Origin of the sequence: Microbacterium radiodurans, from assembly GCF_008710705.1 — a bacterium.
Taxonomy (GTDB): Bacteria; Actinomycetota; Actinomycetes; order Actinomycetales; family Microbacteriaceae; genus Microbacterium; species Microbacterium radiodurans.
On sequence record NZ_VYRZ01000001.1, the window covers coordinates 223,187 to 449,451 of the forward strand.

The 226,265-nt window shown below is 70.4% G+C and carries 225 protein-coding genes, 3 tRNA genes and 1 pseudogene (2 of these 229 running past the window's edge); 101 read left to right on the forward strand and 128 right to left on the reverse strand.

What is annotated here, in order from left to right:
• Positions 1-194, reverse strand: partial view of a transporter substrate-binding domain-containing protein gene (locus F6B42_RS01075; RefSeq protein ID WP_150417745.1) — the beginning only. It extends 688 nt beyond the left edge of the window; 194 of the gene's 882 nt are visible here — the first part of the coding sequence; it begins with the start codon at positions 192-194; the stop codon falls past the left edge of the window.
• 185 nt (positions 195-379) lie between these two features.
• Here F6B42_RS01075 and F6B42_RS01080 point away from each other — a divergent pair, with 185 nt between their 5' ends.
• Positions 380-1,072, forward strand: coding sequence for a FadR/GntR family transcriptional regulator (locus tag F6B42_RS01080; RefSeq protein ID WP_150417746.1), 693 nt, complete (start codon positions 380-382; stop codon positions 1,070-1,072).
• Position 1,073: 1 nt separating this feature from the next.
• Here the strand turns inward: F6B42_RS01080 and F6B42_RS01085 are convergent, their stop codons facing one another.
• Complete coding sequence (locus F6B42_RS01085; protein ID WP_150417747.1) at positions 1,074-1,676, reverse strand: hypothetical protein; 603 nt, start codon at positions 1,674-1,676, stop codon at positions 1,074-1,076.
• A 231-nt stretch (positions 1,677-1,907) separates the two neighbouring features.
• Between F6B42_RS01085 and F6B42_RS01090 the strand changes: the two genes are divergently transcribed.
• The 6 genes from F6B42_RS01090 to F6B42_RS01115 all read left to right on the forward strand — a co-directional run bounded on the left by F6B42_RS01090 (position 1,908) and on the right by F6B42_RS01115 (position 8,969).
• A complete protein-coding gene (locus F6B42_RS01090; RefSeq protein WP_150417748.1) occupies positions 1,908-2,792 on the forward strand; it encodes a formate/nitrite transporter family protein in 885 nt (294 codons plus the stop codon).
• Positions 2,793-2,865: 73 nt separating this feature from the next.
• A complete protein-coding gene (nirB, locus tag F6B42_RS01095) occupies positions 2,866-5,442 on the forward strand; it encodes a nitrite reductase large subunit NirB (RefSeq protein WP_223878275.1) in 2,577 nt (858 codons plus the stop codon).
• Positions 5,439-5,834 carry a nitrite reductase small subunit NirD gene (nirD, locus tag F6B42_RS01100; RefSeq protein WP_150417749.1) on the forward strand — a complete coding sequence of 132 codons (396 nt, stop codon included), beginning with the start codon at positions 5,439-5,441 and terminating at the stop codon, positions 5,832-5,834. Before nirB ends, nirD begins: the two co-directional genes overlap by 4 nt.
• Entirely contained in the window at positions 5,831-7,060 is a 1,230-nt protein-coding gene (gene cobA, locus F6B42_RS01105; protein ID WP_150417750.1) for a uroporphyrinogen-III C-methyltransferase, read from the forward strand. Before nirD ends, cobA begins: the two co-directional genes overlap by 4 nt.
• Positions 7,057-8,253, forward strand: coding sequence for a uroporphyrinogen-III synthase (locus tag F6B42_RS01110; RefSeq protein ID WP_150417751.1), 1,197 nt, complete (start codon positions 7,057-7,059; stop codon positions 8,251-8,253). The genes cobA and F6B42_RS01110 overlap by 4 nt, the downstream gene beginning before the upstream one ends.
• Positions 8,250-8,969: a sirohydrochlorin chelatase gene (locus tag F6B42_RS01115; protein ID WP_150417752.1), complete on the forward strand. Its 720-nt coding sequence runs from the start codon at positions 8,250-8,252 to the stop codon at positions 8,967-8,969. Before F6B42_RS01110 ends, F6B42_RS01115 begins: the two co-directional genes overlap by 4 nt.
• Here the strand turns inward: F6B42_RS01115 and F6B42_RS01120 are convergent.
• The gene (locus F6B42_RS01120) at positions 8,928-9,473 is read right to left on the reverse strand and encodes a CGNR zinc finger domain-containing protein (protein WP_150417753.1); all 546 of its coding nucleotides are present in this window, start codon (positions 9,471-9,473) and stop codon (positions 8,928-8,930) included. The genes F6B42_RS01115 and F6B42_RS01120 overlap by 42 nt on opposite strands.
• An 85-nt stretch (positions 9,474-9,558) precedes the next feature.
• On the opposite strand from F6B42_RS01120, the gene F6B42_RS01125 reads away from it, so the two are divergent.
• Positions 9,559-10,419, forward strand: coding sequence for an alpha/beta fold hydrolase (locus tag F6B42_RS01125; RefSeq protein WP_150417754.1), 861 nt, complete (start codon positions 9,559-9,561; stop codon positions 10,417-10,419).
• 46 nt (positions 10,420-10,465) lie between these two features.
• Here the strand turns inward: F6B42_RS01125 and F6B42_RS01130 are convergent, their stop codons facing one another.
• Together F6B42_RS01130 and F6B42_RS01135 are read right to left on the reverse strand one after the other, a co-directional pair.
• Entirely contained in the window at positions 10,466-11,125 is a 660-nt protein-coding gene (locus F6B42_RS01130) for a ThuA domain-containing protein (protein WP_150417755.1), read from the reverse strand.
• Positions 11,126-11,165: 40 nt separating this feature from the next.
• Positions 11,166-11,813, reverse strand: coding sequence for a TetR/AcrR family transcriptional regulator (locus F6B42_RS01135; protein ID WP_150417756.1), 648 nt, complete (start codon positions 11,811-11,813; stop codon positions 11,166-11,168).
• A gap of 83 nt (positions 11,814-11,896) precedes the next feature.
• Between F6B42_RS01135 and F6B42_RS01140 the strand changes: the two genes are divergently transcribed.
• From F6B42_RS01140 to F6B42_RS01150, 3 genes are read left to right on the forward strand one after another with little or no spacing between them, the layout of a single operon-like run.
• Positions 11,897-13,084, forward strand: coding sequence for an agmatine deiminase family protein (locus tag F6B42_RS01140; protein ID WP_150417757.1), 1,188 nt, complete (start codon positions 11,897-11,899; stop codon positions 13,082-13,084).
• Positions 13,081-14,814, forward strand: coding sequence for an amidase (locus F6B42_RS01145; protein WP_150417758.1), 1,734 nt, complete (start codon positions 13,081-13,083; stop codon positions 14,812-14,814). The genes F6B42_RS01140 and F6B42_RS01145 overlap by 4 nt, the downstream gene beginning before the upstream one ends.
• Entirely contained in the window at positions 14,811-16,193 is a 1,383-nt protein-coding gene (locus F6B42_RS01150) for a pyridoxal phosphate-dependent decarboxylase family protein (protein WP_150417759.1), read from the forward strand. Before F6B42_RS01145 ends, F6B42_RS01150 begins: the two co-directional genes overlap by 4 nt.
• A gap of 100 nt (positions 16,194-16,293) precedes the next feature.
• On the opposite strand, the gene F6B42_RS01155 is transcribed toward F6B42_RS01150, so the two are convergent.
• The 3 genes from F6B42_RS01155 to murQ form a co-directional block, all read right to left on the reverse strand.
• The gene (locus tag F6B42_RS01155) at positions 16,294-17,358 is read right to left on the reverse strand and encodes a MupG family TIM beta-alpha barrel fold protein (RefSeq protein WP_150417760.1); all 1,065 of its coding nucleotides are present in this window, start codon (positions 17,356-17,358) and stop codon (positions 16,294-16,296) included.
• A 16-nt stretch (positions 17,359-17,374) separates the two neighbouring features.
• Positions 17,375-18,910, reverse strand: coding sequence for a PTS transporter subunit EIIC (locus F6B42_RS01160; protein WP_150417761.1), 1,536 nt, complete (start codon positions 18,908-18,910; stop codon positions 17,375-17,377).
• An 89-nt stretch (positions 18,911-18,999) separates the two neighbouring features.
• Positions 19,000-19,905 (reverse strand): N-acetylmuramic acid 6-phosphate etherase, encoded by a 906-nt coding sequence (murQ, locus tag F6B42_RS01165; protein WP_223878276.1) that lies wholly within the window; start codon positions 19,903-19,905, stop codon positions 19,000-19,002.
• A gap of 103 nt (positions 19,906-20,008) precedes the next feature.
• Between murQ and F6B42_RS01170 the strand changes: the two genes are divergently transcribed.
• On the forward strand, positions 20,009-20,878 hold the full coding sequence (locus F6B42_RS01170; RefSeq protein WP_150417762.1) for a MurR/RpiR family transcriptional regulator: 870 nt from the start codon (positions 20,009-20,011) through the stop codon (positions 20,876-20,878).
• A 110-nt stretch (positions 20,879-20,988) separates the two neighbouring features.
• On the opposite strand, the gene F6B42_RS01175 is transcribed toward F6B42_RS01170, so the two are convergent.
• The 5 genes from F6B42_RS01175 to F6B42_RS01195 form a co-directional block, all read right to left on the reverse strand.
• Complete coding sequence (locus F6B42_RS01175) at positions 20,989-21,441, reverse strand: fibronectin type III domain-containing protein (protein ID WP_150417763.1); 453 nt, start codon at positions 21,439-21,441, stop codon at positions 20,989-20,991.
• Positions 21,442-21,452: 11 nt separating this feature from the next.
• Entirely contained in the window at positions 21,453-22,007 is a 555-nt protein-coding gene (locus tag F6B42_RS01180; protein ID WP_150417764.1) for a S24/S26 family peptidase, read from the reverse strand.
• 32 nt (positions 22,008-22,039) lie between these two features.
• A complete protein-coding gene (locus F6B42_RS01185) occupies positions 22,040-22,684 on the reverse strand; it encodes a SipW-dependent-type signal peptide-containing protein (RefSeq protein WP_191089231.1) in 645 nt (214 codons plus the stop codon).
• 62 nt (positions 22,685-22,746) lie between these two features.
• Positions 22,747-23,388, reverse strand: a complete 642-nt coding sequence (locus F6B42_RS01190; protein WP_223878277.1) for a SipW-dependent-type signal peptide-containing protein — start codon at positions 23,386-23,388, stop codon at positions 22,747-22,749.
• A gap of 134 nt (positions 23,389-23,522) precedes the next feature.
• Positions 23,523-24,773, reverse strand: a complete 1,251-nt coding sequence (locus F6B42_RS01195; RefSeq protein WP_150417766.1) for a serine hydrolase domain-containing protein — start codon at positions 24,771-24,773, stop codon at positions 23,523-23,525.
• 71 nt (positions 24,774-24,844) lie between these two features.
• Here F6B42_RS01195 and F6B42_RS01200 point away from each other — a divergent pair, with 71 nt between their 5' ends.
• Positions 24,845-25,153 carry a DUF2470 domain-containing protein gene (locus F6B42_RS01200; RefSeq protein WP_150417767.1) on the forward strand — a complete coding sequence of 103 codons (309 nt, stop codon included), beginning with the start codon at positions 24,845-24,847 and terminating at the stop codon, positions 25,151-25,153.
• Between the two features lie 46 nt (positions 25,154-25,199).
• Positions 25,200-25,865 (forward strand): biliverdin-producing heme oxygenase, encoded by a 666-nt coding sequence (locus F6B42_RS01205; RefSeq protein ID WP_150417768.1) that lies wholly within the window; start codon positions 25,200-25,202, stop codon positions 25,863-25,865.
• Between the two features lie 154 nt (positions 25,866-26,019).
• Here the strand turns inward: F6B42_RS01205 and F6B42_RS01210 are convergent, their stop codons facing one another.
• Positions 26,020-27,402, reverse strand: coding sequence for an ATP-dependent DNA helicase (locus F6B42_RS01210; protein ID WP_150417769.1), 1,383 nt, complete (start codon positions 27,400-27,402; stop codon positions 26,020-26,022).
• Between the two features lie 42 nt (positions 27,403-27,444).
• Between F6B42_RS01210 and F6B42_RS01215 the strand changes: the two genes are divergently transcribed.
• Together F6B42_RS01215 and F6B42_RS01220 are read left to right on the forward strand one after the other, a co-directional pair.
• Positions 27,445-28,530 carry a hypothetical protein gene (locus tag F6B42_RS01215; protein ID WP_150417770.1) on the forward strand — a complete coding sequence of 362 codons (1,086 nt, stop codon included), beginning with the start codon at positions 27,445-27,447 and terminating at the stop codon, positions 28,528-28,530.
• Positions 28,531-28,625: 95 nt separating this feature from the next.
• Positions 28,626-29,603, forward strand: coding sequence for a dioxygenase family protein (locus F6B42_RS01220; protein WP_150417771.1), 978 nt, complete (start codon positions 28,626-28,628; stop codon positions 29,601-29,603).
• Between the two features lie 35 nt (positions 29,604-29,638).
• On the opposite strand, the gene F6B42_RS01225 is transcribed toward F6B42_RS01220, so the two are convergent.
• The 14 genes from F6B42_RS01225 to F6B42_RS01290 form a co-directional block, all read right to left on the reverse strand.
• The gene (locus tag F6B42_RS01225; protein ID WP_150417772.1) at positions 29,639-31,612 is read right to left on the reverse strand and encodes a cytochrome c oxidase assembly protein; all 1,974 of its coding nucleotides are present in this window, start codon (positions 31,610-31,612) and stop codon (positions 29,639-29,641) included.
• A 72-nt stretch (positions 31,613-31,684) separates the two neighbouring features.
• On the reverse strand, positions 31,685-31,972 hold the full coding sequence (locus F6B42_RS01230; protein ID WP_036304753.1) for an HU family DNA-binding protein: 288 nt from the start codon (positions 31,970-31,972) through the stop codon (positions 31,685-31,687).
• 247 nt (positions 31,973-32,219) lie between these two features.
• Positions 32,220-33,329 (reverse strand): alpha/beta hydrolase, encoded by a 1,110-nt coding sequence (locus F6B42_RS01235; protein WP_150417773.1) that lies wholly within the window; start codon positions 33,327-33,329, stop codon positions 32,220-32,222.
• A gap of 437 nt (positions 33,330-33,766) precedes the next feature.
• Complete coding sequence (gene rpsN / locus F6B42_RS01240; protein WP_023953697.1) at positions 33,767-34,072, reverse strand: 30S ribosomal protein S14; 306 nt, start codon at positions 34,070-34,072, stop codon at positions 33,767-33,769.
• Between the two features lie 4 nt (positions 34,073-34,076).
• Positions 34,077-34,247 (reverse strand): 50S ribosomal protein L33, encoded by a 171-nt coding sequence (gene rpmG / locus F6B42_RS01245; protein ID WP_029145259.1) that lies wholly within the window; start codon positions 34,245-34,247, stop codon positions 34,077-34,079.
• On the reverse strand, positions 34,247-34,483 hold the full coding sequence (gene rpmB / locus F6B42_RS01250) for a 50S ribosomal protein L28 (RefSeq protein WP_005051771.1): 237 nt from the start codon (positions 34,481-34,483) through the stop codon (positions 34,247-34,249). The genes rpmG and rpmB overlap by 1 nt, the downstream gene beginning before the upstream one ends.
• A 139-nt stretch (positions 34,484-34,622) precedes the next feature.
• A complete protein-coding gene (locus F6B42_RS01255; RefSeq protein ID WP_150418609.1) occupies positions 34,623-35,336 on the reverse strand; it encodes a DNA-3-methyladenine glycosylase in 714 nt (237 codons plus the stop codon).
• Positions 35,333-36,748, reverse strand: a complete 1,416-nt coding sequence (locus F6B42_RS01260) for a hypothetical protein (RefSeq protein ID WP_150417774.1) — start codon at positions 36,746-36,748, stop codon at positions 35,333-35,335. The genes F6B42_RS01255 and F6B42_RS01260 overlap by 4 nt, the downstream gene beginning before the upstream one ends.
• Positions 36,738-37,601 (reverse strand): TIGR03943 family putative permease subunit, encoded by an 864-nt coding sequence (locus F6B42_RS01265; protein WP_150417775.1) that lies wholly within the window; start codon positions 37,599-37,601, stop codon positions 36,738-36,740. Before F6B42_RS01265 ends, F6B42_RS01260 begins: the two co-directional genes overlap by 11 nt.
• Positions 37,594-38,604: a permease gene (locus tag F6B42_RS01270; protein WP_150417776.1), complete on the reverse strand. Its 1,011-nt coding sequence runs from the start codon at positions 38,602-38,604 to the stop codon at positions 37,594-37,596. Before F6B42_RS01270 ends, F6B42_RS01265 begins: the two co-directional genes overlap by 8 nt.
• Positions 38,591-39,007, reverse strand: a complete 417-nt coding sequence (locus F6B42_RS01275; RefSeq protein WP_150417777.1) for a Fur family transcriptional regulator — start codon at positions 39,005-39,007, stop codon at positions 38,591-38,593. Before F6B42_RS01275 ends, F6B42_RS01270 begins: the two co-directional genes overlap by 14 nt.
• A gap of 46 nt (positions 39,008-39,053) precedes the next feature.
• Positions 39,054-39,929 (reverse strand): metal ABC transporter permease, encoded by an 876-nt coding sequence (locus F6B42_RS01280; RefSeq protein WP_150417778.1) that lies wholly within the window; start codon positions 39,927-39,929, stop codon positions 39,054-39,056.
• Complete coding sequence (locus tag F6B42_RS01285) at positions 39,926-40,774, reverse strand: metal ABC transporter ATP-binding protein (protein ID WP_150417779.1); 849 nt, start codon at positions 40,772-40,774, stop codon at positions 39,926-39,928. Before F6B42_RS01285 ends, F6B42_RS01280 begins: the two co-directional genes overlap by 4 nt.
• On the reverse strand, positions 40,726-41,742 hold the full coding sequence (locus F6B42_RS01290) for a metal ABC transporter solute-binding protein, Zn/Mn family (RefSeq protein ID WP_191089232.1): 1,017 nt from the start codon (positions 41,740-41,742) through the stop codon (positions 40,726-40,728). The genes F6B42_RS01285 and F6B42_RS01290 overlap by 49 nt, the downstream gene beginning before the upstream one ends.
• Positions 41,743-41,958: 216 nt before the next feature.
• On the opposite strand from F6B42_RS01290, the gene F6B42_RS01295 reads away from it, so the two are divergent.
• Positions 41,959-42,522, forward strand: a complete 564-nt coding sequence (locus tag F6B42_RS01295; RefSeq protein WP_223878278.1) for a manganese efflux pump MntP — start codon at positions 41,959-41,961, stop codon at positions 42,520-42,522.
• A gap of 112 nt (positions 42,523-42,634) precedes the next feature.
• On the opposite strand, the gene F6B42_RS01300 is transcribed toward F6B42_RS01295, so the two are convergent.
• On the reverse strand, positions 42,635-42,886 hold the full coding sequence (locus tag F6B42_RS01300; protein ID WP_150417780.1) for a DUF4287 domain-containing protein: 252 nt from the start codon (positions 42,884-42,886) through the stop codon (positions 42,635-42,637).
• Positions 42,887-42,945: 59 nt separating this feature from the next.
• Positions 42,946-43,410, reverse strand: a complete 465-nt coding sequence (locus F6B42_RS01305; protein ID WP_150417781.1) for an Lrp/AsnC family transcriptional regulator — start codon at positions 43,408-43,410, stop codon at positions 42,946-42,948.
• Between the two features lie 87 nt (positions 43,411-43,497).
• On the opposite strand from F6B42_RS01305, the gene F6B42_RS01310 reads away from it, so the two are divergent.
• Together F6B42_RS01310 and F6B42_RS01315 are read left to right on the forward strand one after the other, a co-directional pair.
• Positions 43,498-45,195 carry an alpha-keto acid decarboxylase family protein gene (locus F6B42_RS01310; RefSeq protein WP_150417782.1) on the forward strand — a complete coding sequence of 566 codons (1,698 nt, stop codon included), beginning with the start codon at positions 43,498-43,500 and terminating at the stop codon, positions 45,193-45,195.
• Positions 45,192-46,463, forward strand: a complete 1,272-nt coding sequence (locus F6B42_RS01315; RefSeq protein WP_150417783.1) for a Glu/Leu/Phe/Val family dehydrogenase — start codon at positions 45,192-45,194, stop codon at positions 46,461-46,463. The genes F6B42_RS01310 and F6B42_RS01315 overlap by 4 nt, the downstream gene beginning before the upstream one ends.
• Here F6B42_RS01315 and F6B42_RS01320 read toward each other — a convergent pair.
• The 9 genes and pseudogenes from F6B42_RS01320 to F6B42_RS01360 form a co-directional block, all read right to left on the reverse strand.
• A complete protein-coding gene (locus F6B42_RS01320) occupies positions 46,454-47,047 on the reverse strand; it encodes a TetR family transcriptional regulator (protein WP_150417784.1) in 594 nt (197 codons plus the stop codon). The two genes, F6B42_RS01315 and F6B42_RS01320, sit on opposite strands and share 10 nt — an antisense overlap.
• Positions 47,048-47,499: 452 nt before the next feature.
• A complete protein-coding gene (locus F6B42_RS14905) occupies positions 47,500-47,988 on the reverse strand; it encodes a Gfo/Idh/MocA family protein (RefSeq protein ID WP_223878383.1) in 489 nt (162 codons plus the stop codon).
• A gap of 50 nt (positions 47,989-48,038) precedes the next feature.
• Positions 48,039-48,152: pseudogene (locus tag F6B42_RS15130) on the reverse strand (Gfo/Idh/MocA family oxidoreductase); the annotation flags it as partial.
• Entirely contained in the window at positions 48,125-48,370 is a 246-nt protein-coding gene (locus F6B42_RS15135) for a Gfo/Idh/MocA family oxidoreductase (RefSeq protein WP_150417787.1), read from the reverse strand. The pseudogene F6B42_RS15130 and the gene F6B42_RS15135, both read right to left, overlap by 28 nt.
• A gap of 45 nt (positions 48,371-48,415) precedes the next feature.
• The gene (locus F6B42_RS01340) at positions 48,416-50,866 is read right to left on the reverse strand and encodes a glycoside hydrolase family 2 TIM barrel-domain containing protein (RefSeq protein WP_150417788.1); all 2,451 of its coding nucleotides are present in this window, start codon (positions 50,864-50,866) and stop codon (positions 48,416-48,418) included.
• 29 nt (positions 50,867-50,895) lie between these two features.
• Positions 50,896-51,810, reverse strand: coding sequence for a carbohydrate ABC transporter permease (locus tag F6B42_RS01345; RefSeq protein ID WP_150417789.1), 915 nt, complete (start codon positions 51,808-51,810; stop codon positions 50,896-50,898).
• Positions 51,807-52,757, reverse strand: a complete 951-nt coding sequence (locus F6B42_RS01350; protein WP_150417790.1) for a carbohydrate ABC transporter permease — start codon at positions 52,755-52,757, stop codon at positions 51,807-51,809. Before F6B42_RS01350 ends, F6B42_RS01345 begins: the two co-directional genes overlap by 4 nt.
• A gap of 68 nt (positions 52,758-52,825) precedes the next feature.
• Positions 52,826-54,139, reverse strand: coding sequence for an ABC transporter substrate-binding protein (locus tag F6B42_RS01355; protein WP_191089234.1), 1,314 nt, complete (start codon positions 54,137-54,139; stop codon positions 52,826-52,828).
• 258 nt (positions 54,140-54,397) lie between these two features.
• Entirely contained in the window at positions 54,398-55,045 is a 648-nt protein-coding gene (locus F6B42_RS01360; protein WP_150417792.1) for an RraA family protein, read from the reverse strand.
• A gap of 100 nt (positions 55,046-55,145) precedes the next feature.
• Here F6B42_RS01360 and F6B42_RS01365 point away from each other — a divergent pair, with 100 nt between their 5' ends.
• Positions 55,146-56,315, forward strand: coding sequence for a pyridoxal phosphate-dependent aminotransferase (locus F6B42_RS01365; RefSeq protein WP_191089235.1), 1,170 nt, complete (start codon positions 55,146-55,148; stop codon positions 56,313-56,315).
• Between the two features lie 75 nt (positions 56,316-56,390).
• Entirely contained in the window at positions 56,391-56,999 is a 609-nt protein-coding gene (locus F6B42_RS01370) for a TetR/AcrR family transcriptional regulator (RefSeq protein WP_223878279.1), read from the forward strand.
• 177 nt (positions 57,000-57,176) lie between these two features.
• On the opposite strand, the gene F6B42_RS01375 is transcribed toward F6B42_RS01370, so the two are convergent.
• The 6 genes from F6B42_RS01375 to F6B42_RS01400 all read right to left on the reverse strand — a co-directional run bounded on the left by F6B42_RS01375 (position 57,177) and on the right by F6B42_RS01400 (position 63,952).
• On the reverse strand, positions 57,177-58,523 hold the full coding sequence (locus F6B42_RS01375; protein WP_150417795.1) for a dihydrolipoamide acetyltransferase family protein: 1,347 nt from the start codon (positions 58,521-58,523) through the stop codon (positions 57,177-57,179).
• Between the two features lie 31 nt (positions 58,524-58,554).
• A complete protein-coding gene (locus tag F6B42_RS01380) occupies positions 58,555-59,562 on the reverse strand; it encodes an alpha-ketoacid dehydrogenase subunit beta (RefSeq protein WP_150417796.1) in 1,008 nt (335 codons plus the stop codon).
• The gene (locus F6B42_RS01385) at positions 59,559-60,704 is read right to left on the reverse strand and encodes a thiamine pyrophosphate-dependent dehydrogenase E1 component subunit alpha (RefSeq protein WP_150418612.1); all 1,146 of its coding nucleotides are present in this window, start codon (positions 60,702-60,704) and stop codon (positions 59,559-59,561) included. Before F6B42_RS01385 ends, F6B42_RS01380 begins: the two co-directional genes overlap by 4 nt.
• Positions 60,705-61,161: 457 nt before the next feature.
• Entirely contained in the window at positions 61,162-61,899 is a 738-nt protein-coding gene (locus tag F6B42_RS01390; RefSeq protein WP_223878280.1) for a cupin domain-containing protein, read from the reverse strand.
• Positions 61,896-62,846 carry a DUF6807 domain-containing protein gene (locus F6B42_RS01395; RefSeq protein ID WP_150417797.1) on the reverse strand — a complete coding sequence of 317 codons (951 nt, stop codon included), beginning with the start codon at positions 62,844-62,846 and terminating at the stop codon, positions 61,896-61,898. The genes F6B42_RS01390 and F6B42_RS01395 overlap by 4 nt, the downstream gene beginning before the upstream one ends.
• Entirely contained in the window at positions 62,843-63,952 is a 1,110-nt protein-coding gene (locus tag F6B42_RS01400; protein WP_150417798.1) for a Gfo/Idh/MocA family protein, read from the reverse strand. The genes F6B42_RS01395 and F6B42_RS01400 overlap by 4 nt, the downstream gene beginning before the upstream one ends.
• A gap of 76 nt (positions 63,953-64,028) precedes the next feature.
• Between F6B42_RS01400 and F6B42_RS01405 the strand changes: the two genes are divergently transcribed.
• The 5 genes from F6B42_RS01405 (at position 64,029) to F6B42_RS01425 (ending at position 68,557) form a co-directional block, all read left to right on the forward strand.
• Entirely contained in the window at positions 64,029-65,054 is a 1,026-nt protein-coding gene (locus tag F6B42_RS01405; RefSeq protein ID WP_150417799.1) for a LacI family DNA-binding transcriptional regulator, read from the forward strand.
• 172 nt (positions 65,055-65,226) lie between these two features.
• A complete protein-coding gene (locus tag F6B42_RS01410) occupies positions 65,227-65,904 on the forward strand; it encodes a response regulator transcription factor (protein WP_150417800.1) in 678 nt (225 codons plus the stop codon).
• Positions 65,897-67,267 (forward strand): sensor histidine kinase, encoded by a 1,371-nt coding sequence (locus F6B42_RS01415; protein WP_223878281.1) that lies wholly within the window; start codon positions 65,897-65,899, stop codon positions 67,265-67,267. Before F6B42_RS01410 ends, F6B42_RS01415 begins: the two co-directional genes overlap by 8 nt.
• 56 nt (positions 67,268-67,323) lie before the next feature.
• Positions 67,324-68,067, forward strand: a complete 744-nt coding sequence (locus tag F6B42_RS01420; protein WP_150417801.1) for a hypothetical protein — start codon at positions 67,324-67,326, stop codon at positions 68,065-68,067.
• A 40-nt stretch (positions 68,068-68,107) separates the two neighbouring features.
• Complete coding sequence (locus F6B42_RS01425) at positions 68,108-68,557, forward strand: SRPBCC family protein (protein WP_150417802.1); 450 nt, start codon at positions 68,108-68,110, stop codon at positions 68,555-68,557.
• Between the two features lie 108 nt (positions 68,558-68,665).
• Here the strand turns inward: F6B42_RS01425 and F6B42_RS01430 are convergent, their stop codons facing one another.
• The 3 genes from F6B42_RS01430 to F6B42_RS01440 form a co-directional block, all read right to left on the reverse strand.
• The gene (locus F6B42_RS01430) at positions 68,666-69,853 is read right to left on the reverse strand and encodes a glycoside hydrolase family 1 protein (protein WP_150417804.1); all 1,188 of its coding nucleotides are present in this window, start codon (positions 69,851-69,853) and stop codon (positions 68,666-68,668) included.
• A complete protein-coding gene (locus F6B42_RS01435; RefSeq protein WP_223878282.1) occupies positions 69,850-71,484 on the reverse strand; it encodes an alpha-amylase family glycosyl hydrolase in 1,635 nt (544 codons plus the stop codon). Before F6B42_RS01435 ends, F6B42_RS01430 begins: the two co-directional genes overlap by 4 nt.
• A 90-nt stretch (positions 71,485-71,574) precedes the next feature.
• Positions 71,575-72,159, reverse strand: coding sequence for an NAD(P)H-dependent oxidoreductase (locus F6B42_RS01440; RefSeq protein WP_150417805.1), 585 nt, complete (start codon positions 72,157-72,159; stop codon positions 71,575-71,577).
• Positions 72,160-72,286: 127 nt separating this feature from the next.
• Here F6B42_RS01440 and F6B42_RS01445 point away from each other — a divergent pair, with 127 nt between their 5' ends.
• The 7 genes from F6B42_RS01445 (at position 72,287) to F6B42_RS01475 (ending at position 80,764) form a co-directional block, all read left to right on the forward strand.
• Positions 72,287-73,327: a LacI family DNA-binding transcriptional regulator gene (locus F6B42_RS01445; RefSeq protein WP_191089236.1), complete on the forward strand. Its 1,041-nt coding sequence runs from the start codon at positions 72,287-72,289 to the stop codon at positions 73,325-73,327.
• A gap of 60 nt (positions 73,328-73,387) precedes the next feature.
• Positions 73,388-75,091 carry an ABC transporter substrate-binding protein gene (locus F6B42_RS01450; RefSeq protein ID WP_150417808.1) on the forward strand — a complete coding sequence of 568 codons (1,704 nt, stop codon included), beginning with the start codon at positions 73,388-73,390 and terminating at the stop codon, positions 75,089-75,091.
• Between the two features lie 3 nt (positions 75,092-75,094).
• Complete coding sequence (locus tag F6B42_RS01455; RefSeq protein ID WP_150417810.1) at positions 75,095-76,081, forward strand: ABC transporter permease; 987 nt, start codon at positions 75,095-75,097, stop codon at positions 76,079-76,081.
• A 67-nt stretch (positions 76,082-76,148) separates the two neighbouring features.
• Positions 76,149-77,111, forward strand: coding sequence for an ABC transporter permease (locus F6B42_RS01460; protein WP_150417812.1), 963 nt, complete (start codon positions 76,149-76,151; stop codon positions 77,109-77,111).
• The gene (locus tag F6B42_RS01465) at positions 77,108-78,814 is read left to right on the forward strand and encodes an ABC transporter ATP-binding protein (RefSeq protein WP_150417814.1); all 1,707 of its coding nucleotides are present in this window, start codon (positions 77,108-77,110) and stop codon (positions 78,812-78,814) included. Before F6B42_RS01460 ends, F6B42_RS01465 begins: the two co-directional genes overlap by 4 nt.
• Positions 78,811-80,121 carry a glucoamylase family protein gene (locus F6B42_RS01470; protein WP_150417815.1) on the forward strand — a complete coding sequence of 437 codons (1,311 nt, stop codon included), beginning with the start codon at positions 78,811-78,813 and terminating at the stop codon, positions 80,119-80,121. The genes F6B42_RS01465 and F6B42_RS01470 overlap by 4 nt, the downstream gene beginning before the upstream one ends.
• 145 nt (positions 80,122-80,266) lie before the next feature.
• Positions 80,267-80,764 carry a DUF1990 family protein gene (locus F6B42_RS01475; protein WP_150417816.1) on the forward strand — a complete coding sequence of 166 codons (498 nt, stop codon included), beginning with the start codon at positions 80,267-80,269 and terminating at the stop codon, positions 80,762-80,764.
• A gap of 173 nt (positions 80,765-80,937) precedes the next feature.
• On the opposite strand, the gene F6B42_RS01480 is transcribed toward F6B42_RS01475, so the two are convergent.
• On the reverse strand, positions 80,938-82,002 hold the full coding sequence (locus F6B42_RS01480; protein WP_150417818.1) for a histidinol-phosphate transaminase: 1,065 nt from the start codon (positions 82,000-82,002) through the stop codon (positions 80,938-80,940).
• A 71-nt stretch (positions 82,003-82,073) separates the two neighbouring features.
• On the opposite strand from F6B42_RS01480, the gene F6B42_RS01485 reads away from it, so the two are divergent.
• On the forward strand, positions 82,074-82,496 hold the full coding sequence (locus F6B42_RS01485) for a phage holin family protein (protein WP_150417820.1): 423 nt from the start codon (positions 82,074-82,076) through the stop codon (positions 82,494-82,496).
• Between the two features lie 40 nt (positions 82,497-82,536).
• Here F6B42_RS01485 and F6B42_RS01490 read toward each other — a convergent pair whose 3' ends face one another.
• Complete coding sequence (locus tag F6B42_RS01490) at positions 82,537-83,847, reverse strand: alpha/beta fold hydrolase (protein ID WP_150417822.1); 1,311 nt, start codon at positions 83,845-83,847, stop codon at positions 82,537-82,539.
• A complete protein-coding gene (locus F6B42_RS01495) occupies positions 83,844-84,149 on the reverse strand; it encodes a hypothetical protein (RefSeq protein WP_150417824.1) in 306 nt (101 codons plus the stop codon). The genes F6B42_RS01490 and F6B42_RS01495 overlap by 4 nt, the downstream gene beginning before the upstream one ends.
• A gap of 144 nt (positions 84,150-84,293) precedes the next feature.
• On the opposite strand from F6B42_RS01495, the gene F6B42_RS01500 reads away from it, so the two are divergent.
• Both F6B42_RS01500 and purB read left to right on the forward strand, forming a co-directional pair.
• Positions 84,294-84,770 carry a low molecular weight protein-tyrosine-phosphatase gene (locus F6B42_RS01500; RefSeq protein WP_150418616.1) on the forward strand — a complete coding sequence of 159 codons (477 nt, stop codon included), beginning with the start codon at positions 84,294-84,296 and terminating at the stop codon, positions 84,768-84,770.
• A 24-nt stretch (positions 84,771-84,794) separates the two neighbouring features.
• A complete protein-coding gene (gene purB / locus F6B42_RS01505; protein ID WP_150417826.1) occupies positions 84,795-86,177 on the forward strand; it encodes an adenylosuccinate lyase in 1,383 nt (460 codons plus the stop codon).
• A gap of 29 nt (positions 86,178-86,206) precedes the next feature.
• On the opposite strand, the gene F6B42_RS01510 is transcribed toward purB, so the two are convergent.
• Complete coding sequence (locus tag F6B42_RS01510; protein ID WP_150417827.1) at positions 86,207-86,542, reverse strand: amino acid transporter; 336 nt, start codon at positions 86,540-86,542, stop codon at positions 86,207-86,209.
• Complete coding sequence (locus F6B42_RS01515) at positions 86,539-87,198, reverse strand: acyl-CoA synthetase (protein ID WP_223878283.1); 660 nt, start codon at positions 87,196-87,198, stop codon at positions 86,539-86,541. The genes F6B42_RS01510 and F6B42_RS01515 overlap by 4 nt, the downstream gene beginning before the upstream one ends.
• A gap of 119 nt (positions 87,199-87,317) precedes the next feature.
• Here F6B42_RS01515 and F6B42_RS01520 point away from each other — a divergent pair, with 119 nt between their 5' ends.
• The 4 genes from F6B42_RS01520 (at position 87,318) to F6B42_RS01535 (ending at position 92,423) form a co-directional block, all read left to right on the forward strand.
• Positions 87,318-88,241: an NADP-dependent oxidoreductase gene (locus tag F6B42_RS01520; protein ID WP_150417831.1), complete on the forward strand. Its 924-nt coding sequence runs from the start codon at positions 87,318-87,320 to the stop codon at positions 88,239-88,241.
• Positions 88,242-88,346: 105 nt separating this feature from the next.
• The gene (locus F6B42_RS01525; protein WP_223878284.1) at positions 88,347-89,687 is read left to right on the forward strand and encodes an HNH endonuclease; all 1,341 of its coding nucleotides are present in this window, start codon (positions 88,347-88,349) and stop codon (positions 89,685-89,687) included.
• 71 nt (positions 89,688-89,758) lie between these two features.
• The gene (locus F6B42_RS01530) at positions 89,759-91,741 is read left to right on the forward strand and encodes an ABC1 kinase family protein (RefSeq protein WP_150417833.1); all 1,983 of its coding nucleotides are present in this window, start codon (positions 89,759-89,761) and stop codon (positions 91,739-91,741) included.
• A 238-nt stretch (positions 91,742-91,979) separates the two neighbouring features.
• Positions 91,980-92,423, forward strand: coding sequence for a GIY-YIG nuclease family protein (locus tag F6B42_RS01535; protein ID WP_223878285.1), 444 nt, complete (start codon positions 91,980-91,982; stop codon positions 92,421-92,423).
• Here F6B42_RS01535 and F6B42_RS01540 read toward each other — a convergent pair.
• From F6B42_RS01540 to F6B42_RS01555, 4 genes are read right to left on the reverse strand one after another with little or no spacing between them, the layout of a single operon-like run.
• Positions 92,411-93,190 (reverse strand): alpha/beta fold hydrolase, encoded by a 780-nt coding sequence (locus F6B42_RS01540; RefSeq protein WP_150418618.1) that lies wholly within the window; start codon positions 93,188-93,190, stop codon positions 92,411-92,413. The genes F6B42_RS01535 and F6B42_RS01540 overlap by 13 nt on opposite strands.
• 53 nt (positions 93,191-93,243) lie before the next feature.
• Positions 93,244-93,576, reverse strand: coding sequence for a DUF3140 domain-containing protein (locus F6B42_RS01545; RefSeq protein ID WP_150417835.1), 333 nt, complete (start codon positions 93,574-93,576; stop codon positions 93,244-93,246).
• Between the two features lie 47 nt (positions 93,577-93,623).
• Complete coding sequence (locus tag F6B42_RS01550; RefSeq protein ID WP_150417837.1) at positions 93,624-94,616, reverse strand: arsenic resistance protein; 993 nt, start codon at positions 94,614-94,616, stop codon at positions 93,624-93,626.
• A 39-nt stretch (positions 94,617-94,655) separates the two neighbouring features.
• Positions 94,656-96,014 carry an APC family permease gene (locus F6B42_RS01555; protein ID WP_150417838.1) on the reverse strand — a complete coding sequence of 453 codons (1,359 nt, stop codon included), beginning with the start codon at positions 96,012-96,014 and terminating at the stop codon, positions 94,656-94,658.
• 96 nt (positions 96,015-96,110) lie between these two features.
• Between F6B42_RS01555 and F6B42_RS01560 the strand changes: the two genes are divergently transcribed.
• From F6B42_RS01560 to F6B42_RS01585, 6 genes are all read left to right on the forward strand, one after another.
• A complete protein-coding gene (locus F6B42_RS01560; protein WP_150417839.1) occupies positions 96,111-96,896 on the forward strand; it encodes an EI24 domain-containing protein in 786 nt (261 codons plus the stop codon).
• Between the two features lie 44 nt (positions 96,897-96,940).
• A complete protein-coding gene (locus tag F6B42_RS01565; RefSeq protein WP_150417841.1) occupies positions 96,941-97,174 on the forward strand; it encodes a type II toxin-antitoxin system ParD family antitoxin in 234 nt (77 codons plus the stop codon).
• A complete protein-coding gene (locus F6B42_RS01570; RefSeq protein WP_150417843.1) occupies positions 97,171-97,461 on the forward strand; it encodes a type II toxin-antitoxin system RelE/ParE family toxin in 291 nt (96 codons plus the stop codon). The genes F6B42_RS01565 and F6B42_RS01570 overlap by 4 nt, the downstream gene beginning before the upstream one ends.
• A 68-nt stretch (positions 97,462-97,529) precedes the next feature.
• On the forward strand, positions 97,530-98,465 hold the full coding sequence (locus F6B42_RS01575; protein WP_150417844.1) for an aldo/keto reductase: 936 nt from the start codon (positions 97,530-97,532) through the stop codon (positions 98,463-98,465).
• A gap of 11 nt (positions 98,466-98,476) precedes the next feature.
• The gene (locus tag F6B42_RS01580; protein ID WP_150417846.1) at positions 98,477-98,866 is read left to right on the forward strand and encodes a ribonuclease inhibitor; all 390 of its coding nucleotides are present in this window, start codon (positions 98,477-98,479) and stop codon (positions 98,864-98,866) included.
• A gap of 82 nt (positions 98,867-98,948) precedes the next feature.
• Positions 98,949-99,992: an adenosine deaminase gene (locus F6B42_RS01585; RefSeq protein WP_150417847.1), complete on the forward strand. Its 1,044-nt coding sequence runs from the start codon at positions 98,949-98,951 to the stop codon at positions 99,990-99,992.
• A 42-nt stretch (positions 99,993-100,034) separates the two neighbouring features.
• On the opposite strand, the gene F6B42_RS01590 is transcribed toward F6B42_RS01585, so the two are convergent.
• The 4 genes from F6B42_RS01590 to F6B42_RS01605 all read right to left on the reverse strand — a co-directional run bounded on the left by F6B42_RS01590 (position 100,035) and on the right by F6B42_RS01605 (position 104,947).
• Entirely contained in the window at positions 100,035-101,744 is a 1,710-nt protein-coding gene (locus tag F6B42_RS01590) for a glycoside hydrolase family 13 protein (protein ID WP_150417848.1), read from the reverse strand.
• A gap of 61 nt (positions 101,745-101,805) precedes the next feature.
• Entirely contained in the window at positions 101,806-102,723 is a 918-nt protein-coding gene (locus F6B42_RS01595) for a carbohydrate ABC transporter permease (protein ID WP_223878286.1), read from the reverse strand.
• The gene (locus tag F6B42_RS01600) at positions 102,723-103,646 is read right to left on the reverse strand and encodes a carbohydrate ABC transporter permease (protein WP_150417849.1); all 924 of its coding nucleotides are present in this window, start codon (positions 103,644-103,646) and stop codon (positions 102,723-102,725) included. The genes F6B42_RS01595 and F6B42_RS01600 overlap by 1 nt, the downstream gene beginning before the upstream one ends.
• Entirely contained in the window at positions 103,643-104,947 is a 1,305-nt protein-coding gene (locus F6B42_RS01605) for an ABC transporter substrate-binding protein (RefSeq protein ID WP_150417850.1), read from the reverse strand. Before F6B42_RS01605 ends, F6B42_RS01600 begins: the two co-directional genes overlap by 4 nt.
• 124 nt (positions 104,948-105,071) lie before the next feature.
• Here F6B42_RS01605 and F6B42_RS01610 point away from each other — a divergent pair, with 124 nt between their 5' ends.
• Positions 105,072-106,280: an ROK family protein gene (locus tag F6B42_RS01610; RefSeq protein ID WP_150417851.1), complete on the forward strand. Its 1,209-nt coding sequence runs from the start codon at positions 105,072-105,074 to the stop codon at positions 106,278-106,280.
• 6 nt (positions 106,281-106,286) lie between these two features.
• Here the strand turns inward: F6B42_RS01610 and F6B42_RS01615 are convergent, their stop codons facing one another.
• Complete coding sequence (locus F6B42_RS01615; RefSeq protein ID WP_150417852.1) at positions 106,287-106,673, reverse strand: DUF2256 and DUF3253 domain-containing protein; 387 nt, start codon at positions 106,671-106,673, stop codon at positions 106,287-106,289.
• An 88-nt stretch (positions 106,674-106,761) separates the two neighbouring features.
• Positions 106,762-107,784, reverse strand: a complete 1,023-nt coding sequence (locus F6B42_RS01620) for an LLM class flavin-dependent oxidoreductase (protein WP_150417853.1) — start codon at positions 107,782-107,784, stop codon at positions 106,762-106,764.
• 133 nt (positions 107,785-107,917) lie between these two features.
• Between F6B42_RS01620 and F6B42_RS01625 the strand changes: the two genes are divergently transcribed.
• From F6B42_RS01625 to F6B42_RS01650, 6 genes are all read left to right on the forward strand, one after another.
• On the forward strand, positions 107,918-108,871 hold the full coding sequence (locus F6B42_RS01625; RefSeq protein WP_150417854.1) for an ATP-grasp domain-containing protein: 954 nt from the start codon (positions 107,918-107,920) through the stop codon (positions 108,869-108,871).
• A gap of 206 nt (positions 108,872-109,077) precedes the next feature.
• Positions 109,078-110,631: a cryptochrome/photolyase family protein gene (locus F6B42_RS01630; RefSeq protein ID WP_150417855.1), complete on the forward strand. Its 1,554-nt coding sequence runs from the start codon at positions 109,078-109,080 to the stop codon at positions 110,629-110,631.
• Between the two features lie 43 nt (positions 110,632-110,674).
• The gene (locus tag F6B42_RS01635; protein WP_150417856.1) at positions 110,675-111,118 is read left to right on the forward strand and encodes a helix-turn-helix domain-containing protein; all 444 of its coding nucleotides are present in this window, start codon (positions 110,675-110,677) and stop codon (positions 111,116-111,118) included.
• 8 nt (positions 111,119-111,126) lie between these two features.
• Positions 111,127-111,465 carry a HepT-like ribonuclease domain-containing protein gene (locus F6B42_RS01640; RefSeq protein ID WP_191089237.1) on the forward strand — a complete coding sequence of 113 codons (339 nt, stop codon included), beginning with the start codon at positions 111,127-111,129 and terminating at the stop codon, positions 111,463-111,465.
• Positions 111,462-112,352, forward strand: coding sequence for a UbiA family prenyltransferase (locus tag F6B42_RS01645; RefSeq protein ID WP_150417858.1), 891 nt, complete (start codon positions 111,462-111,464; stop codon positions 112,350-112,352). Before F6B42_RS01640 ends, F6B42_RS01645 begins: the two co-directional genes overlap by 4 nt.
• Positions 112,349-113,749, forward strand: coding sequence for a phytoene desaturase family protein (locus tag F6B42_RS01650; protein ID WP_150417859.1), 1,401 nt, complete (start codon positions 112,349-112,351; stop codon positions 113,747-113,749). Before F6B42_RS01645 ends, F6B42_RS01650 begins: the two co-directional genes overlap by 4 nt.
• A 118-nt stretch (positions 113,750-113,867) precedes the next feature.
• Here F6B42_RS01650 and F6B42_RS01655 read toward each other — a convergent pair whose 3' ends face one another.
• From F6B42_RS01655 to dnaB, 3 genes are all read right to left on the reverse strand, one after another.
• On the reverse strand, positions 113,868-115,202 hold the full coding sequence (locus F6B42_RS01655; protein WP_150417860.1) for an APC family permease: 1,335 nt from the start codon (positions 115,200-115,202) through the stop codon (positions 113,868-113,870).
• A gap of 70 nt (positions 115,203-115,272) precedes the next feature.
• A complete protein-coding gene (locus F6B42_RS01660) occupies positions 115,273-116,175 on the reverse strand; it encodes an ATP-grasp fold amidoligase family protein (RefSeq protein ID WP_223878287.1) in 903 nt (300 codons plus the stop codon).
• 34 nt (positions 116,176-116,209) lie between these two features.
• Positions 116,210-117,580: a replicative DNA helicase gene (gene dnaB, locus F6B42_RS01665; protein ID WP_150418622.1), complete on the reverse strand. Its 1,371-nt coding sequence runs from the start codon at positions 117,578-117,580 to the stop codon at positions 116,210-116,212.
• Between the two features lie 457 nt (positions 117,581-118,037).
• Here dnaB and F6B42_RS01670 point away from each other — a divergent pair, with 457 nt between their 5' ends.
• Both F6B42_RS01670 and F6B42_RS01675 read left to right on the forward strand, forming a co-directional pair.
• A complete protein-coding gene (locus tag F6B42_RS01670) occupies positions 118,038-119,117 on the forward strand; it encodes a hypothetical protein (RefSeq protein ID WP_150417861.1) in 1,080 nt (359 codons plus the stop codon).
• 84 nt (positions 119,118-119,201) lie between these two features.
• Positions 119,202-120,773, forward strand: a complete 1,572-nt coding sequence (locus F6B42_RS01675; RefSeq protein ID WP_150417862.1) for a chaplin family protein — start codon at positions 119,202-119,204, stop codon at positions 120,771-120,773.
• A 315-nt stretch (positions 120,774-121,088) separates the two neighbouring features.
• Here the strand turns inward: F6B42_RS01675 and rplI are convergent, their stop codons facing one another.
• The 4 genes from rplI to rpsF are packed head-to-tail and all read right to left on the reverse strand — an operon-like array spanning position 121,089 to position 122,759.
• A complete protein-coding gene (rplI, locus tag F6B42_RS01680) occupies positions 121,089-121,541 on the reverse strand; it encodes a 50S ribosomal protein L9 (protein ID WP_150417863.1) in 453 nt (150 codons plus the stop codon).
• Positions 121,542-121,552: 11 nt separating this feature from the next.
• A complete protein-coding gene (rpsR, locus tag F6B42_RS01685; protein ID WP_023953545.1) occupies positions 121,553-121,807 on the reverse strand; it encodes a 30S ribosomal protein S18 in 255 nt (84 codons plus the stop codon).
• Positions 121,808-121,866: 59 nt separating this feature from the next.
• Positions 121,867-122,397: a single-stranded DNA-binding protein gene (locus tag F6B42_RS01690; protein ID WP_150417864.1), complete on the reverse strand. Its 531-nt coding sequence runs from the start codon at positions 122,395-122,397 to the stop codon at positions 121,867-121,869.
• 5 nt (positions 122,398-122,402) lie between these two features.
• Positions 122,403-122,759, reverse strand: a complete 357-nt coding sequence (gene rpsF, locus F6B42_RS01695; RefSeq protein ID WP_150418623.1) for a 30S ribosomal protein S6 — start codon at positions 122,757-122,759, stop codon at positions 122,403-122,405.
• Positions 122,760-122,934: 175 nt separating this feature from the next.
• Between rpsF and F6B42_RS01700 the strand changes: the two genes are divergently transcribed.
• On the forward strand, positions 122,935-124,119 hold the full coding sequence (locus F6B42_RS01700; RefSeq protein WP_150417865.1) for a hypothetical protein: 1,185 nt from the start codon (positions 122,935-122,937) through the stop codon (positions 124,117-124,119).
• A gap of 13 nt (positions 124,120-124,132) precedes the next feature.
• Here the strand turns inward: F6B42_RS01700 and F6B42_RS01705 are convergent, their stop codons facing one another.
• The 10 genes from F6B42_RS01705 to F6B42_RS01750 all read right to left on the reverse strand — a co-directional run bounded on the left by F6B42_RS01705 (position 124,133) and on the right by F6B42_RS01750 (position 135,276).
• Positions 124,133-124,765 carry a TMEM175 family protein gene (locus F6B42_RS01705; RefSeq protein WP_150417866.1) on the reverse strand — a complete coding sequence of 211 codons (633 nt, stop codon included), beginning with the start codon at positions 124,763-124,765 and terminating at the stop codon, positions 124,133-124,135.
• Positions 124,766-124,792: 27 nt separating this feature from the next.
• Positions 124,793-125,188, reverse strand: coding sequence for a DUF779 domain-containing protein (locus F6B42_RS01710; RefSeq protein ID WP_150417867.1), 396 nt, complete (start codon positions 125,186-125,188; stop codon positions 124,793-124,795).
• A complete protein-coding gene (gene exaC / locus F6B42_RS01715) occupies positions 125,188-126,735 on the reverse strand; it encodes an acetaldehyde dehydrogenase ExaC (RefSeq protein WP_150417868.1) in 1,548 nt (515 codons plus the stop codon). Before exaC ends, F6B42_RS01710 begins: the two co-directional genes overlap by 1 nt.
• Positions 126,736-126,835: 100 nt before the next feature.
• Positions 126,836-127,366, reverse strand: coding sequence for a DUF2231 domain-containing protein (locus F6B42_RS01720; RefSeq protein WP_150417869.1), 531 nt, complete (start codon positions 127,364-127,366; stop codon positions 126,836-126,838).
• Between the two features lie 52 nt (positions 127,367-127,418).
• The gene (locus tag F6B42_RS01725) at positions 127,419-127,925 is read right to left on the reverse strand and encodes a DUF2231 domain-containing protein (RefSeq protein ID WP_150417870.1); all 507 of its coding nucleotides are present in this window, start codon (positions 127,923-127,925) and stop codon (positions 127,419-127,421) included.
• A gap of 55 nt (positions 127,926-127,980) precedes the next feature.
• On the reverse strand, positions 127,981-130,212 hold the full coding sequence (gene malQ / locus F6B42_RS01730) for a 4-alpha-glucanotransferase (RefSeq protein ID WP_150417871.1): 2,232 nt from the start codon (positions 130,210-130,212) through the stop codon (positions 127,981-127,983).
• A 23-nt stretch (positions 130,213-130,235) separates the two neighbouring features.
• Positions 130,236-130,754, reverse strand: coding sequence for a putative glycolipid-binding domain-containing protein (locus F6B42_RS01735; RefSeq protein WP_150417872.1), 519 nt, complete (start codon positions 130,752-130,754; stop codon positions 130,236-130,238).
• A gap of 76 nt (positions 130,755-130,830) precedes the next feature.
• Entirely contained in the window at positions 130,831-132,156 is a 1,326-nt protein-coding gene (locus tag F6B42_RS01740) for a GAF domain-containing protein (RefSeq protein WP_150417873.1), read from the reverse strand.
• Between the two features lie 117 nt (positions 132,157-132,273).
• On the reverse strand, positions 132,274-133,701 hold the full coding sequence (locus tag F6B42_RS01745; RefSeq protein ID WP_150417874.1) for a CCA tRNA nucleotidyltransferase: 1,428 nt from the start codon (positions 133,699-133,701) through the stop codon (positions 132,274-132,276).
• Between the two features lie 60 nt (positions 133,702-133,761).
• Positions 133,762-135,276 carry a DUF7059 domain-containing protein gene (locus tag F6B42_RS01750; protein ID WP_150417875.1) on the reverse strand — a complete coding sequence of 505 codons (1,515 nt, stop codon included), beginning with the start codon at positions 135,274-135,276 and terminating at the stop codon, positions 133,762-133,764.
• A 107-nt stretch (positions 135,277-135,383) separates the two neighbouring features.
• On the opposite strand from F6B42_RS01750, the gene F6B42_RS01755 reads away from it, so the two are divergent.
• The 4 genes from F6B42_RS01755 to trxA all read left to right on the forward strand — a co-directional run bounded on the left by F6B42_RS01755 (position 135,384) and on the right by trxA (position 140,620).
• Positions 135,384-137,510 carry a DUF6049 family protein gene (locus F6B42_RS01755; protein ID WP_150417876.1) on the forward strand — a complete coding sequence of 709 codons (2,127 nt, stop codon included), beginning with the start codon at positions 135,384-135,386 and terminating at the stop codon, positions 137,508-137,510.
• Complete coding sequence (murJ, locus tag F6B42_RS01760; protein ID WP_150417877.1) at positions 137,507-139,114, forward strand: murein biosynthesis integral membrane protein MurJ; 1,608 nt, start codon at positions 137,507-137,509, stop codon at positions 139,112-139,114. The genes F6B42_RS01755 and murJ overlap by 4 nt, the downstream gene beginning before the upstream one ends.
• 106 nt (positions 139,115-139,220) lie before the next feature.
• Positions 139,221-140,234, forward strand: coding sequence for a thioredoxin-disulfide reductase (gene trxB / locus F6B42_RS01765; protein ID WP_223878288.1), 1,014 nt, complete (start codon positions 139,221-139,223; stop codon positions 140,232-140,234).
• 62 nt (positions 140,235-140,296) lie between these two features.
• The gene (trxA, locus tag F6B42_RS01770) at positions 140,297-140,620 is read left to right on the forward strand and encodes a thioredoxin (protein WP_150417878.1); all 324 of its coding nucleotides are present in this window, start codon (positions 140,297-140,299) and stop codon (positions 140,618-140,620) included.
• A 91-nt stretch (positions 140,621-140,711) separates the two neighbouring features.
• On the opposite strand, the gene F6B42_RS01775 is transcribed toward trxA, so the two are convergent.
• From F6B42_RS01775 to rpmH, 9 genes are all read right to left on the reverse strand, one after another.
• Positions 140,712-141,050, reverse strand: a complete 339-nt coding sequence (locus F6B42_RS01775) for a tryptophan synthase subunit alpha (protein ID WP_396652434.1) — start codon at positions 141,048-141,050, stop codon at positions 140,712-140,714.
• A gap of 52 nt (positions 141,051-141,102) precedes the next feature.
• Positions 141,103-142,077, reverse strand: a complete 975-nt coding sequence (locus F6B42_RS01780; RefSeq protein ID WP_150417880.1) for a ParB/RepB/Spo0J family partition protein — start codon at positions 142,075-142,077, stop codon at positions 141,103-141,105.
• Positions 142,077-143,012, reverse strand: coding sequence for a ParA family protein (locus tag F6B42_RS01785; protein WP_317983588.1), 936 nt, complete (start codon positions 143,010-143,012; stop codon positions 142,077-142,079). The genes F6B42_RS01780 and F6B42_RS01785 overlap by 1 nt, the downstream gene beginning before the upstream one ends.
• Positions 143,013-143,167: 155 nt before the next feature.
• Positions 143,168-143,809 carry a 16S rRNA (guanine(527)-N(7))-methyltransferase RsmG gene (gene rsmG, locus F6B42_RS01790; RefSeq protein ID WP_150418624.1) on the reverse strand — a complete coding sequence of 214 codons (642 nt, stop codon included), beginning with the start codon at positions 143,807-143,809 and terminating at the stop codon, positions 143,168-143,170.
• Positions 143,802-144,308: a Jag family protein gene (locus F6B42_RS01795; protein WP_150417882.1), complete on the reverse strand. Its 507-nt coding sequence runs from the start codon at positions 144,306-144,308 to the stop codon at positions 143,802-143,804. Before F6B42_RS01795 ends, rsmG begins: the two co-directional genes overlap by 8 nt.
• A gap of 34 nt (positions 144,309-144,342) precedes the next feature.
• Positions 144,343-145,446, reverse strand: a complete 1,104-nt coding sequence (gene yidC, locus F6B42_RS01800; protein ID WP_150418625.1) for a membrane protein insertase YidC — start codon at positions 145,444-145,446, stop codon at positions 144,343-144,345.
• Positions 145,447-145,452: 6 nt separating this feature from the next.
• On the reverse strand, positions 145,453-145,809 hold the full coding sequence (gene yidD, locus F6B42_RS01805; RefSeq protein WP_223878289.1) for a membrane protein insertion efficiency factor YidD: 357 nt from the start codon (positions 145,807-145,809) through the stop codon (positions 145,453-145,455).
• Entirely contained in the window at positions 145,806-146,144 is a 339-nt protein-coding gene (gene rnpA, locus F6B42_RS01810; protein WP_150417883.1) for a ribonuclease P protein component, read from the reverse strand. Before rnpA ends, yidD begins: the two co-directional genes overlap by 4 nt.
• An 11-nt stretch (positions 146,145-146,155) precedes the next feature.
• Positions 146,156-146,293: a 50S ribosomal protein L34 gene (gene rpmH, locus F6B42_RS01815; protein ID WP_064002918.1), complete on the reverse strand. Its 138-nt coding sequence runs from the start codon at positions 146,291-146,293 to the stop codon at positions 146,156-146,158.
• A 311-nt stretch (positions 146,294-146,604) separates the two neighbouring features.
• Between rpmH and dnaA the strand changes: the two genes are divergently transcribed.
• The 10 genes from dnaA to F6B42_RS01865 all read left to right on the forward strand — a co-directional run bounded on the left by dnaA (position 146,605) and on the right by F6B42_RS01865 (position 157,689).
• A complete protein-coding gene (gene dnaA / locus F6B42_RS01820) occupies positions 146,605-148,014 on the forward strand; it encodes a chromosomal replication initiator protein DnaA (protein WP_150417884.1) in 1,410 nt (469 codons plus the stop codon).
• A 432-nt stretch (positions 148,015-148,446) separates the two neighbouring features.
• Entirely contained in the window at positions 148,447-149,589 is a 1,143-nt protein-coding gene (gene dnaN / locus F6B42_RS01825; RefSeq protein ID WP_150417885.1) for a DNA polymerase III subunit beta, read from the forward strand.
• Positions 149,590-149,635: 46 nt separating this feature from the next.
• Entirely contained in the window at positions 149,636-150,796 is a 1,161-nt protein-coding gene (recF, locus tag F6B42_RS01830) for a DNA replication/repair protein RecF (protein WP_150417886.1), read from the forward strand.
• Positions 150,789-151,277: a DUF721 domain-containing protein gene (locus F6B42_RS01835; protein ID WP_150417887.1), complete on the forward strand. Its 489-nt coding sequence runs from the start codon at positions 150,789-150,791 to the stop codon at positions 151,275-151,277. The genes recF and F6B42_RS01835 overlap by 8 nt, the downstream gene beginning before the upstream one ends.
• A 124-nt stretch (positions 151,278-151,401) precedes the next feature.
• Positions 151,402-153,474: a DNA topoisomerase (ATP-hydrolyzing) subunit B gene (gene gyrB / locus F6B42_RS01840; protein WP_150417888.1), complete on the forward strand. Its 2,073-nt coding sequence runs from the start codon at positions 151,402-151,404 to the stop codon at positions 153,472-153,474.
• Between the two features lie 36 nt (positions 153,475-153,510).
• Positions 153,511-156,090 carry a DNA gyrase subunit A gene (gene gyrA / locus F6B42_RS01845; protein ID WP_150417889.1) on the forward strand — a complete coding sequence of 860 codons (2,580 nt, stop codon included), beginning with the start codon at positions 153,511-153,513 and terminating at the stop codon, positions 156,088-156,090.
• A complete protein-coding gene (locus tag F6B42_RS01850) occupies positions 156,087-156,491 on the forward strand; it encodes a DUF3566 domain-containing protein (RefSeq protein ID WP_150417890.1) in 405 nt (134 codons plus the stop codon). The genes gyrA and F6B42_RS01850 overlap by 4 nt, the downstream gene beginning before the upstream one ends.
• 61 nt (positions 156,492-156,552) lie before the next feature.
• Positions 156,553-156,626: transfer RNA gene (locus tag F6B42_RS01855), tRNA-Ile, on the forward strand.
• A gap of 13 nt (positions 156,627-156,639) precedes the next feature.
• A tRNA-Ala gene (locus F6B42_RS01860) sits at positions 156,640-156,712 on the forward strand.
• A 329-nt stretch (positions 156,713-157,041) separates the two neighbouring features.
• Complete coding sequence (locus F6B42_RS01865) at positions 157,042-157,689, forward strand: hypothetical protein (RefSeq protein ID WP_150417891.1); 648 nt, start codon at positions 157,042-157,044, stop codon at positions 157,687-157,689.
• A 68-nt stretch (positions 157,690-157,757) separates the two neighbouring features.
• Here the strand turns inward: F6B42_RS01865 and F6B42_RS01870 are convergent, their stop codons facing one another.
• The gene (locus F6B42_RS01870) at positions 157,758-158,243 is read right to left on the reverse strand and encodes an aminoacyl-tRNA deacylase (RefSeq protein WP_150417892.1); all 486 of its coding nucleotides are present in this window, start codon (positions 158,241-158,243) and stop codon (positions 157,758-157,760) included.
• A gap of 5 nt (positions 158,244-158,248) precedes the next feature.
• Positions 158,249-158,830 carry a DNA helicase gene (locus F6B42_RS01875; protein WP_150417893.1) on the reverse strand — a complete coding sequence of 194 codons (582 nt, stop codon included), beginning with the start codon at positions 158,828-158,830 and terminating at the stop codon, positions 158,249-158,251.
• Between the two features lie 92 nt (positions 158,831-158,922).
• Here F6B42_RS01875 and F6B42_RS01880 point away from each other — a divergent pair, with 92 nt between their 5' ends.
• Both F6B42_RS01880 and F6B42_RS01885 read left to right on the forward strand, forming a co-directional pair.
• The gene (locus F6B42_RS01880) at positions 158,923-159,480 is read left to right on the forward strand and encodes a peptidylprolyl isomerase (protein ID WP_150417894.1); all 558 of its coding nucleotides are present in this window, start codon (positions 158,923-158,925) and stop codon (positions 159,478-159,480) included.
• 7 nt (positions 159,481-159,487) lie between these two features.
• Positions 159,488-160,378 (forward strand): rhomboid family intramembrane serine protease, encoded by an 891-nt coding sequence (locus tag F6B42_RS01885; RefSeq protein ID WP_150417895.1) that lies wholly within the window; start codon positions 159,488-159,490, stop codon positions 160,376-160,378.
• A 66-nt stretch (positions 160,379-160,444) separates the two neighbouring features.
• Here the strand turns inward: F6B42_RS01885 and F6B42_RS01890 are convergent, their stop codons facing one another.
• A complete protein-coding gene (locus F6B42_RS01890; protein WP_150417896.1) occupies positions 160,445-160,684 on the reverse strand; it encodes a cell division protein CrgA in 240 nt (79 codons plus the stop codon).
• A gap of 55 nt (positions 160,685-160,739) precedes the next feature.
• Here F6B42_RS01890 and F6B42_RS01895 point away from each other — a divergent pair, with 55 nt between their 5' ends.
• From F6B42_RS01895 to F6B42_RS01900, 3 genes are read left to right on the forward strand one after another with little or no spacing between them, the layout of a single operon-like run.
• Entirely contained in the window at positions 160,740-161,549 is an 810-nt protein-coding gene (locus F6B42_RS01895; RefSeq protein ID WP_150417897.1) for a class E sortase, read from the forward strand.
• Complete coding sequence (locus tag F6B42_RS14770; protein WP_191089239.1) at positions 161,549-161,707, forward strand: hypothetical protein; 159 nt, start codon at positions 161,549-161,551, stop codon at positions 161,705-161,707. Before F6B42_RS01895 ends, F6B42_RS14770 begins: the two co-directional genes overlap by 1 nt.
• Positions 161,704-162,333: an anthranilate synthase component II gene (locus F6B42_RS01900; RefSeq protein ID WP_150417898.1), complete on the forward strand. Its 630-nt coding sequence runs from the start codon at positions 161,704-161,706 to the stop codon at positions 162,331-162,333. The genes F6B42_RS14770 and F6B42_RS01900 overlap by 4 nt, the downstream gene beginning before the upstream one ends.
• Positions 162,334-162,369: 36 nt before the next feature.
• Here the strand turns inward: F6B42_RS01900 and pknB are convergent, their stop codons facing one another.
• From pknB to F6B42_RS01935, 7 genes are read right to left on the reverse strand one after another with little or no spacing between them, the layout of a single operon-like run.
• On the reverse strand, positions 162,370-164,076 hold the full coding sequence (pknB, locus tag F6B42_RS01905) for a Stk1 family PASTA domain-containing Ser/Thr kinase (RefSeq protein ID WP_150417899.1): 1,707 nt from the start codon (positions 164,074-164,076) through the stop codon (positions 162,370-162,372).
• A 52-nt stretch (positions 164,077-164,128) separates the two neighbouring features.
• Positions 164,129-165,982, reverse strand: coding sequence for a serine/threonine-protein kinase (locus F6B42_RS01910; RefSeq protein ID WP_150417900.1), 1,854 nt, complete (start codon positions 165,980-165,982; stop codon positions 164,129-164,131).
• On the reverse strand, positions 165,979-167,436 hold the full coding sequence (locus F6B42_RS01915) for a peptidoglycan D,D-transpeptidase FtsI family protein (protein ID WP_150417901.1): 1,458 nt from the start codon (positions 167,434-167,436) through the stop codon (positions 165,979-165,981). The genes F6B42_RS01910 and F6B42_RS01915 overlap by 4 nt, the downstream gene beginning before the upstream one ends.
• A complete protein-coding gene (locus tag F6B42_RS01920) occupies positions 167,433-168,782 on the reverse strand; it encodes an FtsW/RodA/SpoVE family cell cycle protein (protein ID WP_150418627.1) in 1,350 nt (449 codons plus the stop codon). Before F6B42_RS01920 ends, F6B42_RS01915 begins: the two co-directional genes overlap by 4 nt.
• 32 nt (positions 168,783-168,814) lie before the next feature.
• A complete protein-coding gene (locus tag F6B42_RS01925; RefSeq protein ID WP_150417902.1) occupies positions 168,815-170,050 on the reverse strand; it encodes a PP2C family protein-serine/threonine phosphatase in 1,236 nt (411 codons plus the stop codon).
• A 10-nt stretch (positions 170,051-170,060) separates the two neighbouring features.
• A complete protein-coding gene (locus F6B42_RS01930; protein WP_150417903.1) occupies positions 170,061-170,615 on the reverse strand; it encodes an FHA domain-containing protein FhaB/FipA in 555 nt (184 codons plus the stop codon).
• Entirely contained in the window at positions 170,612-171,352 is a 741-nt protein-coding gene (locus tag F6B42_RS01935) for an FhaA domain-containing protein (protein WP_150417904.1), read from the reverse strand. Before F6B42_RS01935 ends, F6B42_RS01930 begins: the two co-directional genes overlap by 4 nt.
• 141 nt (positions 171,353-171,493) lie before the next feature.
• Here F6B42_RS01935 and F6B42_RS01940 point away from each other — a divergent pair.
• Positions 171,494-171,577 (forward strand) — tRNA-Leu (locus tag F6B42_RS01940).
• Between the two features lie 113 nt (positions 171,578-171,690).
• Here the strand turns inward: F6B42_RS01940 and F6B42_RS01945 are convergent.
• The 6 genes from F6B42_RS01945 to hxlB all read right to left on the reverse strand — a co-directional run bounded on the left by F6B42_RS01945 (position 171,691) and on the right by hxlB (position 175,439).
• Positions 171,691-171,951, reverse strand: a complete 261-nt coding sequence (locus F6B42_RS01945) for a hypothetical protein (RefSeq protein ID WP_150417905.1) — start codon at positions 171,949-171,951, stop codon at positions 171,691-171,693.
• An 85-nt stretch (positions 171,952-172,036) separates the two neighbouring features.
• Positions 172,037-172,603, reverse strand: a complete 567-nt coding sequence (locus tag F6B42_RS01950; RefSeq protein WP_150417906.1) for a TetR/AcrR family transcriptional regulator — start codon at positions 172,601-172,603, stop codon at positions 172,037-172,039.
• On the reverse strand, positions 172,603-173,070 hold the full coding sequence (locus F6B42_RS01955; RefSeq protein WP_150417907.1) for a nuclear transport factor 2 family protein: 468 nt from the start codon (positions 173,068-173,070) through the stop codon (positions 172,603-172,605). The genes F6B42_RS01950 and F6B42_RS01955 overlap by 1 nt, the downstream gene beginning before the upstream one ends.
• Before the next feature lie 74 nt (positions 173,071-173,144).
• The gene (locus tag F6B42_RS01960) at positions 173,145-173,972 is read right to left on the reverse strand and encodes an AbiTii domain-containing protein (RefSeq protein WP_150417908.1); all 828 of its coding nucleotides are present in this window, start codon (positions 173,970-173,972) and stop codon (positions 173,145-173,147) included.
• 158 nt (positions 173,973-174,130) lie between these two features.
• Entirely contained in the window at positions 174,131-174,754 is a 624-nt protein-coding gene (gene hxlA, locus F6B42_RS01965; protein WP_150417909.1) for a 3-hexulose-6-phosphate synthase, read from the reverse strand.
• A gap of 40 nt (positions 174,755-174,794) precedes the next feature.
• Positions 174,795-175,439, reverse strand: a complete 645-nt coding sequence (hxlB, locus tag F6B42_RS01970; RefSeq protein WP_150417910.1) for a 6-phospho-3-hexuloisomerase — start codon at positions 175,437-175,439, stop codon at positions 174,795-174,797.
• Positions 175,440-175,533: 94 nt separating this feature from the next.
• Between hxlB and F6B42_RS01975 the strand changes: the two genes are divergently transcribed.
• Entirely contained in the window at positions 175,534-176,358 is an 825-nt protein-coding gene (locus F6B42_RS01975) for a helix-turn-helix transcriptional regulator (protein ID WP_150417911.1), read from the forward strand.
• Positions 176,359-176,460: 102 nt separating this feature from the next.
• On the opposite strand, the gene F6B42_RS01980 is transcribed toward F6B42_RS01975, so the two are convergent.
• Both F6B42_RS01980 and F6B42_RS01985 read right to left on the reverse strand, forming a co-directional pair.
• Positions 176,461-176,952 carry a GNAT family N-acetyltransferase gene (locus tag F6B42_RS01980; protein WP_150417912.1) on the reverse strand — a complete coding sequence of 164 codons (492 nt, stop codon included), beginning with the start codon at positions 176,950-176,952 and terminating at the stop codon, positions 176,461-176,463.
• A gap of 172 nt (positions 176,953-177,124) precedes the next feature.
• Positions 177,125-177,796 carry an HAD hydrolase-like protein gene (locus F6B42_RS01985; protein ID WP_150417913.1) on the reverse strand — a complete coding sequence of 224 codons (672 nt, stop codon included), beginning with the start codon at positions 177,794-177,796 and terminating at the stop codon, positions 177,125-177,127.
• A 104-nt stretch (positions 177,797-177,900) separates the two neighbouring features.
• Here F6B42_RS01985 and F6B42_RS01990 point away from each other — a divergent pair, with 104 nt between their 5' ends.
• Positions 177,901-178,770: an aldo/keto reductase gene (locus F6B42_RS01990; protein ID WP_150417914.1), complete on the forward strand. Its 870-nt coding sequence runs from the start codon at positions 177,901-177,903 to the stop codon at positions 178,768-178,770.
• Between the two features lie 18 nt (positions 178,771-178,788).
• Here the strand turns inward: F6B42_RS01990 and nucS are convergent, their stop codons facing one another.
• A complete protein-coding gene (nucS, locus tag F6B42_RS01995; protein ID WP_150417915.1) occupies positions 178,789-179,487 on the reverse strand; it encodes an endonuclease NucS in 699 nt (232 codons plus the stop codon).
• Between the two features lie 93 nt (positions 179,488-179,580).
• A complete protein-coding gene (locus tag F6B42_RS02000; RefSeq protein ID WP_150417916.1) occupies positions 179,581-180,852 on the reverse strand; it encodes an MFS transporter in 1,272 nt (423 codons plus the stop codon).
• 70 nt (positions 180,853-180,922) lie between these two features.
• On the opposite strand from F6B42_RS02000, the gene F6B42_RS02005 reads away from it, so the two are divergent.
• The 7 genes from F6B42_RS02005 to mnhG all read left to right on the forward strand — a co-directional run bounded on the left by F6B42_RS02005 (position 180,923) and on the right by mnhG (position 188,243).
• Positions 180,923-181,981, forward strand: coding sequence for a LacI family DNA-binding transcriptional regulator (locus F6B42_RS02005; RefSeq protein WP_150417917.1), 1,059 nt, complete (start codon positions 180,923-180,925; stop codon positions 181,979-181,981).
• Positions 181,982-182,053: 72 nt separating this feature from the next.
• Positions 182,054-184,969: a Na+/H+ antiporter subunit A gene (locus F6B42_RS02010; RefSeq protein ID WP_150417918.1), complete on the forward strand. Its 2,916-nt coding sequence runs from the start codon at positions 182,054-182,056 to the stop codon at positions 184,967-184,969.
• Complete coding sequence (locus tag F6B42_RS02015; RefSeq protein WP_150417919.1) at positions 184,966-185,487, forward strand: Na(+)/H(+) antiporter subunit C; 522 nt, start codon at positions 184,966-184,968, stop codon at positions 185,485-185,487. The genes F6B42_RS02010 and F6B42_RS02015 overlap by 4 nt, the downstream gene beginning before the upstream one ends.
• Positions 185,484-187,052, forward strand: a complete 1,569-nt coding sequence (locus tag F6B42_RS02020; protein WP_150417920.1) for a Na+/H+ antiporter subunit D — start codon at positions 185,484-185,486, stop codon at positions 187,050-187,052. The genes F6B42_RS02015 and F6B42_RS02020 overlap by 4 nt, the downstream gene beginning before the upstream one ends.
• The gene (locus F6B42_RS02025) at positions 187,052-187,618 is read left to right on the forward strand and encodes a Na+/H+ antiporter subunit E (RefSeq protein ID WP_150418628.1); all 567 of its coding nucleotides are present in this window, start codon (positions 187,052-187,054) and stop codon (positions 187,616-187,618) included. Before F6B42_RS02020 ends, F6B42_RS02025 begins: the two co-directional genes overlap by 1 nt.
• Positions 187,615-187,896 (forward strand): monovalent cation/H+ antiporter complex subunit F, encoded by a 282-nt coding sequence (locus F6B42_RS02030; RefSeq protein WP_150417921.1) that lies wholly within the window; start codon positions 187,615-187,617, stop codon positions 187,894-187,896. Before F6B42_RS02025 ends, F6B42_RS02030 begins: the two co-directional genes overlap by 4 nt.
• On the forward strand, positions 187,893-188,243 hold the full coding sequence (gene mnhG, locus F6B42_RS02035) for a monovalent cation/H(+) antiporter subunit G (protein ID WP_150417922.1): 351 nt from the start codon (positions 187,893-187,895) through the stop codon (positions 188,241-188,243). Before F6B42_RS02030 ends, mnhG begins: the two co-directional genes overlap by 4 nt.
• A 19-nt stretch (positions 188,244-188,262) precedes the next feature.
• Here the strand turns inward: mnhG and F6B42_RS02040 are convergent, their stop codons facing one another.
• The 5 genes from F6B42_RS02040 to F6B42_RS02060 all read right to left on the reverse strand — a co-directional run bounded on the left by F6B42_RS02040 (position 188,263) and on the right by F6B42_RS02060 (position 193,977).
• Complete coding sequence (locus tag F6B42_RS02040) at positions 188,263-190,206, reverse strand: YhgE/Pip domain-containing protein (protein ID WP_150417923.1); 1,944 nt, start codon at positions 190,204-190,206, stop codon at positions 188,263-188,265.
• A complete protein-coding gene (locus F6B42_RS02045; RefSeq protein WP_191089240.1) occupies positions 190,203-190,859 on the reverse strand; it encodes a hypothetical protein in 657 nt (218 codons plus the stop codon). Before F6B42_RS02045 ends, F6B42_RS02040 begins: the two co-directional genes overlap by 4 nt.
• Complete coding sequence (locus tag F6B42_RS02050; protein ID WP_150417924.1) at positions 190,859-191,491, reverse strand: TetR/AcrR family transcriptional regulator; 633 nt, start codon at positions 191,489-191,491, stop codon at positions 190,859-190,861. Before F6B42_RS02050 ends, F6B42_RS02045 begins: the two co-directional genes overlap by 1 nt.
• Positions 191,492-191,664: 173 nt before the next feature.
• Complete coding sequence (gene argG, locus F6B42_RS02055; protein WP_150417925.1) at positions 191,665-193,098, reverse strand: argininosuccinate synthase; 1,434 nt, start codon at positions 193,096-193,098, stop codon at positions 191,665-191,667.
• Between the two features lie 210 nt (positions 193,099-193,308).
• Positions 193,309-193,977, reverse strand: a complete 669-nt coding sequence (locus F6B42_RS02060) for a peptidylprolyl isomerase (protein WP_150417926.1) — start codon at positions 193,975-193,977, stop codon at positions 193,309-193,311.
• Positions 193,978-194,073: 96 nt separating this feature from the next.
• Between F6B42_RS02060 and F6B42_RS02065 the strand changes: the two genes are divergently transcribed.
• Complete coding sequence (locus F6B42_RS02065) at positions 194,074-194,520, forward strand: hypothetical protein (RefSeq protein ID WP_150417927.1); 447 nt, start codon at positions 194,074-194,076, stop codon at positions 194,518-194,520.
• Between the two features lie 18 nt (positions 194,521-194,538).
• Here the strand turns inward: F6B42_RS02065 and F6B42_RS02070 are convergent, their stop codons facing one another.
• Entirely contained in the window at positions 194,539-195,219 is a 681-nt protein-coding gene (locus F6B42_RS02070; RefSeq protein ID WP_150417928.1) for a hypothetical protein, read from the reverse strand.
• A gap of 11 nt (positions 195,220-195,230) precedes the next feature.
• A complete protein-coding gene (locus F6B42_RS02075; RefSeq protein WP_223878291.1) occupies positions 195,231-195,947 on the reverse strand; it encodes a Pr6Pr family membrane protein in 717 nt (238 codons plus the stop codon).
• 88 nt (positions 195,948-196,035) lie between these two features.
• On the opposite strand from F6B42_RS02075, the gene F6B42_RS02080 reads away from it, so the two are divergent.
• The 7 genes from F6B42_RS02080 to F6B42_RS02115 all read left to right on the forward strand — a co-directional run bounded on the left by F6B42_RS02080 (position 196,036) and on the right by F6B42_RS02115 (position 204,310).
• On the forward strand, positions 196,036-197,388 hold the full coding sequence (locus F6B42_RS02080; protein ID WP_150417929.1) for a M20/M25/M40 family metallo-hydrolase: 1,353 nt from the start codon (positions 196,036-196,038) through the stop codon (positions 197,386-197,388).
• Between the two features lie 12 nt (positions 197,389-197,400).
• Positions 197,401-198,117, forward strand: a complete 717-nt coding sequence (locus F6B42_RS02085) for a GNAT family N-acetyltransferase (RefSeq protein WP_150417930.1) — start codon at positions 197,401-197,403, stop codon at positions 198,115-198,117.
• A gap of 247 nt (positions 198,118-198,364) precedes the next feature.
• Positions 198,365-199,465, forward strand: coding sequence for an amino acid ABC transporter permease (locus F6B42_RS02090; protein ID WP_150417931.1), 1,101 nt, complete (start codon positions 198,365-198,367; stop codon positions 199,463-199,465).
• Positions 199,462-200,250: an amino acid ABC transporter ATP-binding protein gene (locus F6B42_RS02095; RefSeq protein ID WP_150417932.1), complete on the forward strand. Its 789-nt coding sequence runs from the start codon at positions 199,462-199,464 to the stop codon at positions 200,248-200,250. Before F6B42_RS02090 ends, F6B42_RS02095 begins: the two co-directional genes overlap by 4 nt.
• 60 nt (positions 200,251-200,310) lie before the next feature.
• Positions 200,311-201,306 carry an ABC transporter substrate-binding protein gene (locus tag F6B42_RS02100; protein WP_150417933.1) on the forward strand — a complete coding sequence of 332 codons (996 nt, stop codon included), beginning with the start codon at positions 200,311-200,313 and terminating at the stop codon, positions 201,304-201,306.
• Between the two features lie 78 nt (positions 201,307-201,384).
• A complete protein-coding gene (locus tag F6B42_RS14910; protein ID WP_223878292.1) occupies positions 201,385-202,482 on the forward strand; it encodes a GNAT family N-acetyltransferase in 1,098 nt (365 codons plus the stop codon).
• A gap of 163 nt (positions 202,483-202,645) precedes the next feature.
• On the forward strand, positions 202,646-204,310 hold the full coding sequence (locus tag F6B42_RS02115; protein ID WP_150417934.1) for a molybdopterin-dependent oxidoreductase: 1,665 nt from the start codon (positions 202,646-202,648) through the stop codon (positions 204,308-204,310).
• Between the two features lie 97 nt (positions 204,311-204,407).
• Here the strand turns inward: F6B42_RS02115 and F6B42_RS02120 are convergent, their stop codons facing one another.
• From F6B42_RS02120 to F6B42_RS02160, 9 genes are all read right to left on the reverse strand, one after another.
• A complete protein-coding gene (locus tag F6B42_RS02120) occupies positions 204,408-206,066 on the reverse strand; it encodes a dipeptide ABC transporter ATP-binding protein (RefSeq protein WP_150417935.1) in 1,659 nt (552 codons plus the stop codon).
• A complete protein-coding gene (locus F6B42_RS02125) occupies positions 206,063-206,995 on the reverse strand; it encodes an ABC transporter permease (RefSeq protein ID WP_150417936.1) in 933 nt (310 codons plus the stop codon). Before F6B42_RS02125 ends, F6B42_RS02120 begins: the two co-directional genes overlap by 4 nt.
• A 13-nt stretch (positions 206,996-207,008) precedes the next feature.
• Complete coding sequence (locus tag F6B42_RS02130) at positions 207,009-207,965, reverse strand: ABC transporter permease (protein ID WP_150417937.1); 957 nt, start codon at positions 207,963-207,965, stop codon at positions 207,009-207,011.
• A 38-nt stretch (positions 207,966-208,003) separates the two neighbouring features.
• Positions 208,004-209,629, reverse strand: a complete 1,626-nt coding sequence (locus tag F6B42_RS02135; RefSeq protein ID WP_150417938.1) for an ABC transporter substrate-binding protein — start codon at positions 209,627-209,629, stop codon at positions 208,004-208,006.
• 173 nt (positions 209,630-209,802) lie between these two features.
• Positions 209,803-211,752 carry an FAD/NAD(P)-binding protein gene (locus F6B42_RS02140; protein ID WP_223878293.1) on the reverse strand — a complete coding sequence of 650 codons (1,950 nt, stop codon included), beginning with the start codon at positions 211,750-211,752 and terminating at the stop codon, positions 209,803-209,805.
• 10 nt (positions 211,753-211,762) lie between these two features.
• A complete protein-coding gene (locus F6B42_RS02145; RefSeq protein WP_150417939.1) occupies positions 211,763-213,088 on the reverse strand; it encodes an NtaA/DmoA family FMN-dependent monooxygenase in 1,326 nt (441 codons plus the stop codon).
• Positions 213,085-214,266, reverse strand: coding sequence for an LLM class flavin-dependent oxidoreductase (locus F6B42_RS02150; RefSeq protein WP_150417940.1), 1,182 nt, complete (start codon positions 214,264-214,266; stop codon positions 213,085-213,087). The genes F6B42_RS02145 and F6B42_RS02150 overlap by 4 nt, the downstream gene beginning before the upstream one ends.
• 193 nt (positions 214,267-214,459) lie before the next feature.
• Entirely contained in the window at positions 214,460-215,443 is a 984-nt protein-coding gene (locus tag F6B42_RS02155; protein ID WP_150417941.1) for a cation transporter, read from the reverse strand.
• The gene (locus F6B42_RS02160) at positions 215,440-215,937 is read right to left on the reverse strand and encodes a transporter substrate-binding domain-containing protein (protein WP_150417942.1); all 498 of its coding nucleotides are present in this window, start codon (positions 215,935-215,937) and stop codon (positions 215,440-215,442) included. Before F6B42_RS02160 ends, F6B42_RS02155 begins: the two co-directional genes overlap by 4 nt.
• Before the next feature lie 136 nt (positions 215,938-216,073).
• Here F6B42_RS02160 and F6B42_RS02165 point away from each other — a divergent pair, with 136 nt between their 5' ends.
• The 3 genes from F6B42_RS02165 (at position 216,074) to F6B42_RS02175 (ending at position 220,047) form a co-directional block, all read left to right on the forward strand.
• On the forward strand, positions 216,074-217,360 hold the full coding sequence (locus F6B42_RS02165) for an adenylosuccinate synthase (protein ID WP_150417943.1): 1,287 nt from the start codon (positions 216,074-216,076) through the stop codon (positions 217,358-217,360).
• Positions 217,361-217,363: 3 nt separating this feature from the next.
• Positions 217,364-218,578: a lactonase family protein gene (locus F6B42_RS02170; protein WP_150417944.1), complete on the forward strand. Its 1,215-nt coding sequence runs from the start codon at positions 217,364-217,366 to the stop codon at positions 218,576-218,578.
• Between the two features lie 128 nt (positions 218,579-218,706).
• Positions 218,707-220,047: an HNH endonuclease gene (locus tag F6B42_RS02175; protein ID WP_150417945.1), complete on the forward strand. Its 1,341-nt coding sequence runs from the start codon at positions 218,707-218,709 to the stop codon at positions 220,045-220,047.
• Positions 220,048-220,116: 69 nt separating this feature from the next.
• Here F6B42_RS02175 and F6B42_RS02180 read toward each other — a convergent pair whose 3' ends face one another.
• The 3 genes from F6B42_RS02180 to F6B42_RS15100 are packed head-to-tail and all read right to left on the reverse strand — an operon-like array spanning position 220,117 to position 222,501.
• Positions 220,117-221,262, reverse strand: a complete 1,146-nt coding sequence (locus tag F6B42_RS02180; protein ID WP_150417946.1) for an AI-2E family transporter — start codon at positions 221,260-221,262, stop codon at positions 220,117-220,119.
• Between the two features lie 9 nt (positions 221,263-221,271).
• Positions 221,272-222,051: an MFS transporter gene (locus F6B42_RS15095; RefSeq protein WP_317983589.1), complete on the reverse strand. Its 780-nt coding sequence runs from the start codon at positions 222,049-222,051 to the stop codon at positions 221,272-221,274.
• 57 nt (positions 222,052-222,108) lie between these two features.
• Entirely contained in the window at positions 222,109-222,501 is a 393-nt protein-coding gene (locus tag F6B42_RS15100) for an MFS transporter (RefSeq protein ID WP_317983590.1), read from the reverse strand.
• A gap of 36 nt (positions 222,502-222,537) precedes the next feature.
• Between F6B42_RS15100 and F6B42_RS02190 the strand changes: the two genes are divergently transcribed.
• The 5 genes from F6B42_RS02190 to F6B42_RS02210 all read left to right on the forward strand — a co-directional run.
• On the forward strand, positions 222,538-223,119 hold the full coding sequence (locus tag F6B42_RS02190) for a sugar O-acetyltransferase (RefSeq protein ID WP_150417947.1): 582 nt from the start codon (positions 222,538-222,540) through the stop codon (positions 223,117-223,119).
• Positions 223,120-223,126: 7 nt separating this feature from the next.
• The gene (locus tag F6B42_RS02195) at positions 223,127-223,699 is read left to right on the forward strand and encodes a TetR/AcrR family transcriptional regulator (protein WP_150417948.1); all 573 of its coding nucleotides are present in this window, start codon (positions 223,127-223,129) and stop codon (positions 223,697-223,699) included.
• Positions 223,700-223,721: 22 nt separating this feature from the next.
• Positions 223,722-224,018, forward strand: coding sequence for a chorismate mutase (locus tag F6B42_RS02200; RefSeq protein WP_150417949.1), 297 nt, complete (start codon positions 223,722-223,724; stop codon positions 224,016-224,018).
• Positions 224,019-224,355: 337 nt separating this feature from the next.
• Complete coding sequence (locus tag F6B42_RS02205) at positions 224,356-225,459, forward strand: ABC transporter substrate-binding protein (RefSeq protein WP_396652450.1); 1,104 nt, start codon at positions 224,356-224,358, stop codon at positions 225,457-225,459.
• A gap of 86 nt (positions 225,460-225,545) precedes the next feature.
• Positions 225,546-226,265 carry the 5' portion of a carbohydrate ABC transporter permease gene (locus F6B42_RS02210; protein ID WP_150417951.1) on the forward strand. 153 nt of this gene lie beyond the right edge of the window, so the window shows 720 of its 873 coding nt (coding positions 1-720); its start codon is at positions 225,546-225,548; its stop codon lies beyond the right edge, outside the window.

A 226,265-nucleotide genomic window follows, 5' to 3' on the forward strand; every position in this document is an offset into this window, starting at 1 on the left:
GCGCTGCAGACCGACAGCACTCCCTCCTCGTTGACGGCCGGAGGCGCGATGGCGGCGACGACGTCGGGCGTCGACGCCGCCTCCTCGGCGACCGGAGAGCACGCGGTGAGGGCCGTGCTGACGATGGCCCCGGCGCCGAGCGCGAGAACAGACAGGCGGAGGGCGGCGGGACGGCGGGTACGTGTGGTGCGCATGAGAACTCCTTTGTACATTGGTCTGACCAATGACCGATTCTTCGGGCAGTTGCGTAGCTCGGTTCCAGGATGAGGCGCCCGGGGACAAGTGGCGTTACGTCGTTGTTTCGCCTGGGTTAAAGCTGGTTCGAGACGATAGCGCACTATAGAGTCGTTCACAATTGGTCCGACAAATAGAGGCTCAGATGAACAAGACGATCGACTGGGGCGCGGTGCACGAGCAGTCACCCTCGCTCGCGGACTCGCTGTCGATGTCGCTCGAGCGACTCGTGCTCGAAGGCGGCCTCCGCGACGGGGATCGACTGCCGCCCGAACGCGACCTGGCGGTACAGCTCGGCGTCTCGCGCGGGTCGTTGCGCGAGGCGCTCCGGGCGCTCGAGCTCCGCGGCCTGCTCGAGCGGACGCCCGGGCGCGGAACGATCGTTCGCGATGCGACGCGCTCGGCGCACGCCGATGTGCTCGTGTCGGGCCTGGCCCTCCATACCGACGACTTCATGCAGGCGCTCGAGGTGCGCGCGTGCATCGAGCCGCCGATGGCCGCCCGCGCCGCGCAGCGGGCGACCGACCTCGACATCGCGCAGCTCCGCCGCATCCTCGACGACATGGCCCGCGACATCGACGCCGCGGAGTTCTCGCGCCTCGACCGGCTCTTCCACCGCGCGATCGCGCAGTACACCTACAACCCGCTCCTCGTGCGGCTGCTCGACCGGGTGTCGGAGATCCTCGACGTCACCCGGTCGCAGCTGCCGATAAACCGTGCGACGCGGCGGCGGGCCCTGGCGGACCATCGCGCCATCCTGGACGCCGTCGCGAGCCACGACCCCGACGCCGCGAGCGCCGCCGCCGCCGCGCACATCGCGGGGATGCACGAGAGCTGAGCTACCCCACAGCCATCCCCGTCGCCGCGGCGGCGAACATCACCGCCATCCCGACGCGTTCGACGGCGAGCGCGCACCGGGCAGCGCGAGGAGCGGGCGCCGTGGCGCCGCTCGCCGTCGACCGACCGACCACGTGCGCCGGGCGCGCGAGGGCGGCCAGCGACCAGGCGAGGTACAGCCCCACCGCGGCCGCGAGCATCAGGTGCGGCGAGAGCACGCCCGTGTGGTGAGCGCCGGCTGGGAGCATCCCGATCTCGCTCGCCGCGCTCGCCCCGTGCCCGCCGGCTGGGAGCATCCCGATCTCGCTCGCCGCGCTCGCCCCGTGCCCGCCGGCCAGCAGCATCCCGCCCATCAGCACACCGCCGAGCGCCCGGTGCAGGTCCGCGAGACGATCGCTGCCCGTCCGGCGCCGAAGACCCGCAGCCAGAACGACGGCCGCGCCCACGAGTACCAGCGCCACGACCAGCCGCACGGCCGCGGGAAGCCACGGCACGCAGCCGAGAGCCATCACGACCGCGACCACCCGCGCCCGCCACCGGCTCGGCGCGACGCAGCACGCGCCGGCCGACACCGCGCCCGCGACGGCGACGATCCCGTCCATCATCCGCCCAGCGTGCGACATCCAGCACGACCGCGCTTGACCGCCGGCGCGGCCACCGTGTCGGCGGACGCAGACCTCCCCGCGCACCGGGCGATCCCACCGCGCGATCTCACAACGACGCCGCGGGCGAAGTGAGCAAGAGGTAACAGAGGCGACGAACGCCGTGCCGTCCGGGGAAACACCGCCGCCCTAGCGTCGAGCACCATACCCACCCCGGTCCCGAAGGAGGACGCGATGTCCTACGTCAAGCCCACCGACCTCGTGCAGAGCGTCATCGATGCCGGCGCCTCGAAGGTCATGCTGTCGACGCGCGACACCCTCATCCGTTCGATCATGGGCGGCGCGATGCTCACCATCGCCGCCGCCTTCGCCGTCACGGTCAGCGTCACCACCGGCGTTCCGCTCTTGGGCGCCCTGCTCTTCCCGGTCGGCTTCATCATGCTGTACCTACTCGGCTACGACCTGCTCACCGGTGTGTTCGTGCTCGCTCCCCTCGCCTGGCTCGACCGGCGCCCGGGCGTCACCCTCGGCGGCATCCTGCGCAACTGGGGACTCGTGTTCCTCGGCAACTTCATCGGCGCCTTCGCGATCGCCGTCCTCATGGCCATCGTCGTGACCAACGGCTTCGCGACCGCGCCGAACGCGGTCGGCGAGGCGATCGGCCACATCGGGGAGGGACGGACGGTCGGCTACGCCGAGCACGGCGCCGCCGGGATGCTGACCCTCTTCGTGCGGGCGGTGCTCTGCAACGCGATGGTCGCCACCGGGGTCGTCCTGGCGATGGTGTCGAAGGACGTCATCGGCAAGATCGTCGCGATGTGGATGCCGATCATGCTCTTCTTCTTCATGGGCTTCGAGCACTCGATCGTGAACATGTTCCTGTTCCCCTCGGGACTGCTCCTCGGCGGCGACTTCACGATCATGGACTACCTGATCTGGAACGAGATCCCCACGGTGCTCGGCAACCTCGTCGGCGGTCTGCTGTTCGTCGGACTCCCGCTGTATCTCACGTACGGCCGCCCGGCAGCGCCCCGTCGAGTGCGCGCCTCGAAGCGGGAGCGGAACGCAGCGGTCGCCGTCGCCACGTCCGACCGCGAGCCCGCGACGACGGGGGTGTGAGATGAGCCGCGCCGTAAACAGCACGAAACACTCCGCTGACGCCGGCGCAACCTCGCCCGCGTACCGTGCCGACATGAGCTCCACCGGCCCCACCCCGCGCATCGTCGTGGTGGGCGCCGGGATGGTCGCCCACCGATTCGTCGAAAGCCTCCTCAGCCGCACCGACGCCCCGTGGCACGTCACCGTGATCGGCGACGAGCGGCGCCGCCCCTACGACCGGGTCGCGCTGACCTCGTTCTTCGCGGGGGCGTCGGCCGACGACCTCGACCTCGACCCCGCGCCCTTCGACGACGCGCGTGTCGACTTCCGGCAGGGAACGATCGTCGCACGCATCGACCGCGACGCGGCCGCGGTCGTCACGGGCGACGGCGAGCGCATCGGCTACGACCGTCTCGTCCTGGCGACCGGCTCGTATGCGGCGCGCCTCGCCGTCGACGGCTACGACCACGAGGGCTGCTTCGTCTACCGCACGCTCGACGACGTCGCAGCCCTCGAGCAGTTCGTCGAGCGCCGTACCGCCGAGCTCGGCCGCCCGCTCACCGGAACCGTGATCGGCGGCGGCCTGCTCGGGCTCGAAGCCGCCGGCGCGCTGCAGGGGCTGAACGTCGAGAGCACCGTCGTCCAATCCTCCGACCGGCTCATGTCGGCGCAGCTCGACCTCCCCGCCGGCGACGCCCTCCGCCGCCTGATCGAGGCACGCGGCATCGGCGTCCGCACCTCGACGCTCACCACCCGACTCGACGCCGATCGCAGCGGCCAGGTCGTGGGGCTCGAGTTCCGCGACGGATCGTGGGAGCGGACCGACGTCGTCGTGTTCACCGTCGGCGTCCGTCCCCGCGACGAGCTCGCGCGCGAGGCCGGACTCACGGTCGACCCCCGTGGCGGCGTCGTGATCGACGACCGGTGCGACACCTCGGACCCGCGGATCCTCGCGATCGGCGAGGTCGCGAGCTTCGCGGGCCAGTGCGTGGGTCTCGTCGCGCCCGGCTACGCGATGGCCGAGGTCGCCGCGACCCGGCTGCTCGGCCTCGAGGCGACCTTCGGCGGCTTCGACCTGTCGACCAAGCTCAAGCTCTCCGGAGTGGACGTCGCGAGCTTCGGCGACGCCTTCGCCGAGACCCCCGGCGCCCTCGACGTCGTGTACGCCGACCCGGTGGCGGGCGTCTACAAGAAACTCGTGCTCTCGGACGACGCGAAGACCCTGCTCGGCGGCATCCTCGTCGGCGACGCCTCGGCCTACGGATCGCTCCGTCCGCTCGTCGGCGGCGCGCTCGGCGGCGATCCGGTCGCATACCTCATGCCCGAGAGCGGCGTCGCCGCCCCGACCGGCGAGCTGCCCGACGCGGCGCTCGTGTGCTCGTGCAACAGCGTCACCGCCGGCACGATCCGCTCGGCCGTCCACGACGAGGGCTGCACCGACGTCGCCGGTGTGAAGGCGTGCACGAAGGCCGGAGCCGCGTGCGGCTCGTGCGTGATGATGGTGAAGAAGATCGTCGGCGCCGAGCTCGCCAAGACCGGCGCCGCCCTCAGCACCGCTCTCTGCGAGCATTTCGAGATGTCGCGGCGCCAGCTCTTCGACGCCGTCCGCGTGTCGGGCGTGACCACCTTCAGCGCCGTGATCGAACGCTTCGGCACCGGCCGCGGCTGCGACATCTGCAAGCCGGCGCTCGCCAGCATCCTGTCGACCCTGACCGGACGACACGTGCTCGACGGCGAGAACGCCGCACTGCAGGACACGAACGACCACGTCATGGCGAACATGCAGAAGGACGGCAGCTACTCGGTCGTCCCGCGCATCCCGGGCGGCGAGATCACGCCCGAGGGACTCGTCGTCATCGGCCAGGTCGCGCAGGACTACAACCTCTACACCAAGATCACCGGCGGTCAGCGGATCGACCTGTTCGGCGCCCGCCTCGAGCAGCTTCCGGAGATCTGGCAGCGCCTCGTGGATGCCGGCTTCGAATCGGGCCACGCCTACGGAAAATCACTGCGCACGGTGAAGTCCTGCGTCGGGTCGACGTGGTGCCGGTACGGCGTGCAGGACTCCGTCGGCATGGCCGTGCGGCTCGAACTGCGCTACCGCGGCCTCCGCTCACCCCACAAGTTCAAGCTCGGAGTGTCGGGCTGCGCCCGTGAATGCGCCGAGGCCCGCGGCAAGGACGTGGGGGTCATCGCGACCGAGTCGGGCTGGAACGTCTACGTCGGTGGCAACGGCGGGTTCACCCCGCGCCACGCGGTGCTGCTGGCCGAGAACCTCGACGACGATCAGCTGCTCACCGCGATCGACCGGTTCCTGATGTACTACATCTTCACGGCCGACCGGCTGCAGCGTACCGCCCCCTGGTTCGAAGACCTCGAGGGCGGAATCGAGGGCTTGCGCGAGGTCATCTTCGACGACGCGCTCGGCATCTGCGCCGACCTCGACGCGGCCATGGCCCGACATCTCGACAACTACGAGGACGAGTGGGCCGCGACCCTCGCCGACCCCGAGAAGCTCCGCCGGTTCGCGTCGTTCGTCAACGCGCCGACCACTCCCGACCCGTCGCTCGCCTACACGGTCGAGCGCGGTCAGCCCCGCCCCGCGACCGACGACGAGCGCCGCGACGACCGCGTCCTCATCGCGGGCACGACCCTGGAGGTGCGTCGATGACCCTCGCGACGGATGCCGCGACCGCGGCGCCGATCAACACGGCGCCGATCACCACCTGGATCCCCGTGTGCCGGCTCGACGACCTCGAGATCGAACGCGGTCGCGCAGCTCTCGTCGGCGATGACCAGATCGCCCTGTTCCTCACGCACGAGGGACGCGTGCACGCCGTCTCGAACGTCGACCCCTACAGCGGCGCGGCGGTCATCTCGCGCGGGATCGTCGGCACGCGCGCCGGCGCCCCGACGGTCGCATCGCCGATGTACAAGCAGGTCTTCGACCTGCGCACCGGCGCCTGCCTCGACGCGCAGGGCTCGCACGCTCGGTCGCTGCGCGTGTGGCCCGCCGCCGTCGACGGCGGGACCGTGCTCCTGCGCTGCGAGGTGACCGCATGACCACCATGCTCGGGCTCTCGCTCACCGGGCGTCGCGTCGTGTTCGTCGGCGGCGGCGCCGTCGCGGCCCGTCGCATCGGGCGTTTCGTCGAGGAGGGGGCCGACATCGTCGTCATCGCGCCCGCGCTCGGCGACGAGATGCACCGCGCCGTCCGGGCGGCCGGCCTCACCTGGATCGCCCGCAAGGCGCGGGAGGCCGACGTCGCCGACGCCTGGCTCGTGCACAGCGCCACCGGCATCCGCCCGGTCGACGACACCGTCGCCGGCTGGTGCGAATTGGCGCGCGTGTTCTGCGTCAACACCTCGACCGGCTCGCACGGCTCGGCCCGCCTAACGGCCGAGACGCGAGCGGGCGACGTCGTCGTCGGCGTCGCCTCGGATGCCGGCATCGATCCGCGCCGAGCGGTGCGACTGCGCGACGCCATCGGAGCCGCCCTCCGCGCCGGGAGCCTGCCGCTGCGGCGCCGTCGCCGCGCGGGCGGCCGTGTCGACCTCGTCGGCGGCGGTCCCGGACCCGCCGACCTCATGACCGTCCGCGGCCGGCGCCTGCTCGCCGAGGCCGACGTCGTCGTGGCCGACCGCCTCGGGCCCACCGATGTGCTGGGCGAGCTCGACCCCGACGTCGAGGTGATCGACGTCGGCAAGCGCCCGGGCCACCACCCCGTCCCGCAGGAAGAGATCAACGCCCTGCTGGTCGCGCACGCCCGCGCCGGCAGGCGCGTCGTCCGGCTCAAGGGCGGCGACCCGTTCGTCTACGGACGCGGCGGCGAGGAGGTCGCGGCGTGCCTGGCCGCCGGCGTCGCCGTCGAGGTCGTGCCGGGACTCACGAGCGTCGTCTCGGTGCCGCAGGCCGCCGGCATCCCGGTCACCCACCGCGGTGTCGCCGCGGGGCTGCACGTCGCGATCGGGCAGGGTCCCGTGACGGATGCGACGCGCGCCGCCCTCGCCGATGACGCGACGACCACGGTGGTGCTCATGGGCGTCGCCGCCCTCGGACGCATCGTCGCCGCCGCGCGCGAAGCCGGCGCCCCGGCCGATCGCCCCGTCGCGATCGTCGAGCGGGGCCACACCCCGCAGCAGCGGACGACCCGGACGACGCTGGAACGGGCGGTCGCCGACGCGGCGACCGCGGGCGTCAGCAATCCCGCGGTCATCGTGATCGGCGACGTCGCCCGCGCCGGCCTCCTGCTGCCGGAGCACCGGCCGACGGAGGCGGCCCTGCAGTGACCTCTCCCGCTCCCGCCCGTCCCGCCCTGTCGGCCGCCCTCGGCGCCTGCACGATCGTCATCGCCGTCGACCGGCGATCGACCGAGCTCGCGACCGCGCTCGAGAGGCACGGGGCGACGGTGCGGCACGCGCCGGCGCTGAGCATCATGCCCCACATCGACGACGAGGCGCTGATCTCGGCCACGAGGCAGCTCATCGACGCGCCGCCCGACGTCGTCGTCGTGACGACCGGCGTCGGGTTCCGCGGCTGGATGGAGGCTGCCGACGAGGCCGGCCTCGCCGACGACCTGCAGCGCGCGCTCACCGGTGCCCAGATCGTCGCGCGCGGGCCCAAAGCGCGCGGCGCGATCCAGCAGGCGGGACTCACCGCCGACTGGGTCGCGGAGTCCGAGACGTCGTCCGAGCTGGGCGAGTTCCTCCTCGCCGAGGGGGTGGGCGGCCGCCGGGTGGCGGTGCAGCACCACGGCTCGGGCGCCGACGGCCTCGACGCGCTGTTCGCGCGGGCCGGTGCGGAGGTCGTGAGCCTCACGGTCTACCGGTGGGGCCCGCCACCGGATCCGGCCGCGGTGAGCAGATCCGTGCTGGCCACCGCCCAGGGCGACGTCGACGCCGTGCTCTTCACCTCGGCACCCGGCGCCGCCGAGTGGCTCGCGACCGCGCGGCGCGAATCGGCCCTCGAGGCGATCGCGGCGCGGGCGGATGCCGGTCGGCTGCTGGTCGCCGCCGTGGGGCCCGTCACGGCGGGGCCGCTGCGCGACGCCGGCATCCCGCCGCTCGTGGCCGAACGCGGCCGACTGGGCTCCCTCGTCCGCGCCGTCGTCACGCACTTCGGCGGCGGCCACGCGCCGGGGGTCGCGACCGCGGCGGGCCGGCTCGAGCTGCGCAGCGGCGGCGCGGTGCTCGACGGACGCGTCATCGCGCTCTCGCGCACGTCGCTGCTGCTCCTCGGCGTGCTGTCCGACGCCGCCGGCGGCGTCGTCTCGCGTCACGACCTGCAGGCGGCGCTCCCCCGCTCGGGCGACAGCGCCCACGCCGTCGACGTCGCGATCGGCCGGACCCGCGAAGCCCTCGGGGTGCCGACCCTCATCCGCACGGTGGTCAAACGCGGCTACCGCCTCGACGTCGCCGACGACATCGCCGACCACACCGCCGCAGGCGACGCGGCGAACCGACCCCGGGAGGACGCGTCATGACCCCGGCCCTCATCGCCTGCTCGCACGGCACGAGCTCGCCCGCCGGGCGCGCCGCGATCTCGGCCGTCGTCGACCGGGTGCGCGAGATGCTTCCCGCGATCGACGTCGCCGAGGCGTTCGTCGACGTGCAGCAGCCCGAGATCGACACCGTCGTGCAGCGGATGCCGGTGGGTGCCCCCGCGATCGTCGTGCCGCTGCTGCTGTCGACGGGTTTCCACACGCGCGTCGACATCGCGCGGGCCGTCGCCGCCGCGCGGGGGCCCGCCCTCGCCGCGCCCGCGCTCGGCCCGCATCCGCTGCTCGCCGAGCTGCTCGTGAAGCGGCTGACGGAGGCGGGGCTCGGGGAGGGTGACGCCGTCGTGCTCGCGGCCGCCGGCTCGAGCGACCCCGCGGCATCCGTCGACGTGACCGCGATGGCGCAGCTGCTCGCCGCGCGCCTTCGACGCCCCGTCGCCGTCGGCTTCGCGGCGGGCGCCGGCGTACGGATCGCGGACGCGGTGTCCGCGGTCCGCGCAGCCGGAGCACCGCGCGTCGTGACCGCGAGCTACGTGCTGGCGCCCGGCTTCTTCGCGGACCTCATCGCCCGTGCGGGGGCCGAGCTGCACACCGAGCCCCTCGCGCCCCACGACACCGTCGCGGAGATCGTCGTGGAACGGTTCCGCGCCGCGCTTCGGTCACTGAGCACGCCCGTCGCCGGCGTCGTCCGCGGAAGATAGCCGCCCCCGGCCTCGCGCCCGCTCCGCGTGGGCGCGCGCTTTCATCCGGTTGCCGCACGCCGCCATCGAGCACCACTTCGCGGTGCCCGGCCGGCTGTGGTCGACGAGGAACAGGTTGCACTGACCGTTCGCGCACGCCCGAACCCGCCCGGGGAACCGGGCGACGACGCTCGACCACGCGGCGACCGCCTGCACCGCGAGCAGTCGGTCGGCCGGCGCCGTCAGCCGCCAGGAGAGCCCGTCGGACGTCACGTGCGGCACCTGAACCGCGGGTGAGACGACCTCCGCCAGAACCGTGAGAGCCTCGGCATCCGAACTGCGGATCGCGGCATGGAGCGCGCTCCGCACGCGACGCAGCTCATCCCGCTCACCCGCGGATCCGGTGCCGCCCCAACTGCGCACCAACCGATCGCCGGGCTCACCGTCGAGGTGATCCGAACGGCGTCCGTCGATCACCGGCTCGCTGTTGAGCACCGCCAGGAGAAGCTCTTCGTCCTGCTCCACCGCCCACCTCCTCCGCCGTGACGCTTCGGCCATTGTGCATGCTATGGTCGCCCTAACCAGTATAACTGATTGAAAGGGTTAGCTCATGGTCGTCACCCACCACCGCACGGTCACCGTCGACGGACTCGATGTCTTCTACCGGGAGGCCGGTCCCGCTGACGCCCCGGTTCTTCTCCTCCTGCACGGGTATCCGTCCAGCTCTCACATGTTCCGGCACCTCATCCCGAGCCTGGCCGACCGATTCCGTGTCGTCGCCCCGGACCACATCGGCTTCGGGCGCTCCTCCGCTCCGACCGCCGACGAGTTCACCTACACCTTCGACGCGCTCGCGCAGACGACCCGCCGCTTCCTCGAGCTGATCGGCGTCCACCGCTACACGATGTACGTGCACGACTACGGCGCGCCGATCGGGTGGCGTCTCGCGCTGGCGGACCCGCACGCGGTCGTCGGAGTCATCTCGCAGAACGGCAACGCGTACGAGGACGGCTTCGTGCCCGAATTCTGGGCACCGTCATGGGCCGACGGCCTCGAACGCTCCCCCGTGACGCGCGACGCCCTGCGCCCCGCGCTCTCCCGAGCCGTCGTCGAATGGCAGTACACCCATGGCGTCCCCGACCCCTCGACGATCGACCCGGACGCCTGGGAGCACGACATCGCTCTCCTCAGCCGACCGGGACAGGATGACATCCAACTCGACCTGTTCCGCGACTACATCACCAATCGCGCGCTCTATCCGGCTGTCCACGAATGGCTGCGCTCCTCCGGAGTGCCCGTCCTGGCCATCTGGGGGCGCAACGACGAGATCTTCGACGCGGCCGGCGCCGTGGCTTTCGCCAAGGATGCCGGGGACGTGCGCGTGGAACTCGTCGACGGAAGCCACTTCCTCCTCGAGTCGCATCTCGACCGCGTGGTGTCATCCGTCCGGAACTGGCTCGGCGCGGCGTGAGCCCGATTCCCGCCGCCCGGCGTCGCGGCGGCGGGCGCGGGACGGATCAGCGCCCGTCGACCGTCCATGCCGCGAGCGCCGCGACGAGCGTGCGGTGCCCCGACGCGTCGAACGAACGCGAGTCGTGGCCGAGGACATCGACAGCGATCCGCGCGGCGCCGTGCTCGCGCACCCACGCGGCCGGTTCCTTCGCGCCGTCGCCCTCGTGCCAGGCGACGACCGTGCGGCGGCCCAGGCGCTGGAGCGCGCAATAGCGCTCGTCGTGCACATGGAAGGTCGTCGGCACCTCGGCCGGCACGGTGTCGGGTTCGACCTGAACGGTCATCTCGCCGGCATCCGGATGGAATGACAGTCCCGGGACCCACATGGCGCCGATCGCCGGTGCCCACTCGGGGTAGTCGCGCAGCGACGAGACGGCCGCGTGGACGGCGAGCACGCCGATCCCGCGTTCCAGGGCCGCGGCGAAGCCCTCGACCGCGGCCGGCGGAGCGCCGCGCTCGCCGCCGCGCCAGGGGTCGCCCGCGCTGACGGCGACGAGGTCGTACCCGTCGAGGCCCGCCATGCCGCCGTCGACGTCGTCGGACACGTCGACGTCCCACTCCCGTCGGATGAGGATGTCGGCGACCCGGCTACCCGTCTCGGCGAAGGGATGCCAGGGGTCGGCGTACCGACCCGAACCGGTCAGGACGAGTGCTCGATGCGCCACGGCGCTCCCATCATTCGATCGTGCGTGCGTGAGCCTCAGGCTATCCGGAGGGGGCGACGGGGGCGAGGCCCAGCATGGCCTCGAGGGACAGGGTGGTGAGGCGCACGCGCTCGGCGCCGTCGCGCCATGAGACGAGGGCGTGGGCGTTGAGTCCGTCGATCATCCCCAGCAGCTGCGTCGCGACCGCGCCGGGATCATCGGCGCGGAAGCGGCCGGCGGTGGCCCCGTCGCGGATGATGCGCTCGAGGAACGCCGTCCACGCATCCATCTGCGCCCGCACGCGCTCGGCGAGCGCCGCGTTGCGCCGACCGAGCGCCCACGCCTGCACCCAGATGAGGGTGACGTCCGACCGGCCGCCGTCCAGGAGCGTCGCGACGAGAGCGCGCAGGGCGGCCTCGGCATCGGGCTCGTCGGCGCGCAGCGCTTCCAGATCGGCCAGCTCGGCTCCGACGATCGCATCGAATGCGCCCGCGACGACGTCGTCCATGCTGGGGGCGTGGTGGGCGACGAGCGCCGAACCCACCCCGACTTCCGCCGCCACGGCCCGCAGCGTCACGGCGTCGAGGCCGCGCTCGCGTGCGACCCGTTCGGCGGCGGAGGCGATCTGCTCCCGTCGCTCCGCTCCGCTCCGCCGGGCACGCGAGGGCTCGGGAACGGGCTCCGCGAGCGCGGAATCCTTTGACGGCATGCCCGCCATTCTGTACGCTTCCGAGAAATTGATCAACCGATCAACTCGCAACGACCGATCACCTCGCGACGAGAGGACCCGTCATGGTCTGGCGGATGCCGGCGGAGACCGCTCCGCACGAGCGCACCTGGATGGCGTTCCCCCGTGCGGGCGTGACGCTCGGGGCGACCGACGCCGAGCGCGCGGAGGGCTACTCCGCGTGGACGGCCGTCGCGCACGCCGTCGCCGACTTCGAGCCGGTGTCGATGCTCGTCGACCCCTCCGAGACCGTCCGCGCGCGGGCCGCGCTCGGCTCGGCGATCGAGATCCTCGACACGCCCGTCGACGAGTTCTGGATGCGCGACCACGGCCCGACCTTCGTCGTCGACGACGAGCGACCGGGCGTCCTGGGCGCCGTCGATTGGATCTTCAACGGCTGGGGCGCGCCCGATTGGGCCGAGTGGCGGCTCTCGGCCGAGCACGCCCGCACCGTCGCCGCGCACGTCGGCGCCGAGCGGGTCACCTCGCTGCTCGTGAACGAGGGCGGCGGCATCCACGTCGACGGAGCCGGCACCGTGCTCCTCACCGACACCGTCCAGCTCGACCCGCGCCGCAATCCCCTGGCCGACCGCGCCCGCGTCGAGGCCGAGATGCTCCGCACACTCGGCGCGACGACCGCCATCTGGCTGCCCCGCGGCCTCACCCGCGATTACGACGAGTTCGGCACGAACGGCCACGTCGACATCGTCGCGACCATGCCGGCGCCCGGCCGCGTGCTGCTGCACGCGCAGCCCGACGCGGCGCATCCCGACCACGCCGTCATGCCCGCCATCCGCGCGGCGATCGAGGCGTTGACGGATGCCGCGGGCCGCCGCCTCGAGATCATCGATCTCCCCGCGCCGCCGCAGCTGCGCGACGCCGACGGCTTCGTCGACTTCAGCTACGTCAACCACCTCGTCGTGAACGGCGGCGTGATCGCCTGCGGGTTCGGCGACGCCCGCGCCGACGACCGCGCCCGCGGCATCCTCGCCGACGCCTACCCCGGACGCCGCGTCGTCACCGTCGACGCCCGACCGCTGTTCGCCCGCGGCGGCGGCATCCACTGCATCACCCAGCAGCAGCCCGCCGTCCCCCCGGTCGACTCGCCACGTTCTGCTGATGCCGCACCCGCCGCACCCTCGTTTTCTGGCGAGTCGACGGGGTCGGGGACGGGGACGGGGTCGGGGTCGGGGTCGGGGACGGGGACGGGGACGGGGTCGGGGCACGACCCGGGGCAGGGGCGACCCGCGTGATCGAGGTCGTGGAGGCGGGCATCGCGGAGCTCGGGGCGGCGCTCGAGAGCGGCGAGGCGACGGCCGTCGATCTCGTGCGCGCCTACCTCGCCCGCATCGATGCCTACGACGGTCCGGGCACCGCCACGGCGCTGAACGCCGTCGTCGTCCGCAACCCCGACGCCCTCACCGAAGCGGAGGCCTCGGACGACCGCCGCGCACGGGGCGCGGCACGCGGGCCGCTCGACGGCATCCCCTACACCGCGAAGGACAGCTACCTCGTCCGCGGGCTCACCGCCGCCGCCGGGAGCCCCGCGTTCGCCGACCTCGTCGCCCAGCGCGACGCCTTCACCATCGAGCGGCTGCGGAATGCCGGGGCGATCTGCCTCGGCCTCACCAACATGCCGCCGATGGCCAACGGGGGGATGCAGCGGGGTCTGTACGGCCGGGCCGAGAGCCCGTACAACGCCGACTTCCTCACCGCCCCCTTCGCGTCGGGCTCGTCGAACGGGTCGGGCACGGCCACGGCGGCCAGCTTCGCCGCCTTCGGCCTGGGCGAGGAGACGTGGTCGAGCGGGCGGGGCCCGGCATCCCACAACGCCCTCTGCGCCTACACGCCGAGCCGCGGGGTCATCTCGGTGCGCGGCAACTGGCCGCTCGTGCCCACGATGGACGTCGTCGTGCCGCACACGCGCACGATGGCCGACCTGCTCGCCGTGCTCGACGTGGTCGTCGCCGACGACGCCGAGACGCGCGGCGACTTCTGGCGGGCGCAGCCCTGGCTGACGCTTCCCGCGGCATCGGCCGTGCGGCCGCCGAGCTACGCCGGCCTCGCCGTCCGCACCGCCGACGAGGCGCGCGGCGCCCTCGCGGGCCGCGTCATCGGCGTTCCGCGCATGTACATCGGCGCCGATCCGGAGGCCGGCACGTTCGACGCCCGCGCGAGCCGACCCGGCATCGGAGGCCCGACCGGCACCCGCATCGAGCCCCGCCCGAGCGTGCTCGCCCTGTGGGCCGCGGCGCGCGCCGACCTCGAGGCCGCGGGGGCGACGGTCGTCGAGGTCGACTTCCCCGCCGTCTCGCGCTACGAGAACGACCGGCCCGGTGCCGGGTCGATCGCGACGAACGGCCGCGTGAGCCCGGAGTTCCTCCGACGCGAAATCCTCGATCTGTCGGCCTGGGCCTGGGAGGACTTCCTCCGCGCCAACGGCGATCCGGCGCAGAGCACCCTCACGGGGGTCGACGGGTCGCGCATCTTCCCCGCCCCGCCCGGCGCTCTCCCCGACCGCTACACCGGCTTCGACGACGACATCGCCGCGTATCCGGCGTGGGTCGCCGCCCACCCCGATGCGACGCTCGCCGGCATCCCCGATCTGGCCGACGGCCTCCGCGGTCTCGAGGAGACCCGGCGCATCGACTTCGAGGAGTGGATGGATGCCGCGGGCCTCGACGCCGTCGTCTTCCCCGCCGTCGCCGACGTCGCCCCGGCCGACATGGACGTGAACCCCGCGTCGGCCGATCTCGGGTGGCGGAACGGCGTGTGGATCGCCAACGGCAACCTCGCGATCCGCCACCTCGGCATCCCGACCGTCACCGTGCCGATGGGCGCCCTCGACGACATCGGGATGCCGGTCGGCCTCACCCTCGCCGGACGCGCGTACGACGACAGCGCCCTGCTGCGTCTCGCCGCCGCCTTCGAAGCGCTGCGTCCGCGGCGCGTCGCGCCCCCTCGAACCCCGGAGATCCGATGACCGAGCGCTTCCCCGCACGCATGCACGACGTCACCGACGAGACGCGCGCGATCGTCGACCTCGTGCTGGAGTACTCGCGGCAGCGCCTCCTCGCCGTCGACACTCCGCTCGACAAGCCGCTGCCGCCCGCCGAGCTGCGCCGGCTGACCGGACGCACGATCACCGACGACGGCATCGGTGCGCGGAAGGCGGTCGGGGTGTTCGAGCACATCCTGGCGCCCTCGTGCATCTCGACCGACGACCCGCGGTACCTGTCGTTCATCCCGAGCGCGCCGTCGAAGGCCGCGGCGGCGTTCGACGTCGTGGTCTCGGCGAGCGCCCTGTACGGCGGGTCGTGGCTCGAGGGCGCCGGTGCCGTCCACGCCGAGAACGAGGTGCTCCGGTGGCTCTCGGACGAGTTCGGCCTCCCCGCTTCGGCGGGCGGCGCGTTCGTGCAGGGCGGCACGCTCGGCAACCTCTCGGCCCTCGTCGCCGCCCGTGAGACGGCCCGCGAGGTCGCGCGGGAGCGCGGCGACGCGCAGCCGGACCGCTGGCGCGTCGTGTGCAGCGTCGAGGCGCACTCCTCGATCGCCTCGGCGGCCCGCGTCATGGACGTCGAGGTCGTCGCCGTGCCGGTCGGCGACGACGGGGTGCTGCGCGGCGACGCCGTCCGCGCCGCCCTCGACGAGCACGGCCGCAGCGTCTTCGCCGTCGTGGCCACGGCGGGGTCGACGAACTTCGGCATCGTCGACGACCTCGCCTCGGTCGCGGCCGTGACGCAGGAGGCCGGCGTCTGGCTGCACGTCGACGGCGCGTACGGGCTCGCCGCCGTGCTCTCGCCCCGGTCGCGCCACCGGTTCGCGGGCGTCGAGCACGCCGACTCGGTCATCGTCGACCCGCACAAGTGGCTGTTCGCCCCGTTCGACGCGTGTGCGCTCATCTACCGCGAGCCCCGGCTGGGACGCCAGGCCCACACGCAGCACGCCGAGTACCTCGATCACCTCACCGAGACCGAGGACTGGAGCCCCTCCGACTACGCCGTCCACCTCACACGACGCCCGCGCGGGCTGCCGCTGTGGTTCTCGCTGGCCACATACGGCACCGACGTCTACCGCGACGCGATCACCCGGTCGATCGAGCTCGCCGAGCGCATCGCCGACGAGATCGATCGCCGTCCGGGGTTCGCTCTCGTGCGACGCCCGCAGCTCGGCGTCGTCGTGTTCGAGCGCGAGGGGTGGGAGCGCGCGGACTACGGCCGCTGGTCGTCGGACCTGCTCGAGCGCCAACACGCCTTCGTCACCCCGAGCAGCCACGCCGGCCGAACGAACGCGCGCTTCGCGATCCTGAACCCCCGGACGACGTTCGAAGACCTCACCGGCATCCTCGACACGATGTCCTGACCCCCTCACCCCCTCACCCCCTCATCCCCTGTCGAGTCGCCACGAAACGCGGATCCGAGTGCCCCGGCATCGGCACTTCTTGGCGAGTCGACAGCGGCGGTCAGGTGGCGGGGACGAAGCGGACCGTCTGACCGGGGCGCAGGTCGTCGACGACGCCGCGGTAGGGCGCGGCGATCTCGCCGACGCGCGCCTGCCCGGCGTCGAGCGGCCGATCCGCGCGCATGAGATGCACCTCGCCGCGGTACCGCCCGTACGCCTCGAGGTCGACCTGGAGACTGCCGCGCTCCCGCGTGTCCGCGTTGCGGAGGCGTTCGGGCCGGATGCCGCCGCGCGACCCGTCGAGTCGGAACGACGCGGCCGCATCCTCCACCCGCAGCCGCCACGGGTGCTCGAGCAGGACGGATGCCGCGGCATCCAGCCCCGTGACGGGGAGGGTGACGACGCCGGTGGCCTCGACCTCGGCGATCCACGCCGCGTGATCATCGGCCACCGCGCCCTCCGCGCAGACCACGACGGCGTCGGGCACGAGCCGGCGCAGCTGCAGGAAGGTGCGCCACGCGTTGCGGTGACGCTGGTCCTCCAGAGTCGGCAGGCCGAGGTGCAGGGGCGCACGGAAGTCGCGCTCGCCCGGGATGAAGGCGAAGACGGGGAGTCCCCGAGCGGAGAACAGCTGCGACTGCGCGACGAGGAACGCCTCCGTCAGGCCGGTCTCGGGGCGCGGGTAGTAGTTGTGCCAGCCGGCGACCGGCAGATCGCCCAGCTCGTCGACGAAATGGCCGTCGACGGTGCTCGCGTTGACGGCGATGCGGCATCCCGACACCGAGGCGACCCGCCGGATCTCGTCGGCGTCGAAGCCGTAATCGAGCCGCAGCATCGTGATCCCGCGTCGAGCGAGCCAGCCCCACCCCTCGTCGCCCGAGACGACGTGCCCCAGCGCCGCGGGCGACACGTCGGCGCAGAATGTCGCGCCGCGCTCGGTGTGCGCCTCGCGCAGCAAGTCGCCGAACGCGGCGAGCTCCGCGGTCTCGACCGTGTGCAGCGAGGTGAACAGCATCCGCTCGGCAGCGGCAGCGGCAGCGGCAGCGGCAGCGGCCGAGCCGGCCGCCTGCTCCAGGACGGCTCGCCGCGTCTCGGGGGCATCGGTGGGGTAGATCGAGAACAGCATCCGTGACCTCCCCGCCTCAGCCGAGGCGCTCCACCATGTGCTCCTTGAACCCGAAGAACCAGGTGAGCACGAACCCCATGATGTACGAGATGACGAGGCCGCCGACGTACCAGAGCCACGCGCCGTTCGTGATGACCGCGGTCATGAGCACACCCGAGAGCCCCAGCGCCCCGGCCCCGAATCCGCCCGTGGCCTGGATTCCGAAGGCCACGAACGCACCGCCGAAGCCGCCGCCGAGGCACGCCGTGATGAGCGGGTAGAACAAGGGCAGCGAGACGCCGTAGATGAGGGGCTCCCCCACGCCGAGCACACCGATCGGCAGGGCCGCGCGGATGATGTTCTTCAGGCGCGTGCTCTTGGTCTTGAGGAAGATCGCGATCGCCATGCCGACCTCGCCGGCCCCGGCCATCGCGAGGACGGGCAGCAGCTCGGTGAAGCCGTGGTCGGTGATCAGCTGAGCGTGGATCGGCGTCAGCCCCTGATGGATGCCGAGCATCACGAGCGGCAGGAACAGCGACGACAGCAGATAACCGCCGACCACGCCGCCCCGCTCGAGGGCGAAGTCGATGAGCAGCCAGTTGATGCCCTGCATGAGCAGTCCCGAGATCGGCATGATCACGAAGATGCAGATGACGGCGCCGAGCAGGAGCGTCACGACCGGGACGACGAACAGGTCGGCCCACGCGGGCACGCGCTTGCGGATCCACTTCTCGATGACGGTGAACAGCCACGCCGTCACCATCACGCCGATGATTCCGCCGAGGGCGGGCCGGAGCTCGCCGAACAGCGGCAGCACGAGCGGCTGCGCGGGCGTCACGGTGCCGTCTGCGGCCGTCGTCGCGGCGATGCCGGCGAGCGCCGGCAGGTACGAGATGGCGCCCGCGATGAGGCCGAGCACGGGCGTGCCGCCGAACTCCTTCGCGGTGTTCAGACCCACGATGAGGTTGAGCGAGGCGACGACGATCGAGCCGAGTGCGGCGAAGACGAGGAACCACGCGTTGGTCGCGACGCCCGGATCGATGAGCTTCCAGATGTTGCCGATCGCCACGACGAGTCCGCACGCGATGAAGCCGGGGATGATCGGCACGAAGATGTTCGCGATGTGGCGGAAGAGGCCGTGGACGCGCGAGGTGTGACGCGACTTCACCTTCTGGGTGTTCTTCTGCTGCAGCGTGCGCAGATCGGCCGCGGCGTCGACGGCCTCGCCGCCGCCGGCTGCTCGCGCGCCCGCGGCCCGGTTCCCCGCCGCGGCCTCGGCGATGTCGGCGACCTCGTCCTCGGGATCGTCGACGGGCGCCTCGGCGGGGGCGTCGACGACCTCGGCGAAAGCCTCGCGCAGGCGCTGAGCGTGACCGGGACCGACGACGACCTGCAGCTGCGGGCCGTCGACCACGCCCATCACGCCGGTCAGGCGCCGGAGCGCCGCGACATCCGCCTTCGACGGGTCATGCAGATTGAGCCGCAGCCGGGTCATGCAGTTCGTGTACGAGGCGACGTTCTGCGATCCGCCGACGAGCGGCAGGATCTCCTCGCTGAGTTCGGGGTAATCCACGGTGATTCCTTCCGGCGGACGTGTTCGGGTGTCGGGATACGGCGGCGGATGCGGGGGTCGGGTGGGCGGTGCTCGGGTCCGGTGCTCGGTCAGCTGCGCGGACGCACGGCATCGCGGACGAAACCGGCCCCCGCGCTGAGGCGCTCGCGGGCGGTCTGGGCGTCGATGTCGCAGAGGACCGCGACGATCGCGGTCTTCGCGTGGCCGTCCGCCGCGGCCAGGGCGCGCCGCGCCGTCTCGAGGTCGCAGTCGGTCGCGGCCCGCACGATGCGCTCGGCGCGCGCGACGAGCTTCTCGTTGCTCGGCCGCACGTCGACCATGAGGTTGCCGTAGACCTTGCCGAGGCGCACCATCGTGGCGGTCGAGATCATGTTGAGCACGAGCTTCTGGCTCGTTCCGGCCTTGAGCCGCGTCGAGCCGGTGAGCACCTCGGGGCCGTTGTCGATCTCGATCGCGACATCGGCGTGAGCGCTGATTTCGGCGTTCGGGCTGCACGAGAGCGCCACGGTGGCCGCGCCGATCTCGCGGGCCCGGTCCAGCCCCCCGATGACGTACGGCGTGCGTCCGGATGCCGCGATGCCGACCACGAGGTCGCGGCTCGTCAGCCCGATGCCGTGCACGTCCCCGGCGCCCAGCTCGCGCGAGTCCTCGGCGCCCTCCACCGCGCGGAACATCGCATCCGGGCCACCGGCGAGCAGCCCGACGACCTGCGCCGGATCCGTGCCGAAGGTCGGCGGGCACTCGGCGGCGTCGAGCACGCCCAGCCGGCCGCTGGTCCCGGCGCCCTGGTAGACGAGACGGCCACCGGACGACAGGGCTGCGACGGCCAGGTCGACGGCGCGGGTGATGTCCGGGATGGCGACCGACACCGCGGCTGCGACACCGGCATCCTCGTCGTTCATGACGCGGAGGATCTCGGGGACGGACATGGCGTCGAGCGCGACGGTGAGGGGATTCGCCGTCTCGGTCGCGGGTGTGGGATGCGCGGTGGTCACCAGGCTCCTCAGGGCTCGTGGCACGTTGTTTCAGACAGAGTGCTCTTCGCGGCATACTTTGTCAAGATCTGTGGAACACTGAAGCGACATCCCGAGGAGGCACATGAAGGGCGACGTGCTCGAGGCGATCCGCGCGATCGTCCCCCGCCTGCGACCGGCCGAGGTGCAGGTCGCGCAGGCCGTGCTCGCCGATCCCCCGTTCGCGGTGACGGCGACGGTCTCGACGCTCGCCGAGCGCGCCTCGGTGTCGCAGGCCTCGGTCGTGCGCTTCGCCAAGAGCCTCGGCTTCGCGGGCTACCCGTCGTTCCGCGTCGAGTTGGCGCAGGAGGTGTCGCGTCGCGCGCTCGAGCTCGAGCGCTCGAACATCGCCGAGGGCGAGCTGAACCCATCGGACTCACCGGCCGAGATGGTCGCGAAGGTGGCCTTCCACGAAGCGCGCACGATCGAGCAGACGGGACGCATGCTCGACCTCGACGCGCTCGAGCGCATCGCCCACGCCATCGCCGCGGGCGACCGCGTCGTCACGTTCGGCGTCGGCGCGTCGGGCCTGGCCGCGGCCGACCTCGCGCAGAAGCTGCAGCGCATCGGCATCATGTGCCTGAGCTCGCACGACACGCACGTCCAGCTCGTCCACGCAGCCCTCGCCGACGAGCGCACGACGGCGATCGCATTCTCGTTCAGCGGCGGCACGATCGACGTGCTGCGAGCACTCGAGATCGCAGGCGGCGCCGGAGCCTTCACCGTCGCGATCACGAACGACACCGACTCCCCGTTGGCTGCCGCGGCATCCGCGACCCTCCGGACGCCCGCCCGCGAGGCGACCCTCCGCGCCGCGGCGCTCGCGAGCCGCATGGCGCAGCTGGCCGTGGCCGACTTCGTCTTCATCCGGGTCGCACAGCTGCGCTACCCCGACCTCGACGCCGCGCTCAGCGCCACCCGCGCCGCCGTCACCCCCCAGCACCTCGCCCCCTGACTCCCCCTCCCCCTCCCTCCTCCCCCGGTCGAGTCGCCACAAAGCGCGCATCCGGGCGCCCCCGCATCCGCATTATCTGGCGACTCGACCTCCGGGGGGGGGGGGGATGGTCAGGCGCACGATGCGAGGACACCGAGTCCGGCGAGCGAGACGATGGAGACCCGGGGGCGGTTCGTCGCCTCGGCCTCCCAGCCGCCGGGACCGATCGCGTAGAGCCGGAACTCGAATGTACCGAGCTGCAGGAGCCCGCCGCTGACCGTGACGGAGCGCGTCGACGAGGGGAGGGTGGGCGACCGCGCACCACCGTCAAGAGACCACTGATATCCGAGGATGGTCGCGTCGTCGGGAGGCGGGCTCCACGTGACGACCGCCTGCTGCAGCAGACCCTGGTTCGCGCACCGAACGGCGCCGGGCGAGGCCACGCGGAGCGTCGAGACCGAGCCGCTCGCCTGCTCGGCATCTGACCAGGCGGCGTCGCTCTCGACGGGCGGCGCGCCGGTCGCAACGCCGGCGCAGAGGAGCACCGCGACACCGACCGCGCCGAGGCGGTGACGCCGCGTCATCCGGGATGCCCTCATCCGGCGCCCTCCGCGGCCGCCGTTCGGCGCCGCCGGCGGCGCGGCCAGAACATCGCCACGACGAGCGCCGTCGCTGCGATCGTGACCGCGGCCATGACGGGCGGCGCCCCCGCCGCGGCAAACAGCGGCGCGACGCCGGGCACCGCGAAGAGCACGAGCCGCACGCGCTCGACGTCGTACGGGAACGGGTCGGGCACGGCGTTCGCGTCGCCCCGCATCGTGATCAGCCGCGCCTCGGCGGATCCGCCGGGGCTGGGGCCGACGCTCGTCACCCGATGCGTGATAGGCAGCTGCCCCGGTCGCTCGACGGTCACGACGTCGCCCACCTCGATCTCGTCCGCCGGGATGCCACGCGCCACCGCCGCGGCGCCCGCGGGGATCGTCGGAGACATCGACCCGGTGCTGAAGAGGGTCACGCGCACGTCGAAGGCGACCGTCGCGATCGCCAGCACGATGCAGACCGCCCCCGCGACCGCCGCCAGGGTGAGCAGGACGTCGCCGGCTCGCGCGAGGCCGCGCGCCCGCGTCCGCGCCCGCGTCTCGGAACGCATCGCCGCGCGTATCCCCGCCCGCGTCTCGACGCTCATCCGGAGGATGTCCCCGTGAAGGTCCACGTGACCGTGGCAGAACGCCCCTGGAGGGAGTTCGCCGCCTCCGGCGACATGCGCACCTCGACGCAGAAGCCGATGCCGGCGCCGGCGGGTCCGAGCGGGGTCGGCGTGACACCGCTCGGCGGCGTCTGCAGAACGGGAAGATATCCGGCGCCCGAGCCCGCGACGAACGGGTTCGCGCCGCCGAACGCGGCGGCACCGCACGCGCTCCCCGGCGCGAGGCCGGGCAGGCGCACGATGCGGTACTCCAGGGCCGAAGCGACGAGCGGCGTGGCCGGAGTCGTGATGGGCGGCGGCGGCTCCGACGACGAGACGCCGCTCAGCACGACGGTTCCGCCGACGGTCGACGCCGGCGAGGTGCGGACGTTGATCCAGGCGTGAGCCACGGCTCCCGGGTGCAGCGCGCCGCCGGTGAAGACGAGAGACGCCGCGCTGCCGGCCGGGTGGCTGGTGAACTCCGGCGTGCCCGCGGTCTGCGACTGCGTGTCGAAGACGCTCGCGGCGAAACTGCTCGAGGCGGCCTCGGTGTCGGTCCACGCCGCCACGGTCGACACCGTGCCCACCCCGAACACGACGCCGACCGCGAGCAGCGCCTGGATGCGGCGGCGCCTCAGCACGCGGCGCCGCCTCGACGCCCGGTGCTGCCGCCGCATCCCTCGCCGCGTCGACATCGCCCGCCTTACGGGAGCGGGTCGCCCGACGTGCCGGCGAACTCCCAGGTGATGGTGCCGTCTTCGCCCTGGGCGATGTCGCCGGCCGTCACGACGAAGCAGAGATTGACCGGATCCGCCGCCGCGTCGAGCTCGAACGCGTCGACGACCCCGGTCGCTCCGGCGGCGCGATCGACGAAGACGGCCGTCCCGCTCGGCGGCGTTGCGGCGCTGCACGTCGCGCCGAAGGCGTCCTCGACCCACAGCGAATAAGTGAGATCGTCGCCGATCGGGCCGCCGATCGCGTTCTCGACGGTCACGGCCGCTTCGTTCGTGGATGCCGCCGACAGCTGCACGGCGAAGGGCGCGTACACGACGTCGTCGGGCGCGAGGGTGTCAGCGTCGAGCTCGAACGTGAGCGTCTTGCCGGGAGCGACCGGCGAGCTGCTGAACGCGACGCCGTCGGTGCTCCCCTCGAGGTCGAACGAACCGGCGCCGAAGGCGCCTGTGACGAATTCGGAGTCGTTCCACACGGCGAGGGTCACGGCGGTGCCGACGCCCAGCACGAGGCCGCCCGCGACGAGGGCGAGGGCCATGCGGCGCCGGCGCGGGGAGCGATCGTCGTTCTCGAGGTCGGCCACGGGAGCAGCGGAGGCGTTCGGGGAGGTCATGTCTCGGACTGTAATTCCGCCGCGCGCTCGCGCGCGGGCGCCGGACGCGATCCCGGTAGGAACTCGGGGCGAACCCGGTACTACGCAGGCACGACTACCGAGGGGGGACTACTGAGAGGGCGGGCCGGTGCACGTCAGGGCAGCGGGCAGATCGCCACGGACGCGAGGTCGCCGTCCATCTGCTCGGGCGTCCACGGCAGGCCGGCCGGCGGCGCGGTCTCGCCGGCGGTCGCGGGGGCCTTCGACGCGATCGCCGCAAGCTGCCATCCGAGCACCCGCACCGCCTCGGCCGATGCGCGCGAGTTGTTCAGCACGGCGACGACGGTGAGGCCCGAGTCGCGGTCGGCGAAGGCGACCGTCTGATACCCCGGCACCGAACCGTACTGCCCGACGAGCGTGCCGGCCTGGTAGGTGCCGCCGCGGACCGTGTACCAGTTCGGCACACCCTCGGCGACCGGAAGCGGCGAGGCGAAGCGCGACTCGTCGTCGTACGGACGCAGGCCCGTCGCGAGCGCACGGGCGTAGCGGCCGAGGTCCGCGGCATCCGTCACGACACCCGACGAGGTGAAGCCGGCCGAGGTCGACAGCGCGGTGAGGTCCGTCGCGGTGGCGCAGTCGACCGCGCCCTCGGCGGTCAGCACCGACTGCGTTCCATGCAGACCGAGGTCGACCGAGCGCCCCGGAAGCGAGGACGCCGTCATCTCGAGCGGTGAGAAGACGTAGGTGTCGAACAGGTCGGCGGCCGTCCGGCCGGACGCCCGCTCGAGAGCGAGTCCGAGCAGGACGTAACCCGTGTCGGATTCGCCGTACACGCGGTCTGCGCTCGGAGCGCCCGCGGCCAGCCCGTAGGCGACGAGCTCGTGCGGGGTCCAGGGACGCGTCGGGTTGGTCTCCCATCGCGCCTGGAGCGGCGGCTGGTAACGGCCGACGCCCGACGTTCCGTCGCACAGGTCGCCGAGGGTCACGACGGGGGCGTCCGGGAAGCCGTTGACCCAGTCGGTGACGGGATCGTCGACCTCGACCACGCCGTCGGCAGCGAGGCCGAACAGCACGTCGCAGGTCATCGCGCGGGTGACGGGGCCCGCCTTGAACGTGTCGTCCGCGGACACGGCGGTGCCGTCGGGGTTCGACCCGAAAGCCTGCACCCACTCGCCCGCCCAGGGAACCCAGACGCCGACGATGGCCCCACCCGATCCGGTGCTCGCCATCGCCCGCTCGACCGCCGCGGTCAGCTGCGCCTGCGTGTCGTCGCCGAGCGCGGCATCCGCCTGCGGGGGCGCTTCGACGTCGCCGATGCCCGCCGGAGCGCACGCCGTCACCGTCAGCGCCAGGGCGACGGCCCCGACGATCCCCAGCCCGCGCCGCACGAAGCCCGCACGCGACATCGGCCACCCCCTCGCTCGATCCCTCAAGTGAATCACACCGACGTCGTCCCGCCCGTCTCTAGGGTGTGAGCATGACGCACAGCTTCGACGAGGCCGCCGTTTCCGGCGTGCTCGGCCACATGAACGACGACCACCGCGACGACAACCTCCTCATCGCCCGCGCCTTCGGGCAGCCCGACGCGACGACCGCGACGATGACCGGATTCGACGGCGACGGCGGCGTGTGGGATGCCGCGCTGCCGGGCGGCTCGGTCAGCTCCGTGCGCGTCCCCTGGCCCGGCGGCCCGATCACCGAGCGGCGCGAGGTGAGGCGCGAGATCGTCGCCCTCTACGACGCCGCGTGCGAGCGCCTCGGCATCGAGCCGCGTCCGCACGACTGAGGATTCGACCTTCAGGTTAGCTGTACCTAACTGCTACGCTCGCCGCATGCCCGAACTCCTCCCGTTCTCCACGGCTCTCCGCGAGCGCTCGAGCGCCGCCCATTCCGGCAGCGAGCACGCCGGCTTCATGGCCGACCTGATGCGCGGCGAGGGGACCCGTGAGGACTACGTCGCGCTGGTCGCGCAGCACTGGTTCATCTACGAGGCACTCGAGTCGGCGGCATCCCGCATGGCCGCCGACCCGGTCGCCGCGACCTTCATCAGCGACAAGCTGACGCGGCTGCCGGCCCTCGAGGCCGACCTCGAGTTCCTCATCGGCGCCGACTGGCGCGAGCAGATCACGCCGCTGCCGACGACCGAGCGGTACGTGACTCGCATCCGCGAGGTCGGGGCCACCTGGGCGGGTGGCTTCGTCGCGCACCACTACACCCGCTACCTGGGCGACCTCTCGGGCGGCCTGTTCATCGGCAAGCTCATGGCGCGCCGGTTCGGCTTCGAGACGAACGGCATCGGGTTCTACATCTTCGGCGACATCGCCGATCCCGGCGAGTTCAAGGAGCGCTACCGCGCCCAGCTCGACGCCGCTCCGTGGGACGAGGCCGAGCAGCAGCGGGTGATCGACGAGGTACTCGTCGCCTACCGGTTCAACACCGACCTGTTCACCGACCTCGCGGCCGCCAAGGCCGCCGCAAACGCCTCGGTCGTCGCCTGACCGCTCGCCCCGGGGCGGGCCGGGACGGGCTGGGTGAGCCGGCGCGAGCCCACCCGTTCCCACCGAGCCCACCCGTCGTCAGGCGCGAACAAGGCGTGGGCTCGATGCTCACGGGTGGGGTCAGCGCGAGCGGGGAGGTCGGCGGGCCGGACCGTCACATCCCGGCCGCGCGGACGGCGGCCATGAAGCGACGGACGTCGTGGTCGACGAGGATGTCGCTCGGCCGCAGCGGCCGCGACAGGTAGAGCCCGTCGAGCGAGGTCAGGCGCGAGAGCGCCACGTAGGTCTGCCCCGGCGCGAATGCGCCCGACCCGAGGTCGACGATCGCCCGGTCGTACGTCTTGCCCTGCGACTTGTGGATCGTCACGGCCCACGCCAGCCGGAGCGGGAACTGCGTGAACTCCGCCACGACCTCGCGGGTGAGCTTGCGCGAGCCCGGGTCGTAGGCGTAGCGGAACCTCTCCCAGACGGTCGGCTCGACGTCGTGCTCCTCGCCGTCGAGCTCGACGCGCACCGACGAGCCCGCGATGCGGGTGACGGTGCCGATCGAGCCGTTGACCCACCGAGGGCCGTCGCCCCCGAACCCGCCGCCGACGTCGTTGCGCAGGAACATCACCTGCGCCCCGACCTTCAGCTGCAGCTCGGGATCGGCCGGGTACCCCGTCTCGCCGCGCCCGAAGTCTCCGCTGACGTCGGCCTTCGCCGTCTGCACCGGCCCGGAGAGCGCATCGAGGTGGCGCTGATTGATGCGCGAGACGGCGTCGTTGCGGGTCGCGAGGGTGATGATCGGCGGCTCGTCGCCCGTCGGGGCGGGGGGCTTGCGCGCCCCCGCGGCGTTCAGGGCCGCGGCGATGTCCGCCGTCACGACGCCGTAGCGCACGGCGTTGAGCATGTCCTTGAACCCGCTGTCGGCCTGGCGGTGGATCTCGCCGAGCTCGGCGATGTGCAGGGGCGCGCCGACCCGGCCGAGATCGAGCAGTCCGTCGGAGCGGATCGCCCCGGCATCCGCCTTCGGCCCCGCCCACACCTGGGCGTCGAAGAACCAGAACGAGCGGTAGTGGTCCTGGATGTAGCGCAGCTCGTCGCCGCGCGGCGGCACGGGCGACAGCTGGTAGGGATCCCCGAACATCACGACCTGCACCCCGCCGAACGCCTCCGACCGGCGACGGCGGGCCTGCCGGAGCGAGCGGTCGATCGCATCCATGACGTCGGCGTTGACCATCGAGATCTCGTCGATGACGAGCGTGTCGATCGCGTTGAGGATGCGGCGGGTCTGCTCGGACTGGTCGAGCTCGCTGTCGGCGACGAGACCGATCGGCAGCCGGAACAGCGAATGGATCGTCTGCCCCTCGACGTTGAGCGCCGCGACCCCCGTCGGCGCGCAGATCGCGATCTGCTTGTCGGTGTTCCAGGCGAGGTGCTGGAGCAGCGTCGACTTGCCGGTTCCGGCACGTCCGGTGACGAAGACATGGTCGCGGGTGTCTTCGATCCGACGGAAAAGGGCTTCCTGCTCGGCGGAAAGCGGCGGCAGGGTCACCGATTCATGGTAGCCACAGGCGACGCTTCCTAGACTTGTGCTGTGGACCTTGCCGAGACGACGGATGCCGCGGACGCGCGCGCTCCGCGCCGACGCCGTCGCAGCCTCGCGTTCGACCTGACCGCGCTCGGCGTCGCCGGCGTCCTCGTCCTCGGCGCTCTCGGATTCGGAGCCGTGACGGTCTACACCCAGCTCTACAGCGCCTCGGCCTTCGTCGAGCGCTACCTCTCGCTCCTCGGATCCGGCAGCGCCGCCGACGCTCTCGCCGTGCCCGGGGTCGCGATGGACGACGGCGAACTCACGGCGGCCGGCCTGCCGAACACCGCCTCCGAGGTGCTGCTCCGCCGCGCCGCGCTGACGGCGCTGTCGGACGTGAGGGTCGTCGACGAGGAACCGCACGACGGCGTGACCGAGGTCACGGTTGCGTACTCGGCCGGCGGACATCGCGGGCGCACGTCGTTCCACGTGGAGCGGGACGGCTGGATCGGCGTCGCGCCGGCCTGGCGGTTCGCCGAGAGCCCGCTCGCGGCGGTGGATCTCACGGTGCGCGGCGCGACCCGCTTCAGCGTCAACGGCTTCGAGATCGACACGCGGCAGGTCGCGCCCGAGGGCGTGGACGCCGATCCGCTGACCCCCGTATCGATGCTCGTCTTCTCGCCCGGCGCGTACTCCATCGCGGTGGACACCGCGACCTCGACCTCGCCGGGTGTGGCCGTGCTCTCCGACATGCCGGGCAAGACCATCCCCGTCGATCTGCAGACCCAGCCGACGGACGAGTTCGTGAATGTCGTGCAGGACCGCGTCGACGAGTTCCTCGCCTCGTGCGCGACGCAGCAGGTGCTCCAGCCGACCGGATGCCCCTTCGGCTACTTCGTGCGCAACCGCGTCGAGGGTGCGCCGACCTGGTCGATGACCGAGAACCCCGAGGTCACCGTCGTGCCCGACGGCGCGCAGTGGGCCATTCCGACGACACGCGCCGTCGCCCATATCGATGTCGACGTGCGCTCGCTCTTCGACGGTCGCGTCAACGAGGTGTCGGAGGACGTGGAGTTCTTCCTCGGCGGGACGATCACGATCCTGCCCGACGGCACGGCGTCGATCCAGGTCTCCGCGGCGCAGGAGCCATAGCCCGCGCATAGGGAGCGTGAGGGACCGTCCAACCGGACGACCCCACTCTGGACTCAGCCCGGACGGACCGGGCACCGAGACCCGAGGAGGCCCTGATGGCCCGCGTTCCCGAGCCCGAGCAGACACCGGACGGCCCGTCCTACGAGGGCCGCCTCCTCGATCGCCCCGACGATGAGATCGTCGACCAGGGCGTCGGCTTCGACCTCGGCACCCTCGTGAGCCGGCGGAGCGTGCTCGGACTCGTCGGCCTCGGGGCGGGGGCGGTCCTGCTCGCGGCGTGCGCGCCCGCGGCATCGACCGCTTCGCCGACGGCCGCATCCAGCTCGTCGCCGACCCCCACCGCCGCGACGACGCCGACCGCGAGCGCGTCGGCGAGCGCAGCCGCGGGGTATGCGACCTCCGAGATCCCCGACGAGACGAACGGCCCCTACCCCGCCGACGGCACCAACGGGCTCAATGTCCTCGAGCAGTCCGGGATCGTGCGCAGCGACATCACCGCGAGCCTCGACGGCGGCACCGTCGTCGCAGGCGTCCCGCTCACCCTCACGCTCACACTCAGCGATCTGGCCAGGGGGAACGTCCCGTTCGCGGGCGTCGCCGTCTACGCCTGGCAGTGCGACGCGCAGGGCCTGTACTCGATGTACTCCGCGGGAGTCGAAGACGAGACGTACCTGCGGGGCGTGCAGGTGGCGGATGCCGCGGGTCAGGTGACGTTCCGGACGATCGTCCCCGGGTGCTACGCGGGCCGATGGACGCACATCCACTTCGAGGTCTACCCCGACGCCGGCTCGGCCACGGCCGGATCCAACGCGATCGCCATCTCGCAGGTAGCCTTTCCGGCGGACATGCTCACGCCGGTCTACGAGCTCGCTGCCTACTCGGGCTCTGCCCGGAATCTCGCCCAGGTCGGCTCGCTCGAGAACGACAACGTGTTCGGCGACGGCTCCGGCCTCCAGATGGGCACCTTCACCGGCGACACCACCGCCGGCTACGTCGGCACCCTCGCGGTCGCGGTCGACACCCGGACCGCCATGACCCTGTCGCAGGCACCCGCCGGCGGCGGACGCCCCTGATCCCTCGACTTCCGTCCGCGACCGGCTGCGCCGGATCAGCTGCGCGCGGCGTCGCGACGCGCGAGGTCGGCGAGCCGTTCGTTGTAGGCATCGAGCTCGAGGTCTCCGGCGCGGTCGACCTGGCGGTCGCGGCGCCGCTGCATCCGATCGTCCGACCGGCTCCACTGGATCGCGACGGTGATCGCGAGGATGAGCGTCGGGATCTCGCCTACCGACCACGCGACGCCGCCGCCGATGTACTGGTCTTCGAGGGGCGTCGGTCCCCACGTGCGGCCCATCGCACCGAACCACTCCGGAACGAACAGACCCGCCGACATCATGATCGCGATGCCGAAGAAGGCGTGCATCGCCATGATCGCGATCAGGGTGAGCAGGCGGAACGGATACGGCAGGCGATAGGGCACCGGGTCGATGCCGATGAGCGACAGCACGAAGAGGTACCCCGAGATGAGGAAGTGGGCGACCATCCACTCGTGGCCGATGTGGTCGAAGAGCGACCAGCGGAACAGATCGGTGTAGTAGAAGACCCACAGCGACCCGATGAACATCGCCGACGCGAACGCGGGGTGCGTGACGACGCGGGAGAACGGGGTGTGCACGGCCCAGAGGATCCACTCGCGGCCGCCGCGCGTGCCGTCGTCGCGCTTGCGGACGGCGCGGGCCGCGAGGGTGACCGGGGCTCCGGCGACCAGGCACACGGGGATCGCCATCGACAGCAGCATGTGGCCGACCATGTGCATGCTGAAGAGGTAGTCCTGGTAGGCGTTGATCGGGCCGCAGGTGACCCAGAACAGCAGCAGCATCCCGAACACCCACAGCACGGTGCGGTACACCGGCCAGGCGTCGCCGCGGCGGCGCAGCCGCCACGCTCCCGCGAGGTAGAAGAAGATGCCGAAGGCCGCGACGAACAGCCACAGGAGGTCGATGTCCCACCGCACGAACCACTCGTTCATCGTCAGCTCGGGGGGAAGCGTCGCCCCGGTGAGGATCTGCGCCGGGGTCTGATCCTCGGGCAGCGCGGTGTCGACCGGCGGCGGTGTGCGGGCGAGGGCCGCGGCGGCGCCGCTGGCAATGCCCATGAATGCGAGCTCGAGCGTGATCAGCAGCCAGAAGACGCCCGCGGCGCCGGCCGCGCCGAGCTTCGCGATCAGTCCGCGCCGGTACCAGGCGCCGAGCGCGCCGATGACGAGCAGCGCCACGACCTTCACGGCCAGCAGCGCACCGTACGCCGAGAAGAGGTTCTCGGGTGAGACGACGCCGACGGCGGCGCGGACGGTGCCCGAGACGGCGACGACCACGAACGCGACGAGCGCGATGCTCGAATAACGCGAGACGAGCGAGGCCATGGCCGCGCGGTCGAGGAGCGGCCGCACGATCACGAGCAGCACGAGTCCGCCGAGCCACACGGCGGCCGCGATGATGTGCAGCGCGAGAGCGACGACGGCGGTGTTGTGGTTCGCCTCTTCGCCGGAGTGGCCCTGCGTCGCCATCGGGATGAGGGATGCCGCGGCCAGCACGCCGACGAGCAGCGTCGCCGTCCAGCCGCGCACCGCGAAGGTGAGCACCGTCAGCAGGGCGCCCGCGATCGTCGTCAGCGACCAGGCGCGTCCGGCCTCGGTCTCGACGAGGAACCGGCCGAGCTGCTGGCCGAATTCGGCGCCGGCGCTCGGCGCTGCGCCGAAGAAATTGAGGAACGTGAAGAACGCGGTGATCGCGCTCGTGACGGTGAAGACGGCCGCCGAGACGGATGCCGTGTCGAGGGCGACGTCGAAGGGGCGCTCACCCGCGCGGAGGCCGAACAGCGCGACGACGAGCGAGCCGACCATCCCCGCCGCCGAGAGGTTGACGAGGAGCTTGACCACGGGAAGGCCCCAGCGCACGACCGGGCCCGGGTCGAGCAGCTGCAGCGGTTGCGCGCCACCCCCGACCGCGAGGCCGATGAGGACGGCGACGAAGGCCGCCGCGGCGAGGATCGCCGGACCGGCGACGCGCAGCGCTCGTGAGTCCACCCGACAAGCCTACGGCGCGCACGACGAAGGGGGATGCCGAGCGGCATCCCCCTTCGTCGACGTCAGCGTCGATTACTTGACGGCTGCCTTCAGCTTCGAGCCGGCGGTCACCTTGACGCGCTTGCCCGCGGCGATCTTGATCTCTTCGCCGGTCTGGGGGTTGCGGCCGGTGCGAGCGGCGGTGTCGACCTGCTCGAAGGCGATCCAGCCCGGGATCGAGACCTTGCTGCCCTTGGCGACAGCCTCGGAGACGGTGGTGAAGAGCGAGTCGAGCACGCCCGAGACGGCAGCCTGGCTCTGGCCGGTGGCGCTGGCGATGCTCGCGACGAGCTCGGTCTTGGTGATGGACTTGTCAGCCATAGGTTGTCCTCCAGACGGCGGACGACGGACGCGCCGCCGACAGCGTGGGTGGTTCCCGGGGAACTCGCGTTCCGCCGGTTGGTCGTTCGACCGGTCCCGAATATACGCGGATTCCGCGGAATTTCGCGGATTTGGGCGTCTCGGAGGCCTCATTCCTCCGGCGTGTCGTCCCTTTCGGGGGCCCGTGGGGCGGATGTGACGACCGCGGCGGTCCGCAGGGCGCTCAGCAGGGCGACCGTCGCCCCGGTCAGATCCGCCGCATCGCGGCGACGACCTCGGCCTCCCAGCGACGGGCCGCGGGGAGCGCGCCGACGTAGAGCGGGGTGTCGTGCGTGACGCCCAGGTAGCGCGTCGCACTGGCCTCGACGCCCGCGCGCCGCAGCTTCGCCGCGTACGCGGCGCCGTCTGCGCGGAGCGGATCGTACTCGGCGGTGAGGATGACGGCCGGCGGCAGATCCCGGTGGGATGCCGCCCGCATCGGCGACGCGTACGACTCCCGCGCGCGGGAGCGGTCGCCGAGATAGGTGCGGGCGACGGAGACGAGCTCGCGGACCGCGATGAACGCCGGGATGCCGAGGGCGTAGGTCGCGCGCAGGTCGATGTGCCGGCCGGTCAGATCGGTGACCGGCACCTCGAGGATCTGCAGCGCGATCGGATGCCGCGACCGGTCGCGGTTCAGCAGGGTCAGGGCGGCGGCGATGCAGCCGCCCGCCGACGATCCCGAGATGCCGAGGCGCTGCGGGTCGATGCCCAGCGCGTCGGCCTCGGCGTGCACCCACTCCCACACGGCGTGCGCCTGCTCGATCTGCGTGGGATAGCGGTGCTCGGGGGCGAGGGCGTAGTCGATGGCGATGAGGACGGCTCCGGAGGCCTCGGCGCGGCGGCGGCAGGCGGCATCCGCGGTGGGATAGTCGATGCCGCCGATGCGGAACGCCCCGCCGGCGAAGACGAGGAACGCGGGCGCCGGATCCGCGGCCGGCGCGGTGGTCGGGCGGTACACGCGCACCCGGACCGTCGGGTGCCCCGGCACCGGCACGCGGTGCTCGACGGTGTCGATCGGCGGACCGGCGAGCCCGGCGGTGCGGAGCTCCTGCCGATCCCACCGCAGCGCGGCGCGGCGATGCCGCTCGCGCGGCGTCAGGGCGCGCGCGGGCTGCTTCTCCGCCGGTCCCGGCGCGGGCTCCGTCGACCCGGCGGGCGCTGTGCCGGGGACGCCGTCCGCGGCGGGCGGCCGTGGCACGCCCCGCCACCCGGACGCGACACCCGCGACCTTTCCGGTCAGCGACGTCCAGGCCTGACGGAGCAAATAGCGGCGGTGCGTGCGCAGGCGCTCGGCGAAGAAGGGATCCAGCGGCATGCATCGACGCTACGCGGCATCCCGCCTGCGGCGCACCCCGTTGCGGCCTGCCGCCGCGGACCGAGCCCGTTCTCAGGAGAAACCGGCCCAGCCCGACTCGGGAGCAGCCGCGCACCCGATCGATCCTGACTCCGTGCACGCCGACGAGCCACCGCGCCCGAGCACCCGGGCGCGCTCCGACACCCGGACGCGCTCCGAGCACACACCGGGCACGGCACATGTGACGGCGACACCGTTCTCAGGAGAAACCGGCCCAGCCCGACTCGGGAGCAGCCGCGCACCCGATCGATCCTGATTCCGTGCACCGCGGGGGCGGCCACCGGACTCGGTCGTTCCCGGGGTACGACGAAGCCCCCGTCCCGAGAGATCGGAACGGGGGCTTCGAGATGCTCGACGCGGGCTGGCTTACCAGCTCGAGATGCTCGACGCGGGCTGGCTTACCAGCTCGACTTGGTCACACCGGGCAGCTCGCCCTTGTGCGCCATGTCGCGGAAGCGGACACGTGAGATGCCGAACTTCGAGAGGTGGCCACGGGGGCGACCGTCGATGGCGTCGCGCTTGCGCACGCGCACCGGCGACGCGTTGCGCGGCAGCTTCTGCAGACCGACGCGCGCGGCCTCGCGGGCCTCGTCGGTCGCGTTCGGGTCGACGAGGGTCTTCTTCAGCTCGGCACGCTTCTCGGCGTAGCGGGCGACGACCTCTTCGCGCTGGTTGTTGCGCGCGATCTTGCTCTTCTTAGCCATGAGATCAGCGCTCCTCTCGGAATTCGACGTGCTTGCGGACCACCGGGTCGTACTTCTTCAGCACGATGCGGTCGGGGTTGTTGCGACGGTTCTTGCGCGTCACGTAGGTGTACCCCGTGCCTGCGGTCGAACGCAGCTTGATGATCGGACGGACGTCCTGAGCCTTCTTCGCCATTAGAGCTTCACACCCTTCGCGATGAGGTCCTTCACGACCGACTCGATGCCGCGGGCGTCGATGACCTTGATGCCCTTAGCCGAGACGTTCAGCGTGATCTTGCGACCAAGCGAAGGAACGTAGTAGGTCTTCTTCTGCACGTTCGGGTCGAAGCGGCGCTTCGTCCGGCGGTGCGAGTGCGAGATGTTGTGACCGAAGCCGGGAACTGCTCCGGTCACCTGGCACACTGCTGCCATAGTGATTCTCCTTAGTACCGTGACACCGGACGGTGCCACCCAAGATCCCTTGTCTGCACCCGCGCTCCATCGGGCCGTTTCCGGCCGGAAGATGAAGAGTGGGTACGTACTGCGTGCTGGAGTGCGCGCAGACAAACACTCACTCTAGCACGGCGGCACCGCGCCCCCAGCGGAACGCCGACACCGTCGGGTCGCCCGGCACCCAGAAGCGCCACGGGAACGCCGCCGTCCCCGCGACCCCGGCGACACCCACGCGCGGGCCGGTCGCGACGTCCGCGAGGGGCTCGTCGCGCAGCAGCAGCCGCGCGCGTACGCCGGCCCGCTCCGAACCCGACACCGCGTCGATGCCGTCGTGCACCGGATGCCGCAGCCCCACCGCCTCGCCGAGCCTGCCCGGTCCCCGCGCGAGGTCGCGGTCCACCCGGGCGGCCGGGCGGCGGAGCCGCGCGGCATCCACGCCCTCGACGATCTCGGCCGCGCGCAGCAGCACACCGCCCGCGACGCCGGCCGGGCCGCAGACGACATTCACGCACGAGTGGATGCCGTGACTCAGGTACACGTAGAGGTGACCCGGCTCGCCCCACATCGTCGCGTTGCGCGCCGTCGGCCCCATCCGCGCGTGCGAGCCGGGATCGGGGCGGTCGCCTGTGTCGCGTCCGTGGTAGGCCTCGACCTCGGTCAGCCGCGCCACGACCACCTCCGACCCGACCGACTCCGACCCGACCACCGCGTCGACCTCGACCACGAGCAGCCCGCCGAGCAGGCGCGGCGCCACCTCCACCGGCAGCGCCGCCAGCTCGGCGCGCTGCGCGTGGTGGAAGCCGGCCGGGGCGGCGGCGGATGCCCCGCTCACGGCCGGGGTGCGCTCTGACACCACGAGATGTCGAAGCCGCCGAGCGCCGAGACCTCCTCGCCGGTGCCGAGGTCGACGATGTGCGTCTGCAGCCGCTGCGGCAGGGGCAGGAGGTACGCGTCGTACGGGTTCGAGACGGCATCGGGTGCGATGAGGAACGCGGCGTATCGGCTGCTCGGCGACACGCACGCGTGCTGCAGCAGTGCGCCGTCCGGCACGTCGAAAACGGTCCGGACGGCGCCGGACTCGTCGACCGCCGCGACGGAGGTCGACAGCACCGTGAATCCGTCGACCTGCGACAGCACGCGGAGTGTCTCGTCGGCGTTCCCCGGCAGCGCGACGATCGACTGCGTCTCGCCCGCCGCGGGGTCGGTGACCGGCAGCGACCGCTCCTCGGCCGTCGCGAGGTCGATCGCGACGAGACCGTCGGCGCGCTGCACGATCGCCTCGGTCGACCCGCGCGCGATCCCGTCGATCGTGATCGCGTTGCCGAGCGCGACCGGTGCGCCGCCGCCGGTCGACACCAGGGTCAGCGCTCCGTCGAAGGTGAGCAGCAGCACCGCGTCGCTGCCGGGGACGAACCGCCAGTCGTCGACCCGGGAATCGCCGCCGGCGATCTGCAGCTGGTCGGGCTCGTCGGCGGCGCGCGCCTCGGCGAGGGATGCCGTGTACAGCTCGCTCTCGCGGGTCCCGCCGCTGCCGATGTCGGCATCGGTGAAGGTGTAGCCGATGAGGTCGCCGCGGTCCGCGGACTGCAGATTCGTCACCGTCCCCGGTCCGGGCAGCGGGAGCTCCCGCGCGTTCTGCCCGTCACGATCGGTGACGGTGAGCGTCGACTCGCCCGCGTCGTCGGAGGTCACGATCGCGAGGTGGGTCGCGGTGGCGCGGAAGTCCTCGATCCGAGCGCGGGCGAACACGGGCTCCGCGTTCTCGCCGTCGAGGGTCGTGCGGAAGATCGTGTCCTCGTCGCCGCCGCGCTGCAGCAGGAACGTCTCGAGTGCGGGCGTCGTGAACCGCTCCTCGACCTCGCCGGTCGGCCCGCCGCCGAGCCCGCGCAGGCCGGAGATTCGCACCGTGTAGTCGGTGGCGTCGCGCAGCGGCAGGGCGAAGCGGATGCCGATCTGCCGCCCGGACGTGTCGACGGTGAAGTCGGCTGCGGGCTCGACCTCCACCTGGGCGGGATCGACCTCCTCGAGCGACTGCGTCGTCGTGACGATCAGGCGCGACCCCGCCGACTCGACGGCCGCCTGGGGATCGACGGTGACGTCCGTCGCCCGGGGTCCCTGCACGGTCGTGACGACCGCGCTCCCCGCTCCGACGAGGACGAGCACGCCGACGACGGCCGTCATGGCGACGACGAATCCCCGCGAGCGACGGCGCCGCGCGCGCGTGCGGCGGCCGTCAGTACTCATAGGGGTCCTCGGGCTCGTCGATCGTCTGCACACCGGTCGCCTCGACGACCAGGCGACCGTCGCGGTCGCGGATGACACCGGTGACCGTCACCCAGTCGCCCGTCTGCGGCGATGCCTGCGTCGCTCCGCCGATCGGGATGCTCGCCGGCTGCGCGTCGATCACACAGTGAGTGATGATGAGGCGGGTCAGGCCGAAGCCGCCGTCGGCTCCGGGCGTGACGAAGCCGGTGAGGCTGATCTCGTCGCCCTCGAACGCCTCGGGGTTCGTGGCCGTGGCGAAGACGCTCGCCCATTCGCCGACGCCGAACGCGGCCGTGTCGCCCGTCGTGGCCAGCGCGATCGAGTCGGCCCCCTGGAACAGCGGCGGCGCACCGGTGTCGCGCGACATCGCGAGCTCGGCCGAGAGCGTTGCGGGCGGGGTGACGAGCACGACGGCGACGAGACCCGTCGCGATGACACCGCCGGTGCCGGCCGCCGCCGCGCCGAGCACGAGCCGCAGGCGGTCGGGGGCGGGCCGCCGCAGTGGCGACACCGGCGCGGCGCGGCGGGCGCGCCGCATCCCGCCGTCGACGTGACCGTGCGCGACGCCGTGGTCGTGCGCGTCGCCGAGATCGTGGTCGTGGGCGTCGCCGTGGTCGTGGGCGTGGTCGGCCTCCGCGCCGAGGGGGAGCGCGAAGCTCACCACGGCGCCGATCAGCGCGAGCACCGCCATCCCGATCGCGAACCACGCGGATTCGGGGTTGATGTAGAGCCCGATGCGGCCGGTCGCGGCGAGCACGACGGTCACGGCCGCGAGGGCTGCGGCCAGACCCACTCCGAAGAGCCGGGTGAGGAGCGCGGACGACCTAGACAAGGAGGTTCACCACCCCTCCGACGGCGATCGCGAACAGGACGACGATCACGACGAGCGCGACGAGCACGCGGGTGCGGAAGGTCGTGCGCATGAGCGCGAGCATCTTGACGTCCACGAGCGGCCCCACCAGCAGGAATGCGACGAGCGAACCGGGCGTGAAGGTCGAGGCGAACGACAGGGCGAAGAACGCGTCGACGTTCGAGCAGATCGCGACGATCATCGCGAGGGCGATCATCGCAAGGATCGACAGGGCGGGGTTCGAGCCGATCGCCAGGAGGGCGTCGCGCGGGACGATCACCTGCACCGCGCCCGCGATGGCCGACCCGATCACGAGCGCCGGCATGACCGCCCGCAGCTCCACGACGTACTGCACGAGGCTCCGGCGTCCCTTTCCGCCCGGATCCTCGGCGGCGATCTCGCACGCCGCGAGGAAGCGCTCGGTGAGCAGTCCGTCGGGGTCGGGATGCCGCGAGTACAGCCAGCCGATCAGGTTCGCCACGACGTAGCCGCCGACCAGGCGGGCGATGAGGATGCCGTCGTCGAACCCGAACGCCTGGTGCGTCGTGATGATGACGATGGGGTTCACGATGGGCGCGGCGATGAGGAAGGTCATCGTCTCGGGCACCGAGAAGCCGCGGATCATGAGGCCCCGGGCGAACGGCAGGTTGCCGCACTCGCAGACCGGCACGAGCATGCCGAGCAGCGACAGCACCGCACGGCGGGCCCAGGCTCGGCGCGGCATCCACCGCTCGATCGCACCCGGCGGGACCCACACCTGCACGATGATCGACAGCAGCACGCCCAGCATGACGAAGGGCAGCGACTCGATGAGGACGCTCAGCCCGAGGGTCAGGCCGTCCTGCGCGCGCGTCGAGAGCGCGGCACCGGGCGTGAGGAAGGCGACGACGACGAGGATCACGACCGCGGCCGCGCCGATGCCGAGCGCAGCCGTCGTGCGCGTGGCGGGCGTGGGCGCGAGCCGTGCGGTCTTAGGCGCCGTCACGCTCGACCGAGGGTCGCGCGGCCGAGCAGGCGGCGCAGAGCCCGAAGATGTCGACGACGTGCTCGGCGGCGGTGAACCCGTTGGCCGCGGCGGTGCGGCGGGCCCATTCCTCGACGTCGGTCGCCTGGATCTCGACGGTCAGCCCGCACGAGCGGCAGATGAGGTGGTGGTGGTGTCCGTCGCTCGAGCAGGCCCGGTAGATGGCCTCGCCCTCGGGACTCTGCAGCTGGTCGGCTTCGCCGGCAGCGGCCAGGGTCGCGAGCGCGCGGTAGACGGTCGCCAGACCGATGCCGGTGTTGTCGTCGCGGAGGGCGGCATGCAGGTCCTGAGCCGACACGAAACCGCGGGCATCCGACAATGCCGTCCGCACGCGCTCGCGCTGCCAGGTGTTCCGCTGGGCCATGGCGGGGAGTCTACTCGGCGCTGCTCTGCGGCGGCTGGGTGCCCGGCTACGCGCCCGGCAGCGGCTGGGTGCGCTGGACGCGGCCGCGGCGCCCGCCGACGATGCGGCAGACCAGGTAGATGCCGAACGAGATCGTCGTGATGTACGGGCTCACCGGAAGCGTCCCCGCGACGGCGAGCAGGATGCCGCCCACCGCCGACACGACGCCGAAGACCGCCGCCAGCACGGGCACCGTCACCGGCCCGGTGGCGACCCGCATGGCAGCCGCGGCCGGGGTGACCAGCAGCGCCATCACGAGCAGCGCGCCGATGATGTGCACCGCCACGGCGACGATGAGCCCGAGCAGCAGCATGAAGCCGAGCGAGACGCCGACCGTGGGCACGCCCCGGGCGGCCGCCGACTGCGGGTCGAGGGAATCGAAGCGGAGCGGGCGCCAGATGAGCAGCAGGGCGAGGAGCACGAAGGCCGCGATGCCGATGAGCCAGCCGAGCTGCCCCGACTGCACCGAGACGATCTGACCGGTCAGCAGGCTGAACCGGTTGGCGCTGCGTCCGTCGTAGAGCGAGAGGAACAGGATGCCGAGACCGAGGCCGAACGGCATGAGCACGCCGATGATCGAGTTGCGGTCGCGCGCGCGGGAGCCGAGCCAGCCGATGAGGGCGGCGGCGACGAGCGAGCCCACGATCGACCCCGACACGACGTCGGCCCCGATGAGGAGGGCTGCGGCGGCCCCGGCGAACGAGAGTTCGCTGATGCCGTGGACGGCGAAGGCCATGTCGCGCTGCAGGACGAAGACGCCGATGAGGCCGCCGACGAGGCCCAGGACGGCTCCGGCCCACACGGAGTTCTGCACGAGCGCGAGGATGTCGCCGTACACCGGGAGACCGCCGAACATGGCGTCCCAGACGTCGGCCCAGGTCATAGGTGGTCTCCGTGGTCGTGGTGGTGGTGCGAGGCGTCGGCGTCGGGGGCGCCGACGACGACGAGGCGGTCGCCGGCGCGCAGCACAAAGACCGGCGCCCCGTAGAGGTCGGTGAGCACCGGCGAGGTGAGCACGTCCTTCGGGGTGCCGAGGGTGAACCGGCCGTTCGCGATGTAGAGGATGCGGTCGACCTTGCCGAGGACGGGATTGATGTCGTGGGTGACGAGGAGCACACCCGCGCCGGTGCGCCGGTGCTCGTCGATCAGCCGCACGACCGCCTGCTGGTTCGCCAGGTCGAGACTCGTGAGCGGCTCGTCGCACAGCAGGAGGCGCGGGTCGTCGGCGAGCGCCTGACCCACCCGCAGGCGCTGCTGCTCGCCGCCGGAGAGAACCCCGACCGGTCGATCGGCGAAGGCGCTCGCGCCGGCGGCCGCAAGCAGCCGGTCGACGCGGTCGCGGTCGCGGCGGCGGGGCAGCGGGATGCCGAAACGGTGCCCGTCCACACCGAGCGAGACGAGGTCGCGGCCGCGCAGCGCCGTGTCGGGCGGGAGCGGGCGGGCCTGCGGCAGATACCCGATCGCGCGATTGCCGCGGCGCCGCACCGGCTGGCCGAGGGCGGTGATGGACCCCTCGCTCAGCGGCTCGAGGCCGAGGATCGCGCGCAGCAGCGTGGTCTTGCCCGAACCGCTCGGGCCGAGGACGGCGATGAGCTCGCCCGGCTCGACGCTGAGGTCCAGTCCGCTCCACAGTTCGCGGCCGGATCGCCGCAGGGCGGCGCCGCGGATCTCGAGCAGACTCACCGGGTCAGCGTACCGGCCAGCTCGTCGACGTTCTGCTGCATCCATTCGACGTAGTCGACGCCGTCGGGCATGAGCTCGGTGAACTCGAGGACCGGGATCTGCAGCGAGTCGGCGAGGTTCACGACCTCGGTCGTCTCCGCTCCGCCGGTCTGCGCATTGACGATGACGGCGCGGACGTCGCCGGCGCGGAGGATCTGCTGCGCCTCGAGCAGGGTCGCCGGGGGCACGTCCTGACCCTCCTCGACGGCTTCGCTGAAGGCGTCGGGCGTCGCGTTCTCGAGACCGGCCGCGGCGGTGAGGTACAGCGGCACGGGCTCGGTCACGAAGATGCCGTCGCCGGCGTGGTCCTGGGCGATGCCCTCCAGCGAGGTCTCGAGCCCGTCGATCCGCTCGATCAGCGCGGCGGCGTTCGTCTCGAAGGTCTCGGCGTTCGCGGGGTCGATCTCGCCGAGCTGATGCGCGATGTCCTCGACCAGGTGCGCGACCGTGTGCGGGTCGTACCAGACGTGCTCGTTGAAGCCCTCGATGTGGTCGTGCCCGGCGTGGTCGTGGTCGTCGCCCTCGGCGTGGTCGTCGCCCTCGGCGTGATCCTCATCGCCGTGGTCATCGCCGTGGTCGTCGTGGCCCTCGGCGCCGGGGAAGTCGTGGGAGAACTCGACCGCGGTGAGAACCGGGGCCTCGCTGCCGCTGGAGTCGACGAGTCCGTCGAGGAACGAGTCGTAGCCGCCGCCGTTCTCGATGATGAGGTCGGCCTGCGACACCGTGAGCTGGTCGCGCGCGGAGGCCTCGTACGAGTGGGGGTCCTGCGAGAGCGACGTGATGATCGAGGTGACCTCGACGGCGTCCCCGCCCACCTCCGCGGCGAGCGAGCCGTAGACGTTGGTCGAGGCGACGACCTGGACGGCACCGCCGCCGTCCTGTCCGTCGCCGGGTGCCGTCGTGCCGGCGCAGCCGGCGAGAGCGAGGGATGCGGTGGCCACGAGGGCGGCGGCGGGCAGGAGACGTCGGGTCATGGCATCGACTATAGCGGCTACTGATAATCGTTCTCGCCATCGCGGTTTCGGCCGCCCGAAGGATTCGCTCGCCCGAAATGATGATAATCAGGCCTTTTGGTCCGGATCGCGGGTGCCGTGATGGCAAGCTCGACATCGGCTGAGAGTCGTCGAGGTGGCAGCCGCCGCATCCGATCTCCGCTCGATCCCGCTTTCCCGTCGATCCGAGGAGGACCCGTGTCGCCCTGGGCGCTGTTCGTCCTCGCCGTCGGCGTCTCCGCCGACGCGTTCGCCGTCGCGCTCGGAAAAGGGCTGCAGCTTCGTCGTCACGTCGTGCGCGGAGCGTTGCTCATCGCCGGCGCCTTCGGCGTCGCCCAGGCGGTGATGCCGCTCATCGGCTGGCTGCTCGGCAGCACGTTCGCCGCGGCCATCGCGCCGTTCGATCACTGGATCGCCTTCGCGCTCCTCGCCGCGATCGGCGGCAAGATGCTGTGGGAGGCGTTCCGTCCGGGCGACGACGAGGATCCGGCATCCGGCATCTCAGCGCGGGAGATCACGCTCCTCGCCCTCGCGACGAGCATCGACGCCCTCGCGGTCGGCCTGTCGTTCGCGTTCCTCGACGTGCCGCTGTGGGTCGCCGTCGTCTCGATCGGCCTCGTCACCTTCGTGCTGTCGTTCGTCGCGGTGCTCATCGGCCACCGGGTCGGCACGCGCTGGCGCAAGCCCGCCGAGATCATCGGCGGCATCGTGCTCATCGGGATCGGCGCTCAGATCCTCGTCGAGCACCTGCTGGCCGGCTGACCCCCCCCTCACGGTTCACCCCTATCGCGAAACATCACTCTCGCGCCGAGACAGTGGGTGTCACCCACGCCCTCGGCGTGAAACTGCTGTCTCGGGGGGGGGAGAGCCGGGATCAGGCGGCGAGCTCGGCCTTCACGTAGGCGACGACGGCGTTCGCGTGGCCGTGGCCGAGGCCGTGCTCGGTCTTGAGCGAGTCCACCACCGCCATGTGCGAGGCACCGGCCGAGAGCTGGTCGGCGGCGATGTCGAGCCAGTGCTGCATCGGCAGGCCGTACGTCTTCTCGATGCTCGGGAAGTACGACGCCGGGCCCTTCGGCTTGTACGCGGGGTCGATCTCGGGAGCGGGGACGCGCGGCGTGCTCATGCGCACAGGGTAGTGCGCGCATGCGCCTGGCGGACGCCGAGAACTCCGGAACGGAGGGCTCAGAGCAGCTGCCGCACCCGCTGACTGATGTGTTCTCTCAACACGATGGATGTGACGGTGCGTTGAACGCCTGCCTCGGCGAGGATCCGCTGTCCAATCTCGTACAAGTGATCGTTGTCACGAGCCAGCACCTCACACATGAGATCTTCTCGTCCGGATATGGCCACGGTCTCCACGACCTCGGGGATGCTCCGGAGGTGGTCGACGACCCTATCCAGCGCTCCTTGAGATAGTTCGAGTGATACGTAGGCGCGGGTAAAGTATCCGAGCATCTCGGGCGCGATCCGGACACTGTTCGCCCGAAGCGCCATCGCCTTCAACCGTTCGAGCCGGGTGTGCACGGTACCGCGGGCCAGTCCGAGCATGTCCGCCAGATTCGCAGTTGAACGGCGCGGGTCGATGTCCAGGGCCGCGAGAAGCCGGCGGTCGGTCGAATCGAGACCACGCAGATCGTCTGGTTGCATGGGAGCACACTACGACCAGATTGAACGATCTGTTCAACGCGAGGCGACGCCTTTGCCTTTATCCCGTCGAAGGATCATCCTTCGTGTGTGAATGAGGACTTGAAGGCGGTTACTGTCGGACGCTACCTCGCGCTGCGACTGCGCGAGCTGGGTGTAGAGCACCTGTTCGGGCTTCCGGGCGACTTCAATCTCTCCCTGCTCGATGAGATGCTCATGCACACCGGACTGGAGTGGGTCGGCTCCACCAACGAGTTGAACGCTGCGTACACCGCCGACGCTTACGCGAGAGTTCGACGAAGTGTCGGAGCGTTGGTCACCACCTACGGCGTGGGCGAGCTTTCCGCGATCAACGGAGTCGCCGGCGCGTACGCTGAGGACGTGCCGGTGGTTCAGATCACGGGCGCCACCTCGACAACCGCCGCGACGACGCGTGCGCTGCTTCATCACACCTTGGTTGATGGGGATCACGGTCATTTCGAACGCGCGTACCGAGAAGTGACCGCGCATAGCGAAGTGCTTCGCGTTGACAGCGCGACCCAGCAGATCGACCTGGCGTTGCTGCAAGCGGTGCGGACTTCGAAACCCGTATACATCTCCGTTCCCACTGACGTTGCGGTCGCAGTCGTCGACGGCAGCAACCTCACTTGGCCCCTCCGACGGCCGCAGAGCGACTCCCTCATGCTGAGCCAGTTTCGCGCCGCGCTCACGGAACGCCTCACCTCGACGCAGAACGTCACTGTGCTGGCAGGCCCAAGACTCCACCGTCGAGGTCTCGAGGCTGCGGTGACGTCGCTGGCTGAGACTCCCGGCGTGCGGATCGCCTCCCAGTCAGGGTCGAAAGCGATCCTTGATGAGGCACACCCTCGCAGCCTCGGCACCTACATGGGCCACATCACGCGATCCCAGACGGTCCGGGAACTCGTCGACAACGCGGACCCTATCGTGCTCGCCGGCGTCGTGCTCAGCGATCTCCTCACCGGCTTCTTTTCGCACGGTTTCGACGTCTCGGAGGCCATCGCGCTCGACCTCACCGAAGCGCGCATCGGGGGCAGTCGGTTCTATGGCGTACTCCTGGAGGACTCACTGCAGACCTTGAAAGAAGTGGTTTCTGATCTTGCGCTGGAGGACGAGCAGACAGACACGGCATATCTGGGTGTTGCCGCGACGGAAACGACGGGAGAGCCGCTCTCTCAAGCCGAGTTCTGGTACGCCGTGCAACAGTGGCTCCCCAAGAGCTCGACAGTGATCGCTGATGCGGGCACGGCCTTCTACGGGGCTCTCGAGCTAGCGATGCCCGCCGATTCGGACCTTCTTGGCCAGCCGATCTGGTCCTCCATCGGCTACACCCTCCCCGCCACCCTCGGAGCGAGCCTGGGCGACACCAGCAAGCGAGCGATCCTGTTCATTGGCGACGGGTCCGCGCAGCTCACCATCCAGGAATTGGCGACGATGCTGCACCGTGGGCTGACTCCCGTGGTGTTCCTCATCAACAACGCCGGTTACACGGTCGAACGAGCAATCCAGAGCCCCGACGCGGTCTACCAGAACGTGACCGGCTGGGACTGGTTGCGCTTCCCGCAAGCGTTCGGGGCCGGCGACAGAGCTGCCACCTACCGGGTGTCGACCGGCATAGAGCTGCAGGAGGCGCTGGCCGCCGCGTCAGACAACACCGCCACGTTGGTACTCATCGAAGTGATCATGGACCGTTTGGATACTCCGACGATCCTCACGGAATTGGCGGCGGGCCTCGCGGCAGCAAATACCGCACGCGAGGCTCGTAAATGACCAGTGACGCGCTAACGAACGCCATGTCGACCGGACCGCTTGCCGCGGCCCAGCAACAGTTACGGGAAGCTGCCATCCATCTCGGTTTGGACGACGGGACCTACCAGATGCTGTCCTCGGCTCGCCGGGAACTGAGCGTCAGCGTCCCGCTGCGCCGGGACGACGGAAGCGTGCAGACACTGCGGGGATACCGCGTACAACACAACCTCACTCGCGGCCCCGCAAAAGGTGGAGTGCGATTTCACCCCATGGTGAGCTTGGACGAAGTCCGCGCCCTAGCGATGTGGATGACGTGGAAATGCGCACTCCTGAGCGTCCCTTACGGGGGCGCGAAGGGCGGGGTGACAGTGGACCCACGCAACTATTCGGCCGCGGAGTTGGAACGCATCACTCGCCGCTATACCAGCGAGATCGCGCCCTTCATCGGACCGGACCGCGACATCCCCGCCCCCGACGTGGGAACAGACGAGCAGACGATGGCGTGGATGATGGACACCTTCTCCGTCAATGCCGGCCACACCGTCCTCGGAGTCGTGACCGGCAAGCCGCTCGGATTCGGTGGCTCCCGCGGCCGGGCATCAGCGACCTCCCGCGGCGTGACGCATGTGAGCCTTGCAGCACTGCAATCCCGCGGCATGTCCCCGGAAGGCAGCACCGCTGCCGTTCAAGGGTTCGGCAAAGTTGGACGCGGCGCCGCCGGGTTCCTGCAGCAGGCCGGAGTCACCGTCGTCGCCGTCAGCGACCAGTACGGTGCCGTGCGCAACGAGAGCGGCCTCGATATCGCCGCCCTCGGTGAATACGTGGACCGGACCGGGGCAGTGGTTGGGTTCCACAACGCGGACCCGCTGGAAAGTTCCGCGCTCCTCGAGCTCGACGTAACCCTTCTGGTTCCTGCAGCTGTGGAGGGGGTCATCACCGAGATCAACGCGCCGAGAGTGAACGCCCGGGTTGTCGTCGAGGGCGCGAACGGGCCAACGACCCCCCGCGCCGACGAGATCCTCAATGAGCGGGACGTCCTGGTCGTCCCCGACATCTTCGCTAACGCGGGCGGCGTGCTGGTCAGCTACTTCGAGTGGATTCAGGGAAACCAGGCCTACTGGTGGAGCGAGCAAGAGGTTGAAGACAAGCTGCGTGAACGGATGCTGCGCACCTGGGGAGAGTTGCGAGAGCGCTCCTCCCGGGACGGACGTTCGCTCAGAGCAACCGCGACGGCGATGGCGGTAGAGAAGGTGGCCGAAGCTCACCGGCTACGGGGCCTCTACCCGTGACCAATATGGGGCGCACCGGATGCAGCCCATCCCCTCAATGCTCCCCCCACGGCGCCGCTCAGGTGCACGACGATGTGGTCGACGTCCATCCGAGCGTGCTGGTGAAGGTCGAGTATCTCTCGGGGGTCGAGTACCGAGTTGGCGAGGAACTTCGCGGTCGGCAGCGCATCGTCCCCGAGGCCGCAGGAGCGGAGCAGCTCTCCCAGAGCAGGCCGCCACGCTTCGTCAGCAACGACGAGAATATCGTCGCTGGCAGCCGTGCGTTCCAAGAACCCCCGGCGGGATCGGAAGTGCACGAGCGCCGGTCCGCTTCTCAAGACAATCCGAACCCACTCCGCGACGGTATCCATGAAGCTCGGCGAGCCATCGGCGCGATCGGCGAAGCCGCGGAGGTCGGCAGCTTGCTGATAGGCGAAGGCATGCATGAGGTCTTCGAGGCCCGAGAAGTGTCTCCACGCGGTGGACGCGGCAACTCCCGCTCGCGCAGCCACCGCTTGCATCGTCAGTGCCCCTGGGTCCGCGCGCACGATCTCGCCCGCGGCTTCGAGCAGCGCGAGCTTGTTGCGTTTCAGGTCACTGCGCACGTCAGCCTCTCGGGTGGAGAACCGTTTCCTCGAACCCGTGCCCGCCGCGCAGCGGCCACGCGCCGCCTCTATGAAAGAGCACAATGATCTGCCCTGTTTGCGGTCTCGGACCGAAGTATTGCACGCCGCATCCGTCTCTCGAGGCGATTTCGACGATGACTTTGACTTCGAGCGCGTCACCGAAGACCCGGACGACGCCGCGCCTACCTGCAACGGACTAGGACCTCGATCGCGCAACAGCGTGCCTACGTTCGTCGCAGCGGATCCCGGTCCTTGTCGAGCCGCGCGGGAGAGTGAGCTGAGGACTCGACCACCACAGTTCTACCGTCGCGCACTGATTCCTCGATGGACAACAGAACATCGAGAATGTGCGCCGCGAACACCCCGGAAGCACGTTCCGGTTCACCCGCCCAGATTGACCGTGCCAAGTCGACAACACCCACCCCTCGACCTCATGTGCTAGTTCGGGACGGGATCATCTGGGGGTCGTCGAAGAGATCGGTGACGATGCGATCCCCGCTGAAGTGGTTCGGATCAGGCACCTGTAACGTCGCCGCCGGGCCGTAGAACTCACGCTGGTTGCGCCGCACACCGCTGTCGTAACTTGTCAAGAGCGTCGCGGTCGCACCGGATCGGAAGGTCAGCAGTGCGGAGGTGTGAGTGCTCACCGTGACATCGAACCGGGTTGCGCTTGCCGCTCCGACCCGCACAGTCCGGGTCGCTCCCGAGGATCCACCGGAGGCCACAACCGTCGCCACCGGTCCCATCATCTGCACGAGGGCGCTGACGTAATACGGGCCCATGTCCAGAACTGGCCCTGCCCCGGGGGCGTAGTAGAACGCCGGATTCGGGTGCACACCTTCGGGGCCAGGCGACTGCACGACGGCAAGGGCCGAGCGGACGTGCCCGACGCGCCCCGATTCGACAAGATGCTGTGCCATCTGCAGCGCACTGCCGAAATTGTGTCGGGGGCGCATCCGAGGCGGAGACCACGTTCAGCGGCGCATGCCTCCAGAGCCTCCGCTTGCTGCCGCGACGTTGCGAGCGGCTTTTCGCTCCAAACGTGTTTGCCGGCATCTAGGATCCGGGCGGACACGTCGAAGTGTGCGCCCGGAACGGTGAGTTCAGCACGATGTCGATGGTTGGTTCCGCAAGGACTTCGGTGACCGTCATCACCGGGATACCGAACTCTGAACCTACGCGCTGCGCTCGGGCCTCATGCTCATCTGCGACACCGCGCACCGCGATGTCGGGGTACTGGACCATATTCCGGAGGTAGTGCCGACTGATCACCCCAGCACCCACGATCCCGACGCCTGTCACGGTCCTGTCATCGGTGCCCTGCTTCCCCCGGGCCGCGCTGCGAAGTCAGCTGCGTGCCGAGTCGCCGGTCGCAGCGAGGGAGACAATGGTGTCCGGGTAGCCGACCGCGTGAACCGTCACGGTGATCGGCCCCGCCGCTCCTGTGCCGCGGATGACAGCGAGTGCTCGGCCGCGGTAGGTCATCGTTTCAGAGGACCGGAAGTCGTCTTCTGTGACAGGGTTGGCGCTCCCAAGACCCTGCAGGACTGCCGGGCCGGTGAGGCTCACTTCGAGCTGCGTGTCAGGTCCGAAGCAGCGCACGCCACTCTCGTCGACGAGGCTGATCTCGAGATGTACGAGCCCTCCGCTACCGCCTCGCAGCTCGTCCGAGTCGGCATCGATGCGAATGTGGGAAGCGGCGCCGGCGGTCGCGAGGATGTTTCGTGCAAGCTCGGTTCCGTTACGGTACGCGACCGCTTCGAGCGTGCCGACCCGGTAAGGGATTTCCGTCTCGATGAGGAACGGCCGTTTCTGTCCGACGGGACCGCGGGAGACTTCTTCCCCGTTGAGAATGAATGCCACTTCGTCGCCGGTCGAGTACGCCTCGACATGAATGGGTGTCTCCTCGGCGGTTTCCCACGTCCACGACGGGGTCACATCGGACCAGGTCCACGCCTTCGGCTCGATGACGAAACGGTCTGCTCGAGGGAGCCGTGCCGCCACGTACGGGACATCGGTGAGCCCGAAGACGACCTCCCGATAAAACGACATCGGTTTGCGGTCGCCGATGAGGTCGATGTCCCCGCATACCGCTGCGATCCACGGATACGGCGCGCGATGCACCTGAGCGTCTTCGGGGTAGACGTGACGCCCAGTCCCGACTTCGCCGAGGAAGTCCCACCCGGTCCAGGTGAAATCACCGAGCACGTTGTCGTTATCGGTGACGATGCGCCAGATCTCGTCGATACGTGTGGGGAAGGACTCCGATCCGAAGTAGACGCGGTTCGGGAAATCCGTTCTGTCGACGGCGTAACGGCTGTCACCGTAGTTCAAGCCGACAACGTCGAGGGTCGAGGCAGGCTCGAGGAGACGCTCACCAACTAGATCCGAGGCCATGACCCGCTCCATGAGCTGGGTGACCTGACCCAAATAGTCGTTCAGCCCCTTGATGACCGTGCTGTCGGAATCGACCTCGGCCCGAAGCTCGGGGATCTTGTCCCGCGCGATGTACATGCCCTGCAGGGCGTGAGTCGTGATCCGGGTGGGATCCAGCGCCCGCACACGTTCGGCGAGGAGCCGCCCCCACCTGGCGCCGTGGGTGGTGCCCGCCTCGATGATCTCGTTTCCGATGGAGTAGATGATCACCGACGGGTGGTTGAAGTCTTTGGCCACCAGCGCGTCGATATCCCGTTCCCACCATTCGGGGAACCGCCGCGAGTAATCGTCACCTGACTTGGGGACGGTCCACATGTCGAACGCTTCGTCCATGACGAGCAGCCCGAGCCGATCGCAGGCGTCGAGCATAGCCACGCTCAACGGATTGTGCGACGATCTCACCGCGTTGAAACCCGCGGCTTTCAGTTTCACCGCCCGCCGAAGCGCGGCGTCGGCGAACTCTGCTGCCCCCAGGATGCCGTTGTCATGGTGCACCGCCGCGCCTCGCAGCTTCACGGTGCGGCCGTTCAGGCGCAAGCCCCTGACCGGGTCGACGCTCAGCGACCGCACCCCGAATGTGGTGTGGTCGGCGTCGAGGACGTCGTCATCATGAGAGACGGTGATGGTGGCGGTGTAGAGGTTCGGGGTGTCGAGGTCCCACAGCCGGGGCTCGCGGATGTACGCACGTAACTGCACCGGAAGGGTCTCACCGCTGCGGAGGGTGATCCGTCCCCGCTCGCCGGCTACCGCAACCCCGTCCCCATCGGTGATGTCCACACGAACGTCGAGGGTGCGGGTGATGGGTTCATCGTTGACGATTTCGGCTCGCGTGATGACGGTGGCGAGATCGCTGTCCAAGTCCGGTGTGGAGATACGGAGGGTCTGGGGTACGACTCGGACGAGGTCCCCCACGATCAGGTGCACGGGACGGTAGATCCCGCCGCCCGAGTACCACCGTGAGTCGTCGCCCGCTTGCGCGTCGACGCGGATGGTGTTGGACTGCCCGAAGTTCAGGAACGGGGTGATGTCGACGAGGAAGCCGCTGTACCCATTGGCCCACTGTCCGGCGAAGGCGCCGTTGACGTACACGGTTGCGTCGCGGTACACACCTTCGAACTGAACCGCCACTCGGGTGCGTTCCCAGACCTCCGGCGCGTCGAACTGCTTCTCGTAGGACCACCTGCCGCCGAGGAAGTATCCGTTCTGTGGGCCGCCCGATCCCTCTGCCGCTCGACCGTCGGCGAGGAGTGCGTCGTGAGGGAGCGTAACGACGTTCTCGCTCGGCGCGGCGACGCGGATGGCTTCGTGGACGGATACGAGGGGGCCGAACTGCCAGCCGTCGTTCCAGGAGGTGCGGAGCATGCGAGGGGTACCTTGCTTCGAGAATCGGGTTACTTGACGCCGCCGGCAGTGAGGTCCGAGCGCCAGTATCGCTGGAGGATGGCGAAGGCGATCAGCAGCGGGATGACAGCCAGCAGCGACCCGGTGATCGTGATGTTGTAGGGGATGCCCTCGGTGAGTCGTTCGCGCCAGTTCACCAGTCCCACAGACAAGGGCTGCAGGTGGTCGTTGTTGAGCATCAGCACGGGCAGGAGGTAGTTGCTCCAGATGGCGACGAACTGGTACAGGAAGACCGTCACCAGGGCGGGCATCATGATCGGCAGGCCGATCTTGAAGAAGATGCGCGCTTCTCCCGACCCGTCCAGTCGCGCGGCCTCTAGCAGCTCATCGGGGATTGCCTGGCTGGCGTAGATGCGGGCGAGGTACACCCCGAACGGGCTGACGAGGCTGGGCAACAGCACAGCCCAGTACGTGTTGACCAGACCGATCTCGCTGAACATCAGGTACAGGGGCAGCGCAAACAGGACGGAGGGGACCAGGACCGCGGCGAGGATGATGTTGGCGATCAGTTTGCGGCCCCGGAACTCGTACTTGCCGAGCGCGAATCCGGTCATGGCCGACAGCAGGGTGCTGATGGCTGCGCCACCGACGCAGTAGATGATGGTGTTGCCGGTCCAGACGGCGAAGATGCCGTTCTGTTGTGCGAAGACGTCGGTGATGTTCCCCCACAGGTCGAAGTGGGAGAACCACATCGGGTTGGTGGTGAAGAGGAACTCCTTGTTCTTCGTCGCAGTCACCAGCAGCCACCACATGGGGATGAGGCTGTAGAGGCCGAAGATGGCCATGACGATGAACGCGCCGGCGCGCGGGGCGAGCGGGATGCGTCGTTCGCGGATGAAGGGCCGTCGGGTGCGGGTGCGCTGCTTGTCGCCCTGCACGATGGCTCGGGTGGTGACGGTGCTCAAGAGTCTGCGCCCTTCCGCTGGGTGAACTTCAAGAAGCCGAAGGACAGGATGAAGGCGACCAGCGCCAGGATGATCGACTGTGCTGCGGCGAGGTTGTAGTTGTTGGCTGCGGCGGATTGCTGCGCGGCCATGATGGGTGTGAATGTCGAGGAGATACCCGGTGCGACTTTCGCGAGGATCGCCGGGTCGTTGTACAGCTGCACCGTTCCGATGATCGAGAAGACCGCGCTGAGGATGATTGCGGGGCGCACCGCGGGGATCTTGATGTACCAGGACGTCTTCAACCAGCCGGCGCCGTCGAGGCTGGACGCTTCGGTGAGCTCTTCGGGAACTGCTTGGAGGGCGGAGTAGATGATGAGCATGTTGAAGCCGGTGTAGCCCCAGGTCATCATGTTGCCAATGGAGAAGAAGGCCAGGTCGCTGGAGAGGAAGTTCACGTCCAGTCCGATGGCGCTCAGCCAGTCCGAGAACGGTCCGATGCGCGGCTGGTAGAGGAAGGACCACATGATCGCGGCGATCACGGCCGGGAACGCGTACGGCAAGAAGAAGATCAGCCGGAACGTGCGCCGCAGCGGTGAGAACGCCGCGTCGAGGAGCAGTGCGAGCACCAGAGCGATGAGCATCATCAGCGGGACCTGCACCACACCGATGGCGAACACGCGCCCGAAGGAGGCGATGAAGTCGCTGTTCTGCAGCGCGGCGATGTAGTTGTCGATCCCCGCGAACAGTGTTTCGCCGCCATCGAGGCCGAGCCCACTGCGCTGAACGCGGAAGAAGCTCTGCACCAGGGCGTAGACGATGGGGGCGACCATGACCCCGAGGAAGAGGATCGCGAACGGCGTCAGCAGCAGCAGCGCCGATCTGGTGCGGTGATCCGCGCGACGAGGGCGCCGCTTGGCCGCTTCTCGTTGCGTGGCCAGCTCGGCAGGCAGGACGGGTGCCGACATGGCGGCTCCTTTTCTTCGGGAAGAGGATCAGGGGTGCCCGGGGAGGAATCCGGGCACCCTTGAAGCGGTTACTCGGTGACGGTCAGGCCCTGATCGGAGAGGGTGGTGACGGTGCTCTGCTGGGCCTCGTCGAGAAGGTCCGGGAGCGTCTTCTGGCCGGCTCCGACGAGCTTGAGGCCGTCGTTGATCTGCGGCTGCAGGGTAGTCATGTTCGGGCCCCACACCCACGAGTCGGGCGTGTTGCGCGCCGCAGTGGTGAACACGTCGTAGATCTTCTCGCCGTTGAAGAAGTCCGATCCCTCCGACAGCACGGGCAGGTCCTGGCCGCTGAGCGACGCGGGGAAGATGCCGGTGTTCTCGATGTACGCGTTGACGCTGTCATCGTTGGTGCTCAACCAGATGGCGGCCTCAGTGGCCTCCTCCGGGTTCGCGCAGCCCTTGAGCACTGCGTTCGTGGAACCACCGCGGTTACCCGATGCGTCGTCGCCAGCGTTCCACTGCGGCAGCTCCGCGACGGACAGCTTCCCGGCAAGCCCCGGCGCGTTCTGCTCCAGCAGCGCGACCGCCCATGCGGCACCCACGAAGGAGAGGACCCGGCCCTCCTGGATGCTGGTGTACCACGCGGTATCGAATGCGGGCTCGGCGACCACGAGCTGATCGTCGACGAGGCCCTGCCAGTAGTCGGCGACCTCCTGGGAGGCGGTGTCGTTGATGTCGACCTGCCATTCGCCGCCCTCGGTGCCGAACCACTGCGCACCGTTCTGCCACGCCAGAGCTCCGATGTCGTAGGTGCTCAGCGGAAGGGTGGTCATGTAGGCGTTGGGGTCGGCTGCGTGGACGGTCGCGGCGTCCGCGGCGAAGTCTTCCCATGTGGCGGGCGCGTCGAGGCCGTACTGCTGGAACAGGTCCGCACGGTAGAACAGCGCCATCGGCCCCAGGTCGACGGGGATGCCGAAGACCTGACCACCGACGCTCGCCAGCTGCCAGGCGGCGGGGGCGAAGAGGTCTTTACTCGAGTCTGCGAACTCGGTGATGTCCTCGAGCGCGCCGGCGGTCGCGAAGCTGGGGATGGTGTCGTAGGACACCTGCCCCAGGCACGGACCGTTGCCAGCATTCACCGCGTTCAGCATCTTCTCGTAGCCGCCGGCGCTGCCGGCCGAGATCTGCGTGTAGTTGATCTGCACGTCATCGTGCGCAGCGTTGAAGGTGTCGACCGCCTTCTCCTGCCCCAGGGCTGAACCCCAGAATTCGATGGTGATCGGCTCACCGTCGCCGGACGCCGAGGGTGATGCCGCGCCTCCGGCGGAACACCCGGCCAGAGCGGCGACCGCGAACGTTGCTGTCGCCGCTGCGGTGATGGTCTTGAACCGTCGCGAAGTCATGTGAACTCCTTGTGTTGTGCCACCCATGGTGACGGTGTGGATGCAGGTGGGGCGTTGTTGACCCTGGAACGGTCAGATGCGGATCCCGCGAGAAGGAGGTTGGTGATTGCGTCTCGAGTGCATACGTGGGCGGGTCCACCCGAGTTCGACCACATTGGAGCGGCGTTGCTCGGTCCAGCATAAATGAGATTCATATCTCAATTGGGATGAGTATGCGAGTTACTTCCGCACCCTGTCAAGCGGACGACAAGAGAAGCATCAAGGACGCTCGCCCTTGGAGTTGCGAATTCGGGCACGCAAGCGGTCTTCGGCGGCTTCGAGCCGCTCAACCTCTCTGGCGACAGCGGCAATGCGTCCCGCAGGAATCACGGCGACACCATCCGCATCGGCCACGATGAGGTCGCCCGGGTTCACGACAACCCCACCGCACGCCACAGGCGCCCCCACGGCGCCCGGCCCGTTCTTGAAGGGTCCTGCCGGCGAGAGCCCCCGCGCCCACACCGCCAGCCCGAGATCGCTGATTGCAGCCGCGTCCCGAGAGAGTCCGTCGATGATGACGCCCGCGATCCCGCGCGTCATGCAAATCTCCGCCAGCAGATCTCCGAACACAGCGCGGGCAGAACCGCCCTGCGCGTCGATGATGAGCACGTCTCCCGGTTCGGCATGATCGAGCGCGACATGGATGGCGAGGTTGTCACCTTCGCGGGTGAGCACCGTTAAGGCACGCCCCGCGCACCGGGCACGACCGTCGAGCGCGGAGATCCCGGAATCCATCAGACCAAACCGACCCATCGCATCCCCGACCAGCGTAGAAGCGGCGTGAGCGAATCGAGCTACGAGGTCGGGCGGCAGCTCCTCCGTTCGGTCGTGAACGTGGACAGTCGACGTGTCGGCGTTGATGAACATGCGGCTCCAATTGAAATATGACTATCAATTGGTAATCTACTCTTGCTTTGCTCGGTTGGGCAGTGCAACGACGCCGCCGTCCGGGCCGACAGGAGAGATCATGCAGCTGACTGAGACCATCGAGTCCAACGCCGCGCGACGCATAACGCAAGCCTCGCGCCGCCCGGCGACGCTCGGTTCAACCCCCGCCGACGCTGTCGCGCTCTCCATGGGCGAGCCGGACTCCGGGACACCGCGGGTGGTCGTCGACGCGGCGGTCGCGGCGCTGCACGCCGGGCGCACCCGCTACACGAACCTGACTGGCGACCCCTCCTTGCGCGACGCGCTCGCAGAGAAGCTGACCTCCAGCGCGGGACGCCCGATCAGCAGTGAACAGATCGTCGTCACCCACGGAGGCAGCGCCGGTCTTGCTGCGACGATGCTCGCTCTGGTCGACCCGGGGGAGAACGTCCTGATCCCCGAGCCGACGTACTCGCTGTATGCCGACCACGCCGCGATGGTCGGGGCGAATACGATTTGGGTTCCGAACCGCGCCGACGGTGGGCTGGACCTCGAAGCACTTGAAGAGCAGGCAGCGACGGCCCGGATGATTGTGCTCTGCAACCCCGGCAACCCAACTGGGCGCGTGTACTCCACAGCGGACCTCGACCAACTGACCAGGATCCTCCGTCATCACCCCGAGCTCGTGCTCCTGGCCGATGAGGCCTACGGCGACATCGTCTTCGAGGGAACGCAGTTCCGGTCGGCGTTGTCGTTTGTCGACGTCGCAGACCAGGTGGTCGTATGCAGCACCTTTTCCAAGTCGTACGCGATGACTGGCTGGCGAGTCGGATACGTCGTCGCGACCCCCGACATCGCGAGCCGCGTCAACCTCTTGCACCGCACCGTCAATGGATCCATCAATACCTTCGTTCAGGATGCCGCCGCCGTCGCCCTCGCGATCACCGACACCGACCTGCGAGAGACCGCACGGTCGTACCAGCTGAGGCGCGACCTCGTGGTCGCCGCTCTCGACGGGGTCGCGGGCCTGAGCATGCTGCCTCCTCAGGGCGCGTTCTACGCGTTCGTCGCCATCGATTCAGACCTCACGTCCGACGAGATGACGGCGCGCTTCGCCGATGGTGGCGTCGTCGTTCGCTCCGGAAGCGAGTTCGGCCCCTCCGGGGAGGGCTACGTCAGATTGTCATTCGCGACCGACCCCGACACGCTCCGCGAAGGGCTCCGACGTTTTCTCGTTGTCGCCGGCCAGATCACTCACCCCCGGCGATGACCCAACATGGCTCCCCGCGGAAACCTTTTCACGCGTGGGAAGATGAGGCCCCGACGATGCAACACGGAGGAATCGATGCGTAGCGACACACGACGCAACATCCGCCTACTGCTCAACGCTGTCGCGGAGGAGATCGAAGAGAACCCGACCGGCTTGAGCATGCAGTCCGCAGCGGCTCGCGCAGGCATCGGCACCGCTACCGCCTACCGCTACTTCTCCACCCTTGACGACCTCGTTGCCGCGTACGTGCTCGAAGTCTTCGAGGAGCTGAAGACCTTCTCACACGATGCGACGGAGAGCGGCGCCGAGTTGTTCAACGTTGTCTTGCGCGAATGGGTCGACGTCGTGCTGCGTAACGGACAGGCAATGGTGCACCTGCGATCGCGCTCCGGATTCCTGCAACGCTTGGATGCCGGGAACCCGGTGATAGACCGGTCTCGCGAGATCTGGGAACGCCCCCTCGCATCCCTTCTCGATGACATGGACGAGCCGGCGACCGATCTTCGCTGGGCGATGTTCCTCGCGAACATCCTGAGCGATCCTCGCGAGATCCTCGACCTGCACCGCGCGGCGGGACTCTCCGTCGACGAAATCTGCGCGAGCCTCGACGGCGCGATCCGAGGCGCCATCGCGGGGTGGTCTACTGTCACCTCCAGCACGGATATGCTCCTACCCGACGTATGAGCAACGATCGCCTGCTTCTCACAGGACGCGGTGTACGCGAGGCAGCCCGCTACCACGGTTCCGCGTCTCCTGAGGAGGTGGACAGCCGTCGCGCGTTGATAACGGGGCTAGATGCCAGCGAACTCCTAGATGCCAGCGAACACAGCGAGCGCCATCCATGTTCTGTGACGCCTCACATCAGTCGAGCAGCAGCGCGGGCTCCTCGAGCACCGAGGCCACGTCGGCGATGAAGCGGCTCATGCCGTCGCCGTCCACCACTCGGTGATCGAACGACCCCGACACCGTCGTGACGTAGCGGGGACGCACCTCGCCGTCGACGACCCACGGCTTCTGGCGGATCGTGCCCATCGCGATGATGCCGGACTCCCCCGGGTTGATGATCGGCGTGCCGGCATCCATCCCGAAGACGCCGATGTTGGTGATCGTGATCGTGCCGCCCTGCTGGTCGGCGGGCGATGTCTTGCCCTCCCGGGCGGTCAGCGTCAGCTTCTCGAGGCCCCGCGCGAGACCGCGCATGTTGAGATCCTGCGCATCCTTGATGTTCGGCACGAGGAGGCCACGGGGCGTCGCCGCCGCGATGCCGAGGTTCACGTAGTGGCGCACCCGGATCTCGGCGCCGGCCTCGGTCTCGACCCACGCGGCATTGACCATCGGGGTGCGACGCACCGCCCAGACGACGGCGCGCGCCATGATCAGCAGCGGCGACACCTTGATGTCGGCGAAGTCGGGCGACGCCTTCATCCGCTTGACGAGCTCCATCGTCCGCGTCGCGTCGACATCGGTCCACACCGACACGTGCGGCGCGGTGTACGCGGAATCGACCATGTGCTTGGCGGTGACCTTGCGGACGCCCTTGACGGGGATCGTCTCCACGCGCTCGTCGGCCGGTTCGCCCGAGACGACCGCCGGGGGAACCGGGATCGTGTGCTCGCGGACGTCGGGACGGGCCGGCGTCTGGAGGTTGCGGAACACCGACGCCTGCGACGCGTGCTTGACGACGTCGTCGCGGGTCACCTCGCCCGCCGAGCCGGTCGGCGTCACCGAGGCCAGCTCGACGCCGAGGTCGCGGGCGAGCTTGCGGATCGGCGGCTTGGCGACGACGCCGATCGCGGCGCGGGCCGGAGCCTCCGCGGGCTTGCGGCGACGCGACTGCACCTGACCGCCCCCGCCGTAGCCGACGAGGACGGAGCCGCTCTCCTCGGCCGCGGCCGGACGCTCGGGCTCAGGCTGACCGTGCTCGGAACGCCCGGCATCCGTCCCGGCGGAATCGGATGCCGCGGCCGCCGACGCGTCGATCGTGATGATCGCGGCACCGACCTCGACGGTCGCACCCTCGTCGACGAGCAGCTCGCCGACCGTGCCCGAGAAGGGCGAGGGCAGCTCGACGAGCGACTTCGCGGTCTCGATCTCGACGAGCACGTCGTTGACCGACACGGTGTCGCCCGCGGCGACGCGCCACTGCACGATCTCGGCCTCGGTGAGGCCTTCGCCGACGTCGGGCAGGTGGAAGGTCTGGGTGCTCATGAGGGGATCCTCTCGCAGGCGCGTCGGATGGTCAGTAGGCGAGGGCGCGGTCGACGGCCTCGAGGATGCGGTCGGCGTCGGGCAGGTAGGCGCCCTCGAGCTTCGCGGCGGGGAACGGCACGTCGAAGCCCGAGACGCGCAGCACGGGGGCCTCGAGCGAGAAGAACGCCTGCTCGGTCACGGTGGCGGCGACCTCGGATCCGAGCGAGGTGAACCCCGGCGCCTCCTGCCCGTAGACCATGCGGCCGGTGCGGCGGACGGAGTCGACGATCGGCGCGTAGTCGATCGGCGACAGCGAGCGGAGGTCGACGACCTCGCACGAGATGCCCTCGCTCTCGGCGAGCGCGGCGGCCTGGAGCAGCACGGTGACCATCGCGCCGTGGCCGACGAGGGTGACGTCGGTGCCGCGGCGGACGACGCGCGACGCGTGCAGCGGCAGCGCGCGGGCCGACGGATCGACCTCGCCCTTGGGCCAGTAGCGCGACTTCGGCTCGAGGAAGATCACCGGGTCGGGCGAGGCGACGGCATCCTGGATCATCCAGTACGCGTCGTTTGGCGTCGAGGGCGAGACGACGCGCAGGCCCGGGGTGTGCGTGAAGTACGCCTCGGGGCTCTCCTGGTGGTGCTCCACGGCGCCGATGTGCCCGCCGTAGGGGATGCGGATGACGACGGGGAACGACATGCGACCCTCGTGCCGGTTCGTGAGCTTCGCCAGCTGCGAGGTGATCTGGTCGAAGGCGGGGAAGACGAAGCCGTCGAACTGGATCTCGCACACGGGGCGGTAGCCGGCCATGGCGAGCCCGATGGCCGTGCCGACGATGCCCGACTCCGCGAGCGGCGTGTCGAGCACGCGTCGCTCGCCGAACTCGGCCTGGAGCCCCTCGGTGACGCGGAAGACGCCGCCCAGGCGCCCGATGTCCTCGCCCATGAGGAGCACGCGGTCGTCGTTCGCCATCGCGGCGCGCAGGCCCGCGTTGAGCGCCTTGCTGAAGGGCAGGGTCTGCACGCCCGTGGCCGTGTCGGCGCTGTCGATGCTCATGCGCGTCCCTCCTCGAAGGATGCCTCGTAGTCGGCGAGCCACTGGCGCTGCTGCTCGACGAGCGGATGCGGCTCGCTGTAGGCGTGCGTGAACATGCTGTCGGGATCGAGCGAACCGAGCTCGTTCGTGCGCACGCGCACATCATCGGCGTAGGCGGCGGCCTCGGCGTCGACCTCGTCGAAGAAGGATGCCGCGGCCCCCTTCTGCTCGAGGAATCCGCGCATGCGGGCGATCGGGTCGCGCTGCGCCCAGAACCGCTCCTCGTCGCTCGTGCGGTACTTCGTGGGGTCGTCGCTCGTCGTGTGCGCGCCCATCCGGTATGTCAGCGCCTCGATGGCGCGCGGACCCTCACCCGAGCGCGCCTCGTCGAGGGCGAGCCGGGTCACGGCGTAGCTGGCGAGCACGTCGTTGCCGTCGACGCGGATGGACGGCATGCCGTAGCCCTCGCCGCGCCGCACGAGCGGAACCCGCGACTGGGTCGAGACGGGGACCGAGATCGCCCAGTGGTTGTTCTGCAGGAAGAACACCTGCGGCGTGTTGTAGCTCGCGGCGAAGACCATGGCCTCGTGCACGTCGCCCTGGCTGGAGGCGCCGTCGCCGTAGTAGACGATGACGGCCTCGTCGCGCTCCGGGTCCCCCGTGCCGGTGCGTCCGTCGAACACCATGCCCATGCCGTAGCCCGACGCGTGCAGCGTCTGCGACCCGAGCACCAGGGTGTAGATGTGCGTGTTGCCGTTCTTCGGGTCGGTCGGGTCCCACCCGCCGTGGGTGAGCCCGCGCATCAGGCGGATGATGTCGATCGGGTCGACGCCGCGGATGGTGCAGACGACGTGCTCGCGGTACGAGGGGAAGAGGTGGTCCTGGGCGCGCGTCGCGCGCGCCGAGCCGACCTGCGCGGCCTCCTGGCCGAAGGACGGCGGCCACAGCGCGAGCTGTCCCTGTCGCTGCAGGTTCGTCGCCTGCCGGTCGAAGGCGCGCACCGTGACCATGTCGCGGTAGAACGTCTCGAGCTCGCTGTCGGGCAGCGCCTCGACGAGCGGAAGGTACCGCTCGGCCTCGGCGGAGGGCGCGAGCGTCCCATCGGCCGCGAGGACGCGGACGAGAGCGGGGTCGTGTGCGTCGGCGTCGGGGGTGGCGGGCATCGCCGCGGGAGAACCGGTCACGCTCTAACGCTAACGCGCCGCCTATGACCCGTTCTGCATGCGCCGCACAATGGATGCCGCGATTCGCCGTGCCGGTCGCACAAGGGCGCGCGGTGTCCGGGCTTCGCGCGCCCGTGCCGCGATGCAAGGGATCGTGGCCGACACGCCGGTGACCCGGCATCCGCACCGGGGTGTCGCCAGCACGACCTTGCATCGCGGATCGGGCGCGCGGAGGCGGCCCCGGCCCAGGGCGGTCGCCCCGGCCGAGGGAGGCGGCCCCGGCCCAGGGCGGTCGCCCCGGCCCAGGGCGGTCGGGCTGCCGGGCCCCGGCGCGGGTGGTCACCACGCCGCAGCACGGTCCGCGATGCAAGGGATCGTGGCCGACACGCCGGTGACCCGGCATCCCCACCGGGGTGTCGCCGACACACCGTTGCATGCCGGGGCGGCCAGGGCCGCGTCAGGCGCCCTCGTCGCGGACGTCGAAGGCGCGCAGGCGCCCGCACATCCCGAACCCGCGTTCGCCGGTGAGGGCCGGCGCCTGGCGCAGCGTCGCGTCCGCGAGGTGACCGGCGGTGCCGGCCGTCAGCGCCCGCACCACGCCGAGACTGCGCTCGGCCTGGGCGAGCGGCCCGTCAGCGACGATCGCCTCCCAACCCGCGGCGCGCTCGGCGACGAGTGCCGCCGCCGCCTCGTGGAATCGGCGCAGCGGGCCGTCGTCGCCGGCGACGAGGGCGTCGCGCAGCCGCAGGTAGCCCGAGACCGCGAGGTCGCGGCGGTGAGCGGCATCCTTCGCCCGGTTCGTCTCGGAACCGTGGCTCGGCAGAGTCGCGGCGGCGCGATAGCGCTCGGCGTCGGCGACGATCTCGGCGGGGAACGTCATGACGGCGTCGCCCGCCTCGGGAAGGCCGGCGTTGCCCATCACCACGAGCACACGCAGGTCGCCGTGGTTGACGGCGCGGTGGATCGTTCCCGGCGTGAACCACACGACCGTCCCCGCTTCGAGCGGCGTCTCGCGCGCCCCGGAGAGGTCGAGGGTGTGCAGGGCGCCCCGGCCCGAGATCACGACATAGCACTCGGTCGACGCGAGATGCATGTGCGGACTCCCGCCGACGAGACCGTCGGGAGCCGCGTCGTCGTAGACGTCGAGCATCGTGACGGACGTGCCGCCGGGGAAGGTTCCGACCGCGCCGGTCACGACCGGACCGCTCGGGCTGCGGCATCCGACGCGCCCTCCGCGAGCACGCCGCGGGCGAGTCCCGCGATCTCGGCCGCGCGCTCGGCCGTCCCGTCGGCGACCGCCACCGCGTAGCGGAACACGACGGTCCGGCCGGGCTCGACCGGCACCTCCTCGCTGAAGAATGGCGCGGGATTGATGCACGCGAACTCCTCCGTCCGCACGAACCACTGCGGCGGATGCTGCGGGTTGGCCGCATCGTCGACGAAGGCCAGCACGGACTCGGCGTCGATCTCGTCGTGCCGGCCCGCGAAGGCCATCCACTCGTGACGCTGTCCACGCATGTCGTTGCCCGAGCCGGATCCCGTGGGGCTGATGGCGAGGCCTCCCGTGAACGAGCGCGGTCCGCGCCAGAACAGTCCGCCGTAGCCGGCGTTCTCGCGCCCGCGGGTCGTCGGCGAGCCGATCGAGATCGTGGCGTCGGTCACGTTCGTCATCGCCGTCTCGAAGGTCAGCACCCACACGTCGTCCGCCGCGACGCGCGCCGTCAGGCTGCGCCGCTCGTCGAAGAGGTGGATGCCGCCTTCGGTGATCCACTGGAGCGTGTGCGCGAAGCGGGCGACGCCGCCCTCGACCGACTGCTCGAGGGTGGTCCGGTGCTCCTGCGACCCGTCGTTCGGCAGCTGGACGTAGAAGCGGCCCGGGACGAAGGTCGGTCCGCCCCAGAAGTTCTCGTCGTCGACGACCGGCAGCGACCACGCGATGCCCTTGTGCCAGACGTGGTCGTGCGGGCGGAAGAGGCTGACGACACGACCGGCGCGGGTGCGCAGCGGACTCAGGTACGGCTTCGGCGACTCCAGCTGGGGACTGTCGGGGACGAGGGTGTAGCGGAAGAGCTCGACATCCCCGTCGAGGACCGAGATTCCACTGTCGTCGCCGGTGATCCGGAGAGTGCTGTCGATGGTCATGCCGCCGCCCCCTTCAGGCGAGCCCACGGCACGACCCCGCCGTCCATGCTCTGCGAGAACGCGTCGTCCTCGCCGATCTCGCCCGCCCGGATCGGCGTGCCGCGGAACGCCGAAGCGTAGGTCGCCGCCGCGAACTCCAGGGTCCGCCGCGAGTCGTGGATGTCGACGCCGGGACGCTCGCCCGCCACGAGAGCATCGAGGATCGCCTCGATCTGCATCCGGTGGCCGCTGACCTCGGTCCCCTCCGCCCGCCACAGCTCGGCGAGATGCTCGTGACCCGGTGCCGGGGTGAAGGTCCAGTCGCGGTCGGAGTATCCGTAGAGATGCTCGACCTCGACGGTCGCGTACTCGTAGTCGAAGCGCAGGCGCGAGGTCTCGCGCGGCGAGACGACCGAGTTCACGACCGTCGCGAGCGCGCCGTTGTCGAACTCGGCCAGCGCCACCGACACGTCCTCCGTATCGGTCGGGCGGGACTGGCGCGCCGCGAAGGCCGTGACCTTCGACCACGGGCCGAGGATGGCGAGCATCAGATCGAACTGATGGATGCCGTGCCCCATCGTGGGTCCGCCGCCCTCGACCTCCCAGCGGCCGCGCCACGGCACGTCGAAGTACTCGGCGGGCCGGTACCAGAGGGTCTCGCATGTCGCGACCTGCGGCCGTCCGAGCGCCCCCGAGTCCGCGATGCGGCGCAGCCGCTGCGCAGCCTCGCCGTAGCGGTGCTGGAACACCGTGAGCACCGGCACTCCCGTCGTCGCCTCCGATGCGACGAGGACATCGAGCTCGCTGAGGCTCAGCGCGATCGGCTTCTCGACGAGTGCCGGGACGCCCGCGCGCTGCGCCAGCAGGGCGAGCGGCACGTGCGACTGCGGCGGCGTGCAGATGTGGACGAGGTCGAGACTCTCGGCGTCGAAGAGCGCCGCGGCATCCGTGTAGATGCCCGCCGCACCGAATCGCTCGGCGAAATCCCGCGCACGCGCCTCGTCGACATCGGCGACGGCGACGATCTCGGCTTTGTCGCTGAGATCGCGCAGCGCCTCGGCGTGCGCGTGGGCGATGCCGCCGGTGCCGATGATGGCGACGCGCGCCCGCGGATGGGTGACTGACATCGGGATCTCCTCGTTGTGATCGTTCACCTTTCGCTCGAACTTAGTGAACGATCACGTTTTGGGTCAAGATGGGGCCATGAGCGCACCGGGCGTCCCTCCCGCGAAGCGGCCGACCATTCTCGACGTCGCCCGTCTGGCCGGCGTCTCGCATCAGACGGTGTCGCGCTACCTGCGCTTCTCCGGTGAAGGTCTGAAGCCGCAGACCGTCGCGCGCGTCAGCGCCGCCGTCGACGAGCTCGGATACCGGCCGAACCTGGTCGCCCGGTCGATGCGCACGCGTCGCACCGGCCGGCTGGCCGTCCTGATCCCGACGGTCGCCTTCAACCCGGCGCGCATGCTCGCGGGCGCGAGCGCCGTGGCGCACGAGGCGGGCTACGCCGTCGACGTCATCAGCGTCGAGGGCGGTGCCGCCTCGCGCAGCGCGCGCCTGTCGGACCTCGTCGAGTTCGGACAGGTCGAGGGCGTCCTCTCGTTCGCCCCGCTGGATACCGAAGCCGTCGAGCGGATGCCGGCGGCGACCACCGTCGTCATCGCCGCCGAGCTCGACGACGAGATGCGCGGGATCGGCGAGCTGGCCGACGGGTCGGCGATGACCGAGATCATCGAGCGGCTCGCCGCATCCGGACACCGCCGCTTCTTCCACGTCGCCGGTGCGCGCGACTTCGCGTCGGCGCGGGCTCGGCGCGAGATCTACCTTGCCACGGTCGAACGCCTCGGGCTCGAGTCGGTGGGCATATACGACGGCGACTGGTCGGGAGAGTCGGGGGTCGCCGCCGTCGCGACGCTGCCCGACGACGCGCCGCCCCTCGCGATCCTCGCCGCGAACGACCTCGTCGCGGCCGGCGTGCTCGCCGCCGTCACGGCGCGCGGCTGGCGCGTTCCGGCCGAGGTGAGCGTCACCGGCTGGGACGATGTCGCCACGGCGCCGTTCCTCATCCCCGCCCTGACCTCGGTCGCGATCGACCTCGAGCGCATCGGCAGCGACGCGATGCGCCGCCTCCTCGCGGCGATGCGCGGCGAGGAGGCCGAGCTCCACGACGGCCCGACGAGCCGCGTCGTGTGGCGCGCCTCGACCGGGTCGCCGGAGGCGCCTCCCACGTGAGACGCAGCCGGCGCGTCACCCCGTGCCGCCCGGGGCCGCGATGCGAGGGATCAGGGCCGACACGCCGCCCCGACCGCCTCCGGCCCGGCGTGCCGCCGCAGAATCCTTGCATCCGCGCACGCCCCGCCGCGTTTCAGCCGCGCTTCAGCGTGCGCGCGACACACTGGGCGGGATGCGAGTTCTGGTGGTCGATGACGAGGTGCGCCTCGCCGACGGGATCAAACGCGGCCTCGAGGCCGAGGGCTTCGCCGTCGATGTCGCCCACGACGGCGTCGACGGCCTCTGGCGCGCACGCGAGACGCGGTACGACGCGATCGTGCTCGACCTGATGATGCCGGGGATGAGCGGCTGGAAGGTGTGCGCCGCGCTGCGCGCCGAGGAGAACTGGACCCCGGTGCTCATGCTGACCGCGAAGGACGGCGAATGGGACCAGGTCGAGGCGCTCGAGACGGGCGCCGACGACTACGTCACGAAGCCGTTCTCCTACCCCGTGCTCGTCGCGCGGCTGCGCGCGCTCATCCGGCGGGGCGGGGTCGAGCGTCCCGTCGCGCTCGAAGCCGGCGACCTGCGCGTCGATCCGGGCGCACGACGCGTGTGGCGCGGCGACGTGCCGATCGAGCTGACCTCCCGCGAGTTCGCCGTGCTCGAGCACCTGATCCGACACCGCGGGCAGGTGCTGTCGAAGCGCGCGCTCATCGCGGGGGTCTGGGACGACGACTTCGACGGCGACCCGAACATCGTCGAGGTCTACGTCGGCCACCTGCGTCGCAAGGTCGACCGCCCGTTCGGCCGGGATGCCATCGAGACGGTGCGCGGAGCCGGCTACCGATTGGCGGCCGACGGTGGCTGATCGCGTCGCCGCCGACGCCGCCGCCGATGCTGCGCAGAAGCGGATGCGGCGCCCGCGGTCCCTGCGCGCGCGCATCACCCTGCTGGCCACGGTCGCGGTGGCGATCGTCATGATCGTCGGGTCGCTCGCCTTCCACCTCGTGCTGAGCGCCAGCATCCACGCCGCGACCGAGCGCGCGGCCGAGACGCGCGCCGAGGAGCTCGCCGCGCGCATCGCGACGGGCGGACCGGGGGTCGTGGCGGCGATCGAGGACGACGCGGCGCAGCTGATCGACGACGCCGGCCGGGTGATCGCCGCCTCCGACGACGCCGACGACCGTGCGCTCCCCCGCGTCGAGTCCGGAAGGGTCGTCGACGTCGACGGCGACGCCCTGCTGCTCGTCCGCGAGGACGTCGACGGCGGGAATGCGGACGGCGGCCGTGAGCTGATCCTCGGGGTCTCGGTGGAGGACGACCGCGAGACGCTGGCGACGGTCGCGATGCTGCTGACGGTCTCCACGATCGCCGTCGTCGGCGTCGTCGCCGGCGTGACGTGGTGGGTCGTGGGCCGCTCGCTGCGTCCCGTCGCACGCATCCGCGCCGAGGTCGAGGCCATCACCGCCGACCGACTCGATCGGCGCGTCGCCGAGCCGCCGTCGGGCGACGAGATCGCGGCGCTGGCGGTGACCATGAACCGGATGCTGGACCGACTCGACAGCGCGTCGGCGGCGCAGGGGCGTTTCGTTGCGGACGCGTCGCACGAACTGCGCTCGCCCCTCGCGACCATCCGCCAGCACGCCGAGCTCGCGAGGGCGCATCCCGAGGCGAGCTCGCTCGACGATCTGGCCGGGGTCGTGACGGACGAGGGCGCGCGCATGCAGCACCTCGTGGACGCACTCCTGCTGCTCGCCCGCCTCGACGAACAGGCGCCACGGCGCGCCGATGCCGTCGATCTCGACGACATCGCCCTCGCAGAGGTCGCTCGCCTGCGGTCCCGAGGCGTCGCCGTGGACGCGTCGGGGATCGGCGCGGCCCGCGTGACGGGCGATCCGAGGCTGCTCGGTCAGCTCGTGCGCAACCTGGCCGACAACGCCGCACGGCACGCGGTGTCGCGCGTCGCGATCGCGGTCGGTCACGGCGGTGACCGCGTCGTGCTGACCGTCGACGACGACGGCACGGGCATTCCCGAGGACGAGCGCTCACGCGTCTTCGAGCGATTCGTCCGCCTCGATGAGGGACGGGCGCGGGATGCCGGGGGCAGCGGACTCGGTCTCGCCATCGTCCACGGTGTCGCGACGTCGGCGGGCGGGTCGGTCGCGATCGGCGACGGTCCCCTCGGCGGGGCCCGGTTCACGGTCGAGCTGCCCGCGGCATCCGGAAGCTGAAGCCGCCTTCAGGTCGCTTCAGGAGTGCTTCAGCACCCCCTGGGCACGATCGGATCATGACCGAGACGAACCACACCCCCGACAACCAGCCGACCATCCCCATCGAGCCGGCGGCTCCCGTCGAGCCGACGACCGCCGCGGCCGCCCCCGCGCCGAAGCGTCGCGGGCGCCTCGCCCTCATCGCCGGCGGTGCCGTTCTGGGCGCAGCCCTGCTGGCCGGTGGCGGTGTCGCGGTGGGCGCCGCCATCGCCGACGACGACGATGACGACGACCGCGCGAGCGCACGGGTGGACGACAGGACGGGCACGACCGGCGCGACGGGCGCGACCGACGCCCCGGGCACGACCGGCACGACCGGCACGACCGCGAGCGCCTGGGGCGCGGCATCCGCCGACGAGCTCGACGAGGTCGCGCAGGCGGCGAGCGCGGTCGCCGAGGGCCAGCCCGTCTCGATCGACGCGAACCGCGACGGCAGCTGGGACGTGACGCTGCGCGGTGCGGACGGCGGTGAGACCGAGGTGCGCGTCGCCGCCGACGGCTCCGCGGCCGTGCGCGAGACGGAGGCCCCCGACGGCGACGACACCGCGCCGCGGAACATCCTGGATGCCGCGACCCTCCGCTCGATCGTCGACGCCGCCCTGGCCGAATCCGCCGCCGCCGGCGGCCGGGTCGTGGACGTCGACGCGGACGACGACAGCCGCTCCCCGTTCGACGTGACGATCCTCGTCGCCGACGGACGCACCGTCGACGTCGAGCTCGACGCGGCGGGCGCCGTGCTCCGCACCGATCTCGACGACTGATCGCCGGGGCACGGCCGGCGCCGGATGCGATGATCGCGGAGTGACCACGACGTTCGAGATCGAGACCCGGGCACCTGTCGCGCTCGTGAAGCTCTTCGACGCCTCGCTCGACATCGACGCGCATATCTCGTCCATGCCGGGAACGCGCGAGCGCGCGGTGGCCGGGGTGACGTCCGGCCGGATCGGGCTCGGCGAGAGCGTGACCTGGCGCGCGTGGCATTTCGGCATCCCGTTCACTCTGACCTCGCGGGTCACCTCACTCGACCGGCCCGGACGATTCGTCGACGAGCAGGTCCGCGGGCCGTTCCGGGAGTTCCGTCACGAGCATCTCTTCCGACGGGACGGCGGCGCGACCGTCATGCTCGACCGCGTGACGATCGCGTCGCCGATCTTCGGCACGCTCGCCGAGCGACTGATCCTGGTTCCGTACCTCCGACGGCTCCTCACCCGGCGCGCTCGGCACCTGGTGGCGTCGCTGCCTCGGGACTGACGCGCCGCGAAGACAGGCGATCCGGCTGACGCAGGACGAATCGCGACCGAACGTCCTGCGGAGGCAGGATCGCCTGCCTCCGGCGCGCATGCACCGCCGAGCGCCGCGTCAGGCCGCGGGCAGCACGTTCCGCCGGGCCAGGTCGCCGAGCCATCCGAGGCTCGGCTTGGCGGTGCGCTCGAACGTGTCGTGGTCGACGTGCACGAGGCCGAAGGTCGGGCGGTACGACCCCCACTCGTAGTTGTCGAGCAGCGACCAGTGCAGGTACCCGCGGATGTCGCACCCGTCGGCGACCGCCGAGGCGAGGCCCTGCAGCGCCCCCGTGGTGTAGTCGATCCGCCGCGCGTCGTCGGCGGTCGCCATGCCGTTCTCCGTCACGAGCATCGGGACGCCGCCGGTCACCTCGCGCGTATGACGGAGCGCGTGGCCGAGCGCCTCGGGGTAGTACTCCCACCCCGTGAGCGTCCGCTCGACGTCGTCCGGGAACGGCACCGGCCCGTCCGGCCCGATGATGGTCCGCAGGTACGACTGCACGCCGATGAAATCGTCGTTCCGGGCCTGCTCGAGGTAGAAGTCCTCGCGCCAGTAGCCCCACTCGTCGCGCTTGCGCTCGGAGCCCGGCAGCGCCTGATAGACCTGGTTCGCGACGGTCCATCCCGACTTCACGCCCCCGAAGCCGCGCAGCACCTCGGTCGCGGCGTGGTGGGCATCGGCGATCACGCGGGCGACGTGCGGAGAGGGCCCGGGGAAGTTGACGCCCTGCTCGGTGTCGATCTTCGCCTCGGTCTGGTTCACCATCATGTTCGGCTCGTTGATCGTCACGACCCACTCGACGTCGTCGAGGATCCGCGTCGCGGTCTCGGTGTATCGCCGGAACCGGTCGACGACGTCGTCGGCGTACCAGCCGCCGTCCCGTCCCTGCCAGCGCGGCACCGTGAAGTGGTGCAGCGTCACGACCGGTTCGACGCCGGCATCCCGGCACGTGTCGATCATGCGCCGGTAGTGATCGAGCTGAGCTCGCGAGACGACCCCCTTCTCGGGCTCGATCCGTGCCCACTCGATCGAGAACCGGTAGGCGCGCAGGCCCGAAGCCGCGAGGAGCGCGATGTCTTCGGGGTAGCGGTGATACGAGTCGCAGGCGTCGCCGGAGGGCTCGGCGACCGTCGTGTCGTCGGCGTACTCGAACTCCCAGTGGCTCGTGTTGACGTTGCCGCCCTCGATCTGGTGGGCGGCGGTCGAGGCCCCCCAGAGGAAACCGTCGGGGGCGCCGGTGGCCGGGCCGGTGTAGGTCGTCATGCGTCTGTCGTCCTCTCGTCGGGTTCGGTTCGGAGATCGACAACCGCGCACCCGAAGGCATCCAGATGCAGGATGCCGGCGGCATCCGTCCGCGCGCGGTGGCCGAGGATGATCGGCCCGCCGCCCGCCGCGAACGTGCGGGGCGTGGCCGAGGGGTTGAGGGCGACGAGAAGCGACCCGCCGCGGCGGTAGACGAACGGGTAGGCGGTCTCGAGGACCTCCACCTCGCTCCGGGCCGACAGCCGCGGATCGCTGCGGCGCAGCGCGATCGCGGCACGCACGAACGTCAGGAGCGAGTCCGGGTCGTCGCGCTGCGCCGCGACCGTGGGAGCGGCGGGATCGGGGTCGGCCGGCAGATATCGCGAGTCGGACGCGGCCCGCCCGAAGAGCTCGTCGTCACCCCAGGCCATCGGCGTCCGCGAGCCGGCTCGTTCGTAGGTCGGTCCGAGCGACGAGCCCTCGCGGGACTCGAGGCCGGGCACGTATCGCATGCCGATCTCGTCTCCGTAGTAGATCGCGGGCATCGCCGCCCAGGTGCAGACGAGCAGCAGCGACGGCCGCACCTGCTCGGCGGTGCGCTCTCCGCAGACGAGCCGGGAGAAGTCGTGGTTCGCGGTCGGCAGACCGGCGATGCCGACGCTTCCGGCCGCGGCGATCGCCTCGCGTGCTTCGGCGGCCGCCGCGACGAAATCCGCCGCGTCGCCCCGGCCGGCGGCATCCGCCCATGGCGCCCGGGCGGGCCACGCCTCGTGCACCGTTCCGGATCCGTTCTCGACGAGCGACTTCAGCGGGAGCCCGTCGGAGTCGCCGCCGAACTGCAGGAAGAAGTCGACGTCGAAGCCCGCCGGAACGGCGCGCGCGGGGTCGCCCCACTCCGACAGCAGGATGCGGCCGGGGTGGTGGTGGTCGAGGCGTCGGTGCACCTCGTGCCACAGCTTCGCCGTCTCGACGTGCCCGGGATCGTCCTTGACGAGGGAGGCGGCCATGTCGACGCGGAAGCCCGCGACCCCGCGGTCGTACCAGTGGCGGACGATCTCGACGAGGGCGTCACGATTGCGGCGGGGGCCCTCGGCGTCGACGGGCTGGCGCCACGGCTCGTCGCGATCGGGCCGGGCGTAGCCGAAGTTCAGCGCGGGCTGGAAGTCGAAGAAGTTCGGCCGATAGAACCCTCGATCACCCGACGGCACCGGCACGAACCCCTCGGCCGCGACCGGACTGAACACGTACCGGCCGTCGCCCTCGTCGCCGAGCGCCCGCGCGAACCACGGGTGCTCGTCGGAGGTGTGGCCGGCGACGAGGTCGAGCACGATCCCGATCCCCCTCCGGTTCGCCTCATCGAGCAGCCGGTCCATCGCCGCATCGCCGCCGTAGCGCTCGGCGACGCGCTGGAAGTCCGCGACGTCGTAGCCGCCGTCGCGGAAGGGCGAGACGAACACGGGGTTCAGCCACACGGCGTCGACGCCGAGCCAGGCGAGGTAGTCGAGGCGTGCCGCGACGCCGTCGAGGTCGCCCATCCCGTCGCCGTCGGCGTCGGCGAAGCTCTGCGGGTAGACCTGGTACAGCACGATCCGGTCGAGGCGGTCGGCGAGCAGCGGTGTCGTCATCGCGGGGTCCTCCTGCAGCGGTGCCATCGATCTGGCGGCAGACGCTACCCGATGTATCCGGTTACATCCACCCCCGGAGCCGTCGCGGGCCGCGAATCACAGGTCGCGCCGCGCGGATCACCCCCGGATCGCGCCCGCGACCTCGGCGACGACGGCGTCCAGCCGTGCGGCGACACCCTCGCTCTCGGATTCGTGCAGGAACGCCGTGACTCCCCGGCGGCTGCCGCAGTAGTCGACGATGCCGTTCTCGATCTGCGTGCGCAGCGACGTGTCGTACCCCCGCCGGTCGTAGAGAGCGGCATCCGACGCGGCGATCGGGACGAGATGCGTCGTCAGTCGCTGCATCCCGGGGCGGATGCTGTCGCCCTCCCCGACACCGAAAGCCCACCCGTTGACGAACACGCGGTCGATCCAGCCCTTCAGCAGCGCGGGCATCGACCACCAGTAGACGGGGAACACCAGGACGAGGTGGTCCGCCCGGTCGATCCGGGCCATCTCGGCGGCGACATCGCCCGGATACTCGCCCGCGACGACGTACGAACGGCGATCGGCGAGGGTGAAGCGGGGGTCGAAGCCCTCGGCGGCGAGGTCGGCGACCTCGACCGGCTCATGCGCCGCCGAGAGGTCCTCCGCGAGGCGGGTGGCGACGGCGTGCGTGAGCGACGACGGATCGGGATGAGCGGTGACGATGAGCGTGGACACCCGTCCCATCCTTCCCGGACTCCGAGAGCGAGGGGTTGATGTAACCGGATACACGGCGTATGGTCGGCTCGTGTATCCGGTTACATCGCCGGGTGCTCGAGCGATCAGCACGAGGAGGTGCGCGCAGATGACCGAATCGCAGCGCGGCGCGAGCCGCCGGCATCCGTCGAACACGTCGACCCGCCCGACGATCCGAGACATCGCCCGCGAGGCCGGCGTCTCGGTCGCGACCGTCTCGCGCGTGACGCACGACGATCCGCGGGTCATCAGCGAGACCAAGCAGCGCGTGCAGCGCGCCATCGACCGTCTCGGCTACCGCCCCTCGGCCCTCGGCCGCGCGCTGTCGTACCAGCGCACCAGCACGCTGGGCATCGTGCTCCCGGGCCTCGGCGGCCCCTACTTCGCGCAGCTGATCGAGGGCGCCGAATCCGTCGCCGTCCAGCGCGGCGTCGTCATCAACGTGCTCGGCACGCACCTGCGACCGGATGCCGCGGACGCCGTGCGCCGGCTCGCCGAACGCACCGACGGACTCATCATCGCGGGCGGCACCCTGCCCGACGACGAGCTCGCCGCCCTCGCCGCCACCGGCCGCGTCATCGTCGTCGCCGGCGAGGTCGAGGGGGCGCCGACGGTCGTCACCGACGGCCGTCGCGCCGCCGCGGAGCTGACGTCCCACCTCGCCGACGTGCACGGCTACCGCCGGATGCGCTTCGTCGGCGAGCCCGACGGCTCTCCCGACACCGCCTGGCGGTACGCCGGCTTCTGCGACGCCCTCGCCGAGCGCGGCCTCACCGAGGCGGGCGAGCCGCTCCGCCTCGGCCTCGATGTGCGCAGCGGCGCGGTCGCCGCGCGCCTGCTCCACGACGAGGCCGACCTGCCCGACGCCCTGGTCTGCGCGAACGACGAGCTCGCGATCGGCATGCTCGCGACGCTGCCGGGGCTCGGCCACCGGATCCCCGCGGACGTCGCGGTGACCGGCTTCGACGACCAGTCGCTCGCCGAGATCGCCTCGCCGCGACTGACGACGGTCTTCCAGCCGACCGCCGAGCTCGGCGCCCGCGCCGCCGCCGGCGCCCTCGGCGACCCGATCGACGACAACACGATCCTGCCGACGCGCCTTGTCGTGCGGGAATCGTGCGGTTGCGAGCCGGAGCACGCTCCGAACTGATCACCACCGCGACCGGCCCGCGCAGGTCCGGCCGCATCGAGGGAACGAGGAGGTTCCACGATGAGGACACGCACGAGAGCGGCTGTCAGCGCAGCCGCCGTCACGGCGCTGCTCGCGACGTCCGCGTGCGCGAACGTCGGGCTCGTCCCCCCGCCGCCGGCGGAGGAGGGCATGATCGCCGAGATCCGGATGCCGTCCGAGGCCGGCGGATCGGTGCAGGGACTGCTCAACTACAACTGGCTCTCCCCCAACGCGACGGTCCAGAGCTGGCTGTTCGAGCCGCTCATGATCCGCGACCGCTTCACCTGCGAGGCCGTGCCGTGGCTCGCGACCGGCTACGAGTGGGAGCAGCCCGACCGGCTCGTGATGACCCTGCGCGAAGGCGTCGAATGGAGCGACGGCGAGCCCTTCACGGCAGACGACGTCGTCTACACCTTCATGGTCGGCAAGGAGTACCCCGCCGCCGACAAGGCCGGGCTCTGGGGCGACTTCTTCGGCGCCCCGGCCGAGAGCGTCACGGCGCAGGACGACCACACCGTCGTCTTCGACTTCGCCGGGGCCGCCGTGCCGAAGACCGACGCGATCCTGCAGACGACGAAGATCCTCCCCGAGCACATCTACGCGCCCCACGGCGACCCGACACTGTTCGTCGACGAGCAGGGCATCGCCACCGGCCCCTTCACCCCCGAGTCCTACAACGGGCGCCGGCTCGTCCTCGAGCGCAACGAGAACTACTGGAACGCCGACGAGATCAAGGTCCAGCGCCTGTCGCTCGAGGGTCAGTACGACGCGAACTCCGGCGCGCTGAAGCTGCGCAGCGGCGCGCTCGACCTGTACCGCGGGGATATCCCCAATCCGAACCGCTCGGTGGTCGCACCAGACCCCGAGAACGCGCACTTCTTCTACCCGCCGGACGCGACTACCGTGCTCGCGCTGAACACCGAACGCCCGGTGCTGAACGACCGGAACTTCCGCGAGGCGTTCGCCTACGCGCTCGACCGCGATGCGCTCAGCCAGCGGGCGAGCTTCGGCATCATGGAGCCGGCGAGCCAGACGATGCTGCTGCTGCCCTTCCAGGAGCAGGACATCCCCGAGAAGTGGCGCGGTCGGGAGTTCATCCCCTACGACCCCGACCGCGCGAACGAACTGCTCGACGCCGCCGGCTACCCGCGCGGCGACGACGGCTGGCGGGTCGACGAGAGCGGTCAGCCGCTGTCGTTCGTCTTCAGCGTCCAGGCCGGCTGGATGGACGTCATCGCGATGGCCGACGTCGTCGCCCGCAACGCCGCCGACGTCGGTGTGCAGGTGCGGATGGTCACGACCGACCCCAACGCCATCGAGGGCATGCAGAAGGCCGGCGACTTCGACATGACCGTCGACTTCGTCAGCGGCGGGTGCCAGCGCGCCCGCGACCTCGGGGCCAAGCTGCAGAGCTCGCAGATCTCGAGCGAGCAGGAGCTGCTGCTGAACCGCGCGCGGTACGTCGACCCCGAGATCGACGCGCTCGTCGAGGAGTGGACGAACACCACCGATGACAGCCGCACGGCCGAGATCGAGGGCCGGATCATGGATGTCTTCATGACCGAGTTCCCCTACATCGCGCTGCAGTACGCACCCAGCCGACTCATCTACCGCACGAACAACGCGGTCGGCTGGCCGAGCGACGAGAACCCCTACCCGGTCGACCAGCTGATCCGCATCGCACCCGAGCTGCGCCCTCCCGGCGCGACGGATGCCGGAGCCGCCGGCGACGCGGAGGACTGAGCGATGGTCTACTACGCGCGCAAGACCGGCTACTTCCTGCTCACCCTGTGGGCGGCGATCACGCTGAACTTCATCATCCCGCGCCTGCAGCCCGGCGACCCGGCCGAGATCATGGTGCGTCAGCTCAACGGGCAGGGCGAGATCGACCCGGCGCAGGTCGCCGCGGTCAAGACGATGCTCGGCTACTCGAACGACAACGTCTTCGTGGCCTACGTCGACTACCTCAGGCAGCTCGCCTCGGGAGACCTCGGGACGTCGTTCACGTACTTCCCCTACCCCGTCGCCGAGGTCATCGGCCAGGCGCTGCCCTGGACCCTCGTCCTCGTGGGACTGACCCAGGTGCTCTCGTTCGTGCTCGGCACCCTGCTCGGCGCGGTCGCGGCCTGGCGGCGCAACAGCCGGTTCGACGCGACGATCTCGGTCGGCTCGACCTTCGTCGGCAACCTGCAGTCGGTGTGGATCGGCCTCATCGTCCTGTTCGTCTTCGCCTACACGCTCGGGTGGTTCCCGGCATCCGGCGGCTACGGCTACACGACGCCGGGGCTCTCGCCGCTGCACATCGCCGACGTCGTCTCGCACGGGTTCCTGCCCGCGCTGACGCTCATGGTCACGGCGCCCATCGGGTTCATCCTCTCGATGCGCAACACGATGGTGCAGGTGCTCGGCGAGGACTACATCCGCCTCGGCGCCGCGGCCGGACTCAAGGGACGCACTCTCGCGCTCGGCTACGCCGCCCGCAACGCCCTGCTGCCGGTCGTCACCGGGTTCGCCCTGTCGCTCGGCGTCCTGATGGGCGGCTCGATCCTCATCGAGACGGTGTTCGACTACCCCGGCATGGGACGCCTTATGGGCGAGGCGACCTCGAACCGCGACTTCCCCCTGATGCAGGCGATCCTGCTCGCGACGATCGTCATCGTCCTGACGGCGAACTTCATCGTCGACCTCATCTATCCGCTCATCGATCCGCGGGCCCGCCGGGCCAAGGCGTGAAAGGCAGGTGACAGCCATGTCTCCCTCCGGAATGTCCGATGAGACCCCCCTCCCCCAGCCGGCGTCCATGCCGCAACCGGCCCGCATCGAGCCGGAGCGCACGCAGCCGACCCGCACCTTCCGCCGGCGCCTGACCGACGACGACGCGTCGACGAAGGAGGTCGTCGCGATCGTCCGCCCCGCGCGTTGGTACGCGGTGATCTGGTCGAGCCGCAAGGCCCGCGTGGGCATCGTGATGCTCGCGGTGTTCCTGCTCGTCGCGATCTTCGCCGACCTGCTCTCGCCCTACCGGCCGACCGATGCGACGTTCGCCCCGGCGCAGGATCCGAGCTGGGCCCACTGGATGGGCACCAACACCCTCGGCTACGACATCTGGACGCAGCTCGTCCACGGCACGCGGCTCTCGTTCGCGATCGGCGTGCTGGGAGGTCTGGCCACGATCGTCATCGCGATCGTCGTGGGCCTGCTCGCGGGCTACCGCGAGGGAGGCCTGCTCGACGACGTGCTGTCGTTCCTGACGAACCTCGCACTCGTGATCCCGGTGCTGCCGCTCATGATGGTGATCGTCGCCTACAGCGAGACCCGCGGCCTCGGACTCCTCGTGTTCGTCATCGCGATCACGAGCTGGGCGGGCGCCTCGCGCGAGATGCGGTCGCTCATCATCTCGATGCGCAACCGCGACTACGTCACCGCCGCGCGGTTCGGCGGCGACGGGATGCTGCGCATCGTCTTCCGCGAGATCATGCCGAACATGTCGTCCCTCATCGTGTCGGGCTTCATCGGCGCGGCGACGGCGGCCATCGCGGCCGAGGCCGGCCTGTCGTTCATGGGCTTCGGCGATCCGAACACCGTCAGCTGGGGCCAGATGCTCGCCCAGGCCAACGCCAACGGCGCCCTCGTCCAGGGCCTGTGGGTGTGGCTCGTCGCCCCGGGCGTGATGCTGGCGCTGCTCATGACGTCGCTGACGTTCGTGAACTTCGGCGTCGACATGCTGAGCAACCCGCACCTGCGCGAAGAGGAGAAGTCATGACCGCCGCATCCGTTCTGCCAGGCGCATCCGTTCTGAACGTCCACGACCTGTCGGTGCAGTACCGGCCGAAGCTCGGTCCCGCCCTCGACGCCGTCAAGCACGTGTCGCTGCAGGTGGCCCCGGGCGAGTTCGTCGGCCTCGCCGGGGAGTCGGGCTCGGGCAAGACGACCTTCGCGCAGGCCGTGCTCCGGCTGCTGCGGAGCCCGGGGCACATCACCGGCGGCTCCATCCGCTGGGGCGACCGGGACGTCACGACGCTCGACGAGGACGAGCTGCGGCCGCTCCGGTGGTCGTACGTGTCGACGGTGTTCCAATCGAGCATGAACTCGCTCAACCCCGTCGTGCGGGTGCGGAAGATGTTCGAGGACATCCTCGCCGAGCACACCGGCGCCGGCGCCGCGGCCTCCCGCGAACGCGCCGAGGAGCTGTTCGACCTCGTGAGGGTCGACGCGCGCTTCCTCGACATGTTCCCGCACGAGCTCTCGGGCGGAATGAAGCAGCGCGTGAACCTCGCGCTCGCGCTGGCCCTGAAGCCGCAGCTCGTGCTCTTCGACGAGCCGACCACGGGACTCGATGTCGTCGTGCAGAAGTCAATCCTCGACAAGATCCGCGAGCTGCAGGAGCGGGAGCGCTTCGGCGCGATCCTCATCACGCACGACATGGGCACGCTCCTCGACTTCGCCGATCGCGTGGCGGTCATGTACGAGGGCGAGATCGTCGAGGACATCAGCGCTCAGGATGCCGTGACCAGCGGCCCGCGGCATCCGTACTCGATCCACCTGGTCGGGTCCTACGCGGAACTCCTCGGCGAGGACGTCACCGGCTACTCCGGCGCCGAACTCGAGACGCCCGCCGAGGTGTCGGACGAGGCGCCGGTCGAGCACGCGCCGATCATCGAGGTCGAGGACCTGCACCGCCGGTTCTCGAAGCGGCAGGGTCTGCGCACCGAGCACGTCGACGCCGTGAAGGACGTCTCGTTCACACTCCGCGAAGGCGAGGTGACGGCCCTCGTCGGCCAGTCCGGATCGGGCAAGTCGACCATCGCCCGCATCCTCACGCGCATCGACGATCCGACGTCGGGCTCGGTGCGGTACTACGGCCGGGCCGACGGGCAGCCGCACGACATCACGGCCCTGCGCGGCCGGCTCGCCCGCGAGTACCGGCGGAACGTGCAGTACGTCTTCCAGGACCCGTATGCCGCGCTCAATCCGACCCTCACCGTCGGCTACTCGCTCGCGAGGCCGCTGGCGAACTTCCTGCACGTCGGAAGGCGCGAGGCGGTCGAGCGATCGGCGAGCCTGCTCGAGCAGGTCGGGCTCACCCCGGCCGGCCGCTACCTCGGGCGCCTGCCGCACGAGCTCTCGGGCGGGCAGCGTCAACGCGTCGTGATCGCACGGGCGCTCGCGGCCGAACCGCGACTCGTCGTGGCCGACGAGCCGATCGCGAGCCTCGACGTGTCGATCCGCGCCGAGATCCTCGAGGTGCTGCAGTCGCTCGTCGCCGATCACGGCGTCGGGATGCTCTACATCACCCACGACCTGCTGTCGGCGAAGAGCCTCGCCAACCACGCCCTCGTGCTGCGCGGTGGTGAGCTCATCGAGTCCGGCCCCGCCGCCGAGGTCATCGACAACCCGCAGGCCGAGTACACCCGGCAGCTGCTGGATGCCATCCCCAACCCTTTCGAGAAGAGGACCGCCGCGTGAGCACCCCCCGTCCCGCGTCCGCCCCGAGCGCCCCGACCGCCCCGCTGCCCGATGACATCCGAGAGCTGACCGAACGCGAGGTCGACGCCTCGATCCGCTGGCTCTGGCAGCACGCGACCGCCGACCTCGACAGCCCCGGCTGCGGGCTCGTGCTCGACCGCGACGACCTGCCGGGAGTCGCCACCGTCGCCGCGACGGGCTTCGCGCTCGCGGCCTGGTGCGTCGGTGTCGAGCGCGGCGTCCTCGCGCGCGATGCCGTGCGCGACCGCGTCGCCGCGACCCTCCGCACCCTCGAGGAGTCGGTGCCCCAGCGCGGCGGGTTCCTCGCGCACTTCGTCGACGCCGGCACCGGGGAGCGGCAGGGGCGGTCGGAGTACTCGACCATCGACACGACCCTGGCCCTGTGCGGTGCTGTCGCCGCGGCATCCTTCTTCGACGGCGACGGCGACGCCGGGCGCGGGATCGCCGACCGCGTCGACCGGCTGCTCGGGCGCATCGACTGGAACTGGATCATCGACGACTCCGGCGAAAGGACCGTCGTGCGCATGGCCTGGGTCGCCGACCGCGAAGACGACTACGCCGACGGCGCCGACGATGCCGGTTTCGTCAGCGCCTGGTCGATGACGGCCGAGCAGCTGCCGATGTATCTGCTCGCCGCGGGGCACGACGCCGTCTCGGCCGACCTCGCGCGCGATCTCTGGCGCGGCTTCGACAAGCCGGTCGGCGCGTACGGCGGCCACGCGTGCGTGCACGAGCCCGCAGGCACGCTGTTCACGTACCACTTCCCGCTCGCGTTCTATCCCTTCCAGCGTGTGCGCGACCTCGACGGACGCGACTGGTGGGCCAACGCCCGTGAAGCGTCGCTGGCCTCGAAGGCCTGGTGCGCCGATCAGTCCGACCGGTGGCGGACGTTCGCGAGCGGGCTGTGGGGACCCGCCGCGGGGCTCGGGCCCGGCGGTTACGTGGTGAACGGCGCGCGACCGGCGCTGCGCGAACCGCACGTCGACGGGACGGTGCCGCCGGTGTCGCTGTTCGGCGCGCTGCAGCTCGCTCCCGACGACGTGAGCCCGGCGCTGCGCGTGCTGCGCGACGAGCACCCGGAGGCGTGGAACGAGTGGGGCGCCACGGACGGTGTGAACCTCGAGGGCGAGGAGCCCTGGTACGCCGCACCGCGCTACGGGCTGAACAAGGGGGCGACGGCGCTGCTCGGTGCCGCCGCGCTCGGATCCACCCTCGTGTGGGACGCGTTCTCCCGGCATCCGTGGATCGCCCGCGGCGCCGACAAGCTCGGCTTCACGCCCGCCTGACCCCCGCCGCGCCCCGCCGTGCCCCGCCGTGCCGTGCCGCGATGCAAGGGATCAAGGGCGACACCCCGCGCCGGCCGCCTCGGGACCGGGGTGTCGCCGCGGAATCCTTGCATCCGCGTACGCGCCGCGGTGGGATGCTGGGCGCATGAGCCTGCCGCACCGTGACGAGTGGAACGCCGCGCCGGGCGGCTTCCGCAGGTTCGAGAGAACCGTGCGGGTGGGGACGGGGGATGCCGCGTGGCGACGTGCCCGTGGCGACCTGCTGGCCTGGCGGGTCAAGACGCGCTCCGGATTCCGGGTGGTCCCCGACGACGTGCCCGCGGCCGTCGGCGGACGACACTGGCTCGAGGCCGGCGTCGGCCGGTTCTTGCTCCGCGAGCCTGTCGCGGTCGTCGCGGTCGTCGACGAGCCCGATCGCGTGGGATACGTGTACCTCGCGCTCCCCGGCCATCCGCTGGAGGGCGAGGAGACGTTCCTCCTCACCCGCCGCGGCGACGAGGTGCTGTTCACCCTGCGGTCGCGGTCGCGACCGGCGCCGTCGCGGTTCTGGCGCCTCGCCTATCCGGCGGTCCGGGTCGTGCAGGTGGTGGTGCGCCGCCGCTACCTGCGCGCGCTCCGGCGCCGCGGCCACGGCGGCGGGTAGCCCCGAGGCGGCCGACGGGCCGAGGTCGGCCGGCGGACCGCGATGCACGGCATCGGGGCCGACGCGCCGCGGGATCGACATCCCGCTCGGGGTGTCGCCGCAGATCCCTTGCATCGCGGCACGCGCAGACGCGTCCGCGCGGCCGACCGACCGGGGCGACAGGCGCCGCCGGGTCAGCGGACGACGGATGCCGCGGCGGCCAGGATGCCGGCCGTCGACTCCTCTTCGCCGATCGAGATGCGCACGCCGTCGCCGGCGAACGCGCGGACGATGAGTCCCGCGGCGTCGAAGGCCTCGGCGACCTCCAGCGCCCGCTCGCCGACGGGGAGCCAGACGAAGTTGCCCTGCGCGACCGGCACGTCCCAGCCCGCGGTGCGCAGCGCCTCGGCGAGCGCGTCACGCCGCTTCGCGATGTGCCGCACGCGTTCGAGCAGCTCATCCTCGGCGTCGAGGCTCGCGAGCGCGGCCTCCTCGGCCTGGGCCGTCACCGAGAGCGGGATGCCGGTGCTGCGGGCGGCGTCGAGGATGCGGTGGTCGCCGATCGCGTAGCCGACGCGCAGGCCCGCGAGACCATAGGCCTTCGAGAAGGTGCGCAGCACGACGACGTTCGCGTGGCCGGCGCCGAGGACCGCGGCTCCGGTCACGGCGTCGGGGTCGGTCACGAACTCGGCGTACGCCTCGTCGAGCACGATCAGGACGTCACCCGGAACCCGGGCGACGAAGGCGTCGAACGCGGCCTGCGACACCACCGGACCGGTGGGGTTGTTCGGGCTGCAGACGATGATCATGCGCGTGCGGTCGGTGACGGCATCCGCCATCGCGTCGAGGTCGTGCCCCGCGTCGGCGGTCAGCGGCACCGGGACGGCCGTCGCGCCGGCGACGGCGGCCAGTCCCGGGTATGCCTCGAACGAGCGCCAGGCGAACATGATCTCGTCGCCCGGACCGCTCGTCGCCGAGGCGAGCTGGTAGAGGATCGACACCGATCCGGCAGCGACGTGCACCCCGTCGGGTGCCACCGCGTACCGGTCGGCGAGGCGCGCACGCAGCCGTGCCGCCGAGGCGTCGGGGTAGCGGTTGAACGTCGTCGCCGCGCGCACGGCCTCGACGACGCCGGGCAGCGGGTCGAACGGGTTCTCGTTGCTCGACAGCTTGAACGCGTCGGCGGAGGCCTGACGCCCCTGGCGGTAGGCGGGCAGCGCCGCGATCTCGGGTCGGATGCGCACGGGCAGGTCGGTCACAGCGCGAGTCTACGGAGTGCGCGTGTCGAGCGGATGCCGCGCCTCGGCCGCCGTGGCAGACTGGCGGCACTATGAGCCTCATCATCCGGCTGATCGTCAACGCCTTCGCGATCTGGATCGTCACGCTCATCCCGGCGCTGCAGGTGAGCGTCATCGCGTTCCCGCCGGGCGGCGACCTGCAGCTCGTCCTCACGCTGCTGCTCATCGCGCTCATCTTCGGACTCGTCAACGCGATCGTGGGGACGGTCGTGAAGCTGCTCGCGTTCCCGCTCTACATCCTCACGCTCGGCCTCATCTCCTTCGTGATCAACGGCTTCCTGCTGTGGCTCACCGGCTGGGTCACCTCGGGATGGGATTGGGGTCTGCGCATCGGCGACTTCTGGCTCGCCGTCCTGGCCGCGATCGTCATCGGTCTCATCAACTGGGTCGCGGGCATGTTCTTCCGCCCGAGCGCGGACGCGCGCGCTGCGCGCCGCTCGCGCCGGCACGACTGACGACGCGACTGACGGCGTCCCGGCCGACGAGCACGCGGTCTCAGCCCGACCGCCGGGCGTGGAAGAGCGTGGTGGTGGCGCGGCTCGCCCCGCCGAATGAGGCGAGCAGGCCGTGGATCTGCGCCACCCGCGGATCCCCGGAACCGTCGACGAACGCGGCCGTCGCCCGGTAGGCGTCGACGCCGTGGGCGCCGAGCCCGACGTCGCCCGGCGATCCGCCCGGATCGGCCACACGCTCGGCGACGAAGCTGCCCGGCGCGCCGGTGCCCGCCGGATGCCCGCCCGACTGCAGCGCCGGAACCGGGTCGTCGGTGTGACGCAGCGTGATGTCGATCGTGTCGGCGGGCGGGTCCACGTGAACCGGCGATCCGAGGGTCACGACGGCCGCCACGGCGAACTCGCTCTCCAGCGCGAGGCGCGCCACGGCGGCGCCGCCCTGCGAATGGCCGACCGCGAGCACGGTGTCGCCGGGCTTCGCCCCCGCCTCGCGCAGCGCCGCGGCGACGGCCTCGACCGACGCCGCCCGCTGCCCGGTGTAGAGGTCGATGTTGGATGCCATGTCCATCGGTTCGTCGCCGCCGAAGCCGAGCGGCGCACGGGTTCCTGCGACGTACACCGCGAAGCGCTGCGCGCCGCCCGGATCGACGTAGCGCTCCACCCGGATCTGCTCGTCGCGATCCTGCGGGATGCGCGCGGCGAGGTCGGCGAGATCCACCGGAGCGGATGCCGGCGGCGCCGCGACCCGCTCGAGATCGACGCTCGGAACGGGACCCGCCGAGCGCTCGGCCCGCTCCACCCGGCCGAGACCGAGCACGCCCGCCAACCCGAGGACGGAGCCCGAGACCAGCGGGGCGACGAACCCGATCAGCCCGAAGCCCGCCCCGGCCTGCGCGATCTGCAGCTCGAGCTCGAGATGGCGGCGGAAGGGCCACGCGGCGGCGAGGACGTCCGCTCGGGCGGCGGCCTCCGGCATCCGCTCGCGCGCCTCCGCCAGTCGTCGTTCGAGGACGAACAGGGCGCGCACGTCCCCACCCGCCGTCCCCGCGGCGCGCGCCGCCTCCAACTCGAGGATCTCGTACACGTCGGCCATCTCGCGAAGGCCCGCAGCGAGCCGACCGGCGGCGTGCACGGTGTCGGCGAGGGCGCGGACGACGCTTCCGCCGATCTCGACGGGGCTCCAGGCCGTCTCCGGGTGCCAGGCGAGTTCGATCGTCACCGACTCGACCTCGCGCTGGAGCGCGTCGAGCTCTCCGGCGAGGGCCGCGAGCTCGAGAGCAGCCTCCCGGAGCTCGGCGGTGTCGACGGCGACGATTCCGCCGGAGCGGATGTCGATCCCGTCCGCGCCGGTCACCGGACCGACCGACGAAGCAGCTCACCCTGCATCTCGAGGCGCGCGACGACGGACCGCAGCTCGTCATCGAAGGCCTCCAGGTGCGCGGCGCTCTCGTCGAGGCGATCGCGCCACGACGCCAGTCCCTCGCGGTACGCGTCGGCGGCGCGAGCCCGCCAGGCGGTCGCGACCGCGAGAACCGCCCCGGCGCGCCGGATCCCCTCGAGATCGCGTCGGACGCGGGAGAGCCGCGCGCGTGCGCGGACCGCCGTGTCGAGGACATCGTCCGAGGAATGCTCGCGGGCTGAGGTTTCACGTGACACCCTCCCCACCCTGACGAGCGCCGCGCTCGCGGGTGCCCGGACGGCGTATCGCTGTGCGCCGATCGTCACAGATCGTGCCTGTGCAGGAAACGCGGCATCCCCCACAATGGGACGGTGACCCGACGCGACGACCCCTTCCGCGTCATGTTCGTCTGCACGGGCAACATCTGCCGATCGCCGATGGCCGACGTGGTGTTCCGCTGGTTCGTGGAGCAGTCCGGTCTCGGCGACCGCGTCGCGTCCGCGAGCGCCGGAACCGGCGACTGGCACGTCGGCGAGCCCGCCGACGCGCGAACGCTCGCCGCACTCGAGCGACGCGGCTTCGACGGCGGACGCCATCGGGCCCGCCGGTTCACCCTCGTCGACTTCGACCGGTTCGACCTGATCGTGGCTCTCGACCGGTCGCACGAACGCGTGCTCGCGAACTGGGCGCGGACGACCTCGGATGCCGACAAGGTCAGTCTGCTGCTGTCGTTCGACCCGCAGGCGGCCGGCAACCTCGATGTCCCCGACCCCTACTACGCCGACGCCGGAATGTTCGATGAGGTGCTCGGTATGATCGAGAGCGCGAGCCGGGCGCTCTTCCGGCAGCTCGAACCCGCGATCCGCACCACGTCCTGAGCGCCCGTCAACGAACGGAGCCTCGTGACCTCTCTGCCCCCGCAGCCCCTCAGCCCCCTCGACGGACGCTACGCCGCCGCCGTCGGCTCGCTCGCCGACTACCTCTCCGAGGCAGGCCTGAACCGCGCCCGCGTCGAGGTGGAGGTCGAGTGGATCATCGCGCTGACCGACCGCTCGCTGTTCGGAAGCGCGCCGCTCTCCGACGAGCAGAAGACCGAGCTGCGCCGGCTGTACCGCGACTTCGGCCAGACCGAGATCGACTGGCTCTCGGCGAAGGAGGCGGTCACCCGCCACGACGTCAAGGCCGTCGAGTACCTCGTCCGCGACCGTCTGTCGGCCCTGGGGCTCGACGCGATCGCCGAACTCACGCACTTCGCGTGCACGAGCGAGGACATCAACTCGGCCTCCTACGCCCTCACCGTCAAGCGCGCCGTCGACAGCGTCTGGCTCCCGAAGCTCCACGCCGTCATCGAGGCGCTGGGCGACCTGGCGCGCGAGCACCGGGACGCCCCGATGCTCTCGCGCACCCACGGCCAGCCCGCGACTCCCTCGACGATGGGCAAGGAGATCGCGGTGTTCGCGTGGCGCCTCGCCCGCGTCGCGCGGCAGATCGAGGGCGGGGAGTACCTCGCGAAGTTCTCGGGCGCGACCGGCACCTGGTCGGCCCACCTCGCCGCCGAGCCCGACGTCGACTGGCCCGAGCTGTCGCGCTCGTTCATCGAGGGCCTCGGCGTCGACTTCAATGTCCTGACGACGCAGATCGAGTCTCACGACTGGCAGGTCGAGCTCTACGACCGCGTGCGTCACGCCGGCGGCATCCTGCACAACCTCGCCACCGACGTCTGGACGTACATCTCGCTCGGCTTCTTCGCGCAGATCCCCGTCGCCGGTGCGACGGGCTCGTCGACGATGCCGCACAAGATCAACCCGATCCGCTTCGAGAACGCCGAGGCCAACCTCGAGATCTCGGGCGGATTGTTCTCGACCCTCGCCTCGACGCTCGTCACGAGCCGGATGCAGCGCGACCTCACCGACTCGACGACGCAGCGCAACATCGGGGTCGCCTTCGGCCACTCGCTGCTGGCCCTCGACAACCTCCAGCGCGGACTCACCGAGATCTCGCTGTCGCGCGACGTGCTGCTCGCCGACCTCGACGCGAACTGGGAGGTCCTCGCCGAGGCGATCCAGACCGTCGTCCGCGCCGAGATCGCGGCGGGGCGCTCGCAGATCACCGATCCCTACGCACTGCTGAAGGACCTCACGCGCGGCCGGCGCGTCGGGGCCCCCGAGCTCGCGGAGTTCGTGCGCGGACTCGACATCGGCGACGCCGCGAAGGAGCGCCTGCTGGCGCTCACGCCCGCGGGTTACGCCGGTCTCGCCGACGAGCTCGTCGACCGCCTGGGCTGACCCCCTGTCGCGGCGGGGCGCCGGAGCCGTCAGCGGCCGTGCGCTCCGCCGGTGGAGCCGCTGTCGGTGCCGGCATCCGGAGTCTCGTCGGGATACAGGACGGGTCGATCCACCCGCTTCGACACCTGCGCCGGGTCGACCGCGAGCATCAGCAGCGCGATGATCACGAGCGTCGCGATGAACGCGATGCCCGCGACGATGAGAGCCATGACGATGGCGCGCTGCACCGACTCCTGCGGGATCGCCTGGAAGGCGCCCATCGAGACGAGCGTGATGACGCCCGAGAACACGGCGGCGGCGAAGGCGAGCCCCAGCAGGTGGAGCGGCCGCATGATCTCGCGACGGGTGGGCTGATCGCCGGTCACGATGCGACCTCCGGATTGACGTTGTGCGGGGAAGCGGATGCCGTGGCCTCGACGCTCTCTGCGGAGCGCGGCGCACGCGGCGAGAAGCCGGCGATGCCGAGGAACACCGCGATCACGGCGGCGTACCCGCCGAAGATGCCGACGCCGATGGTGATGCCGGTGAGGGTGTAGGCGCCGCCGGCCTCGGCGATGACGTACTCGAGGCTGTAGGCGGGGTTGACGAGCAGCAGCCCGAGGGCCAGCGCCAGCCCGAGCGCGCCGATGAGGATCTGGTCGCGAGCGACGGGTTCGCGGCGACGACGACGGATGCCTGCGGCCAGCTCGATCGCGCCGGTGACGGCCGCCCACGAGACGACGACGGCGAAGAAGCCGATCGGGGTGCGCAACGGCGGCAGTCCGCCGAGGATCGCACCGACGAGGGTCAGCGAGCCGAGCACGATCGGCAGCCGGCGGCGACCCGCGGGGTGGACGAGCCAGGCCGAGAGGAAGAACGCGATCGCCGACGCGGTGGCGAAACCGCTGAACACCGACATCCCGACGCTCGCGGAGTGATCGGGCGAGAACGTGATCATGATCGCCGCGATCGCCGCGAACAGGGCGCGCGCGAGCTGCTCATGGCGCACATCGACGGTGCGGACGGCGGGGGCTGCGGTCACGGCGGGACTCTCGCGGATCAGAACGGGATTCCTCCGATTCTACGCGTGGTGCTCGGACGTTGGCCGCGAGCGGACCGCCGCCGGGAATCCCGGGCGGGGTGCAACCGTTGTCCTCGGACATGAAGGCTCTCACCTACAGCGGATTCGGCGGCAACGAGCGGTTCGAGATCACCGAGCGCGACATGCCGCACATCGGCCCCGACACCCTCGTGGTCCGCGTCGTGGCAGCGGGGCTGAACCCCGTCGACTACAAGGTTCGCGGCGGCTACCTGCAGGGGCTCATCGACGTCACGCTGCCGGCGGTGCCCGGATGGGACGTGGCCGGCGTCGTCGAGAAGGTGGGCGTCGACACCCCCGAGTTCTCGGTCGGCGACCCGGTGCTCGCGTACGCGCGCGCCGATGTCGTGCACGGCGGATCGGTCGCCGAGTACATGCCGGTACCGGTGCGCACGGCCACCCGCAAGCCCGACGGTCTCGACTTCACGGCTGCGGCCGCGCTGCCGCTGACCGGGCTCACCGCCCTGCAGTCGATCGAGCGGTCCGGGCTCGGCAACGGCTCGACTGTGCTGATCCACGGCGCGGCCGGCGGCGTCGGCTCGTTCGGTGTGCAGCTCGCTCGCCTGCGGGGCGCTCGCGTGATCGGCACCGCGTCGGAGCGCAACCACGACTACCTGCGCGAGCTCGGCGCCGAGCCCGTGGTCTACGGCGACGGTCTCGCCGATCGGGTCCGCGAACTCGCCCCGGACGGGGTCGACGTGATCCTCGACTTCGCCGGCGGCGACTCGCTCGATTCCACCCCTGACCTCCTCCAGGACGACGGCACGGTCGTCTCGATCGCCGACCCGCGTGCCGCTTCGGAGTTCGGCGGCCACTATCTCTGGGTACGCCCCGACGCCGGTCAGCTGGCCGAGCTCGCCCGCCTCGCCGCCGACGGCGCGCTGCGCGTCGAGATCGCCGAGACATTCGAGCTCGATCGCGCGGCCGCGGCGTACGCCCGTCTCGAAGAGGGACACACGCGCGGCAAGATCGTCGTCACCGTCTGAGCATCGCACCGGGTCTTCCTCCACGGCACGGGAAGGCGACCAGTTGTCCACCAGTAGTACCCATATTCTATACTCGTGTCGGTGCCGCATGGCACAATATCGTTCATGGGGACGAAGCGATCGGGGAGCGACGAGGAGTCGTGGGCGCGGATCCGCGCCGCGCTCGAGCTCGTGGAGTCGGCGCTCCGGGCGAAGGATGCCGCCGAGGATCCGCAGCTGCGGATCCTCGCCACGCTCGGCCGTGAGGCTCTGTCCATGTCGAGTCGGAACGGGCTGCTGGGTTGTGAGACGGATATGCATCTGCGGGCTGTGGCGGCGGAGTTCGCCGCGATCGCGCGGTGCGGGGATCGTCGGATCCAGAACGAGATCGGCCGGGCGTTGGAGATCGTCGACGGGAACCCGTTGGTGCTCGCCGCGTGGGAAGCGGGCCGGCTGACGGCGCGGCATGTCGATGACATCGTCAAGCTCGGTCGGAACATTCCGCGTGAGAACCAGGAGGAGTGGCAGGAAGCGGCCATCGCTGTCGCGGAACGGGATGTGCCCGTCCGGGTGCAGGGTGCGTTGGAGGCGCTCGCGCAGCACTTCACCGCCCGCACCTTCGGGGAACGGCACAAGGCCGCGGTCGCGGACCGGGGCGTGTTCCTGCGGGATCTCGGTGACGGGATGTCCGAGCTCACTCTGCGGCGTGCGACGACCTTGTTGTTCGCGATCGATGATCGGCTCAACCAGATGACGACCGTGACTATCGACGCCGCGAAGGAAGCCGCTGCCGAGGCGCGTGCCTCGGGGGAAGAGCACGAGCCCGACATCCGCACCCGGCAGCAGGTCAAGGCCGACATCCTCTGCGACCTCGGCTTGGCCGGCGGCCCGTCGGTGGACCCCACCCACGGGGTGGACGGGAAGACCTCGCTCGGCGCGATCCGGGCGCGGGTGCAGCTCGTCGTCACCGCCGAGACCCTCGCAGGGAAGGACGACCGTGCCGCCGATCTCGTCGGCGCCGGCCTGATCGACGCCGATACCGCGCGAACTCTGGCGGGGGATGCGGTCCTGTGGGACCGGGTTCACCTGGATGTCACGACCAAGACCGTGACGCGTGTCGATCAGTACCGGCCACCGGCTGCGCTGCGAAGGATGCTGCAGGCCCGGGACCGACATTGCCGGTGGCCGGGATGCCACCTGCCCGCGATCCGCTGCGAACTCGACCATTCCATCGACCACGCCCTGGGTGGGCCGACGTGCGAGTCGAACCTGTGCAACCTGTGCCAACGGCACCACTCGATGAAGCAGTTCACCGACTGGCTCGTCCTCCAACTCGGCGCCGGCATCATCCAATGGAACTCACCCACCGGCCGCATCTACCGGGAAGACCTCCCTGTCCCCTCGGTCTGCTTCACCCCCGAGTTCGTCACCGAGCGGCCCCCACCCGAACCCCCGCCACCCTTCTGATACCCATCCGTCCTATCGGGATGCCGCGGCCGTGCCCTAGCCTCGGACGGAGGACGACACGGGGGTAGCGGATGCCGGAATGGCTGCTCGTCGCGATCGTGGCGGCGGTCTTCGCCGTCGTCGCGACATGGATCGCCCAGCGGGCTCTGGAAGCCCGCGTCGGATGGCTGCGGGGCGTCGTCGCCTCGCTGGCGGTGTTCTTCGTCTTCGCCCCGATGGGACGCTGGGCGCTCATCCAGGCGGACGTGATCCGCGACGATCGGATCGTCGCGGATCAGGCCGTGACGGTCGGGTTCGTGCTCCTCATCGTCGCCTGGATGTTCGCCTTCGTCCTGATCGTGCTGATCACGCTCGAGCTGATGTGGCCGGCCCGCCCGCCCATCGGGCCGATCAACGCCGTGCGCGGCGCTCTCCATCGCCGGCGCCGTGCCGTGCGCTACGCCCGCATCGTCGCGATCGCCTCACGTCATGGTCTCGGCGGGATGCGGGGCGAGTCCGTCCGCTCCGAGCTCCCGAAAGCCCTCGCCGCGACCCTCGACGACGCGGGCGTGACCTTCGTCAAGATCGGCCAGATCCTCTCGACCCGGAGCGATCTGCTGCCGACCGAGATCACCGGCGCCCTCTCGGCGCTGCAGATGGACACCACCCCCATTCCGTGGACCGAGGCGCGGACGGCCATCGAGACGCAGCTGCATGCACCGCTGACCGAGGTGTTCGCGCGCGTCGACGAGGTGCCGCTGGCCGCGGCATCCGTCGGCCAGGTCCACACGGCTCAACTCCGAGACGGCACCGAGGTGGTGCTCAAGATCCAGCGACCGAAGGCCCGTGCCGAAGTGGCGACCGACCTCGACATCATCGAGCGGGTCGCCGGCGACCTCGAGCGACGCACGTCGTGGGGCAAGGACGTCGGCGCGGCCTCCCTCGCGGCGCAGTTCGCGCAGGCGCTGCGCGAGGAGCTCGACTACCGCATCGAACTCGGCAACATGCAGATGCTCCACGACGCGACTCGGGCGATCGACGGTGCCGCGGTGCGCATCCCGACCGCGTACCCGGAGCTCTGCACCGAGCAGCTGATCGTCATGGAGCACGTGCGCGGCGTGCCCTTCAGCAAGCTTCCGACCGCTGCGGGCGAGAGCCTCGCGCCCGAAGACGCGACGCGCATCGCCGACGGAGTTCTCGACGCCGTGATCGAGCAGATCGCCGTGCGCGGCGTGTTCCACGCCGATCTGCACCCGGGAAATCTCATCCTCGGGGCCGACGGGACGGTGACCCTCATCGACTTCGGATCAGTCGGCATCGTCGAGAAGAGCCTCCGCCGCCTGCTCGTCCCCTTCCTCGTCGCCCTCCAGAACGAAGACGACGCGGGCGCGACGGATGCCGTGCTGATGCTCGTGAAGACGCCGGCGGGCCGGGAGATCGACGCGGCGGCACTGCAGCACGACATCGGCGTCATCCTCACACGACTGCGCAACTCCACCGCCGAGCAGCACCTCTTCGCGGCCCTCATCGACGTGCTGCGCCACCACCGCCTCGCGCTGCCGCCGGGCCTGCTCCTGGTCTTCCGCACGCTCGGGTCGCTCGAGGGGAGCCTGAAGCGTCTCATCCCCGAGTACGACATGATCAAACGCGCGCTCGAGCGGGCGCCGCACATCGCCTGGCGCATGAACGATCCCCGCAGCGCGGCGCTGAGCGCGCAGGTGCAGCTGCAGCTCGGTGCCGAGAGGCTGAGGGAGCTCCCGCGGCGCGCCGACCGGATCATCCGCGACCTCGAATCCGGCGAGCTGTCACTGCGACTGCGTGCGTTCGAGACACCGGCCGAGCGCACCTGGATCGAATCGCTCACCGGACGCTTCACGACGACCATCATCGGAGCCACGCTCGTCATCGCGGGCATCATCCTCGGCACCGCCGATGCCGGGCCGCTCCTGACCGAATCGGTTCCGGCTTACCCGTTCATCGGCAGCATCGTCGGTCTCGGCGGCCTGCTCCTGCTGCTGCGCTCACTCCGCACCTCCCTCGCACGGCGGGAGGCGGCATCCCGCTCGAGCTCATAGCACGTCGAGGATGTCCACCGAAAGGGGGACATGCCGGACGCTCGGGGGCGTAGAGTCGGCTCGCTGCAGAACCACACTGGGGAGCTGGTTAGCCCGCACCCCGCCCTTGGTTCTTTGGGGATTCCAAGAGCGCCCTCGGGCTCTCGCTACAGCAACCGTCCGGCTGGGGTCTCCATGAGACTCCAGCCGGGCTTCTGCCTCCGGGCGGCATGTCGGGGGTGCGCGGCATCCTGGTGCGGTGCCCGATCCGATGCCCGAAGCCTGCCGCGTGTGCGGCGGAACCGTCGGAGTGCGCGAGCGGCGACGCGGCGCGACGACCTGGTCGTGCGCCCGCTGCGGCTGGCAGCTGGGCGACGCTCCCGACCCCGACCTGCCGCGCCCCGTCGTCGGGGTCGTCTACTACCTCCGATTCGACAGGCGCGTGAAGATCGGCACCAGCGCTCGACCCCGGCAGCGGCTCGCCGCCATCCGGCACGACGAGCTGCTGGCGTTCGAGCTCGGCGGGCGCGAGCTCGAGCAGCGCCGGCACCGCGAGTTCGCGGCGCTCCGCGAGGGCGGCGAGTGGTTCACGCTGGCCGATCCGGTCACGGCGCACATCGCGGGGCTGCAGGCCGCGGCATCCGATCCGTGGGCGGCGTACGACCGCTGGCTCGGCGACGCCTACCGCGCTCAGTCGTCCTGATCGGTGAGGAACTCGATCGCGGCCTGCCGGAAGACGCGCGACCCCGGGGCGTTGAAGTGATGCCGGTCGGGGATCTCGACGAACCGGCCGTGCGGGCTCGCGGCGGCGAGCGCACGCGAGCCCTCGATGATCGCGTCGAGCGACCCGGTCGCGAACAGCACCGGCTGTGACGGGGCGTGCGCGGGGTCGGGGTCGACGCGTCCCGACCCGCGCAGGCCCTCGGCGATCGCCAGCAGCGCCCGCACGTCGTTTCCGGGTACCCGCTCGGTGAGGGCGATGTAGTTCTGCGTGACCGGATCGGTCACGGGCGTGCCGTCGGTCACGAGGGCGCGCACCTGTTCGATGTCGAGTCGCGCGAGCGGGATGCCGTCGGGCACACCACCGAGCACACCGCGGGTGATGCGATCCGAGAAGTCCTGCAGCACCTCCCAGCCCACGCGGGCGCCGAGGGAGTAGCCCACATAGTGCGCGGTGTCGACGAGATAGGTGTCGAGCACGACCTCCACGTCGCCGGCGAGCTGGCTCAGGTCGTAGTCGCGCCCCCGATGGGGCTTGTCGCTCGCGCCGTGACCGCGCTGGTCGATGCCGAGCACGCGGAATCCTCCGCGCAGCAGATCGCGGACCCACCCGGTCGAGACCCAGTTGTCCTTCGTGTTCGAGGCGAAGCCGTGAACGACGACCACGGTCGGCAGGGCGTCGTCTCCCCACGAGTAGGTCGCGATGCGGTGGCCGTCCTCGCCGCCGAGCACATAGGTCGGTTCGGGCATCTCGGTCAGACCGGGCGTCGCAGCGTTCACTCGCCTATCCTCTCGCGCCCGGCTCACTTCGCGGGGTCGTGGCCCCAGTTCATGAGCGAGTACCGCCAGGGCGTCTCGGCGATATCGCCCGAGGGCCGCTGCGCCAGGTGCCGACGGACGTAGCCGACAACTTTGCGCATGTGCGCGACGTCCGAATCGGTCAGGTCGTCCTTCTTCGTCCGCAGCAGCTCGACGATGCGGCGCCCGGACGCGTGACCGGTCGACTCGCCGCCGCCGTCCTTCTGCCCGACCTCGGCCGACTCGTCGGTGTCGAGCCACTTCTCGAGCTCGGCCGGGCTCATGTTGACCGCCTCGCGGAAATCGCGCCGCGTCGCGTCGTCGTCCTGTTCGCTCATCCTGCGATCGTCCCCGAGGCCGTCGCCACCGCGCCCGGCCTGGCCGCTCACGCCTCGATCTGATAGGGCGGGGGGTTCTCGCGCTGACGCACCGCACGCGGCACGACCGCGACCATCAGCACCATCGCGACGAGCTCGACGAGGGTCTGCGTCACGACGACGAGGGGGACGAGGGCGAAGGATGCCGGCAGGGCCAGCGCCAACGGCAGCACGACGAGCGAGTTCCGCGTCGCCGCGCTGAATACGACCGCTCGGCGTCCCGGCACGTCCAGCCGCGCGAGACGGGCGCCGGCCGCGCCGAGGAGTGCGGCGACCGGCGCGAACACCGCGAACAGTGGCATGACAGCGAGAAGTGATCCGAGTGCGCCGCTGACTGCCGCGATCTGCGAGGCGACCACGACGGCGAGGGTGATGACCATGATCGGCACCATCGCCGCAAGAGCCCCCGCGGAGAACTCCGCCGCTCTCGGGTGGCGGCGAGCGAGTGCCTGCGTCAGTGCGGCGAGCATCAGCGGCACGACGATCAGCAACACGAACGCCTGGGCGAAAGGGGCGGGATCGATCGCGGCGACGGTGTCGCCACCCGCCATGAGCCAGAGGTAGCCGGGCAGCAGGAGGAGCTGGACGAGCATGAGGAGCGGGGTGGCGGCGAGCAGTCGCTCGCGGGCACCGCCGGCGAGCCCGGCGAAGACGATGACGTAGTCGACGCACGGAGTGAGCAGCACGAGCAGCACCCCGACCAGCAGGACGGGGTCACCGGCGACGAACCGGCTGAGCGCGAAGGCGAGCAGCGGCACGGCGACGAAGTTGACGCCGAGGACGGCGATCAGGAACCGCAGGTCCCGAGCAGCCCGTGCGAGCGATCGGAACGGCACCCCGAGGAAGGTGACGTACAGCAGTACACCGAGGATCGGCGTGGCGGCGGGCTCGACCGCCGCCCCGAGTGCGGGAACGATCAGTCCCGCTGTCGCGCCGACGGTGATCGCGGCGAGGTAGAGGACGATCTGGTGGCGCTCGGCGCCCGCGACGATGTCCCTCACACCACCAGAGTGCCCGAGATCCCGGGCCGACGCCGACCGCTACGGCGTTGCGTCCTCCGCCGCGGCGACCTTGCGGTCGCCGCGCTTGCGCCCGGCGCGGGCGATGAAGAAGAGCACCGTCCCCACCACGATGTAGCCCGCCGTACCGAGCCAGACCGGACCGGTCTGCTGGGTGAGCAGCACGACGCTCGCGATGATCGCCAGCACCGGAACGACACGGGGCACCGAGAAGTGCTTGTGGTCGACCTTGTCCTTCTTCAGCACCAGCACGCTGACGTTGGCGGAGAGGAAGACGAGCAGCAGCAGGAGTACGGTCGTCTCGGCGAGCGTGCCGATGTCACCCACGACGGTCAGCAGCATCGTCGCGCCGGCGACGACGAGGATCGAGACCCAGGGCGTGCGGCGCTTCGTCAGGACGCGGCCGAACGCGTGGGGCAGGAGGCCCGATTCGGCCAGGCCGTAGCCGACGCGGCTCGCCATGACCATGAACAGGAGCGCGCCGTTGGCGATCGCCACCAGGGCGATCAGGCTGAACAGCCACGGCGGGATGGCGACGCCGCTCGCGGTCACGACATCGAGCAGCGGCCCGGTCGACTCGGCGAGCTCGGCGGGCGGGACCACGATGACGGCGCCGAGCGCGATGAGCAGGTACACGACGGCAGCGGTCGAGATGGCCCCGAACAGTGCGCGGGGGTACGACTTCGAGGGATCCTTGACCTCCTCCGCCATGTTCGCGGCGGCCTCGAATCCGAGGAACGAGAAGAAGGCGACGATGGATGCCGCGAACGCGCCCTGCAGCGGCGGGACGTCCGGGGCGAACTCGAAGATGCGGGCTGGCTCGCCGCCGCCGCCGGCGAAGACCATGGCGGCCACGAAGATGACGATCACGAGACCGGTGACCTCGATGATCGAGGCGACGAAGTTGGTCGCGAGCGACTCGCGGACGCCCCGGAGGTTGATGAGGGTCAGCACGGCGATGAACACGATCGCGACGGGGATCGGCGGAATGTCGAAGAGCGCGGCGAAGTAGTCGCCGGCGAAGGCGTTCGCGAGGGCCGCGGCAGTGGTGATGCCCGACGCCATCATCAGGAAGCCGACGAGGAACGACAGGAACGGCTTGCCGAACGCCCGGTCGACGTAGCGGGCTGCGCCGCCGGCGTGGGGGTACTTCGTGATCAGCTCGGCGTAGGTCCCGGCGGTGAGCAGCGCGACCACGAGCGCGATCAGCAGCGGCAGCCAGATGACGCCACCGACGTCGGTGGCCATCGTGCCGACGAGCGTGTAGATGCCGGCGCCGAGCGTGTCGCCGACGATGAAGGCGAACAGCAGCGGCGTGCCGATCGCGCGCTTGAGGCCCGGCTGCGCTGCGGGGGCCTGCGCGGTGGTGTCGTTCGTCATCGCATCACTCCAGCGGGCCGGTGCGAATCCCGACAACCCCTGGCGCAGCAGGTGGATCTGTGGTTATCCCGTTCGCGCGCCCGGCAGGATGGACCCATGACGCAGCCATCCCCCGCCCCTGGCGCGCTCCCCGCCTTTCTCGGCGGGGCGGCGACGCTCGCCCGCGGTTTCGGGTTCTGGGCGAGGCGACCTCGTCTGATGGCCTGGGGGCTCATCCCGGCCGCCATCGTCGGTGTGGTGCTGCTGGCGGCGCTCATGACCCTCGCGGTGTTCCTCACTCGCATCGTCGACGCGGTGACGCCCTTCGCCGACGCCTGGAGCGAGCCGTGGGCGTCGATCGTCCGCTTCGCGAGCGGCACGGCTCTCCTCGGCGGCGGCGTCGTGCTCGCGGTCGTGTCGTTCACGGCCCTGACCCTGATCGTCGGCGAGCCCTTCTACGACCGCATCTGGCGCGCGGCGGAGTCCGTCAGCGGTGCGACCCCACCGCAGGCGGACTACGGCTTCTGGCGGTCGGTCCGCGACGGCGTCGGCCTGGTGCTGCGCGGCCTCGTCGCCGCACTGGTCGCCGCGCTCCTCGGCCTCGTGCCGCTCGCCGGCGGAGCTCTCGGCGCCGTGACCGCGGTGACGCTCACGGGCTGGCTGCTCGCCGACGAGCTGACGACGCGCGCACTGTCGGCCCGGGGCATCGACGCGCGCGAGCGGCGTCGGCTGCGACGGGCGCAGCGCTCCCGCGTGCTCGGCTTCGGCGTCGCCACGCAGCTGTGCTTCCTCGTGCCGCTCGGCGCCGTGATCACGATGCCTGCTGCGATCGCGGGGTCGACGATGCTCGCGCACACCCTGCTGGAGGGCAGGGTGCGCGCGAACGCCGACGTCGCACCGTAAGGCGAATGGCATATTCGAGTACCAATTCTTGGTAATCTCGAGGCGTGAGCCAGAACACCTCGATCAGCCTCGACGACCACTTCGCCGGCTTCCTCTCCCGCGAGGTCGCCTCGGGACGATACCGGTCGGCGAGCGAGGTCGTGCGGGCGGCGCTGCGCCTCCTCGAAGATCAGGAGTCACAGATGAGCGCACTGCGCGCTGCGCTCGTTGCCGGTGAACGCAGCGGGGAGCCCGAGGAGTTCAGCTTCGACGCGTTCGTCGCCTCCAAGAGACGATGAATCGCTTCCGCCTCACCCCCGCTGCCCAGCGAGACCTGTCGAGCATCTGGGACTACACCGAGCAGCGATGGGGCGGAGTGCAGGCCGAGTCCTACCTCTTCGAGATCAGGGAAGCGATCGAGCGCATCGCGCACGACCCGGAACGCGGGATGCCTGCGGACGATGTTCGGCCGGACTATCGCAGATACAGCGTCGGCAGTCACCTCGTCTTCTCCACCGAAGCGCCGCACGGTGTCAGCGTGATCCGCATCCTTCATCAGAGAATGGACCCCGGTCGTCACTTGTGACATCGCACAGGCGCGGCGGCACCGGGTCGCCGGTTCCGGCCGCCCGTCCCTCGACTCAACGGAGAATCATGCGCAGCGTCCCCCTCGGCCCGAGCGGCATCCGTGTTCCCAACGTCGTCGCCGGCATGATGCGCATCGAAGATCTCGCCGATGCCGACATCCGCGCCCTCTATGAGCGCTCACGCGAGGTCGGCGTCGATTTCTTCGACCACGCCGACATCTACGGATCGAGCCGTCACGGCTGCGAGCGCCGGTTCGCCGAGGCGCTGCAGCTGAGTACGTCGGAGCGCGATCAGATCACGCTGCAGACCAAGACCGGGATCGTTCCCGAGGAATGGCACTTCGATCACTCCTACGAGCACATCGTCTCGTCCGCCGAGGCCTCGCTCGAGGCGCTCCGCACCGATCGCATCGACGTGCTGCTCCTCCACCGCCCCGACGCCCTCGTCGAGCCCGACGAGGTCGCGCGCGCATTCGACCACCTCGAGTCCTCCGGGAAGGTTCGCGCCTTCGGCGTCTCCAACCACACCCCGCGCCAGATCGACCTGCTGAAGACCGCCGTCACGCAGCCGATCGTGGCCAACCAGGTGCAGCTCTCGGTGACGCACTCGACGATCATCGCCCAGGGCCTCGCCTCGAACATGGTCGGCGAGGACGACGCCCTCACGCGCGACGGCGGCGGCATCGTCGACTACTCGCGCATCAACGACATCACCCTGCAGGCCTGGTCTCCGTTCCAGAAGGGCTTCTTCGACGGGGTGATCTTCGGCGCCGAGGAGTATCCCGAGCTCAACGCCCGACTCGACGCCCTCGCGGCGAAGTACGGGGTCACGCCGACCGCGATCGCGACGGCTTGGATCACCCGGCACCCCGCCGGGATCCAGGTCGTGCTGGGAACGACCAACCCGCAGCGCGTCGCGGATGCGGCCGCGGGCAGCGACATCCCGCTGTCGCGCGCCGAGTGGTACGGACTCATCCAGGCGGCCGGCCACAAGGTCCCCTGAGCCCGCCGCCCATGGCCGAGTACGTCATCGAGGGCGGTCGGATCGCCGTCATCCCCGACCTCTACGCCGAGCTCAACCGCCTCTTCATGGCGGAGGAGGACTGGACCCTCGGCGACAGCCTCGACGCGCTCGACGACCTGCTCTACGGCGGGATCGGCGCGCTCGTCGGAGACGCCCGGCCCCGCGTGGTCTGGCGCGAGTCCGGGCGCAGCCGCGAGGTGCTCGGCCGCGATGCGACCGCCGCGTGGCTGCGCGGCAAGCTCACGCAGCCCGACGTGTTCTCCACCGCGTCGACGCAGCGCCGGCTGGACGCCGTGATCGCGGGCACCGGACCGACGTACTTCGATCTCGTCGTCGAGGTGTTCGAGGCGCATCCCGGCATCGAGCTCGAACTGCGCTGAGAGGATCCGCGACCGCTGCCGCCGATTCTCCCCGGTGAGGGGCGGCGGGATACGGTTCGAGTTCCGACGGAAGGACGAGCCGATGCATCCCGACCTGCGCAGCCTGCCCAAGGCCGAACTGCACCTGCACATCGAGGGCACCCTCGAGCCGGAGCTCGCGTTCGCCCTGGCCGAGCGCGGCGGCATCCGGCTGCCTTTCGCTGACATCGCCGACCTGCGCCGTCACTACGACTTCACCGATCTGCAGTCCTTCCTCGACCTCTACTACTCCTGCATGGCGGTGCTGCGGACCGAGCAGGACTTCACCGATCTCGCCCTCGCGTACTTCGAGCGGGCGGATGCCGACGGCATCCGTCACGTCGAGATGTTCTGCGATCCGCAGGTGCACGAATCGAACGGGGTCACCCTCGACACCGTGCTCGACGGGCTGCTCGCAGCATTCCGCATCGCATCGGAGCGGTGGGGCATCACGGGCGGCCTCATCGTCTGCATCGTGCGCGACGAGCCCGTCGCCTCGGCGGCCGCGCTCATCGAGGAACTCGCTCCGCGAGCCGGCGAGGTCCTGGGGATCGGCCTCGATTCCGCCGAGGTCGGCTACCCGCCGTCGCTGTTCACCGAGGTCTTCGCCCGCGCGCGCGAGCTCGGCCTGCACCGGGTCGCGCACGCCGGCGAGGAGGCGCCCCCGGCCTACATCTGGGAAGCGCTGCGGCTGCTCGACGTCGAGCGGGTGGATCACGGCATCCGCGCGGTCGACGAGCCCGAGCTGGTACGCCACCTCGCCGAGCGCCGCGTGCCGCTGACGGTCTGTCCGCTGTCGAATGTGCGGCTGCGCGCGGTCGCCGACCTGTCGTCGCATCCCATTCGCGCCCTCGTCGACGCCGGCGTCGTCGTGACGGTCAATTCGGACGACCCGGCCTACTTCGGCGGCTACATCGCCGACAACTACGCCGCACTCGCTGCCGCGGGCTTCACCCTCGACGAGCTCGCCGACCTCGCGGCGAACTCCATCGACGCATCCTTCGCCGACGAGGCCCGCAAGACCGAGCTGCGGGCACTCGTCGCGGAGTGGCGAGGGCCGCGCCGCACCGCAGGCGACCCGCCGATCGGAGGACGACCCGGCGCGTGACCGTCCTCCGATGGCGTGATCTCCTGCGAACCGGAGCTCACCTCACGCCGGCACGTCCCCGCCGTCCCCGCCGGGGGCGAGCCACACGGTCGACTCGCCCCCGACCGCGCCCTCGAGCGCTGCACCGCTCCGAATGACCGGCTCGACGCCCGCGAGCTCGAAGGGCCGCTCGCCGAAGTTGGTCACGACCTCCCAGCCGTTCGGGCGCCGGAAGCGCAGCACGTCGTCGCGACCGGTCTCGACCCACTCGAGCCCCTCGGCCGCCTGCAGCCGGTGCCGGAGCTCGAGCGCACGCCGGTACAGGTTCAACGTCGAGTCCGGATCGGCGTCCTGCGCCTCGACCGCGTGCTCGGCGAACCATGCCGGCTGCGGCAGATGGGCGCCGTCGGGGCCGAAGCCGAACGACGACCCCCCCGACGTCCAGGGCAGCGGCACGCGGCATCCGTCCCGTCCGATCTCGGCGCCGCCGGTGCGGAAGAAGGTCGGATCCTGCCGGTCGGATGCCGCGATGTCGGCCACCTCGTGGAGCCCGAGCTCCTCGCCCTGGTAGAGGTAGGTCGAGCCGGGCAGCCCCAGGATGAACAGCGTCGCCGCAGCCGCACGACGTGCGCCGCGCTCCCGATCGAGCTGCGACTCGTCACCTCCTCCGAGCAGCCAGTCGCCGCCGTGCCGGGTCGGCGCCGCCCCGGGCTCGGCCGCGGGAAGCCCGTAGCGCGTCGCGTGACGCACGACGTCGTGGTTCGACAGGACCCACGTGCTCGACGAACCGGATTGCGCGGCGAGCGCGAGGTTGTCGGTGATGATGCTGCGGAACCGCCGGGCGTCGAAGTCCGCTTCGAGCAGATCGAAGTTGAACGCCTGCCCGAGACTTTCGGGACGGGCGTACAGATGGATGCGGGAGGGCTCGACCCAGGCCTCGGCCACGGCCGTGCGCGGCGGGTCGTAGGAGTCGAACAGCGCGCGCCACTCGGCGTAGATCTCATGCACGTCGTCGCGGTCGACGAGCGGGTGATCGCCGTCGCGCGGGATGAGCTCGAGCTCGCTGCGCGAGGGCAGCGGCTCGGTGAGATCCTTCGAGAGCATGTGCGCGACGTCGATGCGGAACCCGTCGACACCGCGATCCGACCAGAATCGGAGCGTCTCGAGGAAGTCGGCGCGCACGTCGGGGTGGTCCCAGTTCAGATCGGGCTGCTCGCGTGCGAAGTTGTGCAGGTACCACTGGCCGTCGGCCGCGCGCTCCCAGGCCGAACCGCCGAAGAGCGAGAGCCAGTCGGTCGGCGGCTCGCTTCCGTCGGGGCCACTCCCCTCGCGGAAGATGTACCGTTCGCGAGCCGCCGAGCCGCGACCTGCGGCGAGCGCCTCCTGGAACCAGACGTGCCGATCGGAGGTGTGGTTCGGCACGATGTCGACGACGACCCGGATATCCCGGCCGTGCAGCGCCGCCAGCATCTCGTCGAAGTCGTCGAGGCTCCCCAGCCGCGGATCGACGTCGCGATAATCGGCGACGTCGTACCCGCCGTCGGCCAGCTCGGACGGGTAGAAGGGGCTCAGCCACACCGCGTCCACCCCGAGCTCGGCGAGGTAGCCGACACGGGCGGTGATGCCGCGGATGTCGCCGAGACCGTCGCCGTTCGCATCCGAGAAGCTGCGCGGGTAGATCTGGTAGACCACACCCTGGCGCCACCACGGCGCGATGTCGTCGGCGAGCGGGTCGAGCTCGGAAGTGCGGGAGAGTTCCAGCGAGGGTGTCACGGAGAGGGTTCCTTTCGATGCGCGTGACGGTCGGATGGATGAGAAGCGGATGCCGCAGGCCTCAGCCCTTGACGGCGCCCTGGGTGACGCCCTCCATCACCCAGCGCTGGGTGAAGAGATAGGCGAGGATGGCCGGCGCCATCGCCATGAGGTACGAGGCGAAGGACACGTTGTAGTTGTTGCTGAACTGGGTCTGGAAGAGGTTCTGCCGAACCGGCAGCGTCTGCAGGTTCGGGTCGGAGATGATCAGCGACGGCAGCATGAAATCGTTCCAGGCGTAGAGGAACGCGAAGATCCCGACCGTCGCGCTCATGGGAGCCAGCAGCGGGAAGATCAGCTTCCAGAACGTCTGCCACGTGGTGGCCCCGTCGATGCGCGCGCTCTCCTCGAGCTCGATCGGGATCGAGCGGAGGAACGCCGTGAACAGCAGCACGCTGAAGCTCAGCTGGAACATCGTCGCCAGCAAAACGACGCCGACGGGATTGTCGAGACCGAGGCGGCCGGTGAGCTGGATCTGCGGCAGCGCGACGACCGGGAACGGGATGAACATGGCCGCGAGCAGGTAGAAGAACGAGTAGCGGAACAGCTTCCGATCCCAGTTGCGGACGATCGCGTAGGACGCGAAGGCGGCGAGCACGATCGTCGCGACGACGGTGCCGGCGGTGACGAAGAGCGAGATGCCCGCGCCGACGGGGAATCTCGTGAGGTTCCACGCCTGCACGAATCCGTCGATGCTGAAGGGCGCCGGCAGCGAGAACGCATTGCCGTCGACCGCCTGACCGGTGGTCTTGAACGCCATCGAGATCGTCACGTAGAGCGGCAGGAGCACCGTGACCGCGCACAGGATGAGGATGGTCGTCGTCGACCAGCTCACCTTCTCGGTGAGACGCCGGCGACGGCGGGGCGGGTCGGCGGGTCGATCGGCGGCGGTGAGCACGTCGGCCTGTTCGAAGGCGAGCGCGGGCTGGGTGGTGGACATCAGAACGAGTTCCTTCCGCGCGTGAGCGAGAGCTGGAGGAGCGAGATGAGCACGGCGACGACGAAGAAGATGGTCGCGTTGGCCATCTGGTAGGCGTAGTCGCCGCCGTTGAAGCCCGCGATGATCGTCATCGCGACGCTGCGCGTCGCCGTCCCCGGTCCGCCGTTGGTGAGGCCGACGATGATGTCGTACGCGTTGAGGAACCCCTTGAACCCGAGGATGACGTTGATGACGACGTAGCCGGCCACGAGCGGCACGGTGATGCGGAACAGCTGCTGCGTCTTCGACGCTCCGTCGAGATCCGCGGCCTCGTAGACGTCGCCCGGCACCGACAGGAGCCCCGCGATGTAGATGAGGAGCGTCCCCGGGATCGCCTGCCACGCGGTGACGATGACGATCGCGACCCACGCGAGGTCGGGGTTGGCGAGCAGGCTCGTCTCCAGCCAGGGCAGCCCGAGCGAGGTGCCCGCGGCGGGGATCGAGTTGGAGAAGAGGAAGTTGAAGACGTAGGCGATGATGATGCCCGAGATCACCATCGGGATGACGAAGATCGTCCGAAGCCCCGTCTTGAAACGGATGCGAGCGGTCAAGCCGACCGCCAGCAGGAACGCGAGCACGTTCACCACGATGACCGTGGCGATCGCGAAGCCGGCGGTGAAGAGGTAGCTCTGCAGGATGGCCGGGTCGCTGAAGAGGGCGATGTAGTTCGTGAGGCCGATGAACTGCCAGTCCCCGAGTCCGATCGAATCGGTCATGCTGAAGAAGATGCCCACGAGTCCCGGCACCGTGATCGCCAGGGTGAACAGGACGAGGCTCGGCAGCAGGAACAGGTAGTAGATCGGCTCGACGCGGCGAGCGCTCCGCCGGACGGTGCGGTCGCCCTTGGTCACGACGGTCGTCGTGGGGCTGGTCGTGACGGTCATCGCGTCGCCTCCTGTGCCTCGTTCGTGAGCGCCGGCTGACGGAACGCGAGTCGCGACCAGTCGCTGTCCATGGTGGTGAAGACCGACTGCGGGCTGTCGCCGAAGATCATCGCCTGCGCGTAGCTGAACACCGGGATGGTCTTGGGCACCAGCACCGAGGGCCCCTGGTAGATGCGGCCGTCGGCGTAGAACTCCTGCATGCCCGCGATGCGCGGGTCATCCGGCGGGGTCGCGTCGGTGGTCGGGGTGAAGCCCAGCTGCGAGGCGTTGTAGGCCTCGATCACATCGGGCTGGTACAGGTACTCGAGGAAGTCGCGAGCGGCATCCTGATGGCGCGAGGCCTGCGGGATCATCGCAGCGAGGTCCATGTTGACGCGGATGGCGCGGTCGGCGGGGTCGTCGGTCATCGGCAGCGGGAAGGTTCCGAGCGGGAGGTCCGGCGCGGTCTTGGCGATCTCGCTGAACGCCCACGGCCCCTGCAGGTACATCGCCGCCTCGCCGTTCGCGAAGGCGAGGTTGCCGTCGCCGTAGCCGCGGCTCGACGCATCCCGATTGACGTAGGTGGTGGCGAGCTGCAGCATCCGATCGGCCGGCTCCGTGAAATCCCGAGCGAACGACGTCGCCGAGTCGGGCCCGACGTCGGCGCCTTCGGCGGCGAGACCGTCGAAGAAGTCGAGGACGTCGAGCGAGCCGCCGATCGCGTAGTCGTACCAGCCCTGGGCGACGGTCCAGTCGTCCTTGAAGGTCGCGTAGAACGGGGTGACGCCGGCGGCTTCGAGCTCATCGCAGACGGCGATCAGCTCGGACCAGGTCTCGGGCACCTCGAGGCCGAGGTCGTCGAAGATCTGCGTGTTGTAGATCACCGACGACGCCATCACCGAGTACGGCAGGGCGCTGATCCGTCCCGCGCAGGTGCCGTACTGGTCCATGAGGGGCTGCAGATCGTCGCGGGTGCTCGACGCCGCGTCCGTGCCGGTGAGATCGGTGAGCGCGCAGCGCTGCACGAAACGGGCGACCTCGTAGTTGTAGTTCGCGAGCATGATGTCGGGCGGATTGCCGCGCACGAAGCTCGCGGAGACGACGTCCACGCCCGAGGTGTCCATCTCGACGCGCACACGGTCCTGCGAGGTGTTGTACTGACTCACGACGTCCTGCATGAAGGTGAGAGCCTCGCGCTTGCTGAAGGTGAATCTGATGGTCTCGCGGCCGTCGGCGGAACACCCGACGAGGAGGGCACCTCCGAGCGTCACGATGGCTGCGGAAGCGACGATCCGTCGCATCCGTCTCTTGCGTCCCGACATCCTGCTTCTCCGATCGCGCCGTTGCGTGGGGATCCGCCCGACTTGGCATCCTGATTAGATTTACTCGCCAAATCAAAGACTTGCGGGCAATATTGCAGGGCGGACTCCGAAAGGTCAATACCCGATGTCGACGACACTCATCCCGGCGCCGCCACGTCCGGCGAGCCAGGACGCGGTGCTCGCCTTCGCCTGGGATGCCGACGAGTTCACCGCCAGTGACGTCATGGGCGCGACCGGCTTCACCCGGTCGACGACCATCGACGCGATGGACGCGCTGGTCGACCTCGGCCTGCTGGCGGAGCTTCCCAACGCACGCCTGGCGGGCGACTACCGCAAGGGGCGGCCGGCGCGGCGATTCGTGCTGCGATCGGAGGCCGCTGTGCTCGTCGGCGTCGATGCAGGTCACGTGCACGTGACGGCCACCGTCACCGACCTGCGATCCCGCGCCCTCGCGACGCGGCGCGCGACGCTCGTCGTCGACGCCGACGAGGCTCGGGTCCGCGCCGAGCGCATCGAGAGCGTCGTCGACGACGCTCTCGCGGATGCCGGGCGGTCACGAGCGGACGTGCTGGCGATCTGCGTCGGCGTGCCGGCGCCGGTCGACGCCGCGGGACGATCGCCGCGGCATCCGAGCGGCTTCTGGGAACGGATGAATCCCGGCCTCGTCGACGCGCTCGCGTGGGCGCCGATCGTGCGCATCGACAACGATGCGTCCCTCGCTGCCGTGGCCGAGGGGTCGGTGGGCGCGGCGGCCGGATGCCGGGACTTCATCGCCCTGCTGGCGGGCAGTCGGCTCGGGGCCGGTGTCGTGGTCGACGGAAACCTGCTGCGGGGCCGTCACGGCGGAGTGGGCGAGATGGTCGCGTTCGATCACGTCATCGGCGTCGAAGGCGCCTCGGGCCTGGGGCAGCGGGCGACGGAATGGGCGTCGGAGGCGGCGGCGACCGGAGAGCTGTCAGCCGGCAGCGCGCTGTCGGCCATCCCGGCCGGCGAGCTCGACGCCCGCGCGATCCTCGAGGCCGCCGCGCACGGCGATGCCGACGCGCTGCGGATCGCCGAGCGCGTCGGCCACGCGCTCGCTCGGATCGTGAGTGTCCTCGGCAGCATGTTCGACCCGCAGCGCGTCGTCGTCTCGGGCGGCATCTCGGCCGGTGTCGAGGAGGTCGTCGCCGCGGCGCGGCGGTTCCTGCCGACCGATCTCGACCTGCCCGCGCCCGAACTCGTCGCCTCCGGACTCGGCGCGGACGTCGTCGTCGTGGGCGCCGTCGCCGCAGCCGCCGAGTCCGCGCGGACGTCCGCCCTCACCGTCTGGGCCTCCCCCGCAACCCGCTGACGACCGTCAGCGGGCACGGCGGATGCGGATCGGGCCTCTCGCGGTCGACGGGTCGACCACGACGCCGCGCTGGGTGATCTCGACCTCGCCGTCGGCCACGAGACGGCGCGCGGCGCGGCGCGCAGGTTCCATGAGATCGCGCCAATCGTCACCGCCGACGGCGCGCGCCGCCTCGGACGGGCAGATCGTCGCGTCGGCCGCGCGTGCGGCGAGCAGCTCGCGGATGGAAGCCGCCAGCCTCTCGTCGACGGGTCGGATGCCGCGCCGCCGACACGCGTCGGAGCAGTACCGCACCTCGTCCCAGTTCTTCGCCCACTTCGCGCGCCACTGCATCTCGCGCCCGCACGACGCGCACGTCTTCGGCGGCGGGGTCGGGGATCCGGAGCGGGTCATTCCTCCAGTCTCGGCAACTGGCACGCGCACCGCGACCATCTTGACGCCGCTCCCGCCGGCCGCCCGCCCTCGCGAGTTGCGGGACGGGTCAGGGGCGGACGAGCGGGATGACCTGCTCGGCGAAGCGCTCCAGCTCCTCGAGGGCGGGCGAGAACTGCAGCAGGAGGGTGTCGACCCCGACGTCCTCGAAGGCGCGGATGCGGTCGGCGACCTGCTGCGGCGTGCCGATCAGCTCGGGCCGGAGGCCGCGGTTCGACACCGAGTACTCACGCAGGCTGATCTCGACGTCGAGCTGCGACTTGGTCACGAAGTCCTGGTACGACTCGTAGGCCGCTCCGGAGCGCACGTCGGTGATTCGCGCGAGCTCGGCCTGTGCCTCCTCCTCGGTGTCGCGGACGATCGCGAACGCCGCCATCCCGAAGTGACGGAACGCGGGCTTGCCGGCGCGCTCGCGTCGCGCCCGCATGTCGCCGACCTTCGTGCGGAGCTCGTCGACCGTGCCGCCGTGAGTCACGTAGGCGTCGGCGAATCCCGCGATCGCGGCGCGACCCGCCTCGCTCTCGCCGCCCGCGTAGATGAGCGGCGGCGTCTCGGGTTTGGGCTCGAGGTGCGTGCCCTCGAGCGAGAAGTGGCGCCCGTCGTGGCTGAACGGAGTCTGCGTCCACAGCCCGCGCAGCACATCGACGTACTCGGTGGTCAGCGCGTAGCGATCATCGTGATCGGCGAACGAGATACCGTACTGGCGCGCCTCCTCGGCCCACCACGCCGACACGACGTTGAGGGTGAATCGACCCTGCGCGATCTCCTGGATCGTCGCGGCCTGCTTCGCGGCGAGCGCGACGGGGTGGTAGCTCGGACGCAGCGCGGCCATGATCTCGAGGCGAGAGGTCACCGCCGCGGTCGCGGTCGCGATGGCCCAGGCGTCGAGCGCGGGGCCGGCGTGCCCCTTGATGTCGTTGAGGTTGAGCTCGGGGACGAGCGTGACGTCGAAGCCGCCGTCCTCCGCGGCCCGAGCGATGCGGGCGATGTGCTCGAACGTCGCAGGGGTCTCCTCGTCGGCGACGTTGCGCAGCCATCCGCCGTAGGTGGGCGTCCAGTATCCGAATCTCATCCGTCATCCTCTCCGTGGTCGATCCTCACACGGTCCGACGGGGCGGAGCGGGGCCGCCGGTATCCGTTGTCATGCGCCGTCACGGATGCGCGGCACGGCCCGACGGGCAGGCGGCGGCGCTTAGCCTGGCGGTATGTCGGATTCGCCTCGGGTGTACGTGATCCATGAGAACGAGGAGTGGTGGCCGCCGTTCGCCGCCGCGTTCGAGGCCGCGGGGGTGCCCGCGGAGCAGTGGCTGCTGACCGACGGGTCGATCGATCTCGACGCCGAGCCGCCGCAGGGCGTGTTCTGGTCGCGCCTGTCGGCGTCGGCGCACACCCGCGACCACGCCGAGTCGAAGGAGTTCGGCCGGGCCGTGCTGCGATGGCTCGAGTCCTGGGGCCGAACCGTCATCGGCGGCAGCCACGTGCTCGAGTTCGAGGTCAGCAAGGTCGCGCAGCACGCCGCACTCCGGCGCGCCGGCATCGACGTGCCGCGCACGGTCGCGGTGTTCGGGACCTCCGACCTGAAGCGCCGCGCCCGCGAGTTCGCACCTCCGTTCATCAGCAAGCACAACCAGGGCGGCAAGGGTCTCGGCGTCCGCCGGTGGGACTCGCACGACGAGTTCGACGCCTGGGTCGACGGTGCCGAGTTCGAGCCGTCGCCCGACGGCATCACCCTGATCCAGGAGTTCCTGTTCGCCCGTGAGCCGTTCGTCACGCGTGCGGAGTACGTCGCGGGGGATTTCGTCTATGCGGTGCGGGTCGACACGAGCGCGGGCAGCTTCGAGCTGTGCCCCGCCGATGCGTGCGTGATCGACCCCGGCGCCGGCGCGCTCGAGCCGGTGTTCCCGCCGTTCGCGCTGCGCGACGAGGTCACCGGCGAGCACCCGCTCGTGGCTGAGCACCGCGCGTTCCTGCGGGCCAACGACATCCGCATCGCCGGGATCGAGTTCGTCGAGACGATCGACGGGCGCCTCGTGACCTACGACGTCAACACCAACACGAACTACAACCCCGACGTGGAGGCGCTCGCGCCCCTCTCGGGGCCGGGTGACATCGCCCGCTTCCTCGGCTCGCTCCTGCCCGAGCGCGTTCCCTCGGCCTGACCCGCGCCGCCGGACCCGACACACCGGTGCCTCACCCCGCATCGGAGGTGATCGGCGGGCCGGAGGTGGGATGCCGCGCGAAAGCCCTCCGGTGCGGCGATCTCCTCCGCAGCCCGGCGCGCACCGGCCCGCACCCACCCGATAGCGCCAACCCGCCGCGAACACAAGCGATAGGGGACGTCCGACGCGGTTCCTACGCTGACTCCGTGCTCCGAAACCTCGTTCTCGTGCTGGGCGACCAGCTCGACCCCGACGCGAGCGGGTTCGACGACTTCGACCCGGCGCAGGATGCCGTGTGGATGGCCGAGGTCGCCGAGGAGTCCACACACGTCTGGAGCTCGAAGCCCCGCACCGCCGTGTTCCTCGCCGCGATGCGCCATTTCGCCGCGGATCAGCGCGACGCCGGACACACGCTGCACTACACGGAGCTGGACGCACGGGGCAACAGGGGCACGTTCGCCGACCAGCTCGCCGCCGACCTGGCGAAGCTGAAGCCCGAAGCGCTCGTCATGACCGAGCCCGGCGAGTGGCGGGTGCTCGAGGCTCTGCGGCAGGTGGCGGATGCCGCCGGCATCCCCCTCGAGATCCGCGACGACCGTCACTTCTTCTCGACCGTCGCCGAGTTCGCCGAGCATGCCGAGGGGCGGGCGACGCTGCGGATGGAGTACTTCTATCGCGAGATGCGTCAGCGCCACGGCATCCTCATGACAGAGCGCGGTCAGCCCATCGGCGGCCAGTGGAACTACGACGCCGACAACCGGAAGGCGTTCCCGAAGCAGGGTCCCGGACTCGTTCCGCCGCGCGCCGCCTTCCCGCCCGACGAGATCACGCGCGAAGTCCTCGCGCTCGTCGAGAAGGAGTTCGGCGAGCACCCCGGCTCGCTCGACACGTTCGCCTGGCCGGTCACCCGCGCTCAGGCGCTCGAGGCCCTCGAGACGTTCGTCGACGAGCGGCTGCCCGGCTTCGGCGATGCTCAGGACGCGATGTGGCCGGGCGAGCCGTGGCTGTGGCACGCCCACCTGTCGTCGTCGATGAACCTGAAGCTGCTGCATCCCCGCGAGGTCATCGCGGCCGCGGAGACCGCCTACCGCGAGAAGCGCGCCCCGCTGTCCGCCGTCGAGGGGTTCATCCGGCAGATCCTCGGGTGGCGCGAGTACGTACGCGGCATCTACTGGACCCAGATGCCGGGCTACCTGCACCGGAACGCCTTCGAGGCCTTCGAACCGCTGCCCGACTGGTACTGGACGGGCGACACTCCGATGGCGTGCCTGCAGGATGCCATTGACACGACGCTCGAGAACGGCTACGCGCACCACATCCAGCGCCTCATGGTCACCGGCCTCTACGCGATGCTGCTCGGGGTCGACCCGCGCGAGGTGCACGCCTGGTACCTCGCGGTCTATGTCGACGCCGTCGAATGGGCCGAGCTTCCGAACACCCTGGGCATGAGTCAGTACGCCGACGGCGGGCTCATGGGCAGCAAGCCCTACGCGGCGACGGGCAAGTACATCGACCGCATGAGCCCGTACTGCAGGATGTGCCCGTTCGACCCGGCGAAGCGCGTCGGCGACGATGCCTGCCCCTTCACGACCCTCTACTGGGACTACCTCATCCGACACGAGGAGCCGCTCGCCGAGAACCACCGTATGGCGCTGCAGGTGAAGAACCTGGCGCGCCTCGACGACGACGAGGTCGCGGCGATCCGTGATCGCGCCGACGCCATCAGGAGCGGCGATGTCGCGGTTCCGAGCCACGGGTGATCGCCTATATCGCGGTCGATAACTCTCGGGGTACGGTGAGGTCATGGACATCCGTACGGAACGCGAGGCGGCAGGCATGAGCCAGTCGCAGCTCGCTCGGGCAGCGGGCGTGCCGCAGCCGAACATCTCCGCTTACGAGAACGGTCGCCGTCAGCCGACTCCCGCCGTCATGGACAGGATCCGGCGAGCTCTGCTCGCCGACCTCTCGGCGCGCGTGCATCGGCAGCGAGCGGAGATCCACCGCATCGTCGCCGAGCATCATGCGGCGGCGCCTCGCATCTTCGGCTCGGTGGCACGAGGAGAGGCGTCCGACGCGTCCGACGTCGACCTGCTCGTCGACTTCACCCCCGAGGCAGGCCTTCTCGACGAGGTCGGACTCCGTATCGCCCTCACGGATCTGCTTCAGGTCGATGTCGATGTCGTCGCCTCCGACACCCTCCGCGGCGACGTACGCGACCGCATCCTGAGCGAGGCCGTGGCGGTATGAGCGACGAGATGAGCAAGGCGCGCGACGCGGCCGCACGTGTCGTCTCGGTGTGCGATGTCATCACCGGCATCGTGGCGAGCGGCGAGGCTGCCTTCCTCGACGACATCCGGGCGCAGTGGGCGGCGGAGATGGGACTCATCCGCATCGGTGAGGCGGTCTCGAAGATCCCCCTCGCCGTGCGTGAGCGCTTCGACGATCAGCCATGGCGCCAGATCATCGGGATGCGCAACTTCGCGGCGCACCAGTACGACGATCTCGACCCGCGTCGCGTGTGGCGAACGCTCGTGACGGACGTGCCGCGGCTGCGCGAGTATCTGACCGCCACCGTCCTGGCGGATCGCGAATGACGACAGCCGATCCGAGGAGCACCGCCATCACCCGCCAGACATCGACCGCGGCGCGCCTCGTCCACATCTCGCGCCCCGTCCTGTGGATCAACACGATCGGCACCGGCGCCCTCGGCATGTGGCTGACGGGCCAGCTGATCGACGTCGCGGCGATCCCGCTCCTGGTCTGGCTGACGCTGCCGTTCAACCTCCTGATCTACGGCGTCAACGACATCTTCGACCAGGAGACCGACGCGCTGAACGCGCGCAAGGGCGGGGTCGAGGGCGCCCGCATCGAGCAGCGCGAGGTGAAGCTCATCGCGTGGGCAGTGGCGATCACCAACATCCCGTTCCTGATCTACTTCGTCCTCGCCCTGCCGATCGCCGCCGTCGGACTGATCGTGCTGTACTCCGCGGTGTTCGTCTTCTACTCCGCGCCGCCGCTGCGGTTCAAGGCGCGGCCCTTCCTCGACTCGCTGAGCAACGCCGCATACGGGCTGCCGCTTCTGATCATGCCGGTCGCGCTCGGTGCGCCGCCGGTATGGCCGGCGGTGATCGGCCTCCTCGCATGGAGCGTTGCCAAGCACGCTTATGACGCCGTGCAGGACATCGAGGAGGACCGCGAGGCGGGCATCACCACGACCGCCGTCCTCCTCGGCGCCCGCGGCACCGCCCTGTGGAGCGGGGCGTGGTGGCTTGCTTCGAGCGTGCTCTTCGCTCTCGTGAGCATCCCGGTCGCGGCGGTCAATATCGCGATCGCGGGCACTCTCGTCGTCTGGATGCTGCTCCGCCCGACGCCCGCGACAGGCCGACGCCTCTACCCGGTCTCGGTCGCGTTCCCGTACGTCGCCGGGTCGGTCGCGAGCGGACTGCTGCTGGCGGCCATGTTCCTCGGGGTCTACCCGTGAGCCGCATCGTCGTCGTCGGAGCGGGTCTCGGCGGGCTCGCGGCATCCGCTCTGCTCGCCCGCGCCGGCCACCGGGTGACACTGCTCGAGGCGGCCGATCGGGTCGGCGGCAAGAGCCGGCGCATCGAGCTGGGCGGCGAGCGCATCGACACCGGCCCGTCGCTGGTCACCTTCCCGGCCGTGTGGGATGAGCTGCTCGGGCGACTGGGCGTGGAGTCGGATGCCGGGGGGCTCGACCTCGTCCGCCTCGACGAGGTGGGCCGCTACTACTACGGCGGCGAAGAGGTGTCGCTACCCGTGCCGCACGACCACCCCTGGTACCCGGCGTGGCGGCGGTTCAGCGACGCGCACGCGCCGCTCGCGGGCGACGTCGCCGCACTGCTCACCGCCGACCCCCTCGATCGGGCGTCGCTGCCCGCGCTCCGCCGGCTGCTCTCGGTCTACGGCTCGCGGCTGAGCACGCGCGCCTATCTCGACAGCCTCACCTGGATGCCCGAGGGCCTCCGCGAGATCATCGCCATCCACACGCTCAATGCCGGCGTCTCACCGTCACGCACCCCCGCGCTCTACGCGAGCATGCCGGCGGTCATGGCTGCGGACGGCGTGTGGGTTCCGCGCGGCGGCGTCTACGAGATCGTGCTCGCGCTCCACCGGCTGGCGGATGCCGCGGGGGTCGACATCCGCACCGGCGAAGCCGTCACCGGGATCGAGCGCGGCCGGGTCACGACGGTCGACGGCTTCCACGAGGCGGATGTCGTGGTGAGCGGTTTGGATGCCGCGCGGCTCGACGGGCTGCTGGGTCGCGAAAGTCGGTCGCGTGCGCCGCGAACGCTGTCGTGCTCGGCCGTCGCGGTCTACGGCGTGCTCGCGGAGCCGTTGCCCGAGCGGATCGCGGCGCACAGCGTCATCCTGCCCACGAAGCCCGCCGCGCTGCACCGCAGTCTCGCCGCCGGCGACGAGCCCGCCGACACGATGGCCTTCGTCAACCACTACCGCGCGGGCGAGATCTACCCGAACGACCGCAGCACGCTCGCCGTGCTGCTCACGAGCCCCGCCGACGGTCAGGCCTCCTCCCTCGAGCACCCCTTCGTGGTCCGCGAGATCGAGCGCATCTCCCGCGTGATGGGGCTGGACGCACTGCTGACCGACGGCATGGTCGAGACCGCCGTGCTCGACCCGCGGTACTTCGGAACCTTCGGCGAACCGCACGGAGCCCTCTACGGCGCCGCCCGTCCGCTGTGGATGAGCGGACCGCTGCACCGACCTGCGCAGCACGACCCCCGACGCCCGTGGCTCTGGCGCGTCGGCGCCTCGGTTCACCCGGGCGGCGGCATCCCCGCGGTGCTCGGCGGAGCGATGATCGTCACCGCGAAGCTGCTGAAGCGGCATCCGGCCTGAACCTCGGAACTTCGGTTCCCCGAGCGCTCACGTCGGAGGACATCTGCCGACCGGAGGGCGCCGCGCAGTCTTCCATTCCTCCGACACACCGATCCCCTCAGCCGCGCTGCCGCCCGGATCATCGCGATGCCGTCTGCGCCCGCTCCCCGCGCCGACGTGCCCAACGGGCCAAGAAGTACAGCCCGACGCCGACCACGAGGAGGACGGCGCCGAAGACCCACACTCGGGCGCTCTGCTGGCTCAGCAGCAGCAGGCACGACGCGATGCCGAGCACCGGAACGAACGTCCTCACGCGGAAGTGATCGTGCTCGACGCGGTCGCGGCGCAACACGAGCACCGAGATGTTCGCGCTGAGGAACACGAACAGCAGCAGCAGGACCACCGTTTCGGCCAGCAGCGCCAGGTCGCCGACCAGCGTCAGCAGCATCGCGACGAGCGTCGTGGCGAGGATCGCCACCCACGGCGTCTGACGTCCGGGCAGCACCCGCGACAGAGCGCGCGGCAGCAGCCCCTGCTCCGCCATGCCGTAGGTGAGACGGCTCGCCATGATCATCGTCAGCAGCGCACCGTTGGCGACGGCGATGAGTGCGATCAGGCTGAACAGCCACGAGGGGATCGCGACCCCGCTCGCCTCCACCACCGCGAGCAGGGGTCCGCTCGAGTCGGCGAGCTCCTCCGGTGCGAGCGCGATGCTGCTCGCCAGGCCGACGAGCACGTAGACCAGCCCCGCGGCGCCGAGGGCGGCGAAGAGCGCCCGCGGGTACATCTTCGACGGCTCCTTGACCTCCTCGATCATGTTCGCCGAGGTCTCGAACCCCACGAAGGAGTAGTACGCGATGATCGCACCCGCGAGGATCGCGGTCGCCACGCCCGTCCCCTCCGGCACCTGCGTGACGCGCGACACATCTCCGCCACCGCCGGCGAGGAGGACCCCGACCACGACCACGACGATGACGAGGCCCGAGACCTCGATCGCCGTCATCACGAAGTTCGCGCCCATCGATTCGCGGATGCCGCGGGCGTTCAACGCCGCGAGCACCGCCAGGAAGAGGATCGCCACCGGAACGACGGGGACGTCGACGAAGGTCTGGAGATAATCGCCGGCGAACGCGATCGACAGCCCGGCCGCGCTGGTCACGCCGGCAGCCAGCATGCAGAAGCCGACGAGGAACGACACGAGCTTGTTCTTGAAGGCCCGTTCGGCGAAGACGGCGGCGCCGCCGGCCCTCGGATACTTGGTGACGAGTTCGGCGTACGACCCGGCGGTGAGCAGTGCGAGCACGAGCGCCGCCAGCAGCGGCGCCCACAGCATCCCGCCGACGCGCTCGGACAGCACGCCCATCAACGCGTAGACCCCGGCGCCCAGAACGTCGCCGAGGATGAAGGCGAACAGCAGGGGTCCGCCGATGCCCCGCCGCAGGCGGGACGGCGCGTCAGTGTCTGTTGAGCTCATTCCGCGCACGCTAGGGGGAGCCGTCGCGGATGCCGTAGCGGGTTGACATCGGACGGACGGACATCAGCCGTCAGCGATAGCGGCGGGGCACGGTCCAGGGGCGACCGAACTCCGCGTTGAACGATTCCGGGTCGAACGGACTGTCACCGCCGGCGGGGAAGCTCGTGAGCTCGCCGAACACGACGCGACCGTCGACGTCGTAGAGGTCGACGCGGACGAAGTCCGTGTCTTCACCGAGCCGTTCGGCGACGCGGATCATCTCGTCGAGGTGCGCCGGACGCTCGCGTTCGGGGTCGGCCCACGGCGGGCCGCCGCTCATCGGGATACGGCTCCAGTCGGGGCGATGGAAGTCCTGCGTGCGGCGTCCGAAGCGGCCGCTGTCGACCTGGACGAACCAGCACCGCCCGTGGAAGACGAAGAACTTGTAGTCGTCGGGGATGCCGCCGTCCGCCCCGACGAGCAGCTCTTCGACGATGACGCGTCGGGGGACCTGCCCGTAGACCCATTCGCGGTTGGGGCCCTGCCCGTACAGCTTCGCGACCCATCCGGCGGCGATCGCGGCGAGGTCGTGCGGGGTGACGACGTCGGGTCGGACGTGCCGGTAGACCCAGCCCCAACGCGCTTCGGGAAGCCGGGCATCCGCCGGAGCCGCGGGTGACACGACGATCGCCGCGCCGCTGCCGTGCGTCGGCTTCACGACATACGAATCCGGCCACTCGATATCGAGGAGGTCACGGGGATCGTCGACGATCGCGTACGCCCGAGGCAGGTAGTCGCGGCCGACGACGGCAGTGACGTACTCGCGCACGGCGGCCTTGTCGGCGAAGGTGACGATGAGGCTGCGGCGATCGCGCAGCATCTTGTAGCGCACCTTCTCGCGGAACGTCGTCGGCGTGCGGGTGCGCCAGAGGCGCAGCATCCGAACCAGGCGGCTCCGCTCGCGCCAGCGGACGCCGCCGTGCGCGACGCTCACGCGCGCGGCGCCATCGAGGTCAGCACGCGAGCACTCAGTCCATTCCCACGGCCATGTCGGTGAAGCGCGAGAAGTGCCCCTGGAAGGCGACGGTCACCGTGTCGGTCGGGCCGTTACGGTGCTTGGCGACGATGAGGTCGGCCTCGCCCGCGCGGGGGCTGTCCTTCTCGTAGGCGGCCTCGCGGTGCAGCAGGATCACGATGTCGGCGTCCTGCTCGATCGAGCCGGACTCGCGCAGGTCGCTGATGGCGGGCTTCTTGTCGGCACGCTGCTCAGCGCCACGATTCAGCTGCGAGAGAGCGATGACCGGCACCTGCAGCTCCTTCGCCAGCAGCTTGAGCGCACGCGAGAACTCCGAGACCTCCTGCTGACGCGACTCGACGCGCTTACCGCTCGTCATGAGCTGCAGGTAGTCGATCACGACCATCTTCAGTCCGACGCGCTGCTTGAGCCGCCGGCATTTCGCCCGGATCTCGACGAGCGTCATGTTCGGGCTGTCGTCGATGTAGAGCGGCGCATCGTTGATGCGGCCGCGCGTCGCCGCGACGGTGGTCCAGTCGCGCGAGTCGAGCGTGCCCTTGCGCATCGACTGCAGCGGCACGGCGCCCTCGGCGCTCATCAGACGCATCGCGATCTCGCTGCGCCCCATCTCGAGCGAGAAGAAGATCGTCGGCGAGTCGTTCTTGATGGCGGCCGCGCGGGCGAAGTCGAGAGCGAGCGTCGACTTACCCATGGCGGGTCGTGCGGCCACGACGATCATCTGGCCCGGATGCAGGCCATTGGTCAGCTGATCGAGGCCGGAGAAGCCCGTCGGGATGCCGGTCATCTGACCGTCGCGCCCGCGTGCGGCCTCGATGTCGTCGATGGCGGCCGTGACGGCGACCTCGAGCGGCACGTAGTCCTCGGCCTTCTCGGCGCCGGTGACGGAGTAGATCTCGGCCTGTGCGCTGTTGACGAGGTCCAGCGCTTCGCCCTGACCGTTGTAGCCCATCTGCACGATGCGCGTCCCGGCCTCGACGAGGCGGCGCAGCAAGGCCCGCTCGTTGACGATCGTCGCGTAATAGCCGGCGTTGGCCGCCGTCGGAACGATCGAGGTGAGGGTGTGGAGGTAGTCGGCGCCGCCTGCGCGTTGCAGCTCGCCGTTCTTGATGAGCTCGTCGGTGACCGCGACGACGTCGGTGGGTTCGCCGTGCGAATACAGGGAGAGGAGGGCCTCGTAGATGAGCTCGTGCTTGGGGACGTAGAAGTCCGTGCCGCGCAGCGTCTCGATGACGTCGGCGACGGCATCCTTCGACAGGAGCATGCCGCCGAGGGTGCTCTGCTCGGCGAGCATGTCGTGCGGCGGGGTGCGGTCGGGTTCACGCCGGCCACCGAGCCGGTCGTCCGAGATATCCGCGATCGACATCCGCACCCCCGCATCCTGACCCGTCGCCCGAGCCGCAGTACACGGTATGGACGGGGTCCGACACCTGCAAACCGGCCTGTGGATAACTCTGTGGAGAGGATGCGGGAAACGCCGCCGTGCGTGTGGAGAAGACCTGTGGAAAACGCCCGGAACGATGGTGGAATCGACGAATTTTTTACCCACTGATCGGGCACTTCCGATTCCACAGACTGTGGATGAGAATCGAGCTTGAAGTAGGCGTTGAAGGTTTGTGGATATCGCATCGAGTTGTGCAGAACTCCTCGTTTGTCAAGTCGAGTCGAGGCGACGCGGAACCATCCCGAATCGCACCGGATGTGTACCGACGAGGTCTAGACAGCTCGCTGTGAAGACGCTATGTTCCCGTGCAAAGCAACACCCGGTGAGCGGGTTCACGCCCGCACCGACGACAACGTTTTCGGGGAGGTGAACGTCCGTCGTGTCCCACCGCACTCGTGTTTCGCGCCTGCTGCCCGCCATCGGCATCGGGGCCGGCGTCGCGCTCGCCTGGACGGCGCTCTCGCTCGTGATGGCACCGGCGGCTCACGCATCCGACGACGACCACCGCGACGGGCTCGTGGGGAACCTGCTCTCGTCGGTCACGCAACCGGTCGGATCGGTCGTCGAAGAAATCGTCGCCCCGGTCGCGAACCACGTCGTGGCGCCGATCGCCGAGGTGGTCGCCCCGGTCGCGACCCCGGTCGTCGCGCCGGTCACGCAGCACGTCGTAGCCCCGGTCTCGACAGCTGTCGTAGCGCCGGTTGCCGACGTCGTCGCGCCGATCACGACACCGGTCATCGACAGCGTCGCCCCCGCGCTCGAGGCGGTGAGCGCGCCGGTCTCACCCGTCGTGGAGGCGGTGGCCCCGGCTCTCGCTCCCGTGACGTCCGCCCTCGACCCGGCGCTCGACGCACTGACCCCCGTGACAGACCCCGTGGTCGGGCTCGTCGACGAGCTCGTCACCCCGCTCGCCCCCGTTCTCGCGCCCGTCGGCGACGCCGTCGCGCCCGTTCTCGACCCGATCACCGACACGGTCGCCCCCGGTGCCCCCGGAACACCGATCCCGTCCGCACCGGCGGTCGACGGCATCGTGCCGCAGCCCCTTCCGGGCTCGCCCGCGGGAGATGTTCCGCCGCTGCCGGCGCTCGGTTCCGTGGCATCGGCGGCCGCGGACCCGACCCTGACCCACCGAGCGGCCCTCGCGCGCGCCGCCCTCGACCTCCGTGCGATCGTGCAAGCGAGCGCACCACCCCTGTCCGTCGACGCCGCGACCGGTATCGCACAAGCCTCCACAGCGTCGCTGGGCGGCCTGGCCGGCCTCGCCGCCGCGCCCCTGATGCTCGGTTCGAGCGGCAGCGCCACGGCATCCGCCACCGCTGTCGGCGGCATCGCGCCGCTTGCCGGCCTGGCGTTCGCAGCCGGGCTCTTCGCCCTCCTGCGCGTCGGCACGGGCCGCCGCGCTTCCGACGAGCGCACTCCCCTCGCGCCCGTCTACCCCACCGACGTCTCTCCCGACTGACGGCGGATCGACCGCGTTCTCGCGGCACGATCCATCGGCGCGTCTGCGCGCCACCACACCGTCATCTCAAGGAGAGAAAAGGAAATGAACACCATCGTCTCGCGCGCCCTCTGGGGCACGCTCCTCGCCGGGGGGATCACGATCCTCGGCGCGACCGCGGCGAACGCGGCCGATACATCAGGTGAGGACGGGCTGCTGTCGGGTACCCAGGGCCTCGTCTCGGTGAACGCACCGATCACGGTCCAGGGCACGGCGGTGTCGCTCCTCGGCGACGCCTCGAGCTCCTCCGAGAGCCACAGCGCACCGGCCGCATCGACGTCGCCCGCCGCATCCACGAGCGGCGTCGACGGCATCGGTTCGGGCACCCAGGCTCTGATCGACGTCGACCTGCCGATCAACGTCGACGGGCTGGCAGTGTCGCTCATCGGCGACAGCTCCAGCTCGACGGATGCCGCAGCTCCTGCGCCCGCAGCAGCTCCGGCTCCCGCCCCGGCCGCACCCGCCGCGAACGCAGCCACGGACGGCGCGGACGGCGTCGCATCGGGCACGCAGGTCGTCGCACCGATCAGCATCCCGATCGACCTCAGCGGCACCGCCGTCTCGGTCATCGGCGACGCGAACAGCGACGACACCACCGCAACCGCACCGGCCACCGGCACCTCGGCTCCCGCCACCGGCGCCGGCACCGACGGAACCGACGGCATCGCATCCGGCACCCAGATCGTCGCCCCCATCACGGCACCGATCAACCTGGGCGGCACCGCCGTCTCCGTGATCGGCGATGCGAACAGCGACACCACCAGCGGCTCGACGACCCCCGGCACCTCGGCCCCGGCCACCGGCGCCAGCACCGACGGAACCGACGGCATCGCATCCGGCACCCAGATCGCCGCACCGATCAGCATCCCGATCGACCTCAGCGGCACCGCCGTCTCGGTCATCGGCGACGCGAACAGCGACACCACCAGCGGCTCGACCACTCCCGGCACCTCGGCCCCGGCCACCGGCGCCACCACCGACGGAACCGACGGCATCGCATCCGGCACCCAGATCGTCGCCCCCATCACGGCACCGGTCAACCTGGGCGGCACCGCCGTCTCCGTGATCGGCGACGCCACCACCGACACCACCACCGGCACGACCGCCCCGGGCTCCGCAGTCCCCGGGGGCGTGAGCACCGGCGGCTCGAATGGCATCGGCTCGGGCACGCAGATCCTTCTGCCCATCTCGATCCCGATCTCGCTCGACGGGACGGCGATCTCGGTCATCGGCGACGCGACGACCGAGGTGAACACCCCGGCCGGTCCGGGAACCGGCCCCGGCACGACCGACCCCGGCACGACCGACCCCGGCACGACCGACCCCGGCACGACCGACCCCGGCACGACCGACCCCGGCACGACCGACCCCGGCACGACCGACCCCGGCACGACCGACCCCGGCACGACCACTCCCGGCGCGGGGGATGGCTCGTCGGTGATCGGCTCGCCGGCAGCAGCGACTTCGGTTCGCACGCTGATGGCGGCTCCCGCCGCGGGACATACCGCCCTCGCGGAGACCGGCGGGCAGACCCTTCTGCCCCTCGGCGTCGCCGCCGCCCTGCTGTCCATCGCCGGGCTCGTCCTGGTGGCGGCACGGCGCCGGGCACGAGTCTGAGCGCGAGAGCGGCACGGGCCTGACACACTGACCGACGCGGCGGCTGCGCAGAACGGATCCCCTGCAGCCGCCGCGTCGGCGCGCCCGACGTGGCATCGCCCCCGCGACCGTGCCCGTTCCCCGTTGCAAGGCATCGCGACCGACACGCCGGCGTCGGAGCTCTCGCGCCCGGGTGTCATCCACAAAGCCTTGCAACGCGGTCCGGGCCGTTCCGGGCCGGTCCGGCCCGGAACGGCCCGGAAACGACGGATGCCACGGACCGGCACTCGTGACGAGTGCGGGTCCGCGGCATCCTTTCCGCGGTATCCCGAGGGATTACTTGGCGGCGACCACCTGCAGGGTGATCACAGCGGTGAGGTCGTCGCGCAGGCGAACGGTCGCCTCGTGCTCGCCCACGGCCTTGATCGGCGAGGTGACGTGGATCTTGCGCTTGTCGAGGTCACCCAGACCGGCGGCCTTGACCGCATCGGCGACATCGACGGGCTTGACGGCGCCGAACAGGCGACCCTCGGCACCGGCCTTGACCGCCAGCTTGACCTTGTTGGCCTCGAGGTTGTTCTTGAGGGCCACGGCCTCTTCGTGGTCGTGGATCGCGCGGGACTCGCGGGCGGCGCGAATCGACGCCACCTGCTTCTCGCCACCGCGGGTCCAGGCCACAGCGAAGCCCTGGGGGATGAGGTAGTTGCGGGCGTACCCGTTCTTGACCTCGATGACGTCACCGGCGCTTCCGAGCCCGGCGACCTCGTTCGTGAGAATCAGCTTTGCCATGATCGTGCCCCTCAGCGGCCAGCGCCGGCGTAAGGCAGGAGCGCCATTTCGCGCGCGTTCTTGATCGCCTTGGCGATCAGACGCTGCTCCTGCACCGAGACACCGGTGATACGACGGGCGCGGATCTTCCCGCGCTCCGAGATGAACTTGCGGAGCGTCGAAACGTCCTTGTAGTCGATGACGCCGACGCGGATCGCCTTCGCGGGGGCCGCGTTCTTCGCGCCCTTCCGCGGCTTGCGGCGATCGCCGGTTGCCTTTCCAGCCATTGTGTTTCCTTACGAGTGTGATGATCGGATGCCGCGACGAGCGGCTTCCGGAATCCGATTCAGAACGGGGTGTCGTCGCCGTAGGAGGCGCCGCTGTTACCCGGTGCGCTCCACGCGTCGGGGGCCGAGGAGCCGGGGGTCGCCCAGGGCTCTTCCTGCACCTGCTGCTGCGGGCGCGACTGCTGACCGCCGCCGAAGCTGCCGCCACCGCCGCCGCCGGAGCCGGACGCCGCGCGCGTGACCTGTGCGGTCGCGTAACGCAGCGAGGGGCCGATCTCGTCGACCTCCAGCTCGATCGCGGTGCGGTTCTGGCCCTCGCGGTCCTGGTAGGAGCGCTGGCGCAGGCGGCCGGTCGCGACGACCCGCATGCCCTTGGTCAGCGAACCCGCGACGTGCTCGGCGAAGTCGCGCCATACGGACGCGCGGAGGAACAGCGCTTCGCCGTCCTTCCACTCGTTCGCCTGGCGGTCGAAGGTGCGAGGAGTCGAGGCGATCGTGAAGTTCGCCACCGGCAGGCCGTTCTGCGTGTAACGCAGCTCGGGGTCTGCCGTGAGGTTGCCCACGACGGTGATGACGGTCTCGCCGGCCATGAGCCTTAGGCCTTCGCAGCCTTCGCGGGCGCAGCAGCCTTGCGGGCGGCCTTCGCCTCGGAGCGCGCCTTCTCGGCGGCGACCTGTGCGATGGCCTCCTCGGCGCGCAGGACCTTGGTGCGCATGATCGACTCGCTCAGCTTCAGCTGGCGGTCGAGCTCCTGCGTGGTCTCGCTCGTCGCGGAGAAGTTGACGACGGCGTAGATGCCCTCGTTCTTCTTCTGGATCTCGTACGCCAGGCGGCGACGGCCCCAGATGTCGATGTTCTCGATGGTGCCGCCGTCATTCGTGATGACCTTGAGGAACTTGTCAAGGTTGGGAGCAACCTGACGCTCATCGATCTCGGGCTGGAGAATCACCATGAGCTCGTACTGGTACGTGTGCGTCACTGACCCACCTCCTTCGGACTAGAACGGCTCCCGGGCATTTCCCGGAAGCAGGAGGGTGTGTAGCACGTGCCCGACCGAGGTCGGACAACCACAACAGCCTACCTGATCGCACCCGGCCGTGCCGACCGGTCCCCGGTAGCGTGGGCGCATGAGCGTCCCGTTCGACCCGCGCCCCCTGCTCGAGCCGGTGTCGCCCGCCACCGCGCGCGCCTTCCGCAAGCATCTGGCCGAGACCGGGCGCCTACCCGGCGGGACCGGTGCCGGGCTCGTGATCGGCATCATCGTCGCGGTATTCGCCCTCGTCGTCTTCGGGGGTGTGGCCGCGGCGATCGTCGGCGCATTCGTCGTCGCCCTCGGCACGCAGTCGGGAGGCGGCGCAGCGGTCGCGGGGGCGACGATGGTCCCGCTGATCGTCGTCGTCGCGCTGGGTGCGCTCATCCCGCTCCTCGTCCGCCGCAGCCGAGCGGCGCAGGCAGCGCTCTGGTACCGCCTCGACCGCTTCGCGCGGGCGAACGGGATGAGCTTCGAACCGCAGCGGCCCGACCCGCCGCTGCCGGGGATGATCTTCTCCCAGGGGTCGGGGCGGATGGCGTCCAATCTCGTCCGCGGCGACCAGCCGCGCTTCGTCGAGTTCGCGAACTACCGCTACACGACCGGGTCGGGCAAACACCAGCAGACCCACACGTGGGGCTACATCGCAGTCCATCTCTCGACACCGCTGCCGCACATCGTGCTCGACGCGCTCGGCAACAACGGTCTCTTCGGGTCGAACCTGCCCGTCGCCTTCGACCGCGACCAGCATCTGAGCCTCGAAGGGGACTTCGACCGCTACTTCCGCCTCTCCTGCCCTCGCGGGTACGAGACCGATGCGCTCTACCTCTTCACGCCCGACATCATGGCGCGATTCGTCGACAACGCGGCGGCCCTCGACGTCGAGATCGTCGACGACTGGCTCTTCTTCTACGGCAAGCGCGACTTCTCGACGCTCGATCCGGCGACATGGTCGTGGCTGTTCGGGGCCGTTGCGGCGATGATCGACAAGCTCGCGCAGTGGGAGCGCTGGCGCGACGACCGCCTCGCCGGGACCGCCGCGGCGTCCGTTCCGCCGGTCGCGCCGGACACTGCGGCCGTCCCGTCCGCCGGGCCTGCCGCGCTGCCGGTCGTCCCGCCGCCGGGCCTGCTCCGCCCGCCGCCCGGAGTCGCGACACCCGGCCGGCGGCTGCGGACCGGGGTTCCGTGGGTCGCGGTGGTCATCATCCTCGTGGTGGTGACGGCGGGCGTGATCGGCCCCGTGATCGCCTTCCTCGGCGGCATCCTCGCCTCGACCCGCTGACGGTCGGTGAGCCTCAGCGCAGGATGCGGACGACGACGCTCTGGACCGGTCCCGTCAGGAACATGACGAACAGTCCCGCGTAGCCGACGGCGGGCCAGAGCAGTCCGACGGCGAGCGCCACCCCGAACAGCACGATCATCGAGACGTCGATCGACATGCCGGCGCGCAGGTCCGCCCGCGACGCGTCGTGCAGGTCGGGATGCCGCGCGAGATGGATGCGGGTGATGAGCAGCACCGCACTGGTCGCGACCAGCGTGCCGATGTAGAGGATCTTCTGCAGCGGATCGTCATCGACCTGGCCGGTGAGCGCGGTGACCACCGGCATCCAGACGATCGTGAGCATCCAGCCGATCGTGATCCAGGTGAGAGCGGCTGTCATGCGCTGGACCGCGACGAAGAGGCGGTGGTGCAGCATCCAGAACATCGCGATCAGCACGAAGCTGATGACGAAGCTCTGCAGCTGCTCGCGCTGGTCGACGAGCCACTCCCACGTGGTGTGATCGTGTCCAGCGGATTCGGTCACGCCCTCCATGAGCGGCAGGATCAGCAGCGTCATCGCGATGGCGACGACCGCGTCGACGAAGGCCTTCGTGCGCTCGGCGCTGAGCCCCCGGAACCCGGGGTCGCGCACGACATCCTCGCTCATGCCCTGGATGCTAGCGCGGCCCCGAGCTCACGTCGCCGGCGCGAGACCGAACGCGGCGAGCTCGGCGTCGTCGAGCATGCGCGACCGGATGATGAACCGCATCCCCGTCGGCCCCTCGACGCTGAACCCGGCCCCGCGCCCCGGGACGGCATCGATCGTGATGTGGGTGTACTTCCAATACTCGAACTGCGCAAGCGAGATGAAGACCTCGATGGCGTCGTCGAGGCCCACGGCGAGCTCGCCGAGCTTCACGTCGGCGGGTCCGGTCAAGAACATCCCGACCGGATAGCACATGGGCGCCGAGCCGTCGCAGCATCCGCCCGACTGATGGAACATCAGCGGCCCGTGCCGGATGGTGAGGTCGCGCAGCAGGGCCGCGGCGGCATCGGTCACCGCGACCCTGCTGTACGGAGCGGTGGTCATCAGAAGAAGCCCATCGCGCCTTCGGCGTAGGACACGAGCAGGTTCTTCGTCTGCTGGTAGTGATCGAGCATCTTGAGGTGGTTCTCGCGCCCGATGCCCGACTGCTTGTACCCGCCGAAGGCCGCATGCGCGGGGTACTGGTGATAGGTGTTCGTCCAGACCCGTCCCGCCTCGATCGCGCGGCCGGCGCGGTAGGCGGTGTCGCCCGAGCGGCTCCAGACTCCCGCACCGAGTCCGTAGAGCGTGTCGTTGGCGATCCCGATCGCGTCGTCGAAATCGGCGAAGCTCGTCACGGAGACGACGGGGCCGAAGATCTCCTCCTGGAAGATGCGCATGTCGTTCGTGCCCTCGAAGACGGTCGGCGCGACGTAGTAGCCGCCGCTGAGCTCGCCGCCCAGGTCGACGCGTTCGCCGCCGGTGAGCAGCTTGGCACCGCCGGCCTTCCCGATGTCGATGTACGACAGGATCTTCTCGAGCTGGTCGTTCGACGCCTGCGCTCCGATCATCGTCGCGGGGTCGAGCGGGTTGCCCTGCACGATCCTGCCGACGCGCTCGAGGCCGTCGCCGAGGAAGGCGTCGTAGATGGAGCGCTGGATGAGGGCTCGCGAGGGGCACGTGCAGACCTCGCCCTGGTTGAGGGCGAAGAAGCTGAAGCCCTCGAGAGCCTTGTCGTAGTAGTCGTCGCGCTCGCGGGCGACGTCGTCGAAGAACACGTTGGCGCTCTTGCCGCCGAGCTCGAGGGTCACCGGGATGAGGTTCTGCGAGGCGTACTGCATGATGAGGCGGCCGGTCGTCGTCTCGCCCGTGAAGGCGACCTTCCGGATGCGGCGGTGCTGCGCGAGCGGGGCCCCCGCCTCGATGCCGAAGCCGTTGACGATGTTGACCACTCCGGCCGGCAGCAGGTCGCCGATCAGGTCGAAGAGGAACAGGATCGACGCCGGCGTCTGCTCGGCGGGCTTGAGGACGACGCAGTTGCCGGCGGCGAGCGCGGGCGCGAGCTTCCACGTGGCCATGAGGATCGGGAAGTTCCACGGGATGATCTGCCCGACGACGCCGAGCGGTTCGTGGAAGTGGTACGCGACGGTGTCTTCGTCGATCTGGCTCAGCGACCCCTCCTGCGCGCGGAGCACGCCGGCGAAGTAGCGGAAGTGGTCGACGGCGAGCGGGATGTCGGCGGCGAGGGTCTCGCGCACCGGCTTGCCGTTCTCCCAGGTCTCGGCGACGGCGATCTTCTCGAGGTTCTGCTCGATGCGGTCGGCGATCCGGTTGAGGATGACGGCGCGTTCGGCGGGAGTCGTCTTCTTCCACGACGCGAATGCCTGCCAGGCGACGTCGACGGCGCGGTCGATGTCCTCGACGGTGCCCCGGCCGACCTCGCAGAAGGGCTTGCCGGTCACCGGCGTGATGTTCTCGAAGTACTGCCCCTTGACCGGTTCGACGAACTCGCCACCGATGTAGTGGCCGTAGCGGCTGCGGTACTCGGCGACCGAGCCGTGCTCACCGGGTGCGGCGTAGACGCTCGAGACGCCGTCTTCGACGATGGTCATGTCATCTCCCTTGACTCCATGCGGTGCCGCTGCGGTGCGCGGCCGTTGCCCGGCACGTTACGCCGGCGAACGTTGCATCGAGTTGCGGGATGCCGGCGGCTCAGTCTCCGCGTCGAGCGCGGGCGCGTTCGTCGAGTCGGAACCCCTCGGCCTGCTTGGCCTCGTCCGCGACGCGGACGCCGTAGCGGTAGGCGAGCTTGCCGCCGAGCCACCCGGAGGCGCTCAGGACCAGCAGGCTCACGACGCTGAACACGAAGCCCGCCACCGGGATCTCATCCGTGGTCGTCCGCAGGAAGAACTGGAACAGGTAGGCACCGCACACTGTGAAGTTCAGGCCCATGTGGATGGTGGCCGTGCTCGATGCGCGGGTGCGGTCGGGGATGCGCAGATAGTCGAGGATGCCGAGCACGATCGCGGCGATGCTGCCGACGAGTCCGATCGCGATGAGGACCCGCGACCCGATCGCGTACGGCGCGGGGTCCTCGGCGACGAAGCCGATGATGTCGAAGATGAGGCTACCGAGCCAGGCGCCGATCGGGGCCGTGACGGCGATCGCGTGGAACGGGTGTCCGTACGGCCCGGCGAGGGGGGTGAGGGGCCGTTTGTCGGGGCGGATGTCCTGATCGGTCATGGTGGCTCCTTCGATGCGGATCTGACGACGGATGCGGCGGGTCGAGGCGCGGTCAGGGGAGCCGCTCGAGGCCCTCGCGCTGGGTCGCCTCGGTGGCCACCCGCACCCCGAACGTATGGGCGAGCTTGCCGCCGAGCCAGCCCGACGCCGAGAGGATCACGAGCCCGGCGCCCCCCGCGACGACCGCGAGGGTCGGCAGCTCATCGGTGTTCCACCGGAGTGCGAGACTTCCGGCGAACAGGGCCATGGCCACGAGGTTCAGGATCATGTGGGCGATGCCGGTCGACCGCGCGGGTGTGCCCTTCGGGATGCTGCTCCAGTCGATGACGCCGAGGACCGAGGCGACGGCCGCGCCGATGAGCCCGATGAGGATGAGCAGGCGCGCTCCGACCGCGTAGATCTCGACGTCGCCCGAGACGAGTCCGATGACGTCGAACGCGACGGCCGACACCCAGGCTCCGATGGGGACGATGACGGCCATGGCGTGGAACGGATGCCCGTAAGGCCCGGCGATGAACGATCGGGGGTACTTGGCGCGGGTCACCGGTGCGGCGTTCATGGGCGTCTCCTCTCGACCGACGGCACGACCGTAGGCGCGGGAGGGCGGATAGCGCCTACCGGGTTGACATCGGCGGGTCCGCCTGCGATGACGACGGAAGGTCGAGCTGCGTCGGAGAGCCGCCCGAGGCCATCGCTCGACGGACGGACTCGACCAGAACGGCGAAACGCGGCAGGTCGGCGAGATCGTCGAGCAGGACGACCTCGCCGTCGGGGCCCGCGAGCGGGATCTGCCAGTTGGGGTACTCGGTGTCGGTGCCCGGCTGGTTCTGCACCCGGCGCTCCCCGACCGCGTCCACGAGCGACACCCCGACGAGCTGCGAGGGAGCCGCCGCGAGGAAGACGTGCAGCGCCTCGATGACCTCGGTCTCGGAAGGATCGTCGCCCAGGAGCCCGCGCGAGCGGAGCGCCGCCAGCATCCCGTCGCGCTCCGCCTCGAAGTCGGCCCACTCGTCCTTCTCGGGTCGGGTGAGCAGGTCGAGTCGCGCACGCAGCGCGACGTGTTCGCCCGCGAGGTAGCCGGCCGTCGGCGGCAGGTCGTGCGTGTTCACCGTTGCGAGGACGGCCCGCCGATAGCGCTCGGGCGGGAGCGGTCCCCCGTCGTCGTCGCTCTCGAACCACAGCACCGATGTGCCGAGGACCCCGCGATCGGCGAGGTAGTCGCGCACCCACGGCTCGACGAGCCCGAGGTCTTCGCCGATCACGACCGCATCTGCCCGGAGGGCCTCGAGTGCGAGGACGCCGATCATCGCCTCGTGGTCGTACCGCACGTACGTCCCCGCTCCGGGTCCGAGACCGTCCGGGATCCACCAGAGCCGGAAGAACCCGAGGATGTGGTCGATGCGCAGCGCGCCGGCGTGGCGGAGGAGCGCTCGGATCATGTCGCGCAGCGGCGTGTACGCGTTCTCGGCGAGTGCTCGCGGCAGCCACGGCGGCTGGTTCCACGTCTGGCCCTGCTGGTTGTACATGTCGGGCGGCGCGCCGACCGTGATCCCCGGCGCGTACATGTCGTGAAGCGACCACGCGTCCGACCCGTGACGGTGCACACCGACGGCGAGATCGTGCATGATCCCGATGGACATCCCGGCGGCCTCGGCCGAGCTCGCCGCCTCCGCGAGCTGCTCGTCGACGATCCACTGCAGCCAGACGTGGAAGGCGACGCGGTCGTGCAGCCGCGTCCGCAGCTCGTTCACGCGAGGGTCGTCGATGCGGATGCCGTCCGGAAGCCGCCGGCCGGTCTCGACCTCGTACTCGCGCACGGCGCACCACAGCGCGAAGTCCTGCAGCGCAGCGCCCTCGCGTCGCGCGAACTCGTCGAGACGCGCCTGACGGGCGGCACCCCGCGGCACGGCGAACACGCGTTCGAGCACCGATCGCTTGGCCTCCCAGACAGCGTCGCGGTCGAGGCGGGAGGCATCGTGGTCGCCCGCAGCGAGGGGACGACGCGCATCCACCGCGGCGGCGGCGTCGGGCTCGGAGAGATATGCCCATTCGGGAATCCGCTCCGGCCGGATGTAGAGCGGCGCGAGGAATCGCCGTGACGACGGCAGGTACGGAGACGGCTCGATCGGAGTCGTCACCTCGGCGGCGTGCACCGGATTGATCAGGAGGTAGTCGGCCCCCGCTGCACCGGAGACCGCCGCGAGGTCGGCGAGGTCGGCGAAGTCGCCGAGCCCCCAGGAGCGCTCGGACCGAACCGAGTACAGCTGCGCCATGAGCCCCCACGCCCGGCCGCCGGATCGCCCCGACGGCTCGGGCAGGCGGTCCGGGGTCACCACGAGCGCACCCTCGCCCTCCGACGGCCCGGTGGGGCCGGTCTGCCGAGCCCGCAGCACGTGCCACCCGAGGGGCATGTCGTCGGGCACCGGCACCGCCACCCGCCAGCGCGTCACGCCGTCGACGGTGCGGGCCACGGGCTGCTGCACGGGGATGTCGAGCGCTCGCGTCGATCCATCCTCGAGCACCGCCGTCACCGTCACATCGTGCCCGTCGGCGACGTGGAGATGGATCGTGCCGGACCCCGAGCGGACGACGGCGGATGCCGGCACCAGCCGCCGCCAGGGAGCGACCTCGGTCTCGCTGAGCGCGGCCGCGGCCTCGACGTCGTCAGCGGCCGGGACTCCCATCGCCGTCAGCACCGAGCGGAGCGTGCTCGCAGGAACGTGCACCTGCTCGCCGAAGAACGACCAGTATTCGGTCGCGACGCCGTGCGCCTGGGCGAGGGTGCGCAGGAGATCGGACGGGCGCGGATCGGACGCGGCCGGGTCGGTCGAAGCTGGGTCGGCCATGGGGCGGGCTCCTCTCGGGGCGGTCATGATCCGGTGACGCGTTCGAACAGCCCCGGATAGCTGAGCACGAACCCCTCGTCGTCGACACGGATGGTCCGCCGGAAGTCGCTGTCGAGGGACTCGAAGCAGTAGGCGGCGGGTCCGACACGGGTGTACCGCTGACGCCCGACGACGACGGTCAGATCGGGGACCGCGACCCACGCCGTCTCGATCTCCGCCGCGCCGCCGATCCGCAGCCCGAGGCGCCTGATCGGCAACGCGTTCGTGAGCGGGGTGGCCGTGATGTCGACGTCGACCGCGGCGTCGAGGTCGGGCCGCCGCTCGCCGTCGACGCTCCAGCCGTCGTCGGTGCGCTCGAGCCGGAGCTCGCGGCCGCCGCATTCGAGCGTGACTCCGCTCGTCCGTCCGTCGGCATCGACGCTCAGCGCGTAGCGGCACGCGGAGTCGCCGCCCTCGATCTGCGCGACCGCGCGGATGCCGGTCTCGGAATACTCGATGGTGGCCCGTTCCACGCCGGCGGATTCGAGCCCGGTCCAGGTCATTCGAATCGTGCCGATCACGCGTCCCACCTCTCGCCGACACCGCCATCCTGCCAGCAGGGCGACGCGGGGAGAACGCTCATCCGCGGGGGTTGCCGAGGCTGTTCAGGCGTGCGACGATGCCGGGCCGCTTCGGCGACCGAGCCGGCAGGAGTCGTAGGCACAGACGCAGGGCGTCCTCGTCGTCGCGGCCATCTGCCGTGTCGAGGTACGCGAGCATCACGTCGAGGGAGGCTTCGGCCAGCAGCGCCTCGCGGAGCGTCTCGCGGACGCGGGTGCGCAGCTCGTCGACGCCGGGCGCATCCGATCGAGGCAGGACGGGACCGGCGTAGGCGGTGAGCGCGACGCGATGCGCGCCGCGACCGAGGAGCGACACGACGTTCTGGGCGTCGGTCTCGAGATCGATGGGCAGCCGATAGGGCCGGGAGAGCGGAACGAGCTGGGGCGCCGCTCGTTCCAGCACCCGGCGCAGGCGCACCATCTCGGGTCGCAGGCTGTCGACGGCGGGCGCACCGTAGACCAGTTCGGCGAGCTGTTCGGCCGAGACCCCCTCCCGGTTCGCACCGAGCATGAGGAGGATCTCGGTGTGCCGGGCGCTGAGCTCGGTCGTGCGGGTCACGCCCGCTGCGGCGACATCGAGTAGCGCACGATCGCGGCCGAGCACCCGCAGGGTCGCGGCCGGCTGCGCGGTGACGCCGGGACGGTGCCGGGCGCCGGGGGTGCTGCGACGGGGCGTCGTCCTCTCGCGCAGCCGAGCGACGAGAAGCTGCGACTCGATCGCGCGGGCCGCCGCATCGACGAGCAGCCGCGCCTGCGGGGTGGCCGCCGCATCCCGGCCGGTGACGTCGATCACCCCGAGCAGGCCTCGTGTCTCGGGGTCGTGCACCGGTGCCGCCGTGCACGACCACGGCTGCACGAGGCGGTTGAAGTGCTCCGCGCCGCGGATCTGCACGGATCGATCGAGCTGGAGGGCGGTCCCCGGTGCCGACGTGCCGACGGCGCCTTCTGACCAGTCGGCTCCCGCCACGAATCCCACGTCACCGGTGAGGGTGCGCACCCCGGTGTCGCCCTCGACCCACAGGAGCCTGCCCGCGGCATCCCCGACGGCCACGACGACCCCGGAATCGGCGTCGGGCAGGAGGAGTGTCCGCACCATGTCCATGACACCGGCGAGCGGATGGGCCTCGCGGTAGGCGCGGAGGGCGTCGTCGTCGAGGTCGAGCGGCGGCAGCGTCTCGGCGCCGACGAGGTTCGCCATCGAACGGCGCCACGAGTCGCGGACGAGCCCGCGGATGTCGGCGAGTCGACGATCGCTGCCGGCGAGGAGGTCGTCGTGGGCGCGCTCGATCATCAGGCGGGACGACTCGGGAGCGGTGTCCCACGCGGTCGACCACGACGATGTCACAGCACTCCGATCGACGGTGAGGAGCGACCCCAGGATAGGCCGCGTCGCCCGCGAACGGTAGGTGGTCCGTCGAACGCGCGCGTCAGCGCTGCCGCTGCCGCGGCCGCTGCAGACGAGTCAGCCGCGCGCGGCCCACCAGGCGCGCAGCCGCTCCTCGGCTGCGTCCGGGCCGATCACGCCTTCGTCGAGACGGATGTCCATGAGAAATCGGTACGCCTCGCCGACCTCGCGCCCGGGAGCGATGCCGAGGATCTGCTGGATCCGGTTGCCGTCGAGCTCGGGACGCAGGGAGTTGAGCTCTTCTTCCGCGGCGAGCACGTCGATCCGGCGCTCGATGTCGTCGTAAGCCGTCCGCAAGCGCGACGCCTTGCGCTTGTTGCGCGTCGTCACGTCGGCGCGGGTGAGGATGTGCAGGCGCTCGAGCTCGCCGCCCGCGTCCCGGACGTAGCGTCGGACGGCCGAGTCCGTCCACGCGCCCTCGGAGTAGCCGAAGAAGCGAAGGTGCAACTCGACGAGTCGGGTCGTCGAGGCGATCGTGTCGGAGTCGAAGCGCAGCGCCTGCAGCCGTTTGCGGGCGAGCCGCGCGCCCGTGATGTCATGGTGGTGGAAGCTCACGCCGCCCCCGGGCTCGAGCTTGCGGGTGGCGGGCTTGCCGATGTCGTGCAGGAGCGCGGCGAGCCGGAGGACCACATCGGGCGGTGAGCCGGGGTGACGCTCCCGCTCGAGATCGATCGCCTGACGCAGCACCGTGAGCGAGTGCTCGTAGACGTCCTTGTGGTGGTGGTGCTCGTCGATCTCGAGGCGCAGCGCCGGCACCTCGGGGATGACGAGTTGCATGAGCCCCGCGTCGACGAGCAGGCGGATGCCGTCGTCCGGCGCATCGGTGCGCAGGAGCTTCACGAGCTCGCCCTGGATGCGCTCGGGGCTCACGATCGAGAGGGTGCCGGCGAGCTCGCTCATCGCCGCCCGGGTGTCATCGGTCACCGAGAACCCGAGCTGCGACGCGAAACGGGCGGCGCGCAGCATCCGGAGCGGGTCGTCGCCGAAGCTCACGGCGGGATCGCCGGGAGTGCGCAGCGAGCGCGCGACGAGGTCCTCGACGCCTCCCGCGGGATCGACGAGCGTGGGGCCGGGAACGCGCAGAGCCATCGCGTTGACGGTGAAGTCGCGCCGCGCGAGATCCTGCTCGAGCGTGTCGCCGAACTCCACGGTCGGCTTGCGGGTGACCCCGTCGTAGCTGTCGGCGCGATAGGTCGTGATCTCCACCGATTCGCCGCGCACCTTCGCGCCGATCGTGCCGAAGGCGCGGCCGATGTCCCACGTGGCGGTCGCGAGCGGCTCGACGATGCGCAGGATGTCGTCGGGTCGGGCGTTCGAGGTGAAATCGAGATCGTTCGTGGGACGTCCGAGGAGCGCATCGCGCACCGGACCGCCGACGATCGCGAGCTCGTATCCCGCCGCCGCGAACGCGTCGGCGAGCGCGGAGACGACCGGGGATGCCGCCAGGGCGCCCAGGCGCGCGACACCCTCGGCCATGTTCAGCATGGGATCGAGCCTACCCGCCGCGCCCGGCTGGCCCCGGCTGGTGCGTCGGCCGGCCCGTGGTCAGCCGACGAGCTGCAGGAACCCGGTGAAGAGCAGCTCGCGCACGCGGGGGAGCAGATCGGCGCGGAGCGCCGCCGCATCCGCCTCGAGCAGGTCGGCGATCGCCGCCACCAGCACGCCGACGGGCAGATCGCCGTCGCACGCGCCGACGAGCGCCGCGAGCGCCGGATCCACGTCGAGGATGCGGCCGAAGCCGCCGCCCTGCCGCAGCTCGATGACCTGGGGTGCCTCGACGCCGGGCAGGTGGTGGCGCGCCTCGGTCACGTCCGCGGCGACGCGGAGGATCGCGGCATCCAGCTCGTCGTCGGTCATGGACGAGAGCACCGTCGAGGTCGCGAGCGCCGTGTCGATGTGCGGGCCGAGGGCTCCGGCGATCGCGCCGCCGACGCGTTCGTACCGTGCGAGGGTCGGCTCGTCGGCGCGGCGCAGCACCAGGTAGCCGAAGCCGACTGCCGTCACTCCCCGTTCGGCGAAGTCGTCCAGCCACGCCTGGACGAGCGGAGCGTATGCGGGCGATCCCGGCGCGGTCCCGCCGTCGCGCACCCAGAGCTCGGCATACGCGAGCGGGTCGAGCTGCTCGCGCTCGATGATCCACGCGTCCAGAGGTACGGGCGACTCTGCCACCCAGGTGCGGACGCGGTCGAGACCGTCTTCGTCGGCGCGGTACTCCCAGTTGCCCAGCAGCTGTGCGACCCCGCCCGGCGCGAGCACGGCGCCGACGCCGCGGACGAACGAGGCGACGAGGTCGTCGCCGGCCATGCCGCCGTCGCGGTACTCGTACGCCGGAACGCCGTCGACACGCGGTGTGATGACGAAGGGCGGGTTCGAGACCACGCGGTCGAACTCCTCACCGGCGACGGGCTCGAACAGGCTGCCGCCACGGGTCTCGATGCCGGTGACGCCGTTCAGACGCGCGTTGAGGCGCGTGAAGGCGAGGGCTCGCTCCGAGATGTCGGTGGCGACCACCGTGTCGGCCGTGCGCCGGGCCCGGAGCGCCTGGATGCCGCATCCGGTTCCCACATCGAGCACGCGTTCCGTCCGCGAGGTGAGCTGCAGCCCGGCGAGGGTGAGCGATGCGCCGCCGACGCCGAGCACGTGCCCGGTCGGCAGCGGGCCGCCGACGGCTGCCTCGTCGAGGTCGCTCGCTACCCACCAGTGGCCCTCGCCCGCGGCGTCGCTCACGTCCTGCGGGCGGACGAGCGCATCGGGCACGACGAGGCCACCGTCGACGTGAGCGAGGTCCAGCTGGACGAGGCCCTCCGCCCGCACCGTCGGCAGGGCCGCATCCACGGCCGCGATGGACGCCGGGACGCCCAGGAACAGCAGTCCGGTCACGACCGCGAGGGGGTCGTCGCGACCGTCGAGCACACGCCGTGCCGGACCGGTGAGTCCGTGTCCGACCGCCCTGTCGACCATCGGGCCCCACAGTTCGCGGACCGCGTCGGCGCGGTAGCCCGCCGCCGCCAGATCGGTCGCGAGGGCGTCGCAGTGTGCGGGATGGGGATGCGCGTTCACCCGACCATTCAACCGCGTCGACGGCTCGCCTCGGATGACGCACAGCGAGCCCGCTCTAGACTCGGTGCGACCGTGCGGCCAGGCATCGCACCGCGTCGACTCTCGCCATGACCGATACTCCCGCCGCTTCCGGCCGCTCCCGCGCACGCGAGCTCGCGCGTCCCTTCGCACGCGCCCGCCGCGGCAGCGCGGCGCGGAGCGGGCGCGCCGCGATCACCGGCCTCCTGGTCACCGGTCTCCTGATCGTCGGCGGCGGGATGCTCGGATCGCCCCCCGCCGTCGCAGCCGCACCGACACCCACCCCATCGCCGACCCCGAGCGGAACGGTCGTCCTGAGCGCGTCGCCGACCGGCACCGGTCTGGTCGCCCTCGGCGCCGAGCCGGCGTTCTCGGTGCGGGTCCGGAACGACACCGCCCGCGAGGTCCCGGCCGGCGCCACCGTCGTCTCCCTCTCGCGCACGCCGCTCGCCTCCGACGCCGAGGTCGCCGGCTGGCTCAGCCCCGACAGCGGCGTCGACCCGGCCGAGGGACGCGCGTTCGACGAGGTCGCGCGTGCGGATACGGACGATCTCGGCGCCGGCGACGAACGCACCACCGGCATCGGTGTCACCGCCGAGAGCCTCGGCGACCTTCCTCCCGGTGTCTATCCGATCCTCGTCTCCGGCGCGGGCGAGGTCGCGCGCACCGTGCTCACCGTCGCCCGGCCCGACGCCGCGCCGCGGACCGTCGGCATCGTCGTGCCGGTGACCGCGCCGGCCCGCGAGACGGGACTGCTGACGAGCGCGGAGCTCGGCGAGCTGACCGCGCCCGACGGCGAGCTGACCGAGATCCTCGGGGCGGTCACCGGGACGCCCGCGATCCTCGCCGTCGACCCCGCCGTCACCGCGGCCATCCGCGTGCTCGGGTCGTCCGCGCCCGAGAGCGCGCGCGACTGGCTCGACTCCCTCATGGGCCTGCCGAACGAGCGATTCGCGCTGCAGTTCGGCGACGCCGACCTCGCCGTGCAGATCCACGCGGGCCTGCCCGGTCCCCTCCAGCCGACGACACTCTCCCCGTACGCCGATCCGGCCGACTTCCGCGTGAGCGGCTCGAGCGCCGCACCGACGGTGCCCGAGACCGGCGCCCTGCTGTCGGTCGGCGGCATCGAGACGACGGCATCCGACGTCTTCTGGCCCGCCACCGGCACTGCCGGCGGCGACGTCGTCGCGGCGATCGACGCGCAGGCCGGACCGGATGCGGCGGCGCTCAGTCTCGTGCCCGGTTCGACGACGCCGGGCGCCGCGGCCGCCGTCCGCGCCGTCGCGGGCTCGGCGGACCTCCTCGTGTACGACGACACGGTCTCACGCGAGCTGACCGCCGCTGCCGCTCAGACGGACGCGACGGAGCGGTCAGCGCGACTGGCGGCGGCCACGGCGCTCACGTCCCTGCGCGGCGATGCGCCGCTCCTCGCGGCGATCGACCGGCCCGCCGCCGTCGATCAGGCCTCGCTCCGAGCCGCCATCACGACGGTGACGTCGACCCCCGCGGCGGTGCCGGCCTCACTGACCGAGCTGCGGTCCGCCGCACCGGTGCCGGTCGAGGTCGCCGCCGTCGCCGCCGCCGAGGACCGTGTCTCCGCGCTCACCGGGTTCCTCGACCGTGAGGCCGACCTCGCGAGATTCGCCACCGCCCTCGTCGAACCCGATCAGCTGACCGCCCGCGAGCGCACGTCGATCCTCCAGGTGATGGGCAACGGCTGGTTCTCGGACCTCGAGGCGTGGCGCGTGGCGGCATCCGATCACGACGCCGCGACGACGACGACGCTCGGCTCGATCGGCATCGCGAACCCGGGCACCATCAACTTCCTGGCCACCAGTGCGCCCATCTCGGTCACCGTTCGCAACGACCTGCCCTGGCCCGTCTCGGTCGTGCTCCTGGCGGAGACCGACGATCCGCGCCTCATCGTCCAGCGGAGCACGACGGTCGAAGCCGGCGCTCAGCAGAACACGCGCGTCGACGTGCCCGTCGAGGCGCGCGTCGGCAGCGGCGAGACGGATCTTCAGCTCCGGCTGCTCAGTGCGGCGATGGTGCCGATCGGGTCGACCGAGCTCATCAGCCTGACCGTGCGGGCCGAATGGGAATCGGTGGGCATCACGGCCGTCGTCGTCATCGTCGTCGTGCTGCTCGCGGGCGGGATCGTCCGCACCATCATCAAGGTCAGGCGTCGCCGGGCCACGCCGAAGGAGAGCGTGTGAGCGGTATCGGCCGAGCCGGAGCGACCGTCGCGGCCGGCACCCTCGTCTCGCGCATCACCGGCCTCGTCCGCAACGTCGTGCTCGCCGCGGCACTGCCGGTCATCGCGTCCAACGCGACCGGCGGCGCCGCGGACGCCTTCGCGATCGCGAATCAGCTGCCGAACAACATCTACGCGATCATCTCGTCGGGTCTGCTCGCGGGCGTCATCGTGCCGCAGATCATCCAGGCCGCGAAGCACCGCGACGGCGGCAGCGCCTTCGTGTCGAAGCTGCTGACGCTCGGTCTGACCGCCCTGTTCGCGGCGACCGTCATCGCCGTCGTCGCAGCGCCCCTGCTCGTCTTCGCCTTCGGTTCCCGCCTCGGCCCGGAGGCATCGGCTCTGACGCTCGCCTTCGCCTACTGGTGCCTGCCGCAGCTGCTGTTCTACGGCATGTACGCCCTCCTGGGCGAGATTCTCAACGCGCGCGGGGTGTTCGGCCCATTCGCCTGGTCGCCGATCGTCAACAACGTCGTCTCGATCATCGGCTTCCTCGCGTTCATCTGGCTCTTCGGCGTCCAAGAGGGCGTCGTCGGCTGGACACCGACGATGGTCGCGGTCATCGCCGGGACGGCGACGCTGGGCATCATCGCCCAAGCCGCCGTTCTCCTGTTCTTCTGGCGACGCGCCGGTCTGCACGTCCGGCCGGACTTCGCCTGGCGCGGGATCGGCCTCCGTCACATCGGACGCCTCGCCGGGTGGACCTTCCTGATGGTCGTGGCCGGTCAGCTCGCCGGCCTCGTGCAGACGACGCTCGTGAGCGCGGCGTCGAGCTCGGGCGCGTCGGTCGCGGCGATGCAGTACGCGTGGCTCGTCTTCATGCTGCCGTTCTCCGTGATCGTGCTCTCCATCGGCACGCCCTACTTCACGCGCCTGAGCGAGCACGTCGCGCAGAATCGCCCGGACGCTCTCCGCGCGGACCTCGATTCGGCGACGCGTACGATCGGGATCTTCATGGTCGGCGCTCTCGCCGCCGTGATCGCGGCGATCCTTCCCATATCCCGGGTGTTCACCACCGGTCCCGAGACGGCGGTCTCGTTCGCCTGGGTCCTCGCGGCATACCTGGTGGCGCTGCTTCCGCTGTCGTTCCAGTTCGTGCTGCAGCGGACCTTCTACGCTCACCAGGACACCCGCACACCCTTCGTCTTCACGCTCGTGCAGGCGATCCTCGTCGCGGCGACAGCGCTCACCGCATACCTGACGCTCCCCGTCGAGCAGCTCGCCGTGGGCATCGCACTCGGTCAGTCCCTGGCCAACATCGTGCAGCTCGTCCTCGCCGTCGCCCTGCTGCGGCGGAAGATCGGCGTGCTCGGGCTCGGGGGCGCCGTCCGAGCCGTCGCGCGGTTCGTCATCGCGGGCGTGCCGGCCGCCGCCGCGGGATGGGGAGTCATCGTCGCCTTCGGCGGCCCGACCGGATGGCCCCTCCAGTCACGGGAGGCCGCTCTTCTCGGCGGCGCGATCGTCGGCGTCACCGCGCTCGGCGTCTACGTGTGCATCCTTGCCATCCTGCGCGCCCCCGAGCTCGCCGTGGCCGGACGGGCCCTCCGGAGATTCCGCCGACGCTGACAGCCCTCCCCTGCCACCCCAGTCGGGAATGCCCCGCGGCTACCATGGGTTTGACGTGTCGGGGCATCCGCGACGCGGATTCACCACCCCAGAAAGGGATGTCCACGTGCGACAGGTCATCATCATCGGTTCCGGCCCGGCGGGCTACACCGCCGCGATCTACGCGGCCCGGGCGAACCTGGAGCCGCTGCTCGTCGCCAGCTCGGTCGAAGCGGGCGGCGAGCTCATGAACACCACCGAGGTCGAGAACTTCCCCGGCTTCCCCGAGGGCGTCATGGGGCCCGACCTCATGACGAAGATGCAGGAGCAGGCCGAGAAGTTCGGCACGACGGTCCTCTACGACGACGTCGTCGAGCTCGACATCGACGGGCCGATCAAGAAGGTGACGCTCGGAAGCGGCGCCACGCACGAGGCTGAGAGCCTCGTCTTCGCCACGGGCTCGGCCCCGCGCAAGATCGGCATCGAGGGCGAATCCCGCCTCTCCGGCCGGGGCGTGTCGTACTGCGCCACCTGCGACGGCTTCTTCTTCCGCGAGCGCGTCATCGCGGTGGTCGGCGGCGGCGATTCCGCCATGGAGGAGGCGACCTTCCTGACGAAGTTCGCGTCGAAGGTCTACGTCATCCACCGCCGCGACGAGCTGCGCGCGTCGAAGATCATGCAGGACCGCGCGATCAAGAACGACAAGATCGAGTTCGTCTGGAACAGCGAAGTGGCCGACATCCTCGGCGACGAGGCCGTCACGGGCGTCGTGCTCCGCGACACGGTCGACGGGTCGACCCGCGAGCTCCCGCTCGACGGCATCTTCGTCGCGATCGGATACGACCCGCGTACGCACCTGGTCCACGGGTCGCTCGATCTCACCGAGCACGGCACCGTCTGGGTCGATGGCCGCTCCTCGCGCACGTCGGTGCCCGGCGTCTTCGCTGCGGGCGACGTCATCGACCCCACGTACCGTCAAGCTGTGACGGCCGCCGGCAGCGGCACCGTCGCCGCACTCGACGTCGAGCACTATCTCGCGGCTCTCGGTGAGGCCTCGGAGCCGGCGCCCGACGCGTCGCCGCTCCACGGTCGCCCCGACGAGGGCCTCGAATCCCTCGTCGCCGAGACTGAGAACGTCTGACCGGAACAATTCCCCCGCCGCCGTCGTTGACGTAGGCGACACTCTTTCTAAGGAGATCGAACATGACCGCCAAGGCAACGACCGAGAGCACCTGGCAGCAGGACGTCCTCGACGCCGACGGGCCCGTCCTCGTCGACTTCTGGGCCGCATGGTGCGGTCCGTGCCGCATGGTCGGACCCATCCTCGATGAGATCGCTACCGAGCACCCCGAGAAGATCACGGTCCTGAAGCTCAACGTCGACGAGAACCCCAATCTCGCGATGCAGTACCAGATCACCTCCATCCCGGCGATGAAGGTCTTCAACAAGGGCGAGGTCGAGAAGACGATCATCGGCGCCAAGCCCAAGTTCGCCCTCGAGCAGGATCTCGCCACCTACATCGGCTGAACCCGCCCCCGGTTCTCGAGCCCGGTCGGACACCAGTCCGGCCGGGCTCTTCCGTTCGCCCGAGACGTGCGATGCGCCGCGGGCATGCGCGTCAGGAAGCGTCGGCTCGGGTGCCGAGATCCCACCGCCGGTGAGGTTCGCTGCCGAGAAGACGCCAGACCGCCCGCGCCAGCGGCGGATGGTCGAACGCGATCTGGCGGAGGACGCGATCGTTGCGCGCGATGCTGGGGCGACCTCCGCCGTAGGCGGCGATGTTCTCGGCACGCAGGGTCAGCACGACGAGCTCATCGACCGTGGGGAGCTCCTCCATGAACTCCCACGGGTCCTCGCCTCGCCGCAGCCGCTCCTCGATGAGAACCGAGAGCTCGTCGGATGCCTCGGCACGCAGCAGTTCGAGGCTCGCTCGGGGCGGCGTTCGATCGGGACTCACCACTCAAGGGTACGCGTCCGGGCGGACATCACGGGTTCCGTCCGCAGGGGGATCAGCGCGACCCGTACTCCGGCTCATCCAGCTCCTCGAGGATCCGATTGAGATCCTGAATCGTTGCGAAATCGATCACGACCTGGCCTTTTCTGACTCCGAGCGAGATCCGCACCTTCGTGTCGAGACGGTCTCCGAGGCGCTCGGCGACATCGTCGAGGTGCGCTCGCACTCCCCCGGCCTTCGGAGCCGAACGCCGCGTTCCGGCCGCTTCGATCGTCTTCGCAGCCGCCTCGGCAGCCCTCACCGACAGGTCTTCATTGATGATCTTGTCGGCGAGCCGCTGCATCCCGTCGTCTTCGCCCACAGCGAGGATCGCACGCGCGTGACCGGCGCTCAGGACTCCGGCCGCGACACGCTGCTGGACGGGCACCGGCAGGCGGAGCAGCCGGATGGTGTTGCTGATCTGCGGACGCGATCGCCCGATGCGCGTGGCGAGCTCTTCCTGAGTGATTCCGAAATCCTCGAGGAGCTGCTGGTAGGCCGACGCCTCTTCGAGCGGATTGAGCTGCGAACGATGGAGGTTCTCGAGGAGCGCGTCGCGCAGCAGATTCTCGTCAGCGGTGTCGCGAACGATGACCGGGATGGTCGCGAGGCCGGCCTCGCGCGCCGCGCGCGTCCGCCGTTCGCCCATGATGAGCTCGTACTTGCCGTCTTCGTTCGTGCGGACGACGACGGGCTGGAGGACACCGAACTCTCGAACGCTATGGACCAGCTCGGCGAGGTCGTCCGCGTCGAAGTTCGTGCGCGGCTGGCGAGGATTCGGAACGATCTCGTTCGGGTCCACCTGGATGAGTGTGGTTCCCGGAACGGCGACGAGCTCGGGCTCATCGGACGCCACCGCCTGCGCGGAGGTCTGCTCGGGAGCGACGACAGGCGCGCCGGGGAAGAACACGTCGACGGGACGGCTTTCGTTCGGCTCCGATGTCGGGATGAGCGCGCCGATGCCTCGGCCGAGTCCGGTTCGCTTGGCCATCAGGCGTCTCCTTCTTCATGGCGTTCCGTCGCCGATCCTTCAGCGCGTCGAGCGATCTCCACAGCAGCCTCGCGATACGCGACCGCTCCGGCCGATTGACCATCGTAGGCGATCACCGTCTGCCCAAAGCTCGGTGCCTCCGACACGCGCACCGAGCGCGGAATGACCGTTCCGAGGACCTCGTTCGGAAAGTGCTGCCGCACCTCGTCGGCGACTTGTTGCGCGAGACGGGTTCGCCCGTCGTACATCGTGAGGAGGATCGTCGAGAGTCGGAGTGTCGAGTTCAGGTGCTTCTGAATCATCGACACGTTGCCGAGCAGCTGGCTCAGGCCCTCCAGCGCGTAGTACTCGCACTGGATCGGGATGAGCAGTTCGTGCGCAGCCGTGAAGGCGTTGATCGTCAGCAACCCGAGGGAGGGCGGGCAGTCGATGATGACGAAATCGACCTGTGCGTCTGCGGTCGCGAGGTACTGCTCGAGCGCCGAGCGCAGTCGATGCTCGCGTGCGACCTGCGACACGAGTTCGATCTCGGCCCCCGCGAGGTGGATCGTGCTGGGCGCGCACAGCAGATTCGGCGATTCCGGACTCGTCTGAACGACATCCGCCAAGGGCTCCTGGTCGATGAGAACGTCGTAGACGCTGGGGACATCCGCGTTGTGGGGGACACCGAGCGCTGTCGACGCATTCCCCTGCGGGTCGAGGTCGATGACGAGAACGCGAGCTCCGAGCGACGCGAGTGCTGCGGCGAGGTTGACGGCTGTGGTCGTCTTCCCGACACCGCCCTTCTGGTTCGAGACGGTGATCACGCGGGTTTCGCCGGTGAAGTCGATCGAGAGGTTCTGCAGCGCGCGCCGGCGGGCGCTGAGATCGGCCAGCTCACGCGCGAGCGGAGACTCGAACGATAGAGAACTGCCGGGGGATTCGGGGGGTGTCACCACATCAGCTCCTCGGGGTCTTCTCAACTCTAGAGATCAAGCGGATCGATGTTTCACGTGAAACGCAGACCTGTGCGGCGGATGTTTCACGTGAAACAGACGCCGTCATCGGCGCCAGACGAATCTGTCAGCAGAGATGTGTTTCACGTGAAACATCATCGGACAGTAGCGCGCAGGATGCGTGTCGGCTCTGGCAGCAGCGAGTCGCCGACAGTTTCGACGCGCACATGAGACAGCCGGAAACGACGGATCTGCTTCTCAGCAGCATCGATCTCAGACGCAGCGTTGGCGCCTTTGAGCAGGATGAGTTCGCCGCCGTCCCGGACGAGCGGTGCTGTGATCGGGATGAGCGTGCGCAGCGCACTGACAGCCCGGGCGGTCACCGCGTCGAGTGACGGACCGCGATTCCACTCTTCGGCCCGGGTCCGGAGTACCTCGACGTTGTCGAGCTCGAGATCCGCCGCCTGCTCCGTGAGCCACGCAACACGGCGCTCCATCGTCTCGATCAGCACCCATTCCACGTCGGGCCGTGCGATCGCGAGAACGAGCCCCGGGAGGCCGGCGCCGGATCCGACGTCGCCTACCCGACCGGAGAACAGCGGCGCCACGGCGGCGCAGTTGATGATGTGGCGACTCCAGAGACGCGGCAGTTCGAGGGGGCCGATCAGCCCGCGTTCCTCGCCGTGCGCCGCGAGAGACGCGGCGAACCGTCGCGCGAGGGGGAGACGTTCGCCGAAGAAGTGCGCCGCGACATCCGGCTCGACCTCGACGGATGTTTCACGTGAAACATCAGCCATGGCGGATGACCGTGTGACGGTCGGCACCCTCTCCATACGACTCGGAGATCACACCGCGCTCGGCAGCGATGTCGTGCACGAGCTTGCGCTCATAACTGGACATCGCGGGGAGCGAAGCCTGCGAAGCCCCGTCGGACAGACGCTCCACCGCGCGGTCGACGAGTCGCTCGAGCTCCTGCCGGCGCGTATCGCGCGACCCCCCGATGTCGAGGATCAGGCGCGAAAAGCGTCCCGTCTTGGTCTGCACCGCGATGCGCGTCAGCTCCTGGACGGCCTGAACGACATCCGGGTTCGAGAGCGGACGCAGCGACGCCGCGTCGTCGGCCTCGACCGACACATACGCACGTCCCGCGCGGACGTCGAGAGTGAGATCGCCGTCGATGTCGGCGATGTCGAGCAGTCCCTCGAGGTAGTCGGCGGCGATATCCCCCTCCTGCTCGAGCTCCTCGATGGTCGGGTCGATGCGCTCGTCGGCGGCGGCGTCGATGTGGTTGCTCATGGGATCCTCGCGAGAAAAGTCGAGAGCCGGACGGTCAGGAGTTGGTGGACCCGGTGGAGCCGCCGCGCTGCGCATCCTTCTTCGCGCGCTGCTTGCCCTTGGGCTGCTGTCGCTTGGGCTGCGCGGCCCGTGCTCGTTCGGCCTCTTCGAGCAGGCGCTGCTGCTCGGCCTCGTACTTCTCCATCGAGATGACACGACCCTTGGCATCGAGCGCCTTGCCCTTGCGCGCCAGACGCTCCTCACGAGCCTTCGCGGCTTCGGACCCCGGGGTCGGCAGGTTGCGGATCACGATGAACTGCTGCGCCATCGTCCAGATGTTGGACGTGAACCAGTACATGACGACGCCGAGCGGGAAGAACACACCCGAGAAGATGAACGCCAGCGGCAGGACGTAGAGCATGATCTTCTGCATCTGGTACGCCTGGCCGGTCTTGGCCTCGGGGGACAGGTTCTTCGAGATGATCTGCAGCTGCGTGATGAACTGCGACGCGATCATCAGCACGACGAGGATGACGAGGATGACGACGGTCAACGTCTCGCCCTGGCCGATCGCGTCGATCATGTTGGTGTGCAGCGGCGCCTCGTCGAACAGCTGCGCGTCGTAGAACTGCTTCGTCAACTCGGTGTTCAGCAGGCCGACGCCGCCGACGCCCCACTCGGCGTGCTTCTTCACATCGCTCAAGGTGTAGAACATGCCGAGCAGGATGGGCATCTGCACGAGAAGCGGCAGGCAACTCGATACCGGCGTCGTCCCGTGCTTCTTGTACAGGGCCATGGTCTCGCGACTCATGGCCTCGCGCGACAGCTGATCGCGCTTGCCCCGGTACTTCTCCTGGATCTTGCGCATCTCCGGCGCGAGCTCCATCATCTTCCGCTGGCTCTTGATCTGGCGCACGAAGAGCGGGATCAGGGCCGAGCGCACGACGATGACGAGACCGATGATCGACAGCACCCACGTCGCACCGGCGGCAGCCGGCATCCCGATCGCGGTGAAGATCGAGTGCCAGAAGACCAGGATCGCCTCGACCAGCCACTTGAAGGGCCACATGATCGTGCTGAAGAAGTCGGCACCACCGGGCGGCGGTGTCGTGGGCGTCGGAACGGCCGGAGTCGGCGTGGCGGCGAGGAAGAGATCCAGCACGGATCAGTCCTTTCTCATCGGCACGACGAAACCGTGCCTGGTCAGCTTGTGGCGAAAATGGCGCGAGGAGGGGACGTCGTCGACGCCGCCCGCAGCCCAGGGATGGCACCGAGCGAGTCGCGCGGCGGTCCGGGCGGTTCCAGCGATCAGACCGTGCTGCTGCACGGCGCCGACGGCGTACGCGGAGCAGCTCGGGTAGTACTTGCACACGTCCCCGTACAGGGGCGAGATCACCGACCGGTAGACATGAAGCACCGAAATCCCCAGGTTACGGGGCAGAAGCGGCACTGATCGGACGAGTGCGTGCGCGTGCATCCGGCCATCGCCCGTCGATGCCGCCGGCAGCGTGGTCCAGCTCATCGCGTGGCTCGCCGTCGCAGACACCTGGTCACCTCGTCCCGAAGACTCGAGAAATCGGATGCGGCAGCCGCCGGCAGCGCGCGGATGACGACCTCGACGCCCTCGGGCATCTCCGCCATCGCCTCCGCGCAGACGGCCTTCAGCCGTCTGCGCACGGTGTTGCGCACGACGGCTGATCCGACCTGCTTGCTGACGATGAAACCGAACCGAGGCGGACGATCCGAGCCGCTCGAAACCACATAGGTCACGGTGTGCGCTCCGGCACACCGTGCACCTCCGCGGACGACGGCCTTGTACTCCGCCCCGCGCGTGATCCGATTCCCGCGCGCCAGCACTGAGAGCTGCGTCAGGCAGAGAGCTCGGTGCGGCCCTTGGAGCGGCGCGCCGACAGGATGGCGCGGCCGGCACGGGTGCGCATGCGGGCGCGGAAGCCGTGCTTCTTGGCGCGGCGGCGGTTGTTGGGCTGGAACGTACGCTTGCTCATGAGGATCACTCCGGATCGGGGGTCGCCCGAACGCTTGAGACCGGGGACACGGGTTACAGGACTGCCCGTACGGGCATAAGTCAACCGACTAAGGGTACGTCGCACCGCCCGGTAACTCAAACCGAGGACCGGCGAACGGGCAATTATCCACCGCCGTCCACAGGCGCTGGCGGCGACACGCGGGCCGGATCTACAGTGGATTTTGCGCTGTCGGTGCCACCTGACTAGCGTGTCACGGTCAGTTATCCACAGTTATCCCCAGAAATCGGGCTCGCTGTGTGGAGAAGTATCGATCACTCGCGGGGGAACCTTTGGCTCAGCACGATCTCCCGGACGTCCCGGTCTGGTCCGCCGTCCTCGATCTGCTGGCCGACGACGAGCGCGTCACCCCGCAGATGCAGGGCTTCCTCTCCCTCGCCGTCGCTCAGGGCGTCATGAGCGGGACGCTGTACCTGGACGTCCCGAACGACCTGACGGCCGCGCAGCTCAACAAGCGTCTGCGCGCACCGATCATGGAGGCGCTCGCCCACGTCCACGTCGAGCCGGCTGCCTCGAGCTATCGCGTCGTCGTGAATCCGGAGCTCGCCGACACCCATCTGACCGCTCCGATCCCGGTGCAGTCGGCCTCCGCGCCCGCTCCGCTGCGCCCCGCCGGCGAGGAGTACGTCGAGACGCCGGTCTCGGCATCCCGACACGACACCCGGCTGAACCCGAAGTACACGTTCGACAACTTCGTCATCGGACAGTCGAACCGATTCGCCCACGCGGCCGCCGTCGCCGTCGCCGAAGCACCCGCGAAGGCGTACAACCCGCTGTTCATCTACGGCGACTCGGGTCTCGGCAAGACGCACCTGTTGCACGCCATCGGCGACTACGCGCTCAACCTGTACACCGGCGTCCGCGTGAGATACGTCTCCAGCGAAGAGTTCACCAACGACTTCATCAACTCGATCGCCAACAACCGTGGCTCGGCCTTCCAGGCTCGCTACCGCGAGGTCGACATCCTGCTGATCGACGACATCCAGTTCCTGCAGGGTCGGGCTGAGACGCAGGAGGCGTTCTTCCACACGTTCAACACCCTGCACGACCACGACAAGCAGGTCGTGATCACGAGCGACCTGCCGCCGCGTCACCTCACGGGGTTCGAGGACCGCATGCGCAGCCGCTTCGAGTGGGGTCTGATCACCGACGTGCAGGCGCCCGACCTCGAGACCCGTATCGCGATCCTCCGCAAGAAAGCGCAGTCCGAGCGGCTGCTCGTCCCCGACGAGGTGCTGGAGTACATCGCGACGAAGGTGTCGTCGAACATCCGCGAACTCGAAGGCGCGCTCATCCGGGTCTCCGCGTTCTCGAGCCTCAACCGATCGACGCTCGACATCTCGCTCGCGCAGACGGTCCTCCGCGACATCGTGGATCAGGATGACGCCAACGTCATCTCCCCGACCGACATCATCACCGCGACCGCGCAGTACTTCCGCCTGTCGGTCGACGACCTCTACGGTTCGAGCCGCTCGCAGGCTGTCGCCACCGCACGACAGATCGCCATGTACCTCTGCCGTGAGCGCACGAGCCTGTCGCTGCCCAAGATCGGACAGCTCTTCGGCAACCGCGACCACACCACGGTCATGTACGCGTACAAGAAGATCAGCGAGCTCATGAAGGAGCGGCGCTCGATCTACAACCAGGTCTCCGAGATCACGTCCCAGCTCGGGCGACGCTGACGACCGCGTCGCACAACGGCGCGACACGCCCGCCAGCGTTCGGTTTGACAGTGGCCGGGCCGACGCCCCATCATGCAGTTCTTCACAGTGTGGAAAAGCTGTGGATAACTTTCCGAACCCGCCGAAAAGATGTGAGCGAATTCCCTTCGTCCTGTGGACGGCGCTCCGCACGGCCCCCTCGTCCGAACTCTTCCCGTCGACGGTCATCCGCAGCCGGTTCACAAGTTACAAACGTGTGGTTCCCTACTCCCGCCCGCGATCGCGTCGGTTGTCCACAGTTTCCACAGCGGAGATGAAGAAGACGAGAAATAGAGAGAAGAAATGGGATTCGATCACCTCGACCGGCGGCCGGCCCGACCTCGACGTGCATCCGGACACGAACGACAGGGGCACTAGCATGGGAGAGCTTTCAACCTCGACAAGGGAGCGCCAGTGAAGTTCCAGGTCAATCGCGACGTCTTCAGCGAGGCCGTGTCGTTCGTCGTGAAACTCCTTCCGCAGCGCAACCCGCAGCCGATCCTGGCCGGTGTGCTCATCGAGGCGACGGACTCCGGTCTCTCGCTTTCGGCGTTCGACTACGAAGCCTCGGCCCGCACGACGATCGAAGCCACCATCGACGAGCCGGGCACGATCCTCGTGCACGGACGCCTGCTCTCGGAGATCGCGAGCCGCCTCCCCAACGCGCCGATCGAGATCACCGTCGACGACGACGGAATCCTCCTCACCTGCGGCTCGGCCCGGTTCACGCTCGCGTCGATGCCGGTACAGGAATACCCGGCCATTCCCGAGGTCTCGGGCGATCACTCCGGGGTCGTTCCCGCCGAGGATTTCGCGACCGCCATCGCGCAGGTCGCCTTCGCTGCATCCCGCGACGACGTGACGCCGGTGCTCACCGGCGTGCAGCTCGAGGTCACCGGGACGCAGCTGAGCCTCGTGGCCACCGACCGATACCGTGTCGCGCTCCGCGACATCCCGTTCGACAGCGGCGTCGCCGCCGACGAGAGCAGCACGACGGCGCTCGTGCCGGCGCGCACGCTCACCGAGGTCGGCAAGACGTTCGGACACTCGGGAGACATCACCGTCTCGTTCTCCGGCTCGGGCGACCGCGAGATCATCGCCTTCACCGCCGGCAACAAGACGGTCACCTCGTTGCTGATCAAGGGGAACTTCCCGCCGGTGCGCCGCCTCTTCCCCGAGCAGACCGACCATCACGCCGTCGTCAACACCGGCGAGCTCATCGAAGCCGTCCGCCGCGTCGCGCTCGTGCTCGACCGCTCCGCGCCGCTGCGCTTCACGTTCGGGCAGGACGGCGTGTCGATGGATGCGTCCGGCACCGAGCAGGCGCGCGCCACCGAGTCCGTCGACGCGACGCTCACGGGCGACGAGGTGACCATCGGTCTGAACCCGCAGTACCTCCTCGAGTCGCTCGGCGCGGTCAAGAGCGAGTTCACGCGGGTCACGTTCACCTCGAGCGACAACGCGAACAAGCTGAGCCCCATCCTCATCACCCCGCAGACCTCGGGTGGCGTGGAGAGCTTCAAGTACCTGCTCCAGCCCAACCTCCTCCTCCGCTGACCCCGGTCCGACCGGCGGTGTCGGGCGGGGCGAATAGGGTGATCTGATGATCGTGGAGCAGTTGAGCCTGGTGGATTTCCGCAACTATGCGGCCGCCGAGCTGAGCCTGGCTCCCGGCGCGAACGTCTTCGTCGGGCGCAACGGCCAGGGCAAGACGAACCTCGCCGAGGCGATCGGATACTTCGCCACCCTCGGGTCGCACCGCGTGTCGCAGGACGCGCCGATGGTGCGCGACGGAGCGGATGCGGCATTCGTCCGAGCCCGCCTGGCGCACGGCTCCCGCCGAGTGCAGCTCGAGGCCCAACTGAACCGTTCCGGGTCGAACAAGGCGCGGGTCAACGGCTCACCGGTGCGCACAGCGGAGCTGCCGCGCTATGCCCAGGTCGTCCTCTTCGCCCCCGAGGACCTGCAGATCGTGCGCGGAGATCCATCGGCCCGCCGCCGCTTCGCGGATCAGCTGCTGATCCAGCGTGCGCCGCGGCTCGCCGGCGTGCTCGCCGACTACGACCGCGTGCTGAAGCAGCGCAACGCCCTCCTGAAGTCGGCTCGCGCCCGCGGCGTCCGAGGCGAGGGACTGTCGACTCTCGAGGTCTGGGACGACAAGCTCGTCGCCCTGGGCACCGAGGTCATCCGCGCGCGACTGCGACTGGCAGCGGAGCTGACGGCCCCGGTCGCCGCCGCATACGCCGCCATCGCGGGAGACGACCACCGCCCGCGGTTGGAATGGGCGCTGTCGGTCGGCGGTGCCGACCCGGAAGAGGACGAGCAGAGCGGCGAAGCCGCGCCCCTGGATGCCGCCGCGATCGAGCAGGCGTTCCGCGCCGCCCTGGCCGCGCGCCGCTCGAACGAGCTCGACCGGGGCATCACTCTCGTCGGGCCGCACCGGGATGATCTGGTGCTCCGCATCCGCGACCTGCCGGTCAAGGGGTACGCGTCGCATGGCGAATCGTGGTCGGTCGCCCTGTCGCTGCGACTGGCGTCGGCCGAGCTGCTGCGCGCGGAATCCTCGCTCGGAGACCCGATCGTGATCCTCGACGACGTCTTCGCCGAGCTCGATGCGGATCGACGCGCCCGACTGGCCGGTGTCGTTGCCGATTACGAGCAGGTCATCGTGACCGCCGCCGTCGCTGCGGACGTCCCGGAACACCTCCGCGCGCGCACTGTGCGGGTGGAGGCGGGAACCCTGCACGAGGTCGCCGATGCCTGATCGCGACGAGACGCCGGAGACGATCGCGACGTACCTGCGGCTCCGCGGTCTGCAGCCGTCCGGGCGGTGGCGGTCGCGGCGGCGCACGGCGACGGACGACGACGAGAACCAGCCGTTCACCTCCGGCCGCGACCCGAAGGGGCTCGGCGACGTCATCGCCGATCTCACACGCCAGTCCGGCTGGGATGTACAGCTCTCGCGGGAGGACCTCGTGCTGCGGTGGGCCGAGGTGGCGGGCGAGGAGACGGCGCGGCACGCCTCGCCGGTCGCGCTGGCCGACGGCATCCTCACGGTCCAGTGCGACTCGACCGCCTGGGCCAAGAACCTCCATCTGATGCGTACCGCGATCACGACGCAACTCGTGAAAGCGTTCCCGCAGTCGGGTGTGCAGTCGGTGCGTTTCGTGGGGCCGGACGTCCCCTCCTGGAAATGGGGTCCGAGAGCCGTTCCAGGGCGGGGTCCACGCGATACCTACGGATGACCCACGTCCCCAGTCGTCGCTCTCGACTTTCGTTCGCCACAGGGGCGTCCACAGCCGCGCGGAGCTCGCCGACCCGGTAAACTGGGCAGGTCCGACCGAACCTGATGTGGAGCGCTCGAAACCCATGACGTCTCAGAACCCCGACAGCGTTCCCGAAGACCCCGAAATCGTCTCTCAGCCCGACGCCGAAGCCGCGGAGAAGGCGTCGTCGAAGGTTCCGAACGAGTACGGGGCCGACGCGATCCAGGTGCTCGAAGGGCTGGAGGCGGTTCGCAAGCGACCCGGCATGTACATCGGCTCCACCGGTGAGCGGGGCCTCCACCACCTCGTGTACGAGATCGTCGACAACGCCGTCGACGAGGCGCTCGCGGGGTACTGCGACACCATCCACGTCACGATCCTCGAGGACGGCGCCCTTCGCGTCATCGACAACGGACGCGGCATCCCCGTCGACCCGCACGCCTCCGACCCGACCAAGTCGACCGTCGAGGTCGTGCTGACGGTCCTCCACGCAGGCGGCAAGTTCGGCGGCGGCGGGTACGCGGTCTCGGGTGGTCTGCACGGCGTGGGCTCCTCGGTGGTCAACGCGCTCTCCACGCGATTCGAGGTGGAGATCAAGCGGCAGGGCTCGGTGTGGCGCCAGACGTTCAGCGACGGAGGCAAGCCGCAGGGATCGCTGCAGAAGGGCGAGCAGAGTGCGGAGACCGGCACGACCGTCACCTTCTGGCCCGACGCCGACATCTTCGAGACGGTCGACTTCGACTACGACACCCTGCGCACGCGCTTCCAGCAGACCTCGTTCCTGAACAAGGGGCTGCGCATCACGCTGACCGACGAGCGTCCCGAGGCCGTCGAGGTCGTCGACCTCGAGGAGGGCGGGTCCGAGACCCGTCAGCGCCGTGACGACTTCCACTACGAGCGCGGGCTCGTCGACTACGTCGAGTACCTCAACAAGCTGCGCAAGACCGAGGTCGTCAACGACGAGATCATCGAGATCGAGTCCGAGGACACCGTGCGCCACATCTCGCTCGAACTAGCCATGCAGTGGACGACGAGCTACACCGAGAACGTCTTCACCTTCGCGAACACCATCAACACCCACGAGGGCGGCACGCACGAGGAGGGCTTCCGGGCGGCGCTGACCACCAAGATCAACAGCTACGCGCGCGAGAAGGGACTGCTCAAGGAGAAGGACGACAACCTCACCGGCGACGACATCCGCGAGGGTCTCACCGCCGTGATCTCCGTCAAGCTGTCCGAGCCCCAGTTCGAGGGCCAGACCAAGACGAAGCTCGGCAACACCGAGGCGAAGGCCTTCGTCCAGAAGATCGTCGGCGACCAGCTCACCGACTGGCTCGACCGCAACCCGGCGCAGGCCAAGCGCGTCATCATGAAGGCCGTGGATGCCGCGACCGCTCGTCTCGCGGCCCGCAAGGCGCGAGAGACCGCCCGCCGCAAGAGCGTCTTCGAGTCGGCGTCGATGCCCGACAAGCTCAAGGACTGCACGAGCAAGGACCCCTCGATCTCGGAGATCTTCCTCGTCGAGGGCGATTCGGCAGGCGGCTCGGCCGTCCGCGGTCGCGACCCCGAGACGCAGGCGATCCTCTCGCTGCGCGGCAAGGTGCTCAACGTCGAGAAGGCGCGGCTCGACCGCGCGCTCGGCAACAACGAGATCCAGGCGATCATCTCGGCGTTCGGAACCGGCATCGGCGAGGACTTCGCGGTCGAGAAGGCCCGCTATCACAAGATCGTGCTCATGGCCGATGCCGACGTCGACGGCCAGCACATCACCACGCTGCTGCTGACCCTGCTGTTCCGCTACATGCGCGGTCTCATCGAGGCCGGCTACGTCTACCTCGCCATGCCCCCGCTGTACCGCCTCAAGTGGACGAACGCCGATCACGAGTACGTCTTCAGCGACAAGGAGCGCGATGCTCTCTACGCCGACGGCGTCGCGAACGGCAAGCGGATGCCGAAGGATTCCGGCATCCAGCGCTACAAGGGTCTCGGTGAGATGAACCCCGGCGAGCTGTGGGAGACGACCATGGACCACAACACCCGCACCCTCCGCCAGGTGACGATCGACGACGCGGCCGCGGCCGATGAGATCTTCTCGGTGCTCATGGGCGAGGACGTCGAGTCCCGTCGTACCTTCATCCAGCGAAACGCCAAGGACGTGCGCTTCCTCGACATCTGATCGAGCTGAGCGACACGAGGGAACAGAGAAGAACGCATGTCTGACGAAGAACGCCCCGACACCACGCCCGCGCACAACCACGGCAACATCGACCAGGTCGACCTCCAGGTCGAGATGCAGCGCAGCTACCTCGACTACGCGATGAGCGTCATCGTCGGGCGCGCGCTGCCCGACGTGCGCGACGGGCTCAAGCCCGTGCACCGCCGTGTGATCTACGGCATGTACGACGGCGGATACCGTCCCGACAAGAGCTTCTCGAAGTGCGCCCGCGTCGTCGGCGAGGTCATGGGCCAGTACCACCCGCACGGTGACAGCGCGATCTACGACGCCCTCGTGCGCCTCGTGCAGCCGTGGTCGCTGCGCTACCCGCTGGCCGACGGCCAGGGCAACTTCGGCTCTCCCGGCAATCAGGGCGCCGCGGCCCCCCGGTACACCGAGACCAAGATGGCGCAGCTGGCCCTGGAGATGGTCCGCGACATCGACGAGGACACCGTCGACTTCGAGGACAACTACGACGGCAAGACGCAGGAGCCGTCGGTGCTGCCGTCGCGCTTCCCCAACCTCCTCGTCAACGGGTCCGTCGGTATCGCCGTCGGCATGGCGACGAACATCCCGCCGCACAACCTGCGCGAGGTGGCCGAGGGTGCGCTGTGGTCGCTGGAGAACCCCGATGCGTCACGCGAGGAGCTGTTCGAGGCCCTCGTGCAGCGCGTCCACGGACCCGACTTCCCCACCGGGGCTCAGATCCTCGGCACGAAGGGCATCCGAGAGGCGTACCGCACCGGTCGCGGCTCGATCACGATGCGCGCCGTCGTGGAGGTCGAGGAGATCCAGAACCGGACGTGCCTCGTCATCACCGAGCTGCCGTACCAGGTGAACCCCGACAACGTCGCGCTGAAGATCCGCGACCTCGCCCGTGACGGCAAGATCACGGGCATCGCCGACATCCGCGACGAGACGAGCGACCGCACCGGCCAGCGCCTCGTCATCGTCCTCAAGCGGGATGCCGTCGCCAAGGTCGTGCTCAACAACCTCTACAAGCACACCCAGCTACAGGAGAACTTCGGCGCGAACATGCTCGCCATCGTCGACGGCGTGCCGCGCACGCTGCCGCTCGACGGCTTCATCACGTACTGGATCGAGCACCAGGTCGAGGTCATCGTCCGCCGCACGAACTATCGCCTGCGCGAGGCCGAGAAGCGCATGCACATCCTGCGCGGCTACCTGAAGGCGCTCGACGCCCTCGACGAGGTCATCGCGCTCATCCGCCGCTCCCCCACCGTCGACGAGGCGCGCACGGGTCTGCAGTCGCTGCTCGAGATCGACGAGATCCAGGCGGACGCGATCCTCACCATGCAGCTGCGTCGTCTCGCGGCGCTCGAGCGGCAGAAGATCGTCGACGAGGCCACCGAGCTCGAGGCCAAGATCGCCGATCTCAACGACATCCTCGTGACGCCGGCGCGCCAGCGCTCGATCATCGCCGAGGAGCTGACCGCGATCGTCGACAAGTTCGGCGACGAGCGCCGCACGCACATCCTCCACGGCTTCGACGGCGACATGTCGATGGAGGACCTGATCCCCGAAGAGGAGATGGTCGTCACCGTCACCCGCGACGGGTACATCAAGCGCACGCGCAGCGACAACTACCGCTCGCAGCACCGCGGCGGCAAGGGCATCAAGGGCGCACAGCTGCGCGCGGACGACGTCGTGGAGCACTTCTTCGTCACGACGACCCATCACTGGCTGCTGTTCTTCACGACCAAGGGCCGCGTCTACCGCTCGAAGGCGTACGAACTGCCGGAGGCCGGGCGGGATGCGAAGGGCCAGCACGTCGCCAACCTCCTCGCGTTGCAGCCGGGTGAGGAGATCGCGCAGATCCTCGACATCCGCGATTACGCCGCCGCTCAGTACCTCGTTCTCGCGACCCGTGACGGCAAGGTGAAGAAGACGGCGCTGTCGGAGTACGACACGAACCGTCAGGGCGGTGTCATCGCCATCCGCCTCCGCGGCCAGGAGGAGGAGACCGGCGGCGACGAGCTCGTCAGCGCCCTGCTCGTCGACGAAGGCGACGACATCCTGCTCATCACCCGCAAGGGCATGTCGCTGCGCTTCTCGGCGACCGACGACGCTCTGCGCCCCATGGGTCGTTCGACCGAGGGTGTGAAGGGAATCTCGTTCCGTGAGGACGACAGCCTGCTCTCGGCGTCGGTCGCCCGCAGCGAGGGCTACGTGTTCGTCGTCACCGACGGCGGGTACGCCAAGCGCACCTCGGTCGACCAGTACCGCACTCAGAGCCGCGGCGGTCTCGGCATCAAGGTCGCCAAGCTGAACGACGATCGCGGTGTCCTCGCCGGCGGTCTGATCGTCTCGGAGAGCGACGAGGTCCTCGTGGTTCTTGCCAGCGGCAAGGTGGTACGCTCCTCCGTGGCCGAGGTCCCGGCCAAGGGTCGCGACACCATGGGCGTCGTCTTCGCCCGGCCCGGTGACGACGACCGCATCCTCGCGATCGCCCGGAACGGCGAGCGGGGTCTGACCGAAGACGCGGCATCCGACGATGCCCCCGCCCCGGATGCCCCCACGTCCGCGGATACCGAAGAGAGTGGTACTGACGCATGAGCACGGTCGCCGACAAACTCGCCAAGAAGTCCACCAGCAAGACCAGCGCGAAGCAGGTCCGCCTGCGCCTCGTCTACGTCGACTTCTGGTCGGCGGTGAAGCTGTCGTTCCTGGCGGCGGTCGCGCTGGCGATCGTCACGGTGGTGGCGACCTTCCTCGTCTTCATGGTGCTGACGACCACCGGGCTCATCGACCGCGTCGACGAGCTGTTCGTGGCCTTCTCGAACGGCGACTTCTCGATCAAGCAGTTCCTCGGGCTCTCGCAGGTGATGGCGTTCTCCGCCATCGTGGCGATCCTGAACCTCGTCGTGATCACCGTGCTGGGCGCCGTCGTCGCCGGCATCTACAACGTCATGGTCAAGGTCACCGGCGGCCTGCTGGTCGGCTTCACCTCCAATTAGTGAATTGCCGGATTCTCCGGTAAAGTCTTGGAGGTTGACGGCGCGAGAATCGCGTCGAAACGGGGCTATAGCTCAGGCGGTTAGAGCGCTTCACTGATAATGAAGAGGTCCCAGGTTCAAGTCCTGGTAGCCCCACCCCGAACCCCTCGGGGCCTTAGCTCAGTTGGTAGAGCGCCTGCTTTGCAAGCAGGATGTCAGGAGTTCGAATCTCCTAGGCTCCACCGATCTGACGCCGGGTATCCGTTCCAACGGATACCCGGCGTCAGTGTTTCGCCGGCGGTGACCCGCACCTGCGCATGATCACACGTTCCGCTTGTCCGTGATGACGCCTAGGTCGCCGTCGCGACCGGCGTCCCGAGCGCTGTTGTCGCAAGCGTTGATGACCGCGACGGATCGGCATGCAGACCGGGTTGGCGACGACCCGGTCGATCCCCGCATACTGACAGGCGTGGAAGATTCGAGCTCCGACGGAGGCTTCGTCAGTGGATACGCTCCCGCGGGTGCGCGGCGTCGCGGCGTTCGCCGAGTAGGCGGTCGCGGAGCGGGCACCGTGATGCGAAAGTCGCGCAGATGGGGCGCGCCGGCGTGCGTGATCATGGCGGTGCTGATATTGACCGCTTGCACAGCGGGCTCTGCCGCACAGGCGACTGACCTGTATGAGCAGGCACGCGAAGTGAACCGCACCTTCAAAGAGACCGTCGCCGAAGTGCAGCGGCACATCTTCGACGGTGAATGGCGCGTGCGCAATTACGGCGATATGCCCGACCCTTGCGACGACGGGTACGAGTACTACCTCACGCGCGCGACGCCGGAGGAGTTCACCTTCGACGAGCAGGGCCCGCAGAGGATGCAGGAGCTGGAGGGCTGGCTCGTCGAGAACGGGTGGGTCGTCGCGCCGTCACCGACGTACGGCGAGGGGATCGACAACATCATCATCATGGCTGGCAAGCCGGATGCTTTCGTCAGCCGCCTCGACATCGACCTCCTCCCCGGGGTCGCCGCCGAAGGCACGGTCGACGTCCTTGCGATCCGCGCAACCTCGACGTGCCAGCCCGGTGATGCGAACGAGCTCATAATCGAGCTGTATCCCGGCTTCCCCGTGACACCGGCCGACCAATCGCACATCCCCGAGCGCGAGAGTCCCGACACCCCACGCTGGTTCGGATTGACGGAGGACGGCCAACCCCGACCCCTGTGAGGCACCGCGTCGACTGCTCTCGTGCTGACGTCAGCTCCGCCAGCCGCGCGGGCCGCCAGCCTCGTGGGTCAGCCGGTGGCGGGTGCGGAGATGTCCGCGACGGTCGCGCCGTAGGCGGCGATGAGAGCATCGGCGTCGACGAAGAGGCTGAAGCCGTGCGCTCCGGCGCCGATCGCGATGCGGCGTCCGACGATCGAGGAGTCGGCGAAGACCGGCCAGGCTGTCGTGCTCCCGAGAGGCACGATGGTGCCGCGCTCGTAGCCGGTCGCGGCGAGAGCGAGCTCGGGTTCGGGGAGGCGGAGCTTGTTCACGCCGACGACGGCACGGAGCTTCGGCCAGGAGATGGCACGGTCGCCCGGGACGAGGGCGAAGAGGTACGTGTCGTCGCTGCGCTTGACGACGAGCGTCTTGACGATGTCGGCGGGCTGAATGCCCAGCAGCGCGGCGGCCTCGTCGAGACTCGACGCGTCCGGTCGCGGACGCACCACGACATCGAGCCCACGCTCGGCCGCTGCGAGGCGGACACGAGACGTGGGCTCGATGTCGTCGTTCATTCCGTTCAGGCGTCGGGCGCGCGCAGCGGGTCGTCCGCCACCCACAGCTCGTCGTCGGCCCGGAGGGTCTGCCAGGCGGCGTAGAGGACGCCGGCTGCGGCGGAGACGCCGAGGATGATCGCGATGACCCCTCCGGCGCCGATGCCCTTCTTCTTGGGCTCGGGGATCGACGCGTGCGACTGGAACTTCTTGGTCGCCTTCTTGCCGTACTTCGCGGCCTTCTTCTTGACCGACGAGATGTCGAGGTCGACACCGCGGCCCGAGGCCAGCCGCGAACGCGTGTCGTTCGCGGCATCCCACACCGACAGCGCGCCGCCGACGACGGCACCGGCTGCGGGGATGAGCGCGCCGTTGTAGACCTTGCGCGTCGCGCGGACGCTCTTGTCGACGTACGGCGCCGCGTACTGCTCGTACGAGTGCTGCACGGCAGGCTTGACCTGCTCGCGACCGTAGTTGCCGAGCTGGTGACCGGCGTCGCGCGCGATGTGCGCGGCCTCGCCCATCAGGACCTGCTGCGACTCCCAGAGGGTGTTCGCCTGCTTCTGGAGCTTGCGGAGTTGCTTCTTGCGCTTGCGGCTGAGGCTCACGGGGGCCCTCCCTGCGTTCTGGGACGTTTTCCCTCATCTTGCCAGAGTGCCCGCCCGCCAGCAGGGCATTGACAGGTGCGAGAATGACAGACATGCCTCAGCACACCGCAGTAGCGACGATCCACACGAACCACGGCGACATCGTCGTCAACCTCTTCGGCGACCAGGCGCCGCGCACCGTCAAGAACTTCATCGGCCTCTCCGACGGCTCCGGCGAGTGGACCGACCCCGCCACGGGCAAGCCCGGTGAGGGCGCCCTGTACTCCGACGTCATCTTCCACCGCATCATCCCCAACTTCATGATCCAGGGCGGCGACCCGCTCGGACAGGGCGTCGGCGGACCCGGCTACAACTTCGACGACGAGATCAGCCCCGAGCTGGACTTCCAGAAGCCCTACATCCTCGCCATGGCCAACGCCGGACTCCGCCGCAACGCGATCACCGGCAAGGCCGAGGGGACGAACGGTTCGCAGTTCTTCATCACCACCGACCCGACGCCGTGGCTGCAGGGCAAGCACACGATCTTCGGCGAGGTCGCCGACGACGCGTCGCGACAGGTCGTCGACGCCATCGCCGCGGTGAAGACCGGCGCCCAGGACCGTCCCGTCGAGCCGGTCGTCATCGCGTCGATCGACATCGCCGCGGTCTGAGCGGTTCGTGAGCGCGCCCGAGACCTCTCGCAATCCCGACAACTTCTGCTACCGGCATCCCGATCGGCAGAGCTTCGTGCTCTGCCAGCGGTGCCTGCGCACGATCTGTCCGGAGTGCCAGACGCAGATGCCGGTCGGAGTGATCTGTCCGGAGTGCCTGCGCGACCAGCAGAAGGCCTCGGGCGCGCCGCGTCCCCGCCGCGCACCGCGCATCCTGCGCGCGGTGCGCTCGGGTGACTCCCGCCCCCTCGTCACCTACGCGATCATCGCGCTGACGGCGTTCGTCTTCGTCGTCACCCTCATCCCGGGCGTCGGCATCGTCGTGCAGCAGAGTCTCGCGATGTACGCGCCTTATCTCTATCCCGAATTCACCGGCACCTTCCAGCCCTGGCGCCTGTTCACGGTGCTGCTCGTGCACAGCGGATTCTGGCACCTCGGGCTCAACATGCTCGCGCTCTGGATGCTGGGAAGCAGTCTCGAGCCGATGCTCGGGCGCCTGCGATTCCTCTGGCTCTACCTGCTGAGCGGCCTCGGCGGATCGGTCGCCGTCGCCCTGCTCGGCTTCGGAACTCCGGTCGTCGGCGCATCCGGTGCCATCTTCGGCCTGTTCGGCGCCCTGCTCGTGATCGGCCGGCACATCGGCGCGAACATCACCGGCATCGCGGTCGTGCTGGGCATCAACCTCGTGATCTCGTTCCTGCCCCTGATCACCGGCGCGAGCGGCTTCCAGGTGTCGTGGCAGGCGCACATCGGCGGACTGATCGTCGGGGCACTGGTCGGAACCATCTACGCCCGCACGCGCGCCATCCGCAAGAAGCGGCTGCAGGTCGGCCTGCTCGTCGGCACGACCGTCGTGCTCGTCGCGCTTCTCGGCGTCCCGATGGCGATCTACGGCTGAAAGTTATCCACAGGTTTGTCCCCAGGTGGGGATGGAATCACACCGGTGTGATTCACCTGTCGGAGATCAGCGCCAGCGCGTCGTCATGAGGAACCCCACGAAGGCGATGCCGAAGCCGACCACGAGGTTCCACCCCCCGATGCCGGGGATGGGAAGCGTGGAGTTGCTCAGATAGAAGACGAGAACCCACACGAGACCGATGAGCATCAATCCCAGCATGATCGGCTTGAACCAGACCGGGTTGGGTGCGTCATCCGCGGGGCGCCGTTCCACGGTCGGGTCGTCGTGGTCGCTCGAAGATGCCATGGATGAATCCTAGCTGTCAGGTGCCCGATAGCCCGGGCGGCTAGACTCCGGCATCGTGGAGCAGACCGACGAGGCGACCCGCCGACAGCGGCGCGGACGACGCACCGCCCGGCCACGACGGCGGGTGAGCGTCGTCGGTGTGATCGGCGAGATCTTCCTGACCGCAGGCGTCGTGCTGCTGCTGTTCGTCTCGTGGCAGATGTGGTTCGGGGACATGATCATCGGCTCGCAGAAGCAGGCCGAGGCCAACGCGCTCGCGCAGCAGTGGGAGGCCCAGGCGGCCGAGAGCCCACCCGCCCCCGATGCGACGATCGAGCCCGAGCCTGCCGAACCCGTGGCGCCGGTCGAGCCGGCGGCGGTTCCGGTCATGTCCGAACCCGACCCGGGCGCTGAGTTCGGCATCATGTACGTGCCCCGCTTCGGACCCGACTGGCGGTTCACTATCGCGAACGGCACCGGCAAGAAGTCGATCCTGGATGCCGGCTACGTCGGTCACTACGAGGGTTCGGCCATGCCGGGTGCCGACGGCAACATGGCCGTCGCAGCGCATCGCTGGACCTCGGGCGCACCGTTCGATCCCGTCGACAAGCTCGTCGTGGGCGATGCGATCGTCGTCCAGACGCAGGACGGCTGGTACACCTATCGGTTCCGGAACGTCGAATACGTGCAGGACACCGCGATCGAGGTGCTCAACCCCGTGCCGCAGCAGGTCGACGTCGCCGCCAACGGAAAGTACCTGACCCTCACCAGCTGTGCGCCCAAGCTCAACATGCTCGAGCGCATCATCTCCTACGCGTTGTTCGAGGAGTTCACCCCGACGTCCGCCGGCCCGCCGGCATCCCTGAGCGAAGGAGGAGCGGCCTGATGTACGCAGCCCTCTGGCGTGTGCTGCCCGGCCCGTGGTGGGTGCGCACCATCATCCTGCTGATCCTCGCGGCGGCCGCCGTCTACGCGCTCTTCTACTACGCGTTCCCCGCGGTCGCGCCCTTCTTCTCTCCGGCAGAGGAGTCGACGGTCGGGTGACCGCGGTCCTCGTCGTCGACAACCACGACAGTTTCGTCCACACCCTCGTCGGCTATCTGCACGAGCTCGGCGCCGACACCCGGCTCGTCGAAGCGGACGCCGTCGGCGACCCCGTCACCGCGATCTCGGGTTCGCGCGGCGTGCTCATCTCGCCCGGCCCGGGCGGTCCCGACGATGCGGGCGCCTCGGTCGCTCTCGTGCGCGCCGCCGCCGCGTCGGGCGTGCCCCTCCTCGGAGTCTGTCTCGGCCACCAGGCGATCGCGCGTGCCTTCGGAGCGGAGGTGCGTGAGGCGCCGGAACTCATGCATGGCATGACATCCCCCGTCGCGCACGATGGTTCGGCGCTGTTCCGCGGCATCCCATCGCCCTTCGTCGCGAATCGGTACCACTCGCTCGCCGTCGACGCGGCGACGGTGCCGGCGGACCTCGTGGTCACCGCGCGCACCGACGCGGGCACGATCATGGGGCTCGCGCACCGCAGCCGTCCCATCCTCGGGGTCCAGTTCCACCCCGAATCCGTGCTGACGGAGGGCGGGTACCGGCTGCTCGGGAACTGGCTCGAGACGCTGGGCGTCGAGGGTGCCGCCGCGCGCGGGTCCGTCCTCACCCCGCATCGATCGACCTGACCGCCGGCGGGCGATGGCGTGGCGTCGTATCGGGCGTCAGGCGCCGGTGCACACGGTCAGTGCGACTGTCGATCCGATCGGCACCTCACCGGGGGCGAGCGACTGCGATGCGACGGTGCGACCGCCCGCGTTCGGGGGGCAGCCGGGATCCTCGGTCACCTCGGGGATGAGCCGCAGCGTGTCCTGCTGCAGCTCGCGCTCGGCGGCTTCGACCGTGTAGCCGGTGAGGTCGACGAGCGTCACCGTGCCGCTCGCGACGACCAGATCGACGCGCGCGCCCATGGCCAGCTCCGTACCCGCCGCGGCCGAGGAATCCATGACGGTCCCGGCCGGCAGCGACGGATCGTTGCGGGTGCGCACCGACCCGAGCTGAAGCCCGGCGGAGGAGAGCGAGCTGGTGGCCTCGTCGCGACTCAGGTTGAGGAGGGTCGGCACGACCGCCATCTCCTGTCCCGTGGACACGTACACCGTGACGCGCTGTCCCGGCGCGACGCTGACGCCCTCGGCCGGTTCCGTGTCGATGACGTCGCCCTCGGCGACCGCCGCATCGCTGCGATCGGATCGGACGGGTTCGAGGTCGGCGTCGCGGATGAGGGTCTCGGCGAGATCCCACGACTTGCCCGACACCTCGGGAACGGCGCGGGAGGACGGCGGCATGGTCGGATCGGCGTCGCGGAAGGCGAGCACCCAGATGAGCACCGCGATGAGGAGCGCCGCGAGCACCGCGACGCCCGCCCAGATCCAGCTCACCGGGGGACCGGACTGCGTGCGTCGCATCGTCGTGTCCGCGCTCAACTGCCGGAGGGAGCGGGCCGTCTCGGCGGCGTGGCGCGGATCGGGTCCGTAGAGCTCGTTCGACAGCGCGCCCATCTGACGCTTCGTCGGCTGCTTCCCGCTGCTCGCCTCGGTCAGCGCCTCGCGGAACTGCGTCGCATCCTGGAATCGCTGGAAGGGGCTCTTCGCGAGCGCGCGCAGCACGACGGCGTCGAGCGCGCGCGGGACGTCCTCGCGGACATCCGACGGCGGCAGCGGCGCCTCGCTGACGTGCTGGTACGCGACCGCCACCGGCGTCTCGCCGCGGAACGGGGCGCGACCGGTGAGCAGCTCGTACAGGACGACGCCCGCCGAGTACAGGTCGGCGCGCGCGTCGACCGGCTCGCCCTTGGCCTGCTCGGGCGAGAAGTAGGCGGCGGTGCCGATGATGGCGGTGGTCTCGGCGACGGTCGAGGAGGAGTCCGACACCGCACGGGCGATGCCGAAGTCCATGACCTTCACCGAGTCGCCCTCGGTGATCATCACGTTGCCGGGCTTGATGTCGCGGTGGACGACGCCGGCGCGATGGGAGTACTCGAGGGCTTCGAGGATGCCGTCGGTGTAGCGCAGGGCGTCGGCTTCGGCCAGGGGACCGTCGTCGAGCAGGTCTTTCAGGAGGCGGCCGGAGACGAGCTCCATGACGATGTAGGGAACCGGGTGCTCGCTGCCGTCGGCATCCGTCTCCGCGTCTTCGCCGGCGTCGAAGACGCGGACGATCGAGGGATGCGACATGCGGGACGCCGCCTGCGCCTCGAGGCGGAAGCGGGTGCGGAACCCGGGATCGTCGGCGAGCTCGCGCTTGAGCACCTTGATCGCGACATCCCGCCCGAGGGTGATGTCGTAGCCGCGGTAGACGCTCGCCATGCCGCCGCGACCGATCGGTTCGTCGACACGGTAGCGGCCCGACAGCACACGCTGCTCTGCTGACACGTCACTCCCTGCGTTCGAATCGATGGTTCTCTCCTGGCTTCCGGCTTCGGGATCAGCCGTTGTTGTTCCCGTTGCCGTTGTTGTTCCCGCTGCCGCTGTTGTTCCCGCTGCCGCTGTTGCCGTTTCCGTTGCCGCTGCCGTTGGCGGGCGGGGTGGTGGCGACCGGCTGAATGGTCGCGGCGGCCTCCGGCGACTGCGGCGACGGACGGTCGGCGCCCTCACCGGAGCAGGTGACGGTGTACGTGACGGAGACCACGCCCGAATCGCCCACCTGAAGCGAGGCCGGGCGCTGGTTGGCGCCGAAGCTCGCGGTGGACTGCGAGTTCGTGGTGAACAGTCCGCCGCTCGCCTCGAGCGTGTACGACGAGGCGGTGAGTCCGGCCGGGCACTGGTACGTCGACCACATCACCTGCACGGTCGATCCCGCGGTCACGCTCGTGACCGTCTGACCGTTCGACTGGATGGTCGGCGCCGCCGGCTCCGACAGCGGGCTCTGATCGCCGTACGCCGTCAGCGTGACGGTGTCCTCGGGGAACACGTTGCCGAGGGGGACGACGCTGTAGACCTGGCCGACCTGGCCCTCGTCGGGAGCGGGGTTGCCGGGCGAGCACGTGACGTTGAGGAGTCCCGCCTCCTCGGCGACGGCGAGGGCGTCCTCGCAGGTGCGTCCGGTGAGGCCGAGGTCGTCGACGTTGATCGACGCGGGCGTCGACGGTTCCGGCGTCGAGGGCTCGGGTGTCGGCGTCGTCTGCGCGGGCGTCGGGGTCGTCGGCGCAGGCGTCGGCTCGTCGTCGTTCGCGAAGAGCGCGGCGATGCCGAAGCCGAGGACGAGCAGGAGGAGGACGATGAGCGCGACGAGCGGCCACGTCCAGCGGTTCCGCTTGCGCTTGGTGTCGGCTGCCGCCGCGTCGTCGAGCGCCGCCGCGTCCGCCGCGGGCACTCCCGCGGCGGCGATCCCCGCGGCAGCGGCGCCACCGGCCGGCAGGAGAAGGGTCGCCGTGTCGCCGCCGGCGGGGGTCAGGAGCTGCGTGACCTCGTCGACGGATCCGCCGGCGATCGCGGGGACGGCGGCGTGCGCCGCCGCCAGGTCGCCTCGACGCAGCGCGGACGCGGCGCGCGCGACGGCCGACGCCGTCGCGGGGCGCTCATCGGGCTTCTTGGCGATCATCGCGAGGATGAGCTTCTGCACCGGATCCGAGACCGTCGGCGGCAGCGGCGGCGGCTGCTCGTTGATCTGCGCCATCGCGATCGCGACCTGCGACTCGCCCGTGAACGGGCGCTTTCCGGCCACGCTCTCGTACGCGACGATGCCGAGCGAGTAGATGTCGGTGGCGGGGGATGCCGGATGTCCGGACGCCTGCTCGGGCGAGAGGTACTGGACGGTTCCCATGACCTGGCCGGTGGCCGTCAGCGGCACCTGGTCGGCGATCCGCGCGATGCCGAAGTCGGTGATCTTCACACGACCGTCGGGGGTGATGAGCAGGTTCCCGGGCTTGATGTCGCGGTGGACGAGACCGGCCGCGTGCGCTGCCTGCAGCGCCGACGCGGTCTGGGCCACGATGTCGAGCGTCTTGTCGGACGAGAGCGAGCCCTCGCGCTCCAGCACGGTCGAGAGCGCCTCGCCCGGCACGAGCTCCATGACGAGGAAGGCGCTGCCGTTCTCCTCGCCGTAGTCGAAGACGCTGGCGATGCCCTCGTGGTTCACCAGGGCGGCGTGGCGGGCCTCGGCGCGGAAGCGCTCGAGGAACCCGGGGTCGCCCATGTACTCGTCTTTGAGGATCTTGATGGCGACGGTCCGGCCGATGACGTGGTCGGTGGCCTCCCACACCTCGCCCATGCCGCCGATCGCGATCCGCGAATCAAGCTCGTAACGTCCGCCGAAGCTCACGCCTTGCATCGGTCTCATCTGTTCAGCACCGCCTCGATAACCTTCTTCGCAATGGGGGCTGCGATCCCGCTGCTCGTTCCGGCCTGCCCCAGGCCGCCCCCGTTCTCCACCATGACCGTCACGGCGATCTCGGGGTCGTCCGCCGGCGCGAAGCCGGTGAACCACAACGTGTACGGATCGCCCGGCCCGTGCTCCGCAGTGCCCGTCTTCCCGGCGACGTCGACGCCGTCTATTCTTGCACCGCTGGCTGCGCCGTCACGGACATTGGCGACCATGAGGGTCCGCATCTGGTCCGCCACGTCCTCGGTCAGAGCGCGGCCGAATTCGCTCGGCTCGAACGTCTCCTGCACCGTCAGATCCGGGGCGACGACCGAGTCGAGCAGCTGCGGATTCATCACCACGCCGCCGTTGGCGATACCCGCTGAGACCATTGCGATCTGCAGCGGGGTCGCGACCACATCGCCCTGTCCGAAGCCCGAGAGCGCCGTCCGCGCGTCGTCGAGTCCGCGCGGGTACCGCGACACCGACGCGGGGAGGGGCGTGGCGAATTCCGCGTTGAAGCCGAACTTCTCCGCCTCCTCGCGGATGGCGTCGTCGCCGAGCTCGACGGCGAGCTCGGCCATCGGGATGTTGCAGCTCAGACGCAGTGCGTCGGCGAGGGTCACCGTCTCGCCGGGTCCGCACGTGCCGCGGTCGAAGTTGTAGAGCGTGTTGCTCGTGCCGGGGATCGTCCACGAACCGGGGTTCGGGAAGGTCGATTCCGGGGTGTAGTCGCCGGACGACAGCGCGGCCGAGGTGACGACGAGCTTGAATGTCGATCCGGGCGGGTTCAGGTCGCCGCCGATCGCGCGGTTGAACAGCGGCTTCAGCGGATCAGCGGCCAGCTGATCGTAGGCGGCGTTGACGCCGGCGGAGTCGTGGGACGAGAGCACGTTCGTGTCGAAGCTCGGGCTCGTCACCATGGCGAGGATGCGGCCGGTCGAGGGCTCTGTGGCGATGACCGCGCCCTCGTAGCCCTGGAGGGCGTCGTAGGCGACCCGCTGCAGTTCGGGATCGACCGTCAGCAGCACGTTCGATCCGCGTGCCGGTGCTCCCGAGATGATCTGCTCGAGGCGGGCGAGGAACTGCGTGTCGTCGGTGCCCGACAGCGACTGGTTCATGATCTGCTCGATGCCCGACGACGAGCCGAGCACCGGGTTGATCCAGCCCGTGATCGGCGCCCACATCGCGGCATCCGTGTACTGGCGCTGCCAGGAGTAGATGTCGTCGCTCGGTACGGACGCGGCGATGACGGACCCGCCGGCGATGATCGAGCCGCGCTGCACCTCGAACGAGTCGTAGAGCGTCCGCCGGTTTCCCGGGTCGTCGTTCAGCGCCTGCGCCTGGATCACCTGGATCCAGCTCGTCGAGCCGAACAGCGCGAGGAACATCGCGAGCATGACGATGCTCAGTCGTCGCATCTCCTTGGTCATCCGATCACCACCCGGGGTCGAGAGCGCACGGCATCCGAGATCCGCAGCAGCAGAGCCACGATGATCCAGTTCGCCACGAGCGACGAGCCGCCCGCCGCGAGGAACGGCGTCGTCAGGCCGGTGAGCGGGATGACGCGGGTCACGCCGCCGACCATGATGAACACCTGCAGGGCGATCGTGAACGACAGCCCCGTCGCGAGGAGCTTGCCGAAATCGTCCTGGCCGGCCAGACCGATGCGGACGCCCCGGCTCGTGAACACCATGTACAGGCAAAGCAGCGCGAAGACGCCGATGAGCCCGAGCTCCTCGCCGAGGCTCGGGAAGATGTAGTCGCTCTGCGACAGGGGGGTCATCCAGGGACGGCCCTGGCCGAGTCCGGTGCCGATGAATCCGCCCTTGGCGAGGCCGTAGAGACCGTTGACCAGCTGGAAGCTGCCGCCGTTCGCGTCGATGTTCGCGGGATCGAACGGGTTCAGCCAGTTCTGGAAGCGGCTGTTGACGTAGGGCAGCACCTGCGACGCGATGGCGACCCCGCCGATGACCAGCGCGAAGCCGATCATGACCCAGCTCGTCTTGCCGGTCGCGACGTAGAGCATCGCGATGAACATGCCGAAGATGAGGGTTCCCGTGCCGAGGTCGCGCTGCAGCACGATGATGCCGAGCGAGACGGCCCAGATGACGAGCACCGGGCCGAGTTCGCGGGCGCGCGGCCACGTGATCCCGAGGAACCGGGTGCCGACCGAGGTCAGCGACTCGCGGGTGCGCACGAGGTAGCCGGCGAAGAAGATCGCGAGCGCGATCTTCGCGAGCTCGCCGGGCTGGAACGAGACGATGCCGCCGATCGAGACCCAGACGTCGGCACCGGCCTCGAGGCCCAGCCCGGGGACGAACGGCAGCAGGAGGAGTCCGATGCCGACGAATCCGAAGATGTAGGTGTACCGGAACAGGACGCGGTAGTTGCGCAGCGCGATGACGACGGCCAGGGCCGCGGCCAGGGCGATCGCGCACCAGACGAGCTGGCGGACGGCCAGCATGTCCCACCCCTCGGCGGTGCCGTTCAGATCGATGCGGTAGATCATCGCGATGCCGATGCCCGACAGCAGCGTGGCGATCGGGACGACGAACGGGTCTGCGTCGCGGGCCCGCAGTCGCAGGACGACGTGGATGGCGAGGGCGAGGACGTCGAGCGCCGAGCAGTAGACGAGGAACGTCGAGTCGATGGCTCCCTGCACGCCGAGCTGCACGAGGGCGAGGGCGGCGGCGTTGATGACGAAGACGAACAGCAGCAGGCCGAGCTCGCGGTTGCGCTGCGTCTGCGCCGGGCGGAGCTTGCGCAGCGCCTTCATCACGGAGGTGTCGGTCGACACGGGTGCGCTGGTCACGATCCGCCTCCTTCCACGCGCAGGTTCTCGACGATCGCGCGTGCGTCGGCGAGCGAGTCGGCGCTGATCGTCTGCTGGACGGCCTGCAGCTGGTAGGCCGGCAGGTCGTCGAGCAGGATGCCGGTGTCCTCTTCGGGCGACGAGAGCGAGATCGGCCCGATCCCGGCCTGAATGCCGCGATAGATCACCACGGTGTCGTCGTCCGCGCCGACGAAGAACCGGCTCTGCGTCCAGTTGTACCCGGCGAAGAGCACGACGCCGATCGCGGCCAGGATGACGATGAAGCCGCCGAGCCACGTGAGGCGGCGGCGACGGGCGCGACGGCGATCCTCTTCGATGAGCTCCTCGAGGAACTCGACGGCCGGCTCGAAGTGGCTGGGCTCGTTCGCAGCCTGGCGGCCGGGGTGGAGCCAGCTGCTGCGCTGCGGCCGCGCGGCCGGAACGTCGATGCCGAGCGGGTGCGAGGCCGATCCGACGATGGTCGGGGGACCGCTGAAGAGCGGATGCTGCCCGCCCACATCGACGATGACGATCGTCACGTTGTCGGGGGCGCCGCCGTCGAGAGCCTGCTTCAGCAGGTTGTCGGCGGTGCGGCCGGGGGCCCAGCCCTGCCCGAGCGCCTTCGCGGTGTGCGCGTCGTCGATGACGCCCGAGAGCCCGTCCGAGCACAGCAGCCAGCGGTCGCCGGGCTGGGTCGGCATGATGAACGTGTCGATCTCGGGATCGGGGTCCATGTCGCCGAGGACGCGCATGAGGACCGAGCGGCGGGGGTGGTAGCGAGCCTCCTCCGGAGTGATGCGACCGGAATCGACGAGGCGCTGGACGAACGTGTGGTCCGTCGTGATCTGCGTGAGGGCGCCGTCACGGAAGAGGTAGAGGCGGGAGTCGCCGATGTGGGCGATGACGGCGTAGCTGTCGACCATCACCAGGGCGCTGACGGTCGTGCCCATGCCGGCGAGCTCGGGGCGCACCTTGACGGTGTCGATGAGCTCCGCAGCGGTGTCGGCGAGGGCATCCTGCAGGGCGGCCTCGGCCTCGGTCGTCGTCGAGAAGGCGTGATCGAGACTCTCGAGCCGCCGCACGGCGAGGCTCGACGCGACGTCGCCACCCGCGTGGCCGCCCATGCCGTCGGCGACGACGAACAGGTTCGAGCCGCAGAAGCCCGAGTCCTGGTTGTTGGAGCGCACCTTCCCGGTATGCGAGATGGCGGCGCTGGAGCCTTGGAAGACCATGCTGGCGGGGTTACTTCCGCAGTTCGAACGTCGTCGCGCCGACCTTGATCGGCGCACCGATCACCACGGCGACGGGCGACGCGACGCGCTCGCCGTCATGCCACGTGCCGTTGGTGGAGTCGAGGTCCTGGATCATCCACTGGTTGCCCCACAGCACGAGGCGGGCGTGGTGGCTGGAGGTGTAGTCGTCGCGGATGACGAGTCCCGACTCGCTCGAGCGGCCGATCGTCAGCGGCTCCGATCCGAGCGGGAGCTCCACTCCGGCCTTGGGGCCGCTCGTGACGACGATCCGGGAGACGGCGTCGGTCGTCGCCTTGCCGCCCTTGCCGGCGGGCGCGGGAGTGCCGACCGCACCCACGGCGGCGGTCGCGGCATCCGGACCCGAGGTCGCCGGACGGGTCACCGAAGGGGTCGCGGCGGCGGCACCGGCGGCAGCGGGCTCGGGGAGCTTCCGCACCTTGACGCCGAACAGGTCGGCACGCAGCGAGTAGACGACCGCGAAGACGAAGAACCAGAGCAGGACGAGGAAGCCGATCTGCAGCAGCAGGAGGGTCAGCGGGCTCACCGTGCGTCCCCCCGGGTGTCGAACATGCGCGTGGCGTCGGACGCGCTCAGGCGCGGGCGGGCGGGAGCCTGCGCCTGCGGGACGACGCGGAAGACGATGTCGGTGCGGCCGATCCGCACGACCCCGTCGGTCGGCAGGGGCGCCTCGCTGACGCGGGTGCCGTCGAGCTGCGTGCCGTTCGTCGAGCCGAGGTCGCGCACCATCGCGCGCTGACCGTCCCAGAGGATCTCGACGTGCTTCCGGCTCGTGCCGGCGTCGGGGATCGTGATGTCGGCGTCGCTGCCCCGGCCGATGACGGTGCGGGAGGCGACGAGCGGGTGACGGGTGCCGTCGATGTCGACGACCGCCTGCCACGAGACCTGCGCGCCGGCGGCGGAGCTGGAGTCGACGCGCACGACGCCGGTCGAGAGCCCGGAATCGGCGGTGATCGAGACCGACACCGGCGCGGAGAAGGAGTAGCCCTGCGCCTGCGCGTGCTTCTCGACGAGACCGCGCAGCTCATCGAGGAGCGCGGGACCCACGGCGTTCATGCGCTCGGCGTCGGCGTCGGCCAGTCGGACCGTCAGCATGTTGGGAACGAGGATGCGGTCGCGGCTGACGACGGCGGCCTTCTTGTCGAGCTCGCTGCGCAGCGCGGAGGCGATCTCCACCGGCTGGACACCGCTGCGGAAGGTCTTCGCGAAGGCGCCGTTGACGGCACGCTCGAGACCCTTCTCGAAGCTGTCTAGTAGTCCCACGGGGCTCCTCAGGCAGGCGGATGGTTGCTTCATCGTAGTCAGGCAGGCTGAACGGACGATGCATCCGGGGCCGGTACGCGGCTTTTCGGGGGGTGCCGGCGTGATATCCTCGGGAAGTTGAGTTCGTGGCGACACGTTCTCGCGCGAGTGGCGGAATAGGTAGACGCGCTGGCTTCAGGTGCCAGTGCCCGCAAGGGCGTGGGGGTTCAAGTCCCCCCTCGCGCACAGCGCAGGAAGACGAAGCCGGTCGGCGGTGCGAACCCCGACCGGCTTCGTCGTTCCCGGCCGGCGCAGGGTCATGCGCCGCGGGTCATGCGCCGCGGGTCACGCGCCGCGGGTCACGCGCCGCGCAGGGCGTGGCGTGCGAGGAAAACGGCGCTGCGCAGCGTGAGCTGCGGCTCGGCCTCGCGGAGGACGCGGATGGCGCGCAGCTCGTCGCCCCCGGCGCGGATGATCGGGTCGAGGACCTCGCGCGCCCAGGCCAGCGCGTTCTCGGGCGGCTGACCGCTCGCCGGCTCGTCGCCCCCGAAGATGGCGTGCAAGCGGCGCCGCGGATCCTCGCGGTCGCCGAAGATGAGCGCGTCGTTCCGGTTCTGCATGATGTACCTCCCCGCGTCACGCTACCGACCGGGCGATCGCGCTACGTCCGTCGTACGACGGATATATGCCATCAGTCACCGGGGGTCACGCAAGCGCCTCGAGGAGGCGCCGCTCGGTGCGCGAGACGATTCCGAGCAGCGTGTCGTCGCTGGCGTAGGCGCGCGCGAGGATGAGTCCGCCCTGGACGGCCGCGACCGCGTCGAGCGCGTGCGTCCGGGCGTCGTGGGGCGCCAGCCCGCCGGCGCGGAGGGCGTGAGCGAGGGCATCGACCCAGTCCGTGAAGTAGGTGCGCACGGCATCGGCGAATGTAGCTTGCTCCTCGCCGAGGGTCATCGCCGCGAACAGGCACACACGTTCGCGCGAGACGAAATAGTCCGCCACCTCGCCGAACGCGGTCGCGATCGTGGTGCGCGGGTCTCCGGCCGACCGCAGGGGCGTGAAGAGCCGTTCGTCGAACCAGTCGCTCACCTGCTCGAGCACAGCTCGGGCCATGTCTGTCTTCCCCGCGGGGAAGAAATGGTAGAGGCTGCCACGGCCGATGCCGGTCTCCTGCTGGATGACCGAGAGCGAGCCGCCCTCGAAACCTCGCCGGCGGAAGACGCCGGCGAGGGCGCGGACCGCATCCGCGCGATCGAGAACAGTCTTCGCCATCAGAGTCCGAGGTCGCTCAGGCCCGGGTGATCCGCGGGGCGGGGACCGGCGGCGTCCCAGAAGAAGAGTCGCTCGGAATCCTCGATCGCGACGTCGTTGATGCTCGCGTGGCGGTGGGTCATGAGCCCATCCTCGTCGAAGCGCCAGTTCTCATTGCCGTGTGCGCGGAACCAACGCCCGTCGGCATCGCGGTACTCGTAGGCGAAGCGCACCGCGATGACGTCGCCCGTGAACGCCCAGAGCTCTTTGATGAGTCGGTAGTCGAGCTCCCGCTCCCACTTCTGCGTCAGAAGATCGACGATGGCGGCGCGTCCCTGAACGAACGTGGAGCGATTGCGCCACCAGCTGTCCTCGCTGTAGGCGAGCGAGATGCGTTCGGGATCTCGCGTGTTCCAGGCATCCTCGGCGGCGCGTACCTTCTGCGCGGCGGTCGTCGCGGTGAACGGGGGAAGAGGGGGACGTGTCATGCGGGCTCCTTCGACAAAATGTACTGAAGAGTACAGACTGTACCGTAAGGTACACCGACATCACTCCGCCGGGGTCACCAACCGAGATGGTGGGCGGCGATGTCGACGACGCGGTCCGCAGCGTCATCGGCGGGGATGCCGGGCGCCGCCGGAATGCGCCCCGCCCGCACCGCGTTGGCGAGGCGCTGCACGCTGTTGCGCTTGGCGGCGCTGGTCTCGTCGGCGAGGACGACGTGGGCCGCCTCGGCGGCGCGGAAGGCGTCCGCGAGCACCGCCGTCAGCTCGTCGCGGAGCGCCGCGGCATCCGTGCCGTCGGCATCGTCCTCGGCGACGTCGACCGCCGCACCGGCGAGGCCGAACCCGAGCGCGCCGTCCATGATGAACGCGAGCGCCGCCGCCGACACCGTGAGCCCGTCGGCCGTCCGCTGCGCGACGGCGCGCAGATCGAGAGCGAGCTCCAGGATGCGGTTGCGAACGCTCTCGTCCACGGATCGCAGCAGGGGAGCGGGGACGACGCGTGATTCCGAGCACAAGCGCATGAGGGCGATGCGCGGCTCGATACCGGCGCCGACGCGGTCGCGGTAGCGGGCGACGTTCGCCGTCTCCGCCCCGTCGTCGACGCCCCGGCGGCCCGCCAGGTCGGCGATCTGCGAGATCTCCGTCAGCGGACCGCGCAGCTCGAGTTCGAGAACCTCGTCCAGGTCGCCCACCGGCAGCGAGAACGGACCGCGGTACATCGGCAGTCGGTGCTCGGGCAGGTAGCCGCTCAGCTCGGCCCGCGCCCACGACCGCAGCTCGGTCGAATCGAGGTGCTGTGCGAGCGCATGCACCTGGCGGAGCAGATCGGGGGTGGTGACCGCATCCGACGCCGCACCGGAGACGACGTCGTCGAGGAGGCCCATCCCTGAAGTATGCGCCGCGGTGGTCACCCCGGCGAAAACCGAGCGAACCCCGGGGTCTCGCAGAGGATCGGCGTCCGAACGGGGCGCAGTCCGTGACGTCGGGCGCGGAAAGAGCTGCGCCGGATGCTGCGAACTGCGCCCCATCGGGGGTTCGGGAGTCAGCCGATCGCGGCCCGGAGCTCCGCGGCGGCGGCCGCGACGTCCGGGGCACCGTACAGCGCACCGCCGACGACGGCGACCTCGGCGCCCGCGTCGCGCACAGCGCCGATCGTGCCGAGGTTCACGCCGCCCGCGATCGAGAACGGCACGCCGGCCGCCTCACCCGCGCGCAGCAGCGTGTCGAGCGAGTAGCCCGCCTGAGCCTGCTCGTCGAGACCGGCGTGCACCTCGACGAACTCGGCGCCCAGGGCGACGACCTCCTTCGCGCGTGCGACCTTGTCGGCGACGCCGATGAGGTCGACGACGACGCCCTTGCCGCGAGCGGCGGCCGACTTCACGGCTCCGGCGATCGTGCTGTCGTCGGCCGAACCGAGGACCGTGACGAGGTCGGCGCCGGCGTCGAAGGCGAGGTCGGCTTCGAGCTCACCGGCATCCATCGTCTTGAGGTCGGCGAAGATCACCTTGTCGGGGTGGGCGTTCTTCAGCGCCGTGATGGCGGAGCGACCTTCGCTCTTGATGAGCGGGGTGCCGAGCTCGAGGATGTCGACGTGCGCGGCGGCGGCCGCGGCGAGCTCGAGAGCCTTCTCGGTCGACAGGGTGTCGATGGCGAACTGCAGCTTCATGGGGTGTCCGATCTGTCGGGGTGTGGGTGGGAGAGCAGGGTCACTCGAGGTTCGCGTGGCGCGGCCAGAGCTCGTCCGCGCTCGATCCCCGTCGGTGCCAGAGCGTGTGGAAGAGGCCGTCGCCGAGGACGACGACCAGCTGCTCGAACAGGCTGCCCGCGTACTGCTGAGACGCGGTCGCCGAACGGTCGAGCTTCTGGGCCGCCGGCACGGTGACGACGACGTCCGCGACCTCGCCCAAGGAGGAGGTCGCGTCGGTGGTGATCGCCGCGACGCGGGCGCCCACATCCGAAGCCGTCCGTGCGGCGCGCACGACGCTCTCCGTGCCGCCCGACCCGCTCGCCGTGAGGAGGAGGTCGCCGGGGCGGATCGCCGGCGCCGTCGCCTCGCCGACGACGTGGACGTCGAGGCCGAGATGCATGAGACGCATGGCCGTCATGCGCAGGGCGATGCCCGAGCGGCCGGCGCCGACGACGAACACGCGCTCGGCGCCGAGCACCGCATCGGCCAGGTCGTCGAGCGCGCTCGCGCTGGCGACGGCGGTCCGCTCGGCGGCCCGGAGGAGCTCGTTCGCGACCAGCGACACCGCCGCGGAGGATGACGGCGCAGAGGACGACGGGGCGGAAGACCTCGGCGCGGCCGACGAGGAACGCGCGGCCGGGACGGACGTCGTGGATGCAGGCATGGCCACCAGCCTGCGCCGCTCGGACGGATCGACGCCCTCACCCACCCGAACGGTTTTGCCTACCCGAAATGACGGGTGCGTAGGATGGGCGACCATGCGCAGTGACGAGATATCGCCGGGCTCCGCACGGCGGGCGGCCGCCGACCACGCGCGTGCGCTCGCCGACCAGCGGGATCGGTACGCCCTGACCCTCGAGTCGCTCCTCGCGACGCTCCGCTCGTCGCGCCTCGACGACCGCTCGGCGCGCGCCGTCGCGGTCGACGTCGCCGCGGGAGCCCTCGTGGGCCTGCGCGAGCAGACCGACGAGCAGGGGGTCGCGCTCGAGCCGGTGGTGGGCGCGTTCGAGCGACTGCGGGGAGACCTGCGTCCTCTGGTCAGATACAGCGAGCTCGACGTGCAGTTCGTCGAGCCGCCCGCCAACGGTCGGGCACTGCCCGGGGAGATCGCCCACGCCGCGCGTACCATCGTCCGGAGCACCGTGCTCGCGATCGTCGATCGCGCGGAGACCTCCCGCATCCGCATCCAGTGGGACTGCGACGGCCTCCACCTGCTCATCGGCATCCGGGACGACGGCGACGGGGAGCTCTCGACGCACGACGACGCACTCCGACCGGTGGCCGAGATCGTCGCATCCCTCTCCGGACGCCTCGTCGTGACCTCGACGAAAGGATGGGGCTCGGAGGTGGCGATCCGGCTGCCCCTGGACCCGCCCGCGCTGCCGGGCGATGTGCCGGACGGCTTCGAGGTCAGCCCGCGCGAGCGTGACGTCCTGCGGCTCGTCGCGACCGGGCGGCGCAACCGCGAGATCGCCGAGTCCCTCGGGGTGAGCGAGAACACCGTGAAGTTCCACGTCTCGAACCTGCTCCGCAAGGCCGGCGCCGCCTCGCGCGCCGAGCTCGCGGCGCTCGCTCGCGCCTAGCGTCGGCGCGTCGGGCGCAGTTCGCCGCGTCGGGCGCGGATCTTTCCGCGCCGCACGTGCAGAAGTGCGCCCGAACGGATGCTGCGCCGCGCGCCGCCCGGCTCAGATGCCGTCGAGGGTGGGCGGCAGCACGAGGATCACCTCGTCGATCTCCGTGCCGCGGGCGGGCGCGAACGAGCGGGCTCGCTCGATCTCGCTGAAGCCGTTCGCCTGCAGGACGGCGAGGGAGGCGGCGTTGTCCGCCGCGACGCGCGCGTACAGCGGGCGCTCCGCCTCGCGCGCGATCAGCAGCCGGAGGGCGGCCGAGGCGACCCCGCGTCCGCGCGCATGGCGGGCGATCCAGAAGGTCACCTCTCGGTCGTCGTCGACGGTGAAGGCCGCGGCCGTGCCGGCGAACCCGCCGTCCTCGGTGACCACGAACATGCGCACGCGGTCGTCGGCGCGGTGCCGTTCGAGCCAGACGTCGAACGCGTCTCGATCACCCGGGTCATCGGCCGTGAATGCCGCTTGAGCCGCGGCATCCGGGTCGCTCATCATCTCGAACACGGCGTCGGCATCGTCATCGTCGAAGGGTCGCAGATCCACGTGAGCCATCTCGGCACGCTACCTCGATGAAATCCGTCTCATCTTCCGCTATCGGCGCGAGCCCGGAATCAGTACAGTTGAGGCGTCACGCACCGCGTGACGTATCCGGGGGGATCCGTCGACGCCCGGGCGCTGCCGTTCTGAGCACGCAGCCCGGGCGTCGAATGGGAGAACTCCGCCCTCACCCCGCGGACAGCAGCTCGGCGCGCAGCTGATCGGCGTCGTCTGCGACCGCGATCGCGCCGCGCGCCTCGTCGGGCGTGCTGAAGCCCCAGGTGACGAAGATCACGGGAACGTCGTACGCGCTCGCGCCCTCGACGTCGTGATGCCGGTCGCCGATGAGCACCGGCCGCGAGACGTCGATGCCGTCGGCGGTGAGGCGGCGCAGCGCTTCGCCGACGACGTCCGCCTTCGAGCTGAGGGTCTTCTCGTCGCTCGTCGCGCCGACGATCTCGCGCAGACGCGGCGCGAGGCCGAAGTGCTCCATGAGAGCGCGCACCTGCACCTCGGGCTTCGAGCTCGCCGTCGACTGCGGCACTCCGGCCTCGTCGAGCGCGACGATCAGGTCGGCCACGCCCGGATAGAGGCGCGCACCGGTGGTGTAGCCGTCGGCTTTGCCGAGCACGCGGTAGAACGACACCGCCTCGGTCGCCTTCTCGGGGGTCATGCCGAGGTTCTTCTGGAAGGAGTCGTGCATCGGCGGACCGATCCAGTCGATGAGCTGGTCGTGCGTCGGCGCGGGATGCCCGAAGTGCTCGAGCGTCACCGTCAGGCGGCGGAGGATCCCCTCGGAGGCGTCGACGACCGTGCCGTCGATGTCCCACAGGACGCAGGAGAACGGCGATCGGGTCATGGCTCCACCCTACGGGCCGGCGATCCGCAGCCGTGCCCGCGCGCCGCCGCGACCGCGAGGGATGCCGAGGGAATGTCTGGCGGACCGCGAGCGCTGGAACCCCCATGACGAACATCACCTCTCCCGCATCCGCCTCGGGCACGTTCCGCCTCGGCGGGGACCTCGAGATCAACCGACTCGGTTACGGCACGATGCAGCTCACCGGTCCCGGCGTCTGGGGTCCGCCGAAGGATCACGACGAGGCCGTCCGCGTCCTCAAGCGCGCGGTGGAGCTCGGCGTGAACTTCTTCGACACCGCCGACTCCTACGGCCCGTACGTCGCCGAGGAGCTGCTGAAGGAGGCGCTGCATCCCTACGGCGACGATGTCGTCATCGCGACCAAGGCCGGCCTCACGCGCACGGGTCCGAACCAGTGGCCGCCGCTCGGTCGCCCCGAGTACCTGCGTCAGGAGGCCGAGATGAGCCTCCGCCGCCTCGGGCTCGAGCGCATCGATCTGTTCCAGCTGCACCGCATCGACCCGCAGGTGCCGCTCGAGGATCAGGTCGGCGAGCTGAAGAAGCTGCAGGACGAGGGCAAGATCCGCCACATCGGTCTGTCGGAGGTCTCGGTCGACGAGGTGAAGGCCGCGCAGCGGATCGCGACGATCGTCTCGGTGCAGAACCTCTACAACCTCCAGAAGCGGGATGCCGAGGAGCTCCTCGACTGGTCGACCGAGCAGGGCATCGGGTTCATCCCCTGGTTCCCGCTCGCCACCGGCGGTCTCACCGGTTCCGACTCGCCGCTGAGCGAGCTCGCCGAGCGCAAGCAGGCCTCGCCGGCGCAGGTCGCGCTCGCCTGGCTGCTCAAGCGCTCGCCCGTCGTCCTCCCGATCCCGGGCACGTCCAGCGTCGCGCACCTCGAGGACAACCTCCGCGGCGCGAGCATCGAGCTCACCGACGACGAGTTCGCGGAACTGTCGGAGCTCGGCAGCTGACCGCTCCGGCGCGCCGCGTCAGAACAGGCGCGGCGCGCCGGACTCGATGCCCTTCATGGCGTCGTAGTCGAGGGTGACGCACCGGATACCGCGGTCGGCGGCGAGCACCTTCGCCTGCGGCTTGATCTCCTGCGCCGCGAACACGCCCGTGACCGGGGCGAGGTGCGGATCGCGGCCGAGGAGCTCGAGATAGCGGGTGAGCTGCTCGACGCCGTCGATGTCGCCGCGGCGCTTCACCTCGACGGCGATCGTGCCGCCCGCCGGGTCGCGCAGCAGGAGGTCGACCGGACCGATGGCGGTCGGGAACTCGCGGCGTACGAGGGTGAGATCTTCGCCGATCACCTCGACCTGCTCCGCCAGCAGGCGCTGCAGGTCTGCTTCGACGCCGTCCTTGACGAGGCCCGGGTCGACGCCGAGCTCGTGCGCGGAGTCGTGCAGCATCTCGTAGATGCGGACGACGAGGGTGTCGCCCGTCTTCGCGTGGCTCACGCGCCACTGCTCGAGGACCTGCTCTTCGACGTCGGGGTCGTCCTCGGGGGTTTCGACGGTGAGCGAGCACGGCGGGCTCATCCAGTTGAGCGGCTTGTACGAGCCGCCGTCGGAGTGGACGAGCAGGCTGCCGTCGCCCTTGTGCACCAGCAGCCGCGTCGCGAGCGGGAGGTGAGCATTGAGGCGCCCCGTGTACTGGACGGAGCAGCGGGCGATGACCAGACGCACCCGACGAGCCTATGCGCTAACCGCCGTATGAGGTCCCACTTGGGCCGGGCTCGGCGGTCCCTTTCCCGGCCCAAGTGGGACTTCGCCGCCGGGTCAGTGGTGGCCGGCGCCGACCTTCGCCCCGGGCAGCGGCTTCGCGGCGGACGAGGCGAGACCGGATGCCGCGACGAGACCCACGAGGATGAACAGCGTCGGCAGCAGGCCGATGTGGTCGCTGATGAAGCCGAGGACGGGCGGGCCGCAGAGGAACGCGACGTAGCCGATGGTCGCGGCCGCGCTCACGCGCGCCGCAGCGCGCTCGGGGTCGTCGGCGGCCGCCGACATGCCGAGTGGGAAGCCGAGGGAGGCGCCGATTCCCCAGAGCGCGGCGCCCACGAAGACGAGCGGCAGGTTGGGCGCGAGGATGAAGAGCAGGATGCCGCCGGTCGCCGCGATGGCGAGCACGCGGAGCGTCGCGACCCGGCCGAACCGGTCGACGAGCGGGCCGCCGAACACGCGCACCACGGTCATCGAGACGCTGAAGACCGTGAGGGCCGCCGCGCCGATCGCGGCCGTGCCGCCCTCGTGCTCCACGACGCCCAGGGCGAGCCAGTCGTTCGCGCCGCCCTCGGCGAACGCCATGCCGAGCATGATGATGCCGAGCGTGTAGGTGCGGGGCTCCCGCCAGGCCGACAGCGACTCGGCCAGACGTGTGCGCCAGTGCGGCCTGCCGGCGACCGCCTCCGCATCGGCCGGGTTCGCGGCATCCGTTCCGCCGCCTGCCGCGGCCGGACCGCCGACCTCGCGCCGCGGCACGTTGGCGATGGCGATGACGGCGAGCACGACGATCAGCCCGGCGATCGTCGCGCCGTGGGCGGCGACGCTGATGCGCAGACCGGCTGCGATCGCGCCGATGCCGGCGCCGATGACGGTGCCGAAGCTGAAGAAGGCGTGGAAGAGCGGGAGGATCGTCTTGCCCGACTGCGTCTCGATCGCCGCGCCGTCGACGTTCATCATGACGTCGAGGCAGCCGTTGCCGAAGCCGAACATCGCGAGACCGACGACGAGGACGCCGTAGGAGGCGAACAGTCCGCTGCCGAGGGCGAGGGTGGCCAGTCCCACCGACAGGATGAGCAGCATCGCGAACATCCCGGCGCGGGTTCCGAAGCGGGCGATGATCACCGAGCTCGCCGACAGACCGAGGATCGAGGCGACGCCCATGACGAGCAGCGCGAGTCCGATCTCGCGATTGTCGATCCCGAGGTCGGTCTTGATCGTCGGGACGCGGGCAGCCCACGTGGCGATGCTCAAGCCGCTCGCGGCGAAGATCGCGAAGACGGCGTTGCGCCAGCGCAGGTAGGTGGAGCGGGAGGTCACGGCGGTCACACGCACACGATAGCGAATCCCTCCCGAATCGATTCGACCCGCGCCACGATGCGTTCGCTACCATCGACACGTGAACGCGCGACGACCCACGATCGCCGACGTCGCCCGCGAGGCGGGGGTGTCGCCGTCGACGGCGTCGGTGGTGTTCAGCGGCAAGACGCCCGTGAGCGACGCGACGCGCGAGAAGGTCCACGACGCGGCATCCCGGCTCGGCTATCTCGGCCCCGACCCGCGAGCGGCCTCGCTCCGCCGCGGTCGCAGCGGCATCATCGGCGTCGTCAGCGGCGGTCGACTCGGCAGCGTCTTCGGCGATCCCGTCATGCGCACGACGATGGACGCGCTCGCCGACGCGGTGGCGCCGCTCGGCGCGGGCCTCCTCCTCGTCCGCGAGGGGAGCGTCGTCGCGGGGGAGCCCACCCTCCTCACCGCGCCGATCGACGCGGCCGTCCTCATCGGCTGCAGCGGCCTGCTCCGCGAGCATCTCGCGAGCGTGCGTGCCCGCGGCATCCCGGTCGTCGTCATCGAGGGGGACGGCGGCGAAGGCGTGCCCGTCGTGGCCCTCGACAACCGGGCGGCGCAGCGCCGGGCGGCCGAGCACGTGCGAGACCTCGGCCACGAGCGGGTCGTCGCGGTGACGATGCCCACCCGCTGGGATTCCGAGTCCGGCTGGATCTCGGCCGACGAGGAGCGGTCGACGTCGGTCGATGTGACGGCCGACCGTCTCGCGGGCTTTCGCGACGTGTTCCCGGACGCCGCGGCCTTCGCCGGCGTCGACAGCTCCATCGACGCAGGTGTCGCCGTCGGCCGCGTGATCTTCGGCGGGGGCGCCCCGCACCCGACCGCCGTCGTGGCGCAGACCGACCTCCTCGCCGCCGGCGTCCTGCGCGCGGCCGAGGAAGCGGGGCTGCGCGTGCCGCAGGACGTCAGCATCACCGGGTTCGACGGCATCGTCGTGGACGGACTCGCCCCCTACGAGCTGACGACCCTCGTGCAGCCGGCGGCCGCCAAGGGGAGGGCGGCCGGCGAGGCCGTCGCCGCTCTGCTGGCCGGCGAGAGCCCGGCTTCCTCGTCGCTCACGAGTATGTTCCGCGAGGGGAACACGACGGGCCCGGCGCCCGCGGAATCCTAGCCGACGGGTCATCGCAGGGCCACGGCCGGGTAGGATGGTCTCCACGACCCCCACGCCAACCGAGGAGGCCTCTTGCTGATCTTCCTCGGTGCGTTCGCGGTTCTCCCCCTCGTGCTGCCGTGGTTGATCAAGCGGATCGGCGCCCGCGCGTTCTACGTCGCGGCCCTCCTTCCGATCGCAGCGTTCATCGATGCTGCGCTGCGCGGCCCGACCGTGCTGAGCGGCGGCATTCCGTTCGAGTCATACGCGTGGATCCCTCAGCTGGACATCGCCCTGTCGATGCGGATGGACACCCTCGGGTGGATCATGTCGCTCATCGTCACCGGCGTCGGCGCGCTCGTCATGATCTACTGCCGGTGGTACTTCAACGGCAAGAAGGTCGGGGTCGGACAGTTCGCTGCCGTGCTGCTGGCCTTCTCGGGCGCGATGTACGGCCTCGTGCTGACCGACGACATCGTCGTCCTGGTGATGCTGTGGGAGGTCACGAGCGTCCTGTCGTACCTGCTCATCGGCTTCTACAACGCCCGCGGCGCGAGCCGCCGAGCCGCCCTGCAGGCGCTCCTCGTGACGACTCTCGGCGGCCTCGTCATGCTGATCGGCGTCGTGATGCTCGTCGTCCTCTACGGCACGACGAGCCTGAGCGCGATCATCGAGGGGCCGGCTCCGACCGGTCCGCTGCTGAACATCGCGATCGTGCTCATGCTGGTCGGGGCGCTCAGCAAGTCCGCGATCTTCCCCTTCCACTTCTGGCTGCCGGGCGCCATGGCGGCGCCCACCCCGGTGAGCGCCTACCTGCACGCGGCGGCCATGGTGAAAGCCGGCATCTACCTCATCGCCCGTCTCGCGCCGGCGTTCGCCCACGAGGACCCGTGGCGTCCGATCGTCATCGGGCTCGGCGTCTTCACGATGCTGCTCGGCGGCCTCCAGGCCCTCCGCGAATCCGACCTCAAGCGCATCCTCGCCTTCGGGACGGTCAGCCAGCTCGGCATGCTCACCGTCGTCCTCGGCTACGGAGAGCGCAACTCGGCCCTCGCGGGCCTCGCCCTGCTCATCGGCCACGCCCTGTTCAAGTCGTCGCTCTTCCTCGTCGTGGGCGTGATCGACCGTCAGCTCTCGACCCGCGACATCCGCGAGCTCTCCGGGGTCGGGCGCCAGGCACCGACGATCGCGGTCTTCTCGATCATCGCGATCGGCTCGATGGTGGGTCTCGCGCCGACGATCGGCTTCGTGGCGAAGGAGGCGGCGCTCAGCTCGCTGCTCGAAGCCGGAGCGGATCCCGTCGCGCTGGCACCGCTGATCGGGATCGTGCTCGGCTCGGTGCTCACCACGGCATACGGCGCGCGCTTCGTCTGGGGCGCGTTCTGGACCAAGCGCGGCAGGGACGGCCGGAAGCTCCCGACGACCGAGTGGCCCGACCCGCCCATCGGCTTCCTCGCGGCACCCGTGCTGCTGAGCGGACTGAGCATCGTCGGCGGTGTGGCCGCGCCGCTGCTGGACGCAGCGCTGTCGGGATACGCCGACACGATGCCCGAGGTGGCGGGATCGTCGGGGTACGAGTACCACCTCGCGCTCTGGCACGGCCTCGAGCCCGCACTCTTCCTCTCGATCGGCAGCATCGCCGCCGGCCTCGCGCTGTTCTGGTTCGTCGGTCGCGGCGGCGGTACCCAGAAGCGCTGGCTGCCGTTCACGGCCGTCGACGCCTACAACGGCACCGTGCGCGCCGTCGTGCGCGCGTCGGTGTGGACGACATCGCTCACGCAGCGCGGCTCGCTGCCCGTTTACGTCGGCACGATCTTCGTCGTCTTCATCGCTGCCGAGGGGACGGCGCTCATCGCCCACGCCGGCTGGCGGGCGGACCTCGACGCCTGGCAGACGCCGATGCAGATCCTCGTCGCGCCGGTCATGATCATCGCGGGCATCATCGCCGTCCGGGCGCGCAAGCGCTACACGGGCGTCGTCCTCGTCTCGGTGACCGGGCTCGGCATGGTCGTGCTTTTCGCCTCGAGCGGCGCCCCGGACCTCGCCCTGACGCAGATCCTCGTCGAGACGGTGACCCTCATCGCCTTCGCGCTCGTGCTGCGCCGGATCCCGGCACGGATGGGCGACCACAACGCCTCGGTGTGGCCGATCGGCCGCGCCGTCATCGCCGTCGGCGTCGGCGTGACGATGGCCCTCGTCGCGGTCGTCGCGACGGGCGCCCGCGTCGCACCGCCGATCTCCGAGGCCTTCCCCGACCTCGCCTACGACATCGGCCACGGCGCCAACGTCGTCAACGTCACCCTCGTCGACCTGCGCGGCTGGGACACGATGGGCGAGCTGTCGGTGCTCATCCTCGCGGCGACGGGTGTGGCATCCCTCGTCTTCGTCACGCACCGCTCCGACACCCTCTCGCGGGCCATCTCGTCGCTGCCCACCGGGGCGCTCCGCACGCGACGCCCCCTCGTCGAGACCGCCGAGGGACCGCGTCCCCGCACCCGCGGCAGCGAGCCGTCCCGCCAGGCGTGGCTCGTCGGCGGTCAGAAGATGCGCCCCGAGAACCGATCGATCATGCTCGAAGTGATCGTCCGCATCCTTTTCCATACGGTCATCGTGGTCTCGATCTACCTGCTGTTCGCCGGCCACAACCTGCCCGGCGGCGGCTTCGCCGGCGGCCTCGTCGCCGGCATGGCCCTCGTCATGCGCTACGTCGCCGGCGGTTCGTACGAGCTCGGCGCGGCGGCGCCGACGGATGCCGGTCGCCTCCTCGGCGCGGGAATGGCGCTCGCCGTCGGCGCGACCATCGTGCCGCTGCTGTTCGGCGCCGCGCCGCTCACGAGCACGTTCTGGGAGGGGGAGCTGCCGATCCTGGGTCACGTCGAATTCGTCACATCGACGATCTTCGACGTCGGCGTGTACCTCGTCGTGATCGGTCTCGTGCTCGATGTGCTGCGATCTCTGGGCGCAGAAGTCGACCGACAGCGCTGGCAGAGAGAGGAGGCGAACCGATGACCGTGTCACTGACCCTCATCATCATCATGGGCGCCCTCTTCGCCGCCGGCGTGTACGCGATGCTCGAGCGCAGCCTCACCCGCGTGCTCATCGGCTTCCTCCTGCTCGGGAACGCCGCGAACCTGTTCCTGCTCGTGGTGATGGGAGCCCCCGGGGTCGCCCCGTTCTACGGCTCGGCCGACACGAACGCCGAGTACAGCGATCCGCTGCCGCAGGCCCTCACCCTCACCGCGATCGTCATCACCTTCGCCGTCTCGGCGTTCCTCCTCGCGCTCATCTACCGCTCCTGGCAGCTCGGCCAGGCCGACACGGTCGTGGACGACGAGGCCGACCGCGCGGTGCGCGAGCGCGGTGCGGCCGACGACGAGGCGATGGAGCAGGAGATCCCCGACGAGGACGACGACGCGACGACCGACTTCGTGGGCGACGTCACCTCGCCGATCACGGTCCTCCGCCAGAACGACTTCGATGCGCTCGTCGACGATGCGCCCACCGACCGCCCGGGAGGAGACCGATGAGCGCGCTCGTCCCCCTGCTCGTCACCCTGCCCCTCCTGGGCGCGGCCGTCGCCCTCATCTTCGGGCGTCAGCGCCGCATCCAGGTGGGCGTGTCGCTCGTCACGCTGACGGCGACGCTCGTCATCGCCGCCGTCCTCCTCGCCTCGATCAACGCCACCGGCGCGCCGATCGCGGTCTCGGTCGGCGGCTGGCCGATCCCGTTCGGCATCATCCTCTACGTCGACCGACTCGCGGCGCTGCTCGTCGTCGTCTCGAGCATCGTGCTCCTCGCGGTGCTGCTGTTCTCGGTCGGTCAGGGCGCGGCCGACAACGACGACGACACCCCCGTGTCGATCTTCCACCCGTCGTATCTGATCCTCGCGGCCGGCATCTTCAACGCCTTCATCGCGGGCGACCTCTTCAACCTCTACGTCGGGTTCGAGATCCTGCTCGTCGCGTCGTACGTGCTCATCACGCTCGGGTCGACCGAGTCCCGCATCCGTGCCGGCGTCGTCTACATCGTCGTCTCGCTGGTGTCGTCGATCCTGTTCCTCGCCGCGATCGCCGCGATCTACGGCGCGCTCGGCACGGTGAACATCGTCCAGCTGTCGGAGCGGATGACCGAGCTCCCGCAGGAGACGCAGCTCGTGCTGCATCTCATGCTGCTGCTCGCGTTCAGCATCAAGGCGGCGGTCTTCCCGCTCTCGTTCTGGCTCCCGGACTCGTACCCCACCGCTCCCGCGCCCGTCACGGCGGTCTTCGCGGGCCTCCTGACGAAGGTCGGCGTCTACGCGATCATCCGCACCGAGACCGACATCTTCCAGAACAACGACGTCAACACCCTGCTGCTGATCGTGGCGCTCGCGACGATGATCGTCGGTGTGCTGGGCGCGGTCGCGCAGGCGGAGCTCAAACGCATCCTGTCGTTCACGCTGGTGAGCCACATCGGCTACATGATCTTCGGCCTCGCGATAGCGACGCCCGCGGCGGTGGGGGCGACGATCTACTACATCGTCCACCACATCGTCGTGCAGACGACCCTGTTCCTCGCCGTGGGCCTGGTCGAGCGGCGGGCGGGCTCGACCTCGATCCTCAAGGTCAAGGGGATGATGCGCGCAGCCCCCCTCATCGCGGTGCTCTACTTCATCCCGGCGATCAACCTCGGCGGACTTCCCCCCTTCTCGGGCTTCATCGGCAAGTACGCGCTCTTCGACGCGGCCGCCGACGAGGGCACGCCCCTCATGTACGTCCTGATCGTCGCGGGCATCATCACGTCGCTCCTCACCCTCTACGCGCTCATGCGCGCGTGGAACCTGTCGTTCTGGCGCGAGGAGAGCGAGAACGAGGGCGACGGCGAGTCGGAGTCCGACGCCCGCATCGCCTACCTCGGCGACGCCCCCGCGGCCGACACGCAAACCCGCAAGCGCGTGATCCCCCGCATCATGACCGCCACCACGGCGGGCATGGTCGCGGTGACCGTCGCGCTGACCGTCTTCGCGGGCCCGCTGTACGAGCTCTGCGCCGACATCGGTCAGTCGCTCCTCCAGCCCGTGACGATCGCCGACCTCGAGCAGGAGGCAGGATGATGTCTCCCGACTCCAAGCGCAGCGCCGCCACGGGCCTCTGGCGTCAGCTGCCCTTCTTCGTGTGGCTCGTCGCGCTGTGGATGCTGCTGTGGGGGCAATTCACCGTGCTCGCGGCCCTGACCGGGATCATCGTGGCGCTGTTCGTCACGCGCATCTTCCGGCTGCCGCCCGTCGAGCTCTCGGGCCGGGTCAACCTGTGGTGGGGCGTCGTCTTCTTCCTCGAGTTCCTCCTCTCCCTCGTCCGCGGCTCGCTCCTGGTGGCCTGGCAGGTCGTCGACCCGCGCCGTCAGCCGGGAGCGGCCATCATCGCCGTGCCGCTGCGCACCGACGACGACCTGATCATGACCCACGTGGCGGTGACGGCATCCCTCATCCCCGGGTCGCTCATCATCGACATCGACCGCGATCGCCGCATCCTCTATCTGCACGCGATCGGCGTGCGCTCGCAGGAGCAGCTCGACCGTCAGCGTCGCGCGATCCAGCACTGGGAGGAGCGCATCGTGCGCGCCGTCGGCAGCCGTGAGCAGTCGCGGGCGCTGGCCGATCTGCGGAGGGAGCGCTCATGACCGATCCGGTGAACTGGCTCGTCGTCGTCATCTCGGTCGTCTTCGCCGTCTCGGCGCTGCTGACGATGTGGCGCATCATCCGAGGACCGTCGATCCTCGACCGGGCGGTGGCGTCGGACGTGCTCCTGACGCTCGTCATCTGCGCCCTCGGCGCCGAGATGGCGATCAATCACCACACCCGCACGCTGCCGGTGCTGCTGATCGTCGCGGCGGTCGGCGTCTTCGGGTCGATCTCGATCGCCCGTTTCGTCGCGAGGAAGGACAACGTCGACACATGAGCATCACCGACGTCATCGCGCTCGTCCTCGTGCTGATCGGCGCGCTGCTGTGTCTGACCGCCGCGATCGGACTGCTGCGCTTCCGCGACGTGCCGACCCGGCTGCACGCTGCGACGAAGCCCCAGGTGCTCGGGTTCCTGCTGATCTGCGTGGCGGTCGGCGTCGCGCTGCAGTCGTGGGCGGTCGTGGCCTTCCTCGTTCCGGTCGCGCTCATCCAGCTCGCCACGGCGCCCCTGTCGGCGCACATGGTCGGTCGCCAGGCCTACCGCAACAAGACGCTCGACCGCGAGTCGCTCTTCGTCGACGAGTTCGCCGACGCCCCCACCCCCAAAGACGACCGCGACTGACCCGCCCCGGCAGGGGGCGTCAGCCGATCAGGCTGGGCTGCAGGTCGCGCAGGGTGCGGCGCTGCGTCATGCGCGTCACGCCGACGACCGCGAGCAGCAGCGCGCCGACCATCCAGGCGAACAGCACCGCGATGTCGAGCGGGATGCGGCTGAGGTCGCCGCCGTACATCCACTGACGCATCGCATCCACGACGTAGCCCATCGGCAGGACGTGGTGCAGGGCCGCGAGCGGCGCCGGCAGCGTCTGCCACGGGAAAGTCCCGCCCGCCGTGACGAGCTGCACGACCATCAGCACGAGTCCGAGGAACTGTCCGACCGAGCCGAGCCAGACGTTCAGGGCGAGGATGATGGCGGCGTAGGTGAACGACGCCGTCAGCAGCACGCCGAGCGTTCCCACCGGACTCGAGAAGTCGAAGCCGAGGGCGAGGGAGAGCACGCCGAAGAGCGCGACCATGCCGAGGCTGCCGAGAAGGGCAGGTGTGAGCCAGCCCGCGAGCGTGACGCGGACGGGGGAGCGGAGCGCCGTGACGGCACGGCGTGAGATCGGCTTCACGATGAGGAACAGGGCGTAGATGCCGATCCAGCCGGCCAGGGCCGCGAAGAACGGTGCGAGCCCGGCGCCGTAGTCGCCGGCACGGGCGAGGTTGCCCGAGTCCACGGCGACGGGGTCGGCGATCGTCCGGGCCTGCTGGTCGCGGACGGCGGAGGTGGTGTCGGGCAGCTGCGCCACACCCGCCTCGAGTCCGTCGCGCAGCCGGCCGGCGCCGTCGTCGAGCGTCGCGAGTCCGCCCGCGAGCGACGCCGCTCCCTCGTCGAGGGATGCTGCTCCCGCCGCGGCATCGCCGGTTCCGGTGGCGAGCTGGTCGGCCCCCGCGGACAATGTCGCGGTGCCCGTGGCGAGATCGCCGGCGCCGCCGCTGAGCCGCGTCGCCCCCGCACTCACCTGCGCGGCGCCCGCGGCGAGCCGGTCGACCTGCGAGACGGCGTCGTCGACACGGGCGGCTCCGGTCGCCAGCCGGTCGCCGATCGGATCGAGGGTGCGGAGGACCTCGTCGATCTGCGCCTGATCGAGACCGCGGTCCGCCAGGATCCGGGCGATGTCCGAACGCACCTCGGGCAGCCGCGCGGCCGCCTCGTCGACCGCGGATCCGGCGCGATCCGCGTAGCCCGCGATCGTCGCCGTGCCGTCCGCGACCTGCGCGGCCCCCGTCGCGAGGTCGGCGGCCCCGCCGGCGAGGGTCCGGCTGCCGTCGGCGAGCTGGGCGGCTCCACCGGCGAGCGACCGCGCCCCGTCGTCCAGCTGCGCGGTTCCGGCCGACAGCCGGCCGGCACCGTCGGCGAGCTGCGCGGCCCCGTCGTGGGCCTGACCGGCCCCGTCGGCGAGGCTCGTGGCGCCGGTCGCGGCATCCTGCAGCTGGACGCGGATGTCGGCGATGCCGGTGAGCAGTCGGGATGCCGCCTCACGGCCCACGAGCTCGGCGACCGAGCTGCGGATGCGCTCGACCGCCTGCGAGCCGATCGTCGAGGCGAGGTAGTTGTTCGCGTCGTTCGTCGAGAGAAGGATCGTCGCCTGCGTCGGCGCGTCGCCGGAAGGGCTGACGAGCGCCGCCGAGAAGTCGGCCGGGAGCGTCACGGAGAAGTCCACCTCACCCGTGCGCAGCGCCTCGCGCGCGGCGTCGGCGTCGAGTCGCCGCCATGCGAACGAGCCGTCGTCGACGAGCTGATCGGCCACCTGTGCCCCGTAGTCGACCGCGCCCGCCCCGTCGGCGGCCGGCGCGCCCTCGTCGAGGTCGACGAGGGCGACGGGGAGCTCCGACAGCTTGCCGTAGGGGTCCTGGTTCGCCCACAGGTACAGCCCGCCGTAGAGCACGGGCACGAGCATGAGGGCGATGAGCGCCACCACCGACATGCGTGTGGCGGTGAGACGGCGGAGCTCTGCGGTGAGAAGAGCGGGAATCTTCAACGGTCGGCTTTCGGTCGGGTGCTGCGCAGTCGGATGCCGCTCGGCAGCGGTCGGCGGCGGGGAGCGTCCTCGGCGAGCAGCGTCGCGGCCGCCTCGCCGGCGATGACGAGGACCGCGTACCCGCGACCGGCGAACTCGCGGCACAGCCCCCACCAGGCGCGCGGGTCGCCGCCGTGACGGTCGGGCGAGACGAGGACGATCGCCTCGACGCCCGGACGGAGCACCGCGAGCTCGAGCATGAGGCGGATGCGGTCGATGGCCGGGACGTCGCCGATCGGCACGCGCGTGAGGTGACGGAGGCCGTGCTCGTCGAGCCAGCGCCGGGCGGCGATCGGGTCGGCGGCGAACCCGGCGAACATCAGCTCCTCGCCCACGACGCCGACCGTCGCGATGTTCGGCGGCGGATCGCTCACCTCGGGCGCGTCGAGAAGCGCCGTGCGCCGGCGCAGCGAGCGCGCGGCCGACGCGCCGTCGACGCGGACGACGCCGGCGTCGGGGCGCATCCGTCCACTGGCGATGAGACCGAGCACGGTCGGCCGCTGCTCGGTCTCGGCGATCGCGAGAGTGGCGCGCCCGCTGCGGAACGACAGTGTCGTCGGCGGGAGGGCGAGATCGCGTCGGCCCTTCGCAACGTCCGTCAGCTCGACGCGCATCAGGCCGCCTCGCCCAGGATGTCGGGGTGGGCGCCGACGAGGGTCTCGGCCTCGCGCCACGACAGTCCCGCGATCGACAGAACCGCTCGAACGGCCAGCGACCCCGCCTCCGGCGAGGAAGCGTCCAGCCGCACGATCACGGTGCGCGCGGTCTCCTCGATCAGGCGGGCGAGGGTCGGTGCGGCGACGTCTGTGCGCAGCGATCCGTCGTCCTGGCCGCGGCGGACGAGGTTCATGACCGTGCGGCGCAGCGGAGCAAGGGCGGCGGCGGACTCGGCGACATGACGCTCGTCGAGCGCGATGGCGGCGGCGACCTGCACGTGCGAGGCCTCCGTCCACAGGCGGGCGGCGAGGCGGGCCAGGGCGACCGGCGCCGGACTCGAGGGGTCGGCGGACTGCTCGGCGATGTCGTTGAACCGCTGCGCGCCGGTGGCGATGAGCTCGCGCAGCAGCGCATCACGGTCGTCGAAGTGGCCGTAGAGCGCGCGGCGGCTGAGGCCCGCGGCGCGGGCGATGGTGTCGACGGAGGCGCCGGGGTCGGTGGCGAGGGTCTGCGCCGCAGCGGTCAGCAGGCCCGCGCGATTCGCCGCGGCATCCCGTCGCGGGCGGCGCATCGGAGAGGGGGAGGTCACACGGCAATGGTACGAACCTGCACACTATTGTGCAAGTTAGCGATGGTGCGAGCGGGATGCCGAGACTGCTCCGGCCGGGCGCTGCGCGCGCTCACCCATCCGACGCGGATCGACCCGCTGCATCCGATCGAGTCGGGCGCAGCGGGTCGATCCGCGCGGGAGCGGGACAGGGGTCAGTCGGCGCCGAAGTCGAACGAGGCGGATTCGCCGGCGGCATCCACCGCGTCGGCGAGAGCCTGATCGGTCTGCTCGACGTTGCCGGTGATCTCGGCCGCGCCGCCGCGCTCGAGGTCGCCGACGAGCTCGGCCGTCGGACCGCCGATGAGGCCGATGCCGGCGTAGTGCTCCAGGCGCGCGCGGGAGTCGGCGATGTCGAGGTTGCGCATCGTGAGCTGGCCGATGCGGTCGGTCGGACCGAACGCCGAATCGCCCACGCGCTCCATCGAGAGCTTCTCGGGCGAGTACGACAGGTTGCGGCTCTCGGTGTTGAGGATCGTGTAGTCCTCGCCGCGGCGCAGGCGCAGCGTGACGGTGCCACTGATCGCCGAGCCCACCCAGCGCTGGATCGACTCCCGCAGCATGAACGACTGCGGCTCGAGCCAGCGACCCTCGTACATGAGGCGCCCGAGGCGCCGCCCCTGCTCGTGGTACGTCGCGAGGGTGTCTTCGTTCAGGATGCCGTTGACCAGCCGCTCGTAGGCGATGAACAGCAGCGCCATGCCCGGGGCCTCGTAGATGCCGCGGCTCTTGGCCTCGATGATGCGGTTCTCGATCTGGTCGCTCATGCCGAGGCCGTGGCGACCGCCGATGGCATTGGCCGCCATGACGAGCTCGACGATGTCGGCGTACTCGACGCCGTTGACGGCGACGGGGCGGCCCGCTTCGAAGGTGACCGAGACGTCCTCGGTCTCGATCTCGACGGCCGGATCCCAAAAGCGGACGCCCATGATCGGCTCGACGATCTCGAGCGAGACGTCGAGGTGCTCGAGCGTCTTCGCCTCGTGCGTCGCGCCCCAGATGTTGGCGTCGGTCGAGTACGCCTTCTCGACCGAGTCGCGGTACGGGAAGCCGTGCGCGACGAGCCACTCGCTCATCTCGGTGCGGCCGCCGAGCTCGGTGACGAAGTCGGCGTCGAGCCACGGCTTGTAGATGCGCAGCGCGGGGTTGGCGAGCAGGCCGTAGCGGTAGAACCGCTCGATGTCGTTGCCCTTATAGGTGGAGCCGTCGCCCCAGATGTCGACGCCGTCCTCCTTCATGGCGCGGACGAGCATCGTGCCGGTGACGGCGCGGCCGATCGGCGTCGTGTTGAAGTAGGTGCGTCCGCCCGAGCGGATGTGGAAGGCGCCGCACGAGAGGGCGACCAGACCCTCCTCGACCATCATCGGCTTGCAGTCGATGAGGCGCGAGCCCTCGGCGCCGTACTGCAGCGCCCGGCCCGGGATGGAGGCGATGTCGTCCTCGTCGTACTGGCCGAGATCGCCGGTGTAGGTGAAGGGGACGGCGCCCTTATCGCGCATCCACGCGACCGCGACGGAGGTGTCGAGACCCCCCGAGAAGGCGATGCCGACGCGCTCGCCGACGGGCAGGGACTGGAGGACCTTCGACATGGGGTCAATCCTAGTGAGCGGGCGGGGTTGCCCGTTGCGGGGCGGTGCCGGGTGCGGCCGCCGGCGCCGGGCGGGTGTGTGCAGAACTCCGTCGATATCGCTCCTGCACGCGCGGTCGCCCCGCGGGCGGGGGCGAGACGAACGGGATCGACTGAGTTCTGCGCGCGGGGCCGCAAAGACGCGGGTGTCCGCACGCCGGCGCCCGCCGGGTCAGCCGACGGCCACGCCGGTGATGGTGACCGCCGTCGCGGGCGCGCCGTCGGCGGCGCCGCCCTCGGCTCCGGCTGCAGCGACCTCGCGCACGACGGCGAGACCGGCTTCGTCGAGCTGGCCGAAGACGGTGTAGGACGGCGGCAGCGCCGTGTCCTCGTAGACCAGGAAGAACTGCGAGCCGTTGGTGTCGGGCCCGGCGTTTGCCATCGCGACCGTGCCGGCGGGATACGTCTCGCCGCCGTCGAGCTCGTCGGCGTAGCGGTAGCCGGGGCCGCCGCGGCCGGTTCCCGACGGGTCGCCGCACTGCAGGACGAAGATGCCCTGTGTCGTCAGGCGGTGGCAGGGCGAGTCGTCGTAGTAGCCCTGCTGCGCGAGCGACACGAAGCTGCCCACCGTGCAGGGGGTGGTGTCGGCGTCGAGAGTCATCGGGATGTCGCCCACCGACGTCTGCAGCGTCGCGGCCACGGCGCCGGACACCTCGGCCTCGGCCGGCGGGGGCGAGACCTCGCGCACGCCGCCGGGTGCCTCGACGTAGGCGCAGGCGCCCTCGGGAACGGCATCGACGGTCGGAACATCGGCATCGGGTCCGGCGCTCGGCGTCGAGGAGCATCCCACGAGGACGAGGGCGGACAGGACGAGCAGGGTCGAACCGAGGCGAGCGCGCATGGGATGAGCCTACGGGGCTGGGCAGGACGGGCCGACGGTGGCACGATCGGATCGGATGCCCCGGCGGGGGCGCGGAACCGGTGCGGGGAGGATGTCATGGCGGACGAGGCGACACGGGGTGCGGGCTTCTCCGACGAGGAGAAGGCGGCCATGAAGCAGCGCGCCGACGAGCTGCGGTCGACGAAGGGGTTGAAGGGCGCTGCGAAGCTCGCCAAAGAGCTCGAGGCGTGCATGGCTGCCATCGAGGCCCTCGACGGGATCGACGGCGAGGTCGCCCGGGCGGTCCATCGCATCGTCTCGGAGGAGGCGGGCCACCTTGACCCGAAGACCTTCTACGGGTTCCCCGCCTATGCCCGCGAGGGAAAGGTCGTGATCTTCGTACAGCCGAAGTCGAAGTTCGACACGCGCTACCCGACCCTGAACTTCGACGAGACCGCGACCCTCGACGACGGCGCCATGTGGCCGACCTCGTTCGCGATCGTCGAGGTCACGCCCGAGGTCGAGGAGCGCGTGCGCGCCCTCGTCCGCGGCGCCGTCGACTGAGGACCCGCGCCGCTCGCGTCAGCTCAGCAGCGCCTCGGCGCGGATCGTCAGCGCGAGCGCCACGAGCGTCGAGAGCAGTCCGGCGGCCAGCAGCAGACCCGGGTGCGCGAGACCGATGACGACTCGGCGGGTGCGCGGCGCCTCGGCGAGGAGATGCTCCGGGATGCGGTGGCGGGTCGGCACGGCCGGCCAGCCGCGCAGGCGCACGAGGTACCCGGCGTAGCGGATGATCAGCACGCAGTAGAGCAGCACAGTCACCGGCGGCACGATCATCGCGAAGATCTCGATCGCGGCCCCCCAGGCCGTCGCGACGTCGGTGCCGCTCTCGTCGGTGAGCTGTACGGCGATCGCGCCGCCGATGACGACCGAGCCCAGCCAGAAGACGAAGGCGCTGAAGAGGGCGAGGAATCGCGCGAAGAAGTGGGTCAGGATCGACGGTTCGTACTCGAGATGCGAGCGGGGCGTCTGCGAGAGCACGACCAGCGTGGCGGCGAGCGGGGGCAGGGCAGCGGAGAGAGTCAGGACTGCCCGCAGCCACCCGGGGCCGCCGGCGATGTCGCAGACGACGAGGATCGCGACGACCGCGGCCATCCAGAGCCAGCCGAGGGCGGTCGGATGAGACGACATGAACGGCGGATGATGCGGCTCGAGGCGCGCGCCGGCGCGCTCGATCAGTCGGCGGCCCCGGTCGTTCGTCATCGACGTCAGCGTCACCGCATCGGACGGCGTCGCTCTGCCGAGCGTCGCCGTGTCACCCACACGGTGAACGAGCCCACCACGATGAACGCGACCGCGATGGCGACGACGTATCCGATGACCATCCCCCAGCCGCCCGGGCTGTTCGGGTTCAGGAACGGGTAGGGGTACCAGAACGGCTGGCCGGTCGTGGGGTTCGTCACGAGCGGGCCGCGGATGAGCGTGTAGGCCGTCCACAGCAGCGGGAACGACACGATGACCAGGAGCGCGCGCCAGCGCACGGAGCGACGCGGCGTGCCGATGACGAGGTCGAGGAGCAGGAAGGTCGGCCCGATCAGGTGCAGCACTTCGTTCGACCAGGGGACGGGCTCGGACCCCTGGGGCAGCGTGATGCCGCGCAGCAGAGCGTTGTAGACGACCCCGGTGATGATCATGTAGGTCGTCCCGCACGCCAGCGCGACCGACAGCGGCAGCGCGGCCGATCCCTCGCATCGACCGGAGAGGGATGCCGCGGCAGCCCACGTCAGCACGGCGGCGGCGATGACGTTCGAGAGGATCGTGAAGAAGCTGAAGAAGTTCGCGACCACGGTCGCCACGTCGCCGCCGGTCTCAGCCGTCCGGGTCATCGAGACGACGAGCTGGGTGACCACGGCCGCGACGATGACCGCTGACATCGCGAGTCGGAGGAGCGACCACACGGTCGCCGGTGTCGATGTCTTCGCAGTCCTCACGGGGGCACCCTAGCGCTCGCGCGCGCTCGTGACCGTATGTGGCGGGCCCGGGCGACGTGTCGCCCTCCAGCGACTAGCGTCGCCGGGCATGACGACTCTTCTCGAGGACGAGGCGGTCCGCTTCGTGCGGGAGCTCATCCGCATCGACAGCGTCAACACCGGCGACCCCGAGACGATCGGCGACGGCGAGACGCGGGCGGCCCGCCTCGTGCAGGAATGGCTCGCCGAGGCCGGCATCGCAGGGGAGTTCATCGAGCCGGCACCGGGACGCGGTTCGTTCGTCGCGCGCATCCCGGGCAGCGATCCGGCGGCGGGAGCGCTGCTGGTGCACGCGCACCTCGACGTCGTGCCGGCGGTCGCCGACGACTGGACGCACCCCCCGTTCGGTGCCGAGATCCACGAGGGCTACCTCTACGGACGCGGCGCCGTCGACATGAAGGACTTCGCCGGGACGCTCGTCGCCGTCGCCCGCCATTACGCGCGCGAGTGGATGGTGCCGCGACGCGACCTCGTGCTCGCGTTCCTCGCCGACGAGGAGAGTGGCGGGCTCTGGGGCGCCGACTGGCTCGTGCGGCACCGTCCCGACCTGCTCGCCGGCGTCACCGAGGCGGTCAGCGAGGTCGGCGGGTTCGCGGTGCCCCTCGACGCGGAACCGGCGGCGGGCTCGTCGTCGGACGCGGATGCCGCGACCGCGCGCCGCGCCTATCTCGTCGCCACGACCGAGAAAGGCGCGGCCGGCGCGACCCTCGTCGCGCGCGGTCGCGCCGGGCACGGGTCGCGTCCCACGGGCGACACCGCGGTCGTCCGGCTCGCGCGGGCGGTGGCCGCGATCGGAGCGCATCGATTCCCCGTGGTCCGGACCCCGGCGCTGCAGGGATTCCTGGATGCGTTCGGCCGCGCGCGCGGGCTGTCCTTCACCGACGCGACACTCGAGGACGACCTCGCCACGCTCGGTTTCGTGTCGACGCTCATCGGAGCCTCCACCCGCAACACGGTGACGCCGACGGTGCTCCGCGGCGGGTCGAAGGTCAACGTCATCCCCGCTGAGGCGTCCGCGCTGCTCGACATCCGACTGCTCCCGGGGCAGGACGCGGCGCTCCGCCGCGAGCTCGCCGACCTGGTGGGCGATGACGCCGAGGTCGTCGAGGGGCGGTGGTGGTCGGCCACCGAGGCGCCCGCGGCGGCGCCTCTGCTCGACGTGCTGCAGCAGGCCATCGGCGCCGAGGACCCGGACGGCGTCGTCGTGCCCTATCTGCTTCCGGCCAGCACCGACAACAAGCACTTCGCACGGCTCGGCATCGCCGGGTATGGATTCGTGCCGCTGCGTGTTGAGAAGGACTTCGACGTGTTCGCCCAGTTCCACGCGGCGGACGAGCGCGTGCCCGTCGACGCACTGCACTTCTGCGCACGCGTGACGGAGCGGATTCTGCGGACGGCCTGAGAGGACCCTGCCATGACCACCACGATTCCCCCCGTGCACGACCGCGAGGTCGACGAGGACGTGCGCGACAATGCCGCGTGGCACTCACTCGCCGGTGCCCATGCGCACCTCGCGATCGGGGACGACCTCGTGCGACGGTACCCGGACGACGTCGCCGGCTTCGTCGGCGTCCGCACCTGGGACGACCCGGCGGTGTGGGACTCGCTGACGGCCGTGGTCGGCTCCGGCAACGAGTTCAGCATCAGCGCGGCCGACCCGGAGCTCCCCGCGGGGTGGACGGAGACCTTCCGCGGCGCCGGCGTGCAGCTGGTCGAGACCGACCGGCTGCACCCGCGTCCCGACGAGGAGGCCGTGCTGCTCGGCGCCGACGACGTGCCCGACATGCTCGCGCTCGTCGAGCGCAACCGGCCCGGCCCGTTCCGGCCGCGCACCCACCTGCTCGGGCGGTACATCGGCATCCGTCGGGACGGTCGCCTCATCGCCATGGCGGGCGAGCGACTGCAGCCGGGGGAGTGGACGGAGATCAGCGCCGTGGCGACGGACGTCGACTTCCGCCGTCAGGGGCTCGCCTCGCGCCTGGTGCTGGACGTCGCGTTCCACATCCAGCAGCGCGGCGGTCGGGCGCTCATGCACGCCGCGGCGAGCAACGTCAACGCGATCGCGGGGTACGAGAAGCTCGGCTTCGAGCTGCGGCGCCGGACGAGCTTCGTCGGCGTGCGCGTCCCGTAGCGGCGCGTTCCGGAGCGGCGCGTTCCGGAGGAGATCGGCCCGGGAGAGGGCAGGATGCCGCGGGTGGCCCTCCCGGGCGTCGATCTCCTCCGCTGCGCGGGTGCCCGCGGGGGCGGCGTGCGCGGCCGGCGATGTTACGCCATGTTCCCGCGCATTGCGCCGTGTGTGCGGGCGGCGCGACGACGGCATCCGCGTCGCTCTACTGTCGGGCGATCCGCAGCATCCGCTCTGCCCGAGGAGGGCCCGCATGACCGACACAGCTCCGCGCGTCGACGCCGCCGGCACGGCCGCGCCCACGTCGGCGGCGTCCGCGACGTCATCGTCCGGTCGCGTCGACCTCGGCGACATCCCGGTCGTCCGCACGAAGCACTGGTTCCGCTGGACCATCGCCGCCATCGTCGTGTTCGTCGTCGCGCAGTTCCTCTGGTCGCTCGTCACGAACGAGAACTACGAGTGGGACTACTTCGCGCACTACTTCTTCTCCGAGCCGGTGCTGCAGGGGCTCTGGCTCACCCTCGTCTACACGGCGGTCTCGGCGACCATCGGCTTCCTGCTCGGCACCGTGCTCGCCCTCGCGCGTCTCGCGAAGTCGCCGCTGCTGAACGCCGCCGCGTGGAGCTTCATCTGGTTCTTCCGCTCGGTCCCCCTCGTCGTGCAGCTCGTCGTCTGGTACAACCTCGGCTACCTGTATCCGACGCTCGGTCTCGGCACCCCGTTCACGACCGACTTCTGGATCGTCGAGTTCCCGACCGTGCAGCTCATCAGCGCGTTCGCGGCCGGTGTGCTCGGTCTCAGCCTCCACCAGGCGGCCTACTCGGCCGAGATCATCCGCGGCGGTCTGCTCTCGGTCGACCAAGGCCAGCTCGAGGCCGCCGCGGCCCTCGGCATCCCGCCGCGCCGGCGCCTGTCGCGCATCGTGCTGCCGCAGGCGATGCGCTCGATCATCCCGAACGCCACGAACGAGGTCATCGGTCTCGTCAAGGGGACGTCGGTGCTCTTCGTCATCGCGATCCCCGAGCTCTTCTACGCGGTGCAGGTCATCTACAACCGCAACAGCCGCGTGATCCCGCTGCTTCTCGTCGCCGTCGTCTGGTACACGATCATCACGACGATCCTGAGCATCCTGCAGTACTACATCGAGCGTCACTACGCCCGCGGCGCCGTGCGCGTGCTGCCGCCGACGCCGGTGCAGAAGGCGCGTCACTGGATCGGCCTGCAGTGGGCGCGTCTGGGCGACGACGACCAAACTCCCGCTCCGCTGCCCGGCGCCGAAGCGCCACCGGTCGACCGCGCGACGCGCCATGCCGCACCCGGCGACGGCCGCCTCACGTCCGGAGGAGAGTCATGACGACGACAGCGGATGCCGCGACCCGCGGCCTCGTCGAGATCCACAACGTCCACAAGAGCTACGGCGGCGTCGAGGTCCTGAAGGGCATCGACCTGACCGTGCAGCCCGGCGAGGTCGTCGCGGTGCTCGGGGCGAGCGGGTCGGGCAAGTCGACCCTGCTGCGCACGATCAACCACCTCGAGACCGTCGACCGGGGCTCGGTCACGGTCGACGGCGAGCTGATCGGCTACGAGCAGCGGAACGGCAAGCTCTACGAGCTGCGGGAGAAGGCGGTGCTCGAGCGCCGCACGCAGATCGGCATCGTCTTCCAGAACTTCAACCTGTTCCCGCACCTCACCGCCCTCGAGAACGTCACGGAGGCGCCCATCGCGCTCGGCCGGCTTTCGAAGGACGACGCGCGCGAGCTCGTCCTCGGCCTGCTCGACCGCGTGGGCCTCGCCGACAAGGCCGGGCACTATCCGCGCCAGCTCTCGGGCGGGCAGCAGCAGCGGGTCGCGATCGCCCGCGCCCTCGCGCTCAAGCCGAAGGTCATCCTCTTCGACGAGCCGACGAGCGCCCTCGACCCGGAACTCGTCGGCGAGGTGCTCGACGTCATCCGCGATCTGGCGCAGCTCGGGACCACGCTCATCATCGTCACGCACGAGATCGGCTTCGCCCGAGAGGTCGCCGACCGCGTCGTGTTCGTCGATGCCGGCCGGATCATCGAGCAGGGTCCCCCGAGCGAGGTGCTCGTGGCCCCGCGGCATCCGCGCGTCCAGGAGTTCCTCGCGAAGGTCCTCGCCTGACCCGCCTTCCCCCTCTCCACCCGAGATCACCGACCCGCCACCGAGACAAGGAACCACAGCATGGCCATCAGCAAGAAGCAGGGGATCGCGGTCGGCGTCGGCGTCGTCGCGGTCGCCGCGATCGTGGGCGGCGTCATCGCCGCCGTGAACCTCAACCGGCCGGCGGAGGCCGAGGCGGCGTCGGCACCCGCGCCGACCACCGCCAACGTCGCGACCGACGACATCCACTGGGTGCACCTCGACGAGCCCGTCGCCGATGCGGTCGCCGCGCTCGAGGCGAGCGGGTTCACCCCGGTCGAGGAGGGCAAGCTCACCGTCGCCCACTCCGCCTACCTGCCGCCGCTCGGCTACATCCCCGAGGGCGAGACCGAGGCAGCCGGCACGGAGCCGAACATCGGCTCCCTCGTGGCCGAGGCGCTCGGCCTCGAGTACAACCCGGTCGTCGTCGCCTGGGCGGACTGGCCGCTCGGCATCCAGTCGGGCAAGTACGACCTCATCACCTCGAACGTCACCGTCACCGAGGAGCGCAAGGAGCTCTACGACTTCGCGAGCTACCGCGAGGACCTGCTGGGCTTCTACGTCCAGTCGGACAGCGAGATCGAGAAGATCGAGCAGGCCGCCGATATCTCGGGCCTGAAGATCGTCGTCGGGTCGGGAACCAACCAGGAGCAGGTGCTGCTGGCCTGGAACGCGGAGCTCGAGGCCGCCGGCGAGGCGCCCGCCGAGCTGCAGTACTACGACGACAACGCCGCCGCGGTGCTCGCGCTGCAGTCCGGTCGCGTCGACGCCACCTTCGGACCGAACGCCACGTCGGCGTGGTCTGCACGCGAGACCGGCGACACCAAGCTCGTCGGCGTCGTCCCGGGCGGCTGGCCGCTCACGGCGAACATCGCCGCGGCGACGGCGAAGGGCAACGGCCTGATCGAGCCCGTGAGCATCGCGCTGAACGCGATCATCGAGGGCGGTCAGTACGACGAGGTGCTCGAGACGTGGGGCCTCGAGTCGGAGCGCATCGAGGCGAGCGAGATCAACCCGCCCGGACTTCCGAAGTCCTGACCCCCCGTTCTCGAACCCGGTCCGGGCCCGCCTCGCGGTGGGTCCGGACCGGGTCGTCAGAGAGGTAGCGTCGCTGGCGTGACAACGACAACCGGCACGGTCGCGACGACCGTCACCATCCGCCTCGTCCGCACCGAGGAGTACGAGCAGGCCGGCGAGGTGACCGCGGCCGCCTACAGCCACAGCTACGGCGAGCTGTCTGCGCAGTACCTCGCCTCGCTGCGCGACGTCGCGGGTCGCGTGCGCACGGGCGACGTGTGGGTCGCGGTCGACGGGGGCTCCGACGGTGCCGACGCCGCGATCCTCGGCACGGTGTGGGTCGCCCGCCCGAATCGGCCGCTGGCCGAGGTCGCCCGCCCGGGCGAGACCGACTTCCGCCAGCTCGCGGTCGCACCCGAGGCCCGGGGACGCGGGATCGGCGAGGCGCTGACCCGTCACGTCATCGACCTCGCCCGCGCGCGCGGGTCTCACCGCGTCGTCATGAACAGCGGCCCGGAGATGACCGGAGCGCATGCCCTGTACGCCAAGCTCGGCTTCGAGCGGCTGCTCGATCGCGAGGGCGACTGGGAGGTCGAGCCGGGGCGCATCATCCGGCTCCTCTCCTTCGGCTACGACCTCGCTCCCGAGCCGGGTCGTCCGACCGAGACGCCCGGCGTCGCGCCGACCTGGGTCGTCGAGGCGGTCGCCTACGACGACCCGCGCGCGGTGGCGCTGCGCGACGAGATGGACGACGAAGTCGGCCCGCGCTACGCGGACCGGTTCGCGGCGGGCGATGCCGCCGAGGCGGACGCGGCGAACCGCGCGTTCGCGGTCGACCCGGCGACGATCGTCGCGACGGTGCTCGTGTCGGATGCGGCGGGGTCGCCCGTCGCGCACGGCGCCCTCCGCGATCTGGCGCACGACGGCATCCGCGACCTGGAGATCAAGCGCGTCTTCGTCCAGCCGCGCGCACGGGGCGCGGGCGCCAGTCGCGTGCTCCTCGCCGAGCTCGACCGCATCGCCCGCGGGCGGGGTGCCGCCCGGCTCATCCTGCAGACGGGCGACCGCCAGCAGGACGCCGTCGCGCTCTACGAGAAGCTCGGCTACACCCCGATCGGCATCTACGAGCCGTACACCGCGTTCGCCTTCTCGCAGTGCTTCGAGAAGCCCCTGCCGGACGTCGATCCGACTCGCTGAGTCCCCGACCCATCCGTTCCGCCCCCCGTACCGAACAACCTCTGCCGGGACGCAGCTCGCGAATCGATCAATCACGTTCGAGTCAATCGGTTTCGCCGGATGGACTCGAGCAGATGTGATTGATTCGCGAGCCGGCTGGCCCGCCGATCGAAGGGCGACTGGGATGGCAAAATCGACCACATCCGCGAAGCGCGGACTCTGGTGGCTGTGGAGCGCCATCGCCGGCATCGTGAGCGCGGCGGCGTTCCTCGCGATCGCCGAGCTCGCCGCGTTGCTCTTCGCGAAGGAGAGCAGCCCGATCCTCGCGGTCGGCGCCTTCGTCATCGACATCGTGCCGCAGCCGCTGAAGGAGTTCGCGATCGCGACCTTCGGGTCGGCCGACAAGGTCGTCCTGCTCGGCAGCCTTGGGCTCGCCGTCGTGATCGCCGCGGCGATCGCCGGCATCCTGCAGTACTACGTCCGACCCTTCGGCCTCGTGGTCATCGCCCTCGCCGGGGTGCTGTCTACCGCCGCCATCGTGACCCGTACGGGCGCCTCGGCCCTCGCCTGGCTGCCGCCCGTCCTCGGCACCCTCGTCGGCTGCGCCGTGCTCGTGCTGCTCATCAGCCGCTTGCGACGGTGGGCCCTCGGCCGCGAGGCCGGCGGTGTCGTCGCGGCATCGCGGTCCGAGCTCGTCACGCACCCGCAGACGGATGCCGCCGCGCCCGCACCGGCGGATCCGGCTCGACGCGACGGGGTCGCCCGCCGCGAGAGCGGGTTCGGTCGGCGCTCCTTCCTGACGGCGACGCTCGTCACCGCGGCGGCCGCGGCCGTCGTCGGGGTGGGATCGCGCCTGCTGAACGCGACCGCGGCCTCCGTCGACGCCCTGCGGCAGGAGCTCCGGCTGCCCGAGCCGCGGTCGACCGTGACGGTGCCGAACGGCGCCGAGCTCGACGTCGAGGGCATCTCGCCGCTGATCACGCCGAACGCCGACTTCTACCGTGTCGACACGGCTCTGACCGTGCCGACCGTCGATCCGTCGACGTGGCGCCTCGTGATCGACGGCATGGTCGATCAGCGGGTGGAGCTGAGCTTCGACGACCTCGTCGGCATGGGTCTCGACGAGTACGCCGTCACCCTGACCTGCGTCTCGAACGAGGTCGGCGGCGGCCTCGTCGGCAACGCGATCTGGCAGGGCGTTCCGATCCGCGACATCCTGAGCATGGCCGGGCCGCAGTCGGGAGCCGACATGGTGCTCTCCACCAGTGTCGACGGGTACACGGCCTCCACCCCGCTCGAGGCGCTCACCGACGACTCGATCGACGCGATCTTCGCGGTCGCCATGAACGGAGAGCCGCTGCCGCTCGAGCACGGCTTCCCGGTGCGGATGGTCGTTCCCGGGCTCTACGGCTACGTGTCGGCGACGAAGTGGGTCACGGAGCTCAAGGTCACGACGTTCGCCGAGGACGAGGCGTACTGGACCCCCCGCGGCTACGCCGCTCAGGCCCCGATCAAGTTCTCGTCGCGCATCGACACTCCCCGCGCCGGCACCCCGGTCGCCGCCGGGACCGTGGCCGTCGCCGGCATGGCGTGGGCGCAGACCGTGGGCATCGAGCGCGTCGAGGTGCGCATCGACGACGGCGACTGGCAGTCTGCGACGCTGTCGACCCCCATCAACGCCGACACGTGGGTGCAGTGGGTGCTCGAGTGGCAGGCCGAGGCCGGCACGCACTACGTCGAGGTGCGCGCGGTCAACGCGAACGGCGACACCCAGGTCGAGGAGCGCGCCGCGATCGCCCCCGACGGGTCGAGCGGCTGGCAGCGCGTGCTCGTCACCGTCACGGCTTGACCCGCGGGCAGGATCGTCGACTCGCCACGAACCGCGGATGCGGCGTGCCCGGCACCCACGGTTCGTGGCGACTCGACCGTCAGGCGATCACGCGCGCTCACGACACGACCTCGTGCGCGCGGCCGGGGATGGCGTCGATCAGGCGGCGCGTGTACTCCGCGCGCGGGTGTGTCAGGACGTCGGGGGTCGGTCCCTGTTCGACGATGCGCCCGCGCTGCATGACCGCGACCCGGTGGGAGATCTCGCGGACGACGGCCAGGTCGTGGCTGATGAACAGGTACGACACCCCGAGCTCGCGCTGCAGCTCGACGAGCAGGTCGAGGATCTGCGCCTGCACCGAGACGTCGAGCGCCGAGACCGCCTCGTCGAGGACGATGAGGTCGGGCTGCAGCGCGAGAGCCCGCGCGATCGCAACGCGCTGCCGCTGTCCGCCCGAAAGCTCGGCGGGTCGCCGCTCGGCGGTGCCGCTCGGCAGCGCGACCTGGTCGAGCAGGTCGCGCACGCGCGCCGCCCGGCCGGCGCGATCGCCGACCCCGAACGCGCGGAGGGGTTCGTCGACGACGTCGGCGACCGTGAAGCGCGGGTCGAGCGATGCGTAGGGGCTCTGGTGGACCAGCTGCAGTCGCCGGCGCAGCATCCGCACCTCCTCGCGTCGGGCGGCGACGAGGTCGACGCCGTCGAAGCGGATGCTGCCGGCGGTCGGCCGTTCGAGCCGCAGCGCGAGTCGCGCCGTCGTGCTCTTGCCCGAGCCCGACTCGCCGACGACGGCGAGGGTCTCGCCTCGCCCGACCGTGAACGACACGTCGTCGACGGCGAGCAGCGTGCCGCGGCCCGGGAGCGCGAACTCCTTGCGCAGGCCGGTCACTTCGAACAGCGGCCGGGCCGCCCCGGCGTCCGGCGCGTCGGAAGGCGCGCTCGGCGACCCCGCACGACGCGAGACGACGGCTTTCGCGTGCGGCCGCAGGCTCGGAGCCGCGGCGATGAGGCGGCGCGTGTACGGATGCTGCGGGGCTCCGAGGATCGTCCCGGCGTCACCCTGCTCGACGATGCGGCCCTGCTGCATGACGATGATGCGGTCGGCGCGATCGGCCGCGACCCCCAGGTCGTGCGTGACGAGCAGGACCGCGGTGTCGAGGGTGTCGGCGAGGGTGTCGATGTGGTCGAGGATCTGCTTCTGCACGGTCACGTCGAGCGCGCTCGTCGGCTCGTCGGCGATGACGAGCTGCGGCTCGGCTGCCAGGGCCGCGGCGATCAGCGCGCGCTGCTTCATGCCGCCCGAGAACTGGTGCGGGAACTGCCGGGCGCGCGCGGGCGCCTCGGGGATGCCGGCGAGCTCGAGCAGCTGCACGGCCTGCCGCTCCGCGGCGCGCCGAGAGGCGAGCCCGTGGATCACGACAGGTTCGCCCACCTGCCGGCCGACGCGCTTGACGGGGTTCAGGCTCGTGCCGGGGTCCTGCGGGATGAGGCCGATCCGTCGCCCGCGCACCTCGCGCCAGGCGCGGGGTGAGAGCGCGGCGAGGTCTTCGCCGGCGAAGCGGATGGCACCGGCATCCACCCGCGCGTTGCGGGAGAGCAGGCTGATGACCGCGTGCGCCGTCGTGCTCTTGCCCGACCCCGACTCGCCGACGATCGCGACGATCTCGCCCCGGTCGACCGTGAACGAGACGTCCTCGACGGCGGGCCGGGATCGCCCGTCGACGGTGTACGAGACGCGGAGTCCGGAGACCTCGAGGAGCGGGGTGCTCGGCGCGGTCATCGGGTTCCTCCGTTGCGCTCCAGGGCGCGCGAGATGCGGTTCGCCGACAGCACGACGGCGACGATCACGAGGCCGGGCAGGGTCGTGAGCCACCAGGCGACGGCGAGGTAGTCGCGGCCGCCCGAGACGAGCGAGCCCCATTCGGGCGTGGGCGGCGGGGCGCCGAAGCCGAGGAACGACAGTGACGAGATCGCCAGCACCATGACGCCGAACTCGAGCGCCGCGAGGGCCACGACCGGTCCCGAGGCGTTCGGCAGGACGTGTCGCCGCAGGATCGTGTACCAGCGCACTCCCGAGACGCGCGCCGCTTCGACGTAGACCGCCGTCGCGACCTGCAGCACCTCGGCGCGCATGACCCGGGAGAACGAGGCGACGCTCGCGAGTCCGACCGCGATGGCGACGTTGAGCGTGCCGAAGCCGAGCGCGGTGATGAGCGCGAGCGAGAGCAGGAGGCTCGGGATCGCGAGCAGGACGTCCATGAACCGCATGATCGCGTCGTCGACGATGCCGCGGAGGAAGCCGGCGAGGAGCCCGAAGAACGAGCCGACGGTCAACCCGACGATCACGGCCACGGTCGTCGCGGCGAGAGACGTCGCCGACCCGTGGACGACGCGGGCGAACAGGTCGCGGCCGAGGTTGTCGGTGCCGAACAGGTGCGTCGCCGACGGCGGCTGCAGGCGGTCGCGCGCGACGCCCTCGATGGGATCCCACGCGGTGAACCAGGTCGGAGCGAGGGCCCACAGCGTGACGAGCAGCAGCACGGCGATCGAGAGCACGAGCGTCGGCTGCCGGAGCACGTGCAGCAGGCGGGTGCGGATGCCGCGGCCGGGTCCCGCCGGTCGTTTCGGCGGACGGCCGGCGCCCGATTCGGGGCCGGAGCCGGGAACGGTGCCGGGAACGAGGAGCGGGGCGTCGAGGGTGGCGGTCATGGTTCCTCCGGCGTCAGGCCGCGACGAACGCGGTGCGGGCGAGCGTGATGCGGCGATCGATGAGGGGGTTGATGAGGTCGACGACGAGGTTCGCGACGACGAAGACGACGGCGGCGAAGACGACCACGACCTGCACGACGGGGACATCGCGGTTGTTGACGGCCGTCACGACGAGCCGGCCGATGCCCAGGCGCGAGAAGACCGTCTCGGTCACGACGGCGCCCGAGAGGAGGCCGCCGATCAGCACGCCGACCATGGTGAGGGTCGGGATGGCGGCGTTGCGGAAGGCGTGGGCGAACTGCACGCGCGCCTCGCCGGCGCCCTTGGCGCGCACGACTTCGACGTAGGGCTGCGCGAGCGTCGATCGGAGGCTCCGTGAGAGCAGCTGGGCGATGAACGCCCCCGACGGCATCGCGATCGTGATCGCCGGGAGCACCAGGCTGACGAAGCCCTCGTTGCCCATGGCCGGGAACAGCCGGAGCTGGAACGAGAACGCCTGCAGCAGCAGCAGGCCGATCCAGAACACCGGGATCGAGACGCCGATGGGCGGCAGCGAGAACAGCAGGTTCCGCAGCCAGGTGCCGCGGGCGAGCGACGCGGCCAGGGCGAGCCCGACGCCGATGACGATCGAGAGGAGGAAGGCGAAGCCGGTCAGCGCGAGCGTCGGCGGCAGCGCCTCGGCGAGCAGGTCGGCCGCGGGGCGGCCGGTCTGCGACGATGTCCCGAAGTCCCCGACCAGTGCGCGTCCGAGCGCCGACAGGTACTGCTCCCACAGCGGCCGGTCCAGCCCGAGCTCGGCGCGCAGCTGCGCCACGAGCGCCGGATCGACCTGCTCCTGGTCGCCGCCGCCGGCGAAGAGCGCGGCGGCGTCGCCGGGCAGCAGATAGAGGACGAGGAACGAGATCGTGAACGCCGCCCACAGGACGACGACTCCCTGCCCGATGCGTCGAGCGATGTATGCGACCCACATGATCTCGTTCCCCGTTCCTCAGTCGTCGTCGCCGCGGCTCACTCGGCGATCCAGGCGTCGTAGAAGTCGAGGCGGCTCGAGGCCTCGAACGTCAGACCCCGAACCCGCGAGGACGCCGTGATGGTCGTGGAGAGCTGGTAGATCGGAATCGTCGTGCCGTCCGCGATCAGCGCCCGCGCCGCCTCGTCCACGACGCGCTGCCGCTCGGTGGCGTCGATGATGGAGGACTGCTCGTCGAGCAGATCGTCGATGACCGTGCGCTCCGGGCGCCGCGTGTTGCCGGCGGGGTTGTCGGCGGTGAACACGGTCCGCAGCACGTCGGGATCGGAGCGGGTCAGGTTGCCGTAGCTGAAGTCGTAGGTGCCGTCGGCGTTCGCCGCCTGCACGTCGGCGAAGCTCGCGAACTTCAGCTGCAGGTCGACGCCGATCGCGCGGAGCTGCTGCTGAACGAGCTCGAGCACCTCCTTGGGAGACTGCCAGTAGGTCACGAGGAAGCTGAGCTTCTCGCCGTCCTTCTCGCGGATGCCGTCGGAGCCCACGGTCCAGCCGGCGCCGTCGAGGAGGTCGGCCGCGGCATCCGGGTCGAACGTGAGCTCGTCGCTGAGATCGGTGAAGTACGGCGTCGTGGACGACAGGGGCGAGACCGCCGGCTCGTCGTCGGGGCCGAGCAGCGTCGCGGTGATCTCGTCGCGGTCGATGCCTTTCTGGATCGCGAGGCGAACGTCCTCGTCGGCGAGTTTCGGCATGGACTGATTGGCGTACAGGTTGTAGACGACGCCGGGGTTGGCGCGGTTCTCGCTCCAGAAGTCCGCCGACTCGAACAGCACGGCGTCGGTCGCCGAGATGCCCGTCGTGGCGTCGATCTGGCCTGACTGCAGGCTGCCGGTGCGGTTCCCGGCCTCGGGCACGACGACGTAGTCGATCGCGTCGAGGTAGGCCTCGCCGGTGTGCGCGTTGGTCGAGGGGCCCCAGGCGTAACCCTCGCGCCGCACCAGCTTCGCTCCCTCGTTCGGCGTGTAGCTCTCGACCGAGAACGGTCCCGAGCCGATGACGTCGCCGCGGCAGCGGTCGGCCTGACTGACCGCCGCGGTCGCGGGCGAGAGCAGGCCGAGGCTGAAGGTCGAGGTCGCTTGCAGGAATTGCGCGCTCGGCGCCGAGAAGGTGATCGTGACCGTGCTGTCGTCGACGACCTCGATGCCGGCGAGGTCGGCCAGGTACGACGACCCGAGGCTCGCCTTCGCGCCGAGCGCGACGATCGCCTCGAAGTTCGTCTTGACGGATGCCGCGTCGATCGGCGCGCCGTCGGCGTAGGTCGCGCCGTCGCGCAGCGTGAACGTGAAGCTCGTCGCGTCGGCGTTCACCTCGAAGTCCTCGGCGAGCCACGGCAGGATCTCGCCGGTGTCGGGGTCCTGCGTCGTCAGGGAGGCGACGGTCTGACGTGCGATGGCGATCGCGTCGTTGTTGCCGACCTGCTGCGGGTCGATGCACTGGCTGTCGACGGAGATCGCGAAGGTCAGCTCGCCGCCGGCGACGGGTTCACCCGACGGGGTCGGTGAGCTGCCGCCCGGGGCGGTGGAGCTGCAGGAGGTGAGCAGCAGGGCTGCGGTGGCCGCGGCGGCGAGGGCGGCTGCTGCGGCGCGCGAACGGGTGCGGAGAAGAGGCATGTCCCTACGCTCCGCCTGCGGCGGGGGCGCGTGTCGTCGAGACGTCACACGCGGGAAGAACCCGTCTTCCGGCGTCGCGGCGCGTCATCCGACGTCATCACCCTCACGCTCCCGTCGAATCGCCAGAGAATGCGGATCCGGGGCACCCGGCATCAGCGATTCCTGGCGACTCGTCAGGCCGAGGCCAGGGCGGGTGCTGCGAGGGCCGCGAGGACGGCGCCGGCGGTCCGGTCGTTCTGGCGCAGCGGCAGCGCGTTCGCGGCGGGGCGCGTGAAGGCGCCGCCCTCGGTGAGCGACGTGAACGGACCGAGGGCGAAGAGGGATGCCGCCGGCGCGCCGTCCGCGGTGACGATCCGCCCGTCGTCGTCGGTGTGCACGCGCCCGAGCGAGCCGTCGAAATCGGCGTCGCGCACGCGAAGCTCGACGCCGTGGCGACCCGCCAGCTGGCGGAGCGCGGCGTTGTCGCTGACCACCGCGCCGGAGCCGGGCAACCACGCGTCGACGAGGCTGCGGGCGACCGTCTCACCGGGCACCCGGGGGCTCGACGCGACGAATCCTCGCCCGGCGTGGACGCTCACGCGCGTCTCAGGGCCGAGGAAGCGCACCACACCGGCGTCGGCCAGGGCGAGCAGCTCTTCGAGCCGGTGGGCGGGCGGCCCGCTCGCGACGTAGCTGAAGAACGTGTGCCACCGCACCGGCAGCGACACCGCGCGCGAGCGCGCCGTCCAGCGCTCGGTCGGGATCTCCGACAGCGCGAGGAACGACAGCAGCACGGCCAAGAAGACGCCCTGGGAAGCGCTGCGCTCCGGGGTCGTTCGCAACGCGAGGTCGGTTTCGATGTGCTGGACGACGCGATGGTGCGCCTCGGCGCCGTCGGCGAACACCTCCGCTGCGAGTGGGCGATCGAGCGTGCCGATGTCGAAGCGGTCGAGCGGATCGGGCACCGCCGACGCGATCGCAGCGAGGAGGGCGGGATCGTCCCAGGCATGCGCCTGGAGGACGGCGCGGAACGCGGCCCACTCGCCGACGACGCGATCGGGGTGGCCGGTGAACAGCTCGCGGTAGTGCCCGTGGAGCATCTCGCTCGCGATGAGCGGCCACACATCGGTGTCGAAGTCGACCGGCCGCGGGCGCGCGAGAAGTCCCGCGATCGCCGCTGAGGTCAGCACCTCGCGCTGCGGCGGTTCGCCCTGCAGCACCGACGACACCTTCGAGCGGTAGGGCACGCCGCGTCGCGATCCCAGGTGCAGACGCGGCTCACGACCCGACGGCGCGTAGCGCAGGCGCTCGCCGTCGGCGACGAACCGGCCGCCGCGCCCCTGGGTGAGCAGCACGACGAGATCCACCGCGGCCAGCCCCATGCCGCGCACGATGACGTCCTCGCCGGCGGCGAGGACCGACAGGTCGGCGTCGGCGGTGAAGGCCGGCGGGACGTAGACGAGGCCCTCCTCGCGGGCGGACGCGACGAGGTCGGCGGTCGCGGCGTCGGGCTCCCGTCCGTTATGGCCGACGGTGTAGACCACGACGTCGGTGTCGAGTTCGAGTCCGCTCGCGAGGGTCACGGTGTGGCCGGAGGCCGCGGCATCCGCCCGCTCCGTGACGCCGACGACGGTGTCGGCGCGCCACCGCACCGTGATGCCGGCGGGTGCCTCGGCGACGGTGCGCCGGAAGAACCAGTCGAGGTAGTAGCTGTGCAGCCGGCGCGTGGGGAAGCTGTCTCCGCGCAGGCCCCGGGCTTCGGCGGCGGCGACCTCGTCGTCGATCTCGATACCGCGACCGGATGCTGCGAGCTCGCCGCTGCGCCAGAGTTCCGCCCACTCGATGAGCGAGGGTCCCGGGCGGATCGGCCCCTCGATCGTGCAGCTGTCGTCGGTGAACACCGTGACGTCGCGCGCCATCGAGTTCAGCTTCAGCAGCGGCGACTGCGCGCGCCGCCAGATGCGCCCGGCGCCGGGCGGGTGGGGGTCGATGAGCTCGACGTGGAGCCGCGGTGCGCCGACCGCGCGGGGGTCGGTCTCACCGGAGTCGCCGACGACGTCGGCGCCGAACCGCGCGACGATCCGCTCGAGGAGCATGATCGCGCGCGGCCCGGCGCCGACGAAGAGCAGCCGACTCGCGGTCACCGGGGCGACCTCATCGACCGACGGCGGCGCCGGCCGGCACGGCCGCCGGCAGGCCGAGCAGGTCGCGCAGCGTGGCGCCCTCGTCGTAGGCCGCGCGGTAGGAGCCGCGCTCCTGCAGCAGCGGCACCACGCGGGTGGCGAACTCGTCGAGGCCGTGCGGGGTCAGGTGGCCGACGATCGTGAAGCCGTCGGTGGCCCGTTCCTGCACATATCGGTCGATCTCGCCCGCGATGTGCTCGGGTGTGCCGACGAAGGTGTGGTTGGCGGTCAGTCGGATGACGAGCTCGCGGATGCTGAGTCCCTCGGTGTCGGAGAGCTCGCGGAGCGTCGCGATGCGCTTCTGCACCGCGGCGTGGCGGTTCGCCCACCCTCGGGCGGTCTCGGCGCCGGTGTCGGGCTCGACATCCGGAAGCGGGCCGTCGGGGTCGTACCCGCTGAGGTCGCGGCCCCAGACCTGCTCGAGGTAGGTGAGCGCCTGCCCGGGCCGCACCTGCTGGAGGGCGATCTCCCGCGAGCGTTCGCGCGCCTCGGCATCCGTGTCGCCGATCACGAAGGTCGCCGCCGGCAGGATCTTGAGCGAGTCCTCGTCGCGGTCCCACGCCGCCAGGCGTCCCTTGACGTCGTCGTAGAACGTGCGCGCCGCGTCGAAGTCCTGGTGCAGCGAGAAGATGACCTCGGCGTGCTCCGCGCCGAAGTCGCGGCCGTCCGCCGAGTCGCCCGCCTGCACGATCACCGGGCGTCCCTGGGGCGAGCGCGGCACATCGAAGAGGGCGTCGACGTCGAACTGCGCGCCGGTGTGGCGGATGCGGCGGGGCAGCGCCTCGCCCTCGTCCCACGAGTCCCACAGCTTCTTCGACAGCTCGGCGAACTCCTTCGCCCGTTCGTACCGGTCGGCGTGCGCGAGGAAGCCACCGCGGCGGAAGTTCGCGCCGTGGAACGCGTCGGAGCTCGTGACGGCGTTCCAGCCCGCGCGCCCCCCGGAGAGGTGGTCGAGCGAGGCGAGCTGGCGGGCGAGCTCGTACGGCTCGTTGAAGGTCGTGTTGAGCGTTCCCACGAGGCCCACGTGGTCGGTCACGGCCGTCAGAGCCGCGAGGATCGCGAGCGTGTTCGGTCGCCCGAGCACGTCGAGCTCATGCACGCGGCCCTTGTGCTCGCGCAGGCGCAGGCCCTCGGCGAGGAAGACGTAGTCGAACAGGCCGCGTTCGGCGGTGCGCGCGAAGTACTCGAACGCCGCGAAGTCGATCTGGCTGCCCGAGGTCGGGTCGGTCCACACGGTCGTGCTGTTGACGCCGGGGAAGTGGGCGGCCAGGTGGATCTGGCGGGGCGCGGTGCTCACCGGGCGACCTTCTCTCGTGTGTTCGTGGGATGCGGGGAGTAGCGGCTGTCGGGGCGGGGCAGGCCGAGGCGTCGCCGCAGCGTCGCGCCGTCGTCCTCGCGGAGCACGCCGGTGGCGCGCAGGAGCGGCGCGATGCGCTCGGCGATCGCGACGACGTCGTCCGGCTGGCGTGCGGGGCGCAGGCGCACGCCGTCGATCCCGGTCCCGGCGAGCGAGCGGAGGTGGTCGGCGATCTCGGCGGGCGTGCCGGCGACGAGCCGCGCGTCGGAGTGGAACGCCTCCCCCGCCAGGTCGTCGAGGCGGGCAGCGGCCTCACGGGCGGCCGCCGAGGTCTCCTCGACGAGCACGACGACGTCGGCGAACACGCGCAGGCGCTCGCCGGTTCCGCGCAGCTCGGCGGCCGCACCGTCGAGCTCGGCGAGGATGCCGGTGGCCGCCGACGCGTCGTCCGGCGTGATGAACACGACGTCGGCGTGCTCGGCGGCGAGGCGGAACGGCACCGTCTGATGGGCGAGCACCGAGACGATCGGGCGGCCCTGGGGTGAGCGCGGCACGATCGAGGCGCCCGTGATGGAGAAGAACTCGCCCGCGACGTCGACGTTGTGGATGCGGTCCGCATCGACGAAGCGGCCGGTCGCGGCATCCCGGATGATCGCGTCGTCCTGCCACGAGTCCCACAGGCGACCGAGCGCATCGGCGACCTCGCCGGCCTCGCGGAAGGCGGTGTCGATGTCGGTGGCCTCTCGTCGACCGAAGTTCGCCCGTTCGGCGTCGGACCCGCCGACGACGAGGCGCACGCCGGCGCGGCCGCGGCTGGCGAAGTCGAGCGTCTGAATGCCGGTGGCCACGTGGAACGGCTCGGTGTGCGTCGTCGTCACGGTCGGGATGAGCCCGATGCGCTGCGTCAGCGGAGCCACGGCCGAGGCGAGCAGCACGGCGTCGATTCGCCCGCGCAGGCGGCCGGGCCGCAGGTCGTCGGCGCTCTCATCCCGCTGCGGAAGCGAGAGGGCGTCTTCGATCGTGGCGAAGACCAGCCCGGCCCGGTCGAGGGTGCGCAGCTGGTCGGCCCAGTGGCGCGGGGTCGTGAGCTCGTGCGGCCGGGCGCTCGACACGCGCCAGGCCGCCGGGTGCCAGCCGGTGCGCTCGAGCGCGGCGGCGAGGTGGATGCGGTGAGACATGACCCCACTGTCGGGCCGCCCCCGGGTGCCGCCAACACCGCCCGTCATCCGGCGACACCTGTCGTCACACTGTGTCGGCCGCGACCGGCCGGCGCGGACGATCGACGGCGTCGCCCCGCAGAACCGCGAGGCGCAGCCGGTCGGTCACTCCCTCACGGTAGCCAGACCCGCCCGGCGCTCGCCGCCCCGGCGGTCATCCGCCGACATGCGGCACCACGTCGGGCAGCTCGCGCACGGGGATGACGACGATGTCCTGCACCTTCCAGTCGAGTTCGACGCATCCCTCCCGCGCCGCCTCGAGGTCATCGAGCGACGGAGCCGCCCCGTCCACCGGCACGACGAACGATTCGATGTGGAAGACGTGTCCCTCGTCGCGGACGCGGCTCCCCGCGCGGGCGACCCACGGGAGGCCCGCGAGATGCTCGTCGATCTGCGCGGCGAGCGGGTGCGGCTCCCTGTCGTCGAAGGTCGTCGCCCGCGCATCCATCAGATCGACGATCGCTGCGCGCAGATTCTTGAGGCCGTCCTTGAGGATGCCCGCCGCGATGAACAGCGCCGCCGCGGCATCCAGCCACCAGATCCCCAGCCCGATGCCCGTGACGCCGACGATGGAGCCGACGGCCGTCATCCAGTCGGCCTTGTTCATGTCGGCGTCGGCGTAGAGCACCTTATTGTGCAGTTCGCGAGCGAGGGTGATCTTCGCCCGCCCGAGCAGCACCGGGGGGACGGCCGTCATCGCCATCACCGCGATCATGAGCCACCCGAGCCAGATCGAGACGCCGAACAACTCGACGGTGCCGATCGTCGGATGCTCGCCGCTCAGCAGTCCGATGCCCGACTCGACGACGAGGTAGGTGCCCATCGTCGACAGCGCGACGGCCGCGACGAGGTGCCCGACCCCGACGGAGCGGTGATATCCGTACGGATGCCGCGGCGTCGGGCGCCGGCGATTGACCCGGACCGCGATGAGGAAGGCGATCGGGGGGATGAACGACAGGAGGTCCTCGATCCACGCGGCCTTCATCGCCTGCGAGTTGCCGAGCACGAGAAACACCAGGGTCACGGTCACCGCGAGGAAGGCGATCGTCAGCCACTCCAGACGCGTCGCGCGACGGAGGACCTCGACCTGCCGTTCGGGGAGCTCGGTCTGGCCGAACCGGACCGCCGACGCGCTCACAGCGCACCCGCCGTCGAGCGCTCGGACAGGAAGGTCTCGAGGCGGGAGAGGAAGGCGTTCTCACCGAGGGGCGCGAGCATGACGAGCTTCAGCGTGCTGCCGTCCTTCGCGGTGGCCTCGGCGTACGGCCGCGTCACGCCGGCCTTGTCGGTCCACGGCGTCTGGTCGGTCAGGCCGCCCGCGATGAGGTCGAGGCCGCCGTTCTCCAGCTCGCGGACCAGGGCCTCCTCGGAGCCGACCGTCCACTCGACCTCGGCGTCGAGCGAGTCGGCGAACGCGCGGATCGCGTCGACCTCGATGCCGCGGGGGGTGTCGCCCGAGACCTCGACGAAGTCGCCGTTCGGCGTGACGCCGGCGCGGAGGGTCCCGCCCTCGACGGCGGCGAGCGTGCCCGACGGGTCGGTGGGGATGCTCAGCCCGCACCCCGACAGCGTCGCCGTCGCGAGGACGAGTGCGGCCAACACCGCAGGGCGGGAACGTGCGGACCGGGACATGGGTCTCCTCCTCGACGGCACGGCGGTGCGAACGGTCCGGAATGTACTCCCGGCCGCCGAAGCCGGCAGGGGGCTTGCGGGCGGGGTGCTGGATAGGATGGGGTGCAATCCCTCCTCGACAGAAAGGGAGATCCGCATGCCGGGAATCGTCATCGTCGGAGTCCAGTGGGGCGACGAAGGCAAGGGCAAGGCCACCGATCTGCTCGGTGACCGCACCGACTGGGTCGTCAAGTTCAACGGCGGCAACAACGCCGGGCACACCGTCGTCATCGGAGACGAGAAGTACGCCCTGCACCTGCTGCCGAGCGGCATCCTCTCGCCCGGGGTCAACGCCGTCATCGGCAACGGCGTCGTGGTCGACCTCGAAGTGCTCTTCGCCGAGCTCGAGGCGCTGTCGGCGCGCGGCCTCGACATCTCGCGTCTGAAGGTGAGCGCGAACGCGCACATCATCACGCAGTACCACCGCACGCTCGACAAGGTGACCGAGCGGTTCCTCGGCAAGCGGCAGATCGGCACGACCGGTCGCGGCATCGGTCCGGCGTACGCCGACAAGATCAACCGCGTCGGCATCCGCGTGCAGGACCTCTTCGACGAGAACATCCTCCGCCAGAAGGTCGAGGGCGCCCTCGACCAGAAGAACCATCTGCTGGTGAAGATCTTCAACCGGCGTGCGATCAGCGCAGACGAGATCGTCGACGACCTGCTGTCGTACGCCGACCGGCTGCGACCGATGGTCGCCGACACCGGCCTGCTCCTGAGCGACGCGCTCGACGCGGGCGACGTGGTCGTCTTCGAGGGCGGCCAGGCGACGATGCTCGACGTCGATCACGGCACCTACCCGTTCGTGACCTCGTCGTCGGCGACCGCGGGCGGCGCGGCCACCGGCTCGGGCGTCGGTCCGAACCGCCTCGACCGCATCGTCGGCATCGTGAAGGCGTACACGACGCGCGTCGGATCGGGTCCGTTCCCCACCGAGCTCTTCGACGAGAACGGCGACTTCCTGCGCTCGCGCGGCTTCGAGTTCGGCACCACGACCGGCCGGCCGCGCCGCGTCGGCTGGTACGACGCGCCGATCACCCGGTACGCGACGCGCATCAACGGCATCACCGACCTCGTGCTCACGAAGCTCGACATCCTGACGGGGCTCGACCGCATCCCGGTCTGCGTCGCGTACGACGTCGACGGCACGCGCTTCGACGAGGTGCCGGTGAACCAGTCGGACTTCCACCACGCGACACCGGTCCTGGAGTACTTCCCCGGGTGGAAGCAGGACATCTCGACGGCGCGCACGTTCGACGACCTCCCGATCGAGGCGCAGGAGTACGTCCTCGCCCTCGAGAAGATGAGCGGTACGCGCATCTCGGTGATCGGCGTCGGCCCCGCCCGTGACGCCGTCATCGTGCGTCACGACCTCGTGGACTGACCCGTGCGGCTGCTCCTGGGCGGCTACACCCCCGACATGGACGGTCGGGCCGCCGGCATCGGCGTGCTCGATGCGGGCGACCCGGACGGCGCTACCGTCGACGGGCAGCTGTCGCTGCATCCGGCGGTCGTCGCCGCATCGTCGCCGTCGTGGGTGGCGCGGCATCCGTCGCTCGACGTCGTCTACGCGGCGCTGGAGTTCCGCGGCGAGGTGCAGGCGTACCGCCGGACGGGTCCCGACTCGTGGGTTCCGCTCGGGGCGGCCGTCGCCGCCGGCGAGTCGGTCTGCCACGTCGCGGTCGCGCCCGACGGCGGCTCGCTCGTCGCGAGCTGCTGGAGCGACGGCCGGGTCGTGCGGATGCGGGTGGGTGCCGCCGGCGTGCCGTCTGCGCCCGTGATCGCCGCAGCCGCCGTCGATCCGTACGGCCCGGAGGGAGACGGCGGCGCGGACCGGGCGCTCGGCGGGGGCGGCTCGGCCGGCGACATCGACCTGGCTGCGGCTGCTCGCGCGCTCCGAGAAGCGGCCGGATCCGAGTTCGCCCACCTCGTTCCCGATCACGACCGGGAGCCGGTCGCCGGCTCGGCTGCTGCGGGGGCCGCCCCGGGTGAGGATGCCGCGGATCTTCGGCCGTCGCGCGCGCATCAGGCGCGGTACCTGCCGGGCGGGCTCATCGTGACGACCGACATGGGGCTCGATCTCGTTCGGTTCTGGCGTGACACGCCCCGCGGGCTGCGCCCGGCGCAGGAGGTCGCCCTGCCGCTCGGGAGCGGGCCGCGTCACACGCTGTGGCACCCGAGCGGACACCTGTACGTCCTGACCGAGCTGTCGCGCGAGATCTACGTGCTCGGCGCCGATCGTGAGGGCGTCTGGCGGATGCTGTCGGCCACCGGCCTCGAGGGGACGCTCGCGGGCGACACGGCGGCCGAGATCGCGATGACACCGGACGGCGAGACGGTGTACGCCGGTGTGCGCGGCAGCGACACGATCGGCGTCGCGCGGGTGCGCGGCGGCGGCGACCGGCTGCAGCAGCTGGCGCTCGTCGACGCCGGTGCGGCCTGGCCGCGCCACCACCTCGTCGTCCGCGACACGCTGCTCGTGGCGGGTCAGCACTCCGACGACGTCGTGTCGATGGCGCGCGACCCGCGCACCGGCATCCCGGGTCGCGTCCGCCACCGCGTCGAGGCGCCGAGCCCGACCTGCCTGGTCGCCCTGCCCTAGCGGCGACGGGATGGGAATTCCGGTCAGCGACGCGACGCGTCCTCCACAGGTTCGAGTGCATACGACTTCTCCACGGATAGTATCTATGTTCTATACTCATGTCGGTGCCCGATGGCATAATTTAAGACATGGGGACGAACCGATCAGCGAGCGACGAGGAGTCGTGGGCGCGCATTCGCGCGGAGCTCGACGGTGCTGTGGACGTGTTGCGGGCTCGGGATGCCGCGGAGATCGCGCATCTGCGCAAGCTCGCCGTGCTCGGCCGTGAGGCACTGTCGATGTCGCGTCGGAACGGTCTGTTGGGTCGTGAGACGGATATGCAGCTGCGGGCGGTGGCGGCGGAGTTCGCGGCGATTGCGCGGTGCGGTGATCGGCGGGTGCAGAACGAGATCGGGCGGGCGTTGGAGATCGTCGATGGGAACCCGCTCGTGCTCGCCGCGTGGGAGGCCGGCCGGCTCACGGCCAAGCATGTCGACGATGTCGTGAAGCTCGGCCGGAACATCCCGGAGGAGAACCACGACGAGTGGCAGGAAGCCGCTATCGCCGTCGCGGAGCGGGACGTGCCGGCCCGGGTTTACGGCGCTCTGGAGTCGTTGGTGCAGCATTTCACCGCACGGACCTTCGCGGAGCGCCACAAGGCGGCGGTGGCCGATCGGGGTGTGTACCTGCGGGATCTCGGTGACGGGATGTCGGAGCTCACCCTGCGGGGTGCGACCACCCTGCTCGTGGCGATCGACGATCGGCTCAACCAGATGGCGGTGTCGACGATCGACGCCGCAAGGGAAGCGGCCGTGGATGCTCGCGCGGCGGGCGAGGAGCACGAGCCCGATACGCGCACCCGCCAGCAGGTCCGAGCGGACGTCCTGTGCGATCTCGGCTTGACCGGGGGCCCGGCGGTGGACCCCACCCATGGTGTCGATGGGAAGACCTCGCTCGGCGCGATCCGCGCACGCGTACAGCTGGTCGTGACCGCCGACACCCTCTCCGGGAAGGACGACCGCGCCGCCGAACTCGTCGGCGCCGGCCTGATCGACGCCGACGAGGCTCGGACGCTGGCCGGGGACGCCACCCTCTGGGACCGGGTCCACCTCGACGCGACGACCAAGACGGTGACCCATGTTGATCAGTACCGGCCACCCGCGGCACTGCGGAGGATGCTTCAGGCGCGGGATCGGCATTGCCGGTGGCCCGGGTGCCACCTGCCCGCGATCCGGTGCGAACTGGATCATTCGATCGATCACGCCCTCGGTGGTCCGACGTGTGAGTCGAACCTGTGCAACCTGTGCCAGAGGCATCATTCGATGAAGCAGTTCACCGACTGGCTCGTCCTCCAACTCGGCGGCGGGGTGATTCAGTGGACTTCCCCGACAGGCCGGGTCTACCGGGAAGACCTCCCGGTGCCATCGGTGTGCTTCACTCCCGAGTTCGTCGCCGAACGGCCACCGCCCGACACGCCATCTCCGTTCTGACGCGAGTCGCACCCCTCGAGAGGGAGAGGGCTCGAGCGAGCGCTGCGAGCAGCGTCGGCAGGAAGCGCGCTACGCCTGCCGCTGCTTCTTCGCGTCCTGGCGGGGGATGACGATCTGGTTGATGATCAGCAGGATCGACGCCGTCACGGGGATCGCGACGAGTGCGCCGAGGAGGCCGAGCAGCGTGCCGCCGACCAGCGCCCCGATGACGACGAGGGAGCCGGGCACCGAGACGGTGCGGTTCATCACGCGCGGCGTGAGCAGATATGCCTCGACCTGCATGTACACGAGGTAGACGACTGCGAAGATGATCGCCTGCAGGGGCGCCGTCGGGTTGGTCAGCAGGGTCACGACAGACGCGCCGACCCAGAACAGCACCGTTCCCACCAGGGGGATCAGCGTGATCGCGAACGCGAGCACGGCGAGGAGCGCCGCGAACGGGACGCCCAGAATCGTCAGCACGATGAACGCGAAGACGGCGTTCATGAGGGCCAGCACGACCATGCCCGAGAGGTATCCGCCGATCGACTCGGTGATCTGCCGCGTCATGTCCGCGACGGTGCTGCGCGAGCGCGCGGGCGAGATGCGCACGAGGGCGTTCTTCATGCGCGGCAGCGACGCGAGGAAGTAGAGGCTCAGCACGAGCACGATGATCGCGCCCGAGATCGCCGTCACGACGCTGACGCCCACCTGCAGCAGGCCGCCGCCGATGGCCGCGATGTTCGCCGGATTGGTGACGAAGCTCTGCACCTCGTTGAGCACGTCGCTCAGGCTGTCGCCGAAGGTGTTCTCCAGCCACAGGACGGTGTCGCTCTGCAGGGCGTCGTTCACGATCGTCGGCACGTCGCCGACGAACTGCTCGATCTGCTTGACGACCGGGGGCAGGACGATCCACAGCATCCCGGCGATGATCACCGCCAACGCGACGAACGTGATGACGATGCCCCAGGCGCGGCTGATCCCGCGCCGCATCAGGAAGCGGACGACCGGATCGAGCGCGAGAGCGACGAAGAGCGCGATCGAGACGTAGATGAGCACGGTCGACAGGCTCGACAGGGCGAGACCCAGGAGTATTGCGGTGAGGGCGCCGAGGGTCAGGAAGAAGCCGGCCGCGAAGGGACGCGACAGCGCGCCCCACGTCGGCCGGTCGCGAGTGGAGGACGGCGACGCCGCGGCGCCGGTGTCGGGGTTCGCGTGGGGGCGCGGCGTCATCATGGTCACACTCTAGGTGGCGGCTGCGCGCGGCTGGGGGCGCGTGCTCAGCACCGAGGCGAGTGCTATGACGGCGAGCCCCGCCAGGGGGATGACCCACAGCGCGCCGCCGAGCCCGATGCGCTCCGATACGGCTCCGACGATCGGAGGCGATGCCAGGAAGCCCAGGCGCATCAGCCACGACACGAGTGTGAGTCCGGTGCCGTGCCGGAGGCCGGGCAGCGCGTCGGCGCCGGCCATCGCCGCGGGTACCAGGGTCGCAACGCCGAATCCGGCGGCCGCGAACCCGGCGATCGTGCCCGGCACCGTCGGGAGGAGCAGTGCGACACCCATTCCGGCCGCGACGATCACGCCGCCGGCCCGCGCGACCACGCGCTGACCGAACCGGTCGACGAGCGGGTCGCCCACGATGCGTCCGACGAACTGGGCGCCCACGAGCGCGATGAGCCCCGCGGCGGCCAGCGGCGCCGCGGCACCGAGGTCGCTGCCGAGGTAGAGCGCCGACCACGAGAATCCGGCGTCCTCGACGGTCGTGCCGGCGATGGCGATGACGACGAGCGCCGCCAGCATGACCATCGTGCGCGGCGCGACCCGTCGGCGCCGAGCTTCGCCGTCGGGACCGCCCGCCGGACCCTCCGGGCCGGCCGACACGTTCTCGGGATCGCGCCCCGGCAGAGCGAAGCGCAGCGCCACGAGCGCGACGAGCGCGAAGATCGCCGCCGAGATCGTCAGATGGATGCCGAGGGGCAGCCGCAGCGCGATGGCGGCCGCGGCCATCGCGCCCCCGGTCACCGCTCCGATCGACCAAATGGCGTGGAACGAGTTGAGGATCGAGCGGCCGTACTCGCGCTACACGCGCAGGCCGTGCGCGTTCTGGGCGACATCCGTGATGGCGTCCATCGCTCCGCCCAGCAGCAGAGCGCCGGCGAAGACGAGCGGCGTGGGCGAGAGGCCCGCGGCGAGGATGCCGATCGCGGTCAGGATCGTGCCCGCGACGGCGGCCGGCGCCGAACCTAGGCGCCGGATGACGAAGCCCGCGCCCAACCCGGCGGCGATCGCCCCGGCCGGGAACGCGATGATCGTGAGGCCGTAAGCGGCGTTGTCGAGTCCGAGGGCGTCCTTGATCTCGGGATAGCGCGGCAGGATGTTCGCGAACAGGGCGCCATTGGTGAGGAACAGCGCGCTCACCGCCATCCGGGCGCGTCGAGCGGCGGGCGGCGGCGCCGGAGAAGTCGATCGCATGTGTACGAGTGTACGCATAGTCGGTAGGCTGTCAGTATGACTGCGAACTACTTCGCCGACGACCCGCGCACGAACCGAGAGCGGATGCTGGCCGGCGAGCTCTACATCGCCGACGATCCCGAGAGCGCGCGCGTCGCCCGCCGGGCCGTCGAGCTCAGCGCCGCCTACGCCCGAGCCGTCGTCGAGGCGCCCGAGACGGCGCCGGCACACCTCAAGGAGCTGCTCGGGACCCTCGGTGACGACGTGGAGATCAAGCCGCCGTTCTTCGTCGACTACGGCGAGAACATCCACATCGGCGCACGCACCTTCATCAACGCCCACCTCACGGCGCTGGACGTCGCACGGATCACGATAGGCGAGGACTGCCAGATCGGTCCGAACGTGCAGCTGCTCACGCCGACCCATCCGCTCGACCCGCAGCAGCGCCGCGACAAGCTCGAGGCAGCGGAGCCCATCACCCTCGGCGACAACGTGTGGCTGGGCGGTGGGGTCATCGTGTGCCCCGGCGTCACGATCGGCGAGAACACCGTGGTCGGAGCCGGGGCCGTCGTCACGCGCGATCTTCCGGCCAACGTCGTCGCCGTCGGAAGCCCGGCCCGTGTCATCCGAGAGCTCTGACCCGCTCATGTCACCCCACCCGTCCGAGGCTCGCCGTGCCCGTCGCACCGATCCCGATCGGCGGGGGCGCATCGTCGACGCCGCCCTCGAGGTCATCGCGACCGGCGGCGTGGCGGGGGCATCCCATCGCCGCATCGCGGCCGCGGCCGACGTCCCGCTCGGATCGATGACCTACCACTTCGCGGGCATGGACGACCTGCTGCGAGCTGCCTTCTCGCGCTTCGCCGAGGAGGTCAGTCGAACCATCGATGACCGCCTGGCAGGCGTCTCGACCCGCGCCGAGGCCGTCGACGCCGTCGTCGCCCACATCGACGAGGACATCTTCGGCAGTCGTCGCGCCCTCGTGCTCACCCACGAGCTCTACACGCTGGCCGCGCGCGAGGAGTCGTACCGTGCACTGACGGCGGCGTGGATGGCCCGCAGCCGCGCCGCGCTCGAGCGGCACTTCGACCCCCTCACCGCACGGCTGCTCGACGCCCTGGTGGAGGGGCTCACGATCCACCGCGCCCTCGACACCGTCCCCGCCCGGCCCGGCCTGGCGCGCGAGGCCGTCGAACGGGTGTGCCGGCCGAGCCGGTAGGGTCGGCGGGGGAGGAGCCGCCATGACCGACGCCACGACCGAGCTGCAGCGCCTGCGCGCCAGCATCGACAACATCGACGCCGCCCTCGTCTTCATGCTCGCCGAGCGCTTCCGCTGCACGAAGCAGGTCGGCGAGCTCAAAGCCGAGCACGGGATGCCGGCATCCGATCCCGGTCGCGAGGAGCGGCAGATCGCGCGGCTCCGGAGCCTCGCCGAAGAGGCCGACCTCGACCCCGAGTTCGCGCAGAAGTGGTTCGGGTTCGTCGTCGCCGAGGTCATCCGCCACCACACGGCGGCCGCCCAGGCCGACAAGCCCTGAGCCCAGGACGCACCGCGGGGCCCGCACCTGGAACTTCCCGAATGCTCATACGTATTCACGAAATGTGATCGTTACCGACAGAGGTTCCGACTAAGGCTTCCCTAAGCGCTATGCATACGTATACGGTGTGGCCATGTCATCCACTAAGAAGCGCGCTTTCGCCCTCGTCGCCGCGGCGGCCGTGGGTGCACTCGCCCTCACCGGATGCGGCGCGGGGAGCCGCACGGGGAATGCGAATGCCACCGAGGTCACCTGCGACTACTCCGCACCCGATTCCGCGACCACGGTCAACGTGCTCGCCTACAACTCCTCCGCGATCGACCCCTTCACCGACACCATGGTGTCGAGCTGCTCGAAGGACGACGTCACGGTCAAGCACGACCCGATCGACTTCGGCGGGCAGGTGACCAAGACCACCGCGACCCTGGCCGGCGATACCGGAACGTACGACATCGTGGAGACGTACGGCTTCGTCATCCCGGGCCTCGCCACCGACGAGAAGCTCGTTCCGCTCGACGACCTCTTCGACAAGTACGCCGATGAGTACGGGCTGAACGAGATCAGCGAGTCGATGCGCACCGGCATGTCGTACGACGGAAAGCTCTACGCGCTGCCCATGCAGGCCCAGATGTTCGTCATGGCCTACCGGGCGGACGTCTTCGAAGACCTCGGACTCGACGTCCCGACCACGTTCGACGACGTCGTCGCCGCGGCCGAGGCCATCCGGGCGGCCGGCACGATGCAGTACCCCATCGCCCTGCCGTGGCTCGCCACGGCCGACGTCACGACGAGCTTTCAGGCCGCGATGAACTCCCTCGGAGCCGACTTCGTCGACGAGGCGGGGGATGTGACGCTCGACACACCCGAGGCGCAGCAGGCGCTCGAGGGCATGCTGGCACTGGTCCCGTACATGGATCCGCAGGTCACGACCTTCGATCAGCCGAAGGTGCAGCAGCAGATGTACAACGGCACCGCGGCGATGTCGATCATGTTCTCGGGCCGCATGAACGATCTGACCCTCGACACGAACAGCAATCTCGCCGACTCGTTCGCGTTCGCCGCCCCGCCCAAGCTCGACGCCGATGCACCGTACGCGTACAACCGCCTGTCGATCGACGGCTGGTCGATTCCGTTCAACACGCAGCTCGACCACGACATGCTCTTCGTCATGATGGCCTCGGCCGTCAGCGAGGACGCGTCGAAGGCATCGGTGCCCGCGGCCTACCCGGCACGCGAGGGCATGGTCACGGCGGACAACTCGCCCTACGGCGAGGCGGCGAACGACTCGATCGCCGCGGCGATGCCGCCGGTCGTCTCGCCGATCCTCGCGGATCTGACGAACGAGATCCGTCCCATCCTCGTGCAGGTGCTCTCCGGGAACCTCTCGGTCGAGGACGGCATGACCCAGATGCAGGCGGCCGGCGAAGCCTTCGTCGGCTGAGCCCCACCCGCCCACGTCACCGACACATCGATGACCGCGGCCTGGATCTCCGGGTTCAGGCCGCGGCCGGTCGAGGGGAGCACTTCATGAAGGCACGCGAGTTCTGGCTGCTGTTCGCTCCGAGCTTCGTGATCATGGCGGCGCTGCTGGTCGTCCCGCTCATCCGGACGATCCAGTGGAGCTTCGAAAGCGTCCGCTACGGGACGCCCGGCACGTTCGTCGGTCTCGAGAACTTCCTCGACGCCTTGACGGACGAGCGCTTCGGTCGCGCTGCGCTGTTCACCGTCGTCGTGACGGTCATCACCACGACGATCCTGCTCGTCCTCGGATACCTCATCGCGACCGGGGTGAACCGGCTGACCACCTCGCGCCCGCTGGTGCTCGGCATCATGCTCGTGTCGTACGTCCTGCCGAACCTGGTCGGGGCCGTCGCCTATTCGTGGCTGTTCGACGACAACTTCGGCGGCGTCGTCAACCGCTTCATCGGGCTGCTCGGCGGCTCGCAGGTGCTGTGGTTCACCGATCAGGTGCCGAATGCCGTGCTCGTCATCTCGAACACCGTCTGGCACATGCTGCCGTTCGCCATGCTGATCATCCTCGCGGGGCTGCAGGGCGTTCCCGTCGAGCTGCGCGAGGCTGCGAAGATCGACGGCGCCAACGCGGTCCAGACGCACCTGAACGTCATCATCCCGACCCTTCGCGGGGTGCTGGGCTTCGTCACCCTCATCTCGATCATGGACGTGCTGCGCATGTTCGACAATCTGATCCCGCTCTCGCCGCAGGCACAGGCGATCGGCAACGAGTCG

Bases quoted from the DNA above. Each gene is read 5' to 3' on its own strand.
- F6B42_RS01080 (WP_150417746.1), top strand. From the start codon at position 380: ATGAACAAGACGATCGACTGGGGCGCGGTGCACGAGCAGTCACCCTCG.
- F6B42_RS01085 (WP_150417747.1), bottom strand. From the start codon at position 1,676: ATGATGGACGGGATCGTCGCCGTCGCGGGCGCGGTGTCGGCCGGCGCG.
- F6B42_RS01090 (WP_150417748.1), top strand. From the start codon at position 1,908: ATGTCCTACGTCAAGCCCACCGACCTCGTGCAGAGCGTCATCGATGCC.
- nirB (WP_223878275.1), top strand. From the start codon at position 2,866: ATGAGCTCCACCGGCCCCACCCCGCGCATCGTCGTGGTGGGCGCCGGG.
- nirD (WP_150417749.1), top strand. From the start codon at position 5,439: ATGACCCTCGCGACGGATGCCGCGACCGCGGCGCCGATCAACACGGCG.
- cobA (WP_150417750.1), top strand. From the start codon at position 5,831: ATGACCACCATGCTCGGGCTCTCGCTCACCGGGCGTCGCGTCGTGTTC.
- F6B42_RS01115 (WP_150417752.1), top strand. From the start codon at position 8,250: ATGACCCCGGCCCTCATCGCCTGCTCGCACGGCACGAGCTCGCCCGCC.
- F6B42_RS01125 (WP_150417754.1), top strand. From the start codon at position 9,559: ATGGTCGTCACCCACCACCGCACGGTCACCGTCGACGGACTCGATGTC.
- F6B42_RS01135 (WP_150417756.1), bottom strand. From the start codon at position 11,813: ATGCCGTCAAAGGATTCCGCGCTCGCGGAGCCCGTTCCCGAGCCCTCG.
- F6B42_RS01140 (WP_150417757.1), top strand. From the start codon at position 11,897: ATGGTCTGGCGGATGCCGGCGGAGACCGCTCCGCACGAGCGCACCTGG.
- F6B42_RS01150 (WP_150417759.1), top strand. From the start codon at position 14,811: ATGACCGAGCGCTTCCCCGCACGCATGCACGACGTCACCGACGAGACG.
- F6B42_RS01155 (WP_150417760.1), bottom strand. From the start codon at position 17,358: ATGCTGTTCTCGATCTACCCCACCGATGCCCCCGAGACGCGGCGAGCC.
- F6B42_RS01170 (WP_150417762.1), top strand. From the start codon at position 20,009: ATGAAGGGCGACGTGCTCGAGGCGATCCGCGCGATCGTCCCCCGCCTG.
- F6B42_RS01175 (WP_150417763.1), bottom strand. From the start codon at position 21,441: ATGACGCGGCGTCACCGCCTCGGCGCGGTCGGTGTCGCGGTGCTCCTC.
- F6B42_RS01180 (WP_150417764.1), bottom strand. From the start codon at position 22,007: ATGCGTTCCGAGACGCGGGCGCGGACGCGGGCGCGCGGCCTCGCGCGA.
- F6B42_RS01190 (WP_223878277.1), bottom strand. From the start codon at position 23,388: ATGACCTCCCCGAACGCCTCCGCTGCTCCCGTGGCCGACCTCGAGAAC.
- F6B42_RS01195 (WP_150417766.1), bottom strand. From the start codon at position 24,773: ATGTCGCGTGCGGGCTTCGTGCGGCGCGGGCTGGGGATCGTCGGGGCC.
- F6B42_RS01200 (WP_150417767.1), top strand. From the start codon at position 24,845: ATGACGCACAGCTTCGACGAGGCCGCCGTTTCCGGCGTGCTCGGCCAC.
- F6B42_RS01205 (WP_150417768.1), top strand. From the start codon at position 25,200: ATGCCCGAACTCCTCCCGTTCTCCACGGCTCTCCGCGAGCGCTCGAGC.
- F6B42_RS01220 (WP_150417771.1), top strand. From the start codon at position 28,626: ATGGCCCGCGTTCCCGAGCCCGAGCAGACACCGGACGGCCCGTCCTAC.
- F6B42_RS01230 (WP_036304753.1), bottom strand. From the start codon at position 31,972: ATGGCTGACAAGTCCATCACCAAGACCGAGCTCGTCGCGAGCATCGCC.
- F6B42_RS01235 (WP_150417773.1), bottom strand. From the start codon at position 33,329: ATGCCGCTGGATCCCTTCTTCGCCGAGCGCCTGCGCACGCACCGCCGC.
- rpsN (WP_023953697.1), bottom strand. From the start codon at position 34,072: ATGGCTAAGAAGAGCAAGATCGCGCGCAACAACCAGCGCGAAGAGGTC.
- rpmG (WP_029145259.1), bottom strand. From the start codon at position 34,247: ATGGCGAAGAAGGCTCAGGACGTCCGTCCGATCATCAAGCTGCGTTCG.
- rpmB (WP_005051771.1), bottom strand. From the start codon at position 34,483: ATGGCAGCAGTGTGCCAGGTGACCGGAGCAGTTCCCGGCTTCGGTCAC.
- F6B42_RS01260 (WP_150417774.1), bottom strand. From the start codon at position 36,748: ATGAGTACTGACGGCCGCCGCACGCGCGCGCGGCGCCGTCGCTCGCGG.
- F6B42_RS01275 (WP_150417777.1), bottom strand. From the start codon at position 39,007: ATGGCCCAGCGGAACACCTGGCAGCGCGAGCGCGTGCGGACGGCATTG.
- F6B42_RS01280 (WP_150417778.1), bottom strand. From the start codon at position 39,929: ATGACCTGGGCCGACGTCTGGGACGCCATGTTCGGCGGTCTCCCGGTG.
- F6B42_RS01285 (WP_150417779.1), bottom strand. From the start codon at position 40,774: ATGGATGCAGCAGAACGTCGACGAGCTGGCCGGTACGCTGACCCGGTG.
- F6B42_RS01290 (WP_191089232.1), bottom strand. From the start codon at position 41,742: ATGACCCGACGTCTCCTGCCCGCCGCCGCCCTCGTGGCCACCGCATCC.
- F6B42_RS01300 (WP_150417780.1), bottom strand. From the start codon at position 42,886: ATGAGCACGCCGCGCGTCCCCGCTCCCGAGATCGACCCCGCGTACAAG.
- F6B42_RS01305 (WP_150417781.1), bottom strand. From the start codon at position 43,410: ATGCAACCAGACGATCTGCGTGGTCTCGATTCGACCGACCGCCGGCTT.
- F6B42_RS01315 (WP_150417783.1), top strand. From the start codon at position 45,192: ATGACCAGTGACGCGCTAACGAACGCCATGTCGACCGGACCGCTTGCC.
- F6B42_RS14905 (WP_223878383.1), bottom strand. From the start codon at position 47,988: ATGGCACAGCATCTTGTCGAATCGGGGCGCGTCGGGCACGTCCGCTCG.
- F6B42_RS01340 (WP_150417788.1), bottom strand. From the start codon at position 50,866: ATGCTCCGCACCTCCTGGAACGACGGCTGGCAGTTCGGCCCCCTCGTA.
- F6B42_RS01350 (WP_150417790.1), bottom strand. From the start codon at position 52,757: ATGTCGGCACCCGTCCTGCCTGCCGAGCTGGCCACGCAACGAGAAGCG.
- F6B42_RS01355 (WP_191089234.1), bottom strand. From the start codon at position 54,139: ATGACTTCGCGACGGTTCAAGACCATCACCGCAGCGGCGACAGCAACG.
- F6B42_RS01360 (WP_150417792.1), bottom strand. From the start codon at position 55,045: ATGTTCATCAACGCCGACACGTCGACTGTCCACGTTCACGACCGAACG.
- F6B42_RS01365 (WP_191089235.1), top strand. From the start codon at position 55,146: ATGCAGCTGACTGAGACCATCGAGTCCAACGCCGCGCGACGCATAACG.
- F6B42_RS01370 (WP_223878279.1), top strand. From the start codon at position 56,391: ATGCGTAGCGACACACGACGCAACATCCGCCTACTGCTCAACGCTGTC.
- F6B42_RS01375 (WP_150417795.1), bottom strand. From the start codon at position 58,523: ATGAGCACCCAGACCTTCCACCTGCCCGACGTCGGCGAAGGCCTCACC.
- F6B42_RS01380 (WP_150417796.1), bottom strand. From the start codon at position 59,562: ATGAGCATCGACAGCGCCGACACGGCCACGGGCGTGCAGACCCTGCCC.
- F6B42_RS01385 (WP_150418612.1), bottom strand. From the start codon at position 60,704: ATGCCCGCCACCCCCGACGCCGACGCACACGACCCCGCTCTCGTCCGC.
- F6B42_RS01395 (WP_150417797.1), bottom strand. From the start codon at position 62,846: ATGACCATCGACAGCACTCTCCGGATCACCGGCGACGACAGTGGAATC.
- F6B42_RS01400 (WP_150417798.1), bottom strand. From the start codon at position 63,952: ATGTCAGTCACCCATCCGCGGGCGCGCGTCGCCATCATCGGCACCGGC.
- F6B42_RS01405 (WP_150417799.1), top strand. From the start codon at position 64,029: ATGAGCGCACCGGGCGTCCCTCCCGCGAAGCGGCCGACCATTCTCGAC.
- F6B42_RS01410 (WP_150417800.1), top strand. From the start codon at position 65,227: ATGCGAGTTCTGGTGGTCGATGACGAGGTGCGCCTCGCCGACGGGATC.
- F6B42_RS01420 (WP_150417801.1), top strand. From the start codon at position 67,324: ATGACCGAGACGAACCACACCCCCGACAACCAGCCGACCATCCCCATC.
- F6B42_RS01430 (WP_150417804.1), bottom strand. From the start codon at position 69,853: ATGACGACCTACACCGGCCCGGCCACCGGCGCCCCCGACGGTTTCCTC.
- F6B42_RS01435 (WP_223878282.1), bottom strand. From the start codon at position 71,484: ATGGCACCGCTGCAGGAGGACCCCGCGATGACGACACCGCTGCTCGCC.
- F6B42_RS01445 (WP_191089236.1), top strand. From the start codon at position 72,287: ATGACCGAATCGCAGCGCGGCGCGAGCCGCCGGCATCCGTCGAACACG.
- F6B42_RS01450 (WP_150417808.1), top strand. From the start codon at position 73,388: ATGAGGACACGCACGAGAGCGGCTGTCAGCGCAGCCGCCGTCACGGCG.
- F6B42_RS01455 (WP_150417810.1), top strand. From the start codon at position 75,095: ATGGTCTACTACGCGCGCAAGACCGGCTACTTCCTGCTCACCCTGTGG.
- F6B42_RS01460 (WP_150417812.1), top strand. From the start codon at position 76,149: ATGCCGCAACCGGCCCGCATCGAGCCGGAGCGCACGCAGCCGACCCGC.
- F6B42_RS01465 (WP_150417814.1), top strand. From the start codon at position 77,108: ATGACCGCCGCATCCGTTCTGCCAGGCGCATCCGTTCTGAACGTCCAC.
- F6B42_RS01475 (WP_150417816.1), top strand. From the start codon at position 80,267: ATGAGCCTGCCGCACCGTGACGAGTGGAACGCCGCGCCGGGCGGCTTC.
- F6B42_RS01485 (WP_150417820.1), top strand. From the start codon at position 82,074: ATGAGCCTCATCATCCGGCTGATCGTCAACGCCTTCGCGATCTGGATC.
- F6B42_RS01500 (WP_150418616.1), top strand. From the start codon at position 84,294: ATGTTCGTCTGCACGGGCAACATCTGCCGATCGCCGATGGCCGACGTG.
- F6B42_RS01520 (WP_150417831.1), top strand. From the start codon at position 87,318: ATGAAGGCTCTCACCTACAGCGGATTCGGCGGCAACGAGCGGTTCGAG.
- F6B42_RS01525 (WP_223878284.1), top strand. From the start codon at position 88,347: ATGGGGACGAAGCGATCGGGGAGCGACGAGGAGTCGTGGGCGCGGATC.
- F6B42_RS01530 (WP_150417833.1), top strand. From the start codon at position 89,759: ATGCCGGAATGGCTGCTCGTCGCGATCGTGGCGGCGGTCTTCGCCGTC.
- F6B42_RS01540 (WP_150418618.1), bottom strand. From the start codon at position 93,190: ATGCCCGAACCGACCTATGTGCTCGGCGGCGAGGACGGCCACCGCATC.
- F6B42_RS01545 (WP_150417835.1), bottom strand. From the start codon at position 93,576: ATGAGCGAACAGGACGACGACGCGACGCGGCGCGATTTCCGCGAGGCG.
- F6B42_RS01555 (WP_150417838.1), bottom strand. From the start codon at position 96,014: ATGACGAACGACACCACCGCGCAGGCCCCCGCAGCGCAGCCGGGCCTC.
- F6B42_RS01560 (WP_150417839.1), top strand. From the start codon at position 96,111: ATGACGCAGCCATCCCCCGCCCCTGGCGCGCTCCCCGCCTTTCTCGGC.
- F6B42_RS01570 (WP_150417843.1), top strand. From the start codon at position 97,171: ATGAATCGCTTCCGCCTCACCCCCGCTGCCCAGCGAGACCTGTCGAGC.
- F6B42_RS01575 (WP_150417844.1), top strand. From the start codon at position 97,530: ATGCGCAGCGTCCCCCTCGGCCCGAGCGGCATCCGTGTTCCCAACGTC.
- F6B42_RS01580 (WP_150417846.1), top strand. From the start codon at position 98,477: ATGGCCGAGTACGTCATCGAGGGCGGTCGGATCGCCGTCATCCCCGAC.
- F6B42_RS01585 (WP_150417847.1), top strand. From the start codon at position 98,949: ATGCATCCCGACCTGCGCAGCCTGCCCAAGGCCGAACTGCACCTGCAC.
- F6B42_RS01595 (WP_223878286.1), bottom strand. From the start codon at position 102,723: ATGTCCACCACCCAGCCCGCGCTCGCCTTCGAACAGGCCGACGTGCTC.
- F6B42_RS01600 (WP_150417849.1), bottom strand. From the start codon at position 103,646: ATGACCGTCACGACCAGCCCCACGACGACCGTCGTGACCAAGGGCGAC.
- F6B42_RS01605 (WP_150417850.1), bottom strand. From the start codon at position 104,947: ATGTCGGGACGCAAGAGACGGATGCGACGGATCGTCGCTTCCGCAGCC.
- F6B42_RS01610 (WP_150417851.1), top strand. From the start codon at position 105,072: ATGTCGACGACACTCATCCCGGCGCCGCCACGTCCGGCGAGCCAGGAC.
- F6B42_RS01615 (WP_150417852.1), bottom strand. From the start codon at position 106,673: ATGACCCGCTCCGGATCCCCGACCCCGCCGCCGAAGACGTGCGCGTCG.
- F6B42_RS01620 (WP_150417853.1), bottom strand. From the start codon at position 107,784: ATGAGATTCGGATACTGGACGCCCACCTACGGCGGATGGCTGCGCAAC.
- F6B42_RS01625 (WP_150417854.1), top strand. From the start codon at position 107,918: ATGTCGGATTCGCCTCGGGTGTACGTGATCCATGAGAACGAGGAGTGG.
- F6B42_RS01635 (WP_150417856.1), top strand. From the start codon at position 110,675: ATGGACATCCGTACGGAACGCGAGGCGGCAGGCATGAGCCAGTCGCAG.
- F6B42_RS01640 (WP_191089237.1), top strand. From the start codon at position 111,127: ATGAGCAAGGCGCGCGACGCGGCCGCACGTGTCGTCTCGGTGTGCGAT.
- F6B42_RS01645 (WP_150417858.1), top strand. From the start codon at position 111,462: ATGACGACAGCCGATCCGAGGAGCACCGCCATCACCCGCCAGACATCG.
- F6B42_RS01655 (WP_150417860.1), bottom strand. From the start codon at position 115,202: ATGAGCTCAACAGACACTGACGCGCCGTCCCGCCTGCGGCGGGGCATC.
- dnaB (WP_150418622.1), bottom strand. From the start codon at position 117,580: ATGTCGATCGCGGATATCTCGGACGACCGGCTCGGTGGCCGGCGTGAA.
- F6B42_RS01675 (WP_150417862.1), top strand. From the start codon at position 119,202: ATGAACACCATCGTCTCGCGCGCCCTCTGGGGCACGCTCCTCGCCGGG.
- rplI (WP_150417863.1), bottom strand. From the start codon at position 121,541: ATGGCAAAGCTGATTCTCACGAACGAGGTCGCCGGGCTCGGAAGCGCC.
- rpsR (WP_023953545.1), bottom strand. From the start codon at position 121,807: ATGGCTGGAAAGGCAACCGGCGATCGCCGCAAGCCGCGGAAGGGCGCG.
- F6B42_RS01690 (WP_150417864.1), bottom strand. From the start codon at position 122,397: ATGGCCGGCGAGACCGTCATCACCGTCGTGGGCAACCTCACGGCAGAC.
- rpsF (WP_150418623.1), bottom strand. From the start codon at position 122,759: ATGGTGATTCTCCAGCCCGAGATCGATGAGCGTCAGGTTGCTCCCAAC.
- F6B42_RS01700 (WP_150417865.1), top strand. From the start codon at position 122,935: ATGAGCGTCCCGTTCGACCCGCGCCCCCTGCTCGAGCCGGTGTCGCCC.
- F6B42_RS01705 (WP_150417866.1), bottom strand. From the start codon at position 124,765: ATGAGCGAGGATGTCGTGCGCGACCCCGGGTTCCGGGGGCTCAGCGCC.
- F6B42_RS01710 (WP_150417867.1), bottom strand. From the start codon at position 125,188: ATGACCACCGCTCCGTACAGCAGGGTCGCGGTGACCGATGCCGCCGCG.
- exaC (WP_150417868.1), bottom strand. From the start codon at position 126,735: ATGACCATCGTCGAAGACGGCGTCTCGAGCGTCTACGCCGCACCCGGT.
- F6B42_RS01720 (WP_150417869.1), bottom strand. From the start codon at position 127,366: ATGACCGATCAGGACATCCGCCCCGACAAACGGCCCCTCACCCCCCTC.
- F6B42_RS01725 (WP_150417870.1), bottom strand. From the start codon at position 127,925: ATGAACGCCGCACCGGTGACCCGCGCCAAGTACCCCCGATCGTTCATC.
- malQ (WP_150417871.1), bottom strand. From the start codon at position 130,212: ATGGCCGACCCAGCTTCGACCGACCCGGCCGCGTCCGATCCGCGCCCG.
- F6B42_RS01735 (WP_150417872.1), bottom strand. From the start codon at position 130,754: ATGACCTGGACCGGGCTCGAATCCGCCGGCGTGGAACGGGCCACCATC.
- F6B42_RS01745 (WP_150417874.1), bottom strand. From the start codon at position 133,701: ATGCTGAACATGGCCGAGGGTGTCGCGCGCCTGGGCGCCCTGGCGGCA.
- F6B42_RS01755 (WP_150417876.1), top strand. From the start codon at position 135,384: ATGACCGATACTCCCGCCGCTTCCGGCCGCTCCCGCGCACGCGAGCTC.
- trxA (WP_150417878.1), top strand. From the start codon at position 140,297: ATGACCGCCAAGGCAACGACCGAGAGCACCTGGCAGCAGGACGTCCTC.
- F6B42_RS01780 (WP_150417880.1), bottom strand. From the start codon at position 142,077: ATGGCCAAGCGAACCGGACTCGGCCGAGGCATCGGCGCGCTCATCCCG.
- rsmG (WP_150418624.1), bottom strand. From the start codon at position 143,809: ATGGCTGATGTTTCACGTGAAACATCCGTCGAGGTCGAGCCGGATGTC.
- F6B42_RS01795 (WP_150417882.1), bottom strand. From the start codon at position 144,308: ATGAGCAACCACATCGACGCCGCCGCCGACGAGCGCATCGACCCGACC.
- yidD (WP_223878289.1), bottom strand. From the start codon at position 145,809: ATGAGCTGGACCACGCTGCCGGCGGCATCGACGGGCGATGGCCGGATG.
- rpmH (WP_064002918.1), bottom strand. From the start codon at position 146,293: ATGAGCAAGCGTACGTTCCAGCCCAACAACCGCCGCCGCGCCAAGAAG.
- recF (WP_150417886.1), top strand. From the start codon at position 149,636: ATGATCGTGGAGCAGTTGAGCCTGGTGGATTTCCGCAACTATGCGGCC.
- F6B42_RS01835 (WP_150417887.1), top strand. From the start codon at position 150,789: ATGCCTGATCGCGACGAGACGCCGGAGACGATCGCGACGTACCTGCGG.
- gyrB (WP_150417888.1), top strand. From the start codon at position 151,402: ATGACGTCTCAGAACCCCGACAGCGTTCCCGAAGACCCCGAAATCGTC.
- gyrA (WP_150417889.1), top strand. From the start codon at position 153,511: ATGTCTGACGAAGAACGCCCCGACACCACGCCCGCGCACAACCACGGC.
- F6B42_RS01850 (WP_150417890.1), top strand. From the start codon at position 156,087: ATGAGCACGGTCGCCGACAAACTCGCCAAGAAGTCCACCAGCAAGACC.
- F6B42_RS01870 (WP_150417892.1), bottom strand. From the start codon at position 158,243: ATGAACGACGACATCGAGCCCACGTCTCGTGTCCGCCTCGCAGCGGCC.
- F6B42_RS01880 (WP_150417894.1), top strand. From the start codon at position 158,923: ATGCCTCAGCACACCGCAGTAGCGACGATCCACACGAACCACGGCGAC.
- F6B42_RS01890 (WP_150417896.1), bottom strand. From the start codon at position 160,684: ATGGCATCTTCGAGCGACCACGACGACCCGACCGTGGAACGGCGCCCC.
- F6B42_RS14770 (WP_191089239.1), top strand. From the start codon at position 161,549: ATGTACGCAGCCCTCTGGCGTGTGCTGCCCGGCCCGTGGTGGGTGCGC.
- F6B42_RS01910 (WP_150417900.1), bottom strand. From the start codon at position 165,982: ATGAGACCGATGCAAGGCGTGAGCTTCGGCGGACGTTACGAGCTTGAT.
- F6B42_RS01915 (WP_150417901.1), bottom strand. From the start codon at position 167,436: ATGACCAAGGAGATGCGACGACTGAGCATCGTCATGCTCGCGATGTTC.
- F6B42_RS01920 (WP_150418627.1), bottom strand. From the start codon at position 168,782: ATGAAGGCGCTGCGCAAGCTCCGCCCGGCGCAGACGCAGCGCAACCGC.
- F6B42_RS01925 (WP_150417902.1), bottom strand. From the start codon at position 170,050: ATGGTCTTCCAAGGCTCCAGCGCCGCCATCTCGCATACCGGGAAGGTG.
- F6B42_RS01945 (WP_150417905.1), bottom strand. From the start codon at position 171,951: ATGCAGAACCGGAACGACGCGCTCATCTTCGGCGACCGCGAGGATCCG.
- F6B42_RS01950 (WP_150417906.1), bottom strand. From the start codon at position 172,603: ATGGCGAAGACTGTTCTCGATCGCGCGGATGCGGTCCGCGCCCTCGCC.
- F6B42_RS01955 (WP_150417907.1), bottom strand. From the start codon at position 173,070: ATGACACGTCCCCCTCTTCCCCCGTTCACCGCGACGACCGCCGCGCAG.
- F6B42_RS01960 (WP_150417908.1), bottom strand. From the start codon at position 173,972: ATGGGCCTCCTCGACGACGTCGTCTCCGGTGCGGCGTCGGATGCGGTC.
- hxlA (WP_150417909.1), bottom strand. From the start codon at position 174,754: ATGAAGCTGCAGTTCGCCATCGACACCCTGTCGACCGAGAAGGCTCTC.
- hxlB (WP_150417910.1), bottom strand. From the start codon at position 175,439: ATGCCTGCATCCACGACGTCCGTCCCGGCCGCGCGTTCCTCGTCGGCC.
- F6B42_RS01975 (WP_150417911.1), top strand. From the start codon at position 175,534: ATGCGCAGTGACGAGATATCGCCGGGCTCCGCACGGCGGGCGGCCGCC.
- F6B42_RS01980 (WP_150417912.1), bottom strand. From the start codon at position 176,952: ATGGCTCACGTGGATCTGCGACCCTTCGACGATGACGATGCCGACGCC.
- F6B42_RS01985 (WP_150417913.1), bottom strand. From the start codon at position 177,796: ATGACCCGATCGCCGTTCTCCTGCGTCCTGTGGGACATCGACGGCACG.
- F6B42_RS01990 (WP_150417914.1), top strand. From the start codon at position 177,901: ATGACGAACATCACCTCTCCCGCATCCGCCTCGGGCACGTTCCGCCTC.
- F6B42_RS02015 (WP_150417919.1), top strand. From the start codon at position 184,966: ATGACCGTGTCACTGACCCTCATCATCATCATGGGCGCCCTCTTCGCC.
- F6B42_RS02020 (WP_150417920.1), top strand. From the start codon at position 185,484: ATGAGCGCGCTCGTCCCCCTGCTCGTCACCCTGCCCCTCCTGGGCGCG.
- F6B42_RS02025 (WP_150418628.1), top strand. From the start codon at position 187,052: ATGTCTCCCGACTCCAAGCGCAGCGCCGCCACGGGCCTCTGGCGTCAG.
- F6B42_RS02030 (WP_150417921.1), top strand. From the start codon at position 187,615: ATGACCGATCCGGTGAACTGGCTCGTCGTCGTCATCTCGGTCGTCTTC.
- mnhG (WP_150417922.1), top strand. From the start codon at position 187,893: ATGAGCATCACCGACGTCATCGCGCTCGTCCTCGTGCTGATCGGCGCG.
- F6B42_RS02045 (WP_191089240.1), bottom strand. From the start codon at position 190,859: ATGCGCGTCGAGCTGACGGACGTTGCGAAGGGCCGACGCGATCTCGCC.
- argG (WP_150417925.1), bottom strand. From the start codon at position 193,098: ATGTCGAAGGTCCTCCAGTCCCTGCCCGTCGGCGAGCGCGTCGGCATC.
- F6B42_RS02060 (WP_150417926.1), bottom strand. From the start codon at position 193,977: ATGCGCGCTCGCCTCGGTTCGACCCTGCTCGTCCTGTCCGCCCTCGTC.
- F6B42_RS02065 (WP_150417927.1), top strand. From the start codon at position 194,074: ATGGCGGACGAGGCGACACGGGGTGCGGGCTTCTCCGACGAGGAGAAG.
- F6B42_RS02070 (WP_150417928.1), bottom strand. From the start codon at position 195,219: ATGACGAACGACCGGGGCCGCCGACTGATCGAGCGCGCCGGCGCGCGC.
- F6B42_RS02080 (WP_150417929.1), top strand. From the start codon at position 196,036: ATGACGACTCTTCTCGAGGACGAGGCGGTCCGCTTCGTGCGGGAGCTC.
- F6B42_RS02085 (WP_150417930.1), top strand. From the start codon at position 197,401: ATGACCACCACGATTCCCCCCGTGCACGACCGCGAGGTCGACGAGGAC.
- F6B42_RS02090 (WP_150417931.1), top strand. From the start codon at position 198,365: ATGACCGACACAGCTCCGCGCGTCGACGCCGCCGGCACGGCCGCGCCC.
- F6B42_RS02095 (WP_150417932.1), top strand. From the start codon at position 199,462: ATGACGACGACAGCGGATGCCGCGACCCGCGGCCTCGTCGAGATCCAC.
- F6B42_RS02100 (WP_150417933.1), top strand. From the start codon at position 200,311: ATGGCCATCAGCAAGAAGCAGGGGATCGCGGTCGGCGTCGGCGTCGTC.
- F6B42_RS02115 (WP_150417934.1), top strand. From the start codon at position 202,646: ATGGCAAAATCGACCACATCCGCGAAGCGCGGACTCTGGTGGCTGTGG.
- F6B42_RS02120 (WP_150417935.1), bottom strand. From the start codon at position 206,066: ATGACCGCGCCGAGCACCCCGCTCCTCGAGGTCTCCGGACTCCGCGTC.
- F6B42_RS02125 (WP_150417936.1), bottom strand. From the start codon at position 206,995: ATGACCGCCACCCTCGACGCCCCGCTCCTCGTTCCCGGCACCGTTCCC.
- F6B42_RS02130 (WP_150417937.1), bottom strand. From the start codon at position 207,965: ATGTGGGTCGCATACATCGCTCGACGCATCGGGCAGGGAGTCGTCGTC.
- F6B42_RS02135 (WP_150417938.1), bottom strand. From the start codon at position 209,629: ATGCCTCTTCTCCGCACCCGTTCGCGCGCCGCAGCAGCCGCCCTCGCC.
- F6B42_RS02150 (WP_150417940.1), bottom strand. From the start codon at position 214,266: ATGTCTCACCGCATCCACCTCGCCGCCGCGCTCGAGCGCACCGGCTGG.
- F6B42_RS02160 (WP_150417942.1), bottom strand. From the start codon at position 215,937: ATGTCCCGGTCCGCACGTTCCCGCCCTGCGGTGTTGGCCGCACTCGTC.
- F6B42_RS02165 (WP_150417943.1), top strand. From the start codon at position 216,074: ATGCCGGGAATCGTCATCGTCGGAGTCCAGTGGGGCGACGAAGGCAAG.
- F6B42_RS02175 (WP_150417945.1), top strand. From the start codon at position 218,707: ATGGGGACGAACCGATCAGCGAGCGACGAGGAGTCGTGGGCGCGCATT.
- F6B42_RS02180 (WP_150417946.1), bottom strand. From the start codon at position 221,262: ATGATGACGCCGCGCCCCCACGCGAACCCCGACACCGGCGCCGCGGCG.
- F6B42_RS15100 (WP_317983590.1), bottom strand. From the start codon at position 222,501: ATGCGATCGACTTCTCCGGCGCCGCCGCCCGCCGCTCGACGCGCCCGG.
- F6B42_RS02190 (WP_150417947.1), top strand. From the start codon at position 222,538: ATGACTGCGAACTACTTCGCCGACGACCCGCGCACGAACCGAGAGCGG.
- F6B42_RS02195 (WP_150417948.1), top strand. From the start codon at position 223,127: ATGTCACCCCACCCGTCCGAGGCTCGCCGTGCCCGTCGCACCGATCCC.
- F6B42_RS02200 (WP_150417949.1), top strand. From the start codon at position 223,722: ATGACCGACGCCACGACCGAGCTGCAGCGCCTGCGCGCCAGCATCGAC.
- F6B42_RS02205 (WP_396652450.1), top strand. From the start codon at position 224,356: ATGGTGTCGAGCTGCTCGAAGGACGACGTCACGGTCAAGCACGACCCG.